The organism is Streptosporangium sp. NPDC000396 (genome assembly GCF_042898655.1).
Classification (GTDB): domain Bacteria; phylum Actinomycetota; class Actinomycetes; order Streptosporangiales; family Streptosporangiaceae; genus Streptosporangium.
On the sequence record NZ_JBIAZA010000019.1, the window covers coordinates 1 to 200,214 of the forward strand.

Annotated in this window: 185 protein-coding genes, 1 tRNA gene and 1 pseudogene; 85 read left to right on the plus strand and 102 right to left on the minus strand. The window is 69.5% G+C overall.

Annotated elements, in window-relative coordinates; genetic code table 11:
• Positions 1–747: 747 nt before the first annotated feature.
• From ACFY2X_RS28260 to ACFY2X_RS28285, 6 genes are all read left to right on the plus strand, one after another.
• Positions 748–1,161, plus strand: coding sequence for a VOC family protein (locus ACFY2X_RS28260; protein WP_389943577.1), 414 nt, complete (start codon positions 748–750; stop codon positions 1,159–1,161).
• Positions 1,162–1,284: 123 nt separating this feature from the next.
• Positions 1,285–1,749 carry a YdeI/OmpD-associated family protein gene (locus ACFY2X_RS28265; RefSeq protein ID WP_389943580.1) on the plus strand — a complete coding sequence of 155 codons (465 nt, stop codon included), beginning with the start codon at positions 1,285–1,287 and terminating at the stop codon, positions 1,747–1,749.
• 54 nt (positions 1,750–1,803) lie between these two features.
• Positions 1,804–2,136: a hypothetical protein gene (locus ACFY2X_RS28270; RefSeq protein ID WP_389943583.1), complete on the plus strand. Its 333-nt coding sequence runs from the start codon at positions 1,804–1,806 to the stop codon at positions 2,134–2,136.
• Positions 2,129–2,668 carry an ArsR/SmtB family transcription factor gene (locus ACFY2X_RS28275; protein WP_389943586.1) on the plus strand — a complete coding sequence of 180 codons (540 nt, stop codon included), beginning with the start codon at positions 2,129–2,131 and terminating at the stop codon, positions 2,666–2,668. Before ACFY2X_RS28270 ends, ACFY2X_RS28275 begins: the two co-directional genes overlap by 8 nt.
• A complete protein-coding gene (locus ACFY2X_RS28280; protein ID WP_389943589.1) occupies positions 2,665–3,957 on the plus strand; it encodes an MFS transporter in 1,293 nt (430 codons plus the stop codon). Before ACFY2X_RS28275 ends, ACFY2X_RS28280 begins: the two co-directional genes overlap by 4 nt.
• A 48-nt stretch (positions 3,958–4,005) precedes the next feature.
• On the plus strand, positions 4,006–4,170 hold the full coding sequence (locus tag ACFY2X_RS28285) for a hypothetical protein (protein WP_389943592.1): 165 nt from the start codon (positions 4,006–4,008) through the stop codon (positions 4,168–4,170).
• A gap of 10 nt (positions 4,171–4,180) precedes the next feature.
• Here the strand turns inward: ACFY2X_RS28285 and ACFY2X_RS28290 are convergent, their stop codons facing one another.
• Positions 4,181–5,689, minus strand: coding sequence for an FAD-dependent oxidoreductase (locus tag ACFY2X_RS28290; protein ID WP_389943595.1), 1,509 nt, complete (start codon positions 5,687–5,689; stop codon positions 4,181–4,183).
• Positions 5,690–5,784: 95 nt separating this feature from the next.
• On the opposite strand from ACFY2X_RS28290, the gene ACFY2X_RS28295 reads away from it, so the two are divergent.
• Complete coding sequence (locus ACFY2X_RS28295; RefSeq protein WP_389943598.1) at positions 5,785–6,510, plus strand: TetR/AcrR family transcriptional regulator; 726 nt, start codon at positions 5,785–5,787, stop codon at positions 6,508–6,510.
• A 214-nt stretch (positions 6,511–6,724) separates the two neighbouring features.
• Here the strand turns inward: ACFY2X_RS28295 and hemL are convergent, their stop codons facing one another.
• The 7 genes from hemL to ACFY2X_RS28330 form a co-directional block, all read right to left on the minus strand.
• On the minus strand, positions 6,725–8,020 hold the full coding sequence (gene hemL / locus ACFY2X_RS28300; RefSeq protein ID WP_389943601.1) for a glutamate-1-semialdehyde 2,1-aminomutase: 1,296 nt from the start codon (positions 8,018–8,020) through the stop codon (positions 6,725–6,727).
• 113 nt (positions 8,021–8,133) lie between these two features.
• Positions 8,134–8,775 (minus strand): bifunctional DNA primase/polymerase, encoded by a 642-nt coding sequence (locus ACFY2X_RS28305; protein ID WP_389943604.1) that lies wholly within the window; start codon positions 8,773–8,775, stop codon positions 8,134–8,136.
• Between the two features lie 349 nt (positions 8,776–9,124).
• Positions 9,125–10,111: a porphobilinogen synthase gene (gene hemB, locus ACFY2X_RS28310; protein WP_389943607.1), complete on the minus strand. Its 987-nt coding sequence runs from the start codon at positions 10,109–10,111 to the stop codon at positions 9,125–9,127.
• Between the two features lie 123 nt (positions 10,112–10,234).
• The gene (locus ACFY2X_RS28315; protein ID WP_389943610.1) at positions 10,235–11,815 is read right to left on the minus strand and encodes a uroporphyrinogen-III synthase; all 1,581 of its coding nucleotides are present in this window, start codon (positions 11,813–11,815) and stop codon (positions 10,235–10,237) included.
• Positions 11,812–12,732 (minus strand): hydroxymethylbilane synthase, encoded by a 921-nt coding sequence (gene hemC, locus ACFY2X_RS28320; RefSeq protein ID WP_389943613.1) that lies wholly within the window; start codon positions 12,730–12,732, stop codon positions 11,812–11,814. Before hemC ends, ACFY2X_RS28315 begins: the two co-directional genes overlap by 4 nt.
• Complete coding sequence (locus ACFY2X_RS28325; RefSeq protein ID WP_389943616.1) at positions 12,729–14,051, minus strand: glutamyl-tRNA reductase; 1,323 nt, start codon at positions 14,049–14,051, stop codon at positions 12,729–12,731. The genes hemC and ACFY2X_RS28325 overlap by 4 nt, the downstream gene beginning before the upstream one ends.
• 94 nt (positions 14,052–14,145) lie before the next feature.
• Positions 14,146–14,853, minus strand: a complete 708-nt coding sequence (locus ACFY2X_RS28330) for a redox-sensing transcriptional repressor Rex (protein ID WP_389943618.1) — start codon at positions 14,851–14,853, stop codon at positions 14,146–14,148.
• A gap of 363 nt (positions 14,854–15,216) precedes the next feature.
• Here ACFY2X_RS28330 and ACFY2X_RS28335 point away from each other — a divergent pair, with 363 nt between their 5' ends.
• Positions 15,217–15,465, plus strand: a complete 249-nt coding sequence (locus ACFY2X_RS28335; RefSeq protein WP_389943621.1) for a glutaredoxin family protein — start codon at positions 15,217–15,219, stop codon at positions 15,463–15,465.
• Here ACFY2X_RS28335 and ACFY2X_RS28340 read toward each other — a convergent pair.
• Positions 15,455–17,167 carry an antibiotic biosynthesis monooxygenase gene (locus ACFY2X_RS28340; RefSeq protein ID WP_389943624.1) on the minus strand — a complete coding sequence of 571 codons (1,713 nt, stop codon included), beginning with the start codon at positions 17,165–17,167 and terminating at the stop codon, positions 15,455–15,457. The genes ACFY2X_RS28335 and ACFY2X_RS28340 overlap by 11 nt on opposite strands.
• A 204-nt stretch (positions 17,168–17,371) precedes the next feature.
• Between ACFY2X_RS28340 and ACFY2X_RS28345 the strand changes: the two genes are divergently transcribed.
• The 3 genes from ACFY2X_RS28345 to ACFY2X_RS28355 all read left to right on the plus strand — a co-directional run bounded on the left by ACFY2X_RS28345 (position 17,372) and on the right by ACFY2X_RS28355 (position 19,756).
• Positions 17,372–18,016: a sigma-70 family RNA polymerase sigma factor gene (locus tag ACFY2X_RS28345; RefSeq protein ID WP_389943627.1), complete on the plus strand. Its 645-nt coding sequence runs from the start codon at positions 17,372–17,374 to the stop codon at positions 18,014–18,016.
• Between the two features lie 130 nt (positions 18,017–18,146).
• On the plus strand, positions 18,147–18,806 hold the full coding sequence (locus ACFY2X_RS28350) for a DUF5667 domain-containing protein (RefSeq protein ID WP_389943630.1): 660 nt from the start codon (positions 18,147–18,149) through the stop codon (positions 18,804–18,806).
• 119 nt (positions 18,807–18,925) lie between these two features.
• Positions 18,926–19,756 carry an HAD family hydrolase gene (locus tag ACFY2X_RS28355; protein ID WP_389943633.1) on the plus strand — a complete coding sequence of 277 codons (831 nt, stop codon included), beginning with the start codon at positions 18,926–18,928 and terminating at the stop codon, positions 19,754–19,756.
• Here ACFY2X_RS28355 and ACFY2X_RS28360 read toward each other — a convergent pair.
• The 8 genes from ACFY2X_RS28360 to proC all read right to left on the minus strand — a co-directional run bounded on the left by ACFY2X_RS28360 (position 19,741) and on the right by proC (position 27,154).
• Positions 19,741–20,775 carry an alpha/beta fold hydrolase gene (locus ACFY2X_RS28360; protein WP_389943636.1) on the minus strand — a complete coding sequence of 345 codons (1,035 nt, stop codon included), beginning with the start codon at positions 20,773–20,775 and terminating at the stop codon, positions 19,741–19,743. The genes ACFY2X_RS28355 and ACFY2X_RS28360 overlap by 16 nt on opposite strands.
• A gap of 141 nt (positions 20,776–20,916) precedes the next feature.
• Entirely contained in the window at positions 20,917–21,918 is a 1,002-nt protein-coding gene (locus ACFY2X_RS28365) for a lysophospholipid acyltransferase family protein (protein ID WP_389943639.1), read from the minus strand.
• A gap of 18 nt (positions 21,919–21,936) precedes the next feature.
• Complete coding sequence (locus ACFY2X_RS28370) at positions 21,937–22,953, minus strand: NAD-dependent epimerase/dehydratase family protein (RefSeq protein ID WP_389943642.1); 1,017 nt, start codon at positions 22,951–22,953, stop codon at positions 21,937–21,939.
• 23 nt (positions 22,954–22,976) lie between these two features.
• The gene (locus ACFY2X_RS28375; protein ID WP_018654693.1) at positions 22,977–23,075 is read right to left on the minus strand and encodes a 30S ribosomal protein bS22; all 99 of its coding nucleotides are present in this window, start codon (positions 23,073–23,075) and stop codon (positions 22,977–22,979) included.
• Between the two features lie 373 nt (positions 23,076–23,448).
• On the minus strand, positions 23,449–23,652 hold the full coding sequence (locus ACFY2X_RS28380; RefSeq protein WP_012887307.1) for a helix-turn-helix domain-containing protein: 204 nt from the start codon (positions 23,650–23,652) through the stop codon (positions 23,449–23,451).
• Between the two features lie 322 nt (positions 23,653–23,974).
• A complete protein-coding gene (locus tag ACFY2X_RS28385) occupies positions 23,975–24,814 on the minus strand; it encodes a phosphatase (protein ID WP_389943645.1) in 840 nt (279 codons plus the stop codon).
• Positions 24,815–24,877: 63 nt separating this feature from the next.
• Complete coding sequence (locus ACFY2X_RS28390) at positions 24,878–26,041, minus strand: acetoin utilization protein AcuC (RefSeq protein WP_389943648.1); 1,164 nt, start codon at positions 26,039–26,041, stop codon at positions 24,878–24,880.
• A 318-nt stretch (positions 26,042–26,359) separates the two neighbouring features.
• Complete coding sequence (proC, locus tag ACFY2X_RS28395) at positions 26,360–27,154, minus strand: pyrroline-5-carboxylate reductase (RefSeq protein ID WP_389943651.1); 795 nt, start codon at positions 27,152–27,154, stop codon at positions 26,360–26,362.
• Positions 27,155–27,329: 175 nt separating this feature from the next.
• Between proC and ACFY2X_RS28400 the strand changes: the two genes are divergently transcribed.
• On the plus strand, positions 27,330–27,806 hold the full coding sequence (locus tag ACFY2X_RS28400) for a hypothetical protein (RefSeq protein ID WP_389943654.1): 477 nt from the start codon (positions 27,330–27,332) through the stop codon (positions 27,804–27,806).
• A 57-nt stretch (positions 27,807–27,863) separates the two neighbouring features.
• Here ACFY2X_RS28400 and ACFY2X_RS28405 read toward each other — a convergent pair whose 3' ends face one another.
• Positions 27,864–29,024 carry a hypothetical protein gene (locus ACFY2X_RS28405; RefSeq protein WP_389943657.1) on the minus strand — a complete coding sequence of 387 codons (1,161 nt, stop codon included), beginning with the start codon at positions 29,022–29,024 and terminating at the stop codon, positions 27,864–27,866.
• Complete coding sequence (locus tag ACFY2X_RS28410; protein ID WP_389943660.1) at positions 29,017–29,592, minus strand: RNA polymerase sigma factor; 576 nt, start codon at positions 29,590–29,592, stop codon at positions 29,017–29,019. The genes ACFY2X_RS28405 and ACFY2X_RS28410 overlap by 8 nt, the downstream gene beginning before the upstream one ends.
• Before the next feature lie 243 nt (positions 29,593–29,835).
• Here ACFY2X_RS28410 and dnaK point away from each other — a divergent pair, with 243 nt between their 5' ends.
• The 6 genes and pseudogenes from dnaK (at position 29,836) to ACFY2X_RS28440 (ending at position 37,487) form a co-directional block, all read left to right on the plus strand.
• Entirely contained in the window at positions 29,836–31,707 is a 1,872-nt protein-coding gene (gene dnaK, locus ACFY2X_RS28415; protein WP_389943663.1) for a molecular chaperone DnaK, read from the plus strand.
• A gap of 28 nt (positions 31,708–31,735) precedes the next feature.
• Positions 31,736–32,332, plus strand: a complete 597-nt coding sequence (gene grpE / locus ACFY2X_RS28420) for a nucleotide exchange factor GrpE (RefSeq protein WP_389943666.1) — start codon at positions 31,736–31,738, stop codon at positions 32,330–32,332.
• A 35-nt stretch (positions 32,333–32,367) separates the two neighbouring features.
• A complete protein-coding gene (gene dnaJ / locus ACFY2X_RS28425) occupies positions 32,368–33,570 on the plus strand; it encodes a molecular chaperone DnaJ (RefSeq protein WP_389943669.1) in 1,203 nt (400 codons plus the stop codon).
• Positions 33,571–33,572: 2 nt separating this feature from the next.
• Positions 33,573–33,825 (plus strand): annotated as a pseudogene (locus ACFY2X_RS28430) (heat shock protein transcriptional repressor HspR); the annotation flags it as partial.
• Positions 33,826–34,081: 256 nt separating this feature from the next.
• Complete coding sequence (gene clpB / locus ACFY2X_RS28435) at positions 34,082–36,664, plus strand: ATP-dependent chaperone ClpB (protein ID WP_389943672.1); 2,583 nt, start codon at positions 34,082–34,084, stop codon at positions 36,662–36,664.
• Between the two features lie 88 nt (positions 36,665–36,752).
• On the plus strand, positions 36,753–37,487 hold the full coding sequence (locus ACFY2X_RS28440; protein WP_389943675.1) for a hypothetical protein: 735 nt from the start codon (positions 36,753–36,755) through the stop codon (positions 37,485–37,487).
• Between the two features lie 50 nt (positions 37,488–37,537).
• Here the strand turns inward: ACFY2X_RS28440 and ACFY2X_RS28445 are convergent, their stop codons facing one another.
• Entirely contained in the window at positions 37,538–38,077 is a 540-nt protein-coding gene (locus ACFY2X_RS28445; RefSeq protein WP_389943678.1) for a hypothetical protein, read from the minus strand.
• Between the two features lie 170 nt (positions 38,078–38,247).
• On the opposite strand from ACFY2X_RS28445, the gene ACFY2X_RS28450 reads away from it, so the two are divergent.
• A complete protein-coding gene (locus ACFY2X_RS28450) occupies positions 38,248–38,790 on the plus strand; it encodes a hypothetical protein (protein WP_389943681.1) in 543 nt (180 codons plus the stop codon).
• On the opposite strand, the gene ACFY2X_RS28455 is transcribed toward ACFY2X_RS28450, so the two are convergent.
• The 6 genes from ACFY2X_RS28455 to ACFY2X_RS28480 all read right to left on the minus strand — a co-directional run bounded on the left by ACFY2X_RS28455 (position 38,766) and on the right by ACFY2X_RS28480 (position 44,196).
• Complete coding sequence (locus ACFY2X_RS28455; protein ID WP_389943684.1) at positions 38,766–39,413, minus strand: TetR/AcrR family transcriptional regulator; 648 nt, start codon at positions 39,411–39,413, stop codon at positions 38,766–38,768. The genes ACFY2X_RS28450 and ACFY2X_RS28455 overlap by 25 nt on opposite strands.
• Before the next feature lie 39 nt (positions 39,414–39,452).
• Positions 39,453–41,255, minus strand: a complete 1,803-nt coding sequence (locus tag ACFY2X_RS28460; protein ID WP_389943687.1) for an SDR family oxidoreductase — start codon at positions 41,253–41,255, stop codon at positions 39,453–39,455.
• Positions 41,256–41,311: 56 nt separating this feature from the next.
• Positions 41,312–42,409, minus strand: a complete 1,098-nt coding sequence (locus ACFY2X_RS28465) for a CapA family protein (protein WP_389943690.1) — start codon at positions 42,407–42,409, stop codon at positions 41,312–41,314.
• A 230-nt stretch (positions 42,410–42,639) separates the two neighbouring features.
• On the minus strand, positions 42,640–42,846 hold the full coding sequence (locus tag ACFY2X_RS28470) for a DUF397 domain-containing protein (protein ID WP_389943693.1): 207 nt from the start codon (positions 42,844–42,846) through the stop codon (positions 42,640–42,642).
• 236 nt (positions 42,847–43,082) lie between these two features.
• Positions 43,083–43,289, minus strand: a complete 207-nt coding sequence (locus tag ACFY2X_RS28475; protein WP_389943696.1) for a DUF397 domain-containing protein — start codon at positions 43,287–43,289, stop codon at positions 43,083–43,085.
• 46 nt (positions 43,290–43,335) lie between these two features.
• Positions 43,336–44,196, minus strand: a complete 861-nt coding sequence (locus ACFY2X_RS28480) for a helix-turn-helix domain-containing protein (protein WP_389943700.1) — start codon at positions 44,194–44,196, stop codon at positions 43,336–43,338.
• A 472-nt stretch (positions 44,197–44,668) separates the two neighbouring features.
• Between ACFY2X_RS28480 and ACFY2X_RS28485 the strand changes: the two genes are divergently transcribed.
• The 4 genes from ACFY2X_RS28485 to ACFY2X_RS28500 all read left to right on the plus strand — a co-directional run bounded on the left by ACFY2X_RS28485 (position 44,669) and on the right by ACFY2X_RS28500 (position 48,869).
• The gene (locus ACFY2X_RS28485; RefSeq protein ID WP_389943703.1) at positions 44,669–44,905 is read left to right on the plus strand and encodes a hypothetical protein; all 237 of its coding nucleotides are present in this window, start codon (positions 44,669–44,671) and stop codon (positions 44,903–44,905) included.
• 187 nt (positions 44,906–45,092) lie between these two features.
• The gene (locus ACFY2X_RS28490) at positions 45,093–47,258 is read left to right on the plus strand and encodes a molybdopterin-dependent oxidoreductase (protein WP_389943706.1); all 2,166 of its coding nucleotides are present in this window, start codon (positions 45,093–45,095) and stop codon (positions 47,256–47,258) included.
• A gap of 100 nt (positions 47,259–47,358) precedes the next feature.
• A complete protein-coding gene (locus tag ACFY2X_RS28495) occupies positions 47,359–47,913 on the plus strand; it encodes an HD family hydrolase (protein WP_389944084.1) in 555 nt (184 codons plus the stop codon).
• Positions 47,914–48,047: 134 nt separating this feature from the next.
• Positions 48,048–48,869: a Rieske 2Fe-2S domain-containing protein gene (locus ACFY2X_RS28500; RefSeq protein ID WP_389943709.1), complete on the plus strand. Its 822-nt coding sequence runs from the start codon at positions 48,048–48,050 to the stop codon at positions 48,867–48,869.
• Between the two features lie 12 nt (positions 48,870–48,881).
• On the opposite strand, the gene ACFY2X_RS28505 is transcribed toward ACFY2X_RS28500, so the two are convergent.
• The 3 genes from ACFY2X_RS28505 to ACFY2X_RS28515 form a co-directional block, all read right to left on the minus strand.
• Positions 48,882–49,109, minus strand: coding sequence for a hypothetical protein (locus tag ACFY2X_RS28505; protein ID WP_389943712.1), 228 nt, complete (start codon positions 49,107–49,109; stop codon positions 48,882–48,884).
• Positions 49,110–49,138: 29 nt separating this feature from the next.
• Positions 49,139–49,894, minus strand: coding sequence for a sulfite exporter TauE/SafE family protein (locus tag ACFY2X_RS28510; RefSeq protein ID WP_389943715.1), 756 nt, complete (start codon positions 49,892–49,894; stop codon positions 49,139–49,141).
• 100 nt (positions 49,895–49,994) lie between these two features.
• Complete coding sequence (locus tag ACFY2X_RS28515) at positions 49,995–50,789, minus strand: ABC transporter ATP-binding protein (protein WP_389943718.1); 795 nt, start codon at positions 50,787–50,789, stop codon at positions 49,995–49,997.
• A gap of 65 nt (positions 50,790–50,854) precedes the next feature.
• Between ACFY2X_RS28515 and ACFY2X_RS28520 the strand changes: the two genes are divergently transcribed.
• Positions 50,855–51,574: a hypothetical protein gene (locus ACFY2X_RS28520; RefSeq protein WP_389943721.1), complete on the plus strand. Its 720-nt coding sequence runs from the start codon at positions 50,855–50,857 to the stop codon at positions 51,572–51,574.
• Positions 51,575–51,583: 9 nt separating this feature from the next.
• On the opposite strand, the gene ACFY2X_RS28525 is transcribed toward ACFY2X_RS28520, so the two are convergent.
• Together ACFY2X_RS28525 and ACFY2X_RS28530 are read right to left on the minus strand one after the other, a co-directional pair.
• Positions 51,584–52,210, minus strand: coding sequence for a response regulator (locus tag ACFY2X_RS28525; protein WP_389943724.1), 627 nt, complete (start codon positions 52,208–52,210; stop codon positions 51,584–51,586).
• Positions 52,207–53,328: a GAF domain-containing sensor histidine kinase gene (locus tag ACFY2X_RS28530; RefSeq protein ID WP_389943728.1), complete on the minus strand. Its 1,122-nt coding sequence runs from the start codon at positions 53,326–53,328 to the stop codon at positions 52,207–52,209. Before ACFY2X_RS28530 ends, ACFY2X_RS28525 begins: the two co-directional genes overlap by 4 nt.
• A gap of 123 nt (positions 53,329–53,451) precedes the next feature.
• On the opposite strand from ACFY2X_RS28530, the gene ACFY2X_RS28535 reads away from it, so the two are divergent.
• The 4 genes from ACFY2X_RS28535 (at position 53,452) to ACFY2X_RS28550 (ending at position 57,478) form a co-directional block, all read left to right on the plus strand.
• Positions 53,452–54,117 (plus strand): SDR family NAD(P)-dependent oxidoreductase, encoded by a 666-nt coding sequence (locus ACFY2X_RS28535; protein WP_389943732.1) that lies wholly within the window; start codon positions 53,452–53,454, stop codon positions 54,115–54,117.
• A gap of 52 nt (positions 54,118–54,169) precedes the next feature.
• Positions 54,170–55,285 carry an S-adenosylmethionine:tRNA ribosyltransferase-isomerase gene (locus ACFY2X_RS28540; RefSeq protein ID WP_389943735.1) on the plus strand — a complete coding sequence of 372 codons (1,116 nt, stop codon included), beginning with the start codon at positions 54,170–54,172 and terminating at the stop codon, positions 55,283–55,285.
• 502 nt (positions 55,286–55,787) lie between these two features.
• Positions 55,788–56,198 carry a VOC family protein gene (locus tag ACFY2X_RS28545; protein ID WP_389943738.1) on the plus strand — a complete coding sequence of 137 codons (411 nt, stop codon included), beginning with the start codon at positions 55,788–55,790 and terminating at the stop codon, positions 56,196–56,198.
• A 734-nt stretch (positions 56,199–56,932) separates the two neighbouring features.
• Positions 56,933–57,478, plus strand: coding sequence for a hypothetical protein (locus ACFY2X_RS28550; RefSeq protein ID WP_389943741.1), 546 nt, complete (start codon positions 56,933–56,935; stop codon positions 57,476–57,478).
• Positions 57,479–57,595: 117 nt separating this feature from the next.
• Here the strand turns inward: ACFY2X_RS28550 and ACFY2X_RS28555 are convergent, their stop codons facing one another.
• Both ACFY2X_RS28555 and ACFY2X_RS28560 read right to left on the minus strand, forming a co-directional pair.
• Entirely contained in the window at positions 57,596–60,187 is a 2,592-nt protein-coding gene (locus ACFY2X_RS28555; RefSeq protein WP_389943744.1) for an FtsX-like permease family protein, read from the minus strand.
• Complete coding sequence (locus tag ACFY2X_RS28560) at positions 60,181–60,930, minus strand: ABC transporter ATP-binding protein (protein WP_389943747.1); 750 nt, start codon at positions 60,928–60,930, stop codon at positions 60,181–60,183. The genes ACFY2X_RS28555 and ACFY2X_RS28560 overlap by 7 nt, the downstream gene beginning before the upstream one ends.
• 382 nt (positions 60,931–61,312) lie before the next feature.
• Between ACFY2X_RS28560 and ACFY2X_RS28565 the strand changes: the two genes are divergently transcribed.
• On the plus strand, positions 61,313–61,885 hold the full coding sequence (locus tag ACFY2X_RS28565; RefSeq protein ID WP_389943750.1) for a hypothetical protein: 573 nt from the start codon (positions 61,313–61,315) through the stop codon (positions 61,883–61,885).
• A gap of 181 nt (positions 61,886–62,066) precedes the next feature.
• A complete protein-coding gene (locus ACFY2X_RS28570; RefSeq protein ID WP_389943753.1) occupies positions 62,067–62,747 on the plus strand; it encodes a response regulator in 681 nt (226 codons plus the stop codon).
• A gap of 162 nt (positions 62,748–62,909) precedes the next feature.
• On the opposite strand, the gene ACFY2X_RS28575 is transcribed toward ACFY2X_RS28570, so the two are convergent.
• Entirely contained in the window at positions 62,910–63,773 is an 864-nt protein-coding gene (locus ACFY2X_RS28575; protein WP_389943756.1) for a lysophospholipid acyltransferase family protein, read from the minus strand.
• On the minus strand, positions 63,770–64,483 hold the full coding sequence (locus ACFY2X_RS28580; RefSeq protein WP_389943758.1) for a GNAT family N-acetyltransferase: 714 nt from the start codon (positions 64,481–64,483) through the stop codon (positions 63,770–63,772). The genes ACFY2X_RS28575 and ACFY2X_RS28580 overlap by 4 nt, the downstream gene beginning before the upstream one ends.
• Before the next feature lie 115 nt (positions 64,484–64,598).
• Here ACFY2X_RS28580 and serB point away from each other — a divergent pair, with 115 nt between their 5' ends.
• Positions 64,599–65,822, plus strand: a complete 1,224-nt coding sequence (gene serB / locus ACFY2X_RS28585) for a phosphoserine phosphatase SerB (RefSeq protein WP_389943760.1) — start codon at positions 64,599–64,601, stop codon at positions 65,820–65,822.
• On the opposite strand, the gene ACFY2X_RS28590 is transcribed toward serB, so the two are convergent.
• From ACFY2X_RS28590 to ACFY2X_RS28610, 5 genes are all read right to left on the minus strand, one after another.
• Positions 65,803–67,890 carry an FUSC family protein gene (locus ACFY2X_RS28590; RefSeq protein ID WP_389943763.1) on the minus strand — a complete coding sequence of 696 codons (2,088 nt, stop codon included), beginning with the start codon at positions 67,888–67,890 and terminating at the stop codon, positions 65,803–65,805. The two genes, serB and ACFY2X_RS28590, sit on opposite strands and share 20 nt — an antisense overlap.
• A 57-nt stretch (positions 67,891–67,947) precedes the next feature.
• On the minus strand, positions 67,948–68,454 hold the full coding sequence (locus tag ACFY2X_RS28595; protein WP_389943766.1) for a SixA phosphatase family protein: 507 nt from the start codon (positions 68,452–68,454) through the stop codon (positions 67,948–67,950).
• A gap of 290 nt (positions 68,455–68,744) precedes the next feature.
• The gene (locus ACFY2X_RS28600; protein ID WP_389943769.1) at positions 68,745–71,075 is read right to left on the minus strand and encodes a sodium-translocating pyrophosphatase; all 2,331 of its coding nucleotides are present in this window, start codon (positions 71,073–71,075) and stop codon (positions 68,745–68,747) included.
• A 433-nt stretch (positions 71,076–71,508) separates the two neighbouring features.
• On the minus strand, positions 71,509–71,955 hold the full coding sequence (locus ACFY2X_RS28605) for an ATP-binding protein (protein ID WP_389943772.1): 447 nt from the start codon (positions 71,953–71,955) through the stop codon (positions 71,509–71,511).
• Between the two features lie 3 nt (positions 71,956–71,958).
• Positions 71,959–72,309: an STAS domain-containing protein gene (locus ACFY2X_RS28610; protein ID WP_030916965.1), complete on the minus strand. Its 351-nt coding sequence runs from the start codon at positions 72,307–72,309 to the stop codon at positions 71,959–71,961.
• 58 nt (positions 72,310–72,367) lie between these two features.
• Here ACFY2X_RS28610 and ACFY2X_RS28615 point away from each other — a divergent pair, with 58 nt between their 5' ends.
• From ACFY2X_RS28615 to ACFY2X_RS28625, 3 genes are all read left to right on the plus strand, one after another.
• Positions 72,368–74,872: a DEAD/DEAH box helicase gene (locus ACFY2X_RS28615; RefSeq protein ID WP_389943775.1), complete on the plus strand. Its 2,505-nt coding sequence runs from the start codon at positions 72,368–72,370 to the stop codon at positions 74,870–74,872.
• A 694-nt stretch (positions 74,873–75,566) separates the two neighbouring features.
• On the plus strand, positions 75,567–76,109 hold the full coding sequence (locus tag ACFY2X_RS28620; protein WP_389943778.1) for an RNA polymerase sigma factor: 543 nt from the start codon (positions 75,567–75,569) through the stop codon (positions 76,107–76,109).
• The gene (locus tag ACFY2X_RS28625; RefSeq protein WP_389943781.1) at positions 76,106–77,002 is read left to right on the plus strand and encodes a hypothetical protein; all 897 of its coding nucleotides are present in this window, start codon (positions 76,106–76,108) and stop codon (positions 77,000–77,002) included. The genes ACFY2X_RS28620 and ACFY2X_RS28625 overlap by 4 nt, the downstream gene beginning before the upstream one ends.
• A 424-nt stretch (positions 77,003–77,426) precedes the next feature.
• On the opposite strand, the gene ACFY2X_RS28630 is transcribed toward ACFY2X_RS28625, so the two are convergent.
• The 10 genes from ACFY2X_RS28630 to ACFY2X_RS28675 all read right to left on the minus strand — a co-directional run bounded on the left by ACFY2X_RS28630 (position 77,427) and on the right by ACFY2X_RS28675 (position 87,364).
• Entirely contained in the window at positions 77,427–79,442 is a 2,016-nt protein-coding gene (locus tag ACFY2X_RS28630; protein WP_389943784.1) for a hypothetical protein, read from the minus strand.
• Positions 79,443–79,837: 395 nt separating this feature from the next.
• Positions 79,838–80,278 carry an Rv3654c family TadE-like protein gene (locus ACFY2X_RS28635; RefSeq protein ID WP_389943787.1) on the minus strand — a complete coding sequence of 147 codons (441 nt, stop codon included), beginning with the start codon at positions 80,276–80,278 and terminating at the stop codon, positions 79,838–79,840.
• Positions 80,214–80,474 (minus strand): hypothetical protein, encoded by a 261-nt coding sequence (locus ACFY2X_RS28640; protein ID WP_389943790.1) that lies wholly within the window; start codon positions 80,472–80,474, stop codon positions 80,214–80,216. Before ACFY2X_RS28640 ends, ACFY2X_RS28635 begins: the two co-directional genes overlap by 65 nt.
• A 4-nt stretch (positions 80,475–80,478) precedes the next feature.
• Positions 80,479–80,856 carry a TadE family type IV pilus minor pilin gene (locus ACFY2X_RS28645; RefSeq protein ID WP_389943793.1) on the minus strand — a complete coding sequence of 126 codons (378 nt, stop codon included), beginning with the start codon at positions 80,854–80,856 and terminating at the stop codon, positions 80,479–80,481.
• Positions 80,853–81,206 (minus strand): DUF4244 domain-containing protein, encoded by a 354-nt coding sequence (locus ACFY2X_RS28650; protein WP_389943796.1) that lies wholly within the window; start codon positions 81,204–81,206, stop codon positions 80,853–80,855. The genes ACFY2X_RS28645 and ACFY2X_RS28650 overlap by 4 nt, the downstream gene beginning before the upstream one ends.
• A 470-nt stretch (positions 81,207–81,676) precedes the next feature.
• Positions 81,677–82,258, minus strand: coding sequence for a type II secretion system F family protein (locus tag ACFY2X_RS28655; RefSeq protein WP_389943799.1), 582 nt, complete (start codon positions 82,256–82,258; stop codon positions 81,677–81,679).
• 397 nt (positions 82,259–82,655) lie between these two features.
• Positions 82,656–83,357, minus strand: coding sequence for a type II secretion system F family protein (locus ACFY2X_RS28660; RefSeq protein ID WP_389943801.1), 702 nt, complete (start codon positions 83,355–83,357; stop codon positions 82,656–82,658).
• Entirely contained in the window at positions 83,354–84,664 is a 1,311-nt protein-coding gene (locus ACFY2X_RS28665; RefSeq protein WP_389943804.1) for a TadA family conjugal transfer-associated ATPase, read from the minus strand. The genes ACFY2X_RS28660 and ACFY2X_RS28665 overlap by 4 nt, the downstream gene beginning before the upstream one ends.
• Positions 84,661–85,707, minus strand: a complete 1,047-nt coding sequence (gene ssd, locus ACFY2X_RS28670) for a septum site-determining protein Ssd (RefSeq protein WP_389943807.1) — start codon at positions 85,705–85,707, stop codon at positions 84,661–84,663. The genes ACFY2X_RS28665 and ssd overlap by 4 nt, the downstream gene beginning before the upstream one ends.
• Before the next feature lie 883 nt (positions 85,708–86,590).
• On the minus strand, positions 86,591–87,364 hold the full coding sequence (locus tag ACFY2X_RS28675) for an oxidoreductase (RefSeq protein WP_389943810.1): 774 nt from the start codon (positions 87,362–87,364) through the stop codon (positions 86,591–86,593).
• 329 nt (positions 87,365–87,693) lie between these two features.
• Between ACFY2X_RS28675 and acs the strand changes: the two genes are divergently transcribed.
• From acs to ACFY2X_RS28700, 5 genes are all read left to right on the plus strand, one after another.
• Positions 87,694–89,679 carry an acetate--CoA ligase gene (gene acs / locus ACFY2X_RS28680; protein WP_389943813.1) on the plus strand — a complete coding sequence of 662 codons (1,986 nt, stop codon included), beginning with the start codon at positions 87,694–87,696 and terminating at the stop codon, positions 89,677–89,679.
• Positions 89,680–89,859: 180 nt separating this feature from the next.
• On the plus strand, positions 89,860–91,086 hold the full coding sequence (nhaA, locus tag ACFY2X_RS28685) for a Na+/H+ antiporter NhaA (protein WP_389943817.1): 1,227 nt from the start codon (positions 89,860–89,862) through the stop codon (positions 91,084–91,086).
• A 26-nt stretch (positions 91,087–91,112) separates the two neighbouring features.
• A complete protein-coding gene (locus ACFY2X_RS28690; protein WP_389943820.1) occupies positions 91,113–91,586 on the plus strand; it encodes a phage holin family protein in 474 nt (157 codons plus the stop codon).
• The gene (locus tag ACFY2X_RS28695) at positions 91,583–92,506 is read left to right on the plus strand and encodes an alpha/beta fold hydrolase (protein WP_389943823.1); all 924 of its coding nucleotides are present in this window, start codon (positions 91,583–91,585) and stop codon (positions 92,504–92,506) included. The genes ACFY2X_RS28690 and ACFY2X_RS28695 overlap by 4 nt, the downstream gene beginning before the upstream one ends.
• Positions 92,503–92,952, plus strand: a complete 450-nt coding sequence (locus ACFY2X_RS28700; protein ID WP_389943826.1) for a DUF309 domain-containing protein — start codon at positions 92,503–92,505, stop codon at positions 92,950–92,952. Before ACFY2X_RS28695 ends, ACFY2X_RS28700 begins: the two co-directional genes overlap by 4 nt.
• Here ACFY2X_RS28700 and ACFY2X_RS28705 read toward each other — a convergent pair.
• Positions 92,949–94,151, minus strand: coding sequence for a MarP family serine protease (locus tag ACFY2X_RS28705; protein WP_389943829.1), 1,203 nt, complete (start codon positions 94,149–94,151; stop codon positions 92,949–92,951). The two genes, ACFY2X_RS28700 and ACFY2X_RS28705, sit on opposite strands and share 4 nt — an antisense overlap.
• Positions 94,152–94,223: 72 nt before the next feature.
• On the opposite strand from ACFY2X_RS28705, the gene ACFY2X_RS28710 reads away from it, so the two are divergent.
• Positions 94,224–94,775: a HEAT repeat domain-containing protein gene (locus ACFY2X_RS28710; protein ID WP_389943832.1), complete on the plus strand. Its 552-nt coding sequence runs from the start codon at positions 94,224–94,226 to the stop codon at positions 94,773–94,775.
• On the opposite strand, the gene ACFY2X_RS28715 is transcribed toward ACFY2X_RS28710, so the two are convergent.
• Both ACFY2X_RS28715 and nth read right to left on the minus strand, forming a co-directional pair.
• Positions 94,725–95,366 (minus strand): NUDIX hydrolase, encoded by a 642-nt coding sequence (locus ACFY2X_RS28715; RefSeq protein WP_389943835.1) that lies wholly within the window; start codon positions 95,364–95,366, stop codon positions 94,725–94,727. The genes ACFY2X_RS28710 and ACFY2X_RS28715 overlap by 51 nt on opposite strands.
• Before the next feature lie 51 nt (positions 95,367–95,417).
• Positions 95,418–96,137 (minus strand): endonuclease III, encoded by a 720-nt coding sequence (gene nth, locus ACFY2X_RS28720; protein ID WP_389943838.1) that lies wholly within the window; start codon positions 96,135–96,137, stop codon positions 95,418–95,420.
• 87 nt (positions 96,138–96,224) lie between these two features.
• On the opposite strand from nth, the gene ACFY2X_RS28725 reads away from it, so the two are divergent.
• A complete protein-coding gene (locus tag ACFY2X_RS28725; protein ID WP_389944087.1) occupies positions 96,225–96,905 on the plus strand; it encodes a Crp/Fnr family transcriptional regulator in 681 nt (226 codons plus the stop codon).
• A 22-nt stretch (positions 96,906–96,927) separates the two neighbouring features.
• On the opposite strand, the gene ACFY2X_RS28730 is transcribed toward ACFY2X_RS28725, so the two are convergent.
• The 4 genes from ACFY2X_RS28730 to ACFY2X_RS28745 all read right to left on the minus strand — a co-directional run bounded on the left by ACFY2X_RS28730 (position 96,928) and on the right by ACFY2X_RS28745 (position 99,390).
• Positions 96,928–97,716: an MBL fold metallo-hydrolase gene (locus ACFY2X_RS28730; protein ID WP_389943841.1), complete on the minus strand. Its 789-nt coding sequence runs from the start codon at positions 97,714–97,716 to the stop codon at positions 96,928–96,930.
• Positions 97,717–97,879: 163 nt separating this feature from the next.
• Positions 97,880–98,707, minus strand: coding sequence for an NUDIX hydrolase (locus tag ACFY2X_RS28735; RefSeq protein WP_389943844.1), 828 nt, complete (start codon positions 98,705–98,707; stop codon positions 97,880–97,882).
• 72 nt (positions 98,708–98,779) lie between these two features.
• The gene (locus ACFY2X_RS28740; RefSeq protein ID WP_389943847.1) at positions 98,780–99,238 is read right to left on the minus strand and encodes a RidA family protein; all 459 of its coding nucleotides are present in this window, start codon (positions 99,236–99,238) and stop codon (positions 98,780–98,782) included.
• Positions 99,235–99,390, minus strand: a complete 156-nt coding sequence (locus ACFY2X_RS28745; RefSeq protein ID WP_389943850.1) for a DUF4177 domain-containing protein — start codon at positions 99,388–99,390, stop codon at positions 99,235–99,237. Before ACFY2X_RS28745 ends, ACFY2X_RS28740 begins: the two co-directional genes overlap by 4 nt.
• Before the next feature lie 507 nt (positions 99,391–99,897).
• Here ACFY2X_RS28745 and ACFY2X_RS28750 point away from each other — a divergent pair.
• Both ACFY2X_RS28750 and ACFY2X_RS28755 read left to right on the plus strand, forming a co-directional pair.
• The gene (locus ACFY2X_RS28750) at positions 99,898–100,902 is read left to right on the plus strand and encodes an ArsA-related P-loop ATPase (RefSeq protein WP_389943853.1); all 1,005 of its coding nucleotides are present in this window, start codon (positions 99,898–99,900) and stop codon (positions 100,900–100,902) included.
• Positions 100,899–102,026: an ArsA family ATPase gene (locus tag ACFY2X_RS28755; protein ID WP_389943856.1), complete on the plus strand. Its 1,128-nt coding sequence runs from the start codon at positions 100,899–100,901 to the stop codon at positions 102,024–102,026. The genes ACFY2X_RS28750 and ACFY2X_RS28755 overlap by 4 nt, the downstream gene beginning before the upstream one ends.
• Positions 102,027–102,178: 152 nt before the next feature.
• Here ACFY2X_RS28755 and ACFY2X_RS28760 read toward each other — a convergent pair whose 3' ends face one another.
• The gene (locus ACFY2X_RS28760; RefSeq protein ID WP_012887233.1) at positions 102,179–102,475 is read right to left on the minus strand and encodes a WhiB family transcriptional regulator; all 297 of its coding nucleotides are present in this window, start codon (positions 102,473–102,475) and stop codon (positions 102,179–102,181) included.
• 265 nt (positions 102,476–102,740) lie between these two features.
• Between ACFY2X_RS28760 and ACFY2X_RS28765 the strand changes: the two genes are divergently transcribed.
• Positions 102,741–105,011, plus strand: a complete 2,271-nt coding sequence (locus ACFY2X_RS28765) for a transglycosylase domain-containing protein (RefSeq protein ID WP_389943859.1) — start codon at positions 102,741–102,743, stop codon at positions 105,009–105,011.
• Positions 105,012–105,173: 162 nt separating this feature from the next.
• Here ACFY2X_RS28765 and ACFY2X_RS28770 read toward each other — a convergent pair whose 3' ends face one another.
• Positions 105,174–105,629 carry a GatB/YqeY domain-containing protein gene (locus ACFY2X_RS28770; protein WP_389943862.1) on the minus strand — a complete coding sequence of 152 codons (456 nt, stop codon included), beginning with the start codon at positions 105,627–105,629 and terminating at the stop codon, positions 105,174–105,176.
• 80 nt (positions 105,630–105,709) lie between these two features.
• Here ACFY2X_RS28770 and ACFY2X_RS28775 point away from each other — a divergent pair, with 80 nt between their 5' ends.
• The gene (locus tag ACFY2X_RS28775) at positions 105,710–106,633 is read left to right on the plus strand and encodes a metallophosphoesterase (protein WP_389943865.1); all 924 of its coding nucleotides are present in this window, start codon (positions 105,710–105,712) and stop codon (positions 106,631–106,633) included.
• A 33-nt stretch (positions 106,634–106,666) separates the two neighbouring features.
• Positions 106,667–106,740 (plus strand) — tRNA-Pro (locus tag ACFY2X_RS28780).
• Positions 106,741–107,136: 396 nt separating this feature from the next.
• Here ACFY2X_RS28780 and ACFY2X_RS28785 read toward each other — a convergent pair.
• On the minus strand, positions 107,137–108,300 hold the full coding sequence (locus ACFY2X_RS28785) for a serine hydrolase domain-containing protein (protein ID WP_389943868.1): 1,164 nt from the start codon (positions 108,298–108,300) through the stop codon (positions 107,137–107,139).
• Between the two features lie 50 nt (positions 108,301–108,350).
• Positions 108,351–109,349: a hypothetical protein gene (locus ACFY2X_RS28790; RefSeq protein ID WP_389943871.1), complete on the minus strand. Its 999-nt coding sequence runs from the start codon at positions 109,347–109,349 to the stop codon at positions 108,351–108,353.
• 361 nt (positions 109,350–109,710) lie between these two features.
• On the opposite strand from ACFY2X_RS28790, the gene ACFY2X_RS28795 reads away from it, so the two are divergent.
• From ACFY2X_RS28795 to ACFY2X_RS28805, 3 genes are all read left to right on the plus strand, one after another.
• Positions 109,711–110,055 carry a MarR family winged helix-turn-helix transcriptional regulator gene (locus ACFY2X_RS28795; protein WP_389943873.1) on the plus strand — a complete coding sequence of 115 codons (345 nt, stop codon included), beginning with the start codon at positions 109,711–109,713 and terminating at the stop codon, positions 110,053–110,055.
• A 307-nt stretch (positions 110,056–110,362) separates the two neighbouring features.
• Positions 110,363–110,893, plus strand: a complete 531-nt coding sequence (locus ACFY2X_RS28800; protein WP_389943875.1) for a hypothetical protein — start codon at positions 110,363–110,365, stop codon at positions 110,891–110,893.
• 7 nt (positions 110,894–110,900) lie between these two features.
• Positions 110,901–111,491: a TetR/AcrR family transcriptional regulator gene (locus ACFY2X_RS28805; protein WP_389943877.1), complete on the plus strand. Its 591-nt coding sequence runs from the start codon at positions 110,901–110,903 to the stop codon at positions 111,489–111,491.
• Between the two features lie 25 nt (positions 111,492–111,516).
• Here the strand turns inward: ACFY2X_RS28805 and ACFY2X_RS28810 are convergent, their stop codons facing one another.
• Together ACFY2X_RS28810 and ACFY2X_RS28815 are read right to left on the minus strand one after the other, a co-directional pair.
• The gene (locus tag ACFY2X_RS28810; RefSeq protein WP_389943880.1) at positions 111,517–112,425 is read right to left on the minus strand and encodes a permease-like cell division protein FtsX; all 909 of its coding nucleotides are present in this window, start codon (positions 112,423–112,425) and stop codon (positions 111,517–111,519) included.
• A 47-nt stretch (positions 112,426–112,472) separates the two neighbouring features.
• On the minus strand, positions 112,473–114,302 hold the full coding sequence (locus ACFY2X_RS28815; protein WP_389943883.1) for a hypothetical protein: 1,830 nt from the start codon (positions 114,300–114,302) through the stop codon (positions 112,473–112,475).
• A 501-nt stretch (positions 114,303–114,803) separates the two neighbouring features.
• On the opposite strand from ACFY2X_RS28815, the gene ACFY2X_RS28820 reads away from it, so the two are divergent.
• Positions 114,804–115,613 carry a class I SAM-dependent DNA methyltransferase gene (locus ACFY2X_RS28820; RefSeq protein ID WP_389943886.1) on the plus strand — a complete coding sequence of 270 codons (810 nt, stop codon included), beginning with the start codon at positions 114,804–114,806 and terminating at the stop codon, positions 115,611–115,613.
• A 60-nt stretch (positions 115,614–115,673) separates the two neighbouring features.
• Here ACFY2X_RS28820 and ACFY2X_RS28825 read toward each other — a convergent pair whose 3' ends face one another.
• Positions 115,674–116,276 carry a disulfide bond formation protein DsbA gene (locus ACFY2X_RS28825; protein WP_389944090.1) on the minus strand — a complete coding sequence of 201 codons (603 nt, stop codon included), beginning with the start codon at positions 116,274–116,276 and terminating at the stop codon, positions 115,674–115,676.
• A gap of 126 nt (positions 116,277–116,402) precedes the next feature.
• On the opposite strand from ACFY2X_RS28825, the gene ACFY2X_RS28830 reads away from it, so the two are divergent.
• Entirely contained in the window at positions 116,403–117,854 is a 1,452-nt protein-coding gene (locus tag ACFY2X_RS28830) for a PLP-dependent aminotransferase family protein (RefSeq protein ID WP_389943889.1), read from the plus strand.
• Between the two features lie 151 nt (positions 117,855–118,005).
• Positions 118,006–118,542, plus strand: a complete 537-nt coding sequence (locus ACFY2X_RS28835; RefSeq protein ID WP_389943892.1) for a hypothetical protein — start codon at positions 118,006–118,008, stop codon at positions 118,540–118,542.
• On the opposite strand, the gene ACFY2X_RS28840 is transcribed toward ACFY2X_RS28835, so the two are convergent.
• The gene (locus ACFY2X_RS28840) at positions 118,531–119,880 is read right to left on the minus strand and encodes a YncE family protein (RefSeq protein WP_389943895.1); all 1,350 of its coding nucleotides are present in this window, start codon (positions 119,878–119,880) and stop codon (positions 118,531–118,533) included. The genes ACFY2X_RS28835 and ACFY2X_RS28840 overlap by 12 nt on opposite strands.
• Positions 119,881–120,180: 300 nt before the next feature.
• Entirely contained in the window at positions 120,181–121,455 is a 1,275-nt protein-coding gene (locus tag ACFY2X_RS28845) for an aminotransferase class I/II-fold pyridoxal phosphate-dependent enzyme (RefSeq protein WP_389943898.1), read from the minus strand.
• A 123-nt stretch (positions 121,456–121,578) separates the two neighbouring features.
• On the opposite strand from ACFY2X_RS28845, the gene ACFY2X_RS28850 reads away from it, so the two are divergent.
• Complete coding sequence (locus ACFY2X_RS28850) at positions 121,579–122,514, plus strand: DUF4429 domain-containing protein (protein ID WP_389943901.1); 936 nt, start codon at positions 121,579–121,581, stop codon at positions 122,512–122,514.
• Here ACFY2X_RS28850 and ACFY2X_RS28855 read toward each other — a convergent pair.
• The 3 genes from ACFY2X_RS28855 to ACFY2X_RS28865 form a co-directional block, all read right to left on the minus strand.
• The gene (locus ACFY2X_RS28855; protein ID WP_389943903.1) at positions 122,511–123,284 is read right to left on the minus strand and encodes an HNH endonuclease family protein; all 774 of its coding nucleotides are present in this window, start codon (positions 123,282–123,284) and stop codon (positions 122,511–122,513) included. The two genes, ACFY2X_RS28850 and ACFY2X_RS28855, sit on opposite strands and share 4 nt — an antisense overlap.
• Positions 123,285–123,423: 139 nt before the next feature.
• The gene (locus ACFY2X_RS28860; protein ID WP_389943906.1) at positions 123,424–124,392 is read right to left on the minus strand and encodes a magnesium transporter CorA family protein; all 969 of its coding nucleotides are present in this window, start codon (positions 124,390–124,392) and stop codon (positions 123,424–123,426) included.
• A 45-nt stretch (positions 124,393–124,437) separates the two neighbouring features.
• Positions 124,438–125,505, minus strand: a complete 1,068-nt coding sequence (locus tag ACFY2X_RS28865) for an FAD-dependent oxidoreductase (protein ID WP_389943909.1) — start codon at positions 125,503–125,505, stop codon at positions 124,438–124,440.
• Between the two features lie 92 nt (positions 125,506–125,597).
• Between ACFY2X_RS28865 and ACFY2X_RS28870 the strand changes: the two genes are divergently transcribed.
• The gene (locus ACFY2X_RS28870) at positions 125,598–126,146 is read left to right on the plus strand and encodes a hypothetical protein (RefSeq protein ID WP_389943912.1); all 549 of its coding nucleotides are present in this window, start codon (positions 125,598–125,600) and stop codon (positions 126,144–126,146) included.
• A gap of 211 nt (positions 126,147–126,357) precedes the next feature.
• Here ACFY2X_RS28870 and ACFY2X_RS28875 read toward each other — a convergent pair whose 3' ends face one another.
• Complete coding sequence (locus ACFY2X_RS28875; RefSeq protein ID WP_389943915.1) at positions 126,358–127,557, minus strand: benzoate/H(+) symporter BenE family transporter; 1,200 nt, start codon at positions 127,555–127,557, stop codon at positions 126,358–126,360.
• A gap of 60 nt (positions 127,558–127,617) precedes the next feature.
• Here ACFY2X_RS28875 and ACFY2X_RS28880 point away from each other — a divergent pair, with 60 nt between their 5' ends.
• On the plus strand, positions 127,618–128,169 hold the full coding sequence (locus tag ACFY2X_RS28880; protein ID WP_389943918.1) for a helix-turn-helix domain-containing protein: 552 nt from the start codon (positions 127,618–127,620) through the stop codon (positions 128,167–128,169).
• A 113-nt stretch (positions 128,170–128,282) separates the two neighbouring features.
• Here ACFY2X_RS28880 and ACFY2X_RS28885 read toward each other — a convergent pair whose 3' ends face one another.
• Positions 128,283–129,029, minus strand: a complete 747-nt coding sequence (locus ACFY2X_RS28885; RefSeq protein WP_389943921.1) for an MBL fold metallo-hydrolase — start codon at positions 129,027–129,029, stop codon at positions 128,283–128,285.
• A 226-nt stretch (positions 129,030–129,255) separates the two neighbouring features.
• On the opposite strand from ACFY2X_RS28885, the gene rho reads away from it, so the two are divergent.
• A complete protein-coding gene (gene rho, locus ACFY2X_RS28890; RefSeq protein ID WP_389943924.1) occupies positions 129,256–130,452 on the plus strand; it encodes a transcription termination factor Rho in 1,197 nt (398 codons plus the stop codon).
• Between the two features lie 4 nt (positions 130,453–130,456).
• Here rho and ACFY2X_RS28895 read toward each other — a convergent pair whose 3' ends face one another.
• Positions 130,457–130,903: a hypothetical protein gene (locus tag ACFY2X_RS28895; protein ID WP_389943927.1), complete on the minus strand. Its 447-nt coding sequence runs from the start codon at positions 130,901–130,903 to the stop codon at positions 130,457–130,459.
• Between the two features lie 261 nt (positions 130,904–131,164).
• Between ACFY2X_RS28895 and ACFY2X_RS28900 the strand changes: the two genes are divergently transcribed.
• The 3 genes from ACFY2X_RS28900 (at position 131,165) to ACFY2X_RS28910 (ending at position 134,466) form a co-directional block, all read left to right on the plus strand.
• Positions 131,165–131,995, plus strand: coding sequence for a putative RNA methyltransferase (locus tag ACFY2X_RS28900; RefSeq protein ID WP_389943930.1), 831 nt, complete (start codon positions 131,165–131,167; stop codon positions 131,993–131,995).
• A 175-nt stretch (positions 131,996–132,170) separates the two neighbouring features.
• Complete coding sequence (locus tag ACFY2X_RS28905; RefSeq protein WP_389943933.1) at positions 132,171–133,937, plus strand: prolyl oligopeptidase family serine peptidase; 1,767 nt, start codon at positions 132,171–132,173, stop codon at positions 133,935–133,937.
• Positions 133,938–133,995: 58 nt separating this feature from the next.
• The gene (locus ACFY2X_RS28910; RefSeq protein ID WP_389943936.1) at positions 133,996–134,466 is read left to right on the plus strand and encodes a GNAT family N-acetyltransferase; all 471 of its coding nucleotides are present in this window, start codon (positions 133,996–133,998) and stop codon (positions 134,464–134,466) included.
• A gap of 45 nt (positions 134,467–134,511) precedes the next feature.
• Here the strand turns inward: ACFY2X_RS28910 and ACFY2X_RS28915 are convergent, their stop codons facing one another.
• The gene (locus tag ACFY2X_RS28915) at positions 134,512–136,053 is read right to left on the minus strand and encodes a PP2C family protein-serine/threonine phosphatase (RefSeq protein ID WP_389943939.1); all 1,542 of its coding nucleotides are present in this window, start codon (positions 136,051–136,053) and stop codon (positions 134,512–134,514) included.
• A 120-nt stretch (positions 136,054–136,173) separates the two neighbouring features.
• Here ACFY2X_RS28915 and ACFY2X_RS28920 point away from each other — a divergent pair, with 120 nt between their 5' ends.
• On the plus strand, positions 136,174–140,349 hold the full coding sequence (locus ACFY2X_RS28920; protein ID WP_389943941.1) for a HAMP domain-containing protein: 4,176 nt from the start codon (positions 136,174–136,176) through the stop codon (positions 140,347–140,349).
• A gap of 3 nt (positions 140,350–140,352) precedes the next feature.
• A complete protein-coding gene (locus ACFY2X_RS28925; protein WP_389943944.1) occupies positions 140,353–140,985 on the plus strand; it encodes a two-component system response regulator in 633 nt (210 codons plus the stop codon).
• Positions 140,986–141,163: 178 nt separating this feature from the next.
• On the opposite strand, the gene ACFY2X_RS28930 is transcribed toward ACFY2X_RS28925, so the two are convergent.
• From ACFY2X_RS28930 to ACFY2X_RS28965, 8 genes are all read right to left on the minus strand, one after another.
• On the minus strand, positions 141,164–142,588 hold the full coding sequence (locus tag ACFY2X_RS28930) for an MFS transporter (RefSeq protein WP_389943947.1): 1,425 nt from the start codon (positions 142,586–142,588) through the stop codon (positions 141,164–141,166).
• Between the two features lie 29 nt (positions 142,589–142,617).
• Positions 142,618–142,980 (minus strand): nuclear transport factor 2 family protein, encoded by a 363-nt coding sequence (locus ACFY2X_RS28935; protein WP_389943950.1) that lies wholly within the window; start codon positions 142,978–142,980, stop codon positions 142,618–142,620.
• A gap of 76 nt (positions 142,981–143,056) precedes the next feature.
• Positions 143,057–144,961, minus strand: coding sequence for a histidine kinase (locus ACFY2X_RS28940; RefSeq protein ID WP_389943953.1), 1,905 nt, complete (start codon positions 144,959–144,961; stop codon positions 143,057–143,059).
• A 7-nt stretch (positions 144,962–144,968) separates the two neighbouring features.
• Positions 144,969–145,574, minus strand: a complete 606-nt coding sequence (locus ACFY2X_RS28945; RefSeq protein ID WP_389944093.1) for a DNA-binding response regulator — start codon at positions 145,572–145,574, stop codon at positions 144,969–144,971.
• A 217-nt stretch (positions 145,575–145,791) separates the two neighbouring features.
• A complete protein-coding gene (locus ACFY2X_RS28950; RefSeq protein WP_389943956.1) occupies positions 145,792–146,139 on the minus strand; it encodes a hypothetical protein in 348 nt (115 codons plus the stop codon).
• Between the two features lie 32 nt (positions 146,140–146,171).
• Entirely contained in the window at positions 146,172–147,266 is a 1,095-nt protein-coding gene (locus ACFY2X_RS28955) for a sensor histidine kinase (protein ID WP_389943959.1), read from the minus strand.
• A complete protein-coding gene (locus tag ACFY2X_RS28960; protein WP_389943962.1) occupies positions 147,263–148,360 on the minus strand; it encodes a hypothetical protein in 1,098 nt (365 codons plus the stop codon). The genes ACFY2X_RS28955 and ACFY2X_RS28960 overlap by 4 nt, the downstream gene beginning before the upstream one ends.
• A 6-nt stretch (positions 148,361–148,366) precedes the next feature.
• Entirely contained in the window at positions 148,367–148,990 is a 624-nt protein-coding gene (locus tag ACFY2X_RS28965; RefSeq protein WP_389943964.1) for a response regulator, read from the minus strand.
• A 156-nt stretch (positions 148,991–149,146) separates the two neighbouring features.
• Between ACFY2X_RS28965 and ACFY2X_RS28970 the strand changes: the two genes are divergently transcribed.
• Complete coding sequence (locus ACFY2X_RS28970; RefSeq protein ID WP_389943966.1) at positions 149,147–149,968, plus strand: hypothetical protein; 822 nt, start codon at positions 149,147–149,149, stop codon at positions 149,966–149,968.
• A 9-nt stretch (positions 149,969–149,977) separates the two neighbouring features.
• On the plus strand, positions 149,978–150,925 hold the full coding sequence (locus tag ACFY2X_RS28975) for a hypothetical protein (RefSeq protein ID WP_389943969.1): 948 nt from the start codon (positions 149,978–149,980) through the stop codon (positions 150,923–150,925).
• A gap of 50 nt (positions 150,926–150,975) precedes the next feature.
• Here the strand turns inward: ACFY2X_RS28975 and ACFY2X_RS28980 are convergent, their stop codons facing one another.
• Both ACFY2X_RS28980 and ACFY2X_RS28985 read right to left on the minus strand, forming a co-directional pair.
• Positions 150,976–152,148 carry an NYN domain-containing protein gene (locus ACFY2X_RS28980; RefSeq protein WP_389943972.1) on the minus strand — a complete coding sequence of 391 codons (1,173 nt, stop codon included), beginning with the start codon at positions 152,146–152,148 and terminating at the stop codon, positions 150,976–150,978.
• 306 nt (positions 152,149–152,454) lie between these two features.
• Complete coding sequence (locus ACFY2X_RS28985) at positions 152,455–154,878, minus strand: sigma factor (RefSeq protein ID WP_389943975.1); 2,424 nt, start codon at positions 154,876–154,878, stop codon at positions 152,455–152,457.
• A 146-nt stretch (positions 154,879–155,024) separates the two neighbouring features.
• Between ACFY2X_RS28985 and pyrE the strand changes: the two genes are divergently transcribed.
• Entirely contained in the window at positions 155,025–155,561 is a 537-nt protein-coding gene (pyrE, locus tag ACFY2X_RS28990) for an orotate phosphoribosyltransferase (protein WP_389943977.1), read from the plus strand.
• A 15-nt stretch (positions 155,562–155,576) separates the two neighbouring features.
• Here the strand turns inward: pyrE and ACFY2X_RS28995 are convergent, their stop codons facing one another.
• Entirely contained in the window at positions 155,577–156,005 is a 429-nt protein-coding gene (locus ACFY2X_RS28995) for a hypothetical protein (RefSeq protein WP_389943980.1), read from the minus strand.
• Positions 156,006–156,059: 54 nt separating this feature from the next.
• The gene (locus ACFY2X_RS29000; protein ID WP_389943982.1) at positions 156,060–156,785 is read right to left on the minus strand and encodes a DedA family protein; all 726 of its coding nucleotides are present in this window, start codon (positions 156,783–156,785) and stop codon (positions 156,060–156,062) included.
• Between the two features lie 176 nt (positions 156,786–156,961).
• On the opposite strand from ACFY2X_RS29000, the gene fbaA reads away from it, so the two are divergent.
• The 4 genes from fbaA (at position 156,962) to ACFY2X_RS29020 (ending at position 161,102) form a co-directional block, all read left to right on the plus strand.
• Complete coding sequence (gene fbaA, locus ACFY2X_RS29005) at positions 156,962–157,993, plus strand: class II fructose-bisphosphate aldolase (RefSeq protein ID WP_389943985.1); 1,032 nt, start codon at positions 156,962–156,964, stop codon at positions 157,991–157,993.
• Between the two features lie 268 nt (positions 157,994–158,261).
• Positions 158,262–158,684 (plus strand): DUF3151 domain-containing protein, encoded by a 423-nt coding sequence (locus ACFY2X_RS29010; protein ID WP_389943988.1) that lies wholly within the window; start codon positions 158,262–158,264, stop codon positions 158,682–158,684.
• A gap of 124 nt (positions 158,685–158,808) precedes the next feature.
• Positions 158,809–160,092: an adenylosuccinate synthase gene (locus tag ACFY2X_RS29015; RefSeq protein WP_389943990.1), complete on the plus strand. Its 1,284-nt coding sequence runs from the start codon at positions 158,809–158,811 to the stop codon at positions 160,090–160,092.
• Between the two features lie 83 nt (positions 160,093–160,175).
• Positions 160,176–161,102 (plus strand): glycerophosphodiester phosphodiesterase family protein, encoded by a 927-nt coding sequence (locus tag ACFY2X_RS29020; protein WP_389943993.1) that lies wholly within the window; start codon positions 160,176–160,178, stop codon positions 161,100–161,102.
• A gap of 11 nt (positions 161,103–161,113) precedes the next feature.
• On the opposite strand, the gene corA is transcribed toward ACFY2X_RS29020, so the two are convergent.
• The gene (corA, locus tag ACFY2X_RS29025) at positions 161,114–162,232 is read right to left on the minus strand and encodes a magnesium/cobalt transporter CorA (RefSeq protein WP_389943996.1); all 1,119 of its coding nucleotides are present in this window, start codon (positions 162,230–162,232) and stop codon (positions 161,114–161,116) included.
• A 434-nt stretch (positions 162,233–162,666) separates the two neighbouring features.
• On the opposite strand from corA, the gene purD reads away from it, so the two are divergent.
• From purD to ACFY2X_RS29050, 5 genes are all read left to right on the plus strand, one after another.
• On the plus strand, positions 162,667–163,899 hold the full coding sequence (gene purD / locus ACFY2X_RS29030; protein ID WP_389943999.1) for a phosphoribosylamine--glycine ligase: 1,233 nt from the start codon (positions 162,667–162,669) through the stop codon (positions 163,897–163,899).
• A 110-nt stretch (positions 163,900–164,009) separates the two neighbouring features.
• The gene (locus ACFY2X_RS29035) at positions 164,010–165,047 is read left to right on the plus strand and encodes a hypothetical protein (protein ID WP_389944002.1); all 1,038 of its coding nucleotides are present in this window, start codon (positions 164,010–164,012) and stop codon (positions 165,045–165,047) included.
• 197 nt (positions 165,048–165,244) lie between these two features.
• The gene (murA, locus tag ACFY2X_RS29040; RefSeq protein WP_389944005.1) at positions 165,245–166,513 is read left to right on the plus strand and encodes a UDP-N-acetylglucosamine 1-carboxyvinyltransferase; all 1,269 of its coding nucleotides are present in this window, start codon (positions 165,245–165,247) and stop codon (positions 166,511–166,513) included.
• Positions 166,514–166,737: 224 nt separating this feature from the next.
• Positions 166,738–168,027, plus strand: coding sequence for a GTP cyclohydrolase IIa (locus ACFY2X_RS29045; protein WP_389944096.1), 1,290 nt, complete (start codon positions 166,738–166,740; stop codon positions 168,025–168,027).
• Between the two features lie 188 nt (positions 168,028–168,215).
• Positions 168,216–169,103, plus strand: coding sequence for an EamA family transporter (locus tag ACFY2X_RS29050; RefSeq protein ID WP_389944008.1), 888 nt, complete (start codon positions 168,216–168,218; stop codon positions 169,101–169,103).
• A gap of 116 nt (positions 169,104–169,219) precedes the next feature.
• Here ACFY2X_RS29050 and hisC read toward each other — a convergent pair whose 3' ends face one another.
• Positions 169,220–170,281, minus strand: coding sequence for a histidinol-phosphate transaminase (hisC, locus tag ACFY2X_RS29055; RefSeq protein WP_389944010.1), 1,062 nt, complete (start codon positions 170,279–170,281; stop codon positions 169,220–169,222).
• A 62-nt stretch (positions 170,282–170,343) separates the two neighbouring features.
• Between hisC and ACFY2X_RS29060 the strand changes: the two genes are divergently transcribed.
• Positions 170,344–171,006, plus strand: a complete 663-nt coding sequence (locus tag ACFY2X_RS29060) for a Uma2 family endonuclease (RefSeq protein ID WP_389944013.1) — start codon at positions 170,344–170,346, stop codon at positions 171,004–171,006.
• Between the two features lie 122 nt (positions 171,007–171,128).
• Here ACFY2X_RS29060 and ACFY2X_RS29065 read toward each other — a convergent pair whose 3' ends face one another.
• The 5 genes from ACFY2X_RS29065 to ACFY2X_RS29085 all read right to left on the minus strand — a co-directional run bounded on the left by ACFY2X_RS29065 (position 171,129) and on the right by ACFY2X_RS29085 (position 177,974).
• Positions 171,129–171,794, minus strand: a complete 666-nt coding sequence (locus tag ACFY2X_RS29065; RefSeq protein ID WP_389944016.1) for an NUDIX domain-containing protein — start codon at positions 171,792–171,794, stop codon at positions 171,129–171,131.
• Positions 171,795–171,813: 19 nt separating this feature from the next.
• A complete protein-coding gene (locus ACFY2X_RS29070; RefSeq protein ID WP_389944019.1) occupies positions 171,814–173,679 on the minus strand; it encodes a DUF4434 domain-containing protein in 1,866 nt (621 codons plus the stop codon).
• 59 nt (positions 173,680–173,738) lie between these two features.
• Positions 173,739–174,827: a glycosyltransferase gene (locus ACFY2X_RS29075; protein WP_389944022.1), complete on the minus strand. Its 1,089-nt coding sequence runs from the start codon at positions 174,825–174,827 to the stop codon at positions 173,739–173,741.
• A gap of 19 nt (positions 174,828–174,846) precedes the next feature.
• Entirely contained in the window at positions 174,847–176,109 is a 1,263-nt protein-coding gene (locus ACFY2X_RS29080) for a nucleotide sugar dehydrogenase (protein ID WP_389944025.1), read from the minus strand.
• A gap of 197 nt (positions 176,110–176,306) precedes the next feature.
• Positions 176,307–177,974 (minus strand): glycosyltransferase family 4 protein, encoded by a 1,668-nt coding sequence (locus ACFY2X_RS29085; RefSeq protein ID WP_389944027.1) that lies wholly within the window; start codon positions 177,972–177,974, stop codon positions 176,307–176,309.
• 56 nt (positions 177,975–178,030) lie between these two features.
• Between ACFY2X_RS29085 and wecB the strand changes: the two genes are divergently transcribed.
• Both wecB and ACFY2X_RS29095 read left to right on the plus strand, forming a co-directional pair.
• On the plus strand, positions 178,031–179,200 hold the full coding sequence (gene wecB / locus ACFY2X_RS29090) for a non-hydrolyzing UDP-N-acetylglucosamine 2-epimerase (protein WP_389944030.1): 1,170 nt from the start codon (positions 178,031–178,033) through the stop codon (positions 179,198–179,200).
• A gap of 62 nt (positions 179,201–179,262) precedes the next feature.
• Positions 179,263–181,320 (plus strand): glycosyltransferase, encoded by a 2,058-nt coding sequence (locus ACFY2X_RS29095; RefSeq protein ID WP_389944033.1) that lies wholly within the window; start codon positions 179,263–179,265, stop codon positions 181,318–181,320.
• Positions 181,321–181,454: 134 nt separating this feature from the next.
• Here ACFY2X_RS29095 and ACFY2X_RS29100 read toward each other — a convergent pair whose 3' ends face one another.
• Positions 181,455–181,961, minus strand: coding sequence for a hypothetical protein (locus ACFY2X_RS29100; RefSeq protein WP_389944036.1), 507 nt, complete (start codon positions 181,959–181,961; stop codon positions 181,455–181,457).
• A gap of 534 nt (positions 181,962–182,495) precedes the next feature.
• On the opposite strand from ACFY2X_RS29100, the gene ACFY2X_RS29105 reads away from it, so the two are divergent.
• Positions 182,496–184,190: a DEAD/DEAH box helicase gene (locus tag ACFY2X_RS29105; protein WP_389944039.1), complete on the plus strand. Its 1,695-nt coding sequence runs from the start codon at positions 182,496–182,498 to the stop codon at positions 184,188–184,190.
• A gap of 16 nt (positions 184,191–184,206) precedes the next feature.
• Here the strand turns inward: ACFY2X_RS29105 and ACFY2X_RS29110 are convergent, their stop codons facing one another.
• Both ACFY2X_RS29110 and ACFY2X_RS29115 read right to left on the minus strand, forming a co-directional pair.
• Positions 184,207–185,703 (minus strand): SPFH domain-containing protein, encoded by a 1,497-nt coding sequence (locus ACFY2X_RS29110; protein ID WP_389944041.1) that lies wholly within the window; start codon positions 185,701–185,703, stop codon positions 184,207–184,209.
• A 54-nt stretch (positions 185,704–185,757) separates the two neighbouring features.
• Positions 185,758–185,958 (minus strand): hypothetical protein, encoded by a 201-nt coding sequence (locus ACFY2X_RS29115; RefSeq protein ID WP_389944043.1) that lies wholly within the window; start codon positions 185,956–185,958, stop codon positions 185,758–185,760.
• A gap of 503 nt (positions 185,959–186,461) precedes the next feature.
• Here ACFY2X_RS29115 and ACFY2X_RS29120 point away from each other — a divergent pair.
• The gene (locus tag ACFY2X_RS29120) at positions 186,462–188,447 is read left to right on the plus strand and encodes an NAD(P)-binding protein (RefSeq protein WP_389944046.1); all 1,986 of its coding nucleotides are present in this window, start codon (positions 186,462–186,464) and stop codon (positions 188,445–188,447) included.
• Positions 188,448–188,486: 39 nt separating this feature from the next.
• Here the strand turns inward: ACFY2X_RS29120 and ACFY2X_RS29125 are convergent, their stop codons facing one another.
• The 4 genes from ACFY2X_RS29125 to ACFY2X_RS29140 all read right to left on the minus strand — a co-directional run bounded on the left by ACFY2X_RS29125 (position 188,487) and on the right by ACFY2X_RS29140 (position 191,655).
• Positions 188,487–189,515 carry an acyltransferase family protein gene (locus tag ACFY2X_RS29125; RefSeq protein ID WP_389944049.1) on the minus strand — a complete coding sequence of 343 codons (1,029 nt, stop codon included), beginning with the start codon at positions 189,513–189,515 and terminating at the stop codon, positions 188,487–188,489.
• Positions 189,516–189,794: 279 nt separating this feature from the next.
• Entirely contained in the window at positions 189,795–190,385 is a 591-nt protein-coding gene (locus ACFY2X_RS29130; RefSeq protein WP_389944052.1) for a hypothetical protein, read from the minus strand.
• A gap of 48 nt (positions 190,386–190,433) precedes the next feature.
• A complete protein-coding gene (locus tag ACFY2X_RS29135) occupies positions 190,434–190,988 on the minus strand; it encodes an oxidoreductase C-terminal domain-containing protein (RefSeq protein WP_389944055.1) in 555 nt (184 codons plus the stop codon).
• A complete protein-coding gene (locus ACFY2X_RS29140; RefSeq protein WP_389944058.1) occupies positions 190,942–191,655 on the minus strand; it encodes an FAD-dependent oxidoreductase in 714 nt (237 codons plus the stop codon). The genes ACFY2X_RS29135 and ACFY2X_RS29140 overlap by 47 nt, the downstream gene beginning before the upstream one ends.
• Before the next feature lie 770 nt (positions 191,656–192,425).
• Between ACFY2X_RS29140 and ACFY2X_RS29145 the strand changes: the two genes are divergently transcribed.
• The 3 genes from ACFY2X_RS29145 (at position 192,426) to ACFY2X_RS29155 (ending at position 193,895) form a co-directional block, all read left to right on the plus strand.
• A complete protein-coding gene (locus tag ACFY2X_RS29145) occupies positions 192,426–192,848 on the plus strand; it encodes a hypothetical protein (RefSeq protein WP_389944061.1) in 423 nt (140 codons plus the stop codon).
• A complete protein-coding gene (locus tag ACFY2X_RS29150; RefSeq protein ID WP_389944099.1) occupies positions 192,848–193,072 on the plus strand; it encodes a helix-turn-helix transcriptional regulator in 225 nt (74 codons plus the stop codon). The genes ACFY2X_RS29145 and ACFY2X_RS29150 overlap by 1 nt, the downstream gene beginning before the upstream one ends.
• A 115-nt stretch (positions 193,073–193,187) precedes the next feature.
• Positions 193,188–193,895 carry a DUF4386 domain-containing protein gene (locus ACFY2X_RS29155; RefSeq protein ID WP_389944064.1) on the plus strand — a complete coding sequence of 236 codons (708 nt, stop codon included), beginning with the start codon at positions 193,188–193,190 and terminating at the stop codon, positions 193,893–193,895.
• Positions 193,896–193,991: 96 nt separating this feature from the next.
• On the opposite strand, the gene ACFY2X_RS29160 is transcribed toward ACFY2X_RS29155, so the two are convergent.
• Entirely contained in the window at positions 193,992–194,801 is an 810-nt protein-coding gene (locus tag ACFY2X_RS29160) for an aminoglycoside 3'-phosphotransferase (protein WP_389944067.1), read from the minus strand.
• A 215-nt stretch (positions 194,802–195,016) separates the two neighbouring features.
• On the opposite strand from ACFY2X_RS29160, the gene ACFY2X_RS29165 reads away from it, so the two are divergent.
• The 4 genes from ACFY2X_RS29165 to ACFY2X_RS29180 all read left to right on the plus strand — a co-directional run bounded on the left by ACFY2X_RS29165 (position 195,017) and on the right by ACFY2X_RS29180 (position 197,034).
• On the plus strand, positions 195,017–195,682 hold the full coding sequence (locus ACFY2X_RS29165; RefSeq protein WP_389944070.1) for a class I SAM-dependent DNA methyltransferase: 666 nt from the start codon (positions 195,017–195,019) through the stop codon (positions 195,680–195,682).
• A 156-nt stretch (positions 195,683–195,838) separates the two neighbouring features.
• On the plus strand, positions 195,839–196,231 hold the full coding sequence (locus ACFY2X_RS29170; RefSeq protein ID WP_389944072.1) for an acyltransferase family protein: 393 nt from the start codon (positions 195,839–195,841) through the stop codon (positions 196,229–196,231).
• A 12-nt stretch (positions 196,232–196,243) separates the two neighbouring features.
• On the plus strand, positions 196,244–196,756 hold the full coding sequence (locus ACFY2X_RS29175; protein ID WP_389944075.1) for a hypothetical protein: 513 nt from the start codon (positions 196,244–196,246) through the stop codon (positions 196,754–196,756).
• Entirely contained in the window at positions 196,753–197,034 is a 282-nt protein-coding gene (locus ACFY2X_RS29180; protein ID WP_389944078.1) for a hypothetical protein, read from the plus strand. Before ACFY2X_RS29175 ends, ACFY2X_RS29180 begins: the two co-directional genes overlap by 4 nt.
• A gap of 128 nt (positions 197,035–197,162) precedes the next feature.
• Here ACFY2X_RS29180 and ACFY2X_RS29185 read toward each other — a convergent pair whose 3' ends face one another.
• Positions 197,163–197,705: a recombinase family protein gene (locus tag ACFY2X_RS29185; protein ID WP_389944101.1), complete on the minus strand. Its 543-nt coding sequence runs from the start codon at positions 197,703–197,705 to the stop codon at positions 197,163–197,165.
• A gap of 296 nt (positions 197,706–198,001) precedes the next feature.
• The gene (locus ACFY2X_RS29190; RefSeq protein WP_389944081.1) at positions 198,002–199,633 is read right to left on the minus strand and encodes a serine/threonine-protein kinase; all 1,632 of its coding nucleotides are present in this window, start codon (positions 199,631–199,633) and stop codon (positions 198,002–198,004) included.
• Positions 199,634–200,214 lie beyond the last annotated feature (581 nt).

Here is a 200,214-nt window from a genome sequence, read left to right on the forward strand (position 1 = left end):
CCGCGTTCGCCGCCCTGCCCACCTTCCCGGAGGCGCCGCTGACCATGGCCCTCACCAAGGACGCCACCGCCCTGAACGGCCAGGTCGTCGACGAGTGCTGACAGCCACTTAGGCCCCTGAACAGGAGGCTCCTGAACAGGAGGCCGGTCCCGTGTCCGTCTCCCAGACGCGCGTCAGCATCTTCGTCGGCACGCGGATGCCCTCCTGGTCGAGGACACCTACTCCGGGGAGACGCTTGAGCTCCTCCTCAGAGACACCCGCGGTTCTCGCCACTTCGAGGACAAGGCGCACCACATAGGGGGCATAGACCCTTTCGTCACGCTTAGCCCCCTAGGGTATGCATTGGCGGATTCGGATCCGTTCGTGGCGCGTTCTGGTCTCATCGCCGACGCACCGCGATCCATACCGTTGTTCACAACGGCGACAAGGAGAGCGGAGACATCGTGCCGACCGCGAAGATGATCATCTAGCCGGTCAGTGACCTCACCAAGGCCAAGGAGGTGTTCACCCCGCTCATCGGGGTCGAGCCCTACGTGGACGAGGTCTACTACGTCGGCTACCGGACCGGTGATCAGGAGATCGGCTTGAACCCCCGCAGGCATCGGCAGGACCAGTGAGCACCGCGCTCGCGACCAGTTTCACCGGCGAACACACGCACCGGGGTGGCGTCCGGGCCCTGCCTGGATGCCCGGCCGGGCACATAACCACCCATGCACCACATAACCCCCCATGCACAAGGAGTAAGACATGAAGGCACACGTCAGCTCGATCCTTCTTGGCGTCCGGGACATGAACCGGGCCAAGCAGTTCTACACCGAGGGACTCGGCTGGAAGATCCAGAGCGACTTCGGCATCTCGGTGTTCTTCGAGTCGGACGGCGCCTCGCCCGTCGGCTTCTACGGCCGTGAAGGCCTGGCCAACCAGGTGGGCACGGACCAGGAAGGCAGCGGCTTCAGCGGACTGGTTCTGACCTACGTCGTCCGCAGTGAGACGCGGGTCGACGAGATCATGGCGGAGGCCGAGAAGGCCGGCGCCACGATCCTCAAGCCCGCCGGCGCTCTGCCGTGGGGCGGGTACGGCGGCACCTTCGCCGACCCGGACGGCTACATCTGGAGTCTCGGCTACAGCGCCCAAGGAACCGACCAGCCCTACGCGGAGTAGCCGCGATCTTTGTCTCACAGCAGTCCGGGACGACGGGGCCCGTGCCGCTGCCGTCCCGGACTGCTGTGACCCCGGGTGCGGGAAGCGGGAGCGGCGATCGGAGCCGGGCGGGCGGGATCCACGGTGAACCGGCAGGACAAACAGGAGAAGATCATGAAGTTTCGGGCCTACGTTGAGCCACCTGAGCCCATGCGGGGTCTAGAAGTTCCGTCCGAGGTGGTAGCAGCGCTCGGCGGGGGCACGCGGCCGCCGGTGACGATCACAGTCAACGGGCATTCCTGGAAGAGCCGGGTCGCCCTCCTGCGCGGCCGCCACTTGCTCGGCCTCAGCAATGCCAACCGGCGGGCCGCGGGTGTTGCGATCGGCGACGAGGTCGAGGTCGAACTGGAGCTCGACACCGAGCCGCGCGTCGTTGTCGAGCCAGAGGACTTCGCCCGCGCCCTGGACGACGACCCCGTCGCTCGCGCCGCGTACGACAATCTTGCGTACAGCCACAAGCGCGAGCACGTGCATGCAATCGAGAGCGCGAAGAAGCCCGAAACACGTCAGCGGCGTATCGAGAAGGCCATCTCCACCCTGCGGGGCTGAACGAGAACCCTGAACTGGTGAAGGAACTGGGCCGCAGCCTCCGTTCACCTGAGTGTGATCGTCCGAGTCATCACCGCCGTCGGCCAGTTCCAACGCGACCTGCAGAACGAACTCACCGCCGAAGGCGTCGCCGCCGCCGAAGCCGAGGGCCGCTACCGCGGCCGGCCACCCGCACTCACCGGCGACCGGCTCGCCGACGTGCGGTCGGCCTACACCGACCACGGCACCTCGATCGCCGCCCCCGCACGAACCCACGCGGTGAGCCGCGACGCTCCAGACCCGGCTGGCCCATCAGGGCTCCTCGCGCCCGACGGTCATAGGTTCGCGATCCGAGATAAACCCCTTGCGCAATGGTCAAGAATCGTTGACCATTGTCCGCATGTCTAGCAACGATCTTCCAGAGACGTTTCACGTCTCCACTGACGAGCAGTTGCGTGCTGTCTCCAATCTCACGCGACACCGGATTATGGCCGTGCTCCGTGCCGAGCCTGCGACGATCACGCAGATCGCCGAACAGGTGGGCCTGGCGAAGGGCAGTTCGAGTTATCACATGCGGCTGCTGGAGCGTGCCGGGCTGGTGCAGGTGGTGCGGACGCGGAAGGTCCGGGGGGTCACCGAGCGGTACTACGCGATGGCCGCGCGACAGATCGTCCTGCCGGATCCGGTTCCGGGGCAGCCGGATGTGCTGATGCGGCATGCGGTGGCGGACCTGGAGGCGGCGCCGGCGGATGGTGAGCGGCACGTGCGGATGGCGCATCTGCGGCTCACCGATGAACAGTTCGCGGAGTTGGGGGCGCGGCTGGAGGCGCTGGCGGATGAGTACCAGGCGCTGTCGGATCCGGCACTACCGGCGGCGTCGCTCGCCTTCGCGCTGTTCCGGCTGGCGGCTCGGGAGCAGGCGGGGAAGGAGTCTTCGTGACCTTGGGTTCAAGGAACCTGCCTGCCGGGTTCGGGCGGCTGTGGACCGCGCAGACGGTTTCCTCGCTCGGCGACGGGGTGACGCATGCCGCGCTGCCGTTGCTCACGTTGACGTTGACTCGGGATCCGATGGCTCTCGCGGTCGTCACCGCCGCCGGGACGCTGCCGTGGCTGCTGTTCGGGGTGCTCGGCGGTGCGCTGGTGGACCGCTGGGACCGCCGCCGCACGATGTGGGTCACGGACGCCGCGCGTGCGGTGCTGCTCGCCGTACCCGCTGCGGCGGCCGCGCTCGACGTGCTGAGCATCCCGCTGCTGGCGGCCGTCGCGTTCCTGCTCGCCCTCGGCGGGCTGTTCTTCGACACGGCCGCCACGGCGTACCTGCCGGATCTGCTCGGCCGTGACCCCGCGCTCCTGGAGCGCGCCAACGCTCGCCTGCGCGGCGCCCAGACCGCAGCGTCCGGCTTCGCCGGGCCACCCGCGGGCAGTGCGCTGCTCGCGCTCGGACGTTCGGTTCCGCTGCTCGCCGACGCGGTGTCGTTCGCGCTGTCCGCACTGCTCGTGCGGTCGCTGCCCGCCGTGCCGAGGCCTGCCGCAAGCGCCCGCGAGTCGCTGCTCCGGCAGGCTCGGGCCGGGGCCTCCTACGTCTTCCGGGACCGGCTGCTGCTCGGGCTCGCGCTCCGTCCGGCGGTCGGGAACATCGCCTTCCTCGCCGTGGAGACCGTCCTGGCCCTCTTCGCCCGCGAACGTCTCGGCATCGACACCTTCGGCTTCGGCCTGCTCTTCACCGCGGAGGCCGCGGGCGGCCTGCTCGGCGCGGGCATCGCCTCCTTCCTCGGCCGGCGCCTGGGCACCGGCACCGCGCTGACCTGCACCGCCACGATCGAGGGCCTCGCCATCCTGGGGCTTGCCTCCGCGCCGAATGCGTACGTGGCCGGCATCGCGCTCGCCGTCTGCGGCGCAGGCATGGGCGCCACGATGGTGCTCGGACCCTCCCTCCGGCAGGCCATCGTCCCGGCCCACCTCATGGGCCGGGTCGCCTCCACCTCCCGCATGCTCGCCATGTGCGCCGCCCCGTTCGGCGCCTTCCTCGGCGGCTGGCTGGCCAACACCTACGACCTGCGCACCCCGCTGTACGCCGCCGCTGGCCTCCTCCTCACCATGACCGCCGTCACCGCGACCATGACCAGCAACCGCCGTGTCGAGGCCGCACTGCGCAACACGCACCCGGAAGCCGACCCGGCCGACCAGCGCCCCGCCAAAGAGATCGCTGTACAAACCGCATCCAGGTAATGGTCATCGCTTGCAGGCCACAACACCTCCACCCTCATCGAACGGCCAGTGGCGACAAGCCGAGCCCCGCAAGCTGCTTTGACGCCACTGACCGCTCGGTTGCTGCTCAACCCCCGCTCCCACCAGCGCGTCCTCACCGGCATCCACCACGGGCGGCTGACCGTCCCGGTCCCCTTCCCCGTCGACATCGATCTGGACAAGCCGCCCCGCTAGAAGGGCCTTCTCAGGCGTCTTCGCCGGTACGGCCCAGCAGGCGGGCGAGGTTGGCTTCGAGCTGTCCGGAGGTGCCGTCTTCCGCGCGCCAGGCGATGAAGCCGTCGGGGCGGACGAGGAGCGCTCCGCCCCGGGGGATCTCCGGCAGGGCGACGGTGTGAGCGGCGAGGCCCAGGCGTGCGGCGGCGTCGAGCCAGACATCGCCCTCGGGGGTGGTCAGGACGGTGAAGCGAGACCTGACCAGGTCGAGCGTTGAGACGCCCTCGGCGGTCCAGGCGTGGGGGACGCGGGAGCCCGGGGAGCCGTCGAGGTCGAGGGCGACGTCCTCGGTGGAGGGAAGCTCTGGCCGGGGGCCGATCACGGCGGCTGAAGAGTAACGGTAGCCGAGGTGGACGATCGGGGCGTTGACGGCGCCGGCTTTGGCGCGGGCCTCCACCTGGGCGGGGTCCCAGTGCAGGCTCGGGTCGGCCAGCCGCAGGACCGCCTGCTCCATGGTCAGCTGCGCCACCGGGCGGCGCTCGGCGTCGTAGGTGTCCAGCAGGGCGGGTCCGGCCTCGCCGCGGAGGACCAGCGCCAGCTTCCAGGCCAGGTTGTGGGCGTCGGCGACGCCGGTGTTCATGCCGAAGGCGCCCAGCGGCGGCACGACGTGCGCGGCGTCGCCGACCAGGAACACGCGCCCGTCGGCGAAACGGTCGGCGACCAGAGCCCTGACCCGCCAGCGCAGCGTGCTCAGGATCTCGATCTCCAGGTCCGGAGCGCCGAGCGCGGTGCGGATCAGCTCGGGGGTGGGCTCGACGTCCCCTCCGGTGTGGAAAGTCCATTCCTTCTCGTTGTCGATGGTCATCAGTAGTCCCGGCGCGTCCGGGTGGGTGATGTTGCAGTTGACGAAGGCGCGCCCGCCGGTCAGCTCGCTCAGGTCGGCGTGGAACAGGGTGTTCGTCAGGGGCTCGCCCAGGTTGCCGGGGCCCGAGGTGGTGATGCCGAGCGCGGAGCGCACCCGGCTGCGGACGCCGTCGGCGGCCACCAGGTAGTCGGCGCGGATCGTCCTGCCGTCGGAGAGGTGGGCGGTGACCCCTTCGCCGTCCTGTTCGAGGGAGACGAGCTCGGCACCGTACTCCACGATCGCGCCGCGCTCACGGGCCGCGGGCAGCAGGACCGTGTCCAGCCGGTTCTGCGGACAGAGACCGCGGATCACGCCCGGGGTGTAGGGCATCGCGGCGTTCGTCTGGGCGCGGGCCGGCCCCGGGGGGAGCGAGGGCAGCCCGGCCGCGGCCAGCGTCTCGGCGGAGATCTTCCCGAGGTTGCCCGCCGACATGTCGACGGCCACCGCGTTCACGGCGCGGTCCAGGCCGACCTCTCGCATCATCTCCATGGTTCGCATGCCCATGCCGGTGGCGCGGGGGTGGATCTGCGGGCCGTCCTCGCGCTCCACCACGTGTACCTGGACCCCGTGGTGTGCCAGGAACACCGCGGCACTCAGGCCGACCGTGCCACCTCCGACGATCAGGACTTCAGTCATGTCTTCTCCTCAAGGCATGGGAACAACGTTCCCTTATGTGGGAACATCGTTCCCGGCTTCGGGAACGATGTTCCCACATAGATACGATGTGCGCCATGGGTGAAGAGAAAACAGCTCCCGAGCTGGTGTGGAGCCGGGAGCGGCGCGAGCCCCGGCGGCAGGCGCTGAACGTCGAGCGGATCGTCACGGTGTCGATCGGCATCGCCGACACCGAGGGACTGGACGCCCTGACGATGCGGCGCGTCGCGACCGACCTCGACTCGGGCACCACCTCGCTCTACCGCTACGTGGCCGGTCGCGACGAACTGCTGGACCTGATGATCGACGCGACGCAGGGCGAGGACGTGCCGGCGCCCCTGTCCGGCGACTGGCGCGCCGACGTGAAGGAAGTCGCCCGCAGGCAACGGGCCGTGCTCCTGCGCCACCCCTGGCTGGGCTCCGTCATGGTGACCCGCCCGGCCCTCGGACCCAACTCCCTGCGCCAGATGGACATCGCGATCGCCGCGGCCGGAGGGCTGACCTCCGACATCACCCTGGCCGCCGACGTCATCTCCCTCGTCAGCGACTACGTCCTCGGCGCAGTCTCGCGGGAAGTGGCCGAGCAGGAGACGCGGCGCCGTACCGGCATGACCGAGGAGCAGTGGCGCGCCAGCGTCGCCCCCTACATCCGCGAGGTCGTCGAGAGCGGCGCCTACCCGCGGTTCGCCCGCTGGGTGGTCGAGGCCGAGGACCGCACCTTCGAGGAGCGGTTCGAGTTCGGGCTGGACTGCATATTCGACGGGATCGCCAGACGGCTACGGGACGGCGACCCCGGCAGCTGACACAGGCGAAGGGATGTGGCCGAGGTCCCGCAACCCGAGTTCGGAGCACGGCTCAGACGAACGCGGCCAGGGTTCGGAGCACGGCCCAGGCGAACACGGCCAGGATTTGGAGCGCGGCGCGAACGAATACGGCCCGCGCATGGACGGGCGCGGCGCGAAAGCGCGGCGAGGTCCATGCGCGGGCCGTGCCGGATGACCGGCGATCCGCGAAACCCTAGGAGGCCTGGGCGGCGGCCTTAGCGGCGACGGGGAGGGCCTCGGCGATGCGGGACAGGGCCTCGTCGTCGTGGGCGGCCGACAGGAACCAGGCCTCGTAGGCCGACGGGGGCAGGTAGACGCCCTGGTCGAGCATGGCGTGGAAGAAGGCCCGGTAGGCGGCGGTGTTCTGCTTCTGGGCCCCGGCGAAGTCGGTGACCTGGTCCTCGGTGAAGAAGATGGAGAACAGGCTGCCCGCGCGCTGCAGGCGGTGCGGCACCCCGGCAGCGGCCAGGGCGTCGGCGGCGGCCCGGCCGATGATCAGGGCGGCGGCGTCGACCCGGTCGTAGACCTCGTCGTCGCAGGCGCGCAGCGTGGCGAGACCCGCGGCGCAGGCCAGCGGGTTACCGGACAGGGTTCCGGCCTGGTAGACCGGGCCCTCGGGGGCGAGGTGGGCCATCACGTCAGCGCGGCCGCCGAACGCGGCGGTGGGCAGGCCGCCGCCCATGACCTTGCCGAAGGTCATCAGGTCGGCGTCCACGGGGTCCAGCCCGTACCATCCGGCCTCCGACACCCGGAAACCGGTGAGCACCTCGTCGAGGATCAACAGGGCGCCGTGCGCCGTGCAGAGCTCGCGCAGCTTGGCGTTGAACCCGTCCAGCGGCGGGACGACGCCCATGTTGGCCGGGCACGCCTCGGTGATCACGCACGCGATCTCCGAGCCGAAGGTCTGGAAGGCCTCGGTCACGGCCTCGATCGAGTTGTAGGGCAGTACGACCGTGTCGGCGGCGGAGGCGCCGGTGACGCCCGGGGTGTCGGGCAGGCCGAAGGTGACCAGGCCGGACCCGGCCGAGGCGAGGAGGGCGTCCACGTGGCCGTGGTAGCAGCCGGCGAACTTGACGATCTTGGAACGGCCGGTGAAGCCGCGTGCCAGCCGTACGGCGGACATGGTGGCCTCGGTGCCCGAGTTGACCAGGCGGACCTTCTCCACCGGGGCCATCCGGTCGACGATCTCCTCGGCGAGCTCGACCTCGCCGGGCGTCGCCGTACCGAACGAGGTGCCGGCCCGCAGCGCCTCCTCCAGGGCCTCGACGACGGCCGGGTGCCGGTGCCCGAGGATCATCGGGCCCCACGAGCAGACCAGGTCCACGTAGCGGTTGCCGTCCACGTCGGTGATGTAGGGCCCCTGGCCGGAGGCCATGAAGCGGGGAGTGCCGCCGACGGCGCCGAAGGCGCGGACCGGAGAGTTGACGCCTCCCGGGACGATCTCACGGGCGCGGGCGAACAGGTCCTCGGAGTTCTCAGTACGGGTCACGTCCTCCAGGGTAGTCACGGCGGAGGCAGTCTCACCGCGCGGGCGAGGTGACCGACTCCCGCCCTGTCCTGGAAGAACGGGAGGGACGGAAGGAGCGGGGAGGAGACAGGTGGCTAGTCGCAGACGTCGGCGAGCCGGTCGAGGACGGCGAGCGGGTCGGGCAGCGGGCGCCCGTCAGGGGGGCGCAGCCACGAGCCGGGCTGGCCGGTCGGCAGGATCGACGGCGGGGCGAGGACGTAGCTGTCACGGCAGTGCCAGCGCAGGCCGGGCATCTCGTCGATGGTCGACGGGCCGTAGTCGAGGGGGCAGGACCACCACTCGTCCTCGTCCTCGGAGGTGTTGCGGGTGGCCACGTAGAACAACACCCGGTCGCCGTTCGCGGCGACCGGGCCCGCCGCGAATCCGGCGGAGTCCATGGCAGCGAGGGCGGTGAGCCCCGCGGCGAGCGGTACGTCGAAGACGTCGAAGACCCGGCCCGTGGGGAGGATCACATTCGCCTCGGGCTCCCGCTGCCACCAGTGGGTGAGGAGGGCGGGGTCGCTGGTGGCCTGCATCTGCCAGGCGCGCGAGAGCGGGTGCGCTCCCGGGTCGGGACAGCCGATGCGGTCGCAGGAACAGGCGCGGGAGCCGCCCCGCAACGGTCGCGCGCCGGGACAGCTCGCCCAGCCCAGGGCGGCGTACTCCAGCACGGAGTCGATCGTCTGCTTCGGATGCGCGCGTCGCCTGCCACGACGAGCCAGCGGTACCCCCACCATTGTGTCCTCCGTCGTCTGCCCATCCCGGGTGCCCCCGGATGCGATGACATATCCACACTCTGGTCAGGGCGTGTTCCGTGGAGCTCGTTCGCCGGGAGCGGCGGTCCAGACGATGCCTCGCAGAGCGGAGGAGCCGCCCATAGCGGGAGGCTACGGGCGGCGACGCCGCGAGGCGCCGTCTGGGCGTCGCGCAGTAGAACAGAGATCCGTGGGACACGCCCTAGCAAGGGAAGTGAGACAGCCAGGGTCTACGTCACCTGGGGACACATCCGCACCGGTTCTCGCACTCTAACGCACAGACCACAAGACCAAGCGGCAAACCCCCAGTTCTCGATATGTGCCACTGGTCTCATCGGAGTCTTTTGGCCACTTCGGTCGCCCAGTAGGTGAGAATCATGTCCGCCCCGGCTCGGCGGATAGCGATCAGTGACTCCATGATCACTCGATTCCGGTCGATCCAGCCGTTCGCCGCGGCGGCCTCGATCATGGCGTACTCCCCGCTGACCTGATAGGCGGCCACCGGCACGTCCACCGTGTCACGCACCTGGCGCAGGATGTCGAGGTAGGCCATCGCGGGCTTGACCATCACCGCGTCGGCGCCCTCGGCGAGATCCAGCCGCACCTCGCGCAGCGCCTCGCCGACCGACCCCGCCGGGTCCTGCTGGTAGGCGCTGCGGTCGCCGAACTGCGGCGCGCACTCGGCCGCCTCCCGGAACGGCCCGTAGAACGCCGAGGCGTACTTCACCGAGTAGGCCAGGATCGGGATCTGCCCGAAACCGTCGGCGTCCAGCGCCGCGCGGATCGCGGCGACCTGGCCGTCCATCATGCCGCTGGGCGCGATGACCTGCGATCCGGCTCGCGCCTGGGCCACCGCGGCGGCCGCGTAACGCTCCAGGGTGGCGTCGTTGTCGACCTCGCCTTCGGGCGTCAGGATGCCGCAGTGCCCGTGGTCGGTGAACTCGTCCAGGCAGGTGTCGGTCATCACGACCATGGTGTCGCCCATGTCGGAGACCAGGTCGGCGACGGCCTGCTGGACGATCCCGTCCGGATCGTCGGCGGCCGACCCGCGGGCGTCCTTCACCGCGGGCACACCGAACAGGATCAGCGAGCCGACGCCCGCCTCGGCCGCCTCGTGGGCGGCCTTGCGCAGCGAGTCACGGGTGTGCTGGAACACCCCGGGCATCGAGCCGATCGGGTTCGGCTCGCTGATGCCCTCCTTGACGAACATGGGGAGCACCAGCTCCGCCGGGTCCAGCCTGGTTCCGGCGACCATTCGGCGCATCGGTGCCGTACGGCGAAGCCTGCGCGGGCGCGCGACGGGGAACTGGGCGGTCATCGTGTCTCCCTCCCCCCGGTCACAGGGGATCAGGAACCGGGGGACCGTGTTCGGATTGGCTCGCTGAGTTCGCGGAAGCCATCGCGAACGCCTCGCTCGCCGGGCGTTCGCGACAGTTCCAGGTTACTTGGCGCGGCGCCGGGCTCCTCGCCGGGTCTGGGAGGGCCTGCGGGGAACGTCTCCGGCCTCAAGTGCGGCCTGCCGCTGCTTCGCACCATACTCCGCCAGCGCGGCCGCGAGGGCCGAAGCCGATGGTTTGTCGGCCATCACGTCGACACGGAGCCCGAACTCCTCGGCCGTCTTGGCGGTCTGCGGGCCGATCACGGCGATGACGGTGACGTTGTGCGGCTTGCCCGCGATGCCGACCAGGTTCCGCACGGTGCTCGACGAGGTGAACAGCACCGCGTCGAACCCGCCGCCCTTGATGGCCTCCCGGATCGGGGCGGGCGGCGGCGCCGCACGGACGGTCCGGTAGGCGGTCACGTCGTCGCACTCCCAGCCGAGCTCGGTCAGCCCCGCCACCAGCGTCTCGGTCGCGATGTCGGCCCGAGGCAGCAGCACCCGGTTGATCGGGTCGAGCATCGAGTCGTACGGTGGCCACTCGGCCAGCAGGCCTTCCGACGACTGCTCGCCCGAGGGCGTCAGGTCCGGCTTGACGCCGAACTCCACGAGCGCCCGCGCGGTGGCGTCGCCCACCGCCGCGACCTTGAGCCCGGCGAACGCGCGGGCGTCCAGGCCGTACTCCTCGAACTTCTCGCGCACGGCCTTGACCGCGTTCGCGCTGGTGAAGGCCACCCACTCGTAGCGGCCGGTGACCAGGCCCTTGATCGCCCGGTCCATCTGCTGCGGGGTGCGCGGCGGCTCGACGGAGATCGTGGGGACCTCCTCGGGCACGGCGCCGTAGGAGTGCAGCTGATCGACCAGCCCGGCCGACTGCTCCTTCGTCCGGGGGACGAGCACCCGCCAGCCGAACAGCGGCTTGGTCTCGAACCACGACAGCCGGTCACGCATGCCGACGGCCTCGCCGACCACGATCAGCGCGGGCTCGCTCATCCCGGCGTGCTTGAGGTCGGGCGCCATCCGGCCGAGGGTGGTCACGACGGTGTACTGCTCGGTGGTGGTGCCCGCGCTGCTGATCGCGACCGGCGTCGAGTCAGGACGGCCCGCCGCGATCAACGCCTTGCCGATCGCGACGGCCTCGGAGACGCCGTTGTAGATCACCAGGGTGCCCGCGGCGGCCGCGTGGTTGGACCAGTCGGCGACCTGGGTCGCGTCCACGACCCGGAACTCGGGCACCGACACCGCGGCGGGGATCCCCGCGTAGGTGAGCACCGCGGTGGCCGGAGGCACACCCGGCACGATCTCGAAGTCCACCTCCGCCTTGGCGCAGGCCGCGACCTCCTCGGTGATCGAGGAGAAGAACATCGGGTCGCCCGCGCAGAGCCGTACGACACCGCGCCCGTCCTTGGCCGCCGTGACGGCCCTCAGCGAGACCGCGCCCTCCTCGGCGGCGTCGACGACCTCGACGTTCTTACGGCAGTGGCGCAGCAGCCCGCCGTACGCCTCCTGGTCGAGCACGACGAGGTCGGCCCGTGAAAGCAGGTCGGCGCCACGAAGCGTGAGCAGACCCTCGTCACCGGGCCCCGCGCCCACGAAGGCGAGGAACCCGGTGGGGGGCTCGAAGGTGGTACTTCCGGAGCTCAATGTGCTTGCTCCCCTATCAACGTGCCTGCCCCTTCGGCGATCATCTCGGCCGCGAGGCCGCGGCCGAGATCCATGGGCGCCGAAGGGGTCCCGGCGGCGGACTTGCGCACCGCCCGTTTGCCGTCAATGGCGACAACAGCGGCGGTAAGAATCAGTTTCTGCCCGTGCTCGGCCGCGTAGGCGCCGACCGGAGCCGCGCACCCCGCCTCCAGCGCGTTGAGCACCACGCGCTCGGCGGTCACCGCGGTGCGCGTCTGGGCGTCGTCGAGCACGCTCAGCAGCTCGATGAGGTCGGCTCGGTCGGCCCGGCACTCCACGGCCAGTGCGCCCTGCCCGGGGGCCGGCAGCATCTCTTCCGTCTCGAAGATCTGGGAGATCTCGGACTCGCGGCCCAGGCGGCCGAGCCCGGCGGCGGCCAGCACGACGCCCTGCAGCTCACCGGAGGTGACCTTGCCGATCCGGGTGTCGGCGTTGCCGCGGATCGGGACGTAGTCCAGGTCGGGGCGGATCGCCCGGAGCTGGGCGACCCTCCGGGGGGAGCCCGTGCCGATCTTCGAGCCGGCCGGCAGGTCGGCCAGCTTCGCCGTACTCACCAGCGCGTCTCTCGGGTCGTCGCGCGGCGGGATCGCCGCGATGACCACTCGGGGGTCCTGCGTGGTGGGAAGGTCCTTCAGCGAGTGGACCGCGAAGTCGATCGCGCCCTCGATCAGCTTGTCGCGCAGCGCGCTGACGAAGACGCCCGTTCCGCCGAGCTGCGTGAGGTTGGCCTTGGTGACGTCGCCGAAGGTGGTGACGCCGACGAGCTCGACGACCCGGCCGGTCAGCTCGGTGAGCCGGGCGGCGACCAGGCCCGACTGGGTCGTCGCCATGACGCTGCGCCTCGTGCCCAGCTTGAGCGGAGGAGAAACACTGCTCACCTGCCCACCTCCTTCTTGCTCGTCTCGGTGCCGAGTATCTCGACACATCTCACCGCATCGGGGACCTTCGGATCCAAATTGAACAGCTCACGCAATGCTTCCGCATAATGATCGCCTGCCGGAGACTCCGCGAGCTGTTTGACACGCACGGTCGGCTCATGGAGCAGTTTGTCGACCACACGCCTGATCGTCTGCGTGACCTCGTCCCGGGTCCGCCCGTCGAGCTCGGGAACCCGCGCGACGAGCCGCCCGAGCTCCGCCTCGACCACGTCCGCCGCCTTGCTCCGCAGCGCGACCACGGTCGGTGTCACCCGCGCCGCGCGCTCGGCCGACAGATACGACGCGACCTCCTTGGTGACGATCTCCCGCACGGCGGTGACCGCCTCGGCGCGCCCGCCGTCGTCGGTGCCGGTGTCGACCGCGCCTTCCTGCATCGACTCAAGGTCGACGAGGGTGATGCCCGGCACCTGCCGTACGGCGGGGTCCACATCGTGCGGCAGCGCGAGATCGAGCAGGAACATCTCCCTGGCCACCACCATGTCCGCGGTGATGACCACGTCGGTGGCGCCGGTGCACGAGATGACCAGGTCGGCCTGGGCCAGCTCGCGGGTCAGCTCGCCGAACTCGGCGGCCCGGCCGCCCACCGTCTGCGCCAGCCGTACCGCGCGTTCGTGGGTCCGGTTGACCACCACGATGTCGGTGACGCCCGCCCGCTGAAGGGTCGCGGCCGACAGAGCGCTCATCGAGCCGGCGCCGACCACCAGGGCGCGCTTGTCCTGGATCGGGCCGAGGGTGCGCTCGGCGAGGGTGAGTCCCACGCCCACGAGGGAGGCTCCCGCGCGGTCGATGCCGGTCTCGGTGTGGGAGCGCTTGCCCACCCGCAGCGCCTGCTGGACCAGCTCGTTGAGCGTCGGGCCGAGCGTGCCCTCGTCCTGGGCGAGCTTGAGGGCCGAGCGGACCTGGCCGAGGATCTGCCCCTCGCCCAGGACCATCGAGTCCAGGCCCGAGGCGACCGAGAACAGGTGCTCGACGGCCTGGTCCTCGTAGTGCACGTAGAGATGGCTCCCGAGCTGCTCCATGGGAACACCCGAATGGATGCTGAGCAGCTCCGAGACGGCGGTCACCGCGGCGTGGAACCGGTCGACGGCGGCATAGACCTCGACCCGGTTGCAGGTCGAGACGACCATGACCTCCGCGACGCAGGCGTCCCGGTGGACATCGTGGAGCAGCTTGACCAGCGCGTCGCCGGAGACCGACACCCGCTCCAGCAGGGCCACCGGAGCCGTCCGGTGGCTCAGGCCGACAACGAGAACGCTCATCGGCCCTCCTCGATGCTCTGTGGACGTGGACGTGCCCGGCCTCCCGCGTTCTTCGGAGAAACGCGGTGTCCTCGGACTCGCTCGTCGCGCTCGCTCACAAGTCCACCGCCTCGGGCCACTCCTCGGCCATCGCGGGCCCCCCAGTCATCCGATCCGTTTTGCGCTGCTCATGGAACGCAAGGATCTGCAATTCAATCGATAGGTCGACTTTACGGATATCGACGCCTTCAGGCACAGTGAGCACGACGGGGGCGAAGTTCAGGATGCTGGTGACTCCCGCGGCGATGACCCGGTCGGCCACCTGCTGGGCCGCCGCCGCCGGCGTCGCGAGCACCACGATCGACACTCCCCGCCGCCTTATCACGGCTTCCAGTTCGTCGATGTGCTCCACATTCAATCCCGCGATACGGTCGCCCACCACTTCGGGGTCGGCGTCCAGAAGCGCGGCTACCCGGAACCCACGGGAGACGAATCCGCCGTAGTTTGCGAGCGCACGACCGAGGTTACCCACTCCGACGATTGCAACGGCCCAGTCCTGGGTCAAACCCAGCTCGCGGGAGATCTGGTAGATCAGGTATTCGACGTCGTAGCCGACCCCGCGGGTGCCGTAGGAACCCAGGTGGGAAAGGTCCTTGCGGAGCTTGGCCGAGTTCACACCGGCCGCGACGGCCAGGTCTTCGGAGCTCACGGTGGCCAGACCTCGCTCGGACATGCCGTTGAGCGCTCGCAGGTAGAGCGGCAGCCGGGCGACGGTCGCCTCGGGAATGCCACGTTCTCGAGCTTGGGATAGACGGCGGATCACGTGCCGGAGCTCCAGGGGGACAGGCGGCCGGCGCGGCCCGGACGCGACGGATGACGAGGTGAGGCCACTGTCATTCAGGTTAGTCCCTTTGTGAACCGGTGCACAAAGTGGGGGCTCGCAGCATCGGCCGCGACGCCGGTGGCGGGCACCCTCCTCGTCGCTTCCCGGCTGGGAAAAGGACCACTCCCCCGGCTCCAGAAGCGTAACTCGACCGGCCTCAGAGGGGTTTCTCCCTGCTTGCGGAGAGATGCTCCCCGCGATGCCGTCCGCGGTGTTCCTCGCCCGCGATGCCGTCCGCGGTGCTCCCCGCCCGCGAGAGGGGGACCGTCCGCGCACGCTCACAACTCGGCTACCGTGGCGGACATGGCACCGCAGGACCATCGCATCACTTTGCTCGGCAAGCCCGGCTGTCACCTGTGCGACGACGCGCGGACGGTGATCGAGCGGGTCGCCGCCGAACTGGGCGTCCCCTGGGAGGAGCGCGACATCACCGCCTCCGAGGAGGACCAGGCCAAATACTGGGAGATGATCCCGGTCACCCTGATCGACGGTGTCCAGCACGACTTCTGGCGCGTCGACGAGAACCGCCTCCGCGCCGCGCTCAGATCCTGAAGGCCGTCGGAAGCGGCATCACTTTGGCCGCGTTCACGTTGAGCTCGATCACGTTGGTGGCGAGCACCATGTTCTGCCGCTCGTTGACGAAACGCTCCACGTGGGGCTGACGCTGGTGGTCGTTGTAGGCGATCTCGTCGCGATAGAGCTCGTAGATGATGCGCTGGAGCGGGGCCGACTTCACCGAGTGGCACACGTAGACCAGCGTGTCGGGCTCGGAGTGGCGGACGGCCTCAAGCGTCTCCTCGGCCAACCGGTCGAACATCTCACCGACCCCGTCGATCAAGGTGAACACGGTCAGCAGGCCGAAGATGCTCGGCGACGGACGTGCGGATCCGCCCGGCTGCTCGACGCTCGCTCCCGGATACGGGGAACCGACCCCGAGCGGGTCTCCGGCCCCGGGGAAGGTCTGACCGTGGCGGGCTCCGCCGAAGCCCTGGTCGAGCCCCTGGTCGAACCCGGGGGCCTGGCCGTGACGGGCGGTGCCGCCGAAGCCCGGCCCGGGGGCGTTTCCGTAGCCCGGCGGGGCGCCGAACGCCTGATCGGCGGGCATGGGCTTGAGGCTGGCCCCGGGCGCTTCGGGCCTGGCGAACTCGCCGGTGCTGGGACCGGGCGTGCCGTACTCGTTGAGCGGGACGTTGTACTCGCCGGTCGCGGGGCCGCCGGGGGACGACATGCCGAACTGGCCGGTCACCGGGGGCGGCAGGGTGTATTCGTTACCACCTGAGGGCTGGCCGGGGGCCGGCATGCCGTACTCCCCCGCCATGAAGGTCCCAGTGGCGGGGCCGCCGAACGGGTCGCCCTCGGCGGGAGGTTGTTGCATGCGCGCCGCGTAGTCGACCTCCCGCTCGCCCGCACGGTATTCGGCCACCAGATCACCGAGCCCGGAGCTGCGCGGGGACTCCTCGGCCAGGACGCGGCGGCCGGCGACCTGCACGTCCTGGGGCGGCTTTCCGGGGGCGGCGCGGCGGCCGACCGGCCGGCGGTCCTCCCAGTCGTCGTCCGCGTCGTCCTCGTCGTCCTCATCCTCGTAGGGCGCGAGCGGGCGGAGCACGGCGTACCAGACCGCGGCGGCGGTGACGCACAGGACGAGCACGGCGAACATCCCCGGGACCGCGAAGCTCACCGCTCCGACCAGGGCGAGCCCTGTCGGGCCGAGCACCAGGAGCGCGTGCATGTTGTCGGCGTCGTAGTCGTCACCGCCACGCCAGCGCAGGACCGCGAGCACGAGGCTCGCCAGCAGGATGAGCGCGACGGCCACGTGAGCGGCCCAGAGCAGGTAGGTCGGCACCAGCCCCCAGTGGCGACTGCCGAGCGGAAGCGTCTTGGCGAACTGGTTGTCCTGGACGATCGGGTCGACCACCATGATCACCGAGGCGACGATGGTGAACGCGATGCCCACGAGCCAGGAGGCGAACTTGGGCGGGGACTTCCGCGCCAGCAGTTGAACGGTTCCGACGGCCAGCCAGATCGGGGCCAGCAGGGAGCCGGTCAACTGGTAAACGCGAAATGTCGTTGTCCCAAAACCCATCAGGTGACCGGTGGCGATTACTCCGAGTGACAGGCAGAGCGCCGCCGTCGTCAAGCTCCAGGCGACCAGCCAACCCTTGGGCTCACTGCGGAGTCTGCCGATGAGGGCGACGGTGGCGATGGCTGCGAGCAATGCGCCGGCGAATGCGATGACAGCGACAAGGACTTCCATGGTGGCTCCAATGCTGCCGGACATTACCCCCCAACCGGTAGCCGAACTGGTAGTCAGCCTCCGGGACCGGTCCGAAACAACCGGCCCAATACGGTATCGGCCGATTACCCCTAGTCACGACATCCTCAAGCGGATTGTGGAATTTCCCGTTGGTTTCCTAGAGTGTTCGAGCACGCCGCTCCCCCTCCCCCACAGGGATACCGGATGCCAGACACGTGGCCGTTCGCCGGGCACCTCCCCACCGCAGCCGGGGTGGCTCAGTCCACCCACAGCACCAAGCTCGCCGCGCGCGAGGACGCCTCGGAAGATCTCCGGAGGCTCGTTCTGCGAGCCAAAACCGGAGACGCGGACGCGTTTGGCACGCTCTACGACCGCTATCTCGACCTGGTCTACCGCTACATCTACTTCCGGGTCGGATCCCATCCGCTGGCCGAGGACCTGACGAGCGAGACCTTCCTCCGCGCGCTCCGCCGGATCACCGACTTCACCTGGCAGGGGCGCGACTTCGGGGCCTGGCTGGTGACCATCGCCAGGAATCTGATCGCCGACCACTTCAAGTCCGGGCGGTACCGCCTTGAGGTTTCGACCGCCGAGGTGATCGACACCCCCCTCGACGGCCCGCACATCCCGGAGAACGCCGTCGTCACCGCGATGATCAGTGACCGGGTGCTCAGCGCCGTCCGCGATCTTGGCGCCGAGCAGCAGGAGTGCGTGGTCCTGCGGTTCCTGCACGGCATGTCACTGGCGGAGACCGCGCTCATCATGGGCAAGAAGAGCGGGGCGATCAAGGCGCTGCAGTTTCGCGCGATCCGGGCGCTCGCCCGCGCGCTCCCCTCCGACCTGGGCTGACGCCGGACCGGCTCAGGGCCGGCGCCGACCTGCCGTGCCGATGGCGGCGCGTCGCGTAACCTGGCGTGCCTGGCCGTCGTTAGGCAAGTGGCACCAATGGATCATGATCTGGGGGCGGCAGGGAGCGTTCATGGGTAAGTGGCTGCCCGGAATCTCACGCAGATCGCAGGCGCACATCCAGAATCGCATGTCGACGATCGGCGCCCGGGCGAAGGGCGCCCCCCGGCCGGAGTTCCGCGCCGAGCTCCGGGAGCGTCTCGTGGCCATGCCCGCGCAGGAGGATCTCCCCGCCGAGCGGACCGCCCCCGTACGGCCGAGGCCACGCGTGGGCCTGTTCCCCCGGCTTCTGAGCCTGGGACTGGTGGTCACGATGATCGTGGCAGGCGTGGCGACCTACCGGTCGATGCCGGGCGACACGCTCTATCCGCTCAAGCGCGCCGCCGAGAGCACGCTGTTCCACCTGAGCACCGACGACGCCGAGCGGGCCGGCCGTTCCTTCGGCTACGCGGAGACGCGCGCCCACGAGGTCGAGGAACTCCTCGGCTCCCCCCGGCGCAAGGAGCGCCTGATCGGAGAGACCCTTCAGGCGATGGAGGACACCACCCGCTCCGCGGTCACCTCCCTCACCCGGGTACGGCGCCGCGACGCCGCCAGCGCGGGCCAGCTCAAACGCTTCGTCCAGAAACAACGCAACCAGATCGAGGGGATGATCCCCAAGATGGACGTGGAGGACCAGCGCCGGGCCCACGGCTACCTCGTCTACATCGAGGGGCTGGCCCCATCCGAATAGCGGTCGCGACAGTGCAAAACGTCACCTTCCCCACACGCGATGCACACCGGTCTGTCCGCGTGTGCCGGATAAGCTGAGGTGCTATGAGGCGGCTACTGCGACATCGAGGCGGGGCGGAGATGGCCGGAGAAGTAGCGGCTGCGGCGGCGGCCGCGGTGCCGGTGGCCGATCCGGACCCGACAGCCGCCGCTTTCTTCGACGTCGACAACACCATGATGCGCGGCGCCTCCATCTATCACTTCGCCCGCGGCCTGGCCTCACGCGGCCTGTTCACCACCAAGGACCTCATCAGGTTCGCCCTCGGCCAGGCGGTGTTCCGGGTCCGCGGCGACGAGAACCCCGAGCACATCGCGCAGGCCAGGGAGACCGCCCTGGCGTTCGTGGCGGGCAGCAAGGTCGAGGACATCATCCGGCTCGGCGAGGAGATCTACGACGAGGTGATGGCCGACCGCATCTGGGCCGGCACCCGGGCTCTCGCCCAGAGCCACCTGGACGCCGGCCAGCGGGTCTGGCTGGTCACCGCGACCCCGGTGGAGCTCGCCCGCGTGATCGCCCAGCGCCTGGGCCTGACCGGCGCCCTCGGCACCGTGGCGGAGACCGAGAACGGCGTCTACACCGGCCGCCTGGTCGGCGACCTGCTCCACGGCCCCGCCAAGGCCGAGGCCGTTCGGGCCCTGGCCCGGCGGGAGGGCCTGGACCTGAGCCGCTGCTCCGCCTACAGCGACTCGGCCAATGATCTGCCGCTGCTCTCCCTGGTCGGCAATCCCACCGCGATCAACCCCGACTCCGAGCTGCGCGACCACGCCCGGCAGCAGCAGTGGGAGATCAAGGACTTCCGGACCGGCCGCAAGGCGACCATGATCGGCCTGCCGATCGCCGCGGGGGCCGGTGCCGTCGCCGGCGGTGTGGCGGCCGCCGTCGCCCTGCGCCGCCTCTACCGCTCCAGGTGACCTGCCGTACGGCGGGCGACCCGGTCGAGCAGGCCGGTCAGGGCGAGGTTGACGGCCTCCGGACGTTCCAGGCCGATCATGTGACCGGCGTCGGGAAGCACGACGAGCTTCGCGCCGGGGAGCGCTTCGGCGATGCGGCGGCTGTGGACCGGCGGGGTGAGCCGGTCGCGGCCGCCGACCATGATCAGCGTTTCCACCGGCTTGAGCGCGGCCAGCGCGGCGAACTTGTCGTGGACCTGTAAGGCGCGGAAGAAACCGACCGTCATCTCGGCCGAGGTGGCCGCGGACATGTCGTTGGCGAAGCGCACGTGCTCGCGCGACGCGCGGCGGCCGAAGGCGATGAAGCGGATCACCGCCAGGTCGCCGCGAGACTTCAGGGCGGCGTTGCCGTCGGCGGCCGCGGCCTGAGCCAGCATCTGGTCGAACACCATGGGTGTGACGCGGGAAACGAGCTTCTTGAGCGGCCAGGGGAGCCCGAACGTGTTCTCATTCAGCCGGCCGGATGACGTGCTCAGCAGTGCCACCCCGGCCACGCGCGCGGCGAACGTCTCGGGATGCCGTCCCGCGAACGCCATGATCGTCATTCCCCCCATGGAGTGGCCGACGAGCACCAACGGCAACCCCTCCGGGACGGCCTGCTCGACCACCGCGGCCATGTCATCGCCGAGCCGGTCGATCGTGCACGACTCGAAGGCCCCCGCCGAGGAGTCTCCGTGCCCGCGCTGGTCGTAGAAGACCAGGGTGGCCTTGCCCGCCAGCGCCTCCCGCTGGAAGTGCCACCAGTGCCGGTTCATCACCCAGCCGTGCGCGAGGACGACGACGAACTCGGGCGCCTCGGCCTCCTCGATGTCCACCGCGAGCCGTACGCCGTCGTCCGTGGTGACGGTGACCGACCGCCCCCGGTGGCCGCCGAGCACCGTGTCCGCGTGCGCCCTGCGCCGTCGTGAGGCGATTCCCAGCGCCGCCCCCACGGCCAGCCCGGCGATGGCGGCCCCTTTCGCGGTACGGCGTGCGCCCATGGCCACTCTCCACGTCCAAAAGGCTCGATCTTGGGCACACCCTACCTATCGGTAGGGCTCCTTGTTGGACTTCGTGACCAATAAAAATCGCCCAAGTTTCCTCACCGCGAGTCCCAGCGCGGGGATCGGAAGGCTCAGGGATCAGAAGAACGGCGGGAAGGCGTGACCCCGCTGGAGCCGGAGCTCGTTCAGCTGCTGCTGGATGACCTCACGGACCTGGTCGGTCAGGTTGAAGACCACCATGGGGTCGTCCGCGTCGGCGGGGTCGAACTCGTCGGTGCGGATGGGCTCGCTGAAGCCGATCAGCCACTTGGACGGGAGCGGCACCATGCCGAGGAGGCCGAACCAGGGGAACAGCGGGGTGATCGGCAGGTACGGCAGGCCCAGGGCCCGCGCCAGGAAACGCAGGTCGCCGATCTTCGGATAGATCTCCTCCGCGCCCACGATGGCGCAGGGGACGATCGGAACACCGGCGCGGATGGCGGAGGCGACGAAGCCGCCGCGGCCGAAGCGCTGCAGCTTGTAACGCTCGGAGAACGGCTTGCCGACGCCCTTGAAGCCCTCGGGGAAGACACCGACGAGTTCGCCCTTGCGGAGCAGGCGGTCGGCGTCTTCCCGGCAGGCCAGCGTGTGGCCGGTCTTGCGGGACAGATGCCCGAGCAGGGGAAGCTTGTAGACCAGATCGGCCCCGAGAAGACGGACCGCGCGGTGCTCGGGGTGATCGTCGTGGAGCGCCACCTGGAGCATGAGGCCGTCCAGCGGGACGGTGCCCGAATGGTTGGCCACCACGAGGGCGCCGGAGTCGCCGGGCACGTTGTGCATGCCGACGGTCTCGACGCGGAACCAGTGCCGGTACAGCGGGCGGATCAGCTCAAGCAGCACCCGGTCGGTGAGCTCGGGGTCGAAGCCGAACTCGTCGATCTCGTACTCCCCCGTGACGCGGCGGCGCAGGAAAGCCAGCAGCTCGGCGAGACGACGGTCGTCATCCCCGGGCGGAGACTCCTGGGAGTCCTCCGGGAAACCCGAGGGTTCCTCGGGGGATTCCTCGGAGGAGGGCGGGGGCTCATGGGAGGAACGCGCCCGGGTGATGGAAATCACCTGGGCGTCTTCGGACTCGCCGGGCTCGCTCGCCATTTCGCTCATCTCATCACCGCCTGGTCGTCACCGCCTGGACAGCAAGTCCATCATGGCGGCGGGAAGGCCTCCCGACAGGTCCCGGGCACGGACGAAATCCTCGAAGGCGGCGGAGGTTGAGAACTTCGGCTTCCAGTCGAGGGCGGCGCCCAGCCGGGTGGTGTCCACCACGCGGCCATGACACATCAGGCGGAGCTGCTCGGGAGAGAAGTCGACCAGCCCCGCGCCGCGAGCGAGCTCACCCAGGAAACGGAATGCCGAAGAGGGCACGGGCAGGGAGAGCAGGCCCGCCCTGCGCGCGCACTGCGAAAGCAGGAGCACGCCCTCACCGGCCACGTTGAACGTGCCGGGGTGGTCTTCCCTCGCCATCCGCCTGAGCACCTCGACCGCGTCGTCCTCGTGCACGAACTGCAGCCGGGGGTCGAAGCCGAACACGGTCGGCAGGACGGCCTGGGTGAAGTAACGGGTCAGCGGCGAATCGACGCCGGGCCCCATGAAGTTGGCGAACCTGAGCGTCGACACGGTCACGTCCCGGCGCCGCCTGGCGAAACCGCGGACGTAACCCTCGACCTCCGAGGCGTCCTTGGCATAGCCGTGGGACGGCGGCTCGCCCGGCTCGGCGTCCTCGGTGAAGACGGCCGGGTCGTGCGGGGAGGATCCGTACACCGCGGTGGTGGAACGCACGACGACACGGCGGATCGTCGCGGACCGCTGACAGGCACCGAGCAGTTGCATGGTGCCGATGACGTTGTGTTCTTTCATGAGCGCCCGGCCGCCACTCCTCGGGGGAGCGCTCACCAGACTCATGTGAACCACGGTGTCGATGTCGGCGGCCGCGATCACCTGGGCGATGTCGGGACTGCGCAGATCGACGCGGACGAACTCCGTCCGGCCGAGAGGTACGCCGCCATCACGTGAGAGCGAGGGCGGCGGCACCGTGTCTACTCCGATGACCCGGTCGATGCCCGGGTCAGCCGCGAGAACGCTCGCCACTCGGGCGCCGATGTGGCGCGAGACCCCGGTGACAAGCACGGTGTGGGTCATCGACGCCTCGCAGATCCGCGTTACTACTTCTTGTTACGCCGCTGGATGCGGGTCTTCTTGAGAAGCTTGCGGTGCTTCTTCTTCGCCATGCGCTTACGGCGCTTCTTGATCACAGAGCCCACGGGACCCCCAGGTAGCTGGTAGCCGAGATTGTCAAACCGGTGCGCGAATAACACACCGGCTCAACAGAGTACCGGCGATCCATGGTAGATCGCCCCTTGGGGGGAGACCCCGAGTGGCCTGAACTCACGATGTCGTAAACGACATCGCTACTTCGCCGACGTCATCCGGCCGAAAAAGCCGGTGGTCGCCGGACCGGCGCGTGGTTCGCGCTCCCGTCCGGCGCCTGCGGGACGGCCCGCGCCGCCGACCTCACCGGCCACCGCGCTCACCGCGCCGGGTTCGCTCGCGCAGACGGGTCGCTCACCCCTTCTCGTTCGCCTCGCGGCCGGTTCGCACGTCACCGGCCGCTCCGCTCACCGCGCCGGGATCGCTTCAACCTGCCTCGATGTAAGCATCTCTCAGGTAGTCGTGCACCGCCTGCTCCGGCACCCGGAAGGATCGACCGACCCGGATGGCCGGCAGCTCGCCCGAATGCACGAGTCGGTACACAGTCATCTTGGACACCCTCATGACAGTGGCCACTTCCGCCACGGTCAGGAACTTCACCTCACTGAGAGGTCTTTCGCCTGCACCCATCGGACGCCTCTTCCGCACGTGTTTCCGGGTTATCCCCACTGGTGCCATTGCTCACGCACGTGTACTGCCGTCAGCGTAAGTCGGGACTCCGAGTGCGCAAACCCCCTACTTTCCCAGTCTTCGCAGCCCCATGTCCGCGAAATGGAGAAACTCGCTGGCCAGCAGCCGGACCGTGCCCCTCACCTTGATCTTGGAACGGACCAACTGTCTTCTTTTAGAGTCGCCCACAATCATCAAAAAGTTGGCAAACGGTCGGCGAGCTCCGTGGAATGCAGGCGCGAAAAGCCCGTATAGGGATGGCCCAATTTGCGCAACCCCCGTCTCAGACGACTCGCACGACCCTCTCGACCAGGTGATGCGTCAGCGGATCGTAATATCTCGGTAGCACGTTGTCATCAAGCGGAACGGTGACAGCGATCTTCCCTTCCGCCTCCCCGACGAAGAGCGCCGGGTCGTTGCTGTCGGCGAATCCGACGGTGAGAATTCCCGCCTCGCCGGCCGCGCCGGCCCAGCCGTGGTCGGCGATCACCAGGTCGGGACGGTCGTCGCCGAGTTCGGCGAGCATCGCCCGCATCGGCGCCGGGTCGTGGGTGTGCACGAAGGCGCCCCGGTCGTCCAGCATGGCGACGCCGTCCAGATAGCGGATCTTGCGCTTGCGGCCGAACCCCTGACCCCAGTAGGACCAGCCCTCGGCCGGCCCCAGCAGAGTCGCCCCGCGCTCTCTGAGCAGCCGCGCCAGGGCGAGGTGGACGGTGAGCAGGCCGGTGGGGTGTCCGGTGGCGATGAGAATCCGGGGATCGCCCGCCCGGAGCACACCGGCGATCGTGTCGCCCATCGCCTCGGTCGCGTCGATCGTGCGGTCCGGGTCGATGGTGTCCTGACCCTCCCGGTGGCCGGGGTCGGCCACGACCCCGGCGGACTTGGCCATCAACTCCAGCACGTCCTGGTAGGACCAGCCGCCCTCCAGGGTCAGCCCGAACATGTGGTACGGGTCCCGGTTGGCCAGCGACCGGTAGTGATCCAGGTTGTTCTCCCGGCTGGTCGCCACCTCACCGGCGATCCGGGTGCGGATCAGGTGTTCGCGAAGTTCGTCACGGGTGAGTGGCACCGCCGCGCCTCGCGGCCCGGGTGCTGCCGGCCGGTGACTTCTCACGTCGCTCATCCACCCGTTCTCTCTGCTCGGGACGGTCCGCGCCACGGCCCGGCGCCGGGCACACCCTCGTCGTCACGGAAGGGGGTCCAGTCCGTGGAAGGGGAACACCGCGTTTCTCGTCGCCATGATGGCCCGGTCGATCGGATCTCCCGGGTCGTAGCCGGAAGCGAAATCGCTGAATTCCGGACTTCTTCCGTCGGTCATCGTCAGCGGCGGCGTCTCACCCGTCCGCTCCCTGACGAACCGCCGCCATGTCTCGGGGGTGGCGATGTCCGGATCGAGGGGGCGCCCGGAGACCTCGGAGATCAGGTGGGTCCACGCCCGGGGCACCACCTGCACCAGCTCGTATCCCCCGCCGCCGGTGACCACCCACCGGCCCCCCGCCGTCTCGTGGGCGAGCTCGTGCAGCGCCGCGTAAGCGGTGCGCTGGCCGTCCACACTGAGCATCAGGTGGGCCAGCGGGTCCAGCGCATGGCTGTCGCAGCCGTGCTGGGTGACCAGAACCTCCGGGGCGAACTCCCGCAGCAGCGGCGGCACCACCGCGTGGAAGGCCCTCAGCCAGCCGCTGTCGCCGCATCCGGCGGGCAGCGCCACGTTGACCGCGGTGCCCTCCGCGCCACGCTCCTCGGGGAAACCCGTGCCGGGGAAGAGCGTGCGGGGACTCTCGTGCAGGCTGATGGTCAGGACTCTGGGGTCGTCGTAGAACAGCGCCTGGACGCCGTCCCCGTGATGCACGTCCACATCCACGTAGGCGACCCTGGAGGCTCCCTGGCTCAGCAGCCAGGCGATCGCCGCCGCCGGGTCGTTGTAGACGCAGAACCCGCTCGCGAGGGCGGCCATCGCGTGGTGCAGGCCCCCCGCGACGTTCACCGCGTGCTCGGCCTCACCTGTCCAGACCGCGCGGGCCGCGGCCAGGGTGGCGCCGGTGATCAGCGCGGAGGCCTCGTGCACCCCGGCGAAAGCGGGGGTGTCATCGGTGCCGAGCCCGTAGGCCCTGTCGGGCCGCCCGGTCGCGGAGACCCGTTTGACGGCCTCGATGTAGTCGCGCTTGTGAACCAGAGCGAGCTCGTCGTCCGTGGCGGGCGTGCAACCGGTCACGTCGACCGCGTCGAGCACACCGAGTTCCCTGGCCAGCGCCATGGTCAGCTCGACCCGGACGGGCGCGAGCGGATGCCCCGGCCCGAAGTCGTAGGAGGTGAGCGCATCGTCCCAGACGACCCGCACGGACCGGCTCATGCGCCCTCCCTGTTCGATCGCGACGCTGTGCGCCGCGGCGCGGTCGCCGGCAACCGATGCCTTCCCTCGTCACTCATCCGCTGGTTCCTCGCTGTTTCGCTCCGGCGGGCAAGCTCACCGGTGCGACCTCGCGGGCCGATCCGCTTACTCCGGCCGACGCTACCGTACGGGCCTCGAACCCGGTTTACACGGTCGTCGCGGAGGAGTAGGCGGTTTTCATCAGAGTGAAATATCGGTGCTTATTCCCCTTAACCGGGCGCCCTCTATCGAGGTACGGCATGCCGTACACGGCCACCCCGACCTCACGGCCCAGGCCGGTCAGCCGGCGGCGAGCTCGCGGCCGCGGTTCCTGGCGGCCTCGATGGCGGCCAGGAAGGCCGCGCGGACGCTGTGCCGCTCCAGCTCGGCGATCGCCGCGATGGTGGTGCCGCCCGGAGAGGTGACGGCCTCGCGCAGGATCACCGGGTGCTCACCGGAGTCGCGGAGCATGATGGCCGCGCCGACGATCGACTGGGTGACCATGTCGAGGGCGGCGGCGCGGGGCATGCCGAGCAGGATGCCCGCGTCGACCATGGCCTCGACGAGGTAGAAGAAATAGGCCGGGCCGCTGCCGGACAGGGCGGTGGCCGCGTCCTGCTGCGACTCGGGGATGCGCAGCACCTTGCCGACCGGCTTGAGCAGGTCCTCGGTGCGCCGCAGGTGCTCCTCGGTGGCGTGGGCGCCCGCCGAGATCACGCTCATCGCCTCGTCCACCAGCACCGGCGTGTTGGACATGACCCGGACCACCGGGACGTCACCGCCGAGCCGCGCCTCCACGAACGAGGTCGTGATGCCCGCCGCGGCCGAGATCACCAGCCGGTCGTCCGGGACGTGGGCCGAGATCTCGGCCAGCAGGGACGCCATGTCCTGGGGCTTGACGGCGAGGATGATCGTGTCGGCGGTCTTGGCGGCCTCGGCGTTGGACACCACCTGCACGCCGTATCGCTCCCTGAGGTCCTCGGCCCGCTCGGCCCGCCGGGCGGTCGCCAGCACGTCGCCCGGCTTGAACCCGGCCCGAAGCAGCCCCGACAGCAGCGCCTCGCCCATCTTGCCGGTTCCAAGAATCGCGATCATATGAGCACCTCGAAATCAGGAGGGTGAGAACTTCCCGCAGCTTATCGGCCCCTCTATCGGGAAAATCATCCGGAGAACCGCGACGGCGGCGACGGACACGCGGACAGCCGTCATCACGACGCGCGGGACACGCCCTGAACCGCTCCGGGCTCTGATCCGTTTCAGGGGTATGCGTATGATCGCGACTCCCCTTCTGGCCGGAAGCCTGCTGCTGGCCCTGGGCTGCGGCGCCGCGACCGGCGCCAGCGCCGCGAACCGTGGCACGGACGCCACCGGCCCGTCCCAGCCCGTGGCCCACACCGTGACCCACACCGTGGCTCCCCGGACCGAGCCCACGGGAGACGAGCCCAAGCCGACCTGGCCCAAGGGGCACACCGTCAACCCTCGCAAGGTGCGGTGGCTCACGGCCAAGCGGACCAAGGACGCCCGGAACCTGCAGATCGTCTGGTGGTCGGGGGTGGAGCCCTGCTTCGTGCTCGACCGCGTGAGCGTCAAGGAGACGGCCAAGCAGGTGACCGTCACCCTCTGGGAGGGCCCGAGCAGCAAGGCCAAGAACATGGCCTGCATCGCGGTCGCCGTCCAGAAGGTCACGGTCGTCAAGCTCAAGGCCCCCCTCGGCAAACGCAAGATCGTCGACGGCGCCAAGCCCTGAGTCCCGCCGAGTGCGGTACGGCTCCCGCGACCCGGGCGGGAGCCGTACTCGAAGGGGTCAGCAGGTGGTGGCAGTGCCCTTCGGATGGCAGCCCGGGGGAAGCACGGGCCGCTCATCGGTCCAGCCCCGCTCGCTGACGGCGGTGTAGGCGAGCACGGTGCCCTTCGGGAGCCCGTCCTCAGCGCGCACCATGATGACCCTGCTGCCCATGTTCACACCGGTCCGGGGGTCGAAGAGAGTCTCCCCCGTGACCGGCACCATACGGTTGCGGAGCCTGAGATACTCCTCATCCTTCTTGGATTGGAGGTCGACGGCGATGACGGGACGGCCCGACGGGCTGATGACCTCCCGTGCCGACACGGCCCCCGGCAGCTCGGCGTACAGGCGAAGAAGCGTGGCCCGGACGGCGGGACGGATCGGCATGTACAGCATGTTCGGCACGGACCACCCGAGGAACTCCTCCCAGGGCTCCTTGAAGCCGCGCTTCTCCCACACCTTGTGATAGCCCTCGAGACGTTCCCGAAGCCGGGCCGGATCGGCCGGGAGGGCGTCCAGGTCCGCGATGGTGAAGGCGGCCACGGTCTGGTCGCCGACCTCGCCCTTGACACTCGGAGCGATCCGGTAGAAACGTGGCGACGTCTTGGAGGTGAGGACGGCCGGACCGCAGCGGTAACGAGGGTCGGGGCTTTCACACTTACCGGACATGCGCCACTTGTCGGGGGCTCCCTGCTCGCGCCAGATCTTCTCGTCACGCGGAGTTTCCGGTCGAAGGCCGAGCGACTCCGATTCGTAAACGGTTGAGGCGCTGCTCTTCCGCGGTATCCATGTGCGCTTGTCCCCCGTTCTCACGATCCAGTAGCGCGCGGCCCCCATGCCGACCAGATACCGGCTGCCCTGAACCATCCGGGTACGCCAGTAGGCACCGGTCTCGGGCGGCAGCTTCTCCACCCTGTCCGCGAGGTCCAGGAGCAGTTCCTTGCCGGTCTTCGGCGTCTTCAGCACCGGCGGGGGCGACGGGGCCAGGAGGGTCGCGGCCAGCGCGACTGCGGTGATGACGGCGGCGGTGGCCATGGCGGCTCCAATGATCAGTGTCCAGGTGAAGCGCGGGCGGCGCCGGGCTTCATGGGTGGTCAGGCGGGCGCGGGCGCGGGCGACGACCTCGGGCGCGGGCGGCGGGGCGTCCGGGAGGGAAGACGCCAGCAGGGTGATCTCATCCATCGCGGGCCTCCTTCAGCGGGTTGACGTCGCCCAGGGCCTTGCGCAGGTGCTTGCGGGCCCGGTTCAGCCGGGAGGCCACGGTCCCGTAGGGGATGCCGAGCGCGGCGGCCACCTCGGCGTGGGCGAGCCCGCCGAGCGCGACGAGCAGGACGACGTCGCGGTCACCTCGGGACAGGCCGGCAAGCGCCCCCGCGAGCTTGCCGGTCAGCTGTTCCGCGCTGACCCGCGTGGCCACGGTGTCCTCGTGGCTCTCCAAGTCACGGGCTCCGGTACGGCTGAGCGCCTTCCACCGCCGCACCTCGCTCCGCCGGTGTTTGGCGAGGAGGTTGGTGGCGATGCCGTACAGCCAGGGCCGGACGCCGCCCCGTGCGGCGTCGAAGCGGTCACGCTCGCGGAAGGCGACAAGGAAGGTCTCGGCCGCGAGGTCGTCGGCGGTGTGGGTGTCCAGACGCCGGGCGATGTAGCGGTGGATCTCGGCGAAGTGGGCGTCGAAGACCTGGTCGAAGTTCTCGCGCGGTGACCACTCGCCGGTCTCGGATCCTGGATTGAGGCCAGGGGAAACGATCATGTCCGCGACCCCGGCCCGAGGTCGGGGAAGGCGATCATGTCCGCGGCCCCGGATCGGGATCAAGGGGAGCGATCATGCGTGCTCCTTCGTTGGGAGACAGGGAACGCCCCTTCTTTCCCGGACGGGCGGAATGCTTTCACGCCCACATAGGTTGAGTCGCATAGACTCAAGTCGTTTGACAAACCTCTTGCGAGGCTCCACTATGAGTCTGACCAACTCAACTTTGACTACAAGGACGTACTCATGGCACGTGCGGTAGGTATCGACCTGGGGACGACCAACTCCGTCGTCTCGATCCTCGAGGGCGGTGAGCCCACCGTCATCGCCAACGCTCAGGGTTCGCGGACCACCCCGTCCGTGGTCGCCTTTGCGAAGAACGGCGAGGTTCTCGTCGGTGAGGTCGCCAAGCGGCAGGCCGTCACCAACGTGGACCGGACGATTCGCTCGGTCAAACGAGAGATGGGCACCAACTGGAGCAAGGAGATCGACGGCAAGAAGTTCTCCCCCCAGCAGATCAGCGCCTTCGTCCTGCAGAAGCTCAAGCAGGACGCCGAGGCCTACCTGGGCGAGAAGATCACCGACGCCGTGATCACCGTTCCCGCCTACTTCAACGACGCCCAGCGCCAGGCGACCCAGGAAGCCGGCACCATCGCGGGCCTCAACGTGCTGCGCATCATCAACGAGCCCACCGCGGCCGCCCTGGCCTACGGCCTGGACAAGGAGAAGGACGAGACCATCCTCGTCTTCGACCTCGGTGGCGGCACCTTCGACGTGTCCCTGCTCGACGTCGGCCAGGAGGACGGCCACGGCTTCGTGGAGGTCAAGGCCACCAGCGGTGACAACCACCTCGGTGGTGACGACTGGGACCAGCGCGTCGTCGACGAGCTCGCCAACCGGTTCAAGAACGCCCACGGCGTCGACCTGACCAAGGACAAGATGGCCCTCCAGCGCCTGCGCGAGGCTGCGGAGAAGGCCAAGATCGAGCTCTCCAGCCAGTCGGAGACCTCCATCAACCTGCCCTACATCACCGCCTCCGCCGAGGGCCCCCTCCACCTGGAGGAGAAGCTCACCCGCGCCGAGTTCCAGCGGCTGACCGCCGACCTGCTCGACCGGTGCAAGGCCCCGTTCCAGAAGGTCATCCAGGACACCGGGATCAAGGTCTCCGACATCGACCACGTGGTCCTCGTCGGCGGCTCGACCCGCATGCCCGCCGTCGCCGACCTCGTCAAGGAGCTGACCGGCGGCAAGGAGCCCAACAAGGGCGTGAACCCGGACGAGGTCGTGGCCATCGGCGCCGCGCTCCAGGCCGGCGTGCTCAAGGGTGAGGTCAAGGACGTCCTGCTGCTCGACGTGACCCCGCTCTCGCTGGGCATCGAGACCAAGGGCGACCTCTTCGCCGCGATCATCGAGCGCAACACCACGATCCCGACCAAGCGCTCCCAGGTCTTCACCACGGCCGAGGACAACCAGCCGTCGGTGCAGATCCAGGTCTACCAGGGCGAGCGCCAGATCGCCTCCAGCAACAAGAAGCTGGCCACCTTCGAGCTGACCGGCATCGCCCCGGCTCCGCGCGGCGTCCCGCAGATCGAGGTCACCTTCGACATCGACGCCAACGGCATCGTCAACGTCTCCGCCAAGGACCTCGGCACCGGCAAGGAGCAGACGATGACGATCACCGGTGGCTCCGCGCTGCCGAAGGAAGACATCGAGCGCATGATGCGCGAGGCCGAGTCCTACGCCGAAGAGGACAAGAAGCGCCGCGAAGAGGCCGAGACGCGCAACAACGCCGAAGCGCTCGTCTACCAGACCGAGAAGTTCCTCGGCGAGAACTCCGAGAAGGTCCCGGACGACGTCAAGAGCGAGGTCAACGACGCTCTCGCCGAGCTGAAGAAGACGCTCGAGGGCACCGACACGGCCGAGATCCGCGCCTCCGCCGAGAAGCTCGCCACGGTCAGCCAGAAGATGGGTTCGGCCATCTACGCCCAGTCGCAGGCCTCCGAGGCCGCCGCCGGCGCCTCCGGTGCCGAGGGCGCGAGCGACCAGAAGGCGGATGACGACGTGGTCGAGGCCGAGATCGTCGACGAGGAGCCGAAGCGCGAAAACGGCGCGAAGTGACGGCCGGAAAGCCGAGGGGAGCGCAAGCGTGAACACGCGCGAGAACGGTTCCGCAGAGGAGCCGGTGATCCGCGACAACCGTAAGATCGATCCGGAGACGGGGCAGGTGCGCGAGGCCGTCAAGGAGCAGGCGGTCAAGGGGCAGCCCGGCCAGGCTGCCACCGCCTCCGACCTGGCCTCGGTCGAGCTGGCCACCCAGCTCGCCGAGCGCACCGCCGACCTGCAGCGCCTCCAGGCGGAATACTCCAACTACCGCAAGCGGGTGGAACGGGACCGGGCCGCGGTCAAGGAACAGGCGGTGGCCAGCGTGCTGGCCGAACTGCTGCCGGTTCTCGACGACATCGGCCGGGCCCGTGACCACGGGGAGCTCACCGGCGGCTTCGCCAAGGTGAGCGAGTCGCTGGAGGCCGCCACCGGGAAACTGGGGCTGAGCTCCTTCGGCACCAAGGGCGAGCCCTTCGACCCGACGGTGCACGAGGCTCTGCTGCACAGCTACTCGGCCGATGTCACCGAGCCGACCTGTGTGGAGATCCTGCAGTCCGGTTACCGGATCGGCGAACGCGTGCTCCGCCCCGCGCGGGTCTCGGTCGCCGAACCGGAAGAGTCCGCTTCGAACGACAACTGAAACCCCCCATATCTGATATCTGAAAAGGAACAGAGATGAGCACCAAGGACTACCTGGAGAAGGACTACTACGCGGTCCTTGGTGTGTCCAAGTCCGCCACCGCCGAAGAGATCAAGAAGGCGTACCGGAAGCTGGCCAGGCAGTACCACCCGGACGCCAACCCTGGGGACTCGGCGACTTCGGCTAACACAGCGAAGTTCAAGGAGGTCTCCGAGGCCTACGACATCCTGTCCGACACCAAGCGCCGCAAGGAGTACGACGAGGCGCGGACGCTGTTCGGATCAGGGCTCGGCGGTTTCGCGGGAGGTGGAGGGGCTTCCCGTGGGGGCGGGTTCTCCTTCGACCTGGGGGATCTGTTCGGCGGCACCGGCCAGCAGGGCGGTGCCGGTGAACGCATCGGCGACCTCTTCGGCGGCCTGTTCAACAGGGGCGGCGGCGGCGGGGGGACCCGCCCCGGCGGGACGACCACCAGGGCGCGGCGCGGCCAGGACGTCGAGTCGGAGGTCACGCTCTCGTTCTCCGAGGCCGTGGAGGGCGCCACGGTGTCGCTCCGCCTTACCAGTTCCTCCGCGTGTACGGCGTGCGCCGGCACCGGCGCCAAGGCCGGGACCACTCCTCGGGTCTGCCCGACCTGCGAGGGCACCGGCGCGGCCAGCCGTAACCTGGGCAGCTTCGCCTTCTCCGAGCCGTGCCGCGACTGCAAGGGCCGCGGCCTGCTGGTGGACGACCCGTGCCCGGTGTGCGAGGGAAGCGGGCGGGGCAAGAGCACCCGCACGGTCCAGGCGCGCATCCCGGCCGGAGTGGCCGACGGCCAGCGCATCAGGATCAAGGCCAAGGGCGCGCCCGGCGAGAACGGCGGCCCCGCCGGTGACCTGTACGTCCAGATCCACGTCAAGCCGCATCCGGTCTTCGGCCGGACCGGCGAGAACCTGACGATCACCGTACCCGTCACCTTCACCGAGGCAGCGCTCGGCGCCGAGATCAAGGTGCCGATCCTCAAGGGAATGCCGGTCACGCTGCGCATCCCGGAGGGAACCCCGAACGGCCGCACCTTCCGGGTGCGGGGCCGGGGCGTCACCCGCAAAGACGGCACCAAGGGCGATCTGCTCGCCACGATCGAGGTTCTGGTGCCACAGCATCTGGAAGACAAGGCTCGGGGTGCTCTGGAGGAGTTCCGCGACGCCACCGCGGGCGGTGACCCGAGAGCCGAACTCATCCAACAGGCCAGAAGCGAGTAGCCATGGAAGCCAACTACTTCGATCTGTCGGACGACACCCCCGTATACGTCATATCGGTGGCCGCCCAGCTGTCGGGCCTGCACCCGCAGACCCTCCGGCAGTACGACCGTCTCGGCCTGGTCAGCCCGGGCCGTACGGCGGGGCGCGGGCGCCTCTACTCCACCCGCGACATCGTGATGCTCCGCGAGGTCCAGCGGCTCTCCCAGGAGGAGGGCATCAACCTCGCGGGTATCAAGCGCATCCTGACGCTGGAGACCGAGGCCCTGCGCCTGCGTGACGAGAACCACCGCCTGCGCGCCGAGATGACCATGATCCGCGCGCTGATCCAGTACCAACTGCCGCCCGCCTGACTCCACGAAGGCCGGGGGGATCCCGCGACGCGCGGCGTCGCGGCCAACGCAGTGAGGGCGCTTCCGCGATCATCGCTTTCGGAGCGTCCAGGCGGGCGCGCACCGAGCGAGAACACCGGTTACCGCGCCCCAGCCGCTGAACGGAGTGAGGCAAGACAAGCATGGACTACAAGCTCACCCAGAAGAGCCAGGAAGCGGTCTCCTCGGCCATCAGGCGTGCCGCCGCCGAGGGTAACCCGGAGGTCGCCCCGGCCCACCTGTTCACCTCCCTGCTCGCCCAGACCGGCGGCACCGCCGTACCCCTGCTGGAGGCCGTCGGCGCCGACTGGAAGCATCTGCGCACCGAGGCCGAAAAGCAGCTCGCGGCCCTTCCCAAGGCGCAGGGGGCCACGGTCAGCGCCCCGTCGAGCTCGCGGCAGCTGCTCACCGTGCTGAACACCGCGGCTCAGCGGGCCCGCCGGCTTGAAGACGAGTACGTCTCGACCGAGCACCTGCTGGTCGGCCTCGCCACCGACGGCGGCCCGATCGCCGAGCTGCTCAAGTCGCGCGGAGCCACCCCGAACGCCCTGCTCGACGCCTTCGAGAAGGTGCGCGGGCACGCCCGGGTGACCAGCGAGACGCCTGAGAACACCTACCAGGCGCTGGAGAAGTACGGCGTCGACCTGACCGAGCGGGCCAGGGCGAGCAAGCTCGACCCGGTGATCGGCCGCGACTCCGAGATTCGCAGGGTCATCCAGGTGCTCAGCCGCCGGACCAAGAACAACCCGGTGCTCATCGGCGAGCCCGGCGTCGGCAAGACCGCCGTGGTGGAGGGTCTGGCCCAGCGGATCGTCGCCGGGGACGTGCCCTCCAGCCTGCGGAACAAGCGCCTGGTCGCGCTGGACCTCGGCGCGATGGTCGCCGGGGCGAAATACCGCGGCGAGTTCGAGGAGCGCCTCAAGGCCGTGCTCAACGAGATCAAGGAGAGCGACGGCCAGATCATCACCTTCATCGACGAGCTGCACACCATGGTCGGCGCGGGCGCCGCCGAGGGCGCGATGGACGCGGGCAACATGCTCAAGCCCATGCTGGCCCGGGGCGAGCTGCGGATGATCGGCGCGACGACGCTGGACGAATACCGCGAGCGCATCGAGAAGGACCCGGCCCTGGAGCGCCGCTTCCAGCAGGTCTACGTGGGTGAGCCCACGGTCGAGGACACCATCGCGATCCTGCGCGGCCTCAAGGGCCGTTACGAGGCGCACCACCAGGTGCAGATCGCCGACAGCGCGCTCGTGGCCGCCGCGGCGCTCTCCGACCGCTACATCACCGCCCGGTTCCTGCCGGACAAGGCGATCGACCTCGTCGACGAGGCCGCCTCCCGGCTCCGCATGGAGATCGACTCCCGTCCCGTGGAGATCGACCAGCTCCAGCGGAACGTGGACCGGATGAAGATGGAGGAGCTCGCGCTCGCCAAGGAGACCGACGAGAGCAGCATCCAGCGGCTGGAGCGGCTCCGCAAGGAGCTCGCCGACATGCAGGAGGACCTCAACGCCCTGGTCGGGCGCTGGGAGCGGGAGAAGGCCGGTCTCAACCGGGTCGGTGACCTGAAGAAGCAGCTCGACGAGGCGCGCAGCGCCGCCGAACGGGCGCAGCGGGACGGTGACTTCGAGGCGGCGTCGAGGTTGATGTACGCCGAGGTGCCCAAGCTGGAGGCCGAGCTCGCCGAGGCCAGCGCCGCCGCCCAGCCCGACGACCCGATGGTCAAGGAGGAGGTCGGCCCCGACGACGTCGCCCACGTGATCTCCTCGTGGACCGGCATTCCCGCGGGCCGCCTGCTCGAAGGGGAGACCAGCAAGCTGCTGCGCATGGAGGAGGAGCTCGGCAGGCGGCTGATCGGCCAGAAGCAGGCCGTCCAGGCGGTCTCCGACGCCGTACGGCGGGCACGCGCGGGCATCTCCGACCCCGACCGGCCGACCGGCAGCTTCCTGTTCCTCGGCCCCACCGGCGTCGGCAAGACCGAGCTGGCCAAGTCGCTGGCGGACTTCCTGTTCGACGACGAGCGGGCGATGGTCCGCATCGACATGAGCGAGTACGGCGAGAAGCACAGCGTCGCCCGACTTGTCGGCGCCCCGCCCGGCTACATCGGCTACGAGGAGGGCGGCCAGCTCACCGAGGCCGTGCGGCGCAGGCCGTACACCGTGGTGCTGCTGGACGAGGTCGAGAAGGCCCACCCCGAGGTCTTCGACATCCTGCTCCAGGTGCTCGACGACGGCCGGCTCACCGACGGGCAGGGCAGGACCGTCGACTTCCGCAACGTGATCCTGATCCTCACCTCCAACATCGGCTCGCAGTTCCTCGTGGACCCGAAGCTGGAGAACGGAGCCAAGCGCGACGCCGTCATGGCCGCGGTCAGGAACTCCTTCAAGCCGGAGTTCCTCAACCGGCTCGACGACGTGATCCTGTTCGACGCGCTCGGCACCGAGGAACTGTCCAAGATCGTGGACCTGCAGGTGGCGCACCTGGCCAAGCGGCTGGCCGACCGGCGGCTCACGCTGACCGTGACCCCGGCGGCGCGCGACTGGCTGGCGATGACCGGCTACGACCCCCTGTACGGCGCGCGCCCGCTCCGCCGTCTCGTCCAGTCGGCGATCGGCGACAAGCTGGCCAAGGAAGTGCTCTCCGGCGCGGTCCAGGACGGCGACGAGGTCCTGGTGGACCTCGACGAGGCGAGCGACACCCTGGCAATCGGCCCGGTAAGGGCTTGACCACCATTGGGTTAAGCCCACCCCTCGGCAAGTCCCCCCTGTTACGTTCGGCACTCGTCTGACTACCGAACACAACAGGGGGACGTGCATGTCGAACGCATCACGGAACATCCAGGGGATCCTCGCGGTGGCGGCGCTCACGGCCGGTGTGAGCTGGCTGGTGACCGCTCCGGCGTCGGCCGCCGCCGCGTCCTGCCCCGGACGGGACGTCGTGGAGCTGCTGAAGACGCCGGAGTCCGCGGCGGCCGTCTGCGAGGAGGCCGGGGGAGTCAAGGTGGCCACGGTCGCCGGCGGGACGGCCGGTCCGGCCGACGGCGAGGCGGGGGCGGCCTCGCAGCACGTCGACCGGCTCGCGCGGATCGCCGGTCTTCCCGGCCTGTCCCGGGCCTCGGCGGTGATCAGCTTCGCCGACACCGCGGGCGCCGCCGCGGGTGCCGGAGTGCCCGCGCTGCCCTCGGGAGGGTCGGGCATCAGCTGGGTCGGCGCCCTGCCCGACGCACCGGACCTGCCCGGTCTGCCGACCGTCCCGGGCACCGACTTCATCAGGCTCCCGGTCCCGGCGGTGCCGCCCCCCGACCCGGACCTCGCAGACTCGGACCTCGCGAACCCGGCCGACGCACTGCCCGACGGCACGACCCTGCCGGTGCCGGTGCCGGACCCGGACTCGGTGAAGGCCGTGACGGAGGAGCTCCCCGCCGCGATCCAGCCGCCGGTCACCGCGCCGCGCACCGCCCCGCTCGACGTCGCCCCACCGAAGGTCGCGCAGGAGACCGCCGAGCTCCCGGCCCTGGACAACGCGCTCCCGGGCCTCGGGCTCGAATAGAGCCTTCCGCGAAGAAGGGCCGCGATCCCGGAGGATCGCGGCCCTTCCCGTCAGTGGGACACGTCGAGCGACGCGTCGAGTTCGTCCTCCGGAAGACCCAGGTCCACCCGGATGCGGTAGCGGGTGCGCAGCAGCGCGGTGTGCTCCCCGCTGCCCTCCTCCGCCGCCTGAGCGCCCTCCGTGGCCCAGCGATGGGCCTCCCCCAGGTCTCCGTAGGCGACGAGGGTCTCGGCGACCGTGAGCGCGGTGGCCGGGGTTCCCCCTCCGTCGGCCCGGATCGTCTCGATCACCTCTCGTGCCTCGCCCGGCCGTTCGAGCTCGAAGAGGGTGTCGGCGATCCCGGCCCGGGGATCGACGCTCACCTCTCCGCCGTCGTTCACCGACCGCTGGAAACAGTCGAGGGCGTAGGCGGGCTGCCCGGCCTGCCGCCACTCCTCCGCGGCGAGCATGAGGATCGCCGCCCGTGAGATGTCGCCGGAAACATAGGTCTCCACCAGCGCTTCCAACCGCCGGGCAAGATTTTCGTGATCGTCGGCCAGGAGTGCCTGCTCAAGCAACCGATCAAGTTGCTCATGTGTCACATGCGCCACATCCGGAGAGTACCGAGCGGCGCTCGACTTCGTCCGCACAACAGCAGGTATTCGTTGAGCAACCTGGTGTAAACGATTGACTACGGTGCGCGTGTTACTCCAGGAAAACGGGCATATGGCAGGCGACTCCTGCTAGTGGGGCAATCTTGTTCGAAGGAGCTGCGATGGGCATGTCCAAGCAGACCACCTTCACACTGACGCTCCTGCTCGGTCTCTCCGTGGTCGTCCCGGGATCCGCCGGATACCTCTCCGCCAGAATGGACGCCGTCGAACAGGCCCACCGCGAGCTCGTGGCCCTGGAGATCCGGCTGCGCGAGGAGCGGCTCACCGTGCCGGACGAACAGGCACGGCAGACCGAGACGATCGCCGTGCCGGCCCCGGCGCTCTGCGGTGCCCCGCTCCAGCCGAGGCCCAGGAAGGCGCCCATGCCCGCCGCGCTCATTCCCGTGCCGGTCGAGGCCGTTCCCACCGGGCCCCCGCAGGCCGAGGCCATGCCCGTCCCGCCCGCGGCAGCCGAGTTCGGCGAGAAGGGGCTCGGGGAGCAGCGCCGGCCGTCCGAGCGCAAGCGCAGGCACCGGGAACGCCAGGAGGAGGTCATCATCTCCGAGCGGAGCACGGCCGGCGAGAACGCGTGGCCCCGGAGATCTCCGCGGAGGGCCCCCGGGGTGTCGGCCGCTCCCGGCCGCTCTCAGGTCGAGGCGTTGACGAACTGACGGTTCAGGTAGCTCCGGATCAGGCGCTTGGCTTCGGCCACGATCTTCGGCGCGCCGTTGGGATCACGCCGGAAGGCCAGCTTGAGCACCGCGTCCGCGGCCTCGACCGCCACGAGAATGGCCAGGTCGAGCTCCTCGCTGTCGGCCAGGCCGTACTCCTGGAGCAGGAGCCCGCGCAACCGGCCCGCGATCACCGTGTTGTTGTCGGACACCGCGTCGAGCAGGTTGAGGTCGACCACGTCGCCGAAGTGGAGGGATCGGAAGCCCGGCACGCTCCTGTGCATCTCCACGTATTCGTCGACGATCGCGTCGATCGCGTCCCACCAGCCTCCGTAATCCTCCGCCATGAAGCGCTTGCCGATCCGGGAGACGAACATCTCCACGTGGCGCAGGGTCAGCGCCTGGGTGAGGGCCCGCTTGTCGGGGAAGAACTGGTAGACCGAGCCGATCGCCACACCGGCGCGTTCGGCGATCCGGGTGGTGGACAGTGCGTCGTAGCCGATCTCGTCCAGCAGGTCGGCACACGCGTCGAGCATCCTCTCGACACGTCGCACGCTCCGCCGCTGGGTGGGCTGACGCCGTAGCGGAGCCTCGGCGGGCTCCTCGACAGGCTGGATGCACACCCCACCATCTTGCCTGGCCCACCCCCTCCGGGTCAGGCCTTACCTATCATTGACTTCTTCCCCTCCGGTGAGCCGGGCCAGGCGGCGCATGGCCGCCGGGGAGATCCGCGAGAGCGCGTAGCCGATCTTTCCCTCGGCGTTCACCGCGACGACCGGCTGGTTGCGGTGCACCGCCCGCAGGATGTGCGTGGCCACCCGCTCCGGCGGGTATCCGCGCCTGGCCAGCGCCTTCTCGGCCCTGGCGGTCATGCCCGGCGCGGCCTTTCTCGGCTCGGCGGGCTCGCCTCCGCCGTGAGGCGGCTCTCCCGAGGCCTGGTCCGGTCGCCGTGAGGCCCTCTCGTCACCACTCACGTAGGTGGCGTTGCTCGCGATCGCGGTGGAGACGAATCCGGGGCAGACCACGGTGACCCCGATCCCCTGCCCGGCCAGCTCCGCCCGCAGGCAGTCGCTGAGCATCTTCACCGCCGCCTTGGACGTCGAGTAGGCGGGCAGCGTCCTGCTGGGGGCGAATGCGGCGAGCGAGGCGATGTTCACGATGTGGCCTCCTTCGCCGCGCTCGACCATCTGGGCGGCGAACAGGCGGCAGCCGTGGATGACGCCCCACAGGTTCACGTCCAGGGTTCGCCGCCAGTCGTCGACCGAGTGGGCCAGGAACGGACCGGCGACCACGATGCCCGCGTTGTTGACCACGATGTCGGGCACGCCGTGCTGGTCCCGGACGAGCGCGGCGAAGCGCTCCATGTCCGCGGCGTCCGCGACGTCCACCCGGTGGGCGTGCGCCGTACGCCATGTCTTGGCGATGTCTCCGGCGGTGCGCCGGGCGGCGGCGAGGTCGATGTCCGCGCAGATCACCTCGGCCCCGTGCGAGGCGAAGGCCCGCGCGGTGGCCCGGCCGATCCCGCTGCCCGCCCCGGTGATCACCACCAGCCGGTCCTCGTACGGCCCGCGCTCGCCCACCCGGGCCCCTCGCAGTTCCCTGGACGGCGGCGCGCCCTCGACGTGCTCGACGAACTCGGCGACCATCCGGGCGATCACCTCGGGGTGGCTGCGCTGCGCCCAGTGCCCCGCGGAGATCCGCCGGTGCCACATCCGTGGAACCCACGGGTGCATGGAGGCCAGCAGGGCGGGCGAGACGTAGGCGTCCCCGCTGCTCTCGATCAGCTGGACCGGCGTGTCGACGACCGGCTCGGCGCGGGGCGTGCGACGGCCCGGGAACATGTTCGCCCGGTACAGGCCGAGACCGTTCACGGCGTCCTCGCGGAGGGTGTCCGCGGGATGGCCGGGACGCGGGGCGATCCCCTCGGATACCCGGATGGTCCGCGAAAGGAGGCGCGGCATCACGGTGCGCCAGGCCAGTTCGGGAAGGACCGGCAGCTGGAACGCCCCGATGTACCAGGAGCGCAGGAGCTGCCCGGCGACCTCGCTCCGCTTGCCGTACCGCGTGAAGTGAGCGGCATGGTCCAGGCCGGGGCCTCCGAAGGAGGTGAAGGAGGCGATCCGCTCCCTGATCCCCGGCCGCGCGACCATCTCCCATCCCTGGATGGAGCCCCAGTCGTGCCCCACGAGGTGCACGACCGGCTTGCCCACGGCGTCGAGGACGGCCGTCATGTCGGCGGCCAGGTGGTCGTAGGTGTAGTCCCCGCCGTCGCGCGGAGCGCTGGAGCGCCCCGCGCCGCGAACGTCGTAGCGGACCACGTGGAAGCGGTCCTTCAGCAGGCCGGCGACCTCGTCCCAGACTTGGTGGGTGTCGGGATAGCCGTGCACCAGCAGCACGGTGGGGGCGGCCGGATCGCCCTCCTCGAACAGCGCCAGCCGTACCCCGTCAGATTCGACCCACCGCATCACGGCCTCCTATTGGACGAATAGTCCAAAGACTAACCGGCCAGAACGAGACCCTGCTAGCTGGGCCTGGGGGCCAGACCCGCGCAGCCGCGCAGGCTCTTCCAGCCGGCGAGGGCCTGCTGCCGGTTGGCCCCGGTGAGCGGCACCGGCACCCCGCCCTGGATGGCGGCCGGGGTCCACTGGTCCTTGAGCACGTTGCGACCGTCGATCGTCAGGGTGAGCACGCCGGTCCTTCCAGTGTCCGGCCCCCAGTTGTAGAAGGCGAAGTTGCCCATGCCGTAGTTGACGTAGCCGTTCTTCAGGTAGCCGCTGCCGAGCAGGATGTGCGCGTGGCCGCCCACGACGACGTCGGCCCCGGCCGCGACCAGCTTGGGCGCCAGGCCGCGCTGGGCCTCGTTCGGGCACTTCTGCAGCTCGGTGCCCCAGTGCAGGTGGACGATCACCGTGTCGGAGTTCTTACGCGCCCTGCGCACCTCCTGGAGCAGCCGCGCCTCGTTCTTGGCCGAGGCCAGCCCGCCTTTGTCGCCCGCGGCCGTCCACGCCTGGACGAACTCGGCGTCCAGCACCTGGGTGGCGCCGATGATGGCGACGCGGTTGCCGTTCACCGTCGTCCGCCACGGCCGGTAGGCCTCGGCCTCGTTCTCACCCACGCCCACGACGGGGAACTTCGAGCGCTTGATCGCGGCCAGCGAGTCGGCCAGCCCGCTTTCCATGTAGTCCATGCCGTGGTTGTTGGCCATGGAGGCGACGTCCACTCCCGCCGACTTCAACGCCAGCAGCGCGGAGGCGGGGGCTCGGAAGGTGAACTGCTTGCCCGGGGCCCGGGTGCCTCCGGTGGTGATCGCGGTCTCCAGGTTGACCATCGCGAGGTCGGAGCGGCTGAGCACCTTGGCGATCGGGCCGAGCGCGGTCCGGGGGTTGGCGTCCAGCCGGGACCGCAGCACCCCCTCGAAGTGCACGTCACCCCCGAAGGAGATCGTGTACGGCTTGCGCTCCGGTGTCGGCTCGGGCTCTTCGGAGGTGGTCGGTTTCTCCACGACATCCGGTGCCGTCTTCGGAGTCGATGATTCGGCCGCCGAGCAGGCCACGACGAGCAGGGCGGAAAGTGCGGCAGCGGCGGCCACCCCGAGGCGGCGAGGGATATACGTGTCCATCGGTATCCGAGCATGCCACCTGATCGGCAACAAGCGACACAACTTGGCCGACGCACCTCCGATCCACCTGAAGTCGGACGCCGGTGACCCGGTCGGCCTCGGCAGCGCGAAGGGGCCCGCCCCGGTCCCGGGCAGGCCCCTCCCGCTGGATCACGGCTCGGATCACGGCCTGGATCGCGGCTCGGATCACGGTTTGGATCACGGCCTGGGTCACGTTGGATCACGGCCGCTCAGAGGTTGAACTCTCCGCCCTTCACACCGCCGATGAACGTGGCCCATTCCGCCTGGCTGAACACGAGCACGGGACCGGTGGGGTCCTTGCTGTCCCTGACTCCGACGCTCTCTTCGGGCAGGCGCGCCACCTCGACGCAGTTACCGTTCGCCGCGCTCTGCCGGCTCTTTCGCCACACCACACCGGGCAGGTCAATATCGGACACCACCCACCCCTTCCCCCATCGGAGACCATAAGGCATTTTTAAGGATGAAGGCGTCGGCAAGAAGTTGCAAGAGATTTAACGCTGCATACGGGGCACCAAGGCCATCGCGGCACCCCGATGTGCGATGATTCTTTTCGCCCGCCGACCGGGCCGTCAATCCATTCGGCGGACGGGAAATCTGTAGGATCCCGGCGAAACGGCTCTCGTTCTCCCCATGAGCACCGGAGCCGCTTTCGTCACAGGTCGAACTCTCCGTCCTTGACCCCCCCGACAAAGGCCTTCCACTCATCGGGAGTGAAGACGAGGACCGGCCCTGACCTGTCCTTACTGTCACGGACCCCCACGTGGCCCCCGTTCAGCGTCGCCACTTCGACGCAGTTCCCGTTCGCGGAGCTGCGCGTGCTCTTCGTCCACACCGCGGCGCCGATATTCGTCGTGTCCATTACTCATTTCCGAAATGACGGTATAGCGACCGGCGGAAAACCGTCGCTATCTGTTCCAATGCGTGATTGTCTTTTTGATCAGATCCCGTGACGCCGGCTCGTCCAGGGCCCGTTCCATCAGGTGATGGAAGGCACGCTCGTATCCGTAGACCATTTCCGCGTCCTCCACGAACTGCCCTCCGAAGAGGGATTCCAGGTAGACGACGTCAGGGAAGTCGGAGAACGCGAGGTGCATGAACGGCCCCGTGGTCACCGGCGGCGGAACGTCCTGCGGGAGAATCCTCATCTCCACGTGTTCCAGCTCCGAGACCTCGATCAGGTGGAGAAGCTGGTCCCGCATGACGCGGGCGTCGCCGTACTGATTCCGCAGCACGGATTCGTGGAACACGCTCAGCAGGATCAGCGGATTCGGCCCGTGCAGCAGGGTGCGCTGTCGCGTCGTCCGTATCTCGACCCGGCTTTGAACCCAACTCGACGGAACCTGGCTGGCGTGCTGGCTCGCCGAGAGGACCTCCCGGGCGTACCCCTCCGTCTGGAGAAGGCCGGGCATGACCTGGGGCTCCCAGTTTCGCGCCTCGGTCGCCTCCGCCTCCATCCCGATGAGCGTCGTGTAGTCATCGGGAACGGAACCGCTGTATTTCTCCCACCAACCTTTCGACGCGGCATCGCGGCGCAGGTCGATCAGCACCTGCCGAGGAGCCTCGTCCACCCCGTAAAGTCCCGCGAGCGCCTCGACGTCGGCCGGTCCGGCCAGCGTCTTGGCGTTCTCGATGCGGCTGACCTTGGCTGTCGACCAGCCCAGCCGTTCGGCCACCTCATCACCGGTCATACCCAGGTCCTCGCGGAGCCGGCGCAGCTCAAGGCCCAGGCGGCGCCGGCGGAGGGTAGGACTGCCACGCTCCGGCATCCCAACCTCCTCACCATGACGGGATGAATGGATGCCAACGATCTCAACAGGGATCACACGAATCGTAATGCAAATTACACGAGACATTGCAGTGCATCGGTAGAAGTTTATTGCTTTTTTCCTTACGGCAAGCCTTGCAGGTAAATCTCCGCTGAGCGACTATCGGAACAGGAAGGTTCGCGGAAGATCGGGGAGGCCGCCGATGATCGTCCGGCGAAATGCCTCCAGGGGAACTTCCACGAGCGACACGCGCGTTTCCAGGAGCGCACACCAGATCGGCAATGGCGCCATTCCTCGCAGGTCAGAAACACACGAGGAGGTCGCCGGGGGGAACAACAGGATCGGCTAGCGGCGGCTCACGGCCGGCACATGCCACGGGACGCCCTCAGGGGGCGCACAAAAACACCGGGTCGGCGGCCACCGACCCGGCTGTCACAAGAACTCCAGATCGAAGCCACGAAAGGAGTCTCCCATGTCCTTTCACGGTACCAAGGGACTCTTCGGAATCAAGGTCTTCATTCTCGACCGGATCGACATCGCCGACCGGGAACTCTGCATGGACCAGGACGAATGGGCGTACCGCCTCGGGTGGACCGTGACAAAGAAGGGGTTCGGATCGCGGTTCTACCGGGAACCCCGATTCGACCAGCTCAAGGCCGAACAGGGCGCCGCCCCCGCCGAGGAGGTGGGCGGAAACGTCCCCGCGTGATCCCCGCGACGATCATCCCCGCCGGTCCGGAGAGCCGTCCCCCGACGGGCGGCGCACCGCCCAGTCGACCGGCGGCAGGCGGAAAGGGCGGTGAAACGCGCCTCAGCCCCGGAGTGCGAACTCCGGGGCTTCCGCTCGTCTCCGGCGGCAGTCATGATGAGTTCCTTCGCCGAACTCAGGAGTGCCGATGAGAACCGCGCACCGGACCTGTCCCCTCTGCGAAGCCGTCTGCGGTCTGCGACTCACACTCGACGCCACCGGGCACGTCACATCGGTCAAGGGTGATCCGGACGATCCCTTCTCCAAAGGGTTCATCTGCCCCAAGGGCGCGAGCCTGGGCCGCCTCGACGAGGATCCCGACCGGCTGCGCGTCCCGATGATCCGCGAGAACGGCGAGTGGCGCGAGGCCACCTGGGACGAGGCCTTCGGCGCCGTCGATCGGGGCCTCAAAGGCGTCATCGACGTGCACGGCCGCCAGGCGCTGGCCGTCTACGTCGGCAATCCGAACGCCCACTCCATGGCCGGAGCCCTGTACGGTCCGCCGCTGATCCGCGCGCTCGGCACCCGCAACGTCTTCTCCGCCAGCACCGCCGACCAGATGCCGAAACACGTCTCCTGCGGCCTCATGTTCGGCGACCCGCTGGCCATCCCGGTCCCCGACCTGGACCGGACCGGCTATCTGCTCATGCTCGGCGCCAATCCGCTGGAGTCCAACGGCTCGCTCTGCACCGCCCCCGACTTCCCCGGCCGCCTCAAGGCGCTGCGCAGGCGCGGCGGCAAGCTCGTGGTCGTCGACCCGCGCCGCACCCGGACCGCCGCCCTCGCCGACGAGCACCTGTTCGTACGGCCCGGCACCGACGCCTACCTGCTGTTCGGCATCATCCACGCCCTCTTCGCCGAGAACCTCACCACGATCGGCGTCGAGGTCGACGGCCTGGAGGACCTCCGGCGGCTGTCGGAGGAGTTCTCCCCCGAGGCCGTGACGGGGATCTGCGGGGTGCCCGCCGAGAAGATCGTACGGCTGGCGCGCGAGCTGGCCGCGGCTCCCACGGCCGCCGTCTACGCCCGCATCGGCACCTGCACCGCCGAGTTCGGCACCGTCGCGCAGTGGCTGGTCGATGCGATCAACATCCTGACCGGCAACTTCGACCGGCCCGGCGGGGTCATGTTCGCCAAGACCGCCGTGGAGAACGGCCGCAGGAGCAAGCCGTACACCACGGGGCGCTGGCACAGCCGTGTCCGCGGGCTGCCGGAGGCGAACGGCGAGCTGCCGGTGGCCACCCTCGCCGACGAGATCGAGACTCCGGGCGAGGGGCAGGTCAGGGCGCTGGTCACGGTGGCGGGCAATCCGGTGCTGTCCGCGCCGGGCGGTCCCCGGCTGGACCGGGCCTTCGGCGACCTGGAGTTCATGGTCTGCGTGGACCCCTACCTGAACGAGACGACCAGGCACGCGCACGTCATCCTGCCGCCGCCGCGCGTGATGCAGACACCGCACTACGACCTGTCGCTGCTGTTCGTCGCCGTGCGCAACTACGCCAGATTCTCCCCGCCGGTCCTGCCGCTGGAGCCGGGGCGCCCTTCGGAGGCCGAGATCCTGGCGCGGCTGACGATGATCGCCTCAGGGCAGGGGGCGGACGCCGATCCGGCCCTGCTCGACGAGCTGATCCTCGACCAGATGCTCCGCAAGGCCGCCCAGACGCCCGGCTCGCCGGTCGAGGGCCAGGATCCGGCCGGGCTGCGTGCCGGACTGGAGGGGAACACGGGGGCCGAACGGCGGCTGGACGCCATGCTGAAGCTCGGCCCCTACGGCCTGTCACTGGCCGAGCTCCTGGCGAACCCGCACGGCGTCGACCTGGGCCCGCTGGAGCCCCGGCTGGCTGAGGTGCTGCGCACGGCCTCGGGACGGGTGGAGCTGGCCCCGCCGCGGCTGGTCGAGGACCTCGCCCGGCTGCGGCGGCGGCTGGCCGTACCGCCCGCGGAGATCGTGCTGATCGGGCGGCGTCACCTGCGCTCCAACAACAGCTGGCTGCACAACGTGGAACCCCTGGTCGGCGGGAGCAACCGGTGCACGCTGCAGATCAACCCGGACGACATGACCAGGCTCGGGCTGGGCGAGCGCGCGCTCGTGCGCTCGGCCGCCGGGGAACTCGTCGTGCCGCTGGAACCCACCGAGACGATCATGCCGGGGGTGGTGAGCCTGCCCCACGGGTGGGGACACGCCGGAACCGCGCAGCGAATCGCGGCGGAACACGCCGGGGTCAACGCGAACACGCTGACCAGCGAGTCGGTGATCGACGTCCCCTCCGGGAACGCCGTTTTCAACGGGGTTCCGGTCACGCTCAGTCCCGCATGATCCATGATCGTTCGGAAAAGGGGGATCGGCGCGCATTAGGCTTGCGCGGGTGACCACCCCTCCAGAACAGGATCGTCTGCGCGCCCAGCTCGACTTCGCCATGGAGATCGACAAACTCAGACGCATCGTCCGTCGCAACACTCTGATGGACGGGTCACGGCGGGAAAACGACGCCGAGCATTCGTGGTACGTAGGCATGTTGGCGATGGTCCTGGCCGAGCACGCTCCGCCGGGCACCGACCTGGACAAGGTCGTCGCGATGCTGCTGGTCCACGACATCGTCGAGATCGACGCCGGAGACACGTTCATCTACGACACCCCCGCCGTCGAGGCCCAGCTCGGCATCGAGCGCAAGGCCGCCGACCGGATCTTCGGATTGCTCCCCGACGACCAGGCCGCGCGGCTGCGCGCGCTCTGGGACGAGTTCGAGGAGCGCAAAACCCCCGAGGCCAGATTCGCCAAGGCTCTCGACAGAATCGCGCCGATCATGGCCAACCATCACAACGAGGGCGGCACCTGGTCGCTCTACAAAGTGACGGCCGAGCAGGTCCTGGAGAAGGTGAAGATCATCGAGGAGGGTTCGGCGACCCTCGGCGCCTACGCCACCGAAATCATCGAGCTCTCAGTGAGCCGGGGACATTTGGCGCGTGCATAACACCGTTCCCGGGTAGGTCCCTATCGGTTGATAAGGGGGCGATCGTGAAGGAAACAGTCAAAACAAATGGCCGAATCATCAGGCGCCTGGTACCTCCGGTCGACCTCGCCGGCCGGATCGAACGATCGACCGTGATGGACCGGCCGATCCGCACGCTGGCCAAGGCCGTGCGCCGGCGGATCGGCCCCGGGCGGCTGCGTGACCTGCTCCACGGGGTTCCCACCGGAAAACCCCTCCACCCGCCGCTCACCGACCTCACCCTGGGCTGCTGGCTGGCGACGGCGGTGCTCGACCTGGCCGACGCCGACCCTCGCGCGACGCGAGCGGTGCTCGTCACCGGGATCGGGGGAACGATCCCCACGGCGGCCGCGGGAATCACCGACTGGTCGGTGCTCCACCGGGAGCAGCAGCGGGTCGGACTCGTGCACGCGGTCGCCAACCTGGCCGCCCTGGGGCTCTACGCCGGTTCGCTGGCGCTGCGACTCGCCGGCCACGACCGGCACGGGCGCACGCTGTCGTTCGCCGGGCTGGCCGCCGCCGCCATCGGCGGCTATCTCGGCGGCCACATGGCCTACCGGCAGGCCGCCGGGGCCAACCACGCCGAGTCCGTCACCCACCTGGTCCCGCTGGGCTGGCACGACCTGTGCAAGATCAACGACCTGCCGAACGGGCGTCCGGTGACCAGGCGGCTGGGCTACATCGACCTGTTCGTGCTCCGGGTCGGCGACGGGGTCACCGTGCTCGCCGACCGCTGCTCCCACCTGGCCGGGCCGCTGCATCAGGGGCGCCTGGTCTCCGACGAGGGCTCCATCTGCGTGGTGTGCCCCTGGCACGGGAGCACCTTCCGGCTGGTGGACGGAACGGTCGCGCACGGCCCCGCCACCGCCCCGCAGCCGTTCTTCCAGACCCGGATCCGCCGGGACGGCGTGCTCCAGGTCCGCCCGGCGGAGATTTAGGGACGTCTTCGGTCAGTCAGGCCGGCCGTCGGCCGGGTGCTCGACCAGGGCGAGAATCCGGCTGGACATGAACCGGGCGGTGCGCACGGCCGTACCGCTGCGGGTGACCTCGCTCACCTCGATCACGCCACCGCGGCTGTTGGCCACCTCGACTCGGCGGCCCGCTTTGGTGGCGACGACTTCGTAGGTACGCGAGCTGCCACCCGCGTCGATGACGATCTCTACCTTGTCGCCTTTCATGTCGGTTTTATGCCCAAAAAGTGGTGAATTTATCCGTACACCAGTTTGACTATCGCCAACAGGCCGACGCAAACGATGAACGTGCGCAGAACCGGCGCCGGCAGCTTCCGGCCGACCTTCGCACCGAGGAACCCGCCGACCGTGGCTCCCAGCGCGACCAGCGCCACGGCCCGCCAGTCCACCTTGGCGATCGCGATGAAAAGGACCGCCGCGGTGGCGTTGACCAGCAGCGACAGCACGTTCTTGGCCGCGTTGACCCGCTGCAGGTCCTCGTCGATGAAGCTGCCGAGCAGCCCGATGAGCAGCACGCCCTGGGCCGCGCCGAAGTAGCCGCCGTAAATCCCCGCGGCGAAGACCCCGATCCACAGCCACGGCCCGCCGTGCGGATGGGGCTCCTCGCGCCGGGCGTTCAGCCACCTGTTGAGCCTGGGCTGGATCACCACCAGCACACACGCCAGGCCGATCAGGATCGGCACGACCACGTCGAAGGTCGTCGCGGGCAGGAACAGCAGCAGCACGCCACCGATCGCGGAGCCCACGACCGAAGCGGTTCCCAGCCGGATCAGCCGGTCACGCTGCCCCTTGAGCTCGGCGCGATAACCGAGCGCGCCGGTCAGCGATCCGGGCACCAGCCCGATGTTGTTGGAGACATTGGCGACGATCGGCGGCAACCCCACGGACACCATCGTCGGGAACGTGATCAGCGATCCCGATCCGACGACGGCGTTGATGCCCCCGGCTCCGATCCCGGCCGCGAAGATCGCGGCCGCTTCCCACGGCGTCATGGCGTCCTCTCACTCGTACGGCTCGCGCCCGTGAACGGTGCGCGGCACTTCCCGGATGCTAGGAGGGGACGCCCATCGGCCGGCTACGGGGGTGTCCTATTCAGAACTGGTGTGCCCGGGCATACCAGCGGCCGTCGATCCCCCGCTCCAGGTTGAGCGGGACACTGAAGGTCCGCGACAGGTTCTCCGCGGTCATCACCTGGTTGATCGGCCCCTGGGCGACCACCGAGCCGTGCCGCAGCAGCAGCGCGTGGGTGAACCCGCTGGGCACCTCCTCCACGTGATGGGTGACCAGCACCATCGTCGGGGCCTTCGGATCCTGCGCGAACGCCGCCAGGCGGCGGACCAGGTCCTCCCTGCCGCCCAGGTCCAGCCCGGCGGCGGGCTCGTCCAGCAGCAGCAGTTCGGGGTCCGGCATGAGCGCCCGCGCGATCTGCACCCGCTTGCGCTCGCCCTCGGACAACGTGTTGAACCGGCGCCGGATCAGGTGGGCGCAACCGAGCTGGTCGATCAGCTCGACGGCGCGGGTGACGTCGTTGGAGTCGTATTCCTCCGTCCAGCGGCCCAGAATCGCGTAGGAGGCGGTGAGCACCAGATCGATGACCTTCTCCTCCGGCGGCACCTTCTCCGCCAGCGCGGCGCTCGCGAGACCGATGCGAGGTCGCAGATCGAACACGTCACTTTGGCCAAGCCGCTCACCCAGGATCTCCACAATTCCCTCGGTGGGGAACAGCATCGCCCCGACGACCTGCAGCAGCGTCGTCTTCCCCGCGCCGTTGGGACCGATGACGACCCACCGCTCGTCCTCGTGAACGGTCCACTCGATGTCCCGCAGCAGGGCTGCCCCGTCTCTGCGGACGGTGACGTCCTGTAGCCGAAGCACCTGACCGCCCATTCCTTACGCCTCCTTGAGAATCGCTGGAACAAACCTATTGCAGGGCAAACGCATATCGTGGGTCGGTGCACCTTGATTCACAGATCTCGGCCACCCTCGTCTGCTGGGGCAACGCCTGGCTCACCGGGCAGGTCGGCCTCGACGAGGCCGCCGACCGCGTGGAACGGCAGGCCGGCCCCCAACTCGTCGCCGGGCAGTCCGGCGACCTCCCGCTGCGCGGCTTCCTCGCCGACCTCCGGATCGAAGGCATGAAGTCGCTGCGCCTGGCTCTCCCCGTCGCGGGCGACCCGCTCGGACTCACCGGACCGCCCCCCTTCAACTCCGCGGCCATCGAGGCCGGGCAGGCGGCGATCGCCGTTCTCGCCAGCAGGTGCCTCGGTCTGATCCCGGTGCGGGACCACCGCGGGTCATCGTACGCCGGGGTGCGCTGGAACGTGCTGGAGGCCAGCACCAACGCCCCGGACATCCCCTCCCTGGCCGAGGCCGAACACGCCCTGACCCTCGCGATGCGCGCGGCCACCGACGCCCTGGCGGGTGTGGAGGGTCCGGCCCAGGGGCACCAGCGAGTGAAGACCTCCGACGACGGTCTGGCCCCCGGATACCCGGCCCGTGCGCACCGGGTCGCCGCCCTGGCCGCCCGGCTCGCCGCGGCGCTCCAGATCGCCGACGACCGGGGGCTCACCTCCGGCCAGATCGCCACCCGGAGCGACGCCCTGCGCGACCTCGACCGCGCGGTACGGCGGGCCCGCGTGGCCGCCCATCACGCCATCACCGAACTCGTCTAGAGAAGCGGGTCAGGCCAGGCCGTGCCGTACCGCGTAGAGGGCGGCCTGGGTCCTGTCCTGCACGCCCAGCTTCATCAGCACGTTGGAGACGTGGGTCTTCACGGTCTTCTCCGCCACCGCCAGCTCCCGGGCGATCTCGCGGTTGGACCGGCCCGAGGCGATCAGCGTGAGCACCTCGCGTTCCCGGTCGGTCAGCGGCGTCATGTGCCCGGCGGCCGCCGGCGTGGGGCTGGAGAGCATGGCCTCGGCCGCGTCGGGCGCCAGCAGCACCTGCCCGCCGTGGACCGCGCGGATGGCCTGGACGAGCGCGGTGGGGTCGACGTCCTTGTAGAGGAATCCGGCCGCGCCGGCCCGCATCGCCGGAGCCACGTCCTCCGGGTCGCTGACCGAGGTCAGCACCAGCACGCGCAGGGACAGACCGCGCTCTCTCAGCCGGACCAGCGTGCCGGGACCGTCGAGGACCGGCATCTTCAGGTCGAGCAGCAGCACGTCCGGGGCGAGAGACTCCACCAGGTCCACGGCTTCGGCGCCGTCGGCGGCCTCCCCCACCACGGTGAGGTCGTCCTGCAGGTCCAGGAAGGTGCGCAGGCCCTGCCTGACGACCGGATGATCGTCGGCGATCAGCACGCGGATCACGTGGGCACCTCCATCCGGACCGACGTTCCGTGACCGGTCTCCGACGTCACACGCACGCTCCCGCCCAGGACCTGCGCCCTGTCCTCCATCGACGCGATGCCCAGGCCCCTTCCCGCGGCGGCGGCCACGTCGAACCCGGTCCCATCGTCGCGCACCTCCAGGACCACCCGGTCCCTCTCGCAGCCCAGCCACACGTTGACGACCCGCGCACCCGAGTGCCGGGAGGCGTTGTGCAGCGCCTCCTGAGCCACCCGGAGGACGGCCACCTCGGTCGCCGGTTCGAGCTCGCAGATCGGAGCCCCTTCGAACGTGAACGACGCCGGGTGCAGCCGGTCCAGCAGGCTCACGTGCTTGCGGAGCGTCTCGGCCAGACCGTGCCGATCGAGCTCGGCCGGGCGGAGCTCCACGATCACCGCGCGGAGCTCGGCCAGCGCCTCTCCGGCCAGCCGCTCCACCCGGGCGAGCTCCTCCACCGCCCGCCCGGGGTCGCGGGTCACCAGCCAGGACGCCGCCTGCGCGGTGAGCCGGAGTGAGAACAGCTTCTGGGTCACCGCGTCGTGCAGTTCCCGGGCCATCCGGGTGCGCTCCTCCACCAGCGTCAGTTCCCTGCCGCGCTCGTAGAGGCGCGCGTTGGTGAGCGCGATCGCGGCGTGCGCGGCGAACATGACGAGCAGTCGTTGATCGGCCTCGGTGAAGCCGCCCGGGGTCCGCTTGTTGGACAGGAAGATGATGCCGAGCACCTGGTCGCCGTCGCGGATCGGCACCCCGAGGAAGTCCTTGAGGACCGGATGGGCCCGCGGCCAGTATTCGAACCTCGGGTCCCTGCGGATGTCGGGCAGCCGGACCGGAGTGCCCTCGCGCAGCATCGCGCCGAGCATGCCGTGCTGGCGGGGCATCGGCCCGATCGCTTCCCACTCCTCGTCCGTGATCCCCTCGGCGACGAACTCCGCGAACGCCCCGTCGTCGTCAGGCACGCCGAGCGCGGCGTAACGGGCGTCCAGCAGCTGCTGGGCCGACCGCACGATGACCTGAAGCACCTCCCGGACCGACAGGTGCCTGGTCACGGCGAGAACGGCCGAGCTCACCGCGTGCAGGACGGCATCCCGGTCTTCGTTCACGGAAAAACTCTAGGCGCCCCGGCGGGCGACCGCCTTACGCCATCGGTCCTAGGTCCATCAGCCCAGGTCGCGCCCGGTCCCGGGGCCGATGTGCGCGAGACGCCCGGTTCCTAGCGTCAAGGTATGACGAAGACCGCACTCATCACCGGCGCCTCCCGCGGCCTCGGCCTGGCGCTGGCCCGTTCCCTGGCCGCCGACGGATGGCGGCTCATCCTCACCGCCCGGAGCGCGGACGCGCTGGAGCCCGTCGCGGACGAGCTCGGTGCCCTCGCCCTCGCCGGAGACGTCACCGATCCGGCCCATCGGGATCGGCTGGCGCGTGCCGTACAGGACCAAGGCGGCCTGGACCTGCTGGTCAACAACGCCTCCGGCCTGGGCGCGGTTCCGCTGCCGCCGTTGGCCGGCTACCCGCTGGACGCGCTTGAGGATCTGTTCCGGTCCAACGTGCTGGCTCCGCTGGCGCTGATCCAGGCGGCCCTGCCCGGACTCAGGGAGCGGCACGGCGCGATCATCAACATCTCCTCCGACGCGGCGGTGGAGGCCTACGAGGGCTGGGGCGGGTACGGCGCGACCAAGGCCGCCCTGGAGCAGCTCTCCAACGTGCTGGCCGTCGAGGAGCCCGGGGTCCCGGTCTGGTGGGTGGACCCGGGCGAGATGAACACCACCATGCTCGCCGACGCGGTCGGCGCCGAGGAAGCGGCGTCCGCCGCCGCGCCGGAGACGGTCGTGCCCACACTTCGGCGGCTGATCGCGGAGCGCCCGGCGAGCGGGCGGGTGAGCCATTCGTGAGCGGACGAGTCGGCGGATACGGCGGCATCCCGAAGAATCAAACGGAGGACCGGTGAGCGCGCTCATGACGGATGCCATGGCCGCGGGTTTCGTGCTTCCGCACGACCTGGAGGCGCACGAGCCGCCGGAGGCGCGGGGACTGGCCCGTGACAGGGTGCGGCTTCTGGTCTCGCGCGGCGCGACCGGGGAGATCGGCCACCACACGTTCACCGACCTGCCCGACCTGCTTCGCCCCGGTGATCTGCTGGTGGTCAACAACTCCGCCACGCTCCCCGCCGCGGTCCACCTCGACCGGCTCGCGGTGCACTTCTCGACCGAACGCGAGGACGGGACCTGGCTGGTCGAGCTACGCCGCCGGATGGAACGGCGAGACCCCGGAACGAGCGGGGCCGCCGGAACGGCGCGGCGTGCCGAGGACGGGAGCAGCGGCGCGACCGCCGGTACGGAAATGGCCAGCGAGCCCTACTCGGGCGGTGTCGCCGGAGAGTGGCTGCCGATGCCCGGCGGGGCCACGCTGCGCCTGCTGGAGCGGGAGACGCCACGCCTGTGGCGGGCGCAGCTGGACCGCGACGTCCTCGCCTATCTCCTCCGGTACGGCGTGCCGATCCGCTACTCCTACGTGGGCCGGGACTGGCCTCTGGCCGACTACCAGACCGTGTTCGGGTTCCGGCCCGGCAGCGCGGAGATGCCCAGTGCCGGGCGGCCGTTCACCACCGGTCTGGTCACCGAGCTGGTGGCGCGCGGGATCGGTGTCGCCCCGATCACCCTGCACACCGGGGTGGCCTCGCCCGAGAAGGACGAACCTCCCTATCCGGAATGGTTCGAGGTGCCCGAGAGCACCGCGCGGCAGGTCGAGTTCACGCGCCGGTCCGGTGGCCGGGTGATCGCGGTGGGCACGACCGTGGTGCGCGCGCTGGAGACCGCCGCCCTGACCGGTGACCGGGTCCGGGCCGCACGGGGCTGGACCTCCCACGTGGTGACCCCCGCCGGCGGGGTGAAGGCGGTGGACGGCCTGATCACCGGGTTGCACGAGCCGCGCTCCAGCCACCTGCTGATGCTGTCCGCGATCGCCGGGGGCGACCTGCTCTCCCGGTCCTACGCGGAGGCGCTCAGGGAGCGCTACCTCTGGCACGAGTTCGGCGACACACACCTTTTGTTGTCACACTAGTTCAATCCCTACCATCCCGCATCGGCAGCATTGGGTTCGTGGGTTACGGCGTGAACCTGCGCGCGTTGGCATACGGCACAGCGATCCCCGCCGCGATGGCCACGGCAGGGACCGCCCTTGGTCCCACCCCCCTACGACGGCGGGACCGGGGAACGCCTAGCCGGGGACGGCGGAGCCCACGGCCGCCGCACCCTCCCTGCCGGACTTACGGGCATGATGCGAAGCGCACAGCGCTTGCAGGTTCGCGGGCGAGTGATCGTCCCCCGCGATGATGTGATCAACGTCGGTGGCCACCTCAGCGCAACGCGCGCTGGTCTCCAGCCACACGCACCGATACCCGGCCGCGTCCAACACGGCCGCCCGGATATCGGGCCAATCACGCGGGAGCCGCTCGCGACGGCTGGACCCTTCCCAAGCCATGCGCAACCCCCAAATCACTCCGGCTGATCCTTAGGGCCTGTCTCAAAGTCCGGCTTATTTGATCTTGTGGCACTATCGCGAGATGCTGCGACTCACCGATTTCATCATCGACTGCCCGGACACGATGAAGCTGGCGGCCTTCTACTCCGAGGTGACGGGTCGCCCGGTCAAGGAGGGCAGCCACGAGAACTGGGCCGGTATCCAGTTCGGCGAGATCGAGCTGGCCTTCATCCGGGTGGAGGACTACCGCACCCCGCAGTGGCCCGACAGCGAGCACCCCAAGCAGTTCCACCTCGACTTCGAAGTCGACGACATCGAGGCCGAACAGAGCCGCGTTCTGGCCCTCGGCGCGACCCTGCAGCAGGACTCCATCGGCCCCGACGGCTACGGCTGGCGGGTCTACACCGACCCGATCGGCCACCCCTTCTGCCTGTGCCGCAACAAGGGCGTCATCTGGACCGACCAGGGCCCGATCTGGCCCAAGCGCGACTAAGGGCGCTCGACCCCCACCCCCGGGAGGAGAGACACCGGTAGCGGGGGAAGTACCGCCGGAGTTCGGCCCGCGATGCGCATCACAGCGCATGCGGCGGGTTGCCCTCCACACATATGGTTCCGGTCCGGGTGTTAGCCAGCCGTTTGCGTTTATGCAGGTCAGCGCCACGAGGTCAAACTCAGCCGAAAAACGGTCACCAATCTGTGATCAGGATTTCCCTCGTGCGTCGCACGCACACGAAGAACAGCCGTTCGGCCTGGTCGCGGGGCGGTTATGGCTCCGGACGAAAAGTCCCAGACCCGTACACGGGCAGAGTCGCTATCACGGCCGGTGCTGAAGGCGAGGCGGAGGGGGTCACCCCCATCCCGTCACCGAGATTCGCAGCCTGCCAGCCGTCCGGCGTCCCTCCGTCGCGCCGCGCGGTACGCGGCAACTCTGCATCGGGCGAAACAGAACACGCGAGGTCTACCGGTTTCAGGTTGAGTCAGTGGGATCTCACAGCGAGAGCAGTGAGTGAAGCGCTCTCGTAGCTCATCGTGAAGCGCTCTCGTAGCTCATCAAGATCGTCTTGCATTTCCTGGCAAATTTCATCGGCCTCAACGTACTCGCATACGGTTCGCCGCTGGTCCATCTGATCCTGAGCTAGCCAGTCAGGCACAAGGGGTTTCCAAGTCGGCCGCCGCATGCTGATCGCGGTAATCGACGGGGACACCGAGTTCCGACTGGAGTAAGAGATGCGCCGCCACCTGACCGCCTTCGCCGCCATCGCCCTGGCGGGAGGCATGCTGCTCGTTCCGCAGGCCGCCAACGCCGACGCCGCCGGTACCGCCGCGACGACGCAGGCCGCGGCCCGCGCCGCCAAGCCGCTCTCGCCGCTGAAGCTGACCGCCTACTACCCGCGCAGGGCCTGGGCCGGTGACACGATCGTCTACACCCTCAAGACCAAGAACGTCGGCGACTGGGCCACCGACATCGCCTACATCGGCGGCTACGCTCCCCGGCAGGCCCGCAAGGTCCAGATCACCGGGCCCTCCGGGGCCTACTGCGAGGCCGACGGGCGCGAGGTGGGCTGCCTGCTGGACACCCTGAAGCCGGGCAGATCGGCCACCGTCAAGGTCAAGGTGTGGCTCAGGGGCAGCGCCGAGGGAACCGCGACGGCCGAGTTCGCCACGGCGTCGATCGACGTCCCCTCGGGCGGGATCGACACCCTGAACATCCATGGCCTCGACACGGGCGTGGACCTGAAGTACGTGAAGGTGAAGACCCGCATCCTCGACTGAGCCCGTCAACTGAGCCCGTCAACCTGACCTTGCCGAAGCCACCGCGTCCGGCCGCGGTCATTCTCACACGCGCGGCCGGTTCCCACCGTCTCCGATCCCCGGACCCGGGCCCCCGGGTCAGCCGCCGATCCGCTCCACCGGCCGGCCCAGCAACGCCGCGCGGGCGGGGACCGCGGTCGCGGCGAGGGCCAGGCCCAGCGTGGCGACCACCATCACGGCGTAGACCAGGGGCGGCACGTACGGCAGCGGCGACCCCGTGAGGCCATAGCTGATCGCCACAAGTGTCGGTGTGGCCGCCGCCGTGCCGACGGCCACCGCGATGCCGCCGACCAGCAGCGCCTCCCAGCGGATCATGCCGAGCACCTGCCGCCGGGTGCCGCCGATCAGGCGCAGCAGGGCGAACTCCCGCACCCGCGCCCCGGTGGCCATGACCAGCGTGTTGACCACCGAGATGACGGTGAACCCGATGATCAGGCTGAGAACCAGGAGGTTGACCCAGAGGTTCTGCTCCTGCTCCAGGTTTCGTACGGCGGAGGCGTCCGCGCGGTCCAGGACGGACAGGCCCGGAGACAGCGCGGCGAGCCTCTCCCGCAGGTCGCCTCGCCCGGCGAGCGTGAGCAGCACCCGGTCGGCCATGCCCGTGGCCGTGTGGGCGCGCACCAGGTCGTACGGCAGGACGACATCGCCGAAGCCGAGCCCCCGGCCGTAGACGGCCACGACCGTCGGGGTGATCGGGGTGCCGTCACCGAGGCGCAGCCGTACCTTGTCGCCGACCGACACGCCGAAGGATCCGGCGGTGAGCGTGCTCAGCGCCACCCCGTTGCCCGGCAGCCGGTCCAGTGAGCCTTCCCGGACATCCAGGTCGAGCCCGTGGGCCGGGGTGGTGAGCCCGACGGCGCCGTACGGCGCCAGCGTGCGGTCGCCCAGTTCCTCGACGTCGGCGATCACCCGGGTGTCCGCCACCTCGGTCACCCCCGCGACCCCGGGGAGCGCCCGCGCCGAGCGGGCGACCTGGGCGGGCAGCCCCGGCCCCGTGGCCTGGAGCACGTAGTCGGCGCGCGTGCCCTCGTCGGCCTGCCGTGTGGTCGCGTGGCCGATGGTCGACTGGACGAGGACGGTCGTGGCGGTGAAGGCGAGCATCAGGACGAGCGGGCTGACCACCGACGCCAGCCGCCGGGCCTCGATCCGGGTGTTGGCCACGGCGAGGTAGCCGCCCACTCGGGACGCCCGGCCGAGCACCCGGCCGACGAGGCCTGCGGCCAGCCGGACGAGCCACGGCCCCAGCAGCGTGGCGGCCACGACGAAGAGGATCACGATCCCGCCCGCGCTCCCGGCCGCATTCTCTCCCGTCATGGACATCGACAGGCAGCTGAGGGCCGTCCCCATGGCGAGGAAGACAAGCCCGGCGATCAGCCGGGGGCGTCCCAGAGCCTGGCGCTCCACCGCGGCCTCGCCCAGCGCCTCGGTCGGCCGGATCCGCGAGGCCCGCCGTACGGCTCCGCGGGCCGCCAGCCAGGCCGTGGCCGATCCGGTCACCACGGCGATCAGCATCGGCACCGGGCCGACGGCGAGCGCGAACGTGCCCGGCAGGATTCCCAGGGAGACGAACTGATCGAACATCCACCCGCCCGCGGCGACGCCGGGCAGCACGCCCGCGGCGCTCGCCACCGCTCCGGCCAGCAGGGCCTCCCGGCCCGTCATCGCGCGGATCTGCCGAGGGGTCGCGCCGATCGCCCTCAGCAGTGCGATCTCCCGTTCGCGCTGCCGTACGGCGAGCGCGAAGGTGCCCGCGACCACGAAGACGGCCACGATGAGGGCGATGCCGCCGATGCTGCCGCCGAGCGCGATGAGCGCCTCCCTGGCATTCGCCAGGCCGGGGTCGTCGGCGAACCCGCGCTCGCCGCCCGCGTAGGCCACGGCCTGCGCGGAGGGCCCCGCCTTCGCCTGGGCCGCCGCCTTCGCCTGGGTCGCCGTGCTCCCCGGCGCCGTCTCCAGCGCGGCGCCGACCCGGGCCCTCAGCCGATCCGGATCGCCCGGCCCGAACACGCCGAAGGCGGAGACCTGGCCGGGGCGGCCGAACAGTTCGCTAGCCCGTTCCGCGGTGAAGAAGATCGCCGACTGCCGGGTCAGGCCGGGACCGGCGATCCCGGTCACCGTGTAGTCACGCATGCCGTCCCGTTCGAGCACGCGCGCGCTCCCGCCCGCCTTCAGCCCCGCCCGTCCGGCCAGGTCGGCGTCCACGACGATCTCCCCGGGCGACGCGGGCGGACGGCCGGTGCGCAACGTGTAGGGCGTGAGCACCGCGGACTCCCAGGCGTGCCCGTAGACGCGCCCTCCCGCACCCTGGACGAGCCGCCCGTCAGGGCCCGCGAGCCCGACCGGGAAGGTGAGCTCGGGAACGACCCGCTCCGTTCCCGCCACCGCCCGGATCTTCTCGCCCAGCGACGCCGGGATCGTGACCGGCTCGCTGAGCAGCATGCTCTGGCTCACCGAGACGCCGTCCTCCCGCCTGATGACGGAGGTCCACTGTGAACCGACCACCACGACCGGGGCGGCGCCGTACCGCTCCGGCGGTGACTGCGCGCGGATGCCGGACTCCACGAGCATCCCGCAGGCCGTGACCAGGACGGAGGCGAAGAACAGTGCGAGGAGCGAGCCGATGAGCGACGGCACCCGGCCGCGCAGAGTGGCGAAGGTGAGTCTCAGCACGGAACGGCCCCCGCACGCCGGCCGAGAGCGGTCATGCGCTGCCCGATGGTGTCCGCGGTGGCGGACCACACCTCGTCCACCAGCAGGCCGTCTGCGAGGAACAGCACCCGGTCGGCGTAGGCCGCCGCGACCGGGTCATGGGTCACCATGACCACGGTCTGCCCGGTCGCGTCCACCACCTGGCGCAACAGGCCGAGCACCTCGGCCGCCGTCTGGGTGTCCAGCGCGCCCGTCGGTTCGTCGGCGAAGACCACCTCGGGCCTGGTCACCAGGGCGCGGGCGAGGGCCACCCGCTGCTGCTGCCCGCCGGAGAGCTGGGAGGGCCGGTGGCCCGTGCGCTCGCCGAGCCCGACCCGCCCGATCACCTCGCCCAGCCACGCCCTGTCCGGGCGGGCTCCGGCGAGCCGGAGCGGCAGCGTGACGTTGTCCGTCACGGTGAGCGAGGGGATCAGGTTGAAGGCCTGGAAGACGAACCCCGCCTTCTGCCTCCGGAGCTCGGTCAGCTGGGTCTCGTTCATCCTCGACAGCTCCACCTCGCCCAGGTGAACCGTCCCCGAGGTCGGCGTGTCCAGGCCTGCCGCGCAGTGCAGGAAAGTGCTCTTACCGGATCCCGACGGCCCCATCACGGCGGTGAAGTGGCCCCGGGGCAGGTCGACCGTTATTCCCCGCAGGGCGTGCACGACCCGCTTGTTCCCGCCATATGTCTTGGTCACCGCGTTCAGTCGCACCGCGTGCGCCGTCACCTGTGCCTCTTTCTCGATGTGGTTCGTCCACGTGCCCGCAGAGGCATGACCGTGCCGCACCCGCTGGAATTACCTGACAAATGTAGAAATCAGCTGGTGGCGACCACCAGGCGGCTCTCCTGCGGATTTGAGGTAGGGCCAGCCCTACCTTCCTCGCCGGCCCCGCCTGCGCTTCGCAGGCCGGACGAAGCCCGCGAAGGTCCGCACGGAGCAGGCCGTTACGGGGCCCCGGTCCGTCCGGTACGGCTACCGCATCCGGAACTCCACCCAAAAACGCACGAACCAATATTCATTCCGTTTTGTCAGATGGGTGTGATAAAAATCTGCGGACTTTAACGGGGATCATCGCAGCATCCCCGCCCCCTCGACTGGGAGACGTTTAATGCGCCACCCGATCTCCAAGATCGCCGCCTTTGCCCTGGCCGCTCCGCTCGCGGGCACGATGCTGTTCGCGGCGCCGGCCTCGGCTGCTCCCGCCAAGGCCCCCGCCTCGGCCGTCAAGAAGGCCGACGACCCGTACTCGGTTTTCGACATCAAGGCGAATGCCTCCAAGACGGTCCGCCCCGGCGGAAAGATCAGTTACAGCATCAAGGCCACGAACACCGGTCCGTACACCTCCGACGCAGGCGACTATTTCGTCGTGGCCTACGTCCCCAAGGCCGTCAGCATCAGCGGCAAGTGGTCCTACCAGGGACCCGACAAGAGCGAATGCATATCCGAGGAGCAGATCGTGGTCTGCGCCGTGGACAAGGACCTCGAGGTCAAAGACTCCATATCGTTCAGCTTCCAGTTCAAGGTCGGCAAGGCCGCCAAGGGCACGCTGAAGACCTCCCTCGGCGTGGTGGCCTACGACGTGCCCACCGGCGCGGAGAACCTGAGCCGGGACGAGCTTGAGCGCATCGGCATCAAGAGCTGGTTCTTCGGCAAGGAGCACCGCACGCGCGTCGTGCGCTGACCACGCACAGCCGAGAGCCCTCGCCTCACGGGGAGAGGGCTCTCGCCGTTCGCCCTGCGGATGCCTTCGCACTCGCGAGATGTAATGAAATGTCATGAGATGTGCGGACAGCCTCATATGCGCTGGCCCCGTCCGCAGGGCAGGATTCCTTCCATGAGCATTTCCGGGCACCGCGCGGTCCATGGCTGAACTCAGGGTCCTCCTGGCCGAGGACCATTACCTGGTGCGAGAGGGCACCCGCCAGCTTCTGGAGGCCTCCGGGGAGATCAGCGTGGTGGCGGCCGTGGGCACCGCCGACGAGCTGCTCGACGCCGCCCGGCGGCTCCGGCCCGACGTGGTGGTCACCGACATCCGGATGCCCGGTTCGGCCGAACTGGTGCGCGCGGGCATGGAAGGCATCGACGCCGCGCACCGGATCCGAGCCACCTCTCGGGACATCGGAATCGTGGTGCTCTCCCAGTTCTCCGACGCGATGTTCGCACTGGACCTGTTCAGGGACGGCACCGAGGGGCGGGCATACCTTCTCAAGGACCGGGTCGGGGACATCGACGAGCTGCTCGGGGCGATCCGCTCCGTGGCCGCGGGCGGGTCGGTGATCGACCCCAAGGTGGTGGAGGGCCTGCTGGCCAGGCGCGAGGTGCGCGACGGCCCGCCGCCCGCCGACCTGACGCCACGGGAACTGGACGTGCTCCGGGAGATGGCGCACGGCCTGTCCAACGGCGGCATCGCCCGGACCCTGCATCTGTCGATCTCCGCGATCGAGAAACACGTGAACTCGATCTTCCTGAAGCTGGCGCTGGAGAACAGCCCCGACACCCACCGCCGGGTGGCGGCCGTCATCGCCTACCTCGGGCCGCGGTGACGGGGACCCTTCAGGGACAGGCGCACGCCTTGCGCCAGGATGCCGACCGGGCCAGGGCTCAACCGGGCAGAGGTTTCGACCGCGTGCTCCTCGCCGGACGACCCGCCCGTTCGAGCGGTGCCGGACGGCCCCGCACTCGGGCAGTGCCAGACGGCTCCGCGTTCAGGCGGCCACCCGGACGTCGTGCGCGGCCGGGGCTATCACCACGGAAGCGATCGAGGACTCCGCCGCCCACGCCAGGGACCTGCGGTCACGGGCCTGGACGGGGGGCAGCAGCGTCACTTCCACGGTCAGCCGCCGTATCGCGGCCACCCTCTGGATCGAGGCCGCCAGGCTGTCGTCACCGACATAGGCGGCCCCGGTGACCGGGGTGCCGTCCGGCCCCAGGTATCTGATCGCCACAGGCCGGACCGGGGCTCCGGCGTCCAGTGCCGCCTGGAACACCGCCGGCCGGAAAGGGCCCATCTCCCGGCCGCACCAGGTGGTGCCTTCGGGGAAGGCCGCCACCGGGTGCCCCTCTCCGAGCGCCCTGGCCACCGTGCCGACCACCTCGGGCAGCGCGGACAGCCGATCCCTGTCGATGAACAGCGCACCCGCGCCGGTCGCCAGCCCGCCGATCACCGGCCAGCCCCGGACCTCCCGCTTGGTCAGCAGGCGGCACGGCAGCACGGCGGCCATGATGAGCGGGTCCAGCCAGGACACGTGGTTGGCCACGATCAACGGGGCCGCCTCGGGAACGGAGGCGACGCGCAGCCCGGCGGCCGAACCGGCCAGGAAGGCGAAGCCCTGACGCACCTCGATCCGGATGCCGAGGGCCCGCAGCGCCAGCCGGGACCAGGCGCTCGTCAGCCATACCCGCCTCGCCGTACCGGACACCCGGGCGATGAGCGCGAGAACCGTGCCGATGAGGACCATCAGCGCGACGGCGGCCAGCCGCAGGGCCCGGCGGAGCCAGGCCGCCCTCGGGGTGGAGGACGTCAGGCAGGTGGCGGGCCCACAGGGCGCCATCGGGAGCCACGGGTTCACGTCAGCTCTCCCAGGAAGTGCCGCAGGTAGCGGGGGTGGACGTCGGCCATGGAAAGCAGCACGAAGAAATCGGCCACGCTGAAGTCGGGATCGTAGGCGGGCGGGCCGCAGACCCACGCGCCCAGCCGGATGTACCCCCGCAGCAGAGGGGGTATCACGCCGCGCCCGGTGCTCTGCCCACCGTGCCAGGGACGGTGCGGGGTGACGCGGTACTCCGGCGGTGAGAGCGGCAGCCGGTTCATGATCCCCGCCGCCTCGGCGACCGGCACCGAGCAGCACCCGGCCAGCCAGTCGTACCCTCCGGCGACCATGTATCGCGCGATACCGGCCCACATCAGCCCGACCACCGCGCCGCGCCGGTGGTCGGCGTGCACGCAGGCCCGGCCCGCCTCGACCATGTTCGCCCGGATACCGGCCAGCGCGCCCAGGTCGAATTCGGAATCGGAGTAGAACCGGTCGGCCCGGCGGGGGGTGAGCAGCCGGTAGGTGCCGACGACCTCGCCCGTGTCGCCGTGCCGTACCAGCAGATGATCGCAGTAGGCGTCGAGCGGGTCGACGTCCAGACCGGTGATGGGGGTGTTCAGCCGAGCGCCCATCTCCTCGGCGAACACCTGATGGCGCAGGCGCTGGGCCTCCCGCACGTCGGCAGCGGTACTGGCCAGCTCGACGGTGTAGCGAGCGACACGTGGCTCTGCGGGGATGGTCGTCATGACTTCATGAAGACAGTCGCAGGTGACACGGGACGGGAGGGGACCGCGAACTTCAGGCGTCCGGATGATGAACCGCATTCACGACCGTTTCCGGAGGCAAGTAGCGTAGGCATCGATGAACCAGCGCACGCTTCTGATCACGCTGACGGGCCCGGACCGACCAGGAGTCACCTCGCGGCTCTTCTCCGTTCTGGCCGGTTTCCCCGTCGTCGTCGCCGACATCGAACAGGTCGTCATCCGCGGCCGGCTCACCCTCGGCGTCCTCGTCGCCTACTCGGGCGACACCTCCACCGGTACCGGCGGCACCCTCGGCGCCCTGTGGACCGCGGTCGAGCGGACCGCCGGGGATCTGGGTCTGGAGGTGGAGCTGTCCACCGGATCCGACCATCACGAGAAGCGGCGGCGCGGGCGGCTGCACGTCACCGTGCTCGGCGCCCCCTTGCAGCCCGCCGCGATGGCCGGCATCGCGGGCCGGATCGCCGCGGCCGGCGCCAACATCGACCGGATCGAGCGGCTGTCCAGCTACCCGGTGACCTGCATCGAGCTGGCCGTCTCCGGCGCCGACCCGGACGCGCTCCGGGCCGAGCTGGCCGCCGAGGCGCACACGCAGCAGGTGGACGTGGCCGTGCAGCGGACCGGTCTGCACCGCAGGGCCAAGCGGCTGATCGTGATGGACGTGGACTCCACGCTCATCCAGGCCGAGGTGATCGAGCTGCTGGCCGCGCACGCGGGCTGCCTGGAGGAGGTCGCCCGGGTCACCGAGGAGGCGATGCGGGGCGAGCTCGACTTCGCCGAGTCACTGCGCCGCCGGGTCGCGCTGCTGGAGGGCCTCCCCGAGGAGACCTTCGAGAAGGTCCGCAAGGAGCTGGTGCTCACTCCCGGCGCCCGCACGCTGGTACGGACGCTCAAGCGGCTCGACTACCGGTTCGCGATCGTCAGCGGGGGGTTCACCCAGCTCACCGACGCCCTCGTCGAGGACCTCGGGATCGACTACTCCGCGGCCAACACCCTGGAGGTCGTGAACGGCGTGCTCACCGGACGAGTCGTCGGCGAGATCGTCGACCGTGCCGGCAAGGCGCGGGCGCTGGAGCGCTTCGCCCTGGAGGCGGGCATCCCGATCAGCCAGACCGTGGCCATCGGCGACGGCGCCAACGACCTGGACATGATCGCGGCCGCCGGTCTGGGCATCGCGTTCAACGCCAAGCCGGTGGTCCGCAAGGCCGCCGACACCGCGCTCAACGTGCCCTATCTCGACTCGATCCTCTACCTGCTCGGCATCCCGCGTGCCGAGGTCGAGGCCGCCGACGCGGAAGACGGCGTCAGCACCGCGGAGCGCTGAGCGAGGCCAGCCGGACGGCCTCGGCGCTGAGCCCCTTCAGAGGCGGTTGCGCGGCGGCGGCGTGCCTGATCCCCTTGCGCACCGCGGTCATCCGGTCGGCCGCGCCCTCGGCCACCTCTCCCAACCGGCGCTCGGCCAGCATGTCCACGTGCTCGCCCAGCTCGTCGAGGACGCGGTCGAGATCGTCGGGCGGCGCCTCGGGGCGTCCCGTCTCGACCGCTTCGGCGATCTTCTCCAGCCGGTCGGCGACCATGTCGAGGATGGTCACCGTGGGCCCGGAGTCCTCCGTGGGAGGCGGTACGGCGAACAGCGCCAGCGCGTTGTCCCGCAGCCGCCGGGCGGCCGTCACCGCGTCCCTGAGCCGCTGCGGCGCGCTGCCCCCCGGCTCCTTGTCCAGCTGGTCCAGGGATCCGGTGAGCCGGTCGGCGGCGTCGGCCGCCTCGGAGATCCTGTCGCGCACCTCGTCGGGATCCTGGTCGACCAGCGAGCGCACCAGCTCCGCGTGTCCTTCGAGCATGTCCACGAGCCTGCCGTTCAGGCTGGCCCGGTGCCCCCTGGGCCACAGCAGGCGGGCGAACAGCAGCGCCAGCGCCCCTCCCGCGATCGTGAGGGCCACCCGGGCTGCCGCCGCACCCCAGTCGAGCGGCAGGGCGAAGTCCGACAGCATCAGCGACAGCGGCGTGGAGAAGACCGCCCAATAGCCGTAGCTGGCTCCCCGGAACGCGAACCCCGGCACCGCGCAGGCCGCGATGAACAGGACCAGATACAGCGGATCGGGCGCGACCGCGAGCACGATCGCCGCGCCTGCCGCGCCCACGGCCGTACCCACCACCCGCAGCACCACCCGGTCCACCGTGTCGCGGTAGGCCGGGCGGAGGCTGACGATCACGGTCACCACGAACCACTTGGCGTAGTGCTCATGGGTCAGCAGCATCAGCGCCATGGCCGCGGTCACCGCCAGGCCCAGCCGTACCGGGTGGCGGCCCGGAGAGAAAACCGGCTTGCGCGGCCGCCCGAACCTCGGCAGGCGCGGCCCGACCTCGACCCCTTCGGCCGTCTGCTGCGCGATCGACCTCACCGCCATCCCGATCCTGTCCAGGCATCGGCGGATCTGCCCGAGCAGCGCCGTCGCGGGCAGCGGCGCGTCACCCGTGTGAGCGGCCCCGCGGACCTCTCTCACCCGGTCGGCGAACCGGCCGATGGCGGCCAGCGCCTCCGACGCCGCGGCCGGGTTGCCGGAGATCACGGCCTCCCGCAGCGCGTGCGCCTGCGCCTCGACGGCCTCGGCCAGTTCCTCGGTCCACTCCACTCCCGTGCCCGCCTTCTCAGCCGCCGTCCGCAGCACATGAAGCGCGACGGCCTCCTGGAGGACACGGCTCAGCCTGGTCAGCAACCGCTCCAGAGCCCGGTCGTCCTCCTCCGAGACGCGGTAGAGGGAGAAAGCCTTCGCCGCCTCGTTCAGCGCGGTGACAGCGTCACGGCGCAGCCGCTCCCAGCTCTCGTCGGACAGCGGAGCCCCGCCGCTGGCGGCCAGCAGGTCGGCGACCGCCGTACCGGCCTCCTCCAGGGCCGCACGAAGCGGCTGGAGACGGCGCACCGGCCACAGCAGCACCACCAGCAGCGCCACCAGCAGGCCACCGGCCGCCGTGACCGCGATGTGAACCGGCACGCCGATGTTCACGGGAGCGAAATAGGTGAGGGCCACGGCGAGCACCGTGGAGATGCTGATCACCTGCCAGTAGGCCCCCGCCGTGGCGACCAGGCCCACCACGACGACGCCGAGCCACGGATACGGCTGGATCAGCCGGCCGAGACCGACCCCGAGCGTGACCATGAGCGCGCTGACGAACAGCTTGCGGGTGCGCTCCCCGTACGGCAGGCCCGGCGCGTCGCCGAAGGCGGTGAGATAGCCTCCCAGGGCCATCGCGGCGCCCTCGTGGGGACGGCCCAGGAAGAGGCCGAGCAGCAGCGGAAGGCACACACCCAGGGCGCACAGCAGGCCGTACCCCCAGGCGGGGCGGCGGGCGACCAGGAAGTCGCCGTGCAACGCCCTGGCGATCCTCCTCATGCCACCCTCCCGGAGCCGCCGGCGACGGGGGTGTGGCCCTCCCCCGCGTTCCGGCGCTCAGTGCTCCCTGTGCTCCCTGTGCTCCTTGTGCTCTTTGTGCTCCTTGGGACTCCAGCGGACGACGCTGCGCCCCGCGTCGAGCTCGGCCCACTCGTCCTCGGTCTCGATGACGGCGAACGCGCCGGGTGGGAAGCCGGGATCGTCGTCCCTCGTGGTGAGGGCGAGGACCAGTTCGTGGACGCCGGGATTGTGACCGACCAGCATCAGCGTGCGGACCTCTGGATCGCTGCGCCGGATCAGGTCGAGCAGCTCATCGAAGTAGGCCTCGTAGATGTCCGGCTCGAACACGATGTCCGCGCCGGGCAGAGCCAGCTTGGCGGTCTGCTTGGTCCGCTTCGACGGAGAACAGAGCACCAGGTCAGGCTGGAGGCTCATGCTCGTGAGCTGCTTGCCGACCCTGCGGGCGTCGTGTTCGCCGCGCTCGGTCAGAGGGCGCTCGCGATCGGCGACGCCGAGAATGTGGGCGGCCTTGGCGTGCCGGAGCACGATCAGCGTGCGCGTCATCACCGTGCCGCCCACATGGCGACCGCCACGATCACCGCGAACACCGCGACCATCGCCAGCAGGATCAAAACGAGCGTTCTGCCTCCGGAGGGCTGCTGTTCCATACGGCCCAGTTTCCCACCGGAGTGCCTCGCACACGCGAAAGGGGTGTACGGCCGCGGGCACGCAGGAGGGGACGCGGGACCTCGCACACACGCGGGGATGTACAGCCATCGCACACGCAGGGGTGTGCGGCCCCGGACATGCGAAAGGGGCGCACGAGACCGTGCGCCCCTTTCATCGGACCCCGGTCAGTGCGAGATCGGCTCTCGCTCGCGGTCCACGTTGCTCTCCTCGGTCGGAGCGATGCTCGCCGACCGGCGCTTGGAGACGACCACCGCGCCGATGACGATGGCGACCGCGACCACGGTGACGCCGATCCGCAGCGCCACGTTGTCGGCGTAGGTCACCACGGCCGGAGCGATCAGCAGTGCCACCAGGTTCATCACCTTGAGCAGCGGGTTGATCGCCGGGCCGGCGGTGTCCTTGAACGGGTCGCCGACGGTGTCACCGATGATGGTGGCCTCGTGGGCGTCCGACCCCTTGCCTCCGTGATGCCCGTCCTCGACCAGCTTCTTGGCGTTGTCCCAGGCACCGCCGGAGTTGGCCAGGAAGACCGCCATCAGCGTGCCGCAGGCGATGGCGCCGGCGAGGAAGGCGCCGAGCGGCGCGTAGCCGAGGGCGAAGCCGACGGCGATCGGGGTGAGCACGGCGAGCAGGCCGGGCGTGGCCAGTTCCCGCAGCGAGTCGCGGGTGCAGATGTCCACGACCCTGCCGTAGTCGGGCAGCTCCGTGCCGTTCATGATCCCCGGCTTCGTGCGGAACTGCTCGCGCACCTCGAAGACGACCCGTCCGGCGGCACGGCCGACCGCCATGATGGCCAGTCCGGAGAACATGAACACCACCGCGGCGCCGACGATCAGGCCGACGAGCACGTTCGGGGAGTCGACACTCAGGCTGAACGTGCCGAACGAGCCCAGCACGTCCTTCACGCTCTGGGTCGCGTTGACCAGCTGGGTCTCGATCGCCGTCCGGAACGCGCCGAACAGCGCGGTCGCGGCGAGCACGGCCGTGGCGATCGCGATGCCCTTGGTGATGGCCTTGGTGGTGTTGCCCACGGCGTCCAGCGACGTGAGCACCCGGGCGCCCTCGCCCTCGACGTCACCGGACATCTCGGCGATGCCCTGGGCGTTGTCGGAGACCGGGCCGAAGGTGTCCATTGACACGATCACGCCGACCGTGGTGAGCAGGCCGGTGCCGGCCAGGGCCACGGCGAACAGGGCGATGGTGACGTTGCCGAAGCCGAGCAGGAACGCCCCGTAGACGGCGGCGCCGATGATCAGAGCCGAGTAGACCGCCGACTCCAGGCCGACGCTGATGCCCGACAGGATGACCGTGGCGGGGCCGGTGCGGGAGCTCTCCCCGATGTCCTTCACCGGACGGCGGTTCGTCTCGGTGAAGTAGCCCGTGAGGATCTGGATCGCGCTCGCCAGCACCAGGCCGATGAGCACCGCCCCGATGGCGATCAGGCGCGGGTCGGAGGTGAGCGCGGCGATCTCCGGGCTCACGCCGCTCAGCCCGGCGAAGCTGCTCGGCAGGTAGGTGAAGGCGGCCACGGAGACGAGGACCGCCGAGATCACGGCGGAGATGAAGAAACCGCGGTTGATCGCGGCCATGCCGGAGCGGTCTCCGCTTCGGGGAGAGGTGGTGAAGATGCCGATGACGGCCGTGATCACACCGATCATCGGCACGATCAGCGGGAACACCAGGCCCTCGGTGCCGAAGGCCACCTTGCCCAGGATGAGGCTGGCGACGAGAGTGACCGCGTAGGACTCGAACAGGTCCGCGGCCATGCCCGCGCAGTCACCCACGTTGTCGCCCACGTTGTCGGCGATGGTGGCGGCGTTGCGCGGGTCGTCCTCGGGGATGCCCTGCTCGACCTTGCCGACCAGGTCGGCACCGACGTCGGCGGCCTTGGTGAAGATGCCGCCGCCGACTCGCATGAACATGGCGAGCAACGCGGCGCCGAAGCCGAAGCCCTCCAGCACGGCCGGGGCGTCACCCCCGTAGACGATCACCACGAGAGCGGCGCCCAGCAGGCCCAGACCGACAGTGATCATGCCGGCCACGCCGCCGGTGCGGAAGGCGATCCGCATCGCGACCTTCTCGCCCGACTCACGGGCGGCCGCGGCGACGCGGACGTTTCCGCGGACCGCGAGCCACATGCCGATGAAGCCCGTCAGCGCGGAGAACACCGCGCCGACCACGAAGAAGACCGATCGGCCGATCCCCACGCCGGTCGACTCGGCGGGGAGGAGGTACAGCAGGAAGGGGATCAGAACGACGAACAACGCGAGCGTCCGGAACTGCCGCGTCAAATACGCGGAGGCTCCTTGTTGGACGGCTCGCGCGATGTCCTGCATACGCTTGGTGCCTTGACCGGCGGCGAGCACTTCCCGCACGAGAACGCCGGCGACGGCGAGTGCGAGCAGGGCCACGACGGCCACCACGATCACGATGTTGAAATGGGAACCGCTCAGGGACACCGCTGGTTCATCAGCGGCGAGGTGGAGCACAGTCATCCGACTCTCCTCGGCAAGACGGGATCACGTCCTGCCCGGAGTGCGCTGCGGTTGGTGGTCGGCGGTTGGAGCGGCGCACGTCCGGGTCTTGGCAGTGCCGCTTCCGGTTGCGTCCGCAGACCTCCCGCGGAATCAAGCCCGTTCAGGGGCCGCTCCGAAGGACAAACCTTGGCCGGTTCCGGGAGTCTACGCAGCGACGACGCGGATATGAAGCCTCTGCGCGTGGCCAATTAACGGCGCGTCTAGCGATCCTTGACAGGCCGGCCTGCTTATCGGGTCATTTGCCCTGTCACGATGGGCACTACAACCCCATTTCCCGCCCATTTCGGTCTGTATATATTAAATTTATATTTTGGCCGAAAATATGTTCCCATAGACAGCAGCCGGGCGCGTCTCAGCGGACGCGCCCGGCTGCCGAAGTTCTTACCGCTGGTCAGACCGGAGACAGACCATTGGTCGCCGCGGGCCAGCTCATGCGGATGCACATACCCTTCTGGCTCGGGTAAACCTGGACGTCATCGGCCAGACCCACGATGACCGCAATGCCGAATCCGGACATCAAGGTGTCGGGGAGCTGGCCGAGCGGATCATCGATGCGTAACAGGCCGTGATCCTGCTCCAGCTCATCACTCGGGGCCGAGTCCGTCACGGTCACCTCGAACCGCCCCAGGTCATCACGCAGCTCGATGCGGATCGGCTCTCCCGGGCAGTGGAGGCGGTGCGCCTCGACGGCCCGGGAGCACGCCTCACCGACGGCGAGCCGTACCTCGTCCAGCAGCGACTCCTCCACACCGGTGCGCCTGGCGATCGCCGTGGCCACCAGCCGTGCAGTGCGCACGTGAGCGGGAAGCGCGCTGAACGTCAGCTCGACGGTAGCCATGACTTACTTGTCTCGACCGTGGGCTTCCTTGGCCTCGTCGACCGAGGCGTAGATTCCGAAGACCTTGGTCAGTCCGGTGATCCGGAAGATCTTCAGAATGCGCTCCTGGGTGCAGACCAGCTCCAGGGAGCCATCGTGCGCCCGAACTCGCTTGAGCCCGCCGACCAGGACACCAAGGCCCGTCGAGTCAAGGAAGTCGACCTTCTCCATGTTGACGAGCAGGTGGAAGTTTCCCTTGTTGACCAGGTCGATCAGGAGCTCACGCAATCTGGGCGCGGTGTAGACATCGATCTCACCCTCGACCTCGACGATGGTGAGACGGTCCTCGGAATGGTGGTCCAACTTCAGATCCACAGATCCTCCAGCGCCTTGCCTGCGAAAGTACCGATTCAGGCGTGACTCCTGGGACCGGGTGGCCCCCAGACGACAAGCCCCGACGCGCGGCATTCAACCATGCGTACGCTCAGTGTCTATACGAAATCACGATTCCCGGCGACTCTGCCCACAGATGCGAGACTGGAAACCAGTGACTCCGCCCTCTTCCTCATCAGCCCGAGCCGGTTCGGCACTCACTTACTTGCTCGGCGTTCCCGCACGTCGTGAACGTGTCACCCATGTGGAGCATGTTCCAGCACGTCAAGCAGGTCAAGTCCGTTGGCCGGACTGGGTCGACGAACGGCTGGTTACGCGCTGGGCGAACCAGGGCATTTCAGGCCTGTGGCCACATCAGGCAAAGACGGCCGAACTGGTACATCGTGGTCAAAACGTGATCATTGCCACAGGGACCGCATCGGGAAAGTCCCTTTCCTACCTGGTCCCGGCCGTCTCCTCCGTGCTCGACGGCGGGACGATCCTCTATCTGACGCCCACCAAGGCACTGGCCGCCGACCAGCTCCGCGCCCTGAACGATCTCGACGTCCCCGAGCTCCGCGCGGCCACCTTCGACGGTGACACGTCCTTCGAGGAACGAGACTGGGTCCGCAAGCACGCCAACTACGTCCTGACCAACCCGGACATGCTCCACCGCACCCTGCTGCCCCGCCACGCCCAGTGGTCGGCCTTCTGGCGGCGGTTGCGGATGGTCGTGGTGGACGAATGCCACGGCTACCGGGGCGTGTTCGGCTCCCACGTGGCGCAGATCCTGCGCCGCCTGCGCCGGATCTGCGCGCGGTACGGCTCCAGCCCGGTCTTCCTGCTCTCCTCGGCCACCGCCAGCGAACCCACGACCTTTGGGATGCGCCTGACAGGCCTCCAGATGGCCGAGGTGACCACGGACGCCTCTCCTCGGGGGGCGATCACCATCGCCCTGTGGGAGCCGCCTCTGACGGATCTGCGCGGCGAAGGAGGCGCACCCCTGCGCCGCCCCGCCACCGCCGAGAGCGCCGACCTCCTCGCGGACCTCGTCATGGCCGACATCCGCACCCTGGCCTTCGTCCGCTCCCGCCGCGCCGCCGAATCCGTGGCCCTCAACACCCGGGCCAAACTCCAGGACCTCGTCTTCGAAGCGGAAGCACCGGCGGATCTGCCGGACAGGGTCGCGGCCTACCGGGCCGGATACCTGGCGGAGGACCGCCGGAGGCTGGAGAAGGAGTTCCGGTCGGGGAGCCTTCTCGGGCTGGCGACGACGAACGCGCTGGAGCTCGGAGTCGACGTGTCCGGGCTGGACGCCGTGCTCATCGCGGGATGGCCGGGGACCCGCGCGTCGCTCTGGCAGCAGGCCGGACGGGCGGGCCGAGCGGGGCAGGACGCGCTGGCCGTACTGATCGCCAGGGACGATCCCCTGGACACCTATCTCGTCCACCATCCCGAGGCCCTGTTCGGCCGGCCCGTCGAGGCGATCGTGCTCGATCCCGACAACCCCTATGTGCTGGGTCCGCACCTGTGCGCCGCCGCCGCCGAAATCCCGCTCACGCAGGATGACCTGGAAGTCTTCGGCCCGGCCACCAAGGAGGTGCTCGCCGGCCTGGTCGAGGGGGGCATGCTCCGGGAACGCGCCGCGGGCTGGTTCTGGACCAAACGGGAACGGGCCACCGACCTCGCCGACATCCGGGGCGCGGGCAACGCGCCGATCCAGGTCGTGGAGGCGTCCACCGGGCAACTGCTCGGCACCGTGGACGAGCCCTCGGCCCACACGACCGTTCACACCGGCGCCGTCTACGTCCACCAAGGGGAGACGTTCCTGGTCGTCGAGCTCGATCTGGAGATGGGGGTCGCCCTTGTCGAGGCCGGTGCCCCCGACTACACGACCTTTGCCAGAGACATCACCGACATCTCGGTGCTTGAGTCTCTCCGCTCACAGCCTCTCGGCCCGGGAGAGCTCCATTTCGGCTCGGTGGAGGTCACCCGCCAGGTCGTGTCCTACCTCAAGCGCCGCGCCCAGAGCGGCGAACTCCTCGGCGACGAGCCTCTCGAACTTCCTCCCCGCACGCTGCGTACTCGCGCGGTCTGGTGGACGCTGCCCACCTCGGCGATCGCCCCCTTGGCCGAAGACGGCCTGGACCTCGGCGGAGCCGCCCACGCGGCGGAACACGCCTCCATCGGCCTGCTACCGCTCTTCGCGACCTGCGACCGCTGGGACATCGGCGGGGTCTCCACCGAGCTCCACCCCGACACCGGACGGCTCACCGTCTTCGTCTACGACGGCCACGAAGGCGGTGCCGGTTTCGCCGAGCGGGGCTACGCCCGCGCTCTCGACTGGCTCACGGCCACCCGCGAGGCCATCGCCTCCTGCGAGTGCGAACGCGGCTGCCCGTCCTGCATCCAGTCACCCAAGTGCGGCAACGGCAACGAACCTCTGGACAAGGCCGGAGCCCTGCAGCTCCTGGCCGTCCTGCTCTCCATCGACCACACGGAAGCATGCTCGAAGAGCACCACCGCCCAGCCGCCAACCCCAGCCCACGAGCCCATGAGGCCGTGAGGTCTTTGAGGCCGTGAGGTCTTTGAGGCGTATGGGCACGATCGAAGGTGCGTCCGTGATTCCGCGCGCGAAAAGTGGGCCACCCTCCAGCGAGTTCTGGTCCCAGTTAGTGATCTTCGATGGTGTCGGTATGCGTGAAATTTGACTCCATTTGTTGATCGTGGACGCCTTGCTCACGCGTTAATTCCGGCCCCACCCGGAACCGATCAAGGGCAGCGGCGCCAGTCCGGTCTGTGGACTCAAGGACTGCCGTCCCCGAGCCCCTGCCAGGCGAAAGCACAGCCCGCCCAGCGGGGCGTGGGGGCTGGCATCGTGCAGGGCGGGCAACGCCCTCGCGCCGGACCACGGCGTTTGAGGGGGACCGCCAAGATAAGCCGGAAAGGGAAAACATCCTGTTCAGAAGGGTGTGCGGTGGGGGCGGCGGGGTGCCGCCGGGTCGTGTTCGGCGGTGATGCGGGCCGAGCTCTTCTCACCCCGCTTGACGTGAAAGCCGAGGCTGCCCAGGTGGGCGCCGCCGACGAGCCGACCGCCACATGAACTCGAAGAGTGAGGACGTCACGGCCGGCGGGCCGTACAGAAGTGCACACCGGGCTCTTCGGGAGCCGGGGATCTTCCAAACCGCAGGACCTTTAGAAATGCCCCCAGAATTCCGGACATGGACGTAGATGACCGATGATCCAGTTAAGGAGACCGGATGGGAGCCGATCCCCGTAGCCGGTTCGTGGAGATCTACGAATCCGCCTACGAACCCATACTCGGGTACGTCCTGCGCCGCTGCCCGCACCCGGAGGACGCCGCCGACGTGGTGGCCGAGACGTTCACCATCGCGTGGCGGCGCATCGAGGAGCTGCCCGAGGGCGACGAGGCGAGGCTGTGGCTGTACGGCGTGGCGCGCCGGGTGCTCGCCAACCATCGGCGCGGTGAGCGGCGCCACGAACAGCGTACGGCGGCGCTGCGCGAGCGACTCGCCGCCTCCCCTGTGCTGGCCCGCCCGCCGGAGGACGAGCTATCTCAAATGGGGCGGGTCTTCCGCGACCTGCCCGACGACGACCGGGAACTGCTCTGCCTGGTCGCCTGGGAGAAGCTCGACCACGGGCAGATCGCTCGCATGCTCGGCGTCTCCCGCAACGCAGTACGGATCAGGCTCTACCGCGCCCGCAAGCGTTTCGCTCGGGGCCTGGCGAAAGCCGGGATCGACCATCCTCATGCCGTCGCCCTGGAAGGGAGCCTGCTGTGAACCTCACCGATCTCGCCCGCGTGCGCGACAAGGACCTCTCCGGAGAGACGTCCGCGCCGGAGGCTCAGGCGCTCATGCACGCGATCATGTCCGAGGAGCGGGAACCCGTCACTCTGGCACGGCCCCGCCGCAACGTCCGCCGGGGGCTGGTACCGGGCTTCGCCGCCGCGGCGACGGCCGCGGCGGTCGCCGTCGGCACCGGTCTGGTCGGCGGTCCGGTGACCAGTTACGCCAACGCTGCCGTCTCCATCAAGAAGACCGATGGGTACTTCAGCGTGAACATCACCGACCCTACGGCCGACCGCCGCAGCTTCGAGGAGGCGTTCCGGGCGGTGGGACTGAACGTCACGGTCAAGGTGATTCCGGTGGCGCCGTCCGATGTCGGGCAGCTGATCGGCCCCATCGTCCCAGACGGCTTCAAGTGGCACGGCAGCATCGGCAGGCAGGAGATCAAGCCGTGTCCGTCGGTGTTCTGCGCCAAGGTGTGGATGCCCGCCGACTTTCCCGGGCGGGTGGTGTTCGGCGTCGGCCGCCCCGCCAAGCCGGGCGAGCCGTACGCCGACGAAAGTCCCGTCGACCCGGAGGGCGGCGATGAGGCCCTGTCCGGGTACACCAGTCATGGCAAGACGGTGGCGGATGTGCGGGCCGAGCTGGGCCGTCGCGGACTGAAGGTGGGCTACCGGCTGCTCTGGAAGTACGAGGACGACGGCCACGACGGCATCTCGTGGTTCGACGAGGCCGCGCCGGCCAGCCGGATCGAGGACGACTGGATCGTGGCGTCCACCCGCTTCCACAGTTCCGACACCGTCGACCTGTATGTGACCCCCGGCAAGGACGCGGGCCCCGCTCCCAGCCCACACCCCGAACCGCAGTGGTACGACATGCCGGACTGAGCCCGCAGCAGGGGGCGGCACCCGGTTCCAGCCAAGGCGTTGCCTCTTCCGGTCTATCTTGGCTATCCCTCTTGAAATCTGCGCGGGCCCCACATGATGCGTCTCGAGGTGGGGCCAGTTCAGGCCGTCATGACCAGGCCGGGTTGTGCTGGAGGTCAGGCGAGGTTGGTGTGCCGGGTTTGTGATCGGGCGAGCCGGTAGGAGCGGGTGCCGGTGTTGATGATGGCGGCGTCGAAGGTGAGGCGGTCGACGAAACGGCTTGGTCATGGCAACACCCTTCGAGCCAGGTGTTGCGACGAGATCTAGAGCCTAAGCGCGTAAGTGGGGCCAGCTCTCAGGCGTAGAACCATGTCTGCCTTCACCTGCGCAGGAGAACCCGCTGGGGTATCACCATCTGCAACACAGCCACGCCCGAATCCGCGCGTCAGCTGCCATCAGAGACCCGAGGGCCACCGGAGTAGGACGGATCGTCGTCGTCATCGCCCCAAAAATTGGTCGCTCCCGGCTGCGGGCGCTCCCAGAAATCACTGTCCTCCATGGACCGTGGCACGGGCGGGAGGTAGCCGTTCCACCGGTCACCGATCCGGACCACGCCCGGGGTCACCATGCTCACCTCCGGAGCCGGAGCCGGAGCCGGAGCCGGAGCCGGAGCAGGAGCAGGAGCAGGCAACGCGAGATCATCAGACTCGGATACGGGAGCCGGGGCTCTCTCAGAGATCGGTCCTACGCGGATGGAAACCCGGCGAACCGAGCCCACACGAGCAGGCCCCTGCCGAGCCAGATCCCCACCGGCAGAATCCACCTCACCCGCGCCTACGCGGGTGGAACCCTCCCGAGCCGGGTCCGCACGGGTGGGACCCTGCCGCATCGAACCCGCACCGCCAGAACCCTCCTGGACCGAATCACCACCGGCGGGACCCCGCCGGATCGAGTCCGCACGGGTGGGACCCTGCCGAACCAAACCCCCACCGACAGAACCCTCAACCGAATCCACGCGGGTGGGTCCCTGAGAGGTTGGGGCATGGTGAGGGGTGGGTGTCTGGGGCGAGACGGGTCGAGAGGGACCAGTCTTGACCACGGCCAGAATGGCCGCCGGCCGTCGTGGGGTGATCGTGATGGCGGCAGTGGCGGCGACCGCTCCGGTGGATCTACGAGCTTTGGGCGTGTCGCCATTTCCGGGAGTGGGACTCGTTCCCTGGGGCCCGGAGTGGGAGCCGAAACTGGAGTCGATGCCGGAGCGGGAGTGGGAGCCGGAGTTGGAGCCGTCGGTGCCTGCGGCCAGCAGCTTGCGGCGGAACCACGCGCCAGCGTGAGCACCGAGAATAAGGAGGACCAGGCCGCCGGCGATGAGGATGCCGTACTGGCTTATCCCGCTGGTCGGCGATTCCGAGGACTGGGTCGTGATGCTCGGTCTCGTGGCAGGCTCGGTCGCCCCAGAGTCAGAGGTCAGTTCCCTGGCTTCTTTGGCCTTTCTCTCATCGGCTTCGGTCTTCCCCTCGGCGCCATTGCCCTTCTTGTCCTTCTTGGCAGGCGACTGCGCGCCTTGGCCTTTCTCCTCGGTCCCGCTCTTCTTGGGTTCGCTCGGAGACTTGGACGCCTCTTCGGGCACCACCGCTGCCCTGGGAGATCGGGTAGGGGTCGTTGCGGGGTTCTTGGTCGGCAGCTGCGGCAGGTCCTGGACTCCGGTCTGTCGCTTGTCGTTCTCCTTCCCACCGGTTTTGCCATCTCTTCGGCTTTTCACATTTTCGCCGCTTGTCTCCTGACGCTTGTCCTGCCGTGTCTCGTCAGACTTCGAGGTTCCCGTGCTCTGGTTTTCGGCGTTCTGATCATTCTGTGCCGTCTTGGGAGCGGGAATGTTCACCGAGGCCGCGGCAGAGTTGTGTGAGGGCAGGGTGCCCCCATTGCCATTGCTTCGCAGAGCACGCACCATGAACCCGATCTGCCGACCGACCGCCTTCGCCGGAACGGACAAGATCGCCTTGCACGAACCACCGGAACATGCGTTGTCAACCCGCACCGAGCCGATCCGGCCGCTCCGGGTTGTCGACACCTCGTAGGCCTGCAGATCAGGCTCGGGACCTTTGCCCCAGGTCACCACGACCCGGTCGCCCTGCAACCTGGCGTTCACCCTGCTCGGCACGACCGGAGGAACGACTTGAAGCAAGGTCTTGCGGGTCTGGTGCCACTTGGCACCAAAGATCTTGCCCTTCTGCTGGAGCTTGATCTCATAGCTTCCATTGGGACGACGTCTGGGATCCCATATATAAGAGACCTTCTGATCACCCTTCGCCACCTGCCGGCCGTCCACAAAGAGAAGGGCATCGAAGAAGGGGTCGACCGTGCCCGAGAGCGTAACCGCCCGGTTGGAGGTCACCCGTGATGGGATGTTCAACCGGGCCACGGCCTGTGCCGGACTCGCGACAGCGAGCACGGTGGACATGGACGTAATCAGTGCGATCGTCGCCCCAGCGACCAGTCTGCGAACCGTCGTCACGACAGCTTCCCCTCGTCGAGAGCCGCGCGCCGTCCGGCCATCCGCCATGCGAGTGGCCGCACGACAATCAGACGTGCCAGTCCTCCAGACCGGCTCGCACCGGCCCAGACCCCGAACCCGGGTCGCGAGCAGACAGACCATTCGACCGTGCCGTGCACGTCTGGCCGCTCGCGCCCCCTTCCCATGCCTGGACATGGAGCAGCACGGGCGCGGGTAAGCGGAACCTTACGTGAGGTTTTCGATTTTTGGACATCTTGTCTAAGAAGTCGTAATTCGATTGCGACCTGTCACATAAGGGCTCAGCGACTCCTCCTCCTGTGAACCAGAGGCTTCTCGCTACCTCAACCGACGGAGTCGGCGATATGGACAGGACCCGCACGCGCATTAGCAATGATCGTCCGGCTTCCCGCAACAGGCAGCGAGAGTTCCACGGCCACCTGGACCTCGGCAATGCCGTCGCCGTCGATGGAACACCTTGTGAGCTTCGCTTTGTTGCCCTCGGCCAGCGAGGACGCCTCCACGCACCCGCGATTCGGGTCGGCGAATGCCAGCCGGGCTGCGGCGAGCGCACTCAGATCGGCGGCACTCTGCGCCCGGTGACGAGCCACCCTGACCGTGCCAGCGACCATGATCGCCGTTCCCACCGCAAAGATCAGCCCCACCACTCCGACCGCCCAGATCGTCGCCGACCCTCGCTCTCCGCGCTCCCACCAGCCTCTACACTCCCTCCTTCTCCGTCTTCCTGTTCCACCCTCCTGACCCGTCTTCCACTCCTTCTCCATCTCTCCTTTTCTTCTCCTTCTTCTCACCGACCTCCTTTCTCTTCCTCAGCCCGCCGATAGCCCCTTTCCACCCATTCACTACTCCCCTGTTTCCTTTCCTCCCGTCACCGGCTTCCCTTTTTCGATCTACCTTTCCGATGCTCCTCGACCCGCCTTTGTCAGGCACTCCGTCCCGACTCGACGCGAGTTCCCTCACCTCGCTATTCGACCCCTGGTTCCGTGGCAGAGAGAGCGACCGCGCGGATGGGCACGCTCGGGAGCGAGGCGCCCCAACGGGGTTTGACGCTCACGGACACCTCCACCCGGGTGATCTCCGCATTCCGGGTCACCACGACCAGCGCACCCGCGGGAGAAGCGGCCAGGACACCACTCCGCACCCTCTCTAGGGATTCGCCTCGTGACGCGGCCCGAGCTCCGGCCCGAGCCGCATCCACGCATTCCAGCTGCGCTTCGACGGCCGTCAGCGCCCACAACGCGGCCGCCAACATCACCACGACGGCGGGCAGCACCACCGCGGTCTCCGCGGTCACCGACCCCTTCGACCTGCGAAGACGGGCAACCGCCAGCTTGAAGGTCATCCGGCCACGGTCAGGGCCCGGTTGATCAAGCCAGAGATCATTTGCTGGACCTCGGAGCTCGTCACGACCTTGAAAAGAAGCGCGGCGAAAGCACAGGCCGCGATCGTGCCGACCGCGTATTCAGCGGTGGACATGCCCCGATCGCGACCTGAACCGACGGTCAGCGCCACCCAGCGAGCACGCAGCCACCGCAGCCGGTCACGTCGAGTGCCATCAACGGTCGATCGACCCATCATCTCCTCCTGGAAATCCCAGCCGAGTCCAACACCCGGCATCGGTGAAACCAGGTTTCCCGATTCAGGCCCAACCGCCGGGATGCGAACGACGTTCTGTGGAAAACGCCATGCCATCCACAACCAGATGGCTTGCTTTAATTTCCGGGCCGAAAGTGCCTATTTTGGGGCACTAATCTCATTTGCTTGCTCCGCAGAGAACTCCGATAGTCAAGGCTTCTCAACAATCTGGAGATCGGCAGTCGCCGGCACCGCCAATCCCCGATGTCGAGGCGACAGGGTCCTCGGCCGCGTGCGCCCGGACGCGCAGGGTTTTGGAGGTGTTGGCCTTACCTCGAGCGAAGGTGTGCAACGCCCCACAGTCCGCGGCGTCACGCGTCCGCAACCGGGGATCGCCTCCGTTCCGTGGAACCGCGGCACTCGGTCGGCGGCCCTGATGGCGCCTCGGCCTTCCTTCTTCCGGTCTCCGCCTCGCGACTCTTCCGTCGCCGCGCCGAGCGTGCCCGAGAAGGCCCGCGACCACATATCCACAGAATTCACCACCGCTGTGGATAAGCTTGGGGTGGACGGAAATTCCTGTGGATAACTCAGGGAAGTAGCACGTCACCGGCGAGACCGGCCACGACGGGAACAATGCCGAGAAAGACGAAGGCGGGCAGGAAGCAGAGTCCCAGCGGCGCCACGGCCTGGACCCCCACCCGTCGGGCGGCCGCCGACGACGCGGCGCGGGCAGCATGGCGGGCGTCGTCGGACAACCTGGTGAGCACGTCGGCCACCGGGGCACCGCTAAGGGCGGCCCGGCTCATCGTGCGTGCGAGTGGGGCCAGCGGGCCTTCGGCCGCGAGCGCCTGCCAAGCGCTTTCCGGCGCGGCGCCCAGCCTCAGCTGCCCGCTCACCCAGGCCAGCCGGTCACCGAGTGGCCCGCCGACGGCCTCCACCGTGACGTCGATGGCTCCTGTGATCGGTTGCCCGGCGCGCAGACACGCGACCATGAGGTCGGCCGCCAGCGGCAGGTCCGCCGCCACCCGATCACGCTCCCGACGGGACCAGGGCGGTTCCCTCCTCTTGAGGACCATCAACGCGACCGCGAAACCGATCACCCCCACGACGGCTCCCGGAACACCGCCGACGACGAAGAACGCCATCAGCCCGATGGTGGCGGAGAGCATTACCTCTCCTCGGCCCGGCCGTCGCCTTCCGGTCGGATCACTGGTCGCTCTCGCGTTCGGGGAGATTGCTCTCGCGTTCGGAGAGGTCGTCCTCGCATGCGGAGAGCTCACATGTGGGGAGATCGTCCTCGCATGTGGGGGGAAAGAGGACACCTCAGTCTTCGGTCGCACCCCAGGCCGAGCCTTCGGCCGCACCTCGACCGGCCCATCCGGAGACGGCAGCCGTCGAGCCCGGTGGATCCGCTCGGCGGGATCACCGGGCGACATCCACAGCCACCCGGCGATCCCGGCAAACACGACGGAAAACATAATCATCACTTGTTCGACCCTTCACGATCACCAAGCGCCCACAGCACGATGCACCGGCGCCGCCCGTCGCACCACGAGGCCGGAGGGCTCAGGCCTGCGCACGCGTGACCAGACGGTGGGTCCACCACAGACCACAGCCGTCGAGTGCGAGGCCGATCGTCAGGCAGACCACACCCGCCGGGCTGCCGAACAGGAAGTGCAACGGGCGCATGCCGAGACCCGCCGCCATCAGCAGGCCGAGCACGGGGAGCCCGGCCAGCAGGCGGGCGGTGGCGCGAGGACCCGCGAGCTGGGCGGCGACATCCTGGCGATGGGCCTGGGCCTCCCTGAGGGCGGCGGCCACGCGATCGACGACGGTGGACAAGCCTGCCCCGACGGTCACACTCACCCGCCAGCAGGCGGCCAACCCGCGAAAGGCTTCACCTCCCTGCTCCGGAGCCGCGGTCAGCAGGGCCGCGGGAACATCGCCGCCGTCTCTCGCCGCCGCGATCAGCGGTCGCAGCGTGATCGGATCGGGAAACTCCACGGCCGACAGGGCCCGGGCGAGTGCCTCGCCGGCCGTCCGGCCGGCAGTCAGCTCGGCCGCGAGCCCGTGACACAACTCGATCGACGCGGTTCGCCACGCTTCCGCGCGCCTGGCGGGCCGGGAACGGCCGCTGAACCTCTCTCGCAGGGAACGCGATTCGGGCGGGTGGTGACACCGGATCCGCCGTAAGCGATCCGTTCCCCGATCGGGCCCTGCCCACAACCACACGGCCAAGGCGGCGAGAAGCACCGCGGCCATCGTCATGACAGCGCTCCGACGCCGCCCGTGCAGGAGTCGTCCGGCGATCGGCCGGTCACCTCGTGCGCTTGCACCCGCTCACGGGGACGGCCGAACCGGGCGGGACCGTACGGACTGCGCTTCGGGCTTGAGGAGAGGATTCCGGGGGCTCGAGCCGTCAGGGCGGCGAATCCCGGGCCGGTGGACACGCGGCCGTCCGGTGAGAAGGTCAGGGCCGGCTCGGCGTCGACCAGACCTGAGGGGCGACGGGTCATCATGCAGATCTCGGCCACCCGGCGGCGGCCGTCGGCGTGGTCGCGAGCGAGATGGATCACGATGTCCAAGGCTGCGGCGATCTGGCTGTGGACCGCCTCGCGGCTGAGACCCGCGGCGCATGCCAGAGCCTCCAGACGGGGTGGCACGTCGATCGCGGTGTTGGCATGAAGAGTGCCGCAGCCGCCCTCGTGGCCGGTGTTCAGGGCGGCGAGGAGATCGACGACCTCGGCGCCCCGGACTTCGCCGACGACGAGGCGGTCCGGGCGCATGCGCAGGGCCTGGCGGACGAGATCGCGCAGGCAGACACCACCGGCCCCTTCAAGGTTGGCCGGGCGGGATTCCAGGCGGACGACATGGGGATGCAGCGGCCTCAGCTCGGCTGAGTCTTCGACCAGCAGCAGCCGGTCACCGGGATCGGCCAGGGACAGCAGGGCCGACAGCAGGGTGGTCTTTCCCGTGCCGGTGCCGCCGGTGACGAGGAAAGCGAGCCTCGACTGGATCACCGCGGTGAGCACGGGGACGGTGTCGGCTCTGATCGTGCCCGCTTCGACCAGGTCGGAGAGGGTGAAGGCGCGCCTGGGTGGCAGGCGAAGGGACAGGCAGGTGCCGCCGGGCGCCACCGGTGGCAGAACGGCGTGGAGCCGGACGCCTCCGGCGAGGCGGGCGTCGACGTAGGGGCAGGCCTCGTCGAGACGCCTTCCGGCCGCGGAGGCAAGGCGCTGGGCGAGCCGCCGGACCGCTTCCTCCGCGGGGAAGACGACCGAGGTGCGGCGAAGGCCGCGACCGTCGTCGACCCACACCTCACGGGGGCCGTTCACCAGGACGTCGGTTACCTCGGCCTCGGCCAGCAGGGGCTCCAGCGGGCCGGCACCGATCAGGTCCGCGCACAGCGTGCGGGCGACCGCCAGGATCTCCGCGTCGCCGAGCATCGCGCGCTCCGCTCTGAGCGCGGCCGCGACGTGCGCGGCGCTGGGCTCGACGCCGGTCCGGGCCAGCCGTACCCGGACCGCTTCCACCAGCTCGGGCGAGACCGTCGCGGCGATGCCGGTCGGCGTCATGTCTCCGCTCCGAGCAGCGAGTGGAGAAACGAGGAGCAGAACCGGCCGAGAGCGGTCCGGCGGCCGAACGGAGGAACGTCGCCGCGGTTGAGGGCGGCGCCGAGCCGGGGCTGATCGGGGAGACTCCCGGCGTACGGCACGCGGAGCGAGCTCGTGACCACATCGTCGTCCAGGACGCCGCCGCGCACGGCGGCCCGCACCTCTCCGGTGTGCTTGCGCAACCCGGTGAGCACCTGGGCCGCGGAGAGCACGCCGCGCACGTCGGCGGTGACGACCAGCAGGGTGGTGGTGGCTCTGCCGAGCGCCTCGACCGCGGCCTGGTCGAGGTGGCGAGGCAGGTCGACGACCACCAGGTCGAAACCCCGCCGGCCCGCTTCGAGGACCGATCGCATCGCCTCGGCGGGGATGGCCTCGACCTCGCCGCGGTGAAAGGAGAGCAGGGTCAGCTCGGCGAAGGTCGGCAGAGCGGCCTGGAGCGCGGTGAAGCTGATTCTGCCCTCGCGGGCGACCAGGTCGGGCCAGCGGGCCCCGTCGGCCTCCTCCTGACCCAGGAGCAGGTCCAGGCCGCCGCCGAGCGGATCGGCGTCGACGAGAAGGGTGCGCAGGCGGCGCCGGGAGGCGCTCAGCGCCAGCGAGGTCGCGAGGATGCTGGCTCCGGCTCCGCCGCGTCCACCGGCGACGCACACCACCAGGCCCGCTCTCTCCGCGGGCTCCACCACGTCGGCGAACTCCTCGACCAGTTGACGCTCCGCCGAGGGCAGCTCCAGCACGGACTGAGCGCCGACCGCGACGCACCTGCGCCAGGTGTCGGGATCCTCGGGAGTGCGGGTGACCAGGATGACGCGGTGTCTGGGCGGCGGTCCGGTGGCGGCCAGGGCGTCAGCCATGTCGCTGCCGACCACGACCAGCGGGGCACGGTTCCAGTAGGGCCGGGCGTGTGCGGGCACGTGCGCGACGTCAAGCTCCGCTCCTGCCGCGGCGGCGACACGAAGCAGATCGTCAAGCAGATCGTGGTCTTCCGTGATGACCAGAGGACGGTCCAAAGGTGCCTCCCTGAAGTGCGGGAGACCCACCTTCCGGGAGAACCCGCCACCAGGAAGCCGCCGAACGCCGCACTGTGGACGACGAAGCCAGACGTGATGTCACCTGTGGACAACCCACCGCCCCGCGACCGGAGGACCCCTGGAAATGCGGCGACCCCCGCAGGGGGGAGCGGGGGTCGCCAACCGGTCCGGCTCTGGGGGGGTAGAGCCGGTCCCGTTTCGGAAGAAAGCCTTCAACAGTTAACCAGAGCATGACATGGGGATTGCAAAGCCAACCCATGCACAGTCACTCCAGTTTGGGAGATACCACCACATGCTGCCCGATCGGCTTGAGTTTCGTCGAGGAGTAATCTCTAATTTCCGCTAGTTTTTTTCGAGGTAACGATTCAGTCGCGGACATCGTCCAATCACGCATGCCCTAATCCACCCCACCCGCGATCACGCAGAGTGATCGTGATCTTGCCGCGATCGAGCCATCGGATGCCCGAAAACCAAACAGGACATATGGTGCGCTTCATCTACGAATACCCCCGATCCGTAAAGGTCTTGGTCTCAGGGGTTCCCATCCGCCTGGATCAGGCATAGAAAGGTTGTACGGACCACTTGTCCGGGCACGGCCGCCGGGCACCCACGTGCCGCCGAGCCGCGGGAGGCACGTCTGGAGCGGGTTTCGGCCCGTTTCGACGAACATCAGGTGCACGCTTGGTAACCCGGCAGGACGTGCCGGCAACGGCGCCCCATTCCAGGGGCGCCGTTTGCTGCGTGTCGGACGATGTCCGTAATCAGCCTGCTAGCACGCTCCGCCTCGGCCGATGTCCGCGATCAGCCTCCTCACGCGCTCCTCCAGCCTTCTCGCGCACTCCTCCTCGGACGACGCCCGCGGTCAGCCTCGCTGCATGGCCTCGCAGATCGCCGTGGCCTCACGCACGCCGAGCGTCACCGCCGAGGCACAGTGCCTCACCCATGTCGCGACCCCTTCGGGGGTCCCGCTCAGGTAGGCCTTCAAACTCTCGGCGTACGCCGGCCCGAGTTCGACATGACCCACCTCGACGGCCACCAGCGACTTCGGGTCCAGGCCGAACTCCACCAGCGTCAGCCGTTCCGCCGCCCGCGCGACCACCCCGTCCGCCGATCCGAACGGCCGCAGCACCGCCAGCTCGGCGTGCACGATGGCGGCGAGCACCAGGGCGGGCGCCTTGGAGTCTCCCGTCACGAGGCCGACCAGCCCGTCCACCCGGGCCACGGTCTCCTCCGGGCCCGGCACACCCCCCAGGCCGAGCGGGTCGGGTGCGTCGGCGGTGGTCCGGGGACGGCCGAGGTTCTCGACCAGGCCGGCCGCGGCGAGGGTGTGCAGTCTGGCCATCACCTGGCGTGGAGCCGTACGCCAGGTCGGGCCGAGACGCCCCAGCTCGGCCGAGACGCGCAGCGCGCCCTGGACGACGGGGTCGGTGACCTCCGGGATGGCCTCAAGCGGAACGTCCACGCCCTCCAGCGCGGCGGACGCGCGCGCACCGCGCAGGGCGGATCTGGCCGACACTTCCGGGCTCTTGCGCCGAAGCACGCGATGTCTGTAGAGCCGGTCCACGGCCTTGCGCGCGTCGGTGACCGCGTCGGGCACTCCGGGCAGTTCGGCGATTACAGCCAATGGGTCGCTCACGTCCCAGACCCTACCGGCCGGTTAACAAGGCCCCGACCGCGCCACCGGAAACGATCGCCGGACCGTTCCACGAACCGCATACCGCCGCCAACCGCACTGCCGTACTAAAGCCCATAAAATAACGCTTCTTATATTCCTAAGGTGTCAAAAGCACAACGTTTTCGTGGCGGTTGTTGCGGAATGTTAAGGCGATTGTGAACCGCACAACGGCCACCGCCGATTGGTACAGACCTGTCTAGACCTCTTGTGGCGGGCCCCTCCGGCCTGGTGAAGTGGAACACACAATCAGTCGAACAGCAGTACGTCCAGCAGCACGTAAGGAGTGCGTAGTGGCCCCGGAAACCCCTGGTTCCGAGTCGCGTGAGACCCAGGAGACGTTGTCGAACCTGCTGCACGAGACCCGGCGGTTCGCTCCTCCTGCCGACCTGGCCGCGGCCGCGAACGTGTCCGCCGACTCCTATGCCGAGGCGGAGCGAGACCGCCTGGCCTTCTGGGAGAAGCAGGCCGACCGGCTGGCCTGGTCCAAGCGCTGGGACACCACCCTTGAGTGGAATCCGCCCTTCGCCAAGTGGTTCGTCGGCGGAGAGCTCAACGTCGCCTACAACTGCGTCGACCGCCACGTCGAGGCCGGTCGCGGCGACAAGATCGCCTACCACTGGGAGGGCGAGCCTGAGGGCGACAGCCGCACTCTCACCTATTCGGACCTGCAGCGCGAGGTCTCCAAGGCCGCCAACGCGCTGCAGGAGCTGGGCGTCGGGAAGGGCGACCGGGTCGCCGTCTACATGCCGATGATCCCCGAGCTGCCGATCACCATGCTGGCCTGTGCCCGCATCGGCGCAATCCACTCGGTCGTGTTCGGCGGGTTCTCCGCCAGCGCCCTGAGCGGCAGGATCCAGGACGCCGACGCCAAGGTCGTGGTCACCGCCGACGGCGGTTACCGCCGTGGCGCGCCCAGCGCGCTCAAGCCGACCGTGGACGAGGCGGTCAAGGAGTGCCCCGGCGTCGAGCACGTCCTGGTCGTGAGAAGGACCGGTCAGGAGGTGAGCTGGACCGACAAGGACCTCTGGTGGCACGAGGTCGTGGACCGGCAGCCGGAGGCCCACGAGGCACGGGCCAACGACGCCGAAGACCCTCTCTACATCCTCTACACCAGCGGCACGACCGGTAAGCCCAAGGGCATCCTGCACACCACCGGTGGTTACCTGACCCAGACCGCCTACACCCATCACGCGGTGTTCGACCTCAAGCCGGACACCGACATCTACTGGTGCACCGCCGACATCGGCTGGGTGACCGGCCACTCCTACATCGTGTACGGCCCGCTGGCCAACGGCGCGACCAGCGTCATCTACGAGGGCACGCCGGACACCCCGCACCGCGGCCGGTTCTGGGAGATCGTGCAGAAGTACAAGGTCACGGTGCTCTACACCGCGCCGACCGCCATCCGCACGTTCATGAAGTGGGGCGACGACATCCCCACCAAATACGACATGTCGTCCCTGCGCATCCTGGGCAGCGTCGGTGAGCCGATCAACCCTGAGGCCTACGTCTGGTACCGCGAGCACATCGGCGGCAACCGCACCCCTGTCGTGGACACCTGGTGGCAGACCGAGACCGGCGCCATCATGATCAGCCCGCTGCCCGGCGTCACCGAGGGCAAGCCCGGCGCGGCCATGCGCCCGCTGCCCGGCATCACCGCCGACGTGGTCGACGACCAGGGCCACAGCGTCGGCAACGGCGGTGGGGGTTACCTGGCGATCCGTGACCCGTGGCCGTCGATGCTCCGCACGATCTGGGGCGACGACCAGCGCTACATCGACACCTACTGGTCCCGCTTCGAGGGCACGTACTTCGCGGGCGACGGCGCGAAGAAGGACGAAGACGGCGACATCTGGCTGCTCGGCCGCGTGGACGACGTCATGCTCGTCTCCGGGCACAACATCTCCACCACCGAGGTGGAGTCGGCCCTGGTCTCCCACCCCAAGGTCGCCGAGGCGGCCGTGGTCGGCGCGACCGACCCGGTGACCGGCCAGGCCATCGTGTCGTTCGTGATCCTGCGCGGCAGCGCGGAGGAGAGCGGCGACATCGCCGCCGAGCTCCGCGCCCACGTGGCCAAGACGCTGGGCCCGATCGCCAAGCCGCGCCAGATCCTGGTGGTCCCCGAACTGCCGAAGACCCGCTCAGGCAAGATCATGCGGCGTCTCCTGCGTGACGTGGCGGAGAACCGCAGCGTCGGCGACGTCACCACGCTGGCCGACAGCACGGTGATGAACCTCATCGCCGAGAAGCTGCCCAGCGCCAAGAGCGAGGACTAGACCCAGGGGGCCGGACTCCGGAGGCAAGGTGTGGATCACCTTTTAGGGTGATCCACACCTTTTGCGCGCAAACCTCCAGAAGATTCACCTTACGGACATCTGTAGGCTGGTGATCAGGTGTGCCGGGAAGCCTGGTCGGCCAGCGGGGGGACCGGCCCTCGCTGCACTCCTGGAGGTCCCATGCGCCGCACTGCCGAAATCTGGCCCTTCCGGCCGACGGTTCGATACGCCGGCCAGCTCGCGGAGGCCCTGCGAGCCGAGACCATCGGCGGCGTCATCATGCTGCTGGCCACGGTCGCCGCGCTGATCTGGGCCAACGTGTCCAACGCCTCCTACGAGGCGGTGCGCACCGCGACCTTCGGCCCCGAGTCCCTCCATCTCAACCTCGAACTCTACAAATGGGCTCAGAACGGCCTGCTCACGATCTTCTTCTTCATCGCGGGGATCGAGGTCAAGGAGGAGTTCGTCCATGGCGAGCTGGCGAACCTCCGCAAGGCCGCGCTGCCCGTCTTCGCCGCCATCGCCGGCATGGTCATGCCCGCCCTGATCTATCTCGTGGTGAGCCGGGGCGCGCCGGACGCGAGCCGCGGCTGGGCCATCCCCACGGCCACCGACATCGCCTTCGCCCTCGCCGTACTGGCCGTGACGGCCAGCGCGATGCCCGCCGCGTTGCGGGCGTTCCTGCTGACCAGCGCCGTGGTGGACGATCTCGGCGCGATCACCATCATCGCCGTCTTCTTCACCCGGCACCTGAACCTCCTGGCCCTGCTGGCCGGAGTGGCGGTCATCGCCCTGTACGGCCTGCTGCAGGCCAGGCGGGTCCGCGGCCTCCAGTTCTACCTGCCGCTCGCCGTCCTCGCCTGGTATCTCGTCGAGGTCAGCGGCGTCCACGCGACCGTCGCCGGGGTGGCTCTCGGCCTCATGACCCGTGTGCACAGTGGTCCGGACGAGGAGAGGTCCCCCGCCGAACGGGCCGACCACTACATCCGCCCCCTATCCGCGGGTTTCGCGGTGCCCGTGTTCGCGTTCCTGTCCGCCGGAGTCCTGATCAGCACGGACAGCCTCCGCACGATGCTCACCGACCGGGTGGTGCTCGGCGTGATCGCCGGCCTGCTGGTCGGCAAGTTTCTGGGCGTCTTCGGCGGGGCCTGGCTGGCCGTACGGCTCGGCCTGGCGAAACTGTCGGAGGAACTGCACTGGCGGGACATGGCCGCCGTCTCGATACTGGCCGGGATCGGGTTCACCGTTTCCCTGCTCATCGGCGATCTGGCCTACGGTGACGATCCGGAACGAGTGAACCTGGTGACCACCGGTGTGCTCACGGCCAGCCTCACGGCCTCGGTCCTGGCGGCGGTTCTGCTCCGGGTGCGCGTGCGCAACCACCTCAACGCGCAGGATGATGTTTGATATCGGCGCTCGATAGGAGATTGTTCATGACACAGAACCCACCCACGGAGCCACAGGAGGAGTCGCTGGGCGCGCTGGTCGCCGCGGCCACCGACCAGATCTCCACCCTGGTCCGCGCCGAGATCGAACTGGCCAAGGCCGAGTTCAAGTTCGACGCCAGACGGGTCGGCACGGCCGCCGGGCTCTTCGGCGCCGCCGCGTTCATCGCCCACCTGTGCCTGATCCTGGCCTCGTTCGCCATCGCCTACGGTCTGGTCGCCCTGGGCATGTGGACGTGGCTGGCCTTCACGATCGTCACGGTGTTCTACCTTGTCGTGGCCGGACTGCTGGTCTTCCTGGGCATCCGGCGGCTCAAGGGTCTGGCGGGGATGAAGCGGACCCTGCGTTCACTCAAGACCATCAAGGGCGGCGAGGACGAGCTCGGTCTTCCCGCGTCTCCCCCTCCCCCCACCGCGGGCCAGGTCGGCACGCATCGTGAACCGGTGAGACCGGGCCAGTGAGCAAGCCAGACGAGTCTCTGGTCCAGGTCGAGGGCCCGTGGACCCACCGCTCCGTGCACGCCCGTGGCACCCGCTTCCACGTCGTGGAGGCCGGTGAAGGGCCGCTCGTGCTGTTGCTGCACGGGTTTCCGCAGTTCTGGTGGACCTGGCGCAACCAGCTCGTCTCACTGCCCGCGGCGGGTTACCGCGCCGTCGCCGTCGACCTGCGAGGGTACGGTGCCAGCGACAAGCCGCCGCGCGGCTACGACCTGCCCACGCTGGCCGGCGACGCGGCGGGGCTGATCCGCGCTCTGGGCGAGACGGGCGCGATCGTCGTCGGCCACGACTGGGGCGGCCTGCTGGCCTGGACGATGGCCGTACGGGACCCCAAGGCGGTCCTGCGCCTGGTCCCGGTGTCGGCCCCGCACCCGCTCAGGTTGCGCTCGGCGCTGTTCACCGACCCGTTCGGCCAGCTCAGGGCGAGCTCCTACACGCTTGGCTTCCAGCTGCCGTTCCTGCCCGAGCGCCGTCTGACCGCCAAGGACGGCGCGCTGGTGGGGCGGCTGCTCAATGACTGGTCGGGACCCGGCTGGCCGGACGAGACCGTGGCGAAAACCTACCGCGACGTGTTCCGCATCCCCACGGTCTCCCACTGCGCGGTGGAGTATCACCGCTGGTTCGCCCGGTCCCAGTTCCGTCCCGACGGGCTGCGTTACGCCAGGAGCATGCGGGGCGAGATCAACGCGCCCACCCTGCAGCTGCACGGCGCACTCGACAACCACATCCTGCCCCGCACCGCCCAGGGCTCCAGCCGCTACGTCACCGCCCCCTACCGGTGGCGGCTGATCGAGGGCGCCGGGCACTTCCCCCACGAGGAGCGCCCCGGGGAGTTCGACGCCGAGCTCATCGGCTGGCTGACCGATCCGGAGCCCGACCGGTGATCCCGCGAGACCGGGGCCCGGACGGGAGGCCGCGCAACCGGCGCCCCCGTGACGCGTTCGGGCGGCCGCTGCCTCACGGCGCGCAGGGCGTGGAGCGCGTCCCGGACGACTACGCGCCGAGCGCCGAGGAGGCCCTGGCCGAAGCACGCCGGCTGCTCGGCGAGGGCCGGCCGTTCCATGCCCACGAGGTGCTTGAGGGCCGCTGGAAGACCGCGCCGCGGGAAGAACGGGAGCTGTGGCAGGGACTGGCGCAGATCTGCGTCGCGCTGACCCATCTGCAGCGGGGCAACCGGCGCGGGGCGTCGGCGCTGTTCGCCCGGGGCGCCGGCAGGATCGCCGGGTACGGCATGCCGTACGAGAAGATCGCGCAGGCCGCTCTGGAGCTGGACGGCCTGGACGATCTGGACGCCGAGACGGCCATCTCCAGGATCAGGGACCTGCTCTAGTTGTTGTTCTGGTCACATTCCTGGGTGCCGACCCGGTTGAACAGCCTGGAGCCGTCTTCGGCGTCCGGCGCGACCTCGGTCGCGGTCAGGACGTAGCCGGTCTCCCGCTGGTCGAGGGCCGCGGCGAAGACCACGCCGTAGACCCGGCCGTCGGTGGTGAGCAGAGGCCCGCCGGAGTTGCCCTGCCTGACCAGGCCGCGGATCGAGTAGACGTCACGGATGACGATCTTGCGCTCGTAGATGTCCGGGCCCTTGGCCTTCTGCTGCACCCGGATGCGCGCCGCGTTCATGGTGAAACCCTGGCCGTGCGGGAAACCCGCGACGATCGCGTCGTCGCCCTTCTCGGCGGTGCCGTCGAAGCGCAGGATCGGCAGGTTGAGGCCGGGGACGTGGAGGATCGCGATGTCCCTGTCGGGGTTGTAGAGCACGACCTTGGCCGCGTGGGTGTTGTTCAGGTAGTCGGTGACCTGGAGATCCTCGTCGACCCCCGCGACCACGTGGGCGTTTGTCATGATCTTGTTCTGCGCGTAGACGAACCCGGTGCCCTCGATGTGCCTGCGGCAGCTCGTGGCGACACCCTGGACCTTGACGATGCCCCGGCGGGCCCGCGCGAGCTGCGCGCTCTTCGGCACGCTCTGGTCGGGCGGCGCGACCTCGACGAGCTGGCCGCCCCCGATGCGGTCGAACACCTTGGGGAAGCCGGAGGTGTCGATGAATTCCTTGATCGGCTTCTGCAGGTCCTTGGCCGCCTGCGGCATGGCCTGGTCGACGGTGCTGATCAGCAGGGATTTGTGGACCTGTTCGCTGAGCAGGGTGAACTGCGAGAAGGTGATCAGGGAGCCGATCAGCCAGGCGAAGATCAGCACCGAGAGAGCGCTGGCGAAGGTGCCGCCCACCGCGTCGATCACCTTCGCGGGCTCCCAGGTGACGTGGCTGCGGACCACCGCGCCGATCGTCGAGGAGGCGAACTGCCCGATCGTGGCGGCCAGGAAGACGATGACGATGGCGAGCAGCGCCCGTTCGGTGTCGCCGTCGACCACCGCGCCGGCGATCGGCGGGGCGATGAACATGCCCAGCAACGCGCCGCCGACGAATCCGACAAAGCTCAGGGCCCCGATGATGAACCCCTGGCGGTATCCCGACACCGCGAAGGCCACCATCAGGGCGATCAGGATGAGGTCGAGGAGATCACCGCTCACCCCTTAACGGTATCCAGCCGCCAGGCCGCGCGTGCACCCCTTACGGGAGGTCCCGGCGGCTATCGTGGCCATATGGCAACGATCGGGGGGTCGTCGGCCGTGGAATCTCTCATCGAGACCGCGCTGCGAGACCAAGACCAGGACGGCACGATCCGCTGGAACGCGATCGCCATGCTGCACAAGCGAGGCGATCTGGAGACCTTCACCGCGGCCCGCCGGCTGTGCGCCGGTGAGACGGCCGACGAGCGGATGCTCGGGGTGGACATTCTGGGCCGGCTCGGGTTCGTCGACCGGAGCCTGCCCGTGCTGCGCTTCCTCGCCGCCAGCGAGGACGACTGCATGGTGCTCTACTCGGTGCTGATCGCCTTCGGCCACCTCAGGGACCGCCGCGCGCTGCCCTCGGTGATCGCCCTGAGCGAGCACGCCGACCCCGGGATCAGGTACGGCGCGGCCTACGCCCTGCCGAACATCATGGGCATCCCACCCGACCCGACGGGCCTGACCGCACTGCAACGGCTGGCCAGGGACTCCGACGACGACGTGGCCGAGTGGGCGTGTCTCGGTCTGGCGCTGTCAACGGGACGCGAGATTGAGGATGTCCGGCGGGAGATCCTCGATTCTTGACCGGTCCCAGGGAACCTCGAAACCCGTGTCGGCGAGCACCCCATCGAGCACTCCTGCCGTGAACCCCCACACCAGCAGTCCGCGCACCCGGAAGGCGGGCCCGGAGTAGCCGCTCGGGTGGCGCAGCTTGAGCCGGTTGTCCGGATTGACGAGCTCGGCGATCGGGACGCGCTCCACCGCCTCCACCTCGTCGGGCGAGGCCGGGTGGACCGCGCTGGGCGTGTGCCACCAGCCCAGGACCGGGGTGACCCTGTTGTCACTGCGCCAGACGTACAGCTCGGGCATCGTGCCGACCACGTGGACCCCGGCCGGGTCGAGGCCGGTCTCCTCGTGGGCCTCGCGCAACGCCGCGGCGATCGGGCCGCCGTCCTCGGGGTCGACGCCGCCGCCGGGGAAGGCGGGCTGCCCCGCGTGCCGGCGCCCGCGCGAGCTGCGCTGGATCAGCAGCACGTCGGGACCGAGTGGCCCCTCACCGAAAAGCAGCAGCACCGCGGCCGGGCGTCCGCCGGACCCCGGAGGGCGCAGCGACGGGGGAATCGATGTCGCCGCGGCTCGCTCGGGCAGCGTCTCCAACCATCCGGGCACTTTCACGGACCCACCTCCGGTCTCTGCAACACAAGACCCCCGCCTTGTGCTTCCCGGTCACGAGAAGGGGCCGGGACGCACCAGTTTGGCGGCCTGGACGGAGTCCGTGGGGCCGAGGCCGTACGAGGGGCAGAGCACGACGAGCGGGCACGCGCCGCAGGCGGGCCTGCGGGCGTGGCAGATGCGGCGGCCGTGCCAGATCAGGCGATGGGACATCATCGTCCAGTCACGCTTCGCGATGAGCTTCCCGACGACCTGCTCGATCTTGACCGGGTCGGTTTCGTCGGTCCAGCGGAACCGGCCGACGAGCCGCTGGAAGTGGGTGTCCACGGTGATCCCCGGCACCTCGAAGGCGTTGCCGAGCACCACGTTCGCCGTCTTGCGGCCGACCCCGGGCAGGGTGACCAGGTCCTTCAGCTTTCCGGGAACCTCGCCGCCGTAACGGTCGCACAGGGCCTGGGCCATGCCGATGATGCTGTTGGTCTTCGCCCGGAAGAACCCGGTGGGCCGGATGATCTCCTCCATCTCGGCCCGGTCGGCGCTGGCATACTCCTCCGCCGCCCGATATTTCGCGAAAAGCGTGGGAGTGACCATGTTGACTCTTTTATCCGTACACTGCGCGGATAGGATTGTCGCGACCAGCAGCTCAAGAGGGTTGCGGAAGTCGAGTTCGCAGTGTGCGTCGGGATAGGTCTCCGCGAGGATTCGATCCATTCGCCTAGCACGACGAACCAGGGCAAGCTGGGACTCACCAGCAAGACTGTCGTTGCGGACCACTCCGACAGCCTACGCGCATGGGCCCCTTGAAAGCCGCGCGGTGGGATAGGTCACAATGACTGCGTGAGCCGTGAAACAGGAGGCACCGTGAACACCGACGACGTTCTGGGCAAGGCCCCTCTGTTCGCCGCGCTCGACCGTGAGAGCGCCGCCGCGCTGCGCACGAGCATCTCCGAGGTGGAGCTGTCCAAGGGGCAGACCCTGTTCAGCGAGAACGAGACCGGGGACCGCCTCTACGTGGTGCTTGAGGGAAAGATCAAACTGTCCAGGACCGCGCCCGACGGCCGCGAGAACCTGCTCAGCGTGCTCGGTCCGAGCGAGATGTTCGGCGAGTTGTCGCTCTTCGACCCCCGCCCCCGTACAGCCTCCGCCACCGCGCTGACCGACGTCCGCCTGGCCGGACTCGGCCATGACGACCTGCGCCCCTGGCTGACCGGCCGCCCCGAGGTCGCCCTGCACCTGCTGCGCGCCCTGGCCCAGCGGCTGCGCCGGACCAACGACGTGCTGGCCGACCTGGTCTTCACCGACGTCCCCGGGCGGGTCGCCAAGGCCCTGCTCGACCTGGCCGAGCGCTTCGGCCAGCGGATCGACGACGGCATCCGGGTCCACCACGACCTCACCCAGGAGGAGCTGGCCCAGCTGGTCGGCGCCTCCCGCGAGACCGTGAACAAGGCGCTGGCCGACTTCGCCCAGCGCGGCTGGTTGCGCATCGAGGCCAAGGCCGTGGTCATCATGGACCTGGAGCGACTGCACAACCGCTCGCGCTGAGAGACCGGAAGAGCCGGGAGCCCTACTCTCCGAGATAGGCGAGCTGGGCGCGGACCGACATCTCGGCGGCGGCCCAGAGCGACCTGTCGACGTCCGCGTAGACGATCTCGACGATCTCCCTCGGCGTCGTCGCGCCCTGCTCGCGTGCGGTGCGGATCTGGTCCAGCCGCTGCCTGCGGTGCGCGATGTACCCGTCCAGCGCCCCGATCGGGTCGGGCAGCACCGGACCGTGCCCGGGAAGCAGGGCCTCCGCACCGACCTGCTCGGCCGTCGCGCGAAGCCTGTCGAGGGATCGCAGATAGTCGGCGAGGTCGCCGTCCGGGGCGATCACGGTGGTGCCCCGGCCGAGCACGGTGTCCCCGGTCAGCATCGCCCGATCCTCGGGCAGCCAGAAGCAGAGCGAGTCGAACGAGTGGCCGGGCGTACCCACGACATGGAGCTCAAGGCCGCCCACGGTGACGACGTCGCCGTCGGCGAGACCCTCGTCGCCGAGCCTGTGCCGTGGATCCAGGGCCCTGACGGGGGCCTGGACCATTCCGGCGAACCTCCGCGCGCCGCCGCTGTGGTCGTGGTGCCCGTGGGTGAGCAGGATCGCCGCCACCCTGCGCTCGCGAAGGTGGTCGGCGACCCGCCGCAGGTGCGCCTCGTCATCCGGCCCGGGGTCGACGACCAGCACGTCCTCTCCCCGGCCGATCACCCACGTGTTGGTGCCGTCCAGGGTCATCGGGGACGGGTTCGGGGCGAGCAGTCCGAGGGCGTGAGCCGTACCCGATCCGTCGGGGCCGCCGAGGGGAATCCGCAGCCCGCTCACGGCGTCTGCCCGCCTTCCGGCCCGGCGCACCCGCCGGGGAGCGTCCGGGGCCTGCTCCCCCGCTCACTCGCACCGGGACTCATACCGGGGCTCACGTCAGCGCTCATGCCGGTGCTCATGCCGGTGCTCATGCCGGTGCTCATGCCGGTGCTCATGCCGGTGCTCATGCCGGGCCGAACCTGTAGTCGTCGTCGAGCACGATGTGCATCTCCCCGTTCACTTCGGCGATCTCGGGCATGAGGGTGACGATCTCGCGTTCAGCCGCGAGCACGCCGGCCACGGTCGAATAGTCGCGAAGCTCGTTGAGCGTGCGGTAGGTCGGGGGCATCAGGAAGATCCGGCCGTTCTTGGCCTGGTCGATCGCGTCGGCGGGCCGCACCCAGGCGACCTGGTCGGCTTCGCCGCCGACGTCGCGGGTGCGCTGGCCCGGTGGGAGGGCGGCGACGAAGAACCGGGTGTCGAAGCGCCTGTTCTCGATCTTGGGGGTGATCCAGTGAGCCCAGGGGCGGAGCAGGTCGGAACGGAGGACCAGCCCGCGCTTGCCGAGGAAGTCGGCCAGCGACAGGCTCCGGCCGATCAGGGCGAGCCGGTCGGCCTCCCAGTCGTCGCCGGTGGTGTCGGCCACGACGGATTCCGCGGACGGCCCGGCGAGCAGCACACCCGACTCCTCGAACGTCTCGCGCACCGCGGCGCAGACCAGCCCCCGGGCGGTCCCGTCGTCCGCGTGAAAGACCTCGCCCCACTCGGCGGGCGAGGGCCCGGCCCAGGCGATCGCGTGATCGGTGTCACGAGGGTCCACCGAACCGCCGGGGAAGACGTAGGCCCCCGCCGCGAAGTCCATGCTCGCTTTCCGCCTCAGCAGATAGACCTCGACACCTTCCCGGAGGATGACCACGGTTGCGGCATCCCGGGCCGGGACGGGGTCGACCCGCCCGGCCAGGATGTCGCGCGCACGTTCGGCCAGCTCGCCAGGGAGCGGAATCCCACCCATTCAGATCCTCCACCAGAACAACACTCGGTTTCAGAACCCATCATGTGGTACGGCTCCCGCCCCGGACAATCGTCAGACGACCTCGGCGATCACTTCGACCTCGACCGGCGCGTCCAGAGGAAGGACGGCCACGCCGACCGCGCTGCGGGCGTGCTTGCCCGCTTCCCCGAGGACCTCGCCGAGCAGCTCGCTGGCGCCGTTGACGACCTGCGGCTGGCCGCCGAAGGCGGGGTCGCTGGCCACGAAGCCGACGACCTTGACGATCCTGACGATGCTGGACAGGTCTCCGGCCACCGACACGATCGCCGCGAGGGCGTTGAGCGCGCAGATCCTGGCGAGCTCGGCGGCTTCCTCCGGGGTGACCTCGGCGCCGACCTTGCCGGTCGCCACGAGCTTGCCGTCCACCATCGGGAGCTGACCCGAGGTGTAGATGTAGTTGCCCGAGCGAATCGCCGGGACATAGGCCGCCAGCGGTGCCACCACCTTGGGCAGCGTCAGGCCGAGCTCGGTCAGTTTCTGCTCCGGCGTCATGGCTTCGGCCTCTTCATGTAGGCGACCAGCTGCTCGGGGTTCGGCCCCGGCACGACCTGGACGAGCTCCCAGCCGTCCTGGCCCCAGTTATCGAGGATCTGCTTGGTCGCGTGGACCAGCAGTGGCACCGTCGAGTACTCCCATTTCGTCATGGGGGACACATTAGCGAGGCGGTTCCGGCTCGGCGGTTCCCTACGGGCCTCTCGGCGGGCGAGGCGCGATCCCGGGTTCCGGGCGCTCGGGCCGCCGCGCCGGCGACGGGCTGCCCATCCGGGGAGAAGCAACCCGCCACGCCCGTCCGGCACGAGGTGTCCTGCCTGGCGAGGGCCCTCCCAGCGGACAGGTTCATTGTGAGAATCCGCATATTTACTTTCCGTTCCGGATCGATTAATCGGGGGCCGGGCGCGGGCCGTCCGCGTTCGGGGCAGGCTTCGGACGGACCGAAAGGAGGTTTCGGCCCTAAACAGCTCGACCACGTCGACGTTCGCGGCCGTCGCCATCAGGGGGAACGGGAAGGGGCGAGAACACGACAACCCCCATAGCGGACATATCACTCTAAATGCTCATGACTTTCGCCAACCTCAGCCAAGCCATATCAGGCGCCCATCAATGGACAGCCCCGGCGAACCATCAGGTGGCCGTTGGGTAGCCTTCGAAACGTGAGAGCTCGCGACACCGATTGGGACGGCGTACGCCTCCACGTCATCACCGGTAAGGGCGGCACCGGAAAAACCACGGTGGCCGCCGCACTCGCCCTTTCCCTCGCCGCGGAAGGCCGCAAGGTCCTGCTCGTGGAGGTCGAGGGCCGCCAGGGAATCGCACAGATCTTCGACCTGCCGCCGCTGCCGTACGAGGAGAGGAAGATCGCCGTCGCACCCGGCGGCGGGGACGTCTACGCGCTGGCCATCGACCCCGAAGAGGCCATGCTCGACTACCTCGAGATGTTCTACGGCATGCGCCGGGCGGGCAAGGCTCTGACGAAGATAGGCATCGTCGACTTCGCCACCACCATCGCCCCCGGCTTCCGCGACGTCCTCGTCACCGGAAAGACCAGCGAGGCCGTCCGGCGCAAGACCAAGGACGGCAAGCGGGTCTACGACGCGGTCGTGCTCGACGCGCCGCCGACCGGCCGGATCACCCGCTTCCTCAACGTCACCAACGAGGTCGCCGGGCTGGCCAGGGTGGGTCCCATCAAGAACCACGCCGACCTGGTGAACGGTGTCGTGGCCTCTCCGGAGACGGCGGTGCACTTCGTCACGCTCCTGGAGGAGATGCCGGTCCAGGAGACCCTGGACGGGCTCCAGGAACTCCGCACGGCAGGGCTCCCACCTGGTGGGATCTTCACGAACATGGTCAGGGACACGCTGCTGCCCACGTCCGCCCTGGACGCCGCCGCCAAGAACCAGTTCGACCCGGGCGAGCTGGCGCTCGGCCTCAAGGCGGCCGGGCTCGCGGACGGCAGTTCCGACGCCGCGGTCGTGGCCGAGGCCCTCGTCAAGGAGATCGCCGAGCACGCCAGCCGTACCAAGCTGGAACGCCGCGAGAGGCGCTCGCTGGACGCGGCCGGCCGCCCCCGCTACGAGCTGCCGCTGCTGCCCGACGGGGTGGACCTGGCCGGGCTGTACGAGCTGGCCGAATCGATCCGCACTCAGGGAGCAGCGTGAAGACCCCTCCGGTTCTCGACCTCGACGCGATCATCGACGACCCGGACACCCGGATCATCGTCTGCTGCGGCTCCGGCGGCGTCGGCAAGACCACCACCGCGGCGGCCCTGGGGCTGCGAGCGGCCGAGCGCGGCCGTTCGGCCGTGGTGCTCACCGTGGACCCGGCCCGGCGGCTGGCGCAGTCCATGGGCCTGACCGAGCTCGACAACACCCCCAGACCCGTCGAGGGCGTGAAGGGTGAGGGCCGGCTGCACGCCATGATGCTCGACATGAAGCGGACCTTCGACGAGATCATCGAGGCGCACGCGGACCCCGAGCGAGCTCGACAGATCCTGACGAACCCCTTCTACCAGTCCCTGTCGTCCAGCTTCTCCGGCACCCAGGAGTACATGGCCATGGAGAAGCTCGGCCAGCTCCGCCGGTCGGGCGACTGGGACCTGATCGTCGTGGACACACCGCCCTCCCGCTCCGCGCTGGACTTCCTCGACGCGCCGGAACGGCTGGGCCGCTTTCTCGACGGCCGTCTGATCCGGATGCTGATGGCCCCCGCCAAGGCGGGCGGGCGCAGCGCGTTCAAGCTGCTCAACATGGGATTCGGCATCGTCGCCGGAGCCATGACCAAACTGCTCGGCGCGCAGGTGCTCAAAGACCTGCAGACGTTCGTCTCCGCGCTGGACGCCGTCTTCGGCGGGTTCAGGGTGCGCGCCGAACAGACCTACCAGCTCCTGCAGGCCCCCGGAACCGCGTTCGTCGTCGTGGCCGCGCCCGAACGAGACGCGATGCGCGAGGCCTCGTACTTCGTGGAGAGGCTGGCCGAGGAGCGCATGCCTCTGGCCGGGCTCGTGGTCAACCGGGTGCACCGGTCACCCGCGGCCGTGCTGTCGGCGGCGCGGAGCACCGCCGCGGCGGAAGACCTGGAGTCGCGCGGTGAGCACGAACTGACCGCCGCCGTACTGCGCCTGCACGCCGGGCGGATGCAACTGGCCGCCCGCGAACACCGCGAGCAGGAGCATTTCATCTCCGCCCATCCCACCGTGCCGGTGGCCCAGGTTCCCGCCATGTCACAGGACGTGCACGACCTGGAAGGGCTCCGCCGGGTGGGCGAGCTCCTGGCCGCACAGTAGTCACACAGTGGCTTCCAGTGGCTTCCAGTGGCCGCCGGTGGTCACGCGGTAAGCGGTCCGCAGGTCCGCCGGTCGTGTGGCACACCTCACCGCGATGAGCGCACGCGTGTACGGCTGGCGCCGGGCGCCAGCCGTACGGGATCGGCGCGAACTCAGCCGGCGATCAGCTCGTTGGTCCGCTCGTACTCTTCTTTGGCCAGCTCCAGCAGGTCGCGCCAGGAGTCGACGTCGGGTCGCCGGCGCAGCAGCGCCCGGCGTTCGCGCTCGGTCATCCCGCCCCACACCCCGAACTCGATGCGGTTGTCCAGCGCATCGGCGAGGCACTCGGTCCGGACCGGGCATCCCCGGCAGATCAGCTTCGCCCGGTTCTGGGCAGCGCCCTGAACGAACAAAGCGTCAGGATCCGCACCCTTACAGGCCGCACGGGAGGTCCAATCCGTGATCCACATTCGACCCCACTCCCCTTAGGTGGTCAGTCGTGACTTGGGGCCGACGGGCGCGGGCGTCGAGCCTCCGTATTCAGTTGCCGCAGAAGGAGAACGTACGCAATCAGACGTTCGGGCCGACAGACCCCGGCGGGACCAATTTCTCGCATGGTCATCAGCGGCCATGTGGCCGGGAATGACTAGTCACCTAACCGGTTACGGGGTCAAGTCGCGTCGAAACGGCATTCCGTTACCGTTTGGGTATTCCGTCCGACGTACCCTTGGACTCGTGCAAGCTCAAGGCAAAGATCAGAGATCAGCGGCATCGGCGGCGGGGAGCGTGCTGCGGCTGCTCGCCGCGGGCGCCGCCGCAGGCGTATTGGTCGCTGCCATCGCGCTTCCGGCGGTGGGCGGCGCGGGACTGGCCGTGAATTCCACCACGGATGAGCTGCACTTACGTGCGGAGGAGCTCAAGGAACCCCCCCTGCCGGAGAAGACCACCCTGCTCGACGCGAACGGCAAGCAGTTCGCCCAGTTCTATTACGAGAACCGCGAGTCGGTGAAGCTCGACCAGGTCTCCGACGTCATGAAGACCGCGATCATCGCGATCGAGGACTTCCGGTTCTACGAGCACGGGGCCATCGACCTGGAGGGCACCTTCCGCGCGGCTGTGAAGAACTTCTCGGGCGGCTCCATCCAGGGCGGCTCCTCGATCACCCAGCAGTACGTCAAGCAGGTGCTGTTCAACAGCGCCGAGACGAAGGAGGAGAAGGCCGCCGCGATCGCGCCGACCCTCTCCCGCAAGCTCTCCGAGCTGCGCTACGCGATGGCCATCGAGGAGAAATACACCAAGGCCGAGATCCTGGAGCGCTACCTCAACATCTCCTACTTCGGCGCGGGCGCCCACGGGATCCAGGCCGCGGCCAGGCGGTTCTTCAACAAGCCGGCCTCCAAGCTGAACCTGTGGGAGGCCGCCACCCTGGCCGGAGCCGTGCAGGACCCGGTCGGCACCGACCCCGACGGGGGCAAGGTGAAGCGGCAGCGGCTGCTGGAGCGGCGCAACATCGTCCTGGACCGGATGGCCGAGCTCCCCGATATCACCCACATCACCAAGCAGCAGGCCGAAGAGGCCAAGACGAAGAAGCTCGGCTACAAGGACATCGCCGCCCCCGGTGGCTGCGAGACGAGCCCCTACCCTTACTTCTGCGTCTACGTCCGTGAGGAGATCCGCCACAACGAGGAGTTCGGCAAGACTCCCGAGATCCGCGAGAGACTGCTCCAGCGCGGCGGCCTGACGATCAAGACGACGCTCGACCCGAAGACGCAAGAGGCTTCCGAGAAGGCCATCAGGGCCATGGTGAAGGCCAGCGACAAGCCGGTCGCCTCGCAGGCGATGGTCGTGCCCGGCACCGGCGCCATCAAGGCGCTGGCCACCAGCCGGAAGTTCGGGACGAACAAGAAGAAGAACGAGACCAGCATCAACTTCGCCGCCGACGGGCTGCACGGTGGCGGCGAGGGCTTCCAGGCCGGGTCCACGTTCAAGCCCTTCACCCTGCTCACGGCCCTGGACCAGGGCATGAAGCTCAACGACGGCAACACCACCGGAGCCGCGTACAACGCCCCGAGCTCCAGCGCGTTCCGTGACTGCGCGGGCAACCGGGTCGGCGAGCCCAGCCACGACGTCCGCAACTCCAGCGAGGGCGGCGGTGGCTTCAAGAGCCTGACGACCGGCACCCTCGGCTCGGTCAACACCTTCTTCCTGAAGCTGGAGGAGCAGGTCGGCCTCTGCGAGGTGGTCAAGACGGCCAAGAAGCTGGGCATCAAGCGGGCCGACGGGCAGAAGCTGAAGGAGTTCGAGACCTTCACTCTCGGCATCAACGAGATGGACCCGGTGACGGTCTCCGCCGCCTACGCGACGATCGCCTCCCGCGGCACCTACTGCGCGCCCATGGCCATCACCGAGATCCGCGACCGCGACGGCAAGGCCACGCCGTACAAGCCCAAGTGCAAGCAGGTCCTGGACGAGGAGGTCACCGACGCGGCCACCCACATCATGTCCCAGGTGTTCACCAAGGGCACGATGACCGAGGTCGGCGGCATCGGCCGCCCGGCCGCGGGCAAGACCGGCACCACCGACGCCTACACCGCGGCCTGGTTCGCCGGTTTCACCCCCGACCTCGCCTCCGCGGTCAGCCTCGGCGACCCGCGCGGCGCCTTCGAGCACGACCTGGTCGGCGTGACCATCGGCGGGCGCTACTACGGCTACGTGTACGGCGCCACGATCTCCGGCCGGATCTGGAAGCTGTCCATGCTCGACGCTCTGAAGGGCATCGAGCCGAGCTCCTTCACCCCGGTGAACCAGGAGCGCTTCGGAGGCTGCTCGGGCCAGTGCGGGCCCCCGCCCAAGAAGCCCGGCAGGGTCGACGGCGACCACAACGACGACCCGCTCTCGCCGGTGGACGACAACAACGTCGTGAACGACGGCAACGGTGGTTTCGACCAGGGTCGCCGTGGCCATGGTCGCGGCCACGGCCGCGGCGGCGCCCCCATCGTCCCGTAGAGACACCGGAGCCCTCCCTGAACCGGTCAGGGAGGGCTCTTGCCGTACACGGCCCCCTGAGGCCTGCCAGGCGTGCGCAGGCCCTGCCTTCTCAGGACGGGGGCGAGGGCGCCAGCCCTGCGGCCGTCGCGGACACGGTCTCAGACCGGCGCGGACACGACCTCAGGCCGTCAGACGGGCGCGCACGGTCTGCGCAACCCGGCCGCCCTCCGCCCGACCGGCGACCTTCGGCCCCAGGACCTTCATGACCTGGCCCATCGCCTGCGGTCCGGAAGCGCCGCTCTCGGCGATGGCCTCGTCCACGAGCTGGGCGAGCTCCTCGTCGGAGAGCTGAGCCGGGAGGTATTCCTCCAGCACGGCCTGCTCGTCCACCTCGGCCTGCGCCTGCTCCGCGCGACCGGCGTTGCTGAACGCCTCGGCCGCCTCTCGGCGCTTCTTGGCCTCCTTGGCCAGCACCTTGACGATCTCCTCGTCGGAAAGCTCGCGCGCCTCCTTACCCGCGACCTCCTCGACGTTCACAGCCGCCAGGGCCATGCGGATCGTCCGGGTGCGGATCTCGTCCCGGCTCTTCATAGAGGCCGTGAGATCGGCCTTCAGCTTGTCCTTCAATGTGCTCATGCGGTCCATCTTGCCGTCTCACCAGCCCGGCTGTATTCCGAGTTTCCTCCCGGGGCACCCTGATCGGGCATGATGAGAGGGTGAGGAAAGCAGCCGCGGTGCCCCTGTCCCTGCTCGGTGTCGGCCTGGCCGGTCTCGCCTACGCCTCGGTCATCGAGCGCAACGCCTTTCGCCTGCGGCGCTTCGACGTGCCCGTGCTGGAGCCCGGCCAACGTCCCGTGCGCATCCTGCAGCTGTCCGACCTGCACCTCACCCCCGGCAGGCGAAAACTGATCGACTGGGTTCGCTCGCTGGGTGACCTCAAGCCCGACCTGGTGGTCAACACCGGCGACTCCATCGCCCACCCCGACGCGATCGCCCCGCTCCTGCACGCCCTCGAACCGCTGCTGTCCCGTCCGGGTCTGTTCGTCTACGGCTCCAACGACATGTACGCGCCGCGCCCCAAGAACCCGGCACGCTATCTCTGGCGCACCTCCAAGGGCGAGCACGGCCAGAAGATCCCCTCTCTCCCCTGGGAGGAGCTCGGCGCCGCCATGGCCGTCGAGGGCTGGCTGGACATGAACAACACCACCGCCCGCATCAAAGTCGGCGATCTCGACGTGGCCGTGGGAGGCATCCACGACTCCCACATCAACCTCGACCGCTACGACCTGATCGCCGGTGCCGCGCCCGCGGAAGCCGATCTCCGCCTGGGCGTGATGCACTCCCCCGAGCCCCGCAACATGACCCGCTTCGCGGCCGACGGCTATCAGCTCCTGCTGGCCGGTCACACCCACGGCGGCCAGGTCTGCATCCCGTTCTACGGTGCCCTGGTCACCAACTGCGGCATCGACCGGGCCCGCGTCAAGGGCCTGAGCCGCCACGACTCCGCCTACCTCCACGTCTCCGCCGGCCTCGGCACCAGCCCCTACTCACCGGTCCGGTTCGCCTGCTTCCCCGAAGCCAGCCTCCTCACATTGGTCCCTCGCCGTCAGAGCGACGCAAGCACCCGCGAAGTCCGCTAGACTTTCCCAAGCACGAGCAAGACCGGCGTGCACCGGGGTGTAGCGCAGCTTGGCAGCGCGCTTCGTTCGGGACGAAGAGGTCGTGGGTTCAAATCCCGCCACCCCGACAGAGTAAGACCAGATAGAAGGCCACTTCCGAAGATCGGAAGTGGCCTTCTCGGTTTCTGCGTGACTACGCTTCCGGATCGCCTTCAACGATGCGGTTCAAGGAAGCGATTCCCCTGCCGGGTAAACCCGACAGTCCCCTCACTAGACCTGATGGCGACTGCCGTGATGTGCGGGCCGACGGCGTCGAGGACGAGGTGCTCGCGGTAGGCCTTGCGCCGCAAGATCCCAATATGCCTGGCGCTCGGCGTGGAGCTTCTTGCGTCCCTGCGGGGAACGGTCCTTACGGACCTCGAACGCCGCACCCCTGAACGGATCAGACGGTGCGGCCATCCCCAGAACCGGGAAGGGCAGGGGCGGCACCTTCCTGGGCCGCCCCGAGCCCTACCGCGTGGCGGCTATCGGGACCCGGCCGGGCAGAACTCCGCGGTGAGCACGTCGGTGAAGACGCTCAGCGGGGCCCAGTCGCCGTTGACCTGGGTGACCACGCGGTGTCTGCCATCGCGACTCCCCATGGCGTAGTTCCAGGAACCGTAGGTGGCCCCGGCGTTGCCCCAGACCCGCACCCCGCACGGCAGCTCCTGCTCGAAGATGCCCAGGCCGTACCTGGTCTTGGGGATCCAGCCCGCCCCGTCGGTGGAAACGGTGGTGAGCATCTCCCGCAGCTGCGCGGCCGGCAGGACGCGCCCGCCGAACAGGGCGGCGAAGAACCGGTTGAGGTCCGTGGTGGTGGAGATGACGCCGCCGGCGGCCCAGGCGAAGGACTGGTTCATCTCGGTGGCATCGTAGATCTTGGGCTGGGGGTCGGAGGAGAACAGGGTGGAGTAGTGCACCGGGTGGGGGCCGCGGATCGTGGGGTCGGTGCCGGGCAGCGAGGTGCCGGTCAGGCCCAAGGGGCGAAGGACGGTCCGGGTGAGTTCCTGGGCGAAGGTCCGGCCGGTCGCCTTCTCGACGATCATGGCGGCGAGGATGTAGTTGGTGTTGGAGTAGGTGAAGCGCTCGCCCGGGGCGCCGGTGGGCGGGTGTGCCAGGGCGACCTTGACCAGTTGCTCGGGGGTGTGGGTGTCGTAGCGGTGCTTCAACCACGCGGCGCCTACGCCCCGGGCGAAGAAGTCCTCGTCGTTGGTGTAGGCGTAGATGCCGCTGGTCTGGTTGAGCAGCTGCCGGATGGTGATCTGGCCGGGGTCGTAGGCGCTGCCGTCGAACAGGCCGGGCAGCCATCTGTCCAGGGTGTCGTCCAGGCTCAGCCGGCCCTCGGCCGCGAGCTTGAGGACCACGGTGGCGGTGAAGGCCTTGGAGGCGCTGCCGATGCGGAATCGCTCGTGCTGCTGGCGCTTGCGGCCGGTCTTGGTGTCGGAGGCGCCCGCCGAGCCGAACCACGTGCTGCGGCCGTCGCGGATTTCGGTGACGATGCCGGGGGCGCTCTTCGTGGCCACGGCCTGGACGAGCACGCGCTGCACCTCGGGGTGTCCCGGGGCCGGTGAGGCGGACGCGGGCAGGGCGGTAGCGGCCAGCACGGCGGCGGTGAGCAGGCCGGCCTTGGCGGGCATCGATGCGATCATGTCGGTTCCTTTCAGGGGGTTGGCAAGATCAGGGGTTGTTCGAAGGGAGTTCAGAGGGTGGCCGGCCGGCGGGGCTCGGCCGTGGCGCCGGCCCGCGCCGCGGTGCGGATGGCGGTGCGGGTGGCGGTGCGGGTGGCGGCGAGGATCGTCCAGGTGGTGGTGAGCGCGGTGATCAGCACCACCGCGGCGCAGGCGGTGAGGGTGGCCGCGTCGGGGTGGATCAGGGACTGGCCGCGGCCGGCCTGCCAGGTCACCACGGCGACCAGGCCGCTGTAGCCGAGCGCGGCGCTGCCGACCAGGCGGGCGCGGACCTGTTCGGCGCGCAGCCAGGCGTGCCGGCTGGCCAGGGCGGCCAGGGTCGCGGTGAGGATGAGCAGTGCCTGGATGCCGTGCAGGGCGAGGAAGTGCGGGATGCGGAAGTCGCCGCCGGTGAGGCTCCAGCCGGTCAGGGGCATGCCGTGGCCGTCGGGGTCGCCGATGCCGTGGCCCTGGTACATCGGCACGGGGTGGCCGTTGGCGTCGGTGACCGTGCGGGGGTGGATGCCGGTGACCATCCAGTAGAGCGGGATGAGCATGCCGGCGGTGGCCAGGGCGAGCCCGGCGCGGATCGCCCGGTTCAGGGCCGGGCCGCCGCTGCGCTGGATCAGCACCATGATCGCGATGATCAGTTGCGCGATGAGGATGATCATCACCCCGTAGGTGAGGATCGGGACCAGGGCCAGGGTGATGGGGTCGGTCTGGTCGGCGTTGAAGTGGCTGAAGGTGCCGCGGGCCGCCTGGGTGGTGATGGCGCCGACCTCGGCGGTCGCGCCGATCGCGAAGGCCGTACCGACCCACCGGCCCAGCCGCTTCGCCTTGTTCAGCTTGGAGATCAACCAGGCCAGCGTGCCGGCGTAGAGGGCGAAGGCGAAGCCGAACTTCAGCGGTTTGACCCATACCGACTCACCCAGCAGGGTCCGGTCGTCGATCACCAGCCCGACACCACAGACCAGCGTCAGGGCGGACATGAGGACCGCGCAGACCAGCAGCGGGCGATGCCAGGACTTCATGGGGACTCCAATCGCGGCGTCGGATGACGCGACATCTAGCGTTTGCGACAGAGGAAAAGCTAACTTGCATTCACTAATACGTCAACACCATACGCCCAGCAAATATGCATGCAACTAGGCATTATTGATGAATTTGCAATGGCTATGTGAGTGAATGCAAGCAGATCTACTTGCAATGAGATGGACGCGAATGCAAGGCCGCCCTATCCGCGCTCAATGCGATCAGGAAGGCATCCTCAATGCCCGGAGGCAGGCTGAGCCGCCAAGACCGCCGACAGGTCGCCGACGGCCTGACTGAAGGGCTCACCTACACCGAGATCGCCGCTCGCCTGAATCGGCCGCTGTCACCATCACGCGCGAGGTGGCCCGCAACGGCGGCCCCGGCGGCTACCGGGCCGACAGCGGCAGCCTGATCGCGGCCGAGCTCGCCCGGCACCTCCAGGTCAGCCCCGCCTCCATCTCCAAGGCCGTCGCCGAGCTCGAACAGCAGAAGCTCATCCGCCGCGAACGCGACCCCGCCGACGGCGCGACCGCTACGTCATCGACGCCGACGCCTGGTTCCGTGGCTGGATGGTCAGCGCCCGCCAGAACACCCAGCCGGCCGACTTCGCCCGCAAGGAGCGGAAACCCTCGGGCCCCTCTCCTGCCGGGATCCGGCTGCGGCACCTCGGCCGCGATGCCACGGGCGCCCAGCGCCCGCCGGTAGAGCGGGCCGTCCATCGTGTACTTGGTTCCCAGCACGCCGACGCGTGTGCGGCCGTCACCGGCGGCCTGATCGGCGACCACCTCGGCGATGTGCAGACCCGGCAGCGCGAGGTCGGAGGATGCGCCACCCCATCCTGCCTGGACAAACCACCACCCCCGGGAGGCATGGATGGATCTGCGCATGCTCGACCGTGTGATCTCGATCCCCGAAGAAGGATCGATCAGCGGCGCCGTCCGCCGATCGGGTCTCGCTCAGCCACTCGACGGCAAGGTGAACCAACAGTGTGTACTACTAGTACACTCCAATCATGAGAGCCATCATCAAGGCTGGGGGCACCGTCCTGGTCTCGATCCTTCTCAGCTATCCGTTCTGGGCTCCGGAGTGGGGACGCGGGATCCTGGGAGAGATCGCAGCGTGGGGGATGCCCGGCGGGCTGATCGCCGTTGCCGTTTTCTTCGGGCTCGTCGCGCTGTACTGCCGAGCCCTCCAGCGAACGATGACGCTCGTGCGGCCCGAGGCCAGGACCGCGGCGCCCGCGTCGGTCTGGTGGATGTTCGCGATCCCCTACAACTTCACCGAAGATTTCTTCATCGTGCGTGCCGTCTCCACCTCACTGGCCGCTGACACGCGTGTGACGAGCGGGTTCAACCGGCGGTGGGCGGCGATCGGATACGGCTGGTGCGTGTTCCAGATCCTGTCGCTCTTCCCGGGAGTGGCCGGGTATGCCGGCGGAGCGGCCGCCCTCCCGCTGTGGGCGGCACACTGGATCATGACAGCCCGCGTCAATCGCACGCTTGCCGTCCGGCGACCAGCCGCCCCGCTCACGCACAGCCTCTAGGACACCGATGCCGCTGCCCCGCTTCGACCGGCTGCCCGCCGACACACGAGCCGCCATCCTCGCCGTCGCTCGCGCCCACTTCGCCCGCGACGGCAAGGACGCCGCGTCGTTCAATCAGATCATCGCCGAGGCCGGCATCTCCAAGACCTCCGCCTACCACTACTTCGACGGCAAAGACGACCTCTTCGGCGCCGTGGTCGCCGACGCGGCCGGCCGGGTGCTCACCGCGCTCGGCCCCTGGACCGACGTGGCGACCGAGGACGAACTGTGGGAGCAGGTGAGGGCAGGCACCACACGGCTCGTGACGCACCTGCGCGACCACCCCGACGACCGGGCGATGCTCGCCGGGCAGCCCCGCCCCGGCGGCGACGGCGACTCGTGGATTCACAGGCTCGTCGCGAACGGCCTGCGCATCAACCTGATAGACCCGTATCCGAACGCCGAACTGGTCACCGTGGCGACCATCGGCGTCTTCGACGCCCTCGACACCTGGGCACTCGACCATACGAGCGAGCCGGACCACTCCTTCGCGGACACGCTCACCCTGTTCCTCTCCCGCCTCTGGAACACCACCCCCACGGCAAAAACCAAGCAATAGCCCTTGAACCCGGCTCCTGCGTTGATCACCCGGTTCCGAGGGGGTAGGCATACAGGACGCCGGGCATGTCCTCGACGGCCCCGAGCACCGCCTGCGCGTCACCGGGATCCGTGAGCCTGATGTAGTAACCCTCCGAGAACATCGAGGTCCTGAACTTCTTGCCCATCCAGGAGTACTCGGACACCCGCCTGGCGTGCGCGGCGTCCTCAACGTAGATCTGCTGAACCTGCCGCAGGCCGCTCAGCCTGCCCTCGATCGCGGCCTTCTCCTGCTGCGTGACGGGCCCGCGCTTGGCACAGGGGCCGTCGTACGGTTTCTCTTTCCCGCACAGCGTGACTCCGATGTCCGCCTTGCCCTCCCAGAAGTTACCGCCCCAAATGGTGGCGGTGGAGACGCCCGGCGCCTTCTCCATCTCGGCCTTGAAGAGCGCGGCGTCGGCCCGCCGACGGAGCGTGCCGCTGAACGACTCCGGCATGTCACTCGGCCTGATCGCCGAGATCGTGATCTCGTCATCGCCGAAGGCCTTCTTGAAGTTCGCCCATGCCTGCGCGCGGGACTCGAACTTCACCTCCGTCACCCCCGGCATCGCCTCCAGCCTCGCCCGGAGTGCGCGCCGCTGCTTCGCTGTGATCGCCCGCTCGTGACAGTTTTCGAACACACTATTGGCCTGACACAGATGAAGGATGAAATCCGCGTCCTGCGGCCAGGGCCCGTCCGGCGGCGAGGACATCTTCTGCCCGCCGGCCCAGGGCCCGTCCGGCGGAGACGCCTGGACGGAGGTACGGCCAGGGCCCTCACTCGCCGCATCGGCCGTCCCCGTCAACGTCATGGCGGTGACGGCGGCGACGGCGGCGACGGTCACGAGCACCAAACGCCGGGCACCGGCCCGGAACCCGCGCGACCTGGCTTCAGAAGGCGTCTTGTCCGATTTCACCCACCCGAATATGGCGATCTTTCTTTTCCACGGCAAGTCCTCTCATTTCATGAGCGGTTGATGGCGCGGGCGGCCGCGGCGGCGACCGTGGTGGCCAGGACCCAGCCCGAGGCGATCAGCACCATGGCGATCACCTTGGACGGCCCCGTGGGGTCCCACGCCGTGTCGTGCCCCAGGCTGACCAGTGGAATCAGCAGGTCCAGGGAGTACAGGAACGGGTCCCAGGTGGGGTGCTCGTCCGCCTTGATCGGGCACAGGCCGTCCGTCTGGGCCGAGCCGGTGCCGCACGTCACGGTGGAGAAATAGACGGTCCCGGCGATCAGCAGGCCGGCGACGCCGACGACCGCCCGCCAGGGCTGGTAGCCGTACCCCAGGGTGAGGTCCTGGACGAGCCCCCAGAGGCGCCACATCCGGCCCCGTACGCGTGCGGTCCGCCGGAGCTTCTCGCGCAGCACCCGGCTGGCCTCGCGTTCGAGTCCCGCGGCGCGGTAACAGCCGGCGAGCTGGTTGTACGGCCCTGGCTCCGCGTTCGGGGTTCCCCCGGCGAGCCACTTGACGCGGTCCTTCACGCTCATGGTCCCGGCCAGCGACTGGTAGGTGAACTGGTCCAGCACGACTCGTCCGGGCTCCTCGGGCCACGAGGCGGGGTCGTCGGCGAAGACCTCCACGGCGGCGTGGCCGAGTTCGATCCTCCCCGAGGGGAGAGACGGCGAGAAGTTCAGCCTTCGGGCGACCAGCCCTCCGGCGCGGAAGGAGATCCCGTTCTCCTGGCCGAGCGTGGCATCGGCGAGCTCCACGTTGCCCTGCAGTACGGCGGAGCTGACGTCCAGCAGTCCGGTGAGGGTGGCCTTGCGCATGTCCAGGTCACCGGAGATGGCCGCTCCCGCCACGGTGACCGAGCCCGGAGCCTCATCCGTGCCGCCGATCTCGGCCTCCGCCAGGACGACCCCACCGGTCACCTGGGACAACGACAGGTCGATGAGTCCCGTCAGGCGTGCTCGTCTGGCGGTCACGCCCCCGCGGATGACGGTTCGGCTCAGCCGTACCGCCCCCTCAGGGGAGGGATCGGTGAAAGTCGCCCCGTCCAGGCCGAGCGCGCCGGAGATCTCGGCGCCGCGCAGGTCGAAGGCCCCTTTCACGACCAGCCCGGCACTGTCGGAGATGTCTCCGGCCAGGCGGAGCCCGACTCCGATGAACGCGCGCTCTCCCGGGCAGGAGAGGGTCGCGTTCTCCAGGGCGATCGGCCCGGCGATCGTCGATCCGGCGAGGTTGACCATGCCCTCCGCCCGGAACCCGTTCCGGGCGTAGAAGCCACCGCCCCCGACGGTCATCTGGGGTGCCTGGATGAACGCGTTCTTACCGACGATCTGCGCCTCGTCCAGGAAGATGCCCTCCACCCTGGCGTTGTTCAGGTAGCAGCAGCCTTCACAACGCAGCCCCCTGGCGCTGATCCCCCCACTGATGATCGCGTTCTCCGCGTCGATCGCGATGTGGCCGCCGGGTGAGATCCGGGTGTGGGACAGGACGAGTTCCGCCCCGATCCTGGCGCCGACCAGGTCCACCGCCCCGTAGACCCGGCAGGCTCGCAGCTCGACGTCGCCTTCCGTTGTCGCTCCGGTGGCGAAGAACGCCGGCAGGGCGCAGTCGTTGAAACCGATCCTCGACAGCTTGGCGTTGTCGAGGCAGGGAGCGGTGTCGAAGACGCACGCCTCGAAGGAGATCGGAACGCTGACATCGCCTCCGACCAGGTCCAGAGCACCGTCGATATAGGCACCCCGTATTCGCAGCTGGAGCGTCTGCCCGTCAGCGGGGGCCGGCGGCGTCAGCAGCAGGTGCCGGACGACCGGGGCGCGAATGACCTGCGCCGTGTTCCTCATCTCCTGTTCTGCGGACGCATCGAACCATTCGCCGTTCCGGAAGGCCCGCCACAGGCGCCGTTCCGACACACTCCACCTACGGGGCGGGGTCGCTCGTGGCGCTGCGGGCATCGAGATCGGCTCCTCCTCGGCGGGGACAAGCTCCGGCTGCTCGATCGGGTACGTCGATTCAGATCAGTCGATTCCGATCATTTGCCGAAAGACTCGCACCGTCTACTCAATCCCCTGCGCATCCGTCTCCGGCCGGTCGTCAGGGAAGCGTGAACACAGGCTCCGGCTCTGTTCGCGGCCGGCTCGGTCTTCACCGGCCGCCACACCCGGGGCCGCGCCACGCCCGCGCCACGCCCGCGCCACGCCCGCGCCACGCCCGCGCCGGGACCACGCCGGGACCACGCCGGAAGCACCATCTCACCGTCTCTCTCGGTGCCTTTCAGGTAACTTTCAGTTACGAGCTGACCGCTGACGGGATCGCCCAGGCACCGTCTTGGCTTTGGGAGAGGCATGAACCGCCGCAACCGGGCGAGCATCGTCCACCAGATCAGATACGCCCTCCGTCATCCCCATCGGGTTCCCCCGCATCTGAAGCGCCTGACCAGGGACGCCTGGTTGCGCCTGAGCACCCGTGACCACGTCGGCTACTACCGCGCGGTCATGAAGTCCGACACCGCCCGCAGCTCGGAGGCGGCCGTGGGCAGCAAGTCGCACAAGCGCTGGCTCGTTCTGGGCCAGATGCAGTTCGACTACCTGACACGGCACGGCCTGAAGCCGGAGCACCGCATGCTGGAGATCGGCTGCGGCAATCTGCGCGCCGGCCGCCTGTTCATCAACTATCTGGACACCGGCAACTACTACGGCATCGACATCTCCCCCGACATCCTGCTCTCCGCCCAGGACGTCCTGGTCAGCCACGGCCTGCGCGACAAGCTCCCCCATCTCACCATGGTCAAGAACCTGCGCTTCGACTTCCTGCCCGACGAGATGTTCGACGTGGTGCACGCCCACAGCGTCTTCTCCCACTCCCCGCTGCACGTGATCGAGGAGTGCTTCCAGCACATCGGCCGGATCATGAGGCCGGGCGGCTGGTTCGACTTCACCTTCGACCGCACGGAGGGCAAGGAGCACCAGGTCCTTCGCGAGGACTTCTACTACCGCACGGAGACCCTGGTCGCCCTTGCCGAGAAGCACGGCCTCCACGCGGTCTTCATGGACGACTGGGAGCTCCTTCCCCACAAGCAGTCCAAGATCCGCGTCACGCTTCCCGACGGAGGTACGGCTCCCGCCGTCCCTCAGCGCCGCCGGGCGAAACGGTGATCAGGGCGGCTCCGGAGGCCGTCGGCGGAACAGCCGGACCGGCCGGATGGGCAGGGCGGATCAGTCGAAGATGGGGGAACGGGTTCGGCCCCGCTTCAGCTCGAAGAACCCGTCGGTGCCCGTGACCAGCAGCACGCCGTCCCAGAGCCGCCCGGCCTCCTCACCACGCGGGATCGGGCTTATCACCGGCCCGAAGAACGCGTTGACCCGGCCGTCCGGCCCGTGCACGTGGATCGCCGGGGTGCCGAGGTCCTCGCCGACCGGGTCCAGGCCCGCGTGGTGGCTGGTCTTCAGCGCCTCGTCGTGATCGGTCGTCTCGGCCGCGTCGGCGAGTTCCGCCGGAAGGCCGGCCTCGGCCAGCGCGGCGAGGTAAAGGTCACGGCCGATCGGCGCCTTCTCGTGGTGGATCCGGGTCCCGAGCGCGGTGTAAAGGTCGCGCAGTACGGCGTTGCCGTACTTCTGCTCAGCCGCGATCGCGACCCGCACCGGGCCCCAGCCGTGGGTGAGCCACCGGCTGTACCACTCCTCCAGCCCCTCGCGCCCCTCGTTCAGCACCGCCAGGCTCATCACGTGGAAGCGGACCTCCACCTCGCGGACCTTCTCTACCTCCAGCAGCCACCGTGAGGTGATCCAGGCCCAGGGGCATCTCGGGTCAAACCACATGTCGACGATCGCCACGTCGCTCTCCTCATCGGCTCCGATCTTTGCGGAACCAACGCTAGGGAGCCGATTGGCTCCCTATAAGGTCCAATAACCGATGAACTGATTGGGCCAAGACGGAGAAGCGGGTTGGACTTCCACGTAAGCCTGACCGGGCGCGGCGATCTGGCCGCCCGGATCTACCGACAGCTTCTCGACGCCATTCTCGACGGCCGTCTGCGGCCCGGTGAGCGTCTGCCGCCGACACGCGAGCTGGCGCGACGGCTCGACGTCTCGCGCAACACGGTGGCCGTCGCCTACGAGAGGCTGACGGCCGAGGGCTTCCTCACCGGACGGGTCGGCTCCGGCACCTTCGTGTGCACCGAATCCCTCAGCCGGGCGCGTTCCCGGAACGCGCCCGCGGGCAGCGGTGTGCGTCCCCGCCGCCTGTGGCGGTCCGTTCCCGCCCCTCCCGCCCCGGCACAGGCCGGATCGATCACACCGCTCTACGACTTCAGGGTGGGTGTCCCCGACGCGCGGCTGTTCCCGCTGGAGACCTGGCGGCGGCTCGTCGCCCGCGAGCTCCGCCCCGCGCTGATCCACTCCACCGGCTACCGCGACCCCTCCGGGCACATGGGGCTGCGCGAGGCGGTCGCCCGCTACATCGGGGTCTCACGCTCGGTGCGCGCCGACGCCGGCGACGTGCTCATCACCCATGGAGCCCAGCAGGCGCTCGACCTCGTCGGCCGCGTCCTGATCGAGCCGGGCGCCTGCGTGGCGGTCGAGGAGCCGGGCTACCCTCCGGCACGGCTGCTGTTCGAGTCTCTGGGGGCCCGCGTCGCGGCCGTCCCCGTCGACTCCGAAGGGCTGGACGTCGCAGCCATCCCCGAGGACGCCCGTCTGGTCTACGTCACGCCTTCCCACCAGTTCCCGCTGGGCACGCCGATGTCCCTCGGACGTCGCACCGCGCTGCTCGCGTGGGCGGAACGGCACAGCGCGGTGGTGATCGAAGACGACTACGACAGCGAGTTCCGGTTCGGGGACCGCCCGCTGGAGCCACTCCAGAGTCTGGACCGCGACGGCCACGTCATCTATGTCGGCTCGTTCTCCAAGACGATGCTGCCGATGCTGCGCGTCGGCTTCCTGGTGGCGCCGGCTTCGCTCCAGCCCGCGCTGCGCAGCGCCAAGCAGCTCACCGACTGGCACGGCGAGATCTCCACCCAGGCGGCGCTGGCCCAGTTCATCGACGAGGGGTTGCTGGGGCGGCACATCCGCAAGGCGACCCGCGAGTACGCGGCCCGCCACGAGCGGATCGTCACGACGCTCGGACGTGACTTCGCGGACTGGCTCGACCTGATCCCCTCCGCCGCGGGCCTGCACCTGTGCGCCCGGATCGCCCCGGGCACGACGGTCGACATCGACCGGGTGGTGTCACGCGCGCGGGCGTCGGGGGTCGCACTGGAGGCCCTGTCCGGCTACTACGGCGCGGGCCCGGCGCGCGCGGGACTCGTGATCGGCTACGGCGCGATCCCGGTGGAGAGGATCGAGGCGGGCCTGGGACTGCTCGCGGAGAGTTTCCGGGAGGCGGAGGCCGGCCTGTGATCTTCGGTGCCGGTTTGACGGAGACGGGGCCCGGCGCCCGTCGATGAGCGGGTGACCTCGAAGAAGGCATTCGGTCTTGCTCATGACCCACCTATTGGATAGTCTTGCTATCCAATCACTAGATAGTTCAACTATCCATAGGTGGAGAGCCATGTTCAGCATCCTCATCGTCCTCGCGGCCGCTTCGCTCGTCTTCCGCCTGCTGGGCGCGCTCGGGGTCACCCGGTTCGCCACCTGGCAGGCCTGCGCGGCCCACGCGATGGCGGTCATGCTCGCCGTCACCGCCAGCGCGCACTTCGCCCCCGGGAGCGTCACGGTCATGCCCAACCACGCCGACCTGGTGCGCATGGTGCCGCCGTTCGTGCCGTACCCCGACTTCGTCGTTTACGCGACCGGCGTGCTGGAACTGCTCGGCGCCGCGGGCCTCGTCCTGACCGCGACCCGCTGGGCCGCCAGCGTCAGCCTCGCGACGCTCTTCGTGCTGCTGCTTCCGGCCAACATCTATGCCGCGGTCGCCGGCGCGTCGTTCAACGGCGGCGAGGCGACGCCCCTGTGGTTCAGGATCCCGGAGCAGCTGGTGTACATCATCGTCGCGCTCTGGGTGGCCAGGTCGGCCGACACCACCATGGTCCGGCGCGTGCTGGGCCGGCTGCGGCCCCGTGCCGGCGCATCCCGGTCAGGCCGCTGAGCCCGGGGGCCGGGGCGACGAGCCGTCGCGCCGGCTCAGGGCGGGTCCGATCTTCCACCTCAGGAGCCTCTCGCCGTCAAGCTCGACGAGTTCTCCCGCCTGGCGGTGGTGATGGGTCGGACGAAAGCCGGGGATCACGCCGATGCGCGCACCGTCCGAGGGATCCCAGATTTCCAATCCGGCCTGGCTCGCGGAGAACAACAGCCCGCCGTCACTGAAGAACCTGCCGTCGGGCCCGGCGAACGACATGACTTCGCCGGCCCGGGGCGGATCCCCCGCGTCACGGCCGGTCCGCCCGAGGGTGAAGATCCTGGCCCCGGGGGCGAGCTCGCCCTCGCGATCGCCGAGCGGCCCGAGTGCGACCCGGTGGTCGTCGATCCAGACGACCGGCCGATCCCAGAAGTATTCGCAGGAAACCAGGATCACCGCGGAGTCGTCATCGGAGTCCCCGCCTTCGGGGTCGTCGAGCTTGAAGGGGTCCTCGGTCAGCCAGTGGCGCAGGTTCCAGACTCTGACCCCGCCGACCGGATGCCAGATCCAGCAGTCGTCGGCGATGTATGTGCCTTCGGGGCTGACGTGCACAGCGCCGTGGAAGAACGCGTCCTCCCAGGAGGCCAGCAGGCGGCCCGTGGCCGGGTCCGAGACGTCGAGCCGGTCCCACTCCCCCCGGTGCACCACCACCGTCCGCCCGTCATGTTCGGTGAAGGCGAGGGAGAACGGAACCGTGTAGGCGTGGTGGTCGCCGCCGTCGAGCGCCATCGTCGTCATCCCGGTCGACAGGTCGAAAACCTCACCGCGCTCGCCGTAGTCGACCACGACCGCCGCGAACCGGCCGTCCCGCGACGCATGCAGACGCCTCACCGGCTCCGGCTGGTGTTTCTCCCCCTCGGGGACGGAGACCGTCGTGCGGGAGGCGACGCTCCAGACACCGGTGGCGCACTCCCACCGGGCGATCCGCCCGTCGTCGCACAGCGCCAGCCACGCGGCGCCCGCCCCGCCGATGGGCGCGAGGTCACTGATCGGCCCCAGGCCGGCGGGGACGGTGGTGACCTCGATCGCCGGGTCGATGTCCAGCGGGTGTTCCAGGATTTCGGGTCTCCCCATCACACCGGCACGGCCGCCCTCGCCCCCGCCGAAGCACTCCTCGCAGATGGCGCCGGTCTCGATCGGCTCACCGGCTTCGCCGCGCGCCCGGCATTCACAGCGCACCCGGTCCTGGCCGAATCCGGCGCCGGTGTAACGGGCGACGAAATCCAGTGGTCCCGCCGAGGCGCGTATGTGCTCGCACACCGGCGGCCCGTACGGCGGCGCGTCGTGCCCACAGGCCAACGGACCCATCGCAGTCCTCCTCGCGACACCGCCGGGGCGCCGGGCGCGATCCCGCACGCCCTGCGGCGGGAGGACCCCCGAGGCGGCGGCGCGGCATCAGGTCCTCGGCATGCACCAACGAACGATACGTTAACGAACGTTATAACAACGAACGATCTTAGTCAGGCGTATCCCGCATCCCGGCGCGGGCCGCGACCCGGCTCCGCCGTACCCTCACACAGCCCGGCCAGGCCGGCCGGGCTCAGGGTGCGGCCCCCGTTCGAGGCGTCGCGATCCCCGTCGGCGGCACCGGCCCCGTCGGCCGGACGCCTACTGTGCCTGCTCCAGCAGCTTTTCGGTGCAGGCAAGGCGGACGCACGTGGCCAGGCCGGCGATGGCGAGTTCGAGCTCTTCCAGATCCGGGTAGGTGGGCGCGATACGGATGGTGCTGTCGCGGGGATCGTCCCCGTACGGGTGGGTGGCACCCGCGGGGGTCAGGGCGATGCCCGCGTCGGCCGCCCGGCTCACCACCTGGCGCGCGCAGCCCTCCAGCACGTCGAGGCTGATGAAGTAGCCACCCGTGGGGCTGGACCAGGACGCCAGGCCGGTGCCGTCCAGCTCCTTGGTGAGGATCGTGTCCACCATGTCGAACTTCGGCTGGATCAGCTCGCGGTGGCGGCGCATGTGCTCCACGACGCCGTCCTCGTCACGGAAGAACTCCGCGTGCCGGAGGTGGTTGATCTTGTCGGGGCCGATGGTCCCCTTGCCTATGTGCCCCAGCAGCCAGGCCACGTTGGCCGGGGACGAGCCGAAGAAGGAGACGCCCCCGCCACTGAAAGTGATCTTCGAGGTGGAGCCGAAGACGAAGGCGCGGTCGGGGTTGCCGCTCTCGGCGCACAGCGCCAGGATGTCGGCGATCTCCACCGGCGTGTCCGTGAGGTGGTGCACGGCGTAGGCGTTGTCCCAGAAGATCCGGAAGTCCGGAGCGGCGGCAGGCATGGCCGCCAGACGCCGCACCGTCTCGTCGCTGTAGGAGACACCGCTGGGGTTGCTGTACTTGGGCACGCACCAGATGCCCTTGATCTGGGCGTCCTCAAGCACGAGACGCTCCACGACATCCATGTCGGGCCCCTCGGCGGTCATCGGCACGGAGATCAGCTCGATGCCGAACCGCTCGCACAGGGAGAAGTGGCGGTCGTATCCAGGGACCGGGCACAGGAACGCGATCCGCGGCTCGTCCACCCAGCGGCGCTCGGCACCCGGAAGCTTTGCCAGCAGCGCGTGGACGATGGAGTCGTGCATCAGCGAAAGGCTGGAGTTGCCGGCCGCGATCAGCTGGCCGGCGGGAACCTGCAGGAGGCGGCTGAAGATCGCCCGAAGCTCGGGAAGGCCCTGAAGACCTCCGTAGTTGCGGCAGTCGGTCCCGTCGGCCGCCGTGTGGCCGCTGAGAGCCAGCATGCCGTCGGACAGGTCGAGCTGGCGCGCTGACGGCTTACCCCGGGTGAGGTCGAGCGACAGACCACGCTGGACGAGCGCGTCGTAGTCGCGCAGGGCGCGGTCACGCTGAACGGTCAGCTCATCGAGGTTCAGGGCCGAAGACGTCACGGGGTTTCCTCCGCCTGCCGGTCGGATGTGGCCTTCGAAGGATAGAAGACCCCCAAATCCAGCAGCGAACCGGGCGTGCGTCACGAACCGGACGATCAGCAGAAATCACCATAAGATCTCACTATGGCTGAGGTCATGGTTCGGGATGGGATGTGGACATTCGACGGCGAGACCCTGCGGATCGTGCCCGGTCATAACCGGGGTGTGAACAAGCTGCGGCAGCTCCTGGGGGAGATCGCCGTTCCCCTGGAGGCGGTGGCCGGCATCGCCTACGAGCCGGGCAAGAAGGGCGGGCGGCTGAGGCTGCGACTACGGGAAGGCGCGGACCCGTTCACCCAGGCCGCGCGCGGGCGGATCCCCGATGCGGCCGACCCCTACCAGCTGGCCATCGACGCCGACCGCACCGGCGCCGCCGAGTACTTCGTCGACGAGGTCCGCAACGTCCGGCTGCTTGAGCGGGTGCCGGACGGTCCCTGCGACCGCTACCTGCTGCCGAGCCCCGGCCTGCCGCTGGCGGTGTCGGCGGGCGACGGGACGGCGACGTTCGACGGCGAGTCGATCCGCCTGGAATGGAACTGGATGGCGGACGAGGGCAAGAAGTCGGCCGGTCCCCAGCAGTTCGCGCTGAAGGATCTCGCCTCCGTGGAGTGGATCCCGTCGGCGGGCCTGGAGAACGGGCACGTCCGCTTCCGCCTCAAGGGTCCCAGGGGCACGGCCAACATGATGGCGCCCAAGCACGACCCCCGCTGCCTCCTGCTGTGGGGGCTGGACAAGGAAACCCGGACGACCGCACTGCTCGTCGCCGCCGTCGTCGCCCGGCTGCCGCACCCTTCGGGCGCCTCGAACCCGTCGCCCGCACCTGAGACCCCCGCCCTCGCGGCTCCCGCACCGGCGGCGCCCGCACCTGAGGCTCCCCCACCGGCGCCCGCCTCCTCCGACGACGGCGACCCGGACGCGCTCCTGCGCCGCCTGCGCGAGCTGGGCGACCTGCGCCGGGACGGTGTCCTCACCGAAGAGGAGTTCACCATCGCCAAGCAGGCGATCCTTCGGCGTTTCTAGTTCCCGCCCCTGGATCTTCTTCCCGGGGTCGTCTGGCGGCACTGGGCGAGCATGGCGGTCTTGTCGGCCCGGGTGACCGGCAGGTCATATTTCAGGGCGACCTGGGTGAAGCGGACCACGTACGCGCAGCGGACCCCGCGCACCGGTGGGAGCCACGAGGCCGGGCCCGAGCCCCCCTTGGCCTCGTTGGCGTCGCCGTAGACGGGCATCAGGTTGAGCGGGTCGTTGGCGATCCGCATCCGCTTGGCCATCGGCCAGCGGGAGGCGCCCATCCGCCACTCGTAGGACAGCGGGACCACGTGGTCGACCTGGATCTCGTCCGCCCGCCGCCGGTGCCACCGGATCGTTCTGCCGGTGTAGGGATCCCGCAGCTTCATCGAGACGACGACGCAGCCCGAGCCCCGGCGATATTCGACGTCCTCACCGTCACGGGCGAGCAGGTCGTCGCGGGTGCGGCAGCCGTTGCGCGCGTACGGCACGCCCGTGGCCGTGTCGGCCCAGTTGTCACCGAACCTGGCCCGCGTGTAGCCCGTCTTCGGCCCCATCCCCCTGACCCGCAGCTTCCCGATCAGCCTGACCGCCGCGCTCCTGTCCCGGGTCGAGCTGACGGGAGCCAGCCCCGGTCGCATGCCGTCCGGGTTGTCGAGCGGGGCGGCCCGCACCCGGACGCCGCTCACGCGGGTGCTGCCCGTCCGGGCGTCGCCCTGGGCCACCAGCGTGAACATCACCGCGGCACCCAGAAAGACAGTGACCACCCCCCGCGTGCTCACCTATGCCTCCAGAACGGTCTACAGACCTAGATATGACTGATTCCCTCAACTTTCTTTGTTGACACGGATCAAAGTCATGCATCGGTGACGAAACGCTCGTCCAGCCCGCCCCACCGCGAGGCGTCCGGCGGTTTCAGATCTAGAGCCAGTCCTTCCTCTTGAAGATCACATAGAGGGCGGCCGAGGTCGTGAGGATGACGGCGGTGGAGGTCCAGAAGCCGATCGGCTGGCCGGAGCCGGGATAAGGCACGTTCTGGCCGTAGTAGCCGGTGATCAACGTGGGCACCGCGAGCACCGCCGCCCAGCTCGTGACCTTCTTCATGATGTCGTTGAGCCGGTAGCCCTGGAGGTTCAGGTGGGTCTCCCTGATGTTGCCCAGCAGGTCGCGCAGGGATTCGGTCCACTCCGTGACCCGGAGCACGTGGTCGTAGACGTCCTGGTAGTAGGGCGCCATCTCCGGCTCGACCACCTCCACGTCCCGGTGGAGGAGGCTGCCGACGACCTCGCGCATCCCGATGATCACCCGCCGGAAGCCGACCATGGTCTTGCGGATCTGGAAGATCTGCCGCTGCACCTCGCGCCGGCTCGACGGGTGGTCGGCGAAGAGCTCGTCCTCCAGCCCCTCCACCTTCTCGTCCAGCTCCCGCACCACCTCGAACTGCCCGTCCACCACGTAGTCGAGCAGACCGTGCAGGAGGTATGCCACGCCGTGCTTGGCCAGGTGCTCGGTGTCGTCCCAGCGCTTGATCACCTCGTCGAGGTTGAGGTTCTCGTTCTCCCTGACGGTGACCAGGGCGTTCTTCGTCACGAAGATCGACAGCTCGGTGACCTGGAGTGTGCCGGAGACCATCCGGGTGCCGTAGGCGGTGATGAACAGATGGCTGTCGTAGATGTCTAGCTTGGGCCGTTGGTGGTCGTTCAGGACATCCTCGACCGCCAGCTTGTGCAGGCCGAGCTCTTCCCCGATCTTCTTCAGATCCTCGTGCGAGGGTGAGCAGAGGTCGAACCACACCACGGCGGCGGGGTCGTCGACGCACTCCGACACATCGTCGATCGGGAAGCTCTCGTTCTTCAGGACGCCATTGCGATACAGACGTGTACGGTCCACCCCGTCAACGGTATCCCCCGCCTTTACCTCTACGCTGCCACGTCTTTATGCCGCCATGGGAACGGAGAGGAGGCGGCGGATGTGCCCCGCCGCGGTACGGCCGGCACGGTTGGCCCCGATGGTGCTGGCCGAGGGACCGTAACCGACCAGGTAGACCCTGGGGTCCAGAACGGCCCGGGTGTCCTCCACCCGGATGCCGCCGCCGGGCTCGCGCAGGCGCAACGGCGCCAGGTGGTTGACGACCGGCCGGAACCCGGTGGCCCACAGGATCACGTCGGCCCTGACCTCGTGGCCGGCGAGCGCGGGGTCCGGGCCGTCCCAGACCACTCCGTCGGGGACGATCCTGTCGAACATCGGCAGGCGGTTCAGGATCCCGGCCTCCATCGCCGCCCTCACCTGGGGCGTCAGCGGATATCCGGTGGCCCCCACCACGCTGCCCGGCGCGAGCCCCGCGCGGACCCGGGCGTCGACCCGGGCGACGGCCGCGCGGCCCGCCTCCGCGTCGAGCGGCCCCTCGCGGAAGACCGGCGGGCGGCGGGTGACCCAGGTGGTCGTGGTGATCTCGGCGATCTCCAGCAGGAGCTGGATGGCCGACGCCCCGGCGCCGACCACCACGACGTGCTTGTCGGCGAATTCCTCCCGGCTGACGTAGTCGGCGGTGTGGAGCTGCCGCCCGAGGAACGTCTCCTGCCCCGGGTAGCGCGGCCAGAAGGGGCGGTCCCAGGTGCCGGTCGCGTTGACCAGCGCGCGAGGAGACCACTCCCCGGCCGAGGTCTCCACCAGCAGCCGCCCTCGCGCGCCTTCCCGGACCGCCCGCACCTGGACCGGTCGGCGCACCGGCAGCGCGAAGGCCCGCTCGTAGGCGGCGAAGTATTCGGAGACGACCTCCGACGACGGCCGGGTCGTGTCGGCGGCGCCCAGCGGCAGGCCGGGCAGGTCGTGCACGCGGTGCGCGGCGCCGAGGGTCAGGGACGGCCAGCGGAACTGCCAGGCACCGCCGGGGCGCGGGGAACGGTCAAGGACCACGAAGTCGATCCCGGCCTTGTTCAGGAAGTATGCGCTGGACAGCCCCGCCTGTCCCGCCCCGATGACCACGACGTCGATCTCTTCCACGTTTCCTGGCAACCGCCGGCGTTCTGCGAATAATCCCGCTTTCACGGGGCAGCAGCGGTTGTCACAACAGACGCAGCCCGAGATGAGGTCACATGATAATTCTGGGACTCCTCTTGATCGTGCTCGCGGGCGCGACCGTGATCGCGGTCTCCTGGGACGAGGCCGCCACGGCGACCACCCCCGCGTCGTTCACGGTGTTCGACCAGACGATTCGACTTTCCCAGCTGGAATTCTTCTTCGCCGGCGCGGTCACGGGCGCGGTGTTCCTGCTCGGCCTGGCGATGATGCTCAGCGGGATGCGCCGCTCCGCCACGCATCGGCGCAAGCTCCGTGTCTCCCGGCTGGAGGCGCGCGACCGCGTCGCCCGCCTGGAGGAGGAGAAGCGGGAGCTGGAGCGCAAGCTGGAGACCACTCCCGCGACGTCCGCTCCAGCGGCTTCCGGCGCTCCCGCCGCCCCCGCGGCCCCCGCAGCTTCCACGGCCCCCGCGGCTTCCACGGCCTCCGCGGCCGACCGGCGTCGCGACGGCCTGGATGGTCCGGGCGAGACGACGGCGCCCAACCCGCGGGTCGAGGTGCCCCGCCAGCCCACCGACGACCAGCTCGTGGCCGGCCGCCACGAGCGTTCGGGAAACCGCAGATAATCCCGATCGTGCCCCTTTTCGCCGGTACGGCACGCGTGCCGTACCGGCGAAGCCCTGTTCGGCGGCCCGCCTATGACACCGGGTCCACCCGATCCAGCGCCCTGCCCGTGACGCCGGGTCCACCGCGGGGCCGTCCTCTCGCACGACCCGGCGGGCCGGGACCGGAGCGCGTTCCGACCACCGGACAAGCTGAACCCCCGGCTTCGCCCGCTCACCGCCGGACGAGCTGGGCCTCCCGGTCCGGATCCGGTATGGCGCCCGGGGCCTGCCTCTTCCGGTGCAGGAGCGTCATGAGCCCTCCCGCCACGAGCCCCCAGAACGCGGCGCCCACCCCGAGCAGTGTCATCCCGGACGCGGTCACCACGAACGTCACCGCCGCCGCCTCCCGCCCCTCCGGCTCGGCCACGGCCGCCGCGACCGCCGAGGCGAGCGCGCCGACCAGGGCCAGACCCGCGACGGCCTGGATGAGCAATGGCGGGGAGAGCAGGACCAGCGCGGTGGCCAGTCCCGCGCCGACGCCCAGGACGATCATCGAGCCGCCGGCGGTGACCGAGGCGATCCACCGGCGGCCCGGGTCGGGGTCGGCGTCGGGCCCGGCGGCCAGCGCGGCGGTGATGGCCGCCAGATTCACCGCGTGGCCGCCGAGGGGTGCGCCGAAGACGCTCGCCAGGCCGGTGCCGACGAGGATCCCGCGCAGCGGCGGGCGGTAGCCGTACCCGGCGAGGACCGCCATGCCGGGCACGTTCTGCGAAGCCATGGTGACCAGGAACAGCGGGAGCGCGATGCTGACCATCGCCGGGAGGCTCCACGCCGGGACGGTCGGCTCGACGACCGGTCGCACGTCCACCGCGCCCAGCCCCGGCCCGGTCAGCGCGATCGCCACGATCGCGGCCAGCAGGGCCCCGGGGATCGCCCACTTGCGGGCGACGCGGCCGAGCAACGCCCAGATGAGCACGACGGGAGCGGTCATCCACGGGATCTCCACGAGCGCCCGCACCGGTGCCGTGCACAGGTTGAGCAGAACCCCGGCGAGCATCGCGCCGGCGATCGGGGCGGGGATGGCCCCGATCCAGCGGCCCAGCGCGGGGAAGAGCCCGGCCGCGGTGATGAGCAGCCCACAGATCACGAACGCGCCGACCGCGGCGGGGAATCCGCCCTCCACGGCGCCGGTGGAGACCAGGAGCGCCGCGCCCGGCGTGGACCAGGCGATGGTGATCGGCAGCCGCTGCCGCAGCCCCAGCCAGATGGCCACCACGCCATTGGCCAGGCAGAGCGCGAGCAGCCCGGACGCCGCCTGCCGCTGGTCGGCGCCCACGGCCCGGAGCCCGGCCAGGACCACGGTGAAGGAACTGGCGAACCCGACCAGGGCGGTCACCACACCGGCCAGCATCGGTTGCAGCAGGCGAGTCATCTCTTGATCCCCTCAGAGTGTTCCGTAAACGGAACGATGCTGATGCTGCACGATAGCCCTATGGACTCCGGAGCACAAAGTCCCCGTCCCGCCGTGGACTCCAGCACATCGGACATCGGGCGGCGAATCCGCAGCTTGCGCGAGGAACGCGGCATCTCGCTCTCCGAGCTGGCCCGGCGGGCGGGCGTCGGCAAGGCCACGCTCTCCGGGCTGGAGAACGGCACCCGGAACCCGACGCTGGAGACCCTCTGGGCGGTCACCGCCCAGCTGGGCGTTCCGCTGGCGACGGCCCTCGGCCCGGGCCCCGTCATCCGGGGCACCGCCGTCGAGGGCGTGCTGCTCCAGGTCTTCAGGGACGAGGCCGTCACCTACGAGCTCTACCGGCTGATGATCCCGGTGGGAGCCACGCAGACCTCCCCGGCCCACCATCGGGGTGTCACCGAGCACATCACCGTCTTCAGCGGGACCCTCCAGGCGGGCCCCGTCGGCTCTCCCCTGCTCGCCGGGCCCGGCGAGCACATCACCTGGTCGTCAGACGTCCCCCACACCTACGCCGCGATCGGCGACCAGGACGTCCACGCCAGCCTCCTCATCCGCTACCCGCACCACTGAACGCGCGCACTTCGAAGACGGCACCGGCCCGGCGGCTGCGTCTTGCCTCCGCCGCCGTGAACCGGCCGGGCCGAAGGGGTCTCCCCATCACGTGACGGCGGCCGGGGTCACCGTCAGAGGATCGGGGTGAAGGGGTCGGCGAAGTGGGCGGTGGCGATCATTCCTCGCTCGGCCCTGACCCGGTCCAGCAACTCCACCCGCGTCGCGGCGGCGAGTTCGGGGTCGTCGTCGTAGAGGTAGGTCACCTTCGGGTCGGCCAGCTGCACCGGGTGCAGCACCACGTCCCCGGTCAGCACCAGATCACCCACCTGGACGACCTGGTGACCCGGGGTGTGGCCGGGGGTGTGGAACACGCGGATGCCGGGGAACACGTCCGCCTGGCCGTCCACCACCTGCACCCGTTCACCCAGAGGCCGGACGGCGTAATCGAGGACCTTCTCGGCGGCCGCGTCGATCTCGGCCCGCTGGAAGACGTGCCGGGCGTTGGAGAACACGGGCATCCCGTCGGCCACGACCCCGCCCGCGTGGTCGCTGTGCAGGTGCGTGATGACCACCGCGTCCACTTCCTCCGGGGACACCCCCACGCGCGCGAGCTCGGTGCCGAGCGCCCCGGGAACCGGCGCCCACCCGGCCGCGGGCGAGTTCTCCGGGCCGATCCCGGTGTCCACCAGCACGATCCGGCCCGCCGCGTCACGCAGCAGGTAGCAGTGGAAGTGCAGGACCCACTCATCCGGCTCCCCGTGGCAGCCCCCGGGGAACATCTCCGGCATCGGGCGCCGGATCGAATCACCCATCGACCCCACGGCATCGCACAGCGGGAACACCTCAACGCCCGCCACCGTTATGGACTGGTGGAGCATCCGGTCTCCTGTTCGGAATGGACTGACGGTGCTACCGTAATAGCGGGTGCGACGCACTGCTGGCTAGGCCGCGTGCGATGATTCACCCCTTTTTCCTCTCTTTCTCTTCTCTCATCGCCATGCCTCCCAGGCGTGCGGTCCCCCTGCGAGACGCGCCTTCATCGGCATGCGGTCCCCTGCGAACCGCCCCTCCCAGGCAGGCGATCCTCTCCACGAAAGGTCGCTCATGACCACCGAAACCATCACCGGAAAGTCTTCTCGTCCTCCGCGTCCTCGCCGTTCCCGCGAGAACGACGCCTCCACCGCGAACGCCTCCGTCCAGAACGCCCTCGCCGGCAACACCCCTGTCGAGACCGTGACCGGCCTTCTCGACGTCCGCGACAAGACCGGATATATCCGAACCCGCGGTTACCTGGCCGGTCCGCGTGACGTGCGCGTGCCCCATGCCCAGATCAAGCAGTACGGCCTGCGTCCCGGCGACCACGTCGTCGCCACGGCGCGCGAGCCGTACGAGAGGCTGGTCGAGGTGACGAGCGTCAACGGCGCCGCCGACTGGCGGAACAGGCCCGACTTCGCGGACATGACGCCTGTCCACCCGCGTGACCGGCTCCGCCTGGAGACCGAGTCGGTGACCACCAGGGTCATCGACCTGTTCACGCCGATCGGCAAGGGCCAGCGTGGCCTGATCGTCGCGCCGCCCAAGGCGGGCAAGACCATGGTCCTGCAGGATCTGGCCGCCGCGATCACCCGCAACCACCCGGACTGCCACCTCATGGTCGTGCTCGTCGGCGAACGCCCCGAAGAGGTCACCGAGATGCGCGAGTCCATCCGCGGCGAGGTCGCCGCGTCCACGTTCGACCGCCCCGACCGCGACCACACCGCCCTGGCCGAACTCGCCCTCGAACGCGCCAAGCGCCTCGCCGAACTCGGCCGTGACGTCGTCATCCTGCTGGACTCCCTGACCCGTCTCGCCCGCGCCTACAACAACCTCGCCCCCGGCGGCGGGCGCACCCTCGCCGGTGGCCTCGACGCCGCGGCCCTGCACCCCCCGCGCCGCCTCTTCGGCGCCGCGCGCAACCTGCGCGACGGCGGCTCGGTGACCATCCTCGCCACCGCCCTGGTCGAAACCGGCTCGCGGATGGACGACAGCCTCTTCGAGGAGTTCAAGGGCACCGGCAACATGGAGCTGCGCCTCAGCCGTTCCCTCGCCGACAAGCGCCTCTACCCCGCGGTCGACCTCGACGCGTCGAGCACCCGCCGGGAGGAGATCCTCCTCGATCCCCAGGAGCACCAGCTCTCCTGGCGCCTGCGCCGCACCCTGAGTGGGCTGGACAAGCAGCAGGCCCTGGAACTCCTCACCGGCAGGCTCCGCGAGACCCCCTCCAACGCGGCCTTCCTCCAGCAGGTCCAGCGAACCGCGTGATCCTCTAGCGAGGCCAGTTGGCGATGTCCTCCGCCCGGATGGCGTCGACGTGGCAGTGGGAGGTCGTGCGTCTGCTGCGGTCCAGGACGCAGACCTTGACGTCCACACGGGTGATCTCGCCGTCCGAGGACAGCCTGAAGCCGTCGCTCGCCTCGCACGTCGAGCGCGGCTGGGCCCAGCCCGTGCCACCGCCGCTGTAGTGGAACCTGGCGCGGATGTAGGCGCAGTGGCCGGGGTGGGGGTCACGGTCGCGGAGCCTGCCGGAGACGACGAACGTCTCCGCGCTGAAGTCCGTGATCCACACATCGGCCGTGGCGTGGCCGGAGTGCCCGGCGGCCGACCGGACCGGCCCCCAGTGGTGAACGGGGCCCACGCCGGCCTCCGCGGTCGCGGGCAGGCCCACCCCGAGCACGAACGCCAGCAGCCCGCCGATGACAGTTCTCTTCCTCATGTCCCCTACAGGTAGTACCGGCGACTTGGAACGCTCTTGCGTCCCGCTGGTGCCCTCAGGAGCGGGAGCGTGAGACCACCAGGTCGCGGGCCCCGGAACGGCGGCACGGGGAACCGGGACGGCGATCCGGGACGGCGGCGCGGAGAACCGGCACGGCGATCCGGGACGGCGGCGCGGAGAACCGGCACGGCGATCCGGGACGGCGGCGCGGAGAACCGGCACGGCGATCCGGCCACGCCCGGGACGCGGGATGATGGGGGGATGCTGGCCGACATCGTCGACTACCTCATCTGCCCGGTCTGCGGGGGCGGACTCGGCCTCGGCGACCGGGCGCTCCGCTGTTCCCTCGGCCATGCCTTCGACATCGCCAGACAGGGATACGTCAGCCTCCTGACCGGTTCCCAGGCGCCGGGTACGGCCGACAGCACGGCCATGGTGGCGGCCAGGGAGGCATTCCTCGAAGCCGGGCATTTCACCCCTCTGGCGGAGGCGGTCGCCGGCGCGTGCCGTACCGGCGCGACCGTCGTCGCGGATGCGGGCGCGGGGACGGGACACTATCTCGCCAGGGTGCTCGACCGGCTGCCGGAAGCCACCGGGATCGCACTCGACGTGTCCAAGCACGCGATCAGGCGGGCCGCCCGGGCGCATCCTCGGCTGGGGGCGGTGGTCGCCGACGTGTGGAAACCGCTGCCCATCAAGGACGATTCGGTAGATGTGTTGATCAATGTGTTCGCACCCCGTAACGGGGCAGAGTTCGCCCGGGTGCTCAAGAAGGACGGCACATTGATCGTGGTCACGCCCACCTCGCGGCACCTCCGACCATTGGTGGAGCGGCTGGGACTGCTCTCGGTGGACCAGTCAAAGGAGCGGCGGGTGGCGGAGAGCTTGAGTGACCATTTCCTTGAAACCGGGCGAAGCACCCAAGAGTTCACGATGGCGCTGGGACACGAGGCGATTGAGGCCGTCGTGGGGATGGGGCCGAGCGCGTGGCACATCGAGCCAGAAGTTATGCGGAGAAAAATCATAGAACTGCCGGAAAAAAATGATGTGATCGCATCTTTCCGTATGTCTATCTTTCAACCCATACCCTGATCAAGCGAGCGGCTTGACAGCTACCTTCGGGGCGCATGTTACTGAAGTGGCATTTAGCCCGAAATTCCCACACGTTAGCCAAGCAAATCAGTGGTGGAAGCGACATACTGGACGACAATCCAGCGAGCCCGCGCCTGGACGCGTGAAGCAATGCCTTGACGGAGGGAAGCGCCATATGAAGGCGGAGGAGCGCTGGCAGGCCAGGTTCCGAGCGCCGCGCGCGACACTGCCCGTGTGGGCGCGTCAGGCCCCCGCCCGTGCCGTCTACCGCAGCAACGCCTCCGGCGCGTGGGAGATCTACGCCTGGGACCGCTCAACGGGCTCCGTCCGCCAGGCGACCGTCCGCCCCAAGGGCACCGCGCACGGCACGATCGACCCCACCGGCCGATGGATCTGGTGGTTCTCCGACACCGACGGCGACGAGTGGGGCACCTGGATGCGCCAGCCCTTCTCCGGCGGTCCCGACGAGCCGATCGGCCTCGAACCCGGTTTCCCCTCGGGGATCGCGCTGTCGGCGACGGGTGAGGCGGCGATCGGCCTGGCCAGGCCCGGCGAGGGGTTCACGGTCTATGTCGTACGGCCCGGCGAGCCCGCACGCGTGATCTACGAGCACGCCGAGGCCGCCTCCGTGGCCGCCATGTCCCTGGACGGCTCGCTGATCGCGATCGGCCACAGCGAGCACGGCGACTCCCGCCACCCCGCGCTGCGCGTGCTCCGGCGGAGCGGCGCCACCGTGGGCGACCTGCGCGACGATCCAGGCAAGGGCGTCCTCGGCTTGCGCTTCGCGCCCGCCCTGGGCGATCGGCGGTTGCTCACCCTGCACGAGCGCAGAGGGCGCCGCGAGCCGCTGGTCTGGGACCCGGAAAGCGGTGAGCAGCGGGAGATCTGGCTGCGCGACCCCGGAGAGATCACCGCGGACTGGTACGACGACGGCCGCTCGCTGCTCGTCGTCCGGGGCAACCGCGGCCGCACCTACCTGCACCGTTACGACCTGGCGGGCGGCAGGCTCTTCCCGATCGAGACCCAGCACGGAGTGATCGACGCCGCCGCGCCCCGCCCCGACGGCTCGGTGGAGTACTCCTGGTCCAGCGGCGCCCACCCGCCGGTGATCCGGTCGAGCAACGGCCACGTGGTGATGAACCACGGCGGGCCGCCCGCGCCGCCGTCCGTCCCCGTCGAGGACATGGACGTGGAAGGCCCCGGCGGGCGCATCCACGCGCTGGTATCGCGGCCCGAGCGCGGCTCACGGCCGTTCCCGGCGGTCTTCCTGCTGCACGGCGGGCCGGGCTCGCAGGATGACGACTCCTTCGTGCCGCAGGTGGCCGCGTGGGTCGATCTCGGCTTCGTGGTCGTCCGGGTCAACTACCGGGGCTCCACCGGGTACGGCTCGGCCTGGCGGGACGCCCTGGTCGGCGAGGTCGGGCACATCGAACTGGCCGACGTGGCCGCCGTCAGGGACATCCTGGTCGACCGCGGCCTCGCCGACCCCGACCGGCTTGTGCTGTCCGGCGCCTCCTGGGGCGGCTATCTCACGCTGCTCGGCCTGGGCACCCAGCCCAAGACCTGGGCGGCGGGCATCGCCACGGTGCCGATCGCCGACCATCTGGCCGCCTACGAGGAGGAGACCGAGGCGCTGCGGGCCTACCACCGCGCGCTCTTCGGCGGCTCGCCCGGCGAGCAGCCGGAGCGTTACGCGAACTGCTCGCCGATCACCTATGTCGACCGGGTCGAGGCGCCGGTGCTGATCCTGGCCGGGGAGAACGACCCGCGCTGCCCGATCCGGCAGATCGAGACCTACGTGTCCCGGCTGGCCGAGCGCGGTCATGAGCACGAGGTCTACCGATACGACGCGGGCCACGGCTCGCTGGTCGTCTCCGAACGCATCACGCAGATGTCGGTCCAGCTCGACTTCGCCCGCAAGCACATCAAGCTAGACATTTAGCCAGCAGCCCATAGATCACCGAATCAACCCGGAAAGTGGTGTGCGAGGATGGGCCGCTGTGATCGACGTCAGCCCGTTGCGCCCCGAAGACCGCGCCGCCTGGGAAGTCCTGGCACGCGGCTACAAGACGTTCTACCAGACCACGGTGCCCGATGAAGGGTACGAGGAGACCTGGCGACGGCTGCTGAGCGGCACGGAGCTGTACGGCATCGGCGCGCGGCTGGACGGGAAGCTGTACGGCATCGGCGCGCGGCTGGACGGGAAGCTGGTCGGCATCGCGCACTACCTGTTCCACACCACCTTCTGGTCGGCGGACTCCTGCTACCTTCAAGATCTGTTCGTCGACGAGGCGGCACGCGGCCAGGGCGCGGCACGGGCGCTGATCGAGCGGGTGGCCGAGGCATCGCGAGACCGGGGCGCCTCCCGCCTGTACTGGACCACCAAGCACGACAACACCACCGCCCGTGCCCTGTACGACCAGATCGCGCGCTTCAACGGGTTCATTCGCTACGACTACCCGCTGCAATAGGAAGCATCCGGAAGGGCTCTACCGGACCACCTCGGGCGGAGCCCGTCAGCGGGCGCGCAGCACCACGATCGCCATGTCGTCCGCGCTCGGCTCGGGGGCGAAGTCCTGTACGGCGCGGCGGATCCGCTCGGCGACCGCCCGCGCCGACAGCCCCACGCACTCGGCGAGCAGCTTGGCCAGACCCCCGTCGTCGTCGAGAAGCCGGCCGTCCTGACGCCGCTCGGTCACCCCGTCGGTCACCGCGAGAAGGACGTCGCCGTGATCGAGGTGGACGAGCTCGGCCTTGAACGTCGCCTCGGGGAAGACGCCCAGCAGCGACTGGGAGGTCACCACGGTCTCCACCACGCCGCTGGGCCGCAGCCGCAGCGCCTCGGGGTGGCCGGCGGAGACCATCCACACGTCCAGCCCGGTCGGCACGGGCGTGATCTCCCCGTGCAGCAGGGTCAGGAAGCGGGCCCGGTCGCCCTCTTCCAGGATCGCCTGGTTGAGGCGGTCGAGGACGGCGGCCACGCCGTACCCCTCCCTGGCGAGCAGGCGCAGGGTGTGCCGGGCCAGGCCCGTGACCGCGGCGGCCTCGGGGCCCGTCCCGCAGACGTCGCCGATCGCGAACCGCCAGGAGCCGTCCCTCGCCGCGAACAGGTCGTAGAAGTCGCCGCCGACCTCGTTGGTCTCCCCGGCGGGCTCGTAGACCACGGCGGGGTCGAGACCCGGGATCTCGCCGGGCTCGTCCGGGGGAAGCAGGCTGCGCTGCAACGCCCGGTTGGCCGCCGCCTGCGTGGCGTAGAGCCGGGCGTTGTCCAGGGCGAGGGCCGCGCGCCGGCCGATGTCCTCGGCGTACTGGAAGACGTCCTCGACGAACCGGTCCGGCCGTCCCAAGCACATCATCCCCAGCGCCCGCCCCCTCGCGAGGAGCGGGATCACGAGCACCTGCGAGTCTCCGAGCTGCATGGTGCCCCGCGTCTGCGGGATCTGGACCGCGGCGAGTTCCTCCCGCAGCTCGTCGATGCGCCGCTCGTCGGCGTGCCACAGGTAGGCGGGGCGCTGCGGGCCTCCGCCGTCACTCCATGTGTAGACCGCGCACCAGGTGGCCAGCCGGGGCACCACGATCTGCGAGATGATCGCGGGCACCATGTCCGGGTTGAGGGTGCCCGCCAGCAGGTCGCTGGCGTCGGCGAGGAAGCCCATCCAGGCCGGTCCCCGGCCCGGCTCCTCGGCGGACCACTCCATGGCCACCTGCCCGGACCCGCCGGGCAGGTGCAGCCGTGCCCAGTGAGTGCGGTGCCGTCCGCCGAAGGTGACGCCCCATTCCTCCACCGGCACCGCGAGACCGTCGGGAATCCCGCCGGGGGCGGCGCTCTTCTGCCGCACCTCGATCTGGACGCCGTCCCCCAGATGGCTCCAGACGACCTCGAACGGCACGTCCGCCAGCTGTGAGGCGAGCTCTACGGCCAGCCGCTCGGCAGAGGTGAGGACGGACGCGGCGGCCCAGGCGGTCATCACCTCTCTGGTGAATCGCCTGACGGCGGGTACGGCCGTCTCTCCCGGAGCGAATGTCGCGGCCAGGACGGCCCGTGGAGCACTGGTCATTGTTTCGTGACTACCACACTTCCCGTTGACGTGGGGTAAATCGAAGGTGGGACTACGGGTTGCGCACCGTGACAGACTGGGATGACTCACGGATGCGCCCCCGGGAGTCAAGGAGGTCTTATGACCACGGCCAAAACCGTGTCCGGCGTCGAGGAGCGACGTTACAGCGAATCGGATCTGAAACCCATTCTTCAGACGCTCATCACCTGGCGCGACGGTGATTTCCGCCGACGGGTGCCGCACGCCCCACCGGGAATTCTGAGCGAGATCCGGCTCCTGCTCAACGAAGTCGCCGACCGGCGCGAGCACCTGGCCAACGAGCTCCACCGCGTCCGCCGCGAGGTCGTGCGGGAGGGCCGGTTCGGCGAACGCCTCGCCCCGGGCCCCGGCGTGGGCTCCTGGGCCGAGAGCGTCGACTCGGTGAACGCCCTGATCGACGCCCTGATCGCGCCGGTCAGCGGTGCCGCGGACGTGATCGACGCGGTCGCCAAGGGAGACCTCTCCCGGCGGATCGATCTCGATCGCAGCGCGCGGGGCGAGGTGCGCCGCCTCGGCAAGGCGATCAACGGCATGGTCGACCAGCTCTCCCTGTTCACCTCCGAGGTGACGCGCGTGGCCCGCGAGGTCGGCACCGAAGGCCGTCTGGGCGGCCGGGCGAACGTGCGGGGCATGGCGGGAAGCTGGCGCGACCTCACCGAGGCCGTGAACACCATGTCCAGCCGCGTCTCCGCGCAGGTCCGTGACATCGCGCTGGTGACCACGGCCGTCGCGAGGGGCGACCTGAGCCGCAAGGTCACCGTCGACGCCGTCGGCGAGATGTTCGAGCTGAAGAACACCGTGAACACGATGGTCGACCAGCTCTCCGCGTTCGCCGAAGAGGTCACCCGCGTCGCCCGCGAGGTCGGCACCGAGGGCCAGCTCGGCGGCCAGGCGCAGGTGCGCGGGGTGTCGGGCGTGTGGAAAGACCTCACCGACAACGTCAACGTCATGGCGGGCAACCTGACGACCCAGGTCCGCGCCATCGCGGCGGTGTCCACCGCGGTGGCCCAGGGCGACCTGTCGAAGAAGATCACCGCGGACGCCCAGGGCGAGATACTCCAGCTCAAAGACACCCTCAACACCATGGTCGACCAGCTGTCGTTGTTCGCCGACGAGGTCACCCGCGTCGCCCGCGAGGTCGGCACCGAAGGTCAGCTCGGCGGCCAGGCCCGCGTCCGGGGCGTCTCCGGCGTCTGGAAAGACCTCACCGACAACGTCAACTCGATGGCCAACAACCTGACCTACCAGGTGCGCAACATCGCCGAGGTCACCACCGCCGTCGCCAACGGCGACCTGACCCGCAAGATCGACGTGGACGCGCAGGGCGAGATCCTGGCCCTGAAGACCACGATCAACACCATGGTCGACCAGCTCTCCTCCTTCGCCTCCGAGGTGAGCCGGGTCGCCCGCGAGGTCGGATCGGAAGGCCAGCTCGGCGGCCAGGCGCAGGTGCGCGGGGTGTCCGGCACCTGGAAAGACCTCACCGACAACGTCAACGTCATGGCCAACAACCTGACGACCCAGGTCCGGCAGATCGCGGCGGTGTCCACCGCGGTGGCCCAGGGCAACCTGTCGAAGAAGATCACCGCGGACGCCCAGGGCGAGATACTCCAGCTCAAAGACACCCTCAACACCATGGTCGACCAGCTGTCGATGTTCGCCGACGAGGTCACCCGCGTCGCCCGCGAGGTCGGCACCGAAGGCCAGCTCGGCGGCCAGGCCCGCGTCCGGGGCGTCTCCGGCGTCTGGAAAGACCTCACCGACAACGTCAACTCGATGGCCAACAACCTGACCTACCAGGTGCGCAACATCGCCGAGGTCACCACCGCCGTCGCCAACGGCAACCTGACCCGCAAGATCGACGTGAACGCGCAGGGCGAGATCCTGGCCCTGAAGACCACGATCAACACCATGGTCGACCAGCTCTCCTCCTTCGCCTCCGAGGTCACCCGCGTCGCCCGCGAGGTCGGATCCGAGGGCAAGCTGGGAGGTCAGGCCCGGGTGGAGGGCGCCGAGGGCATCTGGAAGCGGCTCACCGAGAACGTGAACGACCTGGCGGGCCGCCTCACCACCCAGGTCCGTGCCATCGCCGAGGTCACCACCGCCGTCGCCACCGGCGATCTGACCCGCTCGATCACCGTCGACGCCGAGGGCGAGATCGGCGAGCTGAAGGACAACATCAACACGATGGTGTCCGTGCTCCGCGCCACCACCAAGGCCAACCAGGAGCAAGACTGGCTGAAGTCCAACCTGGCCCGGGTCTCCCGCCTCATGCAGGGCCACCGCGACCTGATGGAGGTCGCCAGGCTGATCATGAGTGAGCTGACTCCGCTGGTCTCCGCCCACTACGGTGCCTTCTACCTGGCCGAGCCCACCGGCGACCACGACCTCCACCTGATCGCCGGATACGGCGCCCGCCCCGGTTCCAGGATCCGGCAACGCTTCGCGACCGGCGAGGGGATCGTGGGGCAGGCCGCGCTTGAGGGCAAGCGGATCGTCCTGGAGAGCGTCCCCTCGGAATATCTCACCGTGGACACCGGCCTCAGCTCCTCCACCCCGGCCCAGATCGTCGTGCTGCCGATCCTGTTCGAGACCCAGGTTCTCGGCGTCGTGGAACTGGCCTCGTTCAGCCCCTTCCGCGAGGTCCACCACGACTTCATGACCCAGCTCGTCGAGACCATCGGCGTCACGATGAACACGATCATCGCCAACTCCCGCACCCAGGACCTCCTGACCGAGTCCCAGCGCCTCACCACCGAGCTGCAGGAGCGCTCCGACGAGCTCCAGCGCCAGCAGGAGGAGCTGCGCCGCTCCAACGCCGAACTGGAGGACAAGGCCGCGCTGCTGGCCAAGCAGAACCGGGCCATCGAGATCCAGAACTTCCAGATCGAGCAGGCCCGCCGTACGTTGGAGGAGCGCGCCGAGCAGCTCGCGGTCTCCTCGCGCTACAAGTCCGAGTTCCTGGCCAACATGTCCCACGAGCTGCGCACCCCGCTGAACAGCCTCCTGGTGCTGGCCAAGCTGCTCACTGAGAACGCCGAGGGCAACCTCACCGTCCAGCAGGTGGAGTTCGCCAGGACCATCCACGGCGCCGGTTCGGCCCTGCTCCAGCTGATCAACGACATCCTCGACCTGTCCAAGGTCGAGGCCGGGCGGATGGACATCCACCCGCAGCAGATCTCCCTGCCCAAGCTCGTCGACTACCTGGAGGCCACCTTCGCCCCCGTGGCCCAGGACAAGGGGCTGTCGTTCGCGGTCGAGGTGGACACGTCGGTCCCGCAGGAGCTCCGCACCGACGAGCAGCGCCTCCAGCAGGTGCTGCGCAACCTGCTCTCCAACGCGATCAAGTTCACCCCCAAGGGTGAGGTACGGCTACGCGTGCTCCACGCCCGGCGTGCCGTGGCCTTCGTCGACGACACCCTGCGCGGCGCCGACGGCATCCTCGCCTTCGAGGTGGTGGACACCGGCATCGGCATAGCCGCGGACAAGCTGGAGGTCATCTTCGAGGCGTTCCGCCAGGCCGACGGCACCACCAGCCGCAAGTACGGCGGGACGGGCCTGGGCCTGTCGATCTGCCGCGAGATCGCCCGCCTGCTCGGCGGCGAGATCCACGTCGTCAGCGAGGTGAGCCAGGGAAGCACCTTCACCCTTTACCTGCCGCCGTCCTACGGCGGCCCGCTGGCCTCGCGCGACGGCGGGGCGGCCACGTCGAGCTCCTCCCCCCGCAACCAGATGCTCGTCGGGGTGCTGGAGGAGAGCGACGAGCTGCCGGAGATCCCCATGCCGGAGGAGATGCCGGTCTCGCACTTCCCGCAGGACGAGGTTCAGCCGTGGAAGGGTGAAGACCCGCTCACCGGGGCCAAGATCCTGATCGTCGACGACGACATCCGCAACGTGTTCGCCCTGACCAGCGTGCTCGAACGGTACGGCTCCACGGTCGTCTACGCCGAGAACGGCCGTGAGGGCATCGAGCAGCTGGAGCGCAACGAAGACGTCGCCCTCGTCCTGATGGACATCATGATGCCGGAGATGGACGGCTGGGCCACCACATCCGCGATCCGCCAGATGCCGCAGTTCGCCGAGCTGCCGATCATCGCGCTTACCGCTAAGGTCATGCGGGGAGATCGGGAGAAGAGCATCGCCTCCGGAGCCTCCGACTACGTGCCCAAGCCCGTGGACGTCGACCGCCTGCTGGAACGGTTGCGCGGCTGGCTCACCCGGGGCAAGTCGGCCGGCGACTCACACGAAGGGGCGTGATCGATGCCGGATCGAGCCAAGATCCTCCTGGTGGACGACCGGGAGGAGAACCTGATCGCGCTCGAAGCCATCCTCAGCTCGCTCGATCTGGTGCCCGTGCGAGCCCGGTCGGGCGAAGAGGCGTTGAAGGCGCTGCTCAACACGGAGTTCGCGCTGATCCTGCTGGATGTGCGCATGCCCGGCATGGACGGGTTCGAGACCGCCGCCCACATCAAGCGCCGCGAACGGACCCGCACCATCCCGATCATCTTCCTGACGGTGGTCGACAGCGCTCCCGACTACGCCTTCCGCAGCTACGCCGCCGGTGCCGTCGACTATCTCACCAAGCCGTTCGACCCCTGGGTGCTCCGCGCCAAGGTCGCGGTGTTCGTCGAGCTCTACAACATGAACCGCCGCCTGGCCGAGCAGGCCTCCATGCTCCGCGAGCGCCTCGCCGCCGAGCTGCCCCCCGGTGACGACGCCAGCCACGCGGCCGTGCTCCCCGAGCTGTCCAGGCGTCTCACCGCGGTCGAGGACGAGCTCGCCCGGGTCAGCGAGCTGGCTCGCAAGGCCAACGACCCGAGCCTCACGGGCCCTCTGACAGACCTCGCTCACCGCCTCAGCCACCTCCGCGCCGGCCTCGACGCCCTCACCTGACCCGGCACGCCGGGCTCCGAAGGCAGGGCCTTCCATGAGCTGTGGGGATGAGCGGTGCCCAAGACCGCTCATCCCCACAGATCTCAATGTCAGGCCGGGAGTGCCCTCGCCGCGTGTCCCCTTTTGCGGGGCGCCACCGGGGATCGCATGTGCTCAGGACGGTGACGCCTACGGTGTCCTATTCCTGTGCCTCGCTCCTTCGCGGGAGCAACTGGATGAGGATCGCGAGCAGCAACTCGACGGCGATCAGGACCACCACGCTGCCCCGGAATGCGTGGGGGAACCGGTCAGGCGCGACCGGGGTGCCCAGGGCGTCGTAGAACACGACGCCGATCAGGGCCACGCCGAGCGCGGCGCCGACCTGCTGGGCGGTGGACAGTACCCCGGCCGCGGCCCCCGCATGCCGCGGGCTCACCCGGGTGACGACCGTGCTGGTCAGCGGGGCGATCGCCATGCCCATGCCGAGCCCGTCGACGAACATGCCCGGACTCAGCCACCAGACGCCCTCGTCCACCACGGCGTACTGCAGCGCCAGCCCCGCGATCATGACCAGCGCGCCCACCGAGATCACCTGGGTGCCGAGCCTGGCGGTCAGCCGGTGTGCCCGGGAAGAAGTGATCATGAACCCGGCGCCGATCGACACGAACAGCAGGCCCGACTCCAGCGCCGACTGGCCCCGGCCCACCTGGAGGGTGAGGGCCAGGATGAGGAAGTAGGAGGCCTGCCCCATCCAGAAGGTGATCTGCGCCAGCAGCCCCGCACTGAAGGCCCGCTCGCCGAACAGGCTCATGTCGACCAGTGGCGCTCCGCCACCGCGGCCCAGCCTGAGCTGGTAGGCGGCGAAGGCGGCGAACAGGACGAGTGAGCCGGCCATGGCCGCCCACGTCCACACCGGCCAGCCCTGCTCGCGGCCCTGGATGATCGGCAGCGTGAGCGCGATCAGGGCACCCGTGATCAGGACGACACCGGGCAGGTCCAGCCGGGCGGTCCCGGCCGGCTTCGAGGCGGGGACCGCCCTGCCGACCAGCGCCAGGGCGGCGGCCCCGAAGGGAAGATTGATCAGGAAGCAGGTTCGCCAGTCCCAGCCGAACAGGTTCGCCTTGATCAGCAAACCGCCGATGAGCTGGCCGAACACCGCCCCGATTCCCATGATCAACCCGTAGAGGCTGAACGTGCGGGCCTGCGCGACCCCCTGGTAGGAGGTCCGCAGGATGGCCAGCACCTGAGGGGTGATGAGCGCCGCCGACACGCCCTGGGCGACGCGGGCCGCCACGAGGATCCCCGGGGTGGGAGCCAGGCCGCAGGCCAGTGAGGCCAGCGTGAACAGGGCGAGGCCGACGGCGAAGACCCGGCGCTGGCCGTACAGGTCACCGAGCCTCCCCGCCGTGATGAGAGCGGCGGCGATCGCCAATCCGAACCCGGCGACCACCCACTGGATCGCCGAGTCCCCCGCGCCGAGATCGCGCTGGATGGAGGGGACGGCCACGTTCACGATGAAGAAGTCCAGCGAGGTCATGAACGTGGCCGACATCACGACGGGAAGCAGCAGGCGGGGCGGTGACGCCACCTGCGGCGCCGACACGGGAGAAAGGGTGTGGGACATGCTCGATCTCCTGTACGACGAACCAGGCGTCAGGCCGGGACCTTGTCGAGGAAGCCGTGGACGGCGCGGATCCGGCCCTCGTCGTCCAGCACCGCGACGTCGAAGCCGGCCACCGGTGCCTCCACTCCCTCGGGGCCGAGCTCCCAGGTGAAGCGGACGATGTCGTGGTGGGCGTCCGCCTCGCCGAGCTGGCGGAAGCCGAAGCCGGGGAACTGGGCCTGGGCGCCCGCGATGAGGGCGTCGATGCCGTCGTGTCCGGCCACCGCCGCCAGCGGGTCGGTGTAGGTGGCGTCCGCGGTGAAGATCTCCTCGATGGCCGCGCGGCGGATCGCCGGGTCCTGCTCGTTCCACAGGTCCAGGTAGCGGGTGACGATCTTCTTGATGTCGCTCATGGCGTTTCCTTTGTTCGCAGGAAGGGGTACGGCCATGAGTCTTCGCCGATCGCGTCGCCGGCGTCAGTGCCTGGGTTCACCCGTGCGACATGATTTTTTCATGATCACCATGTGCGATGGCTCTGACGTCGTCGGAGAGCTCTCTGACCAGCCGCAGCGCCTCGGCGAGCTCCTCCTCTGCGACCTCGGGGCGCTCCGCTTCCAGGTCGCGGGCGGTTTCGAGCAGGCGGCTGATCGCGAACAGGCCGGAGCCGAGCCGGTCGTTCAGGTCCCGTCCGAACCGCAGCCGCTCCCGCAGAGCCGTCACCCTGGCCAGCTCGGTCCGCGCCTCGGTCAGTTCCCTGACCAGCCAGGCCAGCTGGAAAAGTCCGTAGTCGAGCATCGCGAAGTAGCCGACCACGATGATTTCCGTGGCGATCAGGGCCACGTCCACGGGAGAGTCAGGGGCCGCATGGCTGCCGAAAGGCAGCGAGATGAACAGGGCCGCCCCGAAGAACAGCCACGCGACACGGCCCCGCACGACGGTGAGCGTCGCCGCCGCGATCATCGAAGAGCTCGCGATGCCGCCCCAGAACTCCACGTACGGCATGACCCCCCCGACGAGCACGAGGGCGCCGAAGGCGGGCCAGCGCAGCCGGGGCCGTCTTCCTTCCGGCCTCGGCCGGCTCAGGTGGATCAGCAACGCCAACTCGACGATCGTGCTGATCACCTCGTGTGCCGCCGTGCCGGGTGGAGTTCGCATCCAGTAGAACGGGTCGAGGAACCACATCGTGTGCAGGAGCACCAGGATGACGGTCGCCCAGGAGGTCGCCCACGACAGCTGGAGGCGCCGGGCGCGGACCAGGGGAACCGTGGCGGTCAGGGTGAACCGGTCGCCCTCCCGCGAGGTGCTGATCTCGCCTCCGGCGGCGGCCACCCGGCCGTGAAGACCGCGTAGTCCGCTGCCCCCGGCGCCGCCCTCGGCCGGGCGCCGTCCCGCTCCGTCGTTGACGACCCGCAGACGTGCCGCGCCGCCGGACGCCGTCACCGTGATCGAGCACTGCGTCGCCGCGCTGTGCCGGAGTGTGTTGGTGACCGCCTCCCGCAACACCAGGGCCAGCGTGGTGTCCACGTCGGACCCGCACGGCAGGGCGGCGGCCGTGACGTGCACGTCGATCCCCGCCCAGGCCAGCACGGTCCGCGCCGACGTCGTCTCGGCCGCCAGCGATGTCAGCGGCTCGCCCGCCCCGACGGTCCGCGCCTCGGCGAGCGCCCGTCCCGTCAGCGTGGCGGCCTCCGCCAGTTCCTCGGTCGCGCGCCGTTTCCCGCGCAGGGCCCGCCGCGCGACCTCCAGCTTCAGGGTGATCGCCGTCAGGCTGAACCCCAGCAGGTCGTGCACGTCGCGCCCGGCCCGCAGCCGCTCCGCCGCGAGGCTGGTCAGGCCCACTTCCCGGCGTGTCCCGTGCAGCGCCGTCATCACCTGGGCGAACCGGGTGACCCCGTACACCTCCAGGCAGACGGACCCCGCGTCCACCAGCCAGTACAGGACGTAGTCGTGCGGTTTGCCGAGGCTGTTGGCGGGCCAGAAGCACAGCTCGACCGCGGCGGCCGCGGTGACCTGCAGGGACATCAGCAGCCATCGGGTCCGGCCGGAGAACACGATCAGCGTGGTCGCCATCGGGAATCCCGCGCACGCGTGCAGGCGCAGCGGTGACAGCACCGGGGCGTAGGCGATCAGCAGGTCCAGCAGGAAGAGCCGCCTGCCGTACCGCTCCCGTATCCATGCCAGGCGCGGCAGCGAGACGAACACCTGCACGACCGGTCCGGCGCACATCGCCGCCACCCACAGCAGGTACGGCGCCGCCCACTTGTCCACGTGCGGGCGCGGGACGATCAGGTTGCCCAGGGTGAGCATCTCCAGGACCGCGAGGTTGGCCAGCACGAAGATGTTCGCCGTGCGAGGCGTCGCCGGTATCCTGGCGCGCCCTGGAACGGAGCTCATCGAGGGGTCAGATCCAGTCGGCTTCGCGGGCGATCCGGACCGCGTCCAGTTTGTTGCGGGCGTTCAGTTTCAGCACCACGGACGTGAGGTAATTGCGGACCGTTCCAGTCGACAGGTGCAGCCTCGCCGCGATCTCCCCAGGTTCGTCCCCCTCGGCGACCCGGCGCAGCACATCCGCCTCCCGCATGGTCAGGGGGCATTCCGGCAGGCTCAGGGTGGCTGCGGCGAGCTTGGGGTCGATGACCCTCTCTCCGGCCGCGACCCGCCGTACCGCCTCCGCCAGCCGGTCCGGCGGCGCGTCCTTGAGCATGAACCCGTCCACCTGGGCGGCGAGCGCCCGCCGCAGGATGCCAGGACGGCCGATTCCGGTGAGGATCAGGGTCCGGCACTCGGGCAGATGTTCGTGGAGCTCGGCGGACGCCTCCAGCCCGTTCCGCTCCGGCAGGTCGAAGTCCACGATCGCCACGTCGGGCCGGTGCTCCAGCGCCGCCGGAAGGACGGCGTCACCGGTGGCGACCTCGGCGACCACGGTGATGTCGGGTTCATCCTCCAGGAGTGACACCAGCGCGCCCCGGATCATGTGCATGTCCTCAGCCAGCAGGACCCGGAGCACTGTGCTCACCAATCACCTCATCGGTGTAGAAGAGGACCGCCAGCCACAGTATGTGACTTCTTTATCATTCTGCCCTTGCAAGATAAAAAGCGGCAAATGTCGCAGATTCATGGCTGAAAGCCGCCGACGGCCCATCCACATCGGGGTGGGCGGACAGGGACGGGCCTATGCCGTTGAGCGGTGCTTTGGCTGCTGGATGCCGACGCCATCGTCACGGTCAAGGCTGCTGGATGCCGACGCCATCGTCACGGTCAAGGCTGCGGCGGCAGGCGGCGAGCGTCCGCGCGCGGGACGGCCGCGCGTCGTCCGCGGGATCGCTCAGGCCGACCGCCTCGCGGGCCAGTGGCAGCGCCTCACCCGCCCTGCCGAGAGCGAGCAGGCAGCGGGCCGCCAGGTCGAGCGCGCCCGCCAAGGTCCCGCTCTCGGGTGGAGTCAGCCCGCGCAACAACACGATCGACTCGGTGCCGGCGTCCAGGGCGGCCTTCCAGTCACCACGGTCGAACTCGCGCTCCGCGAGGGCCTGGAGCTCCAGAACTCTCCGCAGCACCCCTTCCCTCCGGCTCATGAGACCTCCCGTCGCCGGTGCCATACCAGAGATCATGCAGGGTCGGGGAGGACGGCGTCTGTCCCCGATTCCGGGGACAGCGCGAGCGTGATCTCCACACAGGTGCCGCGTCCCGGGTGGGAGGTGACGGTGACGGTGCCGCCTGCGGCCTCGATCCTGCCGGTGACCGACTCCCTGAGGCCGAAGCCGTGGCCGCGCTCCGGCGAGAAACCGCGCCCCTCGTCGCTGACCCGCACCACCAGACGGCCCTCCTGGACGAGCCCGGTCACCCGCGCACGGGAGATTCCCGCGTGCTTGGCCACGTTGACCAGGGCCTCCCGTACGGCTCCCGCCACCGCGGCGGGCACACGCAGGCCGGGCGGCAGGAGCGACTCGACCTCCAGGCCCAGCGACTCGGCGTGCCGTACGGCCTCGGCGAGCGTGTCGCGGCCCTCGCCCTCCTCCAGGTAGCGACGTAGCCAGGCGGCCCGCTCGGCCACGTGGGCGCGCAGCCGCGCATCGGGCACCCGCCGCTCCTCGCCGAGTTGGTCGAACAGGTGCAGCACCCGCTCGCTGAGCAGTCTGGCGTGGGCGGCCCGCTCGTCCTGGCGGGCCAGTTCGGCGGCGGCGCGCACGGCGGCCTGCCTGGCCGAGTCGACCGCGTCGGCCTGGGCTCTGAGCGCCCGCGCCGCGTACCAGGACACGGCCGCCATGAGCGGCAGGCTGGCCATGATGACCTGACGCTCGCCGGGCACGGGCGTGGTCACGGCCACGGCCAGGATCAGCGGGATGATCGAGGAGAACAGCAACGCGGCGGGCCGCAGCGCCAGCCCCGCGCCGACGACGACCACATAGGAATAGGGGTAGGCCCACGAGAGACCCGCGCCGTGCGCGGCTCCCAGGGCGAGGGCCGCGACCAGGAGCGCGTCGGCGACGAATGCCCACGCGGGACGCAGCGCCCTGTGGCGCATCGTCCAGCCCACCAGCACGGCCGCTTCCACCGCGGCGACGCCGAGCAGCGGGTCCAGCCACTCGAAGCGTCCCCCCGCGAACGTCACCAGCAGCTGCACGCCGTACCCCACCCTGAGGGCGGCGAAGGCGAGCATCAGCGAATGCTCGGTGCCCTGCCTGCCCAGGCGCGCGCTCATGGCACGGCCACCCTGAGCTCGAACTCGGTGCCCTCGCCCGCGGTGAAAAGCACCTCCGCGCCCTCGGGGTACGGCCCGGCGGCGGGCGGCCCGGGGTGGGTGATGGTGAGGATCAGGCAGCCCGGCTCCTCCTCGGCGTAGATCACGACCCTGCCGCGCCGTCCGGCCAGACCCGCCAGGTAGCTCTCGACCGCGGCGGCGGCCTTCTCGGCTCCCGCGCCGGTCACGGTGGGCTCAACGGTGAGATCGACGTTGACCCCGAGCCCGCGGGCCCGGTCCACCGCGCGCCGGAGTCCCTCCGCCCCGGAAACGCCCGCCACCCCGGTTCCGGACACGCCCGCCGTCCCGCCTGCGCCCTGCCGCGCTTCCGCCGCCCTCGCCGGGCCGGTGGCGATGAGCTCACGCAGCCGCCCTGCCTCCGCGCGGACGCTGCCGCGCAGGTCCGCGTCGGCGACCCTGCCGTCCTGGCTGAGCAGTTCGAGGGTCTGCAGGACCTGGTCGTGGATGACCCGCGCGTGCGCCGCCCGCTCCCGCTCCACCGCGGCCTCGGCCTCCGCGGTCACCGCCGCCTCTCTGGCGGCGTCGGCCTCGGCTCCCCTGCGCCGTACGGCTCCCGCGACGAGCGTGCCCACCGCCGTGTTGACGGTGAGCGTGGCCAGGTCGAAGGCGGCGAACCCGATCGGATGCCCGGTCACGGGCGAGGCCGCGGCGACCACCGCCAGCACCGGCGCGAGGGCGGGCAGCGACACCCGCCACCTGCCGCCGGCCAGGCCGAGGCCGAGGGAGAAGGAGACGCCGTAGTCGAAGGGCCAGTTGTCCCACGCCCCGTCTCGCGCCGTCGTCACCAGCACGGCCAGCATGACCGCGCCGAGGAAGGCGCCGTCGGCGAACACCACCCGGCTCCGCGGCACCCTGCCCGACCGCCATGCCCACGCCACCAGCACCGCGCTCTCGGCCAACGCCACCGCCATCAGCCAGTGCCGCTCACCGCTCGCCGCCATGATGGTGAGCATCACCGCCGCGGCGGCTCTGATCACGCTGAAGGCCATCAGCAGCCACCGCTCCGCCGCCGCCCCACCGCCCGCCTCGCCCACCGCCGCTCACTCTTCCGGCGGGCGCAGGCCCAGCTCGTGAGCGGCGCGCACGAGATCGGCGAGGTTGCCCAGGCCGAGCTTCACCCTGATGCGTTTGACCAGCGTGTCCACCGTCGACTCCGCCACGCCCATCCTGGTGGCGGTCTGCCGCCTGGTGCGCCCCTTGGCCAGGTGCGCCAGCACCTCCTTCTCACGCGGAGACAGCTCGGGCCTGCCGGCCAGCGGCGAGGCGGGGGCGGCGAGCTGGCCGTGCAGGATCCCGGCCAGGCCGCTGCCGAGCACGAACCCGCCCGCGGCCACCGAGACCACGGCGGCGTGAAACTCGGCGGGCTCGGAGCTCTTGGTGAGGTAGCCGGAGGCGCCCGCCTGGATCGCGGCCACCACGTCGGCCTGCTCGCCCGAGACCGACATGACCAGCACCCTGACCGTGGCCGACCACTGCTGGATCTGCGGGATCGACGGCCTGCCGTTCTCCAGATAGAGGTCGAGCAGGAGCACGTCCAGCTCATCCGGCAGACCTTCGGCGGTGGGCGCGCCGGCGACGACGGTCACCTCGGTGGACTGCTCGAAGAACCTGACGATGCCCTCCCGCATGAAGGGATGGTCGTCCACCACCGCGAGCTTGATCACGTTTCGGCCCCTCGAGCAAACGATCACTGACACACATTCTGCCGTGATCAAGGAAGCGTGTCCCCCCTTTGTCCCCGGATTTCACGACTGTCAGCCCGACGTAGGCAGATGCCATAAAAGATCTGTACCGATCACCCCCTTTCCCCAGGAGAGACGATGTTCTGGAAGCGAACGGCCATCGTGCTCACCCTGCTCCCCACGGCCACGGTCTTCGCCGGTCAGTCGAGCGCGAGCGCCGACAGCGTGACCGGCGTCGTGCGGGCCGTACCGGACGTGGGCCTGCGAGCCGAACCCCGCGCCGACTCACCCGTCCCCACCCGCATCCCCACCGGACACCAGGGCACCGTCAGCTGCTACGTCCGCGGCAGCCAGAACATCTCCGGCTGGGGCGGCACCAACCCCTACTGGAACTACACCCACATCGACGGCCGCACCGGCTACATCCCCGACGTATGGCTCGACACCGGCGGCGACATCACCGACCAGGTCCCCGAATGCGACCAAGGCCGCAAACGACCCGAGGAACCCGGCCAGGCCTGTGTGCTCCTCAATCCGCAGGGAGAGCCGGTGGCCGCCGGCCGGATGAGACTCGGCAGGGTCGGCTGGGGCTTCAAGGATCCGGGCAACGGACGGTTCTACTACGGCGCCACCGAGAGCAGCGGGCTGTGGATGCGGTCGGGAAGCTGGCGCGAGATGATCGACGACTTCAATCGCGCGTGGAACACCGGGCCCCGCTTCAAGTGCACCTCCGCCGAAGGGCGCGACGCCCGCGCCGTGCTCGGCACCATCGAGAAGGTCCGGCACGCCGGCTACGACGTGCGCACCAACAACTCCATGGATCACGCCTACCGCATCCTCGACGCCTACGGCGCGGCCGTGCCCGCCCCCATCACCCCCTCCGACCGCAGGCCGATCTCGGACGAGGTGCCCGCGTGGGCACCGGTCCGCTGGTTCGGTTCCCTGCCGTGGAAGTCCTAGGAGAAGATCATGTTCTGGAAGCGAGCCGTCCTCGTCGTCGCGCTGCTCCCGTTGGCAGCCGCGCTCGCCGGTCAGTCGAGCGCGAGCGCCGACAGCGTGACCGGCGTCGTGCGGGCCGTACCGGACGTGGGCCTGCGAGCCGAACCCCGCACCGACTCACCCGTCCCCACCCGCATCCCCACCGGACACCAGGGCACCGTCAGCTGCTACGTCCGCGGCAGCCAGAACATCTCCGGCTGGGGCGGCACCAACCCCTACTGGAACTACACCCACATCGACGGCCGCACCGGCTACATCCCCGACGTATGGCTCGACACCGGCGGCGACATCACCGACCAGGTCCCCGAATGCGACCAAGGCCGCAAACGACCCGAGGAACCCGGCCGTACCCAGCCGCCGGACACCGGTGCGGACGAGCCCGGCAGGAAAGGGACCGCCGGGGAGGCGTGTGTCTTCCTGGCCCCGAAGGGCGCCTCGGTCGACCTGCCCGGCGGAAAGCTCTCCCTCGGCCATGTGGGCTGGGGCTACAGGGCGGGCGACGGCGTCTACGTCTACGGGTCGACCGAGAACCCCACGGCCAAGTTCGCCATCAAGGCGGGAGCGGACAACGGGGCCTGGAGCGGCTCGGGGACGCGTGACGACATGCTGCGCGAGTTCCGCTCGGGCGGTCACTCGACCAACGCCTACACCACCTACAAGTGCGGCAAGGTCTCCTCGTGGGACGCGGGGGCGGCGCGCGAAGCCGCGCAGGCCACCATGAAGCTCGGATACACGCTGTTCACCAACAACTGCATGGACCACACGTACCGGGTGCTCAGCGCGTACGGCGCCGCGTTGCCCAAGCCGGGTCCCTCGAAGAACCGGGTGATCACCTCGGTGGCCGTCAACGCCAATCTGCCGAGCTGGATCCCGAAGATCTGGTTCAAGTCGATCCCCTGGGCCCAGACGAACCTGTGAGCGACCGGCCCCGGCCCGGTGCGGGCCGGGGCGACCGGGTTGGACGACACCTAGCGGCGGGCGCGCTCCAGGGCGTCCCAGAAGCCCCGGCGGAGGGCGTGACGGACCTCGTCGTGCAGCAGGAAGTCGATCGGGAGAGAGGAGCCCTGGAGGAGGCGGGCCTCCAGATCGGAGGGCATGCGGGGCTTGCGGGCGAGCACGGCCTCCAGCCACAGGGCCGGGGCGTCCTTGGCGACGGACTCGCCGAAGTCGTGGCCTTCCTTGTGGGCGGCCTTGACGGCGTCGGAGAGGGTGGTCGTGCCGCTGGCGGCCGTGTTCTGGATGGGCACCGGGGCCGCCTGGGGGCCGGTGTAGGCGCCGAGCGGTGACTGGTAGCCGGGCACGCCGGTGTTGCCCGACGCGTACGGCGAAGCGGCCGGCAGCGGGCCGGTCGGACTGCCGGGGACGGCCGGCGGCGGAGCCGGAGTCGCCGGCGGTTGCGGAGAGGCCGGGGCCGCCGGGGGCTCCTGGGTGTAGCCGGGATAGGACGGCAGCGTGGGCTGGGAGGTGGAAGCCGAAGGGGTCGCGCGGGGAGCCTGGACGAGGGGGATGGGGCCGGTGGGCGGGGAGCCGTTGCTGAGAGCGACGGTGGTCTGGCCGTTGCCGACCGGCTGGTGGCCGTTGCTCAGGGCGGGCGACTCCCCCGCGCCGCTGACCAGGCTGACGTACGACCGCAGGTGGCTGCCGCCGATCTCGATCAGGTCGTCGCACTCCTGGCGGAGCGAGCGGGACACCGCCCAGCTGCCGTCGGCGGCGATGTGCACGACGGTGACGCGGATGCCGAGGTCCTGGGCATCACAGACCACCTGCGCCAGATCCTCGTCACCGCTGACCACGACCGCGTCGCAGACGGCGTTGTTGCGGGCGAGCGTCATCAGGTCGCGGTGGACCTGGGCGTCGACGCCCTCGCGGCGGCCGGGACGGATGCGCGACAGCCGGAGCTTGAGGCCGGGGATGTCGGCCAGCGCGTCGTGCTCGGGGGTGCGGCGGCCTTCGACGGTCGCCTCGTACCAGTAGCACCGCAGCAACGGCAGCCCGGTGCGTTCCTTGGACAGGTTGCCGAGCAACGTGAACAGTCCCGGGTAGTCCCAGGAGACCGCTTCGCGATGGCGGGTCCCATGCACGGCCATCGCGCCGTCAGCCAGCAGGTAGCCAGCGTCCACGAACAGCGCGCAGCGATCCACGCGACACCGCCCTTCCTACGTGGCCCGGCCTGTCGGCTCAGACAAGCCTGAAACTCTCCTGAGAGACCAGACCGGCGGCCCTCCCTCAGGGTAGTCAAGCAGCTGATCGTCCGAGGGTGAATCCCGACGATTCGACCTGCGCCTGACCATACGCCGGAGCGTTCACGCAGACCGTACCAGTTTGTCCCCTTCATAAAGCCAGGCCTGTCCCATTGAAGTCATGGCCAAGTCATGCCTTCTGACCGTGCCCTTTGCGTTTCCCCGCCCGTCCGGGCCTTCCAGAATTCCCGCCCGGCGAATCCGGCGTCACGAACGGACCGGAACCCTCACCACCGCCGCCCCGACGAGGAGAACGTCCCAGCGCGTGCTCACCTTGAGCACCGGATCCTGGCCGAGAACGACCTGAAAACTGTCCACGTCCGTACCGAAGGTCACGTCCACGTCTTTTGCTCCCGTGGCAGACCCGTCGAACGGGTTGCCGGGGTCCCGGTCCCCGCCGTCCGGCCGCAGCAGGCGCCCGCCCAGCCGTACCTCGTCTCCCTTCACCCCGGCGTCCCCCTCCCAGGCCACCAGGTCCACCCGCGCGGGCATGGCGGCGGACGTCAGCCCGTCGAGGGGCATCCGCAACGACCTGTGGTTCCGATCAACCACGGTGGCGGTGTCGACGACGACGGCGTGGCTGTACGGCTGGCGCGGGTCGGCCGCGATGACCACCAGGCTCCATCCGGCGTGCCGCGCGACGCCGGGCTGGAGCGAGGCGTCCGCCGCCCAGTAGGTTCCGCGGAGATCGCGCATCAGCCGCGTCACGTCGGCGAACGCCTGATATCCCGGGCCGACGGGCAGTTCCCTCTCGGCCACCTGCGTGGCTCTCACCCGCGTGTATCTCTCGTCCCCCGGCGCCTTGAACTTGATCCATCCGTCGGCGGGCGCGCTCGCCGACCAGTAGAGCCCGGCCCAGACCACCCGGCTCCCCTTGGGCAGGGCCAGGCGGGCCGCGCTCGAACTCGTCGTCGACGGGTCCCGGTCCTGGTCGAAGGGAGCCATCGTCCACAGGTCGTTGTCGCGGCGGTCGCCGTCGCGGAACCGGGCGGCCGCACCTGCGGAGGCGGCGGATTCGCAGTTCAGCAAGGTGTTCCCGATCGCCGTGGTGACCACCCTGCCGTCGGTGGCGAATCGGGCGGGAGCCCCGGCGGCGCGCACGCCGGTCCTCGACCCGGCCGTGATCCGCTCCCCCGCTCCGGTGACCCGAAGCGAGAGCGCCGAGCCCTCGGCCGCCGTCGCGGAGACCATGACCCGGAGGAAGATCGCCGTGGCCCGGCCCCCCTCCAGCGGGCTCCGGGTGCACCGCGCGCCCGCGGCCGCGGCCCGGCAGGCCCAGCCGTCGACCGTGCCGACCGGCTTGACCAGGGCGACCGCCCGGCCCCTGCGGACCGCCGCCGGCAGCGTCACCCCGTCCGGCAGCCCGACATCGGCGACGAGCTCCTCGCTCTCCCCGTCACCGATGTTGCGCAGCCGGACCGCCACCATGCCCGCCCTGGAACGGACCAGCGCGCCGAGCGCGTCGATCCTCGCGACCAGGCGCGCCGCGGGCGGGAGATCCGTCGTCCGGTCGACGGGCGACGCGGCGGCCCCGGGCACACCCGGCACGGCGGACCCGGATCCGCCCGGCGCGGCGGCCCCGAGCCCGTCGGACGCCCTCGCCTCCCCCGGAGAGGACGGCGGGTCCTGCGGCTGGGGCGCGGGCGCCACGGCGACCGGCTTCGGCCCCAGCCCCGCCGACTCGCTGGGCGGGATCAGCGGACCCTCGGCCGACACCAGCACGAGCCCCGCCGCCAGCACCACCGCGGCCGTCGCGGCACCGGCCGCGACGGCCTGCCGCCTCGGTCTGGACGCCCGCTGCCACCGGCCGGGCCTCTCGTCGGAGAACCCGCTCGCGACCTTGGGGTCGGCCCTGTTCAGCGCCGCGAGGTAGCCGGTGAGCGCCGGGCCGGCGATGAGCGGGCCGACACTGACGCGCAGGCCCTGGTTGACGTCGGCCAGTTCCATGAACACGGTGTGGCAGTCGGCGCAGCCGTCCATGTGCTCGTCCAGGACCCAGCTGTCCTGCCTGGCCAGGCCACGCCGCATGTAGGCACCCATCTTGGCCAGCACCGGACGGCACTCCTGCCGGGGGACCTCGGCCAGGTGCGCCCGCAGGCAGGCCTGGCGCAGCCCCTCCCTGGCCATGTGGGCCAGCGCGGCCACGCCGTTGACCGTCAGGCCCAGCAGGGGGGCGACCTCGGCGGCCCTGGCCTGCTCGACCCCCGTGTGCCACAGGACGAGCTGCCACCGCTCCGGCAGTGACAGGAAGGCCCTGGCCACCGGCGAGCGTTCCAGGCCGCTCAGCGCCGGGTCCACGAAGGGCACCCCCTGGCCGGGCGGCCCGATCTCCCCGGCGACCGCACGGGGACCTTCCCCGCGGGATCGGTCATGGACCGTACGGCGGAGCGCGGTGAGCAGGTAGGGCCGGAAGGATTCCTGCGGGCCGCCGCCTCGTCTGATCAGGCCGAGGATCTTCGTGAACGTCTCCCCCACGACCTCCTCCGCCTCGGCCGGGCTACGGACGAGGCGGAGGGCGAGGAGCCGGGCCGCCGGCGCGTGCCGTTCGTACAGTTCGCCGTAGGCCGCCGCGTTGCCACGCCGGGACTCGGCCAGTAATTCCGCGTCGCCTTGAGATGTTTTCGCACTCATTGTGACCTCGCGATTACCCGGGGTTGCCTGCCGGATAATTCCGCACTTCACCTCATGACTAAACCGGAACGGCGCCTTTACCTCCGGCGGGCCGCGTCGCGGGACCTCTGACCGGCCGCTCCCGGAACCGCCCTAGTCTTGTTGCCATGAGCGATCGCGAGAACCTGCTGGCCGAGATCAAGAGCAAGGGCGTCGTGCACGGCAAGGTCGTGCTGTCCTCCGGCATGGAGGCGGATTTCTACATCGACATGCGCCGGGTGACCCTCGACGGGCAGGCGGCGCCGCTGGTGGGCCGGGTCATGCTGGATCTCACCGAGGATCTCGACTACGACGCGGTCGGCGGGCTGACCCTGGGCGCCGATCCGGTGGCGACCGCCATGCTGCACGCCGCGGCGGCGCGGGGCCGGACGCTCGACGCGTTCGTGGTCCGCAAGGCGCAGAAGACGCACGGGATGCAGCGCAGGATCGAAGGACCGGACGTGGCGGGGCGGCGGGTGCTCGCGGTGGAGGACACCTCCACCACCGGCGGATCCCCGCTGACCGCCGTGGAGGCGCTGCGCGAGGCGGGCGCCGAGGTCGTGGCCGTGGCCACCGTCGTGGACAGGGGTGCCGCCTCCGCGATCGCCGAGGCCGGCCTGCCGTACCTGACCGCCTACAACCTCAAGGACCTCGACCTGGAGTGAGCGCCCGGACGGGCGTCACTCGCGGGAGGCGGTGAACTCCTGACGTTCCCCGGGCTTGCCCGGGGGGCGGACGGTGCCGTTGACCTCGACCCGGACGGCGGCGGAGTCGGCCAGCACCACATCGACCTTGGGATCGAACGACTGGACCTGCTCGTCCATGGCCATCTCCCGGTTGAGCAGCACGTCACCCCCGGTGACTTTGAGGAAGACCGTGGGGCAGTGCTCCTGCAGGCACTGGATGCGAACCGTGGGGACCTGTTCGAGGGGGGCGCTGGAGGAGGTGCCGACGGAGGGCGTGGGCGACGGAGCCGACTGCGTGCCCGAGCCGAGCGCGCCGACCAGTGACAGGACGCCGATCACGATCAGGGCGAGCAGCGCCAGCACCGCCACCCCTGCGAGCACGAGGCGGGCGATACCCATCGGATCGGACCTGTGGCGTCCCACACAGTGGAGGGTAGCGGTTGGTGAGGGAGTCTCACGACCGACCTCCCTGATCCGCTACCGCTGGAGATCGCCTCTTGAGGGCGCGGCGGACGTGGGACGGTGGTGCTTGCCCTGCGGTTCGGGGACGCCGGGACCGCCGTTCTTGCGGTTTTTCATGACCTCTCGGACGATCGGGATGATCGAGAGCAGGATGATCACCAGGGCGCCCGGCAGGATGTATTTGTCGATGTTGGGCACCGCCTGGCCGACCAGGCGGCCGAAGATCAGCAGGCCGTCGGTCCAGATGATGCCGCCGACGCAGTTCCACAGGAAGAACCGCTTGCGGTCCATGCCGAGCATGCCCGCGACCGGGTTGAGGAACGTGCGCACGATGGGGATGAACCGGGCGAGCACCACGGCCCTGGACGGACCGAACTTCTCGAAGTAGTACTCGGCCTTCTCGACGTATTCCTGCTTGAAGAGCTTGGAGTCGGGCCTGTCGAACATCCGGCGGCCGTATCTGGCGCCGAGGTGATGGCCCAGCTGGGCACCGATGATCGCGCAGACCGGGGCCAGGACCAGCAGCAGCGGGAACGACAGGGGGGCGAGCCCGGGGATCGCGGCGGCTGCCTCGGCGGTGCTGAAGACGCCCGCCGCGACGAGCAGCGAGTCACCGGGCAGGAAGAAACCGAGCAGCAGCCCGGTCTCGGCGAAGATGATCCCGAGGACGCCGACAGTGGCGAACGGCCCGAGCAGGCCGAGCCACCACTTGGGGTCGAGGATATTGTGCAGAAGGTCCATCGCTGTGAAGCCTACCGGCGCCGGGGCCCCGGATGGAGATCCCACAGGCAGAACGGTCGCAGATCCCACGGCTGAAGTGGTGGTGAAACTGTCGAGCTGGGAAGGAACCCGGAATACTGGCCAACGGGCTACGACTTCAAAGGCCCGCGCCAGCCGCTCACAGCCGTCTCGAGGAGATGACACCGATGCCCATCGCGACCCCAGAGGTCTACGCCGAGATGCTCGACCGGGCCAAGGCGAGCGAGTTCGCCTACCCGGCGATCAACGTAACCTCCTCCCAGACCCTCAACGCCGCTCTGCGAGGCTTCGCCGAGGCGGAAAGCGACGGCATAGTCCAGGTGTCGACCGGCGGGGCCGAGTTCCTGTCCGGCACCACCGTCAAGGACATGGTGACCGGCGCCAGTGCGTTCGCGGAGTACGCCCGGGTCGTCGCGGAGAAATACCCCGTGAACATCGCACTGCACACCGACCACTGCCCCAAGGACAAACTGGACAAGTTCGTCCGGCCGTTGCTCGACATCTCTCTTGAGCGGGTGTCGCGGGGCCAGGACCCGCTGTTCCAGTCGCACATGTGGGACGGCTCCGCCGTACCGCTGGAGGAGAACCTCGAAATCGCCCAGGAGCTCCTGGAGAAGTGCGCCCGCGCGAAGATCATCCTTGAGGCGGAGATCGGCGTCGTCGGCGGCGAGGAGGACGGCGTCGTCGGAGAGATGAACGAGAAGCTCTACACGACCGTCGAGGACGCCCTGGCCACCGCCGACGCCCTGGGCCTCGGAGAGCGGGGCCGCTACCTGCTCGCCGCGACCTTCGGCAACGTGCACGGCGTCTACAAGCCGGGGCACGTCAAGCTCCGCCCGAGCGTGCTGAAGGACATCCAGGAGGCCGTGAGCGCCAAATACGGCAAGGAGAAGCCCTTCGACCTGGTCTTCCACGGCGGCTCCGGCTCGCTGCTGGAGGAGATCCACGAGGCGATCTCCTACGGCGTGGTCAAGATGAACATCGACACCGACACGCAGTACGCCTTCACCCGCCCGATCGCCGATCACATGTTCAGGAACTACGACGGCGTGCTCAAGGTGGACGGCCACGTGGGCGACAAGAAGGCCTACGACCCGCGCTCGTACGGCAAGGCCGCCGAGACCTCCATGGCCGCCCGCGTGGTCGAGGCCTGCCAGAACCTGAAGTCGGCCGGCACCAAGCTCTCCTAGGGCGCCTCTTCCCGGCATTCGGGTCATCTGGGCCATCGGCTCCCGGACGACTGCTCTCCGGGGCCGATGGCCCGGCAAAACGTTCCGGCAGGACTGCCGCCGTGGCTCCTCCGCTCGCTGACGAACAACCCCTGAGGAGCGGCCTTCCGACTCCCTCGGCGCGGCGAAGGAAGCGATTCTCCTGCCGGGTGAACCTGACAGTCCCCGCACTGGACATGATGGGGATGTGGCTCTCCTGCTGGAGAGAGGCAACAAGTACTCTCACGACATGACGGAATCGCACGAGAACCTTCTCGCCGGCCCACCGCCCACCCGGCTTCCGGACCTGCCCGAGGCCCGAGAGGCGCTGGAATCCGGCGCCCAGGCATCCGACGTCGCCGCGCGTTTCCCCTCCTATCCGGCTGCCTGGGCCGCGCTGGCGGACGAGTATTTCGCGGCCGGACACGCCGTGACGTCGTACGCGTTCGCCCGCACGGGCTACCACCGCGGCCTGGACCAGCTGCGCCGCGCGGGCTGGAAGGGTCACGGCCCGATTCCCTGGGATCACGAGCCCAACCGCGGCTTCCTGCGCTGCCTGCACGCGCTCGGCCGCGCGGCCCAGGCCATCGGGGAGAAGGACGAGGCCGAGCGCTGCTTCCAGTTCCTGAAGGACTCCAGCGTCGAGGCCGCCGCGGAACTGACCGGTAGCTGAACCCGGGATCTCCCTCCGGAAACTGGGAGATCCCCATATCCCGACTCGTTCGGGTATTCTCACCACGCAAGAGCCCCTGTCGCGATTGCGTCAGGGGTTTTCGTTTTTGTGGTGGGAGTTAACGATGCCGGCTGTCGTTCTCGTTGGTGCCCAGTGGGGCGATGAGGGCAAGGGTAAGGCGACCGACCTACTCGGCGATCAGGTTGATTACGTCGTCAGATACCAAGGTGGAAACAACGCGGGACACACGGTCGTCATCGGCGACCAGAAGTACGCGCTCCACCTTCTGCCCACAGGAGTGCTCTCCCCGAACGTCGTACCGGTGATCGGCAACGGCGTCGTCATCGATCCGGGCGTGCTGCTGAGCGAGATCGACGGGCTGCAGGCCCGCGGGGTCTCCTCCGAGCGGCTGCTGATCTCCGCCAACGCGCACCTGATCATGCCCCACCACAAGGCCATCGACAAGGTCACCGAGCGCTACCTCGGCAAGGCCAGGATCGGCACCACCGGCCGGGGCATCGGTCCCGCCTACGGCGACAAGGTCTACCGGATGGGCGTGCGGGTCCAGGACCTGCTCGACCCGGGCATCCTGCAGAAGAAGATCGAAGCCGCCCTGAACGAGAAGAACCAGATCCTCACCAAGATCTACAACCGCCGGGCGATCGACCCGGGCAAGGTCCTGGAGGAATACCTCGGTTACGCCGAGCGCCTCAAGCCGCACATCGCCGACACCTCGCTGGTCCTCAACAAGGCCTTGGACGAGGGCAAGGTCGTGCTGCTGGAGGGCGGCCAGGGCAACCTGCTCGACCTCGACCACGGCACCTACCCGTTCGTCACCTCCTCCTCCCCGACGAGCGGCGGCGCCTGCGCCGGCTCCGGCATCCCGCCGACCCGGCTCACCCGCGTGATCGGCATCCTCAAGGCCTACACCACCCGCGTCGGCTCCGGGCCGTTCCCGACCGAGCTCGACGACGAGATGGGCGACTGGCTGCGCACCACCGGCGGCGAGTACGGCGTGACCACCGGCCGCAACCGCCGCTGCGGCTGGTTCGACGCGGTGATCGCCCGCTACGCCAGCCGGATCAACGGCGTCACCGACTTCTTCCTCACCAAGCTGGACGTGCTGTCCGGCCTGGAGAAGATCCCGGTCTGCGTCGCCTACGAGGTCGACGGCGTCCGCTACGACGACATCCCGATGACCCAGACCGACTTCCACCACGCCAAGCCGGTGTACGAGGAGTTCCCCGGCTGGAAGGAAGACATCTCCGGCGCCAAGTCCTTCGAGGACCTGCCCGCCAACGCCCAGGCCTACGTCAAGGCCCTGGAGGAGATGAGCGGCGCCCGGATCTCCGCCATCGGCGTCGGCCCTGGCCGCACCGAGACGCTCCAGATCCACCCGATGATCTAGTTACGGTAAGGCTCGCGCCTGGCGGCCGCCAGGCGCGAGCCTTACCTGGGAGATCGGCCCGCGAGGTCGGTAGGGTCCCTTGTGTGCATGTCGAGATTCACGGTCACAGGGGAGCCCGCGGGCTCCGTCCGGAGAACACCCTGCCCGGCCTCGCCTACGCCCTGGAGCTGGGCGTCGACGCGCTGGAGTTCGATGTCGCGCTGACGGCCGACCGGCGGCTGGTGCTCACCCACGACCTCACCGTGTCGGCGGTGACCAGCGCCGACCGCCGGCCCGCCTTCCGGGACGACCCGCTCTACCCCTACGTGGGCAGACCCGTCCGCGAGCTGACGCTCGCGCAACTGCGCACCCTCGACTGCGGGGTACGGCTGCCGCTTCACCCCACCGACCGTTTCATCCACACGCAGGTGCCGGTGCCGGACACCCGGATGCCGACGCTCGGAGCCGTGCTGGGTCTGGTGGACGCCTACAACGCAGATGGCGTCCGGATGCATGTGGAGCTGAAGTCCGATCCGACGAGACCGGAGATCAGCTCCTCTCCCCGCGAGTTCACCGAGATGGTGATCGCCGAGCTCGACCGGCACGGCCGGCTCGACGGGGCGGCGATCCTCAGCTTCGACTGGCGGATCCTTGAGATCGCCCGCTCCCTGGTGCCCGCGACCCGGCGATACGCCCTGATCGAGCGCGCCACCGTGGACAGCGCCTGGCTCAACGGCCTCCGGCTTGAGGACTTCGGCGGCGACCTTCCGGCCGCCGCGGTGGCGGCCGGGGGCACCACGCTGTCTCCCGAGCACGTGCTGGTGGACCAGGAGCTGGCGCGCCAGGCTGAGAAGGCCGAGCTGCCGCTGGTCCCGTGGACCGTCAACGAGCCCGGCCGGGCCGCCGAACTGCTCGACCTCGGGGTGGCCGGGATCGTCACCGACTATCCCGACCGGATGCGCGCCCTGTGGGCCGACCGGGGCATGCCCGTTCCCGCGCCGATCACCCCCATGCGCCCGGTCAGCGCGTAGGGGTCATCGGGTCACATCCAGCCGTTGCGGCGGAAGCCCCGGTAGAGGAAGGAACAGGCGATCACCATCACGCCGATCACCAGGGGATAGCCGAAAACGAAGTCGATCTCGGGCATGTGCGTGAAGTTCATGCCGTAGATGCCCGCGATCATCGTCGGAACGGCCATGATGGCGACCCACGCGGAGATCTTCCGCATGTCCTCGTTGGCGAGCGCGTTGGAGCGGGCCAGCGCCGCCTGCAGGACGGAGTTGCAGAGCTCGTTGGAAGACTCGACCTGCTCGCAGACCCGGGCCAGGTGGTCGACGACGTCCCGGAAGTATTCGCGCATCTCCGAGGGGATCATCCGGCGCTGGGCCAGCGTCGACAGGGGCGACTGGAGCGGGGTGACCGAGCGCTTCATCTCGATCATCTCGCGCTTGAGGTTGTAGATCCGGCCGATGTCACGGGCGCTGACCTCGGCGAAGACCATGGCCTCGACGTCTTCCAGCTCGGCCTGCATCTGGTCGGCCACGTTGAGGTACTTGTCCACGACGTGGTCGGCGATCGCGTGCAGCACACCGGTCGGGCCGCGGTTGAGGAGCTTGGGCTTGTCCTCCAGCCGCGTGCGCACCTCCGACAGCGGGCAGTGCTCGCCGTGCCGTACGGTCACCACGAAGTCGGGGCCGACGAACACCATGATCTCGCCGGTGCCGATGATCTCGCTGGTGGCGGTCAGCTCGTCGTGGTCGAGGTAGGCGACGGTCTTCAGAACAACGAACAGGGAGTCGCCGTAGCGCTCGACCTTGGGGCGCTGGTGGGCCTTGACGGCGTCTTCGACGGCGAGCGGGTGCAGGGCGAAGACCTCCGCCAGCCACTCGACCTCGGGGGCGTCGGGTTCGTGCAGGCCCACCCAGACGAAGGCGTTGCCCTTCTCCTGGGCCGCGTTGTGCTCGCGGACGATCTCCAGGGCGTCGGGGATGCCCAGGGCGTCGATCTTCTTGCCGTCGATGTAGGCGGCGTATTCGACGAGCGAGTCACTCGGCGGGACGCACACTCCGTTCACCCGCTCACGGGCCGGGGCGGCGGGGACGTGCGGGGCACGGACGACGCGTACGTGCCGGATACGAGGAAAAAGAAGCGAGGAGCGCATGGCAAGCCTTTCCCGCCCGACCGGGCACGGTCCACGCGCGACGCGATGTCACCTCAACTCGAGCAGGAATGCGCGCGGAACCAGTCGGGCACTGATCCGAAGTGGTCGAGAGTGCGCACGGAAAGCGTGCGCGAGCACGTACTGCTGGGATCACCAGAGGACATCCCCAACCACCTCCAATCAGCCATAGACAGGCAAAGCCGCCCAAACTTAGCACAGATACGGGCAGGCTCCCCAAGCCTACTCCCGGTTCCAGCAAACGATCATCCATAACCTGACGAAATTCACACATGATTTACGGCCGTGTTCGCCACGGCGGCACGAGCCGCGTGCCGCCGTGGACGGCCCCTCACGGCGGCGCGAGCCGTGCGGACGACCCCTTTGTCCACAGCCTGTGGACGAACATCGGGTCCGAGGCCGATAGGCTCTCGCACGTGCGCGTTCTTGTGATTGGGTCCGGCGGGCGTGAACATGCCCTGTGCCGGTCGCTGGCGGCAGACCCCCAGGTCACCGAGGTCCACTGTGCTCCCGGAAACGCGGGCATCGCACAGGTCGCGACCCTGCATCCGGTGGCCCCCACCGACCCCGCGGCGGTCACCCGGCTGGCCGGGGAGCTGGGAGCCGACTTGGTCGTGATCGGCCCCGAGGCACCGCTGGTCGCCGGGGTCGCCGACGCGGTCAGGCAGGCGGGCATCGCGTGTTTCGGGCCGTCCCGGGAGGCCGCCCGGATCGAGGGCTCCAAGGCGTTCGCCAAGGATGTCATGCTCGCGGCGGGCGTGCCCACGGCACGGTCCCGCACGTGCGTCACGCCCGAGGAGGCCGCCGCGGCGCTGGATGAGTTCGGCGCGCCGTACGTGGTCAAGGACGACGGGCTGGCGGCCGGCAAGGGCGTGGTGGTCACCGACGACCGGGACGAGGCGCTCGGCCACGCGGCCGCGTGCGGAAGGGTCGTCATCGAGGAGTTCCTCGACGGCCCGGAGGTGTCGCTGTTCGCGCTCTGCGACGGATCCACCGCCGTGCCGCTCCAGCCCGCCCAGGACCACAAGCGCGCCTACGACGGGGACAAGGGCCCCAACACCGGCGGCATGGGCGCCTACACGCCGCTGCCGTGGGCTCCCGGCGACCTCGCCGGCCGGGTGATGGCCGAGACCGTCATCCCGACCGTGACCGAGCTGGCCAGGCGCGGCACGCCGTACACCGGGGTGCTCTTCGTGGGGCTGGCCCTCACCTCCGAGGGCCCGAAGGTGATCGAGTTCAACGCGCGGTTCGGCGACCCGGAGACCCAGGTCGTGCTGGACCGGCTGGAGACACCGCTCGCGGGCCTGCTGCTCGCCTGCGCCGGCGGAACGCTCGACCGGTTCGGGCCGCTGTCCTACCGTGACGGCGCCGCGGTGACCGTGGTGGTCGCGGCGGAGAACTATCCGGCCGACCCGGTCAAGGGTGACGTCATCGAGGGGCTCTCCGACGTCACCGGGGACGCCTACGTGCTGCACGCGGGAACGGCCTTCGACGGCGACCAGATCGTCTCCAGCGGCGGACGAGTGCTCAGCGTGGTGGGGACCGGCCCGGATGTGGCCGCGGCCCGCACGGCCGCCTACGAGGCGGTCGGCCGCATCCGGATGCGCGGCTCACACCACCGCACGGACATCGCGGAGCGCGGCCTCTGACCCACGCCCCCGCCGCGGGACGTAGCGACTGATGGGCACGGCGCGATAAGCCGGAAGAGGTCCTTGCCGCCCGTCCCCGCCGCGTCCCACGCGCGTCCCACGGAGGAACGATGTCGCTCGACCAGTCGGCACGTCCCGAACGGATCGGCGACACCGGCGTGCTGCGGTGGCCGGGGACCTGGCGGGTGTATGTGGCCACGCGCAGCGAGGAGATCCGGGCCGACGCCGAGCGCGCCCTGACCGTGCGCGGGGAGGCGGACCTGCTGGCGTCCGTGAGCGAGGGCATCAGCACGCATCTGTCCCGCGCGGAGTCCTACGCGCGGGACAGGCACGGCCTGCGGCGCTGGCTGACCGGCCAGGCCATCGAGGGCGCCTGGTCGAACGTCAACAGCGCCACCGTGATGCTGTACGGCGTGCTGCCGACGGCGGAGATGTGCGGCCGGGGCCCGGAGGTCGTGGGGATCGGCCGGGCCTACCTGCCCTCCGACGATCCCCGGCTGGTCCACCTCCAGGCCCGGCTCGCCGCGGGTGACCTGCACGAGGGCGACAGACCGCTGATGCAGTCGGTGCTGCGGGCCGCCTACACCGCGCAGGCGATGGAGACCGGCCGGGTCCGCAGCTTCCGCAACCTGCTGCTCGGCGGGGTGCTCATGCTGACCCTGATCGTGCTGGGCGTGGTGACCATCGGCGCGATCTGGCCGACCGTCATCCCGATGTGCGGCAACCAGGCGGTGATCCAGGCCCAGGGGCTGATGCCCGCGCAGATCTGTCCGACGGGCGGCCTGCGGCCCAGCCACGGAGACGTCCCCCTCGTCGCCCTCATCGGGATGCTGGGCGCGGCGCTCGCCACGGCCGCCTCGCTCTCCACCCGGTCGGAGCTGTCCACGCGCTACTCGCTGGCGGTGGTCCAGAACCTGCTCAAGGCGCCGGCGGGGGTGGCCACCTCCGTGCTCGGGCTGCTGATCCTGAACTCGGGTTTCGTCCCCGGCTTCGCCGGGCTCGGCTCGCAGCCCGCGATTCTGGTCTGGGCCATGGCCTTCGGGTACGGCCAGCAAATCGTCACCCGCTTCGTCGACCAACGGGCCGACAATCTCCTGTCGGCGGCCTCCCCGCTCACCCCGGCGGGCAGGGGAAACCGGGCCGGCTGAACGCGGCCGACATCACCAGGAGAGAGCACTAACTACCCGAAGTCCACGAAATGACGGACTTGTCGGTCACCCAAGGGGCAGTTACCGCACGAAGTGGCCGGTTCAGGTGCATCCAGCGGCTACTGTTGGCCGGTAACCCCGGCTGCCGCGCCTTGTCGCAGGAATCACACCCACCCCCATTCCAAGGAGCTTTACGCATGGTCCGTTACCGCGTGCGCGGTGGCAACCCACTTCGTGGAACCGCCTTCATCCAGGGCGCAAAGAACGCCGTGCTGCCCATGGTCGGCGCGGCCCTCCTCGCGGCCAAGGGCCGCACCGTGCTGCGCAACGTCCCGATCATCGAGGACGTGCGCCGCGCGGTCGAGCTGGCCGAGGCCATCGGCGCCAAGGTCGAGCTCCACGAGGCGGAGCGCACGCTGGTGATCGACGCCTCCACGTTGACGAGCCCGGTGCTGCCCGCCCAGATCGCCCGCCGTTTCCGCGGCTCCGTGCTGTTCGTCCCGGCGCTGCTGCACCGCCTCGGCGAGGCGGTCATCGAGGGCGTGGGCGGCTGCAACCTGGGCAGTCGCAACCTCGACTTCCACTACCTGGGCTACAAGCGCCTGGGCGCGGTGGTGGACGAGGGCGATTCCGTCATCCACGTCAAGACGTCCGGTTTCACCGGGGCCACCCTGTACCTGGACACCCCCTCGCACACCGGCACCGAGAACCTGATCATGGCGGCCGCCCTGGGCCGCGGCACCACCGTCATCGAGAACGCGGCGCTGGAGCCCGAGGTCCTCGACGTGATCGAGATGCTGACCCGCATGGGCGCGAAGATCACCGGCGGTGGCACCGGGTTCATCACCGTGGAGGGCGTGGAGGAGCTCCAGGCCGTCGAGCACACCGTGATGCCCGACCGCCTCGACGCGGGCGTGTTCGCCATGGCGGCGGCCGTCACCGGCGGCGAGGTCAACCTGGTCGGCGCCGATCTGGACCACCTCGGCGTGGTCCGCTACAAGCTGGAGCAGATGGGGGTGGAGTTCGCCGACCACGGCGCGGTGCTGCACGTGCGCCGGGACCGCCCGCTGCGCCCGATCAACGTCATCACCGACACCTATCCCGGGTTCGCCACCGACCTGCAGTCACCGATCATGACGGTCGCCTGCCTCGCCGACGGCGCCAGCTACATCCACGAGCGCATCTTCGACGGCCGGTTCGCCCTGGCCTCCGAGCTGAACAAGATGGGCGCCGACATCGAGGTCAAGGAGAACAGCGCCGTCGTCCGCGGCGCGACTCCGCTGACCGGAACCCAGGTGACCGCCCACGATCTCCGTTCCGGAATCGCCCTCGTCCTCGCCGGGCTCGCGGCCGAAGGGGAGACCGTCATCGAATCCGGATATCTCATCGACCGGGGTCACTCATATCTGGCCGAGCGTATGCAGGCCCTGGGAGCAGATGTGCGCCGAGAGATTTCATCAACTTAATCGAAGGTTTCATCCTCTCAAAAACCGCTCTGACCTGTGTAAACAGCAGGAGTCAGGGGTTTACCCCAGGGGTTCCTCCCCGAATTGATGGCAAATCGGGCGTGACATTACGGCCCCCGCAAGCGATCGTTCCAAAAGAGAGCCGAAAACAAAGGGACGGCAGGATGGGACGAACATTGGTCGAGCGGGCCGAAGAAACTTCACGAGTGTCACGCCCGGGTGCCATGACACCGGACCTCACCATAGGTGTGGTGGGCCCCCATGACCTCGTCGAGCGAGTAATGCTGATGGGACACGCGGCGGCGCCCCTACCCTGCCGCCTGGTAGCCGCTGCCTACCGGGACGAGCAGGAAGCCGCCGACAAGGTCACCCGTCTGGGGACAGGGGTGGACGCATGTCTGTTCGCCAGCCCGGTCCCCTACGACCTGGCCCGGCGTTCAGGAGTGCTGACGATGCCTGCGACGTATGTCCAGCTCGGCGGCGCCGCGTTGATCGCCGCACTGGCCAGGGCCGCGCTGGACGAGCGGATCGATCCGCGCAGGGTCAGCATCGACGTGCTGGGCCGCGCCGACGTCGAGGAGGCCTACGCGGATCTGGGCCTGCCCGTCGGAGACGTTCACAGCCGCGACGAGCCGGGCGCCAACGGCACGATCGCGGCCTTCCACGAACGCCTCGCCCGCCAGGGCAGCACCACCGGGGCGCTGACCTGCCTGCCCACGGTCGCCGACCGTCTGCAGACGGCCGGGGTGCCGGTGGTCAGGATCCGCCCCACCTCCGCCGCGGTCCGTACGGCGCTGCACACGGCCGCCCTGCTCGGTGCGCATCACCGACTGGAGGAGTCGCAGCTCACCGTCGTCCTGGTGGAGGTGCCCACGCTCCGCGAGCCGGTTCGCCGGGCCGCGCCGCGCTACTGGCGCGACGAGCTCCGCCTGTCCCTGCACCGGCTGCTGGTGCAGGAGGCCAACCGGATCAACGCGTCGGTGACCGCGATCGACGACCACAGCTACATGATCACCGCGACGCGCGGATCGGTGGCCACGGCGACCGAGGGCTTCCGCGTGCTGCCCTTCGCCGCGCGGGTGCGGGACGAGCTGGGCCTGGCGGTGGAGGTGGGGGTCGGCATGGGCCGTACCGCCCATGACGCCGAATCCCACGCCCGTGCCGCTCTGGCACGAACCCAGGCGGGCAAGCAGGCCCAGGGCTTCGCGGTGGACCGCGAGGGCCGCGCGCTGATCCCCGCGCCCAGGATGCCTCCTCAGGGCGGCGGGCTGCTGAAGCCGAAGGGCGTTGAGGTGCTGGCCCGGCTGGCGGCCAAGCTGGAGGGCGGAGACACGGTGGTGGACGCGGAGGGCGCGGGCAAGATGCTCGGCGTCACCCCGCGTACGGCACGGCGGCTGCTGCGCACGTTGGTCGACGAGGGACTCGCGTGGCCGCTTCCGCCGAACCGCACCCCCCAGCCGGGTCGTCCCCGCCAGCTCTACCGCCTGATCGTGGAGAAGCTCGGCGGCCGTTGAACCGGGGCAGGCCGTCTTTCGTGATCCGGGGTTCCGCCTCGTGTGGCGGTACTCCGGATCGCGGCCGCCGGCCGCCGGATCTCAGAGTCCGGAACCCGCGAGCGAATTGTCGGAGGCAGCGGCTATTGTCATGAGCTATGAGCCGTGACACTACTGACAGCCGCAGGTCGCTCCTCGTATGGGCAGCGTTGGCGATCGTATATGTCGTGTGGGGCTCGACATATCTAGGGATCAGAATCACGATCGAGACGATCCCACCGCTGCTCAGCGGGGCCATCCGCTTCACCACGGCGGCGCTGGTCCTCGCCGGGGTGGTGTTCCTGCTCCGGGGACCGCGGGCCTTCCGGATGACCCGGAAGGAGTTCGGCGGAGCCGTGCTGGTCGGGCTGTTGCTGCTGAACGGCGGCAACGGCATGGTGGCCGTGGCCGAGCAGCACATCTCCAGCGGGCTGGCGGCGCTGCTGGTGGCCTCGGTGCCGCTGTGGCTGGTGGTTTTCAGGATCCTCGCCAAGGACAGGCCTCAGCTGCTGACGCTGGCCGGGGTGCTCGTCGGGTTCGGCGGAGTGGCGGTGCTGTCACTGACCGGCGGCGGCGGTTCGTCCGACAGCGCGGGGATCGTGATCATCCTGCTGGCGTCGCTGTCGTGGTCGCTCGGCTCGTTCCTGTCCGCCCGGATCCCGATGCCCGCCAACCCCTTCACCACGAGCGCGATCGAGATGGTCGCGGGCGGTCTCGGGCTGGCGCTGACCAGCCGGGTCGTGGGCGAGTCCGTCGACCTCACGGCCGTCTCCGGGCGATCCTGGGCGGGGCTGGTCTATCTGATCCTGGTGGGTTCCCTGGTCGGCTTCACCGCCTACGCCTGGCTGCTGGGCAACGCCCCGATCTCCCTGGTCTCCACCTACGCGTACGTCAACCCCGTCGTGGCGGTCGTCCTCGGCGCGCTCGTCCTGAGCGAGCCGGTCACGTCCTCGATGGTCGGGGCGGGCCTGGTGATCGTTCTCGGCGTGGCCCTGGTGGTCTCCACCGAGCGCCGTAAGAAGGCGCAGATCGAGGAGAAGGAAAGCGCGCCCGTCTGAGCGGCGGGCCTCGGCGGGAGGCGGACCTGTCCGCCCACGCCCTGGACAGAGCTTCCCGAACGGAGCGACCCGGCGGTCACCGGTGCGGGGGACGGCGTCCCCCGCAGGTGAGCGGTTCAGCCGCGGGTGAAGGCCCCGGCGACGGCGAGGAAGGTGTCGTTGGCCTCGGGAGTGCCGATGGAGATCCGGGCACCCTCGCCCGCGAAGGGACGCACGGCGACGCCCTCGGCGGCGCAGGCCTCGGCGAAGTCCGTCGTGCGGTCGTTCAGACGCAGCCAGACGAAGTTGGCCTCGGTGATGGGCACCGTCCAGCCCTGGGCGATCAGGGCCTCGCGAACCCGGGTGCGCTCCTTGACCACGGCGTCCACCCGCTCCAGCAGTTCCTCCTCGGCCTCCAGGGAGGCGACCGCGGCGGCCTGCGCGATGTGGTTGACCGCGAAGGGAATGGTCGTCTTGCGCACGGCGGTCGCCACCGGCTCGTTGGCGATCAGGTAGCCCACCCGGAGGCCCGCCAGGCCGTACGCCTTGGAGAACGTCCGCAGCACGGCCACGTTCGGCCGGTCACGGTAGACGGTGAGCCCGTCGGTGACGTCGGCGTCCCTGACGTACTCCCGGTAGGCCTCGTCGAGGACGACGAGCACGTTCTCCGGGACCCGGTTCAGGAAGGCCTCCAGCTCGGCCGCGTGCACGACCGTGCCGGTGGGGTTGTTCGGGTTGCAGACGAAGACCATGCGCGTCTGCGGGGTGATCGCGTCGGCCATGGCGTCCAGGTGGTGCGTCTCGCCCACGAGCGGGACCCGGACCGAGGTCGCGCCCGCCAGGTCGGCCAGGAGCGGATAGGCCTCGAACGAGCGCCAGGCGTAGACGACCTCGGCGCCCGGCTCGCTCACGGTCTCGAAGAGCTGCTGGGCCACCGTCACCGAACCCGCGCCGAGGGCGACGTGCTCGGGCGGCACGCCGTACTTCTCGGCGAGCGCGTTGGTCAGGACGGTCGCCGCCGGGTCGGGATAGCGGTGGATCTCGGACGCGGCCTTCGAGATCGCCTCGACCACGGAAGGCAGCGGTTCGTAGGGGGATTCGTTCGAGGACAGCTTGTAGGACCGGCCGTCGGCTGACACCACGGCCTTGCCCGGCCTGTATGCGGGCATAGTGTCCAGGATCGCGCGGAAACGAGGCATGGCCTTACTTTATGAGGAGCGGGCGGATGGGGCATCATCCTGTAACACTGGAGGTGAGAGGCGTGTCGGACCGGAAGGACGAGATGAGCATCGCACCGCTGGCCAAGGCCGAGTCCCACGAGCCGGAAACGGCCGGAACGGAGCCGTCCGAGCTGGAGCCCGAACCCACCTGGCTCATCCCGCCGACGGATGGTTTCACCGCGGAAGACCTCGACCAGCTGCGAGGGATTCCCCCTCACACCGAGCTGATCGATGGCACTCTCGTCTTCGTGAGCCCCCAGACCAACTTCCACATGTCGACGCTCTTCCTTCTGGAGAGCGAGTTGCGGCGTGCGGTTCCGCCGGATCTGCGGATCAAGCGTGAGATGACTGTGACGCTTGATAGGCGGCAACGGCCTGAGCCAGACATTCTGGCAGTCCATACAGAAGCCGTTAAAGGGCCTAAACAGACCACCTACCAGCCGGCTGACGTCGTCCTGGCCGTCGAGGTGGTCTCCACCGAGTCCGAGATCCGGGACCGGGAGCGCAAGCCCGAGCTCTACGCGGCGGCGGGCATCCCCCACTTCTGGCGGATCGAGGAGAAGGACGGCCGCCCGACGGTCTACGTCTACGAACTGGACCCGGCCACCAAGACGTACGTTCCCACCGGCATCCACCACGACCGGCTGAAGCTCAGCGTCCCGTTCGACATCGACATCGACCTGACGGAGATCGACGACCTCTGATCACCACCGGCCCGCCGGACAGCGTTCCCGGCGGGCGCGGTGGTCACGGCGGTAACGGCGGTCATGATGGACGGGGCTCGCGGCGGGCGGTGCCGCCCGCCGCGGTCACTTCTTGAGCCCGGTCACTCCTTGAGGGAGCGGAGCATCGGGGGGTGGAGCAGTACGGCAGGCCCCCGGCGGTAGAGCTTGGCCGGACGGCCTCCGTCCCGGGTGGTGGTGCGGCCGGTGGGCACCAGAAACCCCTCGGCCTTGGTGACCTTCCGGTGGAAGTTGCGCGGGTCCAGCGGGCGGCCCCAGACGATCTCGTAGACCCGGCGCAGGTCCGCGACGGTGAACTCCGGGGGGCAGAAAGCCGCGCCCAGCGAGCTGTATTCGAGCTTGCTCCGGGCGCGTTCGATCCCGTCGACCATGATGCGCCGGTGGTCGAAGGCCATCTCCTGCAGGGAGGAGACCGGCTGCCAGCTCATGTGGGCCTCGGTGGAGGCCGGCAGGTCGGGGGCGAGGCCGAGGTAGGCGACGCTCAGGACGCGCTGGCGCGGGTCGCGGTCGGGGTAACCGTAGGTCTGGAGCTGCTCCAGGTGGACCGGGGCCCCGGGCAGACCGGCTCGTTCGGCGAGAACCCGGCCCGCCGCGGCGGGCAGATCCTCGTCGAGCTGGATGAAGCCGCCTGACAGGGCCCAGCGTCCCACGTATGGTGAGTGGTCCCGCCGCCAGACGAGCGCGCTCAGCGCCTGGCAGCGCACGGTGAGGACGACCAAGTCCACGCTGACGGGAATGCGCGGAACCATGTCAGGCACGTTACACCGGTCAGAGTCGTATGCGGACGTGAAGCGGCTCGGCGGCGGTCCGCCCGTCGGGCGCGGCGACCTCGAACCTCGCCCACGCGTCCTGGGGCACCTGGGTCCAGTCGAACGGGATCCACGCCGTCGCCATCCGGGCGGGCAGGCCGGGCAGCGGCTCCGACAGGTTCACCCCGGCCACGTCGACGACCCTGGGAGACTCCTGGCCGTCCCAGGTGACGGTGACCTTCGAGCCCATCGGGATGTTGTATCCCCGGATCTCCACACCGTCCTGGATGTCGCGCTCCCTGCGGACCGCGTCCACCGGGATCGGCCGGTCCCAGTCACGGGCGAGTTCCTCGGCCAGGGACGGCGAGCCGCAGGTGAAGAAGTCGCTCCACATGTAGGAGACGATTTTGGAGACGTATCGGCCCACCTGGGTCACGGCCGTGTCCAGCCGCTTCTTGTCGGTGCGCCCGCGGGTGCCCGTCCGGGCCTCGCAGGGCTCCTTCGTGGACGGCTCGAAGGCCTCCACGTTGGCCCAGAGCTGCACGTTGTGCCCCTGCCCGACCATCCTGTCCCGCGCCGCGGCCATCTCCCGGTAGTAGTCGCGGGTCGAGCCGTGGTAGGCGATGCCGTTGGTGGTCTCGCCGACGACCGGGCGCAGCCGCTCGTCCACCTGGTCGTCACGCTGGTCCGGCCAGAACAGCCCCACCTTGCCCGTGCCCCGGCTGTCCTGGGGTGCGATGATGCCCACTCCGGTCCTGGCCAGGGCCTCGAATCCCGCGGCCACCTGCTTGGGGGTGGCGCTGAACTTCAGCCGCCTGCGCGCGTCCATGTAGGGGCTGACCAGGATGGGCCTGCCCGGCATCTCCTGCTCGACGATCTCGTGTTGCGAGGCGTAGACCCGCAGCGTCGGGTTGTCGAGCTCCGCCTCTTTCGGATCGCTCGACCCCGTGTATCGCAGTTCCGCCAGTTGCAGCTCGAACGGCTGGTAGAAGCCGCCGAGCGAGACCCGGTTCTGGAACCGGGCGCCGTAGTCCTGCATGATGCGGCGGGTGAGCGTGGTGAGCGTGTTCGTGCCCTGCTTGGCGGCCCGGGTCTTCTGCGCCGGGTCGCGCGGTGCCAGCGGCAGCGCCGGAAAGACCTTCACACCGAACTGGTCGCCGAGGTCCAGCAGCTCGGTGAGGCTGTCCCTCTCCGCTGCCGCGATCAGGATCACGTGATAGCCGCGCCCCCCGTTCCTGATGTTCCCGCAGTTCGGGTCGTCGCTGCCGTCGTCCGGCGCGACGAGCCGGTAGAAGACGGTCTTCCCTACCTGGATCTTCCGCTCGAACTCAGGGCAGCGGAAGAGCGCGTCCCCGAACGCCTCGTCGGTCCGGTAGACGAACGTCCAGCTCACCCGGTTGCCGGGATTGGCGGCCTTGAGATCCTTCTCCGCCGCCGCCACGCACGGCAGGCCGTTCTCTTCGCACGGGGCGTAGCGGGGGTCGACCTCTTCTTCCCCTTCTCCCTCCGTGTTGGCCAGGATTCGGCCCTCGCCGTCGACGCGGCGGGCCTGCAGGCCCCAGCCGATCCGGATCACGGTGTCGCCGCCCACCTTGTGGATGGCGCCGAACTGCCGCCGCCAGGTGCAGTGGTCGGCGGTCGGGATGAGCCAGTAACCGGTCACCGCGTACGGCGAGGGCATGACCGTGTCGAACGTTCCACACGGGTCGGTGAAAGCAGTGGACTTGGGGATCGGCGTGGAGGAGATGACCGAGGGGGGAAGGGAGGCCGACGCGGCCGGTGTCTTCTCGCCCACCGGGGTGCTCTCGCCCTTCGGCAGAACCAGCACGATCGCCGCCACCGCCGCGAGGATCGCCACACCGATGAAAGCGGTGAACCAGCGCACGTCAGGACACTACCGTTCTTGTGATCAGGCGGACATAAACAACTTCGCCATACAAGAAGTCAGCTTTTAACCCCGGCCCATTCCTCCAGCTGAGCGACGAAGCGGCGAGCCGAGTTGGGCCAGTGGTGGTTCGCACGCGCCGCCGCGTAACCTCGGGCGCCCTGGGCGTGCCGCTCCCGGACGTCGTCTCGCAGCGTGAGCACGGCCTGAGCCACGGCCTTCGGGTCCTGCCAGGGCACGACCATCCCGCTGTTGTAGCGCTCGACCAGCTCCACCGCGCGCGGCGACGGAGTGGTGATCACCGGGATTCCGTGCGCCATGTACTCCACGATCTTCGTGGGCATGGAGTGCCGGTAGTTGGGCTCGTCGTGCAGGAGCGACAGTCCGGCCAGCGCGCCGTCGAGCCGCTTGAGCGCCTCGTCGTTCGGCATGAAGTCGCGCCACTCCACCACGCCCTCGGCCACCGCCTCGTTCAGCGTCGGGCGTGACTGCGGGTCGGCGTAGCCGATCAGCTCGACCGACACCCGGTACGGCCGGAGCAACCGGGCCACCTCGATGGCGTCGCGCACCCCGCGCGCCTCCGACAGCCAGCCGAGGTAGACGACGCGGTCGTCTCCCGGCGGGGTCACGTCGTCGGGCACCCAGGTCTCGTTCGGGACCACCAGATGGGCCTGGTGGAACCGTCCGGCGTAGGCGGTCTCGGCCAGGAGCAGGTGCAGGTGGCGCTCCGCCGTCCCTTCGAGCATGCGGGCCAGGAAGCGCACCGGCGGGCGGAGGAACGCGGGCAGCCAGGGCTTCAACGACAGGGTCGCCGGGGTGTCCTCGTGGACGTCCCAGACCACCGGGGGCCGCTTGCGCACGCCCACCACCGCGAGCAGCAGTTCGGGGTCGTGGATGACCACGAGGTCGACCTGGTCGCGCATGCGCTTGAACACCTTGCGCGCGGCGCGCACGGCCGACAGCCGCTTACGCTCAGCCGCCCGGGGAAGGTCGATGCCGTTCACCCACGACCGGACCATGACGCCCCTCGCGGTGTACGGCGCGGCATACGTGACCTCATGACCGGCATCCACGAGCGCGCGGATCTGCCGGTGCAGGATCCGGGCGTCCTCGGGGTGATGCACCACCGTCATGACGAGCACGTGCACTGCGCGCAGTCCTCCGTCGCTAGAGACGCTCGACGCGTTCACCCTCGGCGAGCACGCCTCGGGTGTCGAGTACGAGCTTGCCGTGGTCCTCGACGATCGACAGATCGAAGGCGGCGTGCTGCTGTAGCAGCAGCGTAACGTCCGCCTCGGCGACCGCCTTGGAGAGGTCCTCCTCACGCGGCACCGGGGTGCCGTCCACCCGCCATTCCTTGACGTACGGGTCGGCGAAGACCAGTTCGGCACCGAGCTCCTGCAGGGCCCGCGCGACCGGCAGCGCCGGGGTCTCCCGCTCGTCGGCGATGTCGGGCTTGTAGGTCACGCCGAGCAGCAGCACCTTGGCGCCGTTGACGGCCTTGCGGTGCCGGTTGAGCAGCCGCTGGACGCGGGCCACCACGTAGGACGGCATCCGCTCGTTGATCTCCTGGGCCAGCTCCACGAACCGGAACGGGTAGCCCAGCTTGCGCACCGTGTAGGACAGGTAGGAGGGGTCGACAGGGATGCAGTGCCCGCCGACGCCGGGTCCGGGCAGGAACTTCTGGAAGCCGAACGGCTTGGTGGCCGCGGCCTCGATGGACTCCCAGAGGTTGATCCCGAGCTCGTCACAGAAGATCGCCATCTCGTTGACGAGGGCGATGTTGACGTGACGGTAGGTGTTCTCCAGGAGCTTGGCCATCTCGGCCTCGCGGGTGCCGCTGACCGGCACGACCTGCTCGACGAACTGGGAGTAGAAGCCGACCGCGCGCTCCTTGCACGCGGTCGTGTAACCGCCGACGACCTTGGGCGTGTTGCGCAGGCCGTACTTGGAGTTGCCCGGGTCGATGCGCTCGGGCGAGAAGGCGAGGTGGAAGTCGACGCCCGCGACGAGACCGGAGGCCTCCAGGATGGGGCGGGCGACCTCGTCGGTGGTGCCGGGCCAGGTCGTGGACTCCAGGACCACGAGAGCGCCCGAGGACAGGTTCCGGGCGACCGTGGCGGTCGCGCCCTCGACCGCGGACAGGTCGGGACGGTGGTCCTCGTCCAGCGGGGTCGGCACGCAGATGACGATGGTCCGGCTCTCCGCCAGCACCGACTCGTCCAGGGTGGCGCTGAAGCCGTTGGACAGCATGTGCTCGAGGTCGGCGTCGGTCAGGTCGTCGACGTAGGACCGCCCCGCGTTGAGGGCCTCCACCTTGCGGGGGTCCACCTCGAAGCCGACAACTCGCAGTCCGGCCGCCGCGGCCTCCTTGGCCAGCGGCATGCCGACATACCCGAGACCGATCACGGCCAGGTCGTAGACGCTCACGCGCCCTCCTTCCCCGGCCTCGCCCGCACCGGTGCTGTGCCTGATGGCTCGCTCGCTACGCTCGCTCACGGGTGACCCTGGAAAGCCGGAAACAACACTTCATGGTGGCAAAGGCTATCTCAAGTCGGCACGAGCCACGCCTAATGAGACTGAACGCATCGCAAACGGCTGGCTTCCTCGCTACCAGCACGAGGTCATCAGCCAGTAATCGATCGGTAAATATCACGGTAAGTCTCCGCAAGGCGGCTCCACGTGCGCTTCGCGGCCACCTCGGCCCGTCCGGCCTCGCCCATCGCGGCCCGCCGCTCCGGATCGTCACGCAGCCCGGCGAGCGCCTCGGCGAGCGCCGCGGGGTCGCCCGCGGGCACCAGGAGCCCGGCGCCTTCCGAGCCCACGAGCTCCGACAGGGCGGGGAGGTCGCTCAACACGACCGGCTTGCCCAGGGCCATCGCCTCGACGGGCTTCAGCGGCGTGACCAGGCGGCACACCCGCAGGTCCTCGCGAGGGCAGACGAAGATGTCGATGGCCGACTGGGCCTGCAGCGCCTCGTCGGGGCCGACCCGGCCGGGCAGGATCGCGATGTCCGAAAGGCCCAGCTCCTCGACCTGCTCCAGCAGCGCCGGCCGCTCCGCGCCGTCGCCGACGAGGAGCAGCCTGATCGGGGTGCCCTGATCCCGGAGCAGCGCCGCGGCACTGATCATGGTCGCGAAGCCCTCGTAGGCCACGATGCTCGACACCGAGCCCATGACGATCTCGCCGGGCTCGATGCCGTAGGCGGACCGGAAGGCCGCGCCGTCGTATTCGACGGTCAGCAGGGAGTCGTCCACCGCGTTGGGCGCCAGGAAGATCTTCTCTCTCGGCACGCCCCGCTCGACGATCTCGGCGGCCATGGTCTCCGCGAGGGTGACCACGGCGTCGGCCGAGCGCATGATGAACGCCTCGCGGTCGCGCTGGAGCACGTGCCGCTGGCTGCCGACGCGCTTGGGGTCGCGGGAGGCCCAGGTCTCCTCCAGGAAACCCCGGACCTCGTAGACCATCGGCGTGCCGGTCCGCTCCCGCACCGCCAGCGCCACCGAGCCGTTGCGGTGGTCGGTCGCGGCGTGCAGCACCTGCGGCCGGAGCGTCCTGACCAGCTCGGTCACCTCGCCGGCGCCCCGGATCATCCGGCCCTGGCTCTCGAACGGCACCTCGCCGCTCGGCAGCAGCCGGTGGTAGGGGATCCCGTCGATCTCCTCGTACGGCGTGGCGTCGGCGTGGCCCTGCATCATCGGCCAGCCCCAGCTGGTCACGACGTGCGGGTCCAGCCCGGCCGCCTTCTGCGCGGTGACGATCCGGTGCGTGCGCACGGTGTATCCGGCCTGCGTGTAGGGCAGGGCGTTGGTGACGCAGTGCAGCACCCGGCCCTCGACCCGCTCGCCCACGATCACCTTGGACTTGGGCGGGATCGGGTTCGACTGGATGGAGGCCAGCTCACCGGCGTAGTAGGCGGCGCGGCGCTTGATGAAGGGGTATTTGGTGTACGGCTTGAGCACCGCGACGGCCTCGGTCATCCGGCCGGCGTCGAAGTGCCCCTTCGCCTCGTCCCACGGCCCCCTGACCAGGCGCATGCCGAGCTTGCGGGCGACCAGCTTGGCGCGGCGCGCGGCGGGCCAGGCGACCCGGCCCACGACGGGGCGCAAACTCGGCGGAAGCGTCTCGGCGGCGGCCTGGGCGACGCGGACCGGGTCGGATTTGACCTTGGTCACCACGACCCGGGAGACGATCACAGGGTGCTGGACGAACCCCCTGAGAAGCCCGCGCAAACCGGCACGGGCCGACTTCGCTGAAACCTTGGAGGAGTCTGGCCTGCTGGCTTCGGATACCACGCCGTGACCGTACCATAGGCAACGTTTGCCACACTCCCGCATGAAAGGCGAGGTCAATGAGGGACAACGCCCCGCAGGGGACGACCCCGGACCCCGACGGCCCCCTCGTCCTGCACGTGCTCGGCGCGCGGCCCAACTTCGTGAAGGCCGCTCCGGTCGTGCGCGGTCTCACCGAGCTGGGGGTGAGGCAAGGCATCGTCCACACCGGTCAGCACTACGACGCGCTGATGTCCGACGTGTTCTTCGCCGACCTCGGACTCCCGGAGCCGATCGCCAATCTGGGTGTCGGATCCGGCTCGCACGCCCGCCAGACGGCGGCCCTCCTGACCGGCCTCGAAGAGGTCGTCCTGGCGCACCGGCCCGCGCTGGTCGTCGTCTACGGCGACGTGAACTCGACGCTGGCCGCGATCCTCGTCTGTGCCAAGCTCCACATCCCGACCGCGCACGTCGAGGCGGGCCTGCGCTCCTTCGACCGGGAGATGCCCGAGGAGGTCAACCGGGTCGTCACCGACGCCCTGTCCGACATCCTCTTCGCCACCTCGCCGGACGCGCTCTCCCACCTGTCCAACGAGGGCGTCGACCCCGCGCGCGTCCACCTCGTCGGCAACCCGATGATCGACAGCCTGTTCTCGGCACTGGACCTCCTCGACCCGGCCCCGATCCGCTCCCGGCTCGGGCTCCCGGAAAGGTACGGCGTGGCCACCCTGCACCGTCCCGCCAACGTGGACGACCCGGCTTCGGCGAAGGAGCTGGTCGACGCGGTGCTCTCGGTGAGTGAGCGCCTGCCGATCGTGGTGCCCCTGCACCCGCGCGGCCGGACCCGCCTGGCCGAGGCCGGTCTCGTGAACGGCGAGAACCTGCTCATCGTCGATCCGCTGGGCTACGTGGACTTCCTCTCCCTGGTCCGGGGCGCGGCCCTGGTCGTGACCGACTCCGGCGGCGTGCAGGAGGAGACGACCATGCTCGGCGTTCCGTGCCTGACCGTGCGGCCCAACACCGAGCGGCCGATCACCATCACCCACGGCACCAACCGCCTGGTCACCCCGGAGCAGCTGCCCGCGGCCGCCGACAGGGCCCTGGCCGACGGCGCGGCGACGCCGTCGGGCGAGCTGCCCCCGCTCTGGGACGGCAAGGCCGGCCCCCGGATCGCCCGGGTGATCGAATCCTGGCTCAAGGGCGGCAACCTCTCCCCGGCTGCGCAAGCCGTACCGCCCAAATCCCTTTAAAACGGCTATTTCGGCACGACCGAAGCCTTACGCTGGCACAACCCCGGATAAAGGCGATTCCCATGAGTGAGCAGACCCCTGAAGAGCCGAAGTTCCAGCGTCTCGGGCCGGTCAACTGGCTACCCGAAGATCGCAAGCTCGTCGAGCGCTTCGAGGAGCGCGTCCGGGACCTGGAACAGCGACTGGCCATCGCCGAGGCTCGTGCGGACTACGCGCAGTGGAAGCTGGAGTCCACCAAGGTCCAGCGGCCCTACCGGGTGGCGGAGGCGCTGACCGGCGCCAAGGGATCGGGGGTCGTGCGGCTGCCGGGCAGGCTGCGCATGGCGATGAAGCCCCGCAAGGCGCCCAAGGCTCCCCGGCCGGTGGCCGAGGTGATCGAGGAGCTGAGGCACCAGGGGCCCGTCGTGGACGTGCCGCAGGTGAAGTGGCCGGCCGGGCCGATCGTGCGCCCCGACATGAAGGTCGCGGTCATCCTGGACGACTTCTCCCGGATGGCGTTCAAGTACGAGTGGGACCAGATCGAGTTCGGTCTGCGCGACTGGCCGGAGATCTTCGCCGAGCGGCGGCCCGAGCTGCTGTTCGTGGAGTCGGCCTGGCACGGCAACCAGGGGCGCTGGCGCTACCAGATGACCGGGACGAACGCGCCGAAGCCGGAGCTGCGCGCCCTGATCGACTGGTGCCGCGAGGAAGGGATCCCCACGGTCTTCTGGAACAAGGAAGACCCGCCGAACTTCGACTTCTTCATCGACACGGCCAAGCTGTTCGACTACGTGTTCACGTGCGACGGCGACATGGTGCCGAAATATCGTGAAGTTCTGGGACACGACCGGATCGACGTCCTGCAGTTCGCGGCCCAGCCCCGGGTGCACAACCCGATCCAGGAAAAGCGCGGCCGCCTGCACGACGTGGTCTTCGCGGGCATGTACTTCCGGGACAAGCACCCCGAGCGCCGCGAGCAGATGGAGACCGTCCTCGCCCCCGTCCGGGAGCTCGGACTGCACATCTTCGCCCGCAACGGCACGGTCGACGAGAAGTACGCCTGGCCGCCGGAGTACGTCCCGCACATCGTGGGCGAACTCCCCTACGACCAGATGCTGGCCGCGTACAAGATGTACAAGGTCTTCCTCAACGTGAACTCGGTGCTCGACTCACCGACCATGTGCGCCCGCCGGGTCTTCGAGCTGTCGGCCTGCTCGACCACGGTCGTCTCCGGCTGGTCCCGTGCCATCCAGGAGACCTTCGGCTCGCTGATCCCGATCGCCCATGACCCGCTGGAGTCCTACAACCAGGTTCTCCACCTGATCAACAGCCCCGAGCTGCGGGCCCGCCAGGGTCATCTGGCCATGCGCGAGGTCTTCGACAAGCACCTGTTCTCCCACCGCGTGGACCAGATCCTCCGGCTCCTCGGCAGGCCCGTCGAGCCTCGGTCCCGGTCCATCTCGGTGGTGCTGCCGACCAACCGCGCCTCGCAGATCGAGCACGCCATCTCCTCCGTGGCCCGGCAGATCCACCAGCCGGTCCAGCTCGTGATGGTCCTGCACGGCCTCGACATCGACCCGGTCGTCGTCGCCGACAAGGCCCGCATGGCGGGGATCTCCGACGTCGTGGTGCTGCCCGCCGACCCGTCGCAGTCGCTGGGCGCCTGCATGAACATGGGCATCGCCGCAGCCGAGGGCGAGCTGATCGCCAAGATGGACGACGACAACCTCTACGGCGCGCACTACCTGTCCGACCTGGCCCGGGCCTTCGACTACTCCGACGCCGAGCTGGTCGGCAAGGGCTCGCACTACGCCTACTTCGAGGCCACCAACACCACGATGCTGCGCATGCCGGGCCTGGAGCACCGCTACGCGTGGCTGGTCCAGGGCGGCACCTTCCTCGGCAAGGCCGACATGTTCCGGTCCTACGGCTTCGAGGACGTCACCCGGGGCGAGGACACCCGCCTGGTCCGCCGCCTGAAGGAGGACCGCGTCAAGATCTACTCCGCCGACCGGTTCAACTTCGTCTACTGGCGCAGCGGCGACCCGGCCATGCACACCTGGCAGCCCGACGACCACAAGCTCACCCGTGGCGCCCAGTTCTCCTTCGTCGGCCGCCCCGAAGCCCACGTCATGATCTGACCGCTCGCCGGTTCCCGGCGCCCGTCCGCGAGGACGGGCGCCTCACGCCTCCTCCCCCGCCCGAAGGCGGGGGTTCCCACGCTCACGAGCTCTGGCGGGCGGTCACACCGCCGATCACGTCGCCGAGCCGTCCGCTAGTGGGCTTTCTCGCCGGACAGGCTCACCGCGTACCACTCGGCGCCGAAAGCCTTGACGTCGTTGCCGAGGGTGTCGCCGGCCTTCTTGTCCTTGATGAAGTAGTAGAGCGGGTGGTTGTTGTAGGTCACCTGCAGCTTGCCGTCACCGCGCTCGACGGTGCCGAGCAGCTCCGACTTGATGCCCTCGCCGGCCTCGGGCTTGCCCTTCGTGATGAACGGCGGCCACGCCCTGGCGCAGGCGCCCGCGCACGACGACTTGCCGCCCTTGTCCTTCTCGAAGAGGTAGAGCGTGCGCTCCTTCCTCCCCACGAGGACCGCTCCGAGCTTCGTCTTCGCCTGTCCGATCCTGGCCCCGGCCATCTCCATCGCCGTCGCCGTCGGGGTCGGCGCCGCGTTGACCTGATCCGCTGTGATCGGTTTGGTCTCGCTCTTCCCCCCGGTGGTGCCGCATCCGGCCGCGAGCAAACCAATCATGAGCACGCCGACATATAGCGGTTTCCGCATCCCCGACCCCTAAGGCAGTATGGCCAATACGGATACCCAGGAGACACTCAGCCGCACCGGCTCGCGACCGCAACACGAGTTTCTTGGACATGCCTTTGCCCACCTTGATCCATGGTTTCCCGTGCTCCACGACGTCAGGTACACCACTGGCCATATCGGGCGAGACCTCCCGTTCCCGGCGGGAACCTCAGCAGGCGAAAAGGTTCACAAAACAGGCTTTAGGCTTGGAGCCGGGCGATCCGCATCGCCCGTTCACCGGAATTGTTCGTCCAGTCCGCAGTGGGGCATGTCATGAGATAGGCGTCTTGACCTGCCCACCGCTGCCCGGGTCGACAACACCCGGCCCCGCAACGGTAAGGTCGGTCGACTGTCCTACCCGTGCCTGAAGGCTGCCCGCCACGGCCGTCGATCTGAAGAGGTGCGCCGTACCGGGCCGGTGGAATCGGCGGTCGGGGATCGCCACACGGTGGAGCCGGCGGTCGGCGCGAGCATCGTGCGCATCCGCCCTTAGAAGCCCAGAAGCAGGAGCCGACCATGACTCTGAACACAGCCGATGACACGGTCGGCTTCGCCGACCTGGCGCTGCGCCCCGAGCTCTTGAACGCCCTTTCCGGCCTCGGCTACGAGGAGCCCACGCCGATCCAGCGCGAGGCGATCCCGCCCCTGCTGCAGGGGCGTGATCTGCTCGGGCAGGCCGCGACGGGGACGGGGAAGACCGCCGCGTTCGCGCTCCCGGTGCTCCAGCGCATGACCCGGGACGACAGGGACGTCGAACCCATGGCGCTGGTGCTCGTGCCCACGCGCGAGCTGGCCGTCCAGGTCTCCGAGGCGTTCCACCACTACGGCCGCGACCTGGGTGCGCGCGTCCTGCCGATCTACGGCGGACAGCCGATCGGCAGGCAGCTGCGGGCGCTTGAGCGCGGTGTCGACATCGTGGTCGCGACCCCCGGGCGCGCGCTCGACCACATCGGCCGCGGAACGCTTCGCCTGCAGGACCTCGAAATGGTGATCCTGGACGAGGCGGACGAGATGCTCGACATGGGATTCGCCGAGGACATCGAGGCGATCTTCCAGGAGACCCCCGAAGAGCGTCAGACGGTGCTCTTCTCCGCCACGATGCCGCCGCGCATCAACGGGATCGCCCGCCGCCACCTGCACGACCCGGTCCGGATCGAGATCGGGCGCGAGACGGCGGCCCCGGGTGAGACTCCGCTGGTACGGCAGACCGCGTACGTGGTCCCGCGGGCGCACAAGCCCGCGGCGCTCGGGCGCGTCCTGGACGTCGAGTCCCCCGCGGCCGCGATCGTCTTCTGCCGCACACGCGAGGAGGTCGACCGGCTCACGGAGACCCTGAACGGACGCGGCTACCGCGCCGAGGCGCTGCACGGCGGGATGGGCCAGGAACAGCGTGACCGCGTGATGGGGCGGCTGCGGAACGGGACGGCGGACCTGCTCGTCGCGACCGACGTGGCCGCGCGCGGGCTCGACATCGAGCAGCTCACCCACGTGGTCAACTATGACGTCCCCTCCGCGCCCGAGTCCTACGTGCACCGGATCGGCCGGGTCGGCCGGGCTGGCCGCGAGGGCGTGGCCATCACCCTGGCCGAGCCGCGAGAGCACCGGATGCTCAAGACCATCGAGCGGGTGACCAAGCGCCGGATCCCGGTCGAGAAGGTGCCGACCGTCGCCGACCTGCGCGCCCGGCGGCTGGAGCTGACGCGCGCCGCGCTGCACGAGAGCCTTCTGGAAGACGACCTGGAGCACTTCCGCGTCGTGGTCGAGACGCTCACCGACGAGTTCGACATCATGGAGGTGGCGCTCGCCGCGGTGAAGCTGGCGCACGAGGCCACCGGGGCCGCGGCCGACGAGGAGGAGATCCCGGAGGTTTCCATCAGGCCCGAGCGGGAGGGACGCGGCCGCCGCGAGCCCGCCGGACGAGAGGGACGCGAGCGCGAGGGACGGCGCGGCCGGACGCCGACGGGCGGGATGACCCGCCTGTTCATCGGCGCCGGACGCAGTTCCGGGATCCGGCCGCAGGACCTGGTCGGCGCGATAGCCGGCGAGTCGCGTCTCAGCGGGCGCGAGATCGGGGCGATCGAGATCACCGAACGCTTCTCCCTCGTGGAGGTCCCCGAGGCCGCGGCCGACGAGGTGATCGCGGTCCTGCGGGGAAGCACCATCAAGGGAAAGAAGGCGACAGTCCGCCGGGAACGCTACGACGCACGTTGACCGCGGCCCTCCGGCGTCAGGACGACGTCTCGACGGCCTTGCCGTTGACCTCGGGGCCGCTGGGGACGGGGGCTGGGGCGGGGGCGCCGCCGTTCAGGAGGGAGCGGGCGAGCCCCAGACCGGCGCCGCCAAGGGTGAGCGCCTTGGCGAGCATCTCCTCGATGCCCTGAGCACCGTTGAGAACGACCATGTGATCGACGTTGCCGAAGGCCTTCGAGCCCGCCTCGACGATCTGGGGCCAGTTCTCGGCGAGCTGCTGGGCGATGACCGCCTCCTGGTTCTCGGCCAGGGCCTCGGACCGGGCGCGGATCGCCTCGGCCTCGGCCAGACCCTTCGCCTTGGCGGCCTCCGCCTCCGCGAGACCCTGGGCCCTGGCAGCCTCGGCAGCGGCCAGGCCGCGGGCCTTGGCGGCCTCCGCGTCTCCGAGGCCGGTGGCCTTCGTCGCCTCGGCGGCCGCGATGCCGCGCAGCCGTACCGACTCCGCCTCGGCTGCGGCGGCCTGCTTGACCTGGGAGGCCTGCGCGACGGCGCGGAGCTCGGTCTCGCGGGCCTCGGCCTCGGCCTGGGCGATGCGGGCGTCGCGCTCGGCCTGGGAGAGCGTGACGGTCTCGTAGGCCTTGGCATCGGCGGGCTTGCGGACCTGGGCCTGGAGCCGCTGTTCGGCCAGGGCGGCCTCAAGCTCGGCGGCCCGGGTCTCCTGGACCACGACCTCCTGGCGGGCCGACGCCTCCGACAGCGGACCGGCCTGGCGGGACCGGGCCTGGGCCTCGTCGATCTCCGCCTGGTAGGACGCCTGCTTGATCTGCGAGTCGCGCCAGGCCGCGGCCTTGTTGGCGGCGGCGATCTGTTCGGCCTCGGTGGCCTCCTGGTCGCGCTGGGCCTCGGCGATGCGGGCGGAGGCGGCGATCTTGGCGGCGTGCGGCTTGCCGAGGTTGGTGATGTAGCCGGTCTCGTCGTCGATCTCCTGGATCTGCAGGGAGTCGACGATCAGGCCAAGCTTGATCATCTCATCGGCGGCGGAGGCGCGTGTCTCACCGGTCAGGCGTTCGCGGTTGAGGATGAGGTCCTCGACGGTCAGGTTGCCGATGATCGAGCGCAGGTGGCCGGTGAACAGTTCGTGGATGGCGCCGTTCATCGAGTCCTGCTGGTCGAGGAAGCGGCGGGCGGCGTTGGCGATGGAGTGCAGGTCGTCGCCGACCTTGTAGATCACCACACCCCGCACGACGACCGGAATGCCCTGCTGGGTGACGCAGGAGACCTGAAGGTTGGCCGCGCGGCTGTCCAGGCGCAGGCGGCGGGCGGTCTGGAAGCCGGGAAGGACGGCGGTTCCCTTACCGGTAATGATCTTGAATCCGAGGCTGTCGGCGAACTCGGTCTTACCCCGGGCACCGAGACCGGAGATGATCAGCGCCTCGTTGGGCTCGGCCACCCGCCAGACGGCCTTGAACAGCAGGATGAGGATGACGAGGGCGGCGAGGACGACGCCGCCGATGACGAAATACTCGGTGGGCAATGCAGCCTCCGCGAGGGAACGAAGAAACGAGGGAGGGAAGAAAAGGGAAGGGAGTCAGACGAGCGCGCGGGCGACGTAGACCGTACGCGGCGGGAAGTAGTCGACGACGACGACGATCGAGCCGGTGAGGATCTCCTCGTCGGGAACGGAGGGGTAGGCGTAGAAGGCCTCGACACCCCCGCGGACGGCCACCAGCACCTCCCCGACCAGGCCAGGACCGATCTTGCCGGTGACCCTGCCCTGCTTGCCGACCACGTGAGGCTCCCCGTCACGTCACGAACGAAATTCTGAATGCGGACGCTACTCCTGTACGCCTCGATTTACCACCCACTGTCGTACGGCATAGGCGCTATCGGGCTATCTCTACACAAATCCACGCTCATCTTCACCCCGGCAACGAACGCAATCGCCCCGGCGTTCCCGAAGGAGACGCCAATCATTCCGGAGCGTGCCCCCACTTCCCGGAGGCGGCATCGCGAGCACGTCCCGAAGGCGGCATCCCGGGCGGATGGCGCGGGCGGCGGCCCCGTCCCGGCCGGGCCGTCGCGTCCCCCGCGTCCCGCCGGGAGGGGCCATCCCTAAACAAATCGGATAAATAACTCGGGGCACCGTTTCCTTCTTCGTTCCGGTTTAGACGGTCACATCGCCATGGCCGTTCAGTGAATATCGTGAATAGCACCTCAATACGGCAGGTAAAGAGTCGCCGGGAAGGCCGTGTGACGGCTGTGGCCGCCCATTCGGCTCGCGATGATCGCCCCATGACCGATCCCCACGACATCGACCCTCGCCAGGCCCGGGAGCTGGGCATGGATCGGCCCATCTCCCGCCGCGAGTTCTTCGACGGCATGGCCGTGACCGCGGGGATCGCGGCGCTGGGCGCACTGGCCGGATGCTCCCCCCGCATCACCGGGGACGCCCCCGGCTTCATCGGCACGAAGCACCTGGAGATCCCTCCCGAGGTCGCTTTCCCACCGGCCCTCACGGGGCTGCAGGGCAACACCGCCGACGCCCTCAGCGTGCCCCACGCCCTGCGCGACGGCCGGTTCTGGAGCCACGCCGGCGCGCCCGAGCCCACCGGTGAGCACTACGACCTCGTCGTGGTCGGCGCCGGGATCAGCGGCATCAGCGCCGCCCACAGATGGCTGGAGTTCGCCCCGGACGCACGGATCCTGATCCTGGACAACCACGACGAGGTCGGCGGGCACGCGCGGCGCACCGAGTTCTCCCCCCGGGGCCGCGGGGAGACGCTGATCGGGTACGGCGGGTCGCAGTCGATAGACGGCCCCTCCGTGTGGACCCCCGAAGGCAAGGACCTGCTCGGCAAGCTCGGGGTGCGGGTCCAGAAGTTCGAGTCGTGCTTCGACCAGAGGCTCTACACGAGCCTGGGGATGCACGACAGCGTCTTCTGCGACAGTGAGACCTTCACCGCGGAGAAGCTGGTCGTCCTCACCCCGGGCAAGACGGCCCCGCGGTGGATCGCGGAGCTGCCCGTCGCCGAGCAGGCCAAGAAGGACCTGCGCATGCTCTACGGAAACCCGCCCGACTGGTTCCCCGGCCTGTCCGACGAGCGGAAGAAGGAGCGCCTGGCCAGGCTGACCTACGCGGATTTCCTCAAGGACGTCTGCAAGGTCCACCCCGACGTGCTGAAATTCGTCCAGACCATGCCGAACGACGAATGGGGTTACGGCTCCGACGTCTTCGGCGCGATCGACGCATGGGCCGCCACGGACGAATACAGCTATCCCGGGTTCCAGGGGCTGAAGCTCGACGACTCCAGGCCGTCCGAGTACAACTCACCGAGCGTGATCAAGAAGTGGTACGCGAACGACTCGTACATCTACCACTTCCCCGAAGGCAACCAGGCGATCGTCCGGATGATGGTCGGCCGGATGGTGCCGGGTTTCGCCACGGCCACCGGCATGAACGACATCACCACCGCGAAGTTCGACTACGGCAGACTCGACCTGCCCGGCAACAAGGTGCGCATCCGCCTGTCCAGCCCGGTGGTCTCGGCGGCCAACGACGGTGATCCCGGCACCGCCACCACCGCCACGGTCGGCTACTTCGACGGGGAGAACGTCAGGACCGTCCAGGCCGCGAACGTGATCATGGCCTGCTGGAACATGGTGATCCCCTACCTGGTCGGTGAACTCCCGACCGAGCAGAAGGAGGCGCTGCACAAGGCGGTCAAGGTGCCTCTGCTGTACGCGATGGTCCAGCTCCGCGACTGGGAGGCCTGGAAGAGGCTCGGCATCAACCACACCCGCTTCACCGGCGCCTACTGGTGCGTGGCCGAGCTGGACTACCCCGTCAGCATCGGGCACTACCGATGTCCGAGGACACCCGGCCAGCCGATCAACGTGCACATGATCTGCGCCCCCGCCACACCCGGCATGTCTCCCGCCAACGGCTCGATCACCGCGCGCTACCAGCTGCTCAAGACGCCCTACAGCTACATGGAGTACAGCATCCGCGACCAGCTCACCCGGTTGCTCGGTGCGGGCGGCTTCGACGCGCGCCGCGACATCGAGGCGATCACGGTCAACCGGTGGGGCCACGGATACGCGCCCGAGTACGCCACCCCGTGGGACCTCGACTTCTATCCCCGGGGCCCGTTCCCGGCGACCCTGGCCCGTCGCCGTTCCGGCCGGATCGCGATCGCCAACTCCGACTCCGTACCGGCCGCCTACGCCGACGCCGCCATCACCGCCGCCTACCGCGCCGTCGAGGAGCTCCGGAAATGACCGGACACGAATCGTGGAGACCGAGGTCCTCGCGACCTCTCAGGCGGGCCTCCGAAGCCGGGTGAAAGCCCAGCTCAGGCGGGGCTCGACCAGCCAGTGGGTCGCCTGCCGCACCGGTGGCGTGCACAGCAGGGCCGCGAGCCCGACCCCGAAGACCGCCACGGCCACCACCCCCGGAAGGGTCGCGGCCCAGTCGCCGTAGAACCGCTCGACGATCTTTACCACCAGGCCGTGGAGCAGGTAGGCGTACATGGTCGCCGTACCCAGCCCCGAGTACCAGGTGCGCCGCGACGGCGTGACCGCCAGGAACGCGGCGACCAGCAGCGCCCCCGAGGCCAGCATGACCAGCCGGATCAGGCTGCCGGTGAGGTCGTCCACCCCGATCGCGTCGTTGGCGTGCCGCCAGCGGATCCACTCGGTCTTCACCTCGGCGTGTACGGCCAGCGCCACGGCCGCCCCGGCGACCAGCGTGACCGCCCCGGCGATCCGGACCCGCCGCTGCCTGAGCCATTCGAAGTGCTCCGGCCGGAGCATGAGCCCGAGCACGTAGAACGGGAGCAGTCCCAGCGTGCGGTTCATCGACAGCTCGTCGGGCAACCGGCTCATCCCCGACAGCAGCGACAGACCGACCGCGACCACCAGCGGCCACCTGAGCTGCTGCCAGACCGGGGTGGACAGCCGCCACAGGAACAGCGACATCAGGAACCAGGTCAGGTAGTACGGGTCGAGCAGACTGACGTCCAGCTTGCCGTACAGGACCACGCGAGGCAGCGCGTAGATCAGCTCGAAGACCACGTACGGCACGGCGAGCGTGCTGATCAGCTTGCGCGCTTTGCCCGACGAGAAGGTGAAGTTCCGCGACAGGTAGCCGCTGAGCACGATGAACAGCGGCATGTGGAACAGGTACACATAGAAGTAGGCCGCGTGCGCGAGCGGCACGTCCCTCAGGTCTTCGACGAGATGCCCGGAGACCACCAGGGTGATGGCCAGGAACTTGGCGTTGTCGAAGAACGGGTCCCTGCCGGTGGGAGGGGGGAAGGTCACCCGGAGCGGGGTTGTGGCACTCACAGCCCCGGAACCCTAACGAGCCACCGCCCAACACCGGGCGAACCGCCGATGGCCACCCGAGGAACTTCCCCACCGCGGCGACGGCGGGAGACGCCGGAGACGGTTCACACGTGCCGCACGGCGCAGAGCGGGTGCGTGTCACCGGACGTGATCACGAGGATGGGGCGACCGCGTCGAAGGTGACCGGGAGGTGGCGGGGGCCGCGCAGGCGTGGGTTCGGCCGGTAGACAGGCGGGTCGGTGACCAGGCGGGGATTGCGTAGGCGGCGCACGAGTTCGGTCAGCTCTCGCGTTTGGTGGTGGCGAGCAGGCGTTCCGGATCCTCGGTCCGGGGGTCGAGCGTCTCGATGAAAGCGTCGGCCCACTGTTTGAAACGTGGTTCGTCCTGGCGGGGCACGCCCAGCAGCGAGCAGATCACCGTGACCGGCAGCGGGTAGGCGAAGTCGTCGACGATGTCCACCTGGTTCCTGCCCTCGAACCCGTCGATCAGCGTCGTGATGATTTCGGTCATATGGCCTCGCATGCCCTTGATGCGGCCGGGCGTCTCGGGCGGTCCGAAGTGCCGCATCAGCGTGCGCCGGCACTGGTCGTGGGCAGGGGGGTCGAGATGGATGAAGGAGGTCGGCAGTTCCGGCGAATCCTCGTCGTCACCGGGCCGTCTGCCGTCGGGGCCTCTGAACCGGTCGGAGCTGACGCGCGGATCGTGCAGCAACGCGACGACCTCCCGGTAGGTGCTGACCACGTAGCTGCCGTCGTCTTGGCGCGTCACGGGCGTCCTGCGCAGTTCGGCATACAGCGGGTAGGGGTCGGCGCGATTCGACTGGTCCAGGATCTGCTCGTAGACGCTGGCCTGGGCCCTGTTCTGGGTCATGGTGATGTTCCCTTGCACGGAGCTGTTCATGGGTTGTTCACGGACCGGTCAGGACTGGCGGCGCACCAGCGTGGCGCGGCGTTCGCCCGGGTCGTGGCCGGTCACCACGACCGTGGCGTCCTGCGTGGCCGCGACCCGGTCGGGGACTTCGGCCGCGACCGGGCGCAGCTCGACCGGGCCGTCGGCGGTGGCGAGCTCGGGCGGGAACGGTGCCGCCTGCTCGATCAGGCGCTGGTAGAAGGGCAGCCACATCGACTGGTCGAAGGCGACCGCCGCGGTGATGCGTCCCTGGTAGCCGTAGGCGGCGACGAAACGCCGTTCTTCGGCCGAACCCTGGGTGATCACGACCTGGTCGGCGAAGGTCGGCACCCCGACGGATTTGATGTTGAGGCCGAACTGGCTGGACCAGAAGACCGGAAGCCATAGGTGCGGCCAGCGCTCGCTCTGGTCGCACAGCATGTTGTGGGCGGCCACCTCCGCCTGGGCGACCGCGTTGACCCAGTGCTCCAGCGTCACGAACTGGTAGCCGTAGACCGGGTGCGGGAAGCGGGAGATGTCACCGGCGACGAAGACGTCGTCGGTGACGATACCGTTGACGTCCACGGCGCGGCAGCCCGGCCGCATCCTCCATCGTGCGCAGCACGAACACCCCGTCCAGGGCCGCCTCCTCCGGCTTGAACCACGGCCGGGCGCGAACCCCCGTGGCGATCAGCAGCCGGTCAAACCCCACCTGCCAGCCATCGGCCAGACTCACCTGCCGATCCGGCAGATCCAGCCCCGTCGCCCGCTGCCCCAGCAGCCACTCGGCGTCCAACTCGCCGAAGTGGGGCAGCATGGTGTGGTCGGGCGGAACCTGCCCGGCCATCACCTGCTTGGACAGCGGCGGCCGATCGTAGGGCTCGTGTTGTTCGTCGCCGATCAGCGTCAACGGTCCGGTGAACCCCTCACGCCGCAGCACCATGGCGGCCCGCAGGCCCGCCAGCGAGGCGCCGACGATGACGATGCGCCCCTCCCACCGGGGACCCTGACCGTTCTGGGCAACCGCTCGCGCGTACCTCTTCCCCTTCGCCACGTGGGTGACGGGCCCATCGACATGGATAGCCCGGACAGGGCACGCCTCCACCGCCCGCTGCACCCGATCACGTTCGGCGTCATCCGGGTTCGGATCGTAGACCAACGCCTCCTGCCCACGCATGGCGAAGATTCCCGGCACCGCGAAAACGCACTGACCGTACCCCTGGCATCTTGTGAGATCGACGACCACGCGCATCAGACCCCCCGATGAGACGGGGGCATGGCTACGCCCGTTCGCACGCGAGATGGGAGTCGTGGCCGTCTCCGCCCCCGAACATGAGAACGACCCAAACCAGCCCTGGCGGCAGCACCAGGCGGATGCCGATCCTCCCGCCGAAGCGTTCCCCGCGGACGTATCGTGCCCTACCCGCTGGACAGATCCGCCGAACCTGGCGACCCGACCGCCGGATCGTCTGGCACGGGCCTCAGGTGGCGCCGACCCGGCCCGCTCCCTCAGGAAGCCGTCGAACATCTCCTGCCACGCGGCGGCGTGCACCCTGGCCGTCTGAGTGAGCACGCCGTCCAGGTCGAACAGACAGGCGCGCGCCGTCGGGCAATCCCAGGTCGTTCCCCTTCACGTCGTCCCCCACGCCAGGCCGCCAGGAAGATGTGCCCCCATGCCACGCGTACCTACCTGCCGGATGCCCTCTCGGGGTAAAGGAAGGGCACAAACTCGGCCGGGAATCGCACCGGATCGACAGCGCCGCCACATCGATCTCTACGACGACGAACGCCCGACGTACGAGCGGCGTCCATGCGCCGTGGGCCGTCAGGCCGCCTTGGCCGTTCGGCGGATCCCGCTCGTGAGTGTCGCCAGCGGGTGACCTCACCACCTCCAGTACGGCTCGGCCCGCCGCGAGGCCGGTTCATAGGGGCCACAACCAGGGTGAAGTTAAATATTTTTGACACCATGTCGGCTCTGATTTACATTCGCTCATGTCGGCTTTGTTTTACATGGGAGCGGGCATGTCTCTCGAAGAGAAACACGCATGGATCTACGCCGTGATCGCGGCCGGTGTGTCCGCGGTCTACTTCACGATCATCCTCAGGCAGGTTCCGGCAACGGACGTCACGGAGATCGCCTACGTGCGGCCGATGATCGTGGCCATCGGCGTCGCGGTGGCCCTGAACATCGTCGCGAGCATCGTCGCCGGGATCGCCTCACGCAAGGAGGCGAACATCAAAGACGAGCGCGACAGGCAGATCAACCGGTTCGGCGAATACGTCGGGTTCTACGTCATGAGCGTCCTCGCCACGGTGCCGCTCGGCCTGGCGATGGCGGAGGTCGAGCAGTTCTGGATCGCCAACGCGCTCTACCTGGCGTTCGTCCTGGCCGCCCTCACCTCTTCGATCGTGAAGATCGTCGCGTACCGCCGGGGCTTCTCATGATGGCCAAGCCCACCAAGGTCACGAACTCGATCCGGTCCCTCCGGTTCGCGCACGGGGAGATGACGCAGGCGGACCTGGCGGAGCGCATCGGCGTGACCCGCCAGACCCTCATCGCCATCGAGCAGGGGCGCTACTCGCCGTCGCTGGAGATGGCGTTCCGGATCGCCCGAGTGTTCAAGGTGCCGCTCGACGACGTTTTCCAGTACCCCGACGCCGAGGAGTAACCACCACGACCGAGGCCCGGTCACCACCAGGGCCCGGACACCACGACGTCACACGGCGCGCGGGGGGAACCGCCTCGCGACCTCTGCTCGCCGTACCCGAAATCAGGGAGAAGTCATGCGCCCACCTCAACGCCTCGCACGGACTGCGGGAGTGTTCTGGCTCATCGTCGGCATCTTCGCCTTCTTCGCCGTCTACTCGCGCGACGAGGTCTACGTGCCCGGCGATGCCATCGCCACCGCGCGGAACGTCGCGGCGAACACCGGCCTGGTCCACAACGGCTTCGTGGCCGACCTCGTACAGGCCACGTTCTTCGTGTTCACGGCCATGGCCCTGTACCTGCTTCTCAAGCATGTGAACAAGAACGTGGCCCGCGCGATGGTGACCTTCGTGGCGATCTCCGTCGCCATCATGTGCCTCAACCTGGTTCACCAGCTCGGAGCGCTGCTGGTCGCCACCGACACCGCCTACGCGAGCACCCTCGGCGCCCAGGGGTCCGGCGCGCTGGTGCTGCTCATGCTCGACCTCCAGCACTACGGCGTCCTCATCGCGCAGATCTTCTTCGGCCTGTGGCTGCTGCCGCTGGGCTATCTCGTCCTCGCATCGCGCATGTTCCCGCGCGTGCTGGGGGTCCTCCTCGTCATCGGGTGCGCCGGTTACCTCGTGGACACGTCCACGCGGCTCCTGCTCCCGAACCTGGGGACGACTCTGACCCCGTTCCTCACAGCACCGGCCGCCGTCGCGGAAATCGCGATGCTTCTCTGGCTGATCGTGAAGGGGGCAGGGGCCCCACGGCAGGACGGGCAGGTTCTCGCCGCGGCCTGAGGCGAGGGCGTCAGCGGGCATCCCCACCGGACGGGATCCGAGGTGCCCCCCGGCGACGGGCCCGTGACCGGCCGGTGCCGCGCCGGGCACGACCGATCAACCCATGTCCCAGAGCAGACGGTAGTAGGCGATGCGTTCCGGGTCCGGGGCGATCCCGTACGCGTCGTACAGGATGCCGTCGTATCCCGGACCGTAGTCCCACTCCGTGCTCCACGCCGCGACCGCGAGGTCGGCCCACCGGTCGGCCACCCCGAGCGAACCGAGGTCGACGTGCGCGGCGAACGTGCCGTCGTCGTGCAACAGGGTGTTGGGGACGCACGCATCCCCGTGGCAGACGACGAGGCGGTCGATCGGGGGCGGCTCGCCGATGCGTGCGCGGGCCTTCGCGAGGTCGAGGTGCCGGTGCTCGGGAAACCAGTCGGCCGGTCCCTCGCCGTCGGCGATGCGCTCGTCGGCGCGTGCGAGCCGCCGGTCGACGCTCCACTCGAACGGGCACCGATCCACGGGCAGGGCATCGTGGAGCAGACGCAGCCCCCGGCCGATCGCGGCCGCCGCCGTCGCCGGGTCGGCGACCCACCGGGGGTCCACCGCCGACAGGCCGGGGACCGCTGCCGTGACCAGCCACGCGCCGTCGGCGTCCGCGCCGTGCTCAAGGACTCGCGGAACGGTCACCCACTGCTGCGCCCAGGCCAGGCGTTCCGCCTCCCCGGGGAGGTCGATCTCCGGAGTGCCGGCGGCGACCCACTTGGTATATCTGACGCCGCGCCCGTCGTCGAGGCGGAACGTCAGGCCGCCGAGCTCGTTGCGCCACACCGGAGTGATGGTGTCGCCGCCGGCGAGCGCCGTGACGACATCGGGGACGGCCACGGGACCGATCGGGATCTCGGAAAGGACAGGGCGGCTCATGGAAACATGATCCTTCCGAGAGGGGGGTGCCCGTGACAAACGAATTTCACACCGGAGAGGGTCTGCCGACGAGAACGAACGAGTCCTCCGGTGAGAACGAAGCCGCGTCGCCCCGGCCATGAGAAGTCCCCGCCGCCGGAAATCCCGTACGGCTTCGCGGGCGGATCAGCTCAGCGTCCGGCCAGCGCCGCGCGGGTGGGCTACGATCTCCGGCCATGATCGAAGCGGACTTCCTGGGCACCACTCGCGCGGCCTATGACACGGTCGCCGTCGAGTACGCCGCGCTCTTCAGCACCCACCTCGAAAGCGCACCGCTGGAGCGGGCGATGCTCGCCGCGTTCGCCGAACTCGTGCGGGACTCCGGTCTCGGTCCGGTCGCCGATCTCGGGTGCGGCCCGGGTTACGCAACGGCCCACCTGCGCTCTCTCGGGCTGACCGCCTTCGGCGTCGACCTGTCTCCGGCGATGATCGCGCTGGCTCGTCAGGCGCACCCGGACCTGCGGTTCGACGAGGGCTCGATGACCGCCCTCGACCTGGCGGACGGCGCTCTCGGCGGCGTCCTCGCCCGATACTCGATCATCCACACTCCGCCGGAGCGGCTGCCGGAGGTGTTCGCCGAGTTCTCCCGGGTCCTCGCCCCGGGTGGCCACCTGCTGCTCAGCTTCCAGGCTCATGACGAGCCTTCGGAACTGGCGGAGTCGTTCGACCACACGGTGTCGCTCGCCTACCGTTGGTCGCCCGACCGTGTCGCCGCTCTGCTGCTCACGACCGGGCTCGTCGAGGTGGCCCGGCTGGTGCTCGCCCCAGGCGAAGACGCCAAGCGGGGATTCCCGCATGCCCATTTGCTGGTCCGCAAACCGGCCGACGTCGACCGATCATGACGCGCGGCGGCCCGCACTCCGGCGATGCGCCGGGGTGCGGGCCGTACTGGCGTACGGGATCGACACGCGTGGCCGGTGATCGTTTGCGCGGATGACGGCAGCCTGGATCAAGCGAGTAAAACCAAGTTTTCCGGCGTTGGTGGCTAGCATCACCGGATGCTGACGATTCCGGTGGTGACCCAGCAGGCCGGGCGACGCATGGCCTGGCTCGACGCCTTGCGCGGCATCGCCGCCGTGGCAGTGGTCTTCGAGCACGCCTTCAAGTTCCTGTTGCCCGAGGCGCGACTGCCGGTCAAGGCGGTTTTCGAGCCCGGCTGGTACGGGGTACTGGTGTTCTTCCTGGTCAGCGGCTACATCGTGCCGGCATCGCTGGAGCGGCGAGGCAGCGTGCGGGCCTTTTGGATCTCTCGCTTCCTCCGGCTGTATCCCCTGCTCGGGGTGTGCGTGGCGGGCGTAGGGCTGCTGATGTTGGCCGGTTGGGACGGCCTGCACATCTGGTGGGGCGCGCGGCCGATCTCCATGACCGTGGCCCATCTGACGATGCTGTAGAACCTGCTGTACGTGCCGAACCTGATCAATGTGCTGTGGACGCTGTCGTACGAGATGGCCTTCTACCTGCTGGTGACCGCGATGTTCACCCTTGGCATGCATCGAAGGAGCACCGCAGTCGCGCTCGGCTTCACCACGGCGGCCGTGCTGGGCGCGGGAACGCTGCCGGTCGCGTTGCTTTCGGCCGGTGGATCGAGCCGGATGCTGACGGTCGTGCTGGTGGTGGCCGGGCTGGTGGTGATGGGGCTGACGGCGGTGCTCACGGGCTCACGCCGGGTACGGCAAGCGGGTTCGATCGTCATCGGGGTCACCGTGCTGGGACTGCTGGCGGTCAACCAGAGTTTTCCCGGCCCGGGGCAGGGACTGCTGATCCTGGCCACCATGTTCGCCGGCACAGCGCTGTACCGGGCCGAACGAGGCGAGCACTCCTGGCGACAAGCCGGATGGGCGGCGTTGGTACCGCTGGCCGGAATCTGGCTGGCGCGCGGCGAGTTCGGCCTTCAAACGGCGATAGCCGCCGCTTGATCACCTTCGCCGCCGGGATGGCGCTGCGGCACCGCAAAGTGCCGCAGGCTCTGGCCTGGCTGGGGCTGATCAGCTATTCCGTCTACATGCTTCACCCACTGCTCCTGGAAGGCGTCGAGCGGTTCCGGCCAGAGCCACTGGCCGTGCCGCTGAGTCTGCGGCTGGCGGCTTTGGCAGGCGTCGTGGGACTACTGCTCGGACTCAGCGCGGCGACATGGCGTTTCGTGGAGGCCCCGGCGCAGCGGCTGGGCAAACGCCTCATCTCAGGCGACGACTGAAGCAGCGGGGTCAGCCCGTGCCAATCGGCCGGGCCCCCACACCACGACGTGGCACGACCTGCGGTAGACAGTTGGCCGGGCTACGCTCTCGGCCTCGATCTGGCGGCCTGATCGATATCGCCCCTTGATCACCCTGACCGGGAGGGCAGGTGCGGCTGGCCAGGCAGCAGATCGGCCAGCGCGGTCCGGACCGCAGCCCGGCTCACCCCGTGCGCACGCGCGAGCGCCGCGAGCGAGGCGCCCTGGTTCTGGAACGCCGACCTCGCCTCCTCGAGCCGGGTACCGGTCAGCGCGGGCGGCCGGCCTCGGTAGCGGCCTTCGGCTTCCGCCGCGGCGATCCCCTCGGCGGTCAGCTCGTTCTGCAGATCGCGCTGGAACTGCCCGACGGCGGTGATGATGTTGATCAGCAGTACGGTCGTCGCGTCGTTGGCGGCCAGGTCGTGGAAGTTGGACAGGGGGCCGGACAGGACACGCAAGGCGACGCCGCGGGCCTGGCACCAGTCACGGACCGCGTGGATGTCGACCAGGTCGCGGCACAGCTCCGACACGGTCAGAGCGACTGGGTCGCGGTGGACACGCGCGAGTAGACGATCCGCACCGAAGGCTCCTCGGGAAAGGACAGAGCGCCCTTCTACCTGTCGGGAAATCCTGTCGTCAATTCTGGTCCGAATTCACCCGCCCGGCACGGTATTTCATCCCCTGATATCCGTTTTTCCGGGTGATCGAAAGCTGGGCTGTGCGGGGTGTCGGGAAACCGCCTTCGTTTGACGACAGGCGTAGTGGGGCCGTGGGAGGGCGTGCTGGCGGGCTGCCTGCAGTTGCGGCGGTAGAGGGGTGCCGCTGCCGACGCCCGCCCGGCGCGCGATGTCGTCCAGCGGCACGGCGGGGCCGCGCTCGATGACCAGGTCCCGCGCGGCCAGCAGGATCCGTTCCAGGTTTGGTGCCGGTGCCGTGGTGGCGGACGTGGTCAGACTATGCGGGTGCAGAGGGTGCGGCCTCGGATCTCCCAGTGGACCCTTCTGCCGCCCGGCGGGCAGGCACCGCTGGTGAACGCGGTGATACGGAGGACGAAGTCGTACTCCCCTGGAGCGGAGCCGGCCCCGCACGGCCACGACGTCATCAGATCCTCGTTGCTGATGGTGACCGAGTTCTCGTTCTCACCCTTTGTGGCCAGGAAACAGTCACCCGTGCGGAACTGCCGCTGCACGCAGAGGGCGATCTCGTTCGCGTCCTCGCCGTAGCTCCACCACAGTTCCCCGTCCAGATCGGCGCCGTGCCTGATGCACTCGGAGGAGTCGTCGACCACCTTGAGCACCTTCAGGTAGGCGTCGGAGCGGCCGCAGCCGACCGCGCGCGGCTTGCTCCTGCTCCACTCGCCGGACGGACGCTCGTAGGCGTCCAGGCAGTCGCCCGCCGAGATCTTCTCGAATGCCTTGCGGGTGGGATCGGATGTGAGGGTGGGGGTGGCACTGTCGGTGGCGCTCGCGGTCTCGGACGGCTGAGGCGCGGGTGTCGGGGAAGTCGGGGTCTGCTGGGGAGTGGCGATGGCCTTGGAGGTGGCCGGTGCGTTTCCGTCGTCCCCGATGGCCCAGGCGGCGAAGGCGACCAGCAGGACGCCCACGACCGCGGCCGCGGCCACCGGGAGCTTCATTCGTCCGAGCGGCGGAAACCGCCGGCCGTTTCCCGGCGCGTCCTGCGGCGGGGGCGCCAGCACCTCGGTCTCCGCCACCCGCGCGGCGATCATCGTGCTGACGGGCTCCGGCAGCGGAGCGTCCCCGCCCTCGGCGAGCGCGGAGCAACGTTCGAGGAACGCGTCGAGGCCGGGCCGGTCTTCCGGATCCTTCTCCAGGCCGGACGCGATCAGCGGGAGCAGCGGCTCCGGCACGCCGGTCAGATCGGGTTCCTCGTTGGCGACGCGGTAGCCGAGGGCCTCGATCGGGCCCTCGCCGAAGGGCCGCCGGCCGGTGGCGGCGAAGGCCAGCACGGCAGCCAGGCAGAACACGTCACTGGCCGGCCCGACCTCGCGGCCTCGAAGCTGCTCGGGCGACATGAACCCGGGCGTGCCGACCACGCTGGTGCGGGTGGTCTGCGAGGTGGCGTCGAGCGCGCGGGCGATGCCGAAGTCGATGATGCGGGGCCCGTCCTGGGCAAGCAGCACGTTGCCGGGCTTGAGGTCCCGGTGGACGACGCCCCGCTCGTGGATCGCCATCAGCCCTTCGGCCAGGCCCGCGCCGAGCCCCGCGACCGCCGCCGCGGAGAATGCGCCGTGCTCGCCGACGGCCTCGTGCAGCGACGGCCCCGCGATGTACTCGGTCACGAGCCAGGGCGGATCGGCGTCGGCGCGGGCGTCCACCACCTGCACGGTGTGGATGCCCCCGACCCGCCGCACCGCGGCGACCTCCGCCTCGAACCGCCGCCGGAACTGCGCGTCCTCCGCCAGGTACGGGTGGATCACTTTGACCGCGACCGGCCGGCCGCCCTTCGAGCGGCCCAGGTAGACGCGACCCATCCCGCCCGCCCCCAGCCGCGCCAGCAGCCGGTACCCACCGACCTTCTTCGGGTCGCCCGCCCCAAGCGGCTTCAGTTTCTCGCCGGACACCCGCACGTCCTCCCACACCCACTGGTGATCTAGAACGCACCCTTCCACACAGGACGACGGGAGGGTAGGCCGTGCTGTGGCTGCGCAGGGGGTGCCACCGGGATACGGCGGAAACAGGCCACGGCGGGCCGCAGATCGGACGGAATCTTGATTCCGTCCGGTATAGATCATCGGCCGTGAGGCCATGCCCTGGGAAAACGTCGAAGGTGAAACTGGGCACCGACAGGCAAGCGGCAACCCATCCGATTTGCCTCGATTTTCGGGACGGATATGCAGTCCCAGCGCATGACCATGCAGCCACACACGGTGACTGTCTCGTGACGGATTCGGCTGCCACGCCCGGCGGGTAGCGGCGGGCCCGGCGGGCATGGCCGGCCTATGAGCATGGATCGCCCGCAAGGCTGCGATCCGGCGGCGGCAGACCCCGCCCCGGGACACCGAGCGGGCCCGGGAGCTGACCGGGCAGGTCCGCGAGCCCCATCACCATCGCATCGTGCGCGCATAGCGAATGTATCAATCCGGCCAGCCACTCTGATCTCACCCCAACCGAGACGACCGAGACGAAGGAAACACCATGGAAG

What these genes read in the sequence shown, in the direction of transcription:
- ACFY2X_RS28940 (WP_389943953.1), bottom strand. Translation starts at nt 144,961, where the DNA reads ATGAGCTCCGTTCCAGGGCGCGCCAGGATACCGGCGACGCCTCGCACG.
- ACFY2X_RS28465 (WP_389943690.1), bottom strand. Translation starts at nt 42,409, where the DNA reads ATGGACACGTATATCCCTCGCCGCCTCGGGGTGGCCGCCGCTGCCGCA.
- ACFY2X_RS28590 (WP_389943763.1), bottom strand. Translation starts at nt 67,890, where the DNA reads ATGAGGAGGATCGCCAGGGCGTTGCACGGCGACTTCCTGGTCGCCCGC.
- ACFY2X_RS28745 (WP_389943850.1), bottom strand. Translation starts at nt 99,390, where the DNA reads ATGACGAAATGGGAGTACTCGACGGTGCCACTGCTGGTCCACGCGACC.
- ACFY2X_RS28880 (WP_389943918.1), top strand. Translation starts at nt 127,618, where the DNA reads ATGGACTCCGGAGCACAAAGTCCCCGTCCCGCCGTGGACTCCAGCACA.
- ACFY2X_RS28650 (WP_389943796.1), bottom strand. Translation starts at nt 81,206, where the DNA reads ATGGCATGGCGTTTTCCACAGAACGTCGTTCGCATCCCGGCGGTTGGG.
- dnaK (WP_389943663.1), top strand. Translation starts at nt 29,836, where the DNA reads ATGGCACGTGCGGTAGGTATCGACCTGGGGACGACCAACTCCGTCGTC.
- ACFY2X_RS28405 (WP_389943657.1), bottom strand. Translation starts at nt 29,024, where the DNA reads ATGGATGAGATCACCCTGCTGGCGTCTTCCCTCCCGGACGCCCCGCCG.
- ACFY2X_RS28930 (WP_389943947.1), bottom strand. Translation starts at nt 142,588, where the DNA reads ATGTCCCACACCCTTTCTCCCGTGTCGGCGCCGCAGGTGGCGTCACCG.
- ACFY2X_RS28905 (WP_389943933.1), top strand. Translation starts at nt 132,171, where the DNA reads ATGAAGGCGGAGGAGCGCTGGCAGGCCAGGTTCCGAGCGCCGCGCGCG.
- ACFY2X_RS28920 (WP_389943941.1), top strand. Translation starts at nt 136,174, where the DNA reads ATGACCACGGCCAAAACCGTGTCCGGCGTCGAGGAGCGACGTTACAGC.
- hemB (WP_389943607.1), bottom strand. Translation starts at nt 10,111, where the DNA reads ATGACCGCCCAGTTCCCCGTCGCGCGCCCGCGCAGGCTTCGCCGTACG.
- ACFY2X_RS28975 (WP_389943969.1), top strand. Translation starts at nt 149,978, where the DNA reads ATGTTCTGGAAGCGAGCCGTCCTCGTCGTCGCGCTGCTCCCGTTGGCA.
- ACFY2X_RS28630 (WP_389943784.1), bottom strand. Translation starts at nt 79,442, where the DNA reads ATGTCCACCGTGCTCGCTGTCGCGAGTCCGGCACAGGCCGTGGCCCGG.
- ACFY2X_RS28345 (WP_389943627.1), top strand. Translation starts at nt 17,372, where the DNA reads ATGCCAGACACGTGGCCGTTCGCCGGGCACCTCCCCACCGCAGCCGGG.
- ACFY2X_RS28295 (WP_389943598.1), top strand. Translation starts at nt 5,785, where the DNA reads ATGGGTGAAGAGAAAACAGCTCCCGAGCTGGTGTGGAGCCGGGAGCGG.
- ACFY2X_RS29150 (WP_389944099.1), top strand. Translation starts at nt 192,848, where the DNA reads ATGGCCAAGCCCACCAAGGTCACGAACTCGATCCGGTCCCTCCGGTTC.
- clpB (WP_389943672.1), top strand. Translation starts at nt 34,082, where the DNA reads ATGGACTACAAGCTCACCCAGAAGAGCCAGGAAGCGGTCTCCTCGGCC.
- ACFY2X_RS28380 (WP_012887307.1), bottom strand. Translation starts at nt 23,652, where the DNA reads ATGGGTGCAGGCGAAAGACCTCTCAGTGAGGTGAAGTTCCTGACCGTG.
- serB (WP_389943760.1), top strand. Translation starts at nt 64,599, where the DNA reads ATGAACCAGCGCACGCTTCTGATCACGCTGACGGGCCCGGACCGACCA.
- ACFY2X_RS28785 (WP_389943868.1), bottom strand. Translation starts at nt 108,300, where the DNA reads ATGATCGCATCGATGCCCGCCAAGGCCGGCCTGCTCACCGCCGCCGTG.
- ACFY2X_RS29170 (WP_389944072.1), top strand. Translation starts at nt 195,839, where the DNA reads ATGCTGACGATTCCGGTGGTGACCCAGCAGGCCGGGCGACGCATGGCC.
- ACFY2X_RS28635 (WP_389943787.1), bottom strand. Translation starts at nt 80,278, where the DNA reads ATGGAGAAGGAGTGGAAGACGGGTCAGGAGGGTGGAACAGGAAGACGG.
- ACFY2X_RS28370 (WP_389943642.1), bottom strand. Translation starts at nt 22,953, where the DNA reads ATGACCCACACCGTGCTTGTCACCGGGGTCTCGCGCCACATCGGCGCC.
- ACFY2X_RS28970 (WP_389943966.1), top strand. Translation starts at nt 149,147, where the DNA reads ATGTTCTGGAAGCGAACGGCCATCGTGCTCACCCTGCTCCCCACGGCC.
- ACFY2X_RS28495 (WP_389944084.1), top strand. Translation starts at nt 47,359, where the DNA reads ATGGAGATCGACAAACTCAGACGCATCGTCCGTCGCAACACTCTGATG.
- ACFY2X_RS28325 (WP_389943616.1), bottom strand. Translation starts at nt 14,051, where the DNA reads ATGAGCGTTCTCGTTGTCGGCCTGAGCCACCGGACGGCTCCGGTGGCC.
- ACFY2X_RS28480 (WP_389943700.1), bottom strand. Translation starts at nt 44,196, where the DNA reads ATGCCGGAGCGTGGCAGTCCTACCCTCCGCCGGCGCCGCCTGGGCCTT.
- ACFY2X_RS28760 (WP_012887233.1), bottom strand. Translation starts at nt 102,475, where the DNA reads ATGTGGATCACGGATTGGACCTCCCGTGCGGCCTGTAAGGGTGCGGAT.
- ACFY2X_RS28340 (WP_389943624.1), bottom strand. Translation starts at nt 17,167, where the DNA reads ATGGAAGTCCTTGTCGCTGTCATCGCATTCGCCGGCGCATTGCTCGCA.
- ACFY2X_RS28660 (WP_389943801.1), bottom strand. Translation starts at nt 83,357, where the DNA reads ATGACGATGGCCGCGGTGCTTCTCGCCGCCTTGGCCGTGTGGTTGTGG.
- ACFY2X_RS28915 (WP_389943939.1), bottom strand. Translation starts at nt 136,053, where the DNA reads ATGACCAGTGCTCCACGGGCCGTCCTGGCCGCGACATTCGCTCCGGGA.
- ACFY2X_RS28510 (WP_389943715.1), bottom strand. Translation starts at nt 49,894, where the DNA reads ATGACGCCGTGGGAAGCGGCCGCGATCTTCGCGGCCGGGATCGGAGCC.
- ACFY2X_RS28885 (WP_389943921.1), bottom strand. Translation starts at nt 129,029, where the DNA reads ATGCTCCACCAGTCCATAACGGTGGCGGGCGTTGAGGTGTTCCCGCTG.
- ACFY2X_RS28900 (WP_389943930.1), top strand. Translation starts at nt 131,165, where the DNA reads ATGCTGGCCGACATCGTCGACTACCTCATCTGCCCGGTCTGCGGGGGC.
- ACFY2X_RS28655 (WP_389943799.1), bottom strand. Translation starts at nt 82,258, where the DNA reads ATGCTCTCCGCCACCATCGGGCTGATGGCGTTCTTCGTCGTCGGCGGT.
- ACFY2X_RS28820 (WP_389943886.1), top strand. Translation starts at nt 114,804, where the DNA reads ATGAACCGCCGCAACCGGGCGAGCATCGTCCACCAGATCAGATACGCC.
- ACFY2X_RS29035 (WP_389944002.1), top strand. Translation starts at nt 164,010, where the DNA reads ATGTCGCTCGACCAGTCGGCACGTCCCGAACGGATCGGCGACACCGGC.
- hisC (WP_389944010.1), bottom strand. Translation starts at nt 170,281, where the DNA reads ATGCCTCGTTTCCGCGCGATCCTGGACACTATGCCCGCATACAGGCCG.
- ACFY2X_RS28505 (WP_389943712.1), bottom strand. Translation starts at nt 49,109, where the DNA reads ATGAAAGGCGACAAGGTAGAGATCGTCATCGACGCGGGTGGCAGCTCG.
- ACFY2X_RS29130 (WP_389944052.1), bottom strand. Translation starts at nt 190,385, where the DNA reads ATGACCCAGAACAGGGCCCAGGCCAGCGTCTACGAGCAGATCCTGGAC.
- ACFY2X_RS28335 (WP_389943621.1), top strand. Translation starts at nt 15,217, where the DNA reads ATGGCACCGCAGGACCATCGCATCACTTTGCTCGGCAAGCCCGGCTGT.
- ACFY2X_RS28490 (WP_389943706.1), top strand. Translation starts at nt 45,093, where the DNA reads ATGAGAACCGCGCACCGGACCTGTCCCCTCTGCGAAGCCGTCTGCGGT.
- ACFY2X_RS28400 (WP_389943654.1), top strand. Translation starts at nt 27,330, where the DNA reads ATGATCGCGACTCCCCTTCTGGCCGGAAGCCTGCTGCTGGCCCTGGGC.
- ACFY2X_RS28385 (WP_389943645.1), bottom strand. Translation starts at nt 24,814, where the DNA reads ATGAGCGACGTGAGAAGTCACCGGCCGGCAGCACCCGGGCCGCGAGGC.
- proC (WP_389943651.1), bottom strand. Translation starts at nt 27,154, where the DNA reads ATGATCGCGATTCTTGGAACCGGCAAGATGGGCGAGGCGCTGCTGTCG.
- ACFY2X_RS28355 (WP_389943633.1), top strand. Translation starts at nt 18,926, where the DNA reads ATGGCCGGAGAAGTAGCGGCTGCGGCGGCGGCCGCGGTGCCGGTGGCC.
- rho (WP_389943924.1), top strand. Translation starts at nt 129,256, where the DNA reads ATGACCACCGAAACCATCACCGGAAAGTCTTCTCGTCCTCCGCGTCCT.
- ACFY2X_RS28645 (WP_389943793.1), bottom strand. Translation starts at nt 80,856, where the DNA reads ATGACCTTCAAGCTGGCGGTTGCCCGTCTTCGCAGGTCGAAGGGGTCG.
- ACFY2X_RS28450 (WP_389943681.1), top strand. Translation starts at nt 38,248, where the DNA reads ATGTCCAAGCAGACCACCTTCACACTGACGCTCCTGCTCGGTCTCTCC.
- fbaA (WP_389943985.1), top strand. Translation starts at nt 156,962, where the DNA reads ATGACACCGATGCCCATCGCGACCCCAGAGGTCTACGCCGAGATGCTC.
- ACFY2X_RS28390 (WP_389943648.1), bottom strand. Translation starts at nt 26,041, where the DNA reads ATGAGCCGGTCCGTGCGGGTCGTCTGGGACGATGCGCTCACCTCCTAC.
- ACFY2X_RS28500 (WP_389943709.1), top strand. Translation starts at nt 48,048, where the DNA reads ATGGACCGGCCGATCCGCACGCTGGCCAAGGCCGTGCGCCGGCGGATC.
- ACFY2X_RS28605 (WP_389943772.1), bottom strand. Translation starts at nt 71,955, where the DNA reads ATGGCTACCGTCGAGCTGACGTTCAGCGCGCTTCCCGCTCACGTGCGC.
- dnaJ (WP_389943669.1), top strand. Translation starts at nt 32,368, where the DNA reads ATGAGCACCAAGGACTACCTGGAGAAGGACTACTACGCGGTCCTTGGT.
- ACFY2X_RS29105 (WP_389944039.1), top strand. Translation starts at nt 182,496, where the DNA reads ATGACTCTGAACACAGCCGATGACACGGTCGGCTTCGCCGACCTGGCG.
- ACFY2X_RS28485 (WP_389943703.1), top strand. Translation starts at nt 44,669, where the DNA reads ATGTCCTTTCACGGTACCAAGGGACTCTTCGGAATCAAGGTCTTCATT.
- ACFY2X_RS28690 (WP_389943820.1), top strand. Translation starts at nt 91,113, where the DNA reads ATGACACAGAACCCACCCACGGAGCCACAGGAGGAGTCGCTGGGCGCG.
- ACFY2X_RS28580 (WP_389943758.1), bottom strand. Translation starts at nt 64,483, where the DNA reads ATGACGACCATCCCCGCAGAGCCACGTGTCGCTCGCTACACCGTCGAG.
- ACFY2X_RS29120 (WP_389944046.1), top strand. Translation starts at nt 186,462, where the DNA reads ATGACCGATCCCCACGACATCGACCCTCGCCAGGCCCGGGAGCTGGGC.
- ACFY2X_RS28835 (WP_389943892.1), top strand. Translation starts at nt 118,006, where the DNA reads ATGTTCAGCATCCTCATCGTCCTCGCGGCCGCTTCGCTCGTCTTCCGC.
- ACFY2X_RS28305 (WP_389943604.1), bottom strand. Translation starts at nt 8,775, where the DNA reads ATGGTGGGGGTACCGCTGGCTCGTCGTGGCAGGCGACGCGCGCATCCG.
- ACFY2X_RS28935 (WP_389943950.1), bottom strand. Translation starts at nt 142,980, where the DNA reads ATGAGCGACATCAAGAAGATCGTCACCCGCTACCTGGACCTGTGGAAC.
- ACFY2X_RS28620 (WP_389943778.1), top strand. Translation starts at nt 75,567, where the DNA reads ATGGGAGCCGATCCCCGTAGCCGGTTCGTGGAGATCTACGAATCCGCC.
- pyrE (WP_389943977.1), top strand. Translation starts at nt 155,025, where the DNA reads ATGAGCGATCGCGAGAACCTGCTGGCCGAGATCAAGAGCAAGGGCGTC.
- ACFY2X_RS28740 (WP_389943847.1), bottom strand. Translation starts at nt 99,238, where the DNA reads ATGACGCCGGAGCAGAAACTGACCGAGCTCGGCCTGACGCTGCCCAAG.
- ACFY2X_RS29000 (WP_389943982.1), bottom strand. Translation starts at nt 156,785, where the DNA reads ATGGACCTTCTGCACAATATCCTCGACCCCAAGTGGTGGCTCGGCCTG.
- ACFY2X_RS28735 (WP_389943844.1), bottom strand. Translation starts at nt 98,707, where the DNA reads ATGGGTGGGATTCCGCTCCCTGGCGAGCTGGCCGAACGTGCGCGCGAC.
- ACFY2X_RS29160 (WP_389944067.1), bottom strand. Translation starts at nt 194,801, where the DNA reads ATGAGCCGCCCTGTCCTTTCCGAGATCCCGATCGGTCCCGTGGCCGTC.
- ACFY2X_RS28410 (WP_389943660.1), bottom strand. Translation starts at nt 29,592, where the DNA reads ATGATCGTTTCCCCTGGCCTCAATCCAGGATCCGAGACCGGCGAGTGG.
- ACFY2X_RS29155 (WP_389944064.1), top strand. Translation starts at nt 193,188, where the DNA reads ATGCGCCCACCTCAACGCCTCGCACGGACTGCGGGAGTGTTCTGGCTC.
- ACFY2X_RS29165 (WP_389944070.1), top strand. Translation starts at nt 195,017, where the DNA reads ATGATCGAAGCGGACTTCCTGGGCACCACTCGCGCGGCCTATGACACG.
- ACFY2X_RS29065 (WP_389944016.1), bottom strand. Translation starts at nt 171,794, where the DNA reads ATGGTTCCGCGCATTCCCGTCAGCGTGGACTTGGTCGTCCTCACCGTG.
- ACFY2X_RS28600 (WP_389943769.1), bottom strand. Translation starts at nt 71,075, where the DNA reads ATGACTGTGCTCCACCTCGCCGCTGATGAACCAGCGGTGTCCCTGAGC.
- ACFY2X_RS29095 (WP_389944033.1), top strand. Translation starts at nt 179,263, where the DNA reads ATGAGTGAGCAGACCCCTGAAGAGCCGAAGTTCCAGCGTCTCGGGCCG.
- ACFY2X_RS28950 (WP_389943956.1), bottom strand. Translation starts at nt 146,139, where the DNA reads ATGAGCCGGAGGGAAGGGGTGCTGCGGAGAGTTCTGGAGCTCCAGGCC.
- ACFY2X_RS28545 (WP_389943738.1), top strand. Translation starts at nt 55,788, where the DNA reads ATGCTGCGACTCACCGATTTCATCATCGACTGCCCGGACACGATGAAG.
- ACFY2X_RS28515 (WP_389943718.1), bottom strand. Translation starts at nt 50,789, where the DNA reads ATGGGCGGTCAGGTGCTTCGGCTACAGGACGTCACCGTCCGCAGAGAC.
- ACFY2X_RS28475 (WP_389943696.1), bottom strand. Translation starts at nt 43,289, where the DNA reads ATGGACACGACGAATATCGGCGCCGCGGTGTGGACGAAGAGCACGCGC.
- ACFY2X_RS28365 (WP_389943639.1), bottom strand. Translation starts at nt 21,918, where the DNA reads ATGAGCGAAATGGCGAGCGAGCCCGGCGAGTCCGAAGACGCCCAGGTG.
- ACFY2X_RS28850 (WP_389943901.1), top strand. Translation starts at nt 121,579, where the DNA reads ATGGCTGAGGTCATGGTTCGGGATGGGATGTGGACATTCGACGGCGAG.
- wecB (WP_389944030.1), top strand. Translation starts at nt 178,031, where the DNA reads ATGAGGGACAACGCCCCGCAGGGGACGACCCCGGACCCCGACGGCCCC.
- ACFY2X_RS28710 (WP_389943832.1), top strand. Translation starts at nt 94,224, where the DNA reads ATGGCAACGATCGGGGGGTCGTCGGCCGTGGAATCTCTCATCGAGACC.
- ACFY2X_RS28870 (WP_389943912.1), top strand. Translation starts at nt 125,598, where the DNA reads ATGATAATTCTGGGACTCCTCTTGATCGTGCTCGCGGGCGCGACCGTG.
- ACFY2X_RS28460 (WP_389943687.1), bottom strand. Translation starts at nt 41,255, where the DNA reads ATGCGGTGGGTCGAATCTGACGGGGTACGGCTGGCGCTGTTCGAGGAG.
- ACFY2X_RS29015 (WP_389943990.1), top strand. Translation starts at nt 158,809, where the DNA reads ATGCCGGCTGTCGTTCTCGTTGGTGCCCAGTGGGGCGATGAGGGCAAG.
- ACFY2X_RS28665 (WP_389943804.1), bottom strand. Translation starts at nt 84,664, where the DNA reads ATGACGCCGACCGGCATCGCCGCGACGGTCTCGCCCGAGCTGGTGGAA.
- ACFY2X_RS28570 (WP_389943753.1), top strand. Translation starts at nt 62,067, where the DNA reads ATGGCTGAACTCAGGGTCCTCCTGGCCGAGGACCATTACCTGGTGCGA.
- ACFY2X_RS28925 (WP_389943944.1), top strand. Translation starts at nt 140,353, where the DNA reads ATGCCGGATCGAGCCAAGATCCTCCTGGTGGACGACCGGGAGGAGAAC.
- ACFY2X_RS28595 (WP_389943766.1), bottom strand. Translation starts at nt 68,454, where the DNA reads ATGACGCGCACGCTGATCGTGCTCCGGCACGCCAAGGCCGCCCACATT.
- ACFY2X_RS28825 (WP_389944090.1), bottom strand. Translation starts at nt 116,276, where the DNA reads ATGTGGTTTGACCCGAGATGCCCCTGGGCCTGGATCACCTCACGGTGG.
- ACFY2X_RS28955 (WP_389943959.1), bottom strand. Translation starts at nt 147,266, where the DNA reads ATGAGCGCGCGCCTGGGCAGGCAGGGCACCGAGCATTCGCTGATGCTC.
- ACFY2X_RS28800 (WP_389943875.1), top strand. Translation starts at nt 110,363, where the DNA reads ATGAGAGCCATCATCAAGGCTGGGGGCACCGTCCTGGTCTCGATCCTT.
- ACFY2X_RS28815 (WP_389943883.1), bottom strand. Translation starts at nt 114,302, where the DNA reads ATGAGGAACACGGCGCAGGTCATTCGCGCCCCGGTCGTCCGGCACCTG.
- ACFY2X_RS28895 (WP_389943927.1), bottom strand. Translation starts at nt 130,903, where the DNA reads ATGAGGAAGAGAACTGTCATCGGCGGGCTGCTGGCGTTCGTGCTCGGG.
- ACFY2X_RS29145 (WP_389944061.1), top strand. Translation starts at nt 192,426, where the DNA reads ATGTCTCTCGAAGAGAAACACGCATGGATCTACGCCGTGATCGCGGCC.
- ACFY2X_RS28260 (WP_389943577.1), top strand. Translation starts at nt 748, where the DNA reads ATGAAGGCACACGTCAGCTCGATCCTTCTTGGCGTCCGGGACATGAAC.
- ACFY2X_RS28770 (WP_389943862.1), bottom strand. Translation starts at nt 105,629, where the DNA reads ATGAGCACATTGAAGGACAAGCTGAAGGCCGATCTCACGGCCTCTATG.
- murA (WP_389944005.1), top strand. Translation starts at nt 165,245, where the DNA reads ATGGTCCGTTACCGCGTGCGCGGTGGCAACCCACTTCGTGGAACCGCC.
- corA (WP_389943996.1), bottom strand. Translation starts at nt 162,232, where the DNA reads ATGCGCTCCTCGCTTCTTTTTCCTCGTATCCGGCACGTACGCGTCGTC.
- ACFY2X_RS28440 (WP_389943675.1), top strand. Translation starts at nt 36,753, where the DNA reads ATGTCGAACGCATCACGGAACATCCAGGGGATCCTCGCGGTGGCGGCG.
- ACFY2X_RS29140 (WP_389944058.1), bottom strand. Translation starts at nt 191,655, where the DNA reads ATGCGCGTGGTCGTCGATCTCACAAGATGCCAGGGGTACGGTCAGTGC.
- ACFY2X_RS28550 (WP_389943741.1), top strand. Translation starts at nt 56,933, where the DNA reads ATGCGCCGCCACCTGACCGCCTTCGCCGCCATCGCCCTGGCGGGAGGC.
- nhaA (WP_389943817.1), top strand. Translation starts at nt 89,860, where the DNA reads ATGCGCCGCACTGCCGAAATCTGGCCCTTCCGGCCGACGGTTCGATAC.
- ACFY2X_RS29045 (WP_389944096.1), top strand. Translation starts at nt 166,738, where the DNA reads ATGACACCGGACCTCACCATAGGTGTGGTGGGCCCCCATGACCTCGTC.
- ACFY2X_RS29010 (WP_389943988.1), top strand. Translation starts at nt 158,262, where the DNA reads ATGACGGAATCGCACGAGAACCTTCTCGCCGGCCCACCGCCCACCCGG.
- ACFY2X_RS28275 (WP_389943586.1), top strand. Translation starts at nt 2,129, where the DNA reads ATGTCTAGCAACGATCTTCCAGAGACGTTTCACGTCTCCACTGACGAG.
- ACFY2X_RS28350 (WP_389943630.1), top strand. Translation starts at nt 18,147, where the DNA reads ATGGGTAAGTGGCTGCCCGGAATCTCACGCAGATCGCAGGCGCACATC.
- ACFY2X_RS28565 (WP_389943750.1), top strand. Translation starts at nt 61,313, where the DNA reads ATGCGCCACCCGATCTCCAAGATCGCCGCCTTTGCCCTGGCCGCTCCG.
- ACFY2X_RS28535 (WP_389943732.1), top strand. Translation starts at nt 53,452, where the DNA reads ATGACGAAGACCGCACTCATCACCGGCGCCTCCCGCGGCCTCGGCCTG.
- ACFY2X_RS28805 (WP_389943877.1), top strand. Translation starts at nt 110,901, where the DNA reads ATGCCGCTGCCCCGCTTCGACCGGCTGCCCGCCGACACACGAGCCGCC.
- ACFY2X_RS28985 (WP_389943975.1), bottom strand. Translation starts at nt 154,878, where the DNA reads ATGAGTGCGAAAACATCTCAAGGCGACGCGGAATTACTGGCCGAGTCC.
- ACFY2X_RS28360 (WP_389943636.1), bottom strand. Translation starts at nt 20,775, where the DNA reads ATGGGCGCACGCCGTACCGCGAAAGGGGCCGCCATCGCCGGGCTGGCC.
- ACFY2X_RS28790 (WP_389943871.1), bottom strand. Translation starts at nt 109,349, where the DNA reads ATGAAGTCCTGGCATCGCCCGCTGCTGGTCTGCGCGGTCCTCATGTCC.
- ACFY2X_RS28290 (WP_389943595.1), bottom strand. Translation starts at nt 5,689, where the DNA reads ATGACTGAAGTCCTGATCGTCGGAGGTGGCACGGTCGGCCTGAGTGCC.
- ACFY2X_RS28840 (WP_389943895.1), bottom strand. Translation starts at nt 119,880, where the DNA reads ATGGGTCCGTTGGCCTGTGGGCACGACGCGCCGCCGTACGGGCCGCCG.
- ACFY2X_RS29100 (WP_389944036.1), bottom strand. Translation starts at nt 181,961, where the DNA reads ATGCGGAAACCGCTATATGTCGGCGTGCTCATGATTGGTTTGCTCGCG.
- ACFY2X_RS28875 (WP_389943915.1), bottom strand. Translation starts at nt 127,557, where the DNA reads ATGACTCGCCTGCTGCAACCGATGCTGGCCGGTGTGGTGACCGCCCTG.